This is a genomic window from Streptomyces sp. NPDC079167 (assembly GCF_040686735.1).
Classification (GTDB): Bacteria; Actinomycetota; Actinomycetes; order Streptomycetales; family Streptomycetaceae; genus Streptomyces.
In genome coordinates, this window is sequence record NZ_JBFBLO010000002.1 from 1 (window position 1) to 230,003 (window position 230,003).

187 protein-coding genes, 1 tRNA gene and 4 pseudogenes (1 of these 192 running past the window's edge) are annotated in these 230,003 nt (G+C 71.3%); 74 read left to right on the forward strand and 118 right to left on the reverse strand.

Translation table 11 applies throughout. The features are described 5' to 3' along the window. Window positions 1–326 precede the first annotated feature (326 nt). The 8 genes from xylB to AB0P41_RS04305 all read left to right on the forward strand — a co-directional run bounded on the left by xylB (window position 327) and on the right by AB0P41_RS04305 (window position 10,590). On the forward strand, window positions 327–1,808 hold the full coding sequence (gene xylB / locus AB0P41_RS04270; RefSeq protein ID WP_356713153.1) for a xylulokinase: 1,482 nt from the start codon (window positions 327–329) through the stop codon (window positions 1,806–1,808). Window positions 1,809–1,879: 71 nt separating this feature from the next. After that, complete coding sequence (locus AB0P41_RS04275; RefSeq protein ID WP_356713155.1) at window positions 1,880–3,160, forward strand: VWA domain-containing protein; 1,281 nt, start codon at window positions 1,880–1,882, stop codon at window positions 3,158–3,160. After that, window positions 3,160–3,984, forward strand: coding sequence for a hypothetical protein (locus AB0P41_RS04280; protein ID WP_365929974.1), 825 nt, complete (start codon window positions 3,160–3,162; stop codon window positions 3,982–3,984). The genes AB0P41_RS04275 and AB0P41_RS04280 overlap by 1 nt, the downstream gene beginning before the upstream one ends. A 193-nt stretch (window positions 3,985–4,177) precedes the next feature. Then, window positions 4,178–5,545 (forward strand): cytochrome P450, encoded by a 1,368-nt coding sequence (locus tag AB0P41_RS04285; RefSeq protein WP_356713159.1) that lies wholly within the window; start codon window positions 4,178–4,180, stop codon window positions 5,543–5,545. Window positions 5,546–5,644: 99 nt separating this feature from the next. Next, window positions 5,645–7,534, forward strand: coding sequence for an ABC transporter ATP-binding protein (locus AB0P41_RS04290; protein WP_356713161.1), 1,890 nt, complete (start codon window positions 5,645–5,647; stop codon window positions 7,532–7,534). 98 nt (window positions 7,535–7,632) lie between these two features. Continuing rightward, entirely contained in the window at window positions 7,633–8,100 is a 468-nt protein-coding gene (locus tag AB0P41_RS04295; protein WP_356713163.1) for a DUF4334 domain-containing protein, read from the forward strand. 41 nt (window positions 8,101–8,141) lie between these two features. After that, a complete protein-coding gene (locus AB0P41_RS04300) occupies window positions 8,142–9,236 on the forward strand; it encodes a zinc-binding dehydrogenase (RefSeq protein WP_365929978.1) in 1,095 nt (364 codons plus the stop codon). 157 nt (window positions 9,237–9,393) lie between these two features. Then, window positions 9,394–10,590: a low temperature requirement protein A gene (locus AB0P41_RS04305; protein ID WP_365929979.1), complete on the forward strand. Its 1,197-nt coding sequence runs from the start codon at window positions 9,394–9,396 to the stop codon at window positions 10,588–10,590. A 124-nt stretch (window positions 10,591–10,714) separates the two neighbouring features. Here the strand turns inward: AB0P41_RS04305 and AB0P41_RS04310 are convergent, their stop codons facing one another. The 10 genes from AB0P41_RS04310 to AB0P41_RS04355 form a co-directional block, all read right to left on the reverse strand. After that, window positions 10,715–11,698 (reverse strand): ABC transporter substrate-binding protein, encoded by a 984-nt coding sequence (locus tag AB0P41_RS04310; RefSeq protein WP_365929981.1) that lies wholly within the window; start codon window positions 11,696–11,698, stop codon window positions 10,715–10,717. A gap of 1 nt (window position 11,699) precedes the next feature. Further along, the gene (locus AB0P41_RS04315) at window positions 11,700–13,682 is read right to left on the reverse strand and encodes an ABC transporter permease subunit (RefSeq protein ID WP_365929983.1); all 1,983 of its coding nucleotides are present in this window, start codon (window positions 13,680–13,682) and stop codon (window positions 11,700–11,702) included. Further along, entirely contained in the window at window positions 13,682–14,734 is a 1,053-nt protein-coding gene (locus AB0P41_RS04320; RefSeq protein ID WP_356713179.1) for a glycine betaine/L-proline ABC transporter ATP-binding protein, read from the reverse strand. The genes AB0P41_RS04315 and AB0P41_RS04320 overlap by 1 nt, the downstream gene beginning before the upstream one ends. Beyond that, window positions 14,731–16,302 carry a GMC oxidoreductase gene (locus AB0P41_RS04325; RefSeq protein WP_356713181.1) on the reverse strand — a complete coding sequence of 524 codons (1,572 nt, stop codon included), beginning with the start codon at window positions 16,300–16,302 and terminating at the stop codon, window positions 14,731–14,733. Before AB0P41_RS04325 ends, AB0P41_RS04320 begins: the two co-directional genes overlap by 4 nt. Before the next feature lie 74 nt (window positions 16,303–16,376). Next, window positions 16,377–17,906: an aldehyde dehydrogenase family protein gene (locus AB0P41_RS04330; protein ID WP_365929985.1), complete on the reverse strand. Its 1,530-nt coding sequence runs from the start codon at window positions 17,904–17,906 to the stop codon at window positions 16,377–16,379. A gap of 316 nt (window positions 17,907–18,222) precedes the next feature. After that, complete coding sequence (locus tag AB0P41_RS04335) at window positions 18,223–19,065, reverse strand: amino acid ABC transporter ATP-binding protein (RefSeq protein ID WP_356713185.1); 843 nt, start codon at window positions 19,063–19,065, stop codon at window positions 18,223–18,225. Between the two features lie 5 nt (window positions 19,066–19,070). Beyond that, on the reverse strand, window positions 19,071–19,856 hold the full coding sequence (locus AB0P41_RS04340; protein WP_356713187.1) for an amino acid ABC transporter permease: 786 nt from the start codon (window positions 19,854–19,856) through the stop codon (window positions 19,071–19,073). Window positions 19,857–19,870: 14 nt separating this feature from the next. Beyond that, window positions 19,871–20,671 (reverse strand): ABC transporter substrate-binding protein, encoded by an 801-nt coding sequence (locus AB0P41_RS04345; protein WP_356713189.1) that lies wholly within the window; start codon window positions 20,669–20,671, stop codon window positions 19,871–19,873. 180 nt (window positions 20,672–20,851) lie between these two features. Beyond that, entirely contained in the window at window positions 20,852–23,119 is a 2,268-nt protein-coding gene (gene yicI / locus AB0P41_RS04350; protein ID WP_365929987.1) for an alpha-xylosidase, read from the reverse strand. Then, window positions 23,116–26,076: a glycoside hydrolase family 3 C-terminal domain-containing protein gene (locus AB0P41_RS04355; protein ID WP_365929989.1), complete on the reverse strand. Its 2,961-nt coding sequence runs from the start codon at window positions 26,074–26,076 to the stop codon at window positions 23,116–23,118. The genes yicI and AB0P41_RS04355 overlap by 4 nt, the downstream gene beginning before the upstream one ends. 412 nt (window positions 26,077–26,488) lie before the next feature. Between AB0P41_RS04355 and AB0P41_RS04360 the strand changes: the two genes are divergently transcribed. The 7 genes from AB0P41_RS04360 to AB0P41_RS04390 are packed head-to-tail and all read left to right on the forward strand — an operon-like array spanning window position 26,489 to window position 37,372. Then, window positions 26,489–28,162 (forward strand): extracellular solute-binding protein, encoded by a 1,674-nt coding sequence (locus AB0P41_RS04360; RefSeq protein ID WP_356713195.1) that lies wholly within the window; start codon window positions 26,489–26,491, stop codon window positions 28,160–28,162. A gap of 1 nt (window position 28,163) precedes the next feature. Continuing rightward, window positions 28,164–29,180 carry an ABC transporter permease subunit gene (locus tag AB0P41_RS04365; RefSeq protein ID WP_356713197.1) on the forward strand — a complete coding sequence of 339 codons (1,017 nt, stop codon included), beginning with the start codon at window positions 28,164–28,166 and terminating at the stop codon, window positions 29,178–29,180. A 5-nt stretch (window positions 29,181–29,185) separates the two neighbouring features. Then, window positions 29,186–30,121: a carbohydrate ABC transporter permease gene (locus AB0P41_RS04370; RefSeq protein ID WP_356713498.1), complete on the forward strand. Its 936-nt coding sequence runs from the start codon at window positions 29,186–29,188 to the stop codon at window positions 30,119–30,121. A 53-nt stretch (window positions 30,122–30,174) separates the two neighbouring features. Then, window positions 30,175–32,412, forward strand: coding sequence for a 1,4-beta-glucanase (locus AB0P41_RS04375; protein ID WP_365929991.1), 2,238 nt, complete (start codon window positions 30,175–30,177; stop codon window positions 32,410–32,412). 27 nt (window positions 32,413–32,439) lie between these two features. Further along, window positions 32,440–34,416 carry a beta-galactosidase gene (locus AB0P41_RS04380; RefSeq protein ID WP_365929993.1) on the forward strand — a complete coding sequence of 659 codons (1,977 nt, stop codon included), beginning with the start codon at window positions 32,440–32,442 and terminating at the stop codon, window positions 34,414–34,416. Next, window positions 34,413–36,632 (forward strand): glycoside hydrolase N-terminal domain-containing protein, encoded by a 2,220-nt coding sequence (locus AB0P41_RS04385; RefSeq protein ID WP_365929995.1) that lies wholly within the window; start codon window positions 34,413–34,415, stop codon window positions 36,630–36,632. The genes AB0P41_RS04380 and AB0P41_RS04385 overlap by 4 nt, the downstream gene beginning before the upstream one ends. Before the next feature lie 35 nt (window positions 36,633–36,667). Then, window positions 36,668–37,372 (forward strand): hypothetical protein, encoded by a 705-nt coding sequence (locus AB0P41_RS04390; protein ID WP_356713205.1) that lies wholly within the window; start codon window positions 36,668–36,670, stop codon window positions 37,370–37,372. A gap of 51 nt (window positions 37,373–37,423) precedes the next feature. On the opposite strand, the gene AB0P41_RS04395 is transcribed toward AB0P41_RS04390, so the two are convergent. Continuing rightward, a complete protein-coding gene (locus AB0P41_RS04395) occupies window positions 37,424–38,629 on the reverse strand; it encodes an erythromycin esterase family protein (RefSeq protein WP_365929997.1) in 1,206 nt (401 codons plus the stop codon). 58 nt (window positions 38,630–38,687) lie between these two features. Here AB0P41_RS04395 and AB0P41_RS04400 point away from each other — a divergent pair, with 58 nt between their 5' ends. Next, window positions 38,688–39,419 (forward strand): TioE family transcriptional regulator, encoded by a 732-nt coding sequence (locus AB0P41_RS04400; RefSeq protein ID WP_356713209.1) that lies wholly within the window; start codon window positions 38,688–38,690, stop codon window positions 39,417–39,419. Window positions 39,420–39,447: 28 nt separating this feature from the next. On the opposite strand, the gene AB0P41_RS04405 is transcribed toward AB0P41_RS04400, so the two are convergent. The 11 genes and pseudogenes from AB0P41_RS04405 to AB0P41_RS04455 form a co-directional block, all read right to left on the reverse strand. After that, the gene (locus tag AB0P41_RS04405; RefSeq protein WP_365929999.1) at window positions 39,448–41,202 is read right to left on the reverse strand and encodes an HEXXH motif domain-containing protein; all 1,755 of its coding nucleotides are present in this window, start codon (window positions 41,200–41,202) and stop codon (window positions 39,448–39,450) included. A 66-nt stretch (window positions 41,203–41,268) separates the two neighbouring features. Continuing rightward, window positions 41,269–41,457, reverse strand: a complete 189-nt coding sequence (locus tag AB0P41_RS04410) for an aldo/keto reductase (protein ID WP_356713213.1) — start codon at window positions 41,455–41,457, stop codon at window positions 41,269–41,271. Window positions 41,458–41,558: 101 nt separating this feature from the next. Beyond that, a complete protein-coding gene (locus AB0P41_RS04415; RefSeq protein ID WP_365930001.1) occupies window positions 41,559–42,644 on the reverse strand; it encodes a caspase family protein in 1,086 nt (361 codons plus the stop codon). Further along, complete coding sequence (locus AB0P41_RS04420; RefSeq protein ID WP_365930003.1) at window positions 42,641–43,807, reverse strand: hypothetical protein; 1,167 nt, start codon at window positions 43,805–43,807, stop codon at window positions 42,641–42,643. Before AB0P41_RS04420 ends, AB0P41_RS04415 begins: the two co-directional genes overlap by 4 nt. Before the next feature lie 91 nt (window positions 43,808–43,898). Then, the gene (fxsT, locus tag AB0P41_RS04425) at window positions 43,899–48,227 is read right to left on the reverse strand and encodes an FxSxx-COOH system tetratricopeptide repeat protein (RefSeq protein ID WP_365930005.1); all 4,329 of its coding nucleotides are present in this window, start codon (window positions 48,225–48,227) and stop codon (window positions 43,899–43,901) included. Next, on the reverse strand, window positions 48,227–49,279 hold the full coding sequence (locus AB0P41_RS04430; protein WP_365930007.1) for an AAA family ATPase: 1,053 nt from the start codon (window positions 49,277–49,279) through the stop codon (window positions 48,227–48,229). Before AB0P41_RS04430 ends, fxsT begins: the two co-directional genes overlap by 1 nt. Continuing rightward, window positions 49,276–50,754: a hypothetical protein gene (locus AB0P41_RS04435; protein WP_365930009.1), complete on the reverse strand. Its 1,479-nt coding sequence runs from the start codon at window positions 50,752–50,754 to the stop codon at window positions 49,276–49,278. The genes AB0P41_RS04430 and AB0P41_RS04435 overlap by 4 nt, the downstream gene beginning before the upstream one ends. Before the next feature lie 194 nt (window positions 50,755–50,948). Then, window positions 50,949–51,956, reverse strand: a complete 1,008-nt coding sequence (locus AB0P41_RS04440; protein WP_365930011.1) for a LacI family DNA-binding transcriptional regulator — start codon at window positions 51,954–51,956, stop codon at window positions 50,949–50,951. A 291-nt stretch (window positions 51,957–52,247) separates the two neighbouring features. After that, window positions 52,248–53,219 carry an arabinan endo-1,5-alpha-L-arabinosidase gene (locus tag AB0P41_RS04445; RefSeq protein ID WP_365930013.1) on the reverse strand — a complete coding sequence of 324 codons (972 nt, stop codon included), beginning with the start codon at window positions 53,217–53,219 and terminating at the stop codon, window positions 52,248–52,250. A 209-nt stretch (window positions 53,220–53,428) separates the two neighbouring features. Continuing rightward, on the reverse strand, window positions 53,429–54,616 hold the full coding sequence (locus AB0P41_RS04450; RefSeq protein WP_365930725.1) for a cytochrome P450: 1,188 nt from the start codon (window positions 54,614–54,616) through the stop codon (window positions 53,429–53,431). Between the two features lie 32 nt (window positions 54,617–54,648). Continuing rightward, window positions 54,649–54,794 (reverse strand): annotated as a pseudogene (locus AB0P41_RS04455) (cytochrome P450); the annotation flags it as partial. 110 nt (window positions 54,795–54,904) lie between these two features. Here AB0P41_RS04455 and AB0P41_RS04460 point away from each other — a divergent pair. Further along, window positions 54,905–55,390: a hypothetical protein gene (locus AB0P41_RS04460; protein ID WP_356713229.1), complete on the forward strand. Its 486-nt coding sequence runs from the start codon at window positions 54,905–54,907 to the stop codon at window positions 55,388–55,390. A 130-nt stretch (window positions 55,391–55,520) separates the two neighbouring features. On the opposite strand, the gene AB0P41_RS04465 is transcribed toward AB0P41_RS04460, so the two are convergent. After that, window positions 55,521–56,150, reverse strand: coding sequence for a proteophosphoglycan 5 (locus tag AB0P41_RS04465; RefSeq protein WP_356713231.1), 630 nt, complete (start codon window positions 56,148–56,150; stop codon window positions 55,521–55,523). Window positions 56,151–56,310: 160 nt separating this feature from the next. On the opposite strand from AB0P41_RS04465, the gene AB0P41_RS04470 reads away from it, so the two are divergent. Next, window positions 56,311–57,216, forward strand: a complete 906-nt coding sequence (locus tag AB0P41_RS04470) for a hypothetical protein (protein WP_365930015.1) — start codon at window positions 56,311–56,313, stop codon at window positions 57,214–57,216. Window positions 57,217–57,290: 74 nt separating this feature from the next. Here AB0P41_RS04470 and AB0P41_RS04475 read toward each other — a convergent pair whose 3' ends face one another. Continuing rightward, on the reverse strand, window positions 57,291–59,321 hold the full coding sequence (locus AB0P41_RS04475; protein ID WP_365930017.1) for an FG-GAP-like repeat-containing protein: 2,031 nt from the start codon (window positions 59,319–59,321) through the stop codon (window positions 57,291–57,293). A gap of 228 nt (window positions 59,322–59,549) precedes the next feature. After that, window positions 59,550–60,461 (reverse strand): alpha/beta hydrolase, encoded by a 912-nt coding sequence (locus AB0P41_RS04480; protein WP_365930019.1) that lies wholly within the window; start codon window positions 60,459–60,461, stop codon window positions 59,550–59,552. Window positions 60,462–60,544: 83 nt separating this feature from the next. Between AB0P41_RS04480 and AB0P41_RS04485 the strand changes: the two genes are divergently transcribed. The 5 genes from AB0P41_RS04485 to AB0P41_RS04505 all read left to right on the forward strand — a co-directional run bounded on the left by AB0P41_RS04485 (window position 60,545) and on the right by AB0P41_RS04505 (window position 63,940). After that, window positions 60,545–61,075, forward strand: coding sequence for a CGNR zinc finger domain-containing protein (locus AB0P41_RS04485; RefSeq protein ID WP_365930021.1), 531 nt, complete (start codon window positions 60,545–60,547; stop codon window positions 61,073–61,075). Window positions 61,076–61,166: 91 nt separating this feature from the next. Then, window positions 61,167–62,096, forward strand: coding sequence for an alpha/beta hydrolase (locus AB0P41_RS04490; protein WP_365930023.1), 930 nt, complete (start codon window positions 61,167–61,169; stop codon window positions 62,094–62,096). A 110-nt stretch (window positions 62,097–62,206) separates the two neighbouring features. After that, window positions 62,207–62,947: a class I SAM-dependent methyltransferase gene (locus AB0P41_RS04495; protein ID WP_356713243.1), complete on the forward strand. Its 741-nt coding sequence runs from the start codon at window positions 62,207–62,209 to the stop codon at window positions 62,945–62,947. 116 nt (window positions 62,948–63,063) lie between these two features. Further along, window positions 63,064–63,444 carry an FKBP-type peptidyl-prolyl cis-trans isomerase gene (locus AB0P41_RS04500; RefSeq protein WP_356713245.1) on the forward strand — a complete coding sequence of 127 codons (381 nt, stop codon included), beginning with the start codon at window positions 63,064–63,066 and terminating at the stop codon, window positions 63,442–63,444. A gap of 136 nt (window positions 63,445–63,580) precedes the next feature. Beyond that, window positions 63,581–63,940 (forward strand): AraC family transcriptional regulator, encoded by a 360-nt coding sequence (locus AB0P41_RS04505; protein WP_356713502.1) that lies wholly within the window; start codon window positions 63,581–63,583, stop codon window positions 63,938–63,940. Between the two features lie 88 nt (window positions 63,941–64,028). Here the strand turns inward: AB0P41_RS04505 and AB0P41_RS04510 are convergent, their stop codons facing one another. After that, window positions 64,029–64,439: a VOC family protein gene (locus tag AB0P41_RS04510; RefSeq protein ID WP_356713247.1), complete on the reverse strand. Its 411-nt coding sequence runs from the start codon at window positions 64,437–64,439 to the stop codon at window positions 64,029–64,031. A 146-nt stretch (window positions 64,440–64,585) separates the two neighbouring features. Between AB0P41_RS04510 and AB0P41_RS04515 the strand changes: the two genes are divergently transcribed. Both AB0P41_RS04515 and AB0P41_RS04520 read left to right on the forward strand, forming a co-directional pair. Continuing rightward, the gene (locus AB0P41_RS04515) at window positions 64,586–65,845 is read left to right on the forward strand and encodes a GAF domain-containing protein (protein ID WP_365930026.1); all 1,260 of its coding nucleotides are present in this window, start codon (window positions 64,586–64,588) and stop codon (window positions 65,843–65,845) included. 114 nt (window positions 65,846–65,959) lie between these two features. Beyond that, on the forward strand, window positions 65,960–67,483 hold the full coding sequence (locus tag AB0P41_RS04520) for an aldehyde dehydrogenase family protein (protein ID WP_365930028.1): 1,524 nt from the start codon (window positions 65,960–65,962) through the stop codon (window positions 67,481–67,483). 176 nt (window positions 67,484–67,659) lie between these two features. On the opposite strand, the gene AB0P41_RS04525 is transcribed toward AB0P41_RS04520, so the two are convergent. The 8 genes from AB0P41_RS04525 to AB0P41_RS04560 all read right to left on the reverse strand — a co-directional run bounded on the left by AB0P41_RS04525 (window position 67,660) and on the right by AB0P41_RS04560 (window position 75,189). Further along, window positions 67,660–68,565: an urease accessory protein UreD gene (locus AB0P41_RS04525; RefSeq protein WP_365930030.1), complete on the reverse strand. Its 906-nt coding sequence runs from the start codon at window positions 68,563–68,565 to the stop codon at window positions 67,660–67,662. Next, complete coding sequence (ureG, locus tag AB0P41_RS04530) at window positions 68,562–69,257, reverse strand: urease accessory protein UreG (protein ID WP_365930032.1); 696 nt, start codon at window positions 69,255–69,257, stop codon at window positions 68,562–68,564. Before ureG ends, AB0P41_RS04525 begins: the two co-directional genes overlap by 4 nt. 26 nt (window positions 69,258–69,283) lie before the next feature. After that, a complete protein-coding gene (locus AB0P41_RS04535; protein ID WP_356713257.1) occupies window positions 69,284–69,958 on the reverse strand; it encodes an urease accessory UreF family protein in 675 nt (224 codons plus the stop codon). Between the two features lie 98 nt (window positions 69,959–70,056). Continuing rightward, window positions 70,057–72,009: an urease subunit alpha gene (ureC, locus tag AB0P41_RS04540; RefSeq protein WP_356713504.1), complete on the reverse strand. Its 1,953-nt coding sequence runs from the start codon at window positions 72,007–72,009 to the stop codon at window positions 70,057–70,059. A 74-nt stretch (window positions 72,010–72,083) separates the two neighbouring features. Then, window positions 72,084–72,830, reverse strand: a complete 747-nt coding sequence (gene ureA / locus AB0P41_RS04545; protein ID WP_356713259.1) for an urease subunit gamma — start codon at window positions 72,828–72,830, stop codon at window positions 72,084–72,086. A 546-nt stretch (window positions 72,831–73,376) separates the two neighbouring features. Then, window positions 73,377–73,892, reverse strand: coding sequence for a DinB family protein (locus tag AB0P41_RS04550; protein ID WP_356713261.1), 516 nt, complete (start codon window positions 73,890–73,892; stop codon window positions 73,377–73,379). A gap of 243 nt (window positions 73,893–74,135) precedes the next feature. Beyond that, entirely contained in the window at window positions 74,136–74,354 is a 219-nt protein-coding gene (locus AB0P41_RS04555) for a hypothetical protein (RefSeq protein WP_365930727.1), read from the reverse strand. 256 nt (window positions 74,355–74,610) lie between these two features. Further along, window positions 74,611–75,189, reverse strand: a complete 579-nt coding sequence (locus AB0P41_RS04560; protein WP_365930035.1) for a TetR/AcrR family transcriptional regulator — start codon at window positions 75,187–75,189, stop codon at window positions 74,611–74,613. Between the two features lie 91 nt (window positions 75,190–75,280). On the opposite strand from AB0P41_RS04560, the gene AB0P41_RS04565 reads away from it, so the two are divergent. Beyond that, window positions 75,281–75,727 (forward strand): DUF1772 domain-containing protein, encoded by a 447-nt coding sequence (locus AB0P41_RS04565; RefSeq protein ID WP_356713265.1) that lies wholly within the window; start codon window positions 75,281–75,283, stop codon window positions 75,725–75,727. Here AB0P41_RS04565 and AB0P41_RS04570 read toward each other — a convergent pair. From AB0P41_RS04570 to AB0P41_RS04590, 5 genes are read right to left on the reverse strand one after another with little or no spacing between them, the layout of a single operon-like run. Then, entirely contained in the window at window positions 75,720–77,555 is a 1,836-nt protein-coding gene (locus AB0P41_RS04570; protein ID WP_365930037.1) for a hypothetical protein, read from the reverse strand. The genes AB0P41_RS04565 and AB0P41_RS04570 overlap by 8 nt on opposite strands. Continuing rightward, the gene (locus AB0P41_RS04575; RefSeq protein ID WP_365930039.1) at window positions 77,552–81,421 is read right to left on the reverse strand and encodes a DUF5682 family protein; all 3,870 of its coding nucleotides are present in this window, start codon (window positions 81,419–81,421) and stop codon (window positions 77,552–77,554) included. Before AB0P41_RS04575 ends, AB0P41_RS04570 begins: the two co-directional genes overlap by 4 nt. A gap of 3 nt (window positions 81,422–81,424) precedes the next feature. Beyond that, on the reverse strand, window positions 81,425–82,645 hold the full coding sequence (locus tag AB0P41_RS04580) for an AAA family ATPase (protein ID WP_365930042.1): 1,221 nt from the start codon (window positions 82,643–82,645) through the stop codon (window positions 81,425–81,427). After that, entirely contained in the window at window positions 82,642–87,807 is a 5,166-nt protein-coding gene (locus tag AB0P41_RS04585) for a hypothetical protein (protein ID WP_365930044.1), read from the reverse strand. The genes AB0P41_RS04580 and AB0P41_RS04585 overlap by 4 nt, the downstream gene beginning before the upstream one ends. Beyond that, window positions 87,804–88,664, reverse strand: a complete 861-nt coding sequence (locus tag AB0P41_RS04590) for a DUF4132 domain-containing protein (protein WP_365930046.1) — start codon at window positions 88,662–88,664, stop codon at window positions 87,804–87,806. Before AB0P41_RS04590 ends, AB0P41_RS04585 begins: the two co-directional genes overlap by 4 nt. A gap of 244 nt (window positions 88,665–88,908) precedes the next feature. Between AB0P41_RS04590 and AB0P41_RS04595 the strand changes: the two genes are divergently transcribed. Then, window positions 88,909–90,129: a metallophosphoesterase gene (locus AB0P41_RS04595; RefSeq protein ID WP_365930048.1), complete on the forward strand. Its 1,221-nt coding sequence runs from the start codon at window positions 88,909–88,911 to the stop codon at window positions 90,127–90,129. Window positions 90,130–90,160: 31 nt separating this feature from the next. Here the strand turns inward: AB0P41_RS04595 and AB0P41_RS04600 are convergent, their stop codons facing one another. The 10 genes from AB0P41_RS04600 to AB0P41_RS04645 form a co-directional block, all read right to left on the reverse strand. Continuing rightward, entirely contained in the window at window positions 90,161–91,045 is an 885-nt protein-coding gene (locus tag AB0P41_RS04600) for an alpha/beta hydrolase fold domain-containing protein (protein ID WP_365930049.1), read from the reverse strand. 122 nt (window positions 91,046–91,167) lie between these two features. Continuing rightward, complete coding sequence (locus AB0P41_RS04605; protein WP_365930052.1) at window positions 91,168–91,788, reverse strand: bifunctional 4-hydroxy-2-oxoglutarate aldolase/2-dehydro-3-deoxy-phosphogluconate aldolase; 621 nt, start codon at window positions 91,786–91,788, stop codon at window positions 91,168–91,170. An 11-nt stretch (window positions 91,789–91,799) separates the two neighbouring features. Continuing rightward, entirely contained in the window at window positions 91,800–92,147 is a 348-nt protein-coding gene (locus AB0P41_RS04610; RefSeq protein ID WP_356713283.1) for an HPr family phosphocarrier protein, read from the reverse strand. Further along, on the reverse strand, window positions 92,144–93,244 hold the full coding sequence (locus AB0P41_RS04615; RefSeq protein ID WP_365930054.1) for a DgaE family pyridoxal phosphate-dependent ammonia lyase: 1,101 nt from the start codon (window positions 93,242–93,244) through the stop codon (window positions 92,144–92,146). The genes AB0P41_RS04610 and AB0P41_RS04615 overlap by 4 nt, the downstream gene beginning before the upstream one ends. A 100-nt stretch (window positions 93,245–93,344) precedes the next feature. Further along, window positions 93,345–94,058, reverse strand: coding sequence for a DUF4310 family protein (locus AB0P41_RS04620; RefSeq protein WP_356713287.1), 714 nt, complete (start codon window positions 94,056–94,058; stop codon window positions 93,345–93,347). 12 nt (window positions 94,059–94,070) lie between these two features. Continuing rightward, window positions 94,071–94,859 (reverse strand): DUF4311 domain-containing protein, encoded by a 789-nt coding sequence (locus tag AB0P41_RS04625; RefSeq protein WP_356713289.1) that lies wholly within the window; start codon window positions 94,857–94,859, stop codon window positions 94,071–94,073. Window positions 94,860–94,996: 137 nt separating this feature from the next. Further along, entirely contained in the window at window positions 94,997–95,332 is a 336-nt protein-coding gene (locus AB0P41_RS04630) for a DUF4312 family protein (protein ID WP_365930057.1), read from the reverse strand. Further along, window positions 95,332–95,712 carry an SFCGS family glycine-rich protein gene (locus tag AB0P41_RS04635; RefSeq protein ID WP_356713293.1) on the reverse strand — a complete coding sequence of 127 codons (381 nt, stop codon included), beginning with the start codon at window positions 95,710–95,712 and terminating at the stop codon, window positions 95,332–95,334. The genes AB0P41_RS04630 and AB0P41_RS04635 overlap by 1 nt, the downstream gene beginning before the upstream one ends. A gap of 48 nt (window positions 95,713–95,760) precedes the next feature. Further along, a complete protein-coding gene (locus AB0P41_RS04640; RefSeq protein WP_356713295.1) occupies window positions 95,761–96,171 on the reverse strand; it encodes a hypothetical protein in 411 nt (136 codons plus the stop codon). Continuing rightward, a complete protein-coding gene (locus tag AB0P41_RS04645) occupies window positions 96,168–97,355 on the reverse strand; it encodes an amidohydrolase/deacetylase family metallohydrolase (protein ID WP_365930060.1) in 1,188 nt (395 codons plus the stop codon). The genes AB0P41_RS04640 and AB0P41_RS04645 overlap by 4 nt, the downstream gene beginning before the upstream one ends. 133 nt (window positions 97,356–97,488) lie before the next feature. On the opposite strand from AB0P41_RS04645, the gene AB0P41_RS04650 reads away from it, so the two are divergent. Continuing rightward, window positions 97,489–98,268 carry an IclR family transcriptional regulator gene (locus AB0P41_RS04650; protein ID WP_365930063.1) on the forward strand — a complete coding sequence of 260 codons (780 nt, stop codon included), beginning with the start codon at window positions 97,489–97,491 and terminating at the stop codon, window positions 98,266–98,268. Between the two features lie 53 nt (window positions 98,269–98,321). Here AB0P41_RS04650 and AB0P41_RS04655 read toward each other — a convergent pair whose 3' ends face one another. After that, the gene (locus AB0P41_RS04655; protein ID WP_365930065.1) at window positions 98,322–100,073 is read right to left on the reverse strand and encodes a hypothetical protein; all 1,752 of its coding nucleotides are present in this window, start codon (window positions 100,071–100,073) and stop codon (window positions 98,322–98,324) included. Window positions 100,074–100,324: 251 nt separating this feature from the next. On the opposite strand from AB0P41_RS04655, the gene AB0P41_RS04660 reads away from it, so the two are divergent. After that, window positions 100,325–100,981 carry a YceI family protein gene (locus AB0P41_RS04660; protein WP_356713303.1) on the forward strand — a complete coding sequence of 219 codons (657 nt, stop codon included), beginning with the start codon at window positions 100,325–100,327 and terminating at the stop codon, window positions 100,979–100,981. Here the strand turns inward: AB0P41_RS04660 and AB0P41_RS04665 are convergent. Beyond that, window positions 100,885–101,331, reverse strand: a pseudogene (locus tag AB0P41_RS04665) (helix-turn-helix domain-containing protein); the annotation flags it as partial. The gene AB0P41_RS04660 and the pseudogene AB0P41_RS04665 overlap by 97 nt on opposite strands. A 2-nt stretch (window positions 101,332–101,333) precedes the next feature. Between AB0P41_RS04665 and AB0P41_RS04670 the strand changes: the two are divergent. The 6 genes and pseudogenes from AB0P41_RS04670 to AB0P41_RS04695 form a co-directional block, all read left to right on the forward strand. Next, window positions 101,334–101,716 (forward strand): annotated as a pseudogene (locus AB0P41_RS04670) (TetR/AcrR family transcriptional regulator); the annotation flags it as partial. An 81-nt stretch (window positions 101,717–101,797) separates the two neighbouring features. Next, complete coding sequence (locus AB0P41_RS04675; RefSeq protein ID WP_365930729.1) at window positions 101,798–102,607, forward strand: SAM-dependent methyltransferase; 810 nt, start codon at window positions 101,798–101,800, stop codon at window positions 102,605–102,607. A gap of 210 nt (window positions 102,608–102,817) precedes the next feature. After that, window positions 102,818–103,618, forward strand: a complete 801-nt coding sequence (locus AB0P41_RS04680) for an SAM-dependent methyltransferase (protein WP_365930067.1) — start codon at window positions 102,818–102,820, stop codon at window positions 103,616–103,618. A gap of 173 nt (window positions 103,619–103,791) precedes the next feature. Next, the gene (locus tag AB0P41_RS04685) at window positions 103,792–106,053 is read left to right on the forward strand and encodes a protein kinase (protein WP_365930069.1); all 2,262 of its coding nucleotides are present in this window, start codon (window positions 103,792–103,794) and stop codon (window positions 106,051–106,053) included. Window positions 106,054–106,055: 2 nt separating this feature from the next. Next, window positions 106,056–108,392 (forward strand): PQQ-binding-like beta-propeller repeat protein, encoded by a 2,337-nt coding sequence (locus AB0P41_RS04690; RefSeq protein ID WP_365930071.1) that lies wholly within the window; start codon window positions 106,056–106,058, stop codon window positions 108,390–108,392. A 200-nt stretch (window positions 108,393–108,592) separates the two neighbouring features. Next, a complete protein-coding gene (locus tag AB0P41_RS04695) occupies window positions 108,593–109,069 on the forward strand; it encodes a hemerythrin domain-containing protein (protein WP_365930073.1) in 477 nt (158 codons plus the stop codon). 49 nt (window positions 109,070–109,118) lie between these two features. On the opposite strand, the gene AB0P41_RS04700 is transcribed toward AB0P41_RS04695, so the two are convergent. Continuing rightward, entirely contained in the window at window positions 109,119–110,639 is a 1,521-nt protein-coding gene (locus tag AB0P41_RS04700) for a hypothetical protein (RefSeq protein ID WP_365930075.1), read from the reverse strand. Between the two features lie 254 nt (window positions 110,640–110,893). On the opposite strand from AB0P41_RS04700, the gene AB0P41_RS04705 reads away from it, so the two are divergent. Next, window positions 110,894–111,373, forward strand: coding sequence for a GtrA family protein (locus AB0P41_RS04705; protein WP_356713315.1), 480 nt, complete (start codon window positions 110,894–110,896; stop codon window positions 111,371–111,373). 22 nt (window positions 111,374–111,395) lie between these two features. Here the strand turns inward: AB0P41_RS04705 and AB0P41_RS04710 are convergent, their stop codons facing one another. Beyond that, complete coding sequence (locus AB0P41_RS04710) at window positions 111,396–111,908, reverse strand: DUF1772 domain-containing protein (RefSeq protein WP_365930077.1); 513 nt, start codon at window positions 111,906–111,908, stop codon at window positions 111,396–111,398. A gap of 252 nt (window positions 111,909–112,160) precedes the next feature. On the opposite strand from AB0P41_RS04710, the gene AB0P41_RS04715 reads away from it, so the two are divergent. The 5 genes and pseudogenes from AB0P41_RS04715 (at window position 112,161) to AB0P41_RS04735 (ending at window position 115,172) form a co-directional block, all read left to right on the forward strand. Further along, window positions 112,161–113,039: a septum formation family protein gene (locus AB0P41_RS04715; protein WP_365930079.1), complete on the forward strand. Its 879-nt coding sequence runs from the start codon at window positions 112,161–112,163 to the stop codon at window positions 113,037–113,039. Between the two features lie 104 nt (window positions 113,040–113,143). Next, window positions 113,144–113,275, forward strand: a complete 132-nt coding sequence (locus AB0P41_RS04720) for a hypothetical protein (protein ID WP_356713321.1) — start codon at window positions 113,144–113,146, stop codon at window positions 113,273–113,275. Next, entirely contained in the window at window positions 113,272–114,072 is an 801-nt protein-coding gene (locus AB0P41_RS04725; protein WP_365930081.1) for an N-formylglutamate amidohydrolase, read from the forward strand. The genes AB0P41_RS04720 and AB0P41_RS04725 overlap by 4 nt, the downstream gene beginning before the upstream one ends. Window positions 114,073–114,208: 136 nt before the next feature. Further along, a pseudogene (locus tag AB0P41_RS04730) lies at window positions 114,209–114,753 on the forward strand (aldo/keto reductase); the annotation flags it as partial. Between the two features lie 125 nt (window positions 114,754–114,878). After that, window positions 114,879–115,172: an aldo/keto reductase gene (locus tag AB0P41_RS04735; protein ID WP_356713510.1), complete on the forward strand. Its 294-nt coding sequence runs from the start codon at window positions 114,879–114,881 to the stop codon at window positions 115,170–115,172. Here the strand turns inward: AB0P41_RS04735 and rbsD are convergent. The 7 genes from rbsD to AB0P41_RS04770 all read right to left on the reverse strand — a co-directional run bounded on the left by rbsD (window position 115,087) and on the right by AB0P41_RS04770 (window position 121,690). Beyond that, window positions 115,087–115,476, reverse strand: a complete 390-nt coding sequence (gene rbsD, locus AB0P41_RS04740; protein ID WP_365930083.1) for a D-ribose pyranase — start codon at window positions 115,474–115,476, stop codon at window positions 115,087–115,089. The genes AB0P41_RS04735 and rbsD overlap by 86 nt on opposite strands. Further along, complete coding sequence (locus tag AB0P41_RS04745; RefSeq protein ID WP_365930084.1) at window positions 115,473–116,420, reverse strand: ribokinase; 948 nt, start codon at window positions 116,418–116,420, stop codon at window positions 115,473–115,475. Before AB0P41_RS04745 ends, rbsD begins: the two co-directional genes overlap by 4 nt. A 20-nt stretch (window positions 116,421–116,440) precedes the next feature. Next, window positions 116,441–118,402: a substrate-binding domain-containing protein gene (locus AB0P41_RS04750; protein ID WP_365930086.1), complete on the reverse strand. Its 1,962-nt coding sequence runs from the start codon at window positions 118,400–118,402 to the stop codon at window positions 116,441–116,443. After that, on the reverse strand, window positions 118,392–119,939 hold the full coding sequence (locus AB0P41_RS04755; protein WP_365930088.1) for a sugar ABC transporter ATP-binding protein: 1,548 nt from the start codon (window positions 119,937–119,939) through the stop codon (window positions 118,392–118,394). The genes AB0P41_RS04750 and AB0P41_RS04755 overlap by 11 nt, the downstream gene beginning before the upstream one ends. Beyond that, entirely contained in the window at window positions 119,936–120,952 is a 1,017-nt protein-coding gene (locus tag AB0P41_RS04760) for a LacI family DNA-binding transcriptional regulator (RefSeq protein WP_356713333.1), read from the reverse strand. Before AB0P41_RS04760 ends, AB0P41_RS04755 begins: the two co-directional genes overlap by 4 nt. 207 nt (window positions 120,953–121,159) lie before the next feature. After that, a complete protein-coding gene (locus tag AB0P41_RS04765; RefSeq protein WP_365930731.1) occupies window positions 121,160–121,507 on the reverse strand; it encodes an SDR family oxidoreductase in 348 nt (115 codons plus the stop codon). 95 nt (window positions 121,508–121,602) lie between these two features. Further along, window positions 121,603–121,690, reverse strand: a tRNA-Leu gene (locus AB0P41_RS04770). Window positions 121,691–121,879: 189 nt separating this feature from the next. On the opposite strand from AB0P41_RS04770, the gene AB0P41_RS04775 reads away from it, so the two are divergent. After that, window positions 121,880–123,253 carry a DUF2254 domain-containing protein gene (locus tag AB0P41_RS04775; RefSeq protein WP_365930090.1) on the forward strand — a complete coding sequence of 458 codons (1,374 nt, stop codon included), beginning with the start codon at window positions 121,880–121,882 and terminating at the stop codon, window positions 123,251–123,253. A gap of 40 nt (window positions 123,254–123,293) precedes the next feature. Here the strand turns inward: AB0P41_RS04775 and AB0P41_RS04780 are convergent, their stop codons facing one another. From AB0P41_RS04780 to sucC, 4 genes are all read right to left on the reverse strand, one after another. After that, complete coding sequence (locus tag AB0P41_RS04780; RefSeq protein ID WP_124275765.1) at window positions 123,294–123,671, reverse strand: SH3 domain-containing protein; 378 nt, start codon at window positions 123,669–123,671, stop codon at window positions 123,294–123,296. Window positions 123,672–123,804: 133 nt separating this feature from the next. After that, window positions 123,805–125,379, reverse strand: coding sequence for an aldehyde dehydrogenase family protein (locus AB0P41_RS04785; protein WP_365930092.1), 1,575 nt, complete (start codon window positions 125,377–125,379; stop codon window positions 123,805–123,807). A gap of 548 nt (window positions 125,380–125,927) precedes the next feature. Next, on the reverse strand, window positions 125,928–126,809 hold the full coding sequence (sucD, locus tag AB0P41_RS04790; protein WP_356713339.1) for a succinate--CoA ligase subunit alpha: 882 nt from the start codon (window positions 126,807–126,809) through the stop codon (window positions 125,928–125,930). A gap of 2 nt (window positions 126,810–126,811) precedes the next feature. Then, window positions 126,812–127,948: an ADP-forming succinate--CoA ligase subunit beta gene (gene sucC, locus AB0P41_RS04795; RefSeq protein WP_365930093.1), complete on the reverse strand. Its 1,137-nt coding sequence runs from the start codon at window positions 127,946–127,948 to the stop codon at window positions 126,812–126,814. A 166-nt stretch (window positions 127,949–128,114) separates the two neighbouring features. Here sucC and AB0P41_RS04800 point away from each other — a divergent pair, with 166 nt between their 5' ends. The 4 genes from AB0P41_RS04800 (at window position 128,115) to AB0P41_RS04815 (ending at window position 134,736) form a co-directional block, all read left to right on the forward strand. Beyond that, on the forward strand, window positions 128,115–129,806 hold the full coding sequence (locus tag AB0P41_RS04800; RefSeq protein ID WP_356713343.1) for a thiamine pyrophosphate-binding protein: 1,692 nt from the start codon (window positions 128,115–128,117) through the stop codon (window positions 129,804–129,806). Window positions 129,807–129,822: 16 nt separating this feature from the next. Then, window positions 129,823–131,061, forward strand: a complete 1,239-nt coding sequence (frc, locus tag AB0P41_RS04805; protein WP_356713345.1) for a formyl-CoA transferase — start codon at window positions 129,823–129,825, stop codon at window positions 131,059–131,061. A 2-nt stretch (window positions 131,062–131,063) separates the two neighbouring features. Next, window positions 131,064–133,220: an acetate--CoA ligase family protein gene (locus AB0P41_RS04810; protein WP_365930095.1), complete on the forward strand. Its 2,157-nt coding sequence runs from the start codon at window positions 131,064–131,066 to the stop codon at window positions 133,218–133,220. 124 nt (window positions 133,221–133,344) lie between these two features. After that, complete coding sequence (locus AB0P41_RS04815) at window positions 133,345–134,736, forward strand: OFA family MFS transporter (RefSeq protein ID WP_356713349.1); 1,392 nt, start codon at window positions 133,345–133,347, stop codon at window positions 134,734–134,736. Window positions 134,737–134,809: 73 nt separating this feature from the next. Here AB0P41_RS04815 and AB0P41_RS04820 read toward each other — a convergent pair whose 3' ends face one another. From AB0P41_RS04820 to AB0P41_RS04900, 17 genes are all read right to left on the reverse strand, one after another. After that, the gene (locus AB0P41_RS04820) at window positions 134,810–135,868 is read right to left on the reverse strand and encodes a sugar phosphate isomerase/epimerase (protein ID WP_365930097.1); all 1,059 of its coding nucleotides are present in this window, start codon (window positions 135,866–135,868) and stop codon (window positions 134,810–134,812) included. Window positions 135,869–135,909: 41 nt separating this feature from the next. Continuing rightward, window positions 135,910–137,307 carry a nucleotide pyrophosphatase/phosphodiesterase family protein gene (locus AB0P41_RS04825; protein WP_365930099.1) on the reverse strand — a complete coding sequence of 466 codons (1,398 nt, stop codon included), beginning with the start codon at window positions 137,305–137,307 and terminating at the stop codon, window positions 135,910–135,912. Next, window positions 137,304–138,479, reverse strand: a complete 1,176-nt coding sequence (eboE, locus tag AB0P41_RS04830) for a metabolite traffic protein EboE (protein ID WP_356713355.1) — start codon at window positions 138,477–138,479, stop codon at window positions 137,304–137,306. The genes AB0P41_RS04825 and eboE overlap by 4 nt, the downstream gene beginning before the upstream one ends. A 3-nt stretch (window positions 138,480–138,482) precedes the next feature. Continuing rightward, complete coding sequence (locus AB0P41_RS04835) at window positions 138,483–139,331, reverse strand: TatD family hydrolase (RefSeq protein WP_365930102.1); 849 nt, start codon at window positions 139,329–139,331, stop codon at window positions 138,483–138,485. Further along, window positions 139,328–139,966 carry an EboA domain-containing protein gene (locus AB0P41_RS04840; RefSeq protein WP_356713359.1) on the reverse strand — a complete coding sequence of 213 codons (639 nt, stop codon included), beginning with the start codon at window positions 139,964–139,966 and terminating at the stop codon, window positions 139,328–139,330. Before AB0P41_RS04840 ends, AB0P41_RS04835 begins: the two co-directional genes overlap by 4 nt. Continuing rightward, entirely contained in the window at window positions 139,960–140,823 is an 864-nt protein-coding gene (locus AB0P41_RS04845) for a sugar phosphate isomerase/epimerase family protein (RefSeq protein ID WP_356713361.1), read from the reverse strand. Before AB0P41_RS04845 ends, AB0P41_RS04840 begins: the two co-directional genes overlap by 7 nt. Next, window positions 140,820–141,902, reverse strand: coding sequence for an SCO3242 family prenyltransferase (locus AB0P41_RS04850; RefSeq protein WP_365930104.1), 1,083 nt, complete (start codon window positions 141,900–141,902; stop codon window positions 140,820–140,822). Before AB0P41_RS04850 ends, AB0P41_RS04845 begins: the two co-directional genes overlap by 4 nt. After that, window positions 141,899–143,017 (reverse strand): inositol-3-phosphate synthase, encoded by a 1,119-nt coding sequence (locus AB0P41_RS04855; RefSeq protein WP_365930106.1) that lies wholly within the window; start codon window positions 143,015–143,017, stop codon window positions 141,899–141,901. Before AB0P41_RS04855 ends, AB0P41_RS04850 begins: the two co-directional genes overlap by 4 nt. Window positions 143,018–143,111: 94 nt before the next feature. Beyond that, window positions 143,112–146,819 (reverse strand): ThuA domain-containing protein, encoded by a 3,708-nt coding sequence (locus tag AB0P41_RS04860; protein ID WP_365930108.1) that lies wholly within the window; start codon window positions 146,817–146,819, stop codon window positions 143,112–143,114. 331 nt (window positions 146,820–147,150) lie between these two features. Next, window positions 147,151–148,155, reverse strand: coding sequence for a sugar phosphate isomerase/epimerase family protein (locus AB0P41_RS04865; protein ID WP_365930110.1), 1,005 nt, complete (start codon window positions 148,153–148,155; stop codon window positions 147,151–147,153). Window positions 148,156–148,169: 14 nt separating this feature from the next. Further along, on the reverse strand, window positions 148,170–149,390 hold the full coding sequence (locus tag AB0P41_RS04870) for a Gfo/Idh/MocA family oxidoreductase (protein ID WP_356713370.1): 1,221 nt from the start codon (window positions 149,388–149,390) through the stop codon (window positions 148,170–148,172). A gap of 47 nt (window positions 149,391–149,437) precedes the next feature. After that, a complete protein-coding gene (locus AB0P41_RS04875; RefSeq protein ID WP_356713372.1) occupies window positions 149,438–150,475 on the reverse strand; it encodes a substrate-binding domain-containing protein in 1,038 nt (345 codons plus the stop codon). 80 nt (window positions 150,476–150,555) lie between these two features. Further along, window positions 150,556–151,608, reverse strand: coding sequence for an ABC transporter permease (locus AB0P41_RS04880; protein WP_356713374.1), 1,053 nt, complete (start codon window positions 151,606–151,608; stop codon window positions 150,556–150,558). Continuing rightward, window positions 151,605–153,128, reverse strand: coding sequence for a sugar ABC transporter ATP-binding protein (locus AB0P41_RS04885; protein ID WP_356713376.1), 1,524 nt, complete (start codon window positions 153,126–153,128; stop codon window positions 151,605–151,607). Before AB0P41_RS04885 ends, AB0P41_RS04880 begins: the two co-directional genes overlap by 4 nt. Before the next feature lie 226 nt (window positions 153,129–153,354). Further along, window positions 153,355–154,536, reverse strand: coding sequence for an ROK family transcriptional regulator (locus tag AB0P41_RS04890; RefSeq protein WP_356713378.1), 1,182 nt, complete (start codon window positions 154,534–154,536; stop codon window positions 153,355–153,357). A gap of 223 nt (window positions 154,537–154,759) precedes the next feature. Next, window positions 154,760–155,437: a GntR family transcriptional regulator gene (locus tag AB0P41_RS04895; protein ID WP_356713380.1), complete on the reverse strand. Its 678-nt coding sequence runs from the start codon at window positions 155,435–155,437 to the stop codon at window positions 154,760–154,762. A gap of 75 nt (window positions 155,438–155,512) precedes the next feature. Then, entirely contained in the window at window positions 155,513–156,463 is a 951-nt protein-coding gene (locus AB0P41_RS04900) for a beta-ketoacyl-ACP synthase III (protein WP_356713382.1), read from the reverse strand. Window positions 156,464–156,688: 225 nt separating this feature from the next. Between AB0P41_RS04900 and AB0P41_RS04905 the strand changes: the two genes are divergently transcribed. From AB0P41_RS04905 to fdhD, 5 genes are read left to right on the forward strand one after another with little or no spacing between them, the layout of a single operon-like run. Further along, window positions 156,689–157,732, forward strand: coding sequence for a 2-dehydropantoate 2-reductase (locus tag AB0P41_RS04905; protein ID WP_356713514.1), 1,044 nt, complete (start codon window positions 156,689–156,691; stop codon window positions 157,730–157,732). After that, window positions 157,729–159,684: a molybdopterin-dependent oxidoreductase gene (locus tag AB0P41_RS04910; protein WP_356713384.1), complete on the forward strand. Its 1,956-nt coding sequence runs from the start codon at window positions 157,729–157,731 to the stop codon at window positions 159,682–159,684. The genes AB0P41_RS04905 and AB0P41_RS04910 overlap by 4 nt, the downstream gene beginning before the upstream one ends. Beyond that, complete coding sequence (locus AB0P41_RS04915; RefSeq protein ID WP_356713386.1) at window positions 159,675–161,567, forward strand: NAD(P)H-dependent oxidoreductase subunit E; 1,893 nt, start codon at window positions 159,675–159,677, stop codon at window positions 161,565–161,567. The genes AB0P41_RS04910 and AB0P41_RS04915 overlap by 10 nt, the downstream gene beginning before the upstream one ends. Then, a complete protein-coding gene (locus AB0P41_RS04920) occupies window positions 161,564–162,424 on the forward strand; it encodes a 2Fe-2S iron-sulfur cluster-binding protein (RefSeq protein ID WP_365930114.1) in 861 nt (286 codons plus the stop codon). Before AB0P41_RS04915 ends, AB0P41_RS04920 begins: the two co-directional genes overlap by 4 nt. A 5-nt stretch (window positions 162,425–162,429) precedes the next feature. Beyond that, a complete protein-coding gene (gene fdhD, locus AB0P41_RS04925; RefSeq protein ID WP_365930116.1) occupies window positions 162,430–163,278 on the forward strand; it encodes a formate dehydrogenase accessory sulfurtransferase FdhD in 849 nt (282 codons plus the stop codon). Window positions 163,279–163,356: 78 nt separating this feature from the next. On the opposite strand, the gene AB0P41_RS04930 is transcribed toward fdhD, so the two are convergent. From AB0P41_RS04930 to AB0P41_RS04940, 3 genes are read right to left on the reverse strand one after another with little or no spacing between them, the layout of a single operon-like run. Continuing rightward, window positions 163,357–163,836 carry an NUDIX hydrolase gene (locus AB0P41_RS04930; RefSeq protein WP_365930118.1) on the reverse strand — a complete coding sequence of 160 codons (480 nt, stop codon included), beginning with the start codon at window positions 163,834–163,836 and terminating at the stop codon, window positions 163,357–163,359. Window positions 163,837–163,864: 28 nt separating this feature from the next. Beyond that, entirely contained in the window at window positions 163,865–164,074 is a 210-nt protein-coding gene (locus tag AB0P41_RS04935) for a DUF397 domain-containing protein (protein WP_365930120.1), read from the reverse strand. Beyond that, a complete protein-coding gene (locus AB0P41_RS04940; RefSeq protein ID WP_365930733.1) occupies window positions 164,056–164,898 on the reverse strand; it encodes a helix-turn-helix transcriptional regulator in 843 nt (280 codons plus the stop codon). The genes AB0P41_RS04935 and AB0P41_RS04940 overlap by 19 nt, the downstream gene beginning before the upstream one ends. Window positions 164,899–165,072: 174 nt before the next feature. On the opposite strand from AB0P41_RS04940, the gene AB0P41_RS04945 reads away from it, so the two are divergent. Both AB0P41_RS04945 and AB0P41_RS04950 read left to right on the forward strand, forming a co-directional pair. Continuing rightward, a complete protein-coding gene (locus AB0P41_RS04945; RefSeq protein WP_365930121.1) occupies window positions 165,073–165,342 on the forward strand; it encodes a hypothetical protein in 270 nt (89 codons plus the stop codon). Beyond that, a complete protein-coding gene (locus AB0P41_RS04950; protein ID WP_365930123.1) occupies window positions 165,332–165,613 on the forward strand; it encodes a hypothetical protein in 282 nt (93 codons plus the stop codon). Before AB0P41_RS04945 ends, AB0P41_RS04950 begins: the two co-directional genes overlap by 11 nt. A 336-nt stretch (window positions 165,614–165,949) precedes the next feature. Here the strand turns inward: AB0P41_RS04950 and AB0P41_RS04955 are convergent, their stop codons facing one another. Continuing rightward, window positions 165,950–166,753, reverse strand: coding sequence for a hypothetical protein (locus tag AB0P41_RS04955; RefSeq protein ID WP_365930125.1), 804 nt, complete (start codon window positions 166,751–166,753; stop codon window positions 165,950–165,952). A gap of 161 nt (window positions 166,754–166,914) precedes the next feature. Here AB0P41_RS04955 and AB0P41_RS04960 point away from each other — a divergent pair, with 161 nt between their 5' ends. From AB0P41_RS04960 to AB0P41_RS04975, 4 genes are all read left to right on the forward strand, one after another. Then, entirely contained in the window at window positions 166,915–167,754 is an 840-nt protein-coding gene (locus AB0P41_RS04960; protein ID WP_365930127.1) for a helix-turn-helix transcriptional regulator, read from the forward strand. A gap of 75 nt (window positions 167,755–167,829) precedes the next feature. Then, window positions 167,830–168,582, forward strand: a complete 753-nt coding sequence (locus AB0P41_RS04965) for an SDR family NAD(P)-dependent oxidoreductase (RefSeq protein ID WP_365930129.1) — start codon at window positions 167,830–167,832, stop codon at window positions 168,580–168,582. Window positions 168,583–168,744: 162 nt separating this feature from the next. Continuing rightward, a complete protein-coding gene (locus AB0P41_RS04970) occupies window positions 168,745–169,467 on the forward strand; it encodes an aldo/keto reductase (RefSeq protein ID WP_365930735.1) in 723 nt (240 codons plus the stop codon). Window positions 169,468–169,567: 100 nt separating this feature from the next. After that, on the forward strand, window positions 169,568–169,933 hold the full coding sequence (locus AB0P41_RS04975) for a hypothetical protein (protein ID WP_365930130.1): 366 nt from the start codon (window positions 169,568–169,570) through the stop codon (window positions 169,931–169,933). Between the two features lie 31 nt (window positions 169,934–169,964). On the opposite strand, the gene AB0P41_RS04980 is transcribed toward AB0P41_RS04975, so the two are convergent. Further along, entirely contained in the window at window positions 169,965–170,999 is a 1,035-nt protein-coding gene (locus AB0P41_RS04980; protein WP_356713408.1) for a bile acid:sodium symporter family protein, read from the reverse strand. Window positions 171,000–171,114: 115 nt separating this feature from the next. On the opposite strand from AB0P41_RS04980, the gene AB0P41_RS04985 reads away from it, so the two are divergent. The 4 genes from AB0P41_RS04985 to AB0P41_RS05000 all read left to right on the forward strand — a co-directional run bounded on the left by AB0P41_RS04985 (window position 171,115) and on the right by AB0P41_RS05000 (window position 175,496). Beyond that, on the forward strand, window positions 171,115–172,008 hold the full coding sequence (locus AB0P41_RS04985; protein ID WP_356713410.1) for a LysR substrate-binding domain-containing protein: 894 nt from the start codon (window positions 171,115–171,117) through the stop codon (window positions 172,006–172,008). A gap of 228 nt (window positions 172,009–172,236) precedes the next feature. Beyond that, entirely contained in the window at window positions 172,237–174,036 is a 1,800-nt protein-coding gene (locus tag AB0P41_RS04990; protein ID WP_356713412.1) for a long-chain fatty acid--CoA ligase, read from the forward strand. Between the two features lie 136 nt (window positions 174,037–174,172). After that, complete coding sequence (locus tag AB0P41_RS04995; RefSeq protein WP_356713414.1) at window positions 174,173–175,009, forward strand: aldo/keto reductase; 837 nt, start codon at window positions 174,173–174,175, stop codon at window positions 175,007–175,009. A 127-nt stretch (window positions 175,010–175,136) separates the two neighbouring features. Beyond that, on the forward strand, window positions 175,137–175,496 hold the full coding sequence (locus tag AB0P41_RS05000; RefSeq protein WP_365930133.1) for a DUF6204 family protein: 360 nt from the start codon (window positions 175,137–175,139) through the stop codon (window positions 175,494–175,496). 60 nt (window positions 175,497–175,556) lie between these two features. Here the strand turns inward: AB0P41_RS05000 and AB0P41_RS05005 are convergent, their stop codons facing one another. The 6 genes from AB0P41_RS05005 to AB0P41_RS05030 are packed head-to-tail and all read right to left on the reverse strand — an operon-like array spanning window position 175,557 to window position 185,191. Continuing rightward, window positions 175,557–178,586 carry a glycoside hydrolase family 38 C-terminal domain-containing protein gene (locus AB0P41_RS05005; protein ID WP_365930135.1) on the reverse strand — a complete coding sequence of 1,010 codons (3,030 nt, stop codon included), beginning with the start codon at window positions 178,584–178,586 and terminating at the stop codon, window positions 175,557–175,559. A 41-nt stretch (window positions 178,587–178,627) separates the two neighbouring features. After that, a complete protein-coding gene (locus AB0P41_RS05010; RefSeq protein ID WP_365930137.1) occupies window positions 178,628–180,691 on the reverse strand; it encodes an endo-beta-N-acetylglucosaminidase in 2,064 nt (687 codons plus the stop codon). A gap of 59 nt (window positions 180,692–180,750) precedes the next feature. After that, window positions 180,751–182,004 carry a glycosyl hydrolase gene (locus AB0P41_RS05015; RefSeq protein ID WP_365930139.1) on the reverse strand — a complete coding sequence of 418 codons (1,254 nt, stop codon included), beginning with the start codon at window positions 182,002–182,004 and terminating at the stop codon, window positions 180,751–180,753. 44 nt (window positions 182,005–182,048) lie between these two features. After that, window positions 182,049–182,909 carry a carbohydrate ABC transporter permease gene (locus tag AB0P41_RS05020; RefSeq protein WP_356713424.1) on the reverse strand — a complete coding sequence of 287 codons (861 nt, stop codon included), beginning with the start codon at window positions 182,907–182,909 and terminating at the stop codon, window positions 182,049–182,051. Beyond that, a complete protein-coding gene (locus AB0P41_RS05025) occupies window positions 182,906–183,898 on the reverse strand; it encodes a sugar ABC transporter permease (protein WP_365930141.1) in 993 nt (330 codons plus the stop codon). The genes AB0P41_RS05020 and AB0P41_RS05025 overlap by 4 nt, the downstream gene beginning before the upstream one ends. Window positions 183,899–183,904: 6 nt before the next feature. After that, window positions 183,905–185,191, reverse strand: coding sequence for a sugar ABC transporter substrate-binding protein (locus tag AB0P41_RS05030; protein ID WP_365930143.1), 1,287 nt, complete (start codon window positions 185,189–185,191; stop codon window positions 183,905–183,907). 407 nt (window positions 185,192–185,598) lie between these two features. On the opposite strand from AB0P41_RS05030, the gene AB0P41_RS05035 reads away from it, so the two are divergent. Further along, window positions 185,599–186,648, forward strand: coding sequence for a LacI family DNA-binding transcriptional regulator (locus AB0P41_RS05035; protein ID WP_356713430.1), 1,050 nt, complete (start codon window positions 185,599–185,601; stop codon window positions 186,646–186,648). Between the two features lie 90 nt (window positions 186,649–186,738). Here AB0P41_RS05035 and AB0P41_RS05040 read toward each other — a convergent pair whose 3' ends face one another. Beyond that, window positions 186,739–187,482: a class I SAM-dependent methyltransferase gene (locus AB0P41_RS05040; protein WP_365930145.1), complete on the reverse strand. Its 744-nt coding sequence runs from the start codon at window positions 187,480–187,482 to the stop codon at window positions 186,739–186,741. Between the two features lie 118 nt (window positions 187,483–187,600). Here AB0P41_RS05040 and AB0P41_RS05045 point away from each other — a divergent pair, with 118 nt between their 5' ends. Continuing rightward, the gene (locus AB0P41_RS05045) at window positions 187,601–188,563 is read left to right on the forward strand and encodes a LysR family transcriptional regulator (protein ID WP_356713434.1); all 963 of its coding nucleotides are present in this window, start codon (window positions 187,601–187,603) and stop codon (window positions 188,561–188,563) included. 10 nt (window positions 188,564–188,573) lie between these two features. Here AB0P41_RS05045 and AB0P41_RS05050 read toward each other — a convergent pair whose 3' ends face one another. The 5 genes from AB0P41_RS05050 to secD form a co-directional block, all read right to left on the reverse strand. Next, the gene (locus AB0P41_RS05050) at window positions 188,574–188,879 is read right to left on the reverse strand and encodes a 4a-hydroxytetrahydrobiopterin dehydratase (protein ID WP_365930147.1); all 306 of its coding nucleotides are present in this window, start codon (window positions 188,877–188,879) and stop codon (window positions 188,574–188,576) included. Window positions 188,880–189,003: 124 nt separating this feature from the next. Further along, the gene (locus AB0P41_RS05055) at window positions 189,004–189,747 is read right to left on the reverse strand and encodes a YoaK family protein (protein ID WP_365930149.1); all 744 of its coding nucleotides are present in this window, start codon (window positions 189,745–189,747) and stop codon (window positions 189,004–189,006) included. A gap of 164 nt (window positions 189,748–189,911) precedes the next feature. After that, a complete protein-coding gene (locus AB0P41_RS05060) occupies window positions 189,912–190,949 on the reverse strand; it encodes a hypothetical protein (protein ID WP_365930151.1) in 1,038 nt (345 codons plus the stop codon). Window positions 190,950–191,023: 74 nt separating this feature from the next. Continuing rightward, the gene (locus AB0P41_RS05065; RefSeq protein ID WP_365930153.1) at window positions 191,024–191,467 is read right to left on the reverse strand and encodes a hypothetical protein; all 444 of its coding nucleotides are present in this window, start codon (window positions 191,465–191,467) and stop codon (window positions 191,024–191,026) included. A 528-nt stretch (window positions 191,468–191,995) separates the two neighbouring features. Continuing rightward, entirely contained in the window at window positions 191,996–194,314 is a 2,319-nt protein-coding gene (gene secD, locus AB0P41_RS05070; protein ID WP_365930155.1) for a protein translocase subunit SecD, read from the reverse strand. Between the two features lie 264 nt (window positions 194,315–194,578). Between secD and AB0P41_RS05075 the strand changes: the two genes are divergently transcribed. Further along, a complete protein-coding gene (locus tag AB0P41_RS05075) occupies window positions 194,579–195,007 on the forward strand; it encodes a hypothetical protein (protein WP_356713446.1) in 429 nt (142 codons plus the stop codon). Window positions 195,008–195,060: 53 nt separating this feature from the next. On the opposite strand, the gene AB0P41_RS05080 is transcribed toward AB0P41_RS05075, so the two are convergent. After that, a complete protein-coding gene (locus AB0P41_RS05080; RefSeq protein WP_365930158.1) occupies window positions 195,061–195,909 on the reverse strand; it encodes a rod shape-determining protein in 849 nt (282 codons plus the stop codon). A gap of 148 nt (window positions 195,910–196,057) precedes the next feature. Then, window positions 196,058–198,172 carry an NAD-dependent DNA ligase LigA gene (gene ligA, locus AB0P41_RS05085; protein WP_365930160.1) on the reverse strand — a complete coding sequence of 705 codons (2,115 nt, stop codon included), beginning with the start codon at window positions 198,170–198,172 and terminating at the stop codon, window positions 196,058–196,060. A gap of 198 nt (window positions 198,173–198,370) precedes the next feature. Here ligA and AB0P41_RS05090 point away from each other — a divergent pair, with 198 nt between their 5' ends. Further along, a complete protein-coding gene (locus tag AB0P41_RS05090; RefSeq protein ID WP_365930163.1) occupies window positions 198,371–199,426 on the forward strand; it encodes a LacI family DNA-binding transcriptional regulator in 1,056 nt (351 codons plus the stop codon). A 13-nt stretch (window positions 199,427–199,439) separates the two neighbouring features. Here AB0P41_RS05090 and AB0P41_RS05095 read toward each other — a convergent pair whose 3' ends face one another. Then, a complete protein-coding gene (locus tag AB0P41_RS05095) occupies window positions 199,440–201,761 on the reverse strand; it encodes a phage holin family protein (RefSeq protein WP_365930165.1) in 2,322 nt (773 codons plus the stop codon). Window positions 201,762–202,048: 287 nt separating this feature from the next. Between AB0P41_RS05095 and AB0P41_RS05100 the strand changes: the two genes are divergently transcribed. Both AB0P41_RS05100 and AB0P41_RS05105 read left to right on the forward strand, forming a co-directional pair. After that, window positions 202,049–202,825, forward strand: a complete 777-nt coding sequence (locus tag AB0P41_RS05100) for an MBL fold metallo-hydrolase (protein WP_356713456.1) — start codon at window positions 202,049–202,051, stop codon at window positions 202,823–202,825. Then, window positions 202,822–203,442, forward strand: coding sequence for a VTT domain-containing protein (locus AB0P41_RS05105; RefSeq protein WP_356713458.1), 621 nt, complete (start codon window positions 202,822–202,824; stop codon window positions 203,440–203,442). The genes AB0P41_RS05100 and AB0P41_RS05105 overlap by 4 nt, the downstream gene beginning before the upstream one ends. Window positions 203,443–203,470: 28 nt before the next feature. Here AB0P41_RS05105 and AB0P41_RS05110 read toward each other — a convergent pair whose 3' ends face one another. The 4 genes from AB0P41_RS05110 to AB0P41_RS05125 form a co-directional block, all read right to left on the reverse strand. Next, complete coding sequence (locus AB0P41_RS05110; RefSeq protein WP_356713460.1) at window positions 203,471–204,493, reverse strand: MBL fold metallo-hydrolase; 1,023 nt, start codon at window positions 204,491–204,493, stop codon at window positions 203,471–203,473. Window positions 204,494–204,506: 13 nt separating this feature from the next. Continuing rightward, complete coding sequence (locus AB0P41_RS05115) at window positions 204,507–205,745, reverse strand: aminotransferase class I/II-fold pyridoxal phosphate-dependent enzyme (RefSeq protein WP_365930168.1); 1,239 nt, start codon at window positions 205,743–205,745, stop codon at window positions 204,507–204,509. A gap of 118 nt (window positions 205,746–205,863) precedes the next feature. After that, window positions 205,864–206,712: an SMP-30/gluconolactonase/LRE family protein gene (locus AB0P41_RS05120; RefSeq protein ID WP_356713464.1), complete on the reverse strand. Its 849-nt coding sequence runs from the start codon at window positions 206,710–206,712 to the stop codon at window positions 205,864–205,866. After that, entirely contained in the window at window positions 206,709–207,482 is a 774-nt protein-coding gene (locus tag AB0P41_RS05125) for an IclR family transcriptional regulator (RefSeq protein WP_356713466.1), read from the reverse strand. The genes AB0P41_RS05120 and AB0P41_RS05125 overlap by 4 nt, the downstream gene beginning before the upstream one ends. 214 nt (window positions 207,483–207,696) lie before the next feature. On the opposite strand from AB0P41_RS05125, the gene AB0P41_RS05130 reads away from it, so the two are divergent. From AB0P41_RS05130 to AB0P41_RS05140, 3 genes are all read left to right on the forward strand, one after another. Continuing rightward, window positions 207,697–209,193, forward strand: coding sequence for a phosphatase PAP2 family protein (locus tag AB0P41_RS05130; RefSeq protein ID WP_356713468.1), 1,497 nt, complete (start codon window positions 207,697–207,699; stop codon window positions 209,191–209,193). 111 nt (window positions 209,194–209,304) lie between these two features. Then, window positions 209,305–210,114: a methyltransferase domain-containing protein gene (locus AB0P41_RS05135; protein ID WP_365930171.1), complete on the forward strand. Its 810-nt coding sequence runs from the start codon at window positions 209,305–209,307 to the stop codon at window positions 210,112–210,114. Between the two features lie 60 nt (window positions 210,115–210,174). After that, complete coding sequence (locus AB0P41_RS05140; RefSeq protein WP_356713472.1) at window positions 210,175–210,528, forward strand: VOC family protein; 354 nt, start codon at window positions 210,175–210,177, stop codon at window positions 210,526–210,528. 5 nt (window positions 210,529–210,533) lie between these two features. Here AB0P41_RS05140 and AB0P41_RS05145 read toward each other — a convergent pair whose 3' ends face one another. From AB0P41_RS05145 to AB0P41_RS05160, 4 genes are read right to left on the reverse strand one after another with little or no spacing between them, the layout of a single operon-like run. Then, window positions 210,534–211,439 carry an arginase family protein gene (locus AB0P41_RS05145; RefSeq protein WP_356713474.1) on the reverse strand — a complete coding sequence of 302 codons (906 nt, stop codon included), beginning with the start codon at window positions 211,437–211,439 and terminating at the stop codon, window positions 210,534–210,536. A 55-nt stretch (window positions 211,440–211,494) separates the two neighbouring features. Further along, window positions 211,495–212,190, reverse strand: coding sequence for a UdgX family uracil-DNA binding protein (locus tag AB0P41_RS05150; protein ID WP_365930173.1), 696 nt, complete (start codon window positions 212,188–212,190; stop codon window positions 211,495–211,497). After that, complete coding sequence (locus AB0P41_RS05155; protein ID WP_356713478.1) at window positions 212,187–213,227, reverse strand: NAD-dependent epimerase/dehydratase family protein; 1,041 nt, start codon at window positions 213,225–213,227, stop codon at window positions 212,187–212,189. Before AB0P41_RS05155 ends, AB0P41_RS05150 begins: the two co-directional genes overlap by 4 nt. A 28-nt stretch (window positions 213,228–213,255) precedes the next feature. After that, window positions 213,256–214,440, reverse strand: a complete 1,185-nt coding sequence (locus AB0P41_RS05160; RefSeq protein ID WP_365930176.1) for an alcohol dehydrogenase catalytic domain-containing protein — start codon at window positions 214,438–214,440, stop codon at window positions 213,256–213,258. 279 nt (window positions 214,441–214,719) lie between these two features. On the opposite strand from AB0P41_RS05160, the gene AB0P41_RS05165 reads away from it, so the two are divergent. After that, window positions 214,720–215,175 (forward strand): SRPBCC family protein, encoded by a 456-nt coding sequence (locus AB0P41_RS05165; protein WP_356713482.1) that lies wholly within the window; start codon window positions 214,720–214,722, stop codon window positions 215,173–215,175. Window positions 215,176–215,224: 49 nt separating this feature from the next. Here the strand turns inward: AB0P41_RS05165 and AB0P41_RS05170 are convergent, their stop codons facing one another. From AB0P41_RS05170 to AB0P41_RS05205, 8 genes are all read right to left on the reverse strand, one after another. Further along, complete coding sequence (locus tag AB0P41_RS05170; RefSeq protein ID WP_365930178.1) at window positions 215,225–216,328, reverse strand: glutamate--cysteine ligase; 1,104 nt, start codon at window positions 216,326–216,328, stop codon at window positions 215,225–215,227. A 133-nt stretch (window positions 216,329–216,461) separates the two neighbouring features. After that, entirely contained in the window at window positions 216,462–216,695 is a 234-nt protein-coding gene (locus tag AB0P41_RS05175) for a DUF1049 domain-containing protein (protein WP_365930180.1), read from the reverse strand. Between the two features lie 111 nt (window positions 216,696–216,806). Next, a complete protein-coding gene (locus AB0P41_RS05180; protein ID WP_365930182.1) occupies window positions 216,807–218,600 on the reverse strand; it encodes a CocE/NonD family hydrolase in 1,794 nt (597 codons plus the stop codon). Between the two features lie 169 nt (window positions 218,601–218,769). Further along, on the reverse strand, window positions 218,770–219,714 hold the full coding sequence (locus AB0P41_RS05185; RefSeq protein ID WP_365930184.1) for an LD-carboxypeptidase: 945 nt from the start codon (window positions 219,712–219,714) through the stop codon (window positions 218,770–218,772). Then, on the reverse strand, window positions 219,711–221,711 hold the full coding sequence (locus AB0P41_RS05190; RefSeq protein WP_365930186.1) for a prolyl oligopeptidase family serine peptidase: 2,001 nt from the start codon (window positions 221,709–221,711) through the stop codon (window positions 219,711–219,713). Before AB0P41_RS05190 ends, AB0P41_RS05185 begins: the two co-directional genes overlap by 4 nt. Before the next feature lie 38 nt (window positions 221,712–221,749). Beyond that, window positions 221,750–223,093, reverse strand: coding sequence for a M20/M25/M40 family metallo-hydrolase (locus tag AB0P41_RS05195; RefSeq protein ID WP_365930188.1), 1,344 nt, complete (start codon window positions 223,091–223,093; stop codon window positions 221,750–221,752). Beyond that, on the reverse strand, window positions 223,086–223,919 hold the full coding sequence (locus tag AB0P41_RS05200; RefSeq protein ID WP_365930190.1) for a M55 family metallopeptidase: 834 nt from the start codon (window positions 223,917–223,919) through the stop codon (window positions 223,086–223,088). The genes AB0P41_RS05195 and AB0P41_RS05200 overlap by 8 nt, the downstream gene beginning before the upstream one ends. Window positions 223,920–224,357: 438 nt before the next feature. Then, on the reverse strand, window positions 224,358–225,359 hold the full coding sequence (locus AB0P41_RS05205; protein ID WP_356716493.1) for an aldo/keto reductase: 1,002 nt from the start codon (window positions 225,357–225,359) through the stop codon (window positions 224,358–224,360). Window positions 225,360–225,482: 123 nt separating this feature from the next. Here AB0P41_RS05205 and AB0P41_RS05210 point away from each other — a divergent pair, with 123 nt between their 5' ends. After that, window positions 225,483–226,376, forward strand: coding sequence for a LysR family transcriptional regulator (locus AB0P41_RS05210; protein WP_365930192.1), 894 nt, complete (start codon window positions 225,483–225,485; stop codon window positions 226,374–226,376). Between the two features lie 17 nt (window positions 226,377–226,393). Here AB0P41_RS05210 and AB0P41_RS05215 read toward each other — a convergent pair whose 3' ends face one another. After that, a complete protein-coding gene (locus AB0P41_RS05215; protein ID WP_365930194.1) occupies window positions 226,394–227,398 on the reverse strand; it encodes a hydrolase in 1,005 nt (334 codons plus the stop codon). Window positions 227,399–227,690: 292 nt separating this feature from the next. Between AB0P41_RS05215 and AB0P41_RS05220 the strand changes: the two genes are divergently transcribed. Together AB0P41_RS05220 and AB0P41_RS05225 are read left to right on the forward strand one after the other, a co-directional pair. Next, window positions 227,691–228,146, forward strand: a complete 456-nt coding sequence (locus AB0P41_RS05220; RefSeq protein ID WP_365930196.1) for a hypothetical protein — start codon at window positions 227,691–227,693, stop codon at window positions 228,144–228,146. After that, window positions 228,146–230,003 carry the 5' portion of a bifunctional polysaccharide deacetylase/glycosyltransferase family 2 protein gene (locus AB0P41_RS05225; RefSeq protein ID WP_365930198.1) on the forward strand. 368 nt of this gene lie beyond the right edge of the window, so 1,858 of the gene's 2,226 nt are visible here — the first part of the coding sequence; it begins with the start codon at window positions 228,146–228,148; its stop codon lies beyond the right edge, outside the window. Before AB0P41_RS05220 ends, AB0P41_RS05225 begins: the two co-directional genes overlap by 1 nt.

The window sequence follows — 230,003 nt, forward strand, 5'->3', positions numbered from 1 at the left end:
GCGGGACGCGTCGCGTCACCGAACGGGTCGTTGCCACGCCAGCCCACGGTCCAGAGACCGAAGGTGAACCTGTCCGCGGGAGTGGGGGTGAAGCGATCCGTCATGGTGTGTCCGCCTTCGCCTGCCTGGGGTCCGGAGCCCGTCGCCAGGACCCCGAGCCTATTTGTTCACTGACATGATTAATTATGCACACGGCACCGGGTGGACGTAACCCCCCGGAGGGCGAAACGGGGGCCGCCCCTGTTCCGGACGCCGCCGATCACGTAATTTGTTTGTCGCACTCCCAAAACCCGCACTGCCGGAAACCGCACGAGAAGAGGTAGCCCATGCCGCCGCGTACCGTCGTCATCGGCGTGGACAGCTCCACCCAGTCCACGAAGGCCGCAGTCACGGACACCGGGACCGGTGAGCTGCTGGCCGTCGGCCGCGCCCCGCACGTCGTCTCCGGTGAGGGCGGGGCACGCGAGACCGACCCCGAGGTCTGGTGGCGGGCGCTGTGCGACGCCGTGGCGGCCGGGCTCAAGGAGTCCGGTCTCTCCTCGTCCAGCGTCGTCGGTATCGCCGTCGCGGGTCAGCAGCACGGGCTCGTGGCGCTCGACCGGACCGGCCGCCCGCTGCGCCCCGCGCTCCTGTGGAACGACACGCGCTCCGCGCCCCAGGCCGCCGCGCTCGTCGCCGAGCTGGGCGGCCCCGAGGCATGGACCGCGCGCACGGGCACGGTACCCGTCGCCTCCATGACCGCGACGAAGTGGCGGTGGCTGCGGGAGAACGAGCCGGCGAACGCCGACGCGACGGCCTCCGTGCGGCTGCCCCACGACTTCCTCACGGAGCGGCTCGCGGGCGTCGCCGCGACGGACCCGGGCGACGCGTCGGGCACCTGCTGGTACTCCACCGCAACGGGCGCCTACGACCCGGAGCTGCTGGACCGGCTCGGTCTGGACCTCTCCATGCTGCCCGAGGTCGCGGCGACGGGCGGCACCCGGATCGGCTCCCTCACCGAGTCCGCGGCGGAGGCGCTCGGCCTGCCGGCCGGGATCGCCGTGGCGGCCGGCACCGGCGACAACATGAGCGCCGCGGTGGGTCTCGGCCTGGGCGGGGCGGGGCTGCTGGACCACCCCGTCCTGAGCCTCGGCACCTCCGGCACGGTCTTCGCCGCCTCCCGGACCCGCCCGGCGTCCACGGCCCTCTCCGGCTTCGCCGCCGCCGACGGTACGTACCTCCCGCTGGCCTGCACGCTCAACTGCACCCTGGCCGTCGACAAGGTGGCCTCCCTGCTGGGGCTGCACCGCGACGACGCGACGCCCGGCGGCGAGGCCGTCCTCCTCCCGTACCTCGACGGGGAACGCACCCCTGACCTGCCCACCTCCTCCGGGCTCCTCACCGGGCTCCGGCACGACACCACACCGCAGCAGCTGCTGGGCGCGGCGTACGAGGGCGCGGCCTTCACCGTCCTGCGGGCGCTCGACGAGCTCCTGCTGGCCTGCGGCCTCGACCCGGCCGACCCCGAGGTCGCGAGCCGGCCACTGCGGCTGATCGGCGGCGGCGCCCAGGGCCGCACATGGGTGGAGACCGTACGCCGGCTCTCCGGCCGGCCCCTGATCGTGCCGGGCAGCGGCGAACTGGTCGCGCTGGGTGCGGCCGCCCTGGCCGCCTCCGCGGCGGGCGGCGGCGACCCCGTCGCCGTCGCGACGCGCTGGAACGCCGCGTCGGACGATGCCGAACTCCCGCCGCTGGAACGGGACACCGCGACCTGGGAGCGCGTCGGTTCGGTGCTGGACAGGGCTGCGGAGCCCCTGCTCCGCGGATGAGGCAGGGGCCCGAAATCGCGTCCGGCGCACGCGTTTTGGGGATGACCGTGGATCTTCAATAGGATCCGGCGATGATCATAAGAAAACGGCTGACGGCCGGGGTGTGCGTCCTGCTCGCCACCCTGGCCGCCGGGCTCGGCACCGCCCTTCCGGCCGCCGCAGACGAACCCCCCACCGCACCATCACCCAAGGTCGAACTGGTCCTTGACGTCAGCGGCTCCATGCGCACCCGCGACATCGACGGCGAGTCCCGTATATCCGCCGCCAAGCAGGCGTTCAACGACGTCCTGGACGCGGTGCCCGAGGAGGTGGAGCTCGGCATCCGTACGCTCGGCGCCGACTACCCGGGCGACGACCGGAAGGTCGGCTGCAAGGACACCAAGCAGCTCTACCCCGTCGGTCCGCTCGACCGTACCGAGGCCAAGACCGCGGTGGCCACTCTGGCGCCGACCGGCTGGACCCCGATCGGTCCCGCCCTGCTCGGCGCCGCCGACGACCTCGAGGGCGGCGACGCCACCCGGCGGATCGTCCTGATCACCGACGGCGAGGACACCTGCGGCCCGCTCGACCCGTGCGAGGTCGCGCGCGACATCGCCGCCCGGGGGATCCACCTGGTCATCGACACGCTGGGCCTGGTGCCGAACGCCAAGATCCGCCAGCAGCTGACCTGCATCGCCGAGGCCACCGGCGGTACCTACACGGCGGTCCAGCACACCGATGAACTCTCCGGCCGCGTCAAGCAGTTGGTGGACCGCGCCGCGGAGCCCGTCATCACCCCCGTGGCGACCGAGGGTGCGGGCAGCTGCTCCGCGGCCCCGGAGCTGAAGGCCGGGCTCTACACCGACCGCCAGGAGATCGGCAAGCACCGCTGGTACCGGGTGGACGTCCTGCCCGGACAGGAGTTGCGCGCCTCGGTGAGCGTGGCGGCGGACCGCGCCGTCAACGACGACTACGGGATCCTGCTCCGCGCGGTGACCGCCCACGGACGTGAGATCGTCCGGGGCTCGGAGTCCGGCACGGGACGTACGGACGCCGTCTCCACCGGGCTGCGCTACCCGAAGCCCGAACCGGACGACGCGGACGACGCGGATCTGAAGCCCGCCGCCGAGACCGTCTGTCTCCAGCTCAGCAACTCCTTCTCGGCACCCCCGTCCGTGAAGACCACTCCCGGCATGCCCGTCGAGCTCACCATCGACGTCGTGGACGCTCCCGACGACGCCTCCGACGTCGCCGCCTTCGGCCTGGGCCGTGGCTGGTGGCTGCTGGGCGTCATGGTGCTGACCGGACTGATCGCGGGTCTGCTGTTCGGCTGGATCTCGCGCTGGCGCGTCGCCGTATGGAGGACCAACTGATGCGTACCACCCGCAGAACCACCTTCGGACGCGCGTGCGCGGCCGCGCTCCTGGCCGCCTCCACCCTGCTCACCTCGGCGGGCGCCGCCGTCGCCGACGACCCGTCCGCGAGCGCGAGCCCCGCGGAGGACGGGACGGCGGGACCGACCGAGGCCGGCACCACCTTCCGCACCGCCACGGCGATGCGCCAGGAGCAGACGGCCACCGCCGACGCGTCCACGGGTGACTACCTCTACTGGTCGTTCCCGGCGGACTCCGGCCAACGCCCCACCGTCCGCGCCAAGGTGAGCCTTCCGGAGAGCGCCACCCGGCACGGCGCGTCGACCTGGCAGGTCGACGTCTACGACGGGCTGCGCCGCCGGCAGGCCTGCGTGTACGGCCACCAGACCAGGAAGGCCGCACCGGACGCGGGCACCGTCGAGCTGTCCTGTGTGCTGCGTACGGTCCGCGCCTGGTCCGAGCCGTGGGCGTCCGACCCGCTGCCCGGCACCTACTACGTGCGCCTGACGGTGGTCGGCCTGGCCGAGGAGGACCTCGGTCTGCCGGTCCACGTCGAGACCGAGGTCACCTCCGACAGCCAGGGCGGCGCCCACGACGTGGGCGGCTCCCTCGCCGAACCCCTGGTGCCGGGCGTCTCCGTCGCGTCCGCGCAGGGCGGCGTGCCGGCCGCGGGCGAGCCGGAGGACGGCTGGTCCTCCGGGTGGTGGACCGACCGCTGGCTGTGGACCGTCGGCGGTAGCGTGCTCGCGGCGCTGGCCGCGGTGTTCGGCTACGGCCTCACCCGCGGCGGCGGGCGTCCTTCGCGGGTCCCGCCGGGGGTCTGATCGCGCGGCGCCGGATCCGGGGGCCGCACCCGAAGGCCGCCGGCGAGGGCCGCATCCGAGGGCCGCAGGCTTCACCGCCTGCGGCCCTCGGGCATGTCGGGATCCGGCACACGGATCCCGCTCGAACCCATGGCCGACTGCCGTTAGGCTCTGCAACTCACGTACTCCGCACGGCAGATGACGGGAGTTCCCCATGTCCACGGAAACCGGTGCGGCCCTCGACGCCCAGCCGCGCGGCCACCGGATCGTCCAGGGGCCGAGGGGCCTCCCTCTGCTGGGGAACCTGCCGCAGTTCGGCAAGGACCCCCTGGCCTTCTTCGAGCGGCTGCGCGGGTACGGGGACATGGTCCGCTGGCGCTTCGGCCGCAACGACTGCGTCTTCGTCGCCGACCCCGAGTGTGTCGGGGAACTGCTCACCGAGACGGAACGCACCTTCGACCAGCCGCTGCTGGGCATCGCCTTCCGTACGGTCATGGGCAACGGCGTCGTCGTCGCGCGCGGCAGCGACTGGCGGCGCAAGCGGTCGCTGGTCCAGCCCTCGGTGCGGCCCAAGCAGGTGAAGTCGTACGCCTCCACGATGGCGGCGTGCGCGGTGGAGCTGGCCGACACCTGGTCGGACGGTGAGCGGGTCGACATCAAGCGGGAGATGGCGGCGCTGACGCAGAAGATCGCCGTCCGCACCATCTTCGGCGTGGACACTCCGGCCGACGCGGAGTCGATGGGCCGCGCGATGGACATCGCCCAGCAGGAGATCGGCAAGGAGTTCAGCGGCCTCGGCGCCGTCCTGCCCGACTGGGTGCCCACACCCGGGCGGGCCAGGATCAGGAAGGCCGCGGCGGTGATCGACGCCGAGGTGGGCCGCGTGGTGGCCCGGCATCGCGACGGGGACGGGGAACGCCCCGACCTGCTGAGCCGGCTGCTGACCGCGGTGGACGAGACCGGGGCGCACCTCTCCGACCAGGAGATCCGCGACGAGACCGTCACGCTGTACATCGGCGGTCACGAGACGACCAGTTCCACGCTGGTGTGGGCCTGGTACCTCCTCTCCCGCACTCCGCACGCCCTGGCGGCGCTCACCGAGGAGCTGGACCGGGTCCTCGGCGGCCGGGAGCCGGGGATCGACGACTACGCCCGGCTGCCGTACGCCCAGGCGGTGGTGAAGGAGACCCTCCGGCTGTATCCCACGATCTGGCTGGTCACCGGGATCGCCAAGGAGGGAGCCCGGATCGGCGGCGTACCGATGCCGGAGGGGACGCGGGTGTGGAGCAGCCAGTGGGCCACGCACCGGGACGGACGGTGGTTCCCGGAGCCCGAGGCGTTCCGCCCTGAGCGCTGGGACCCGGAGGCCGGGGACGAGATCCCGGAGTACGCCTGGTTCCCGTTCGGCGGCGGGCCCCGGGTGTGCCTCGGTACGCGTTTCGCGATGGTGGAGTCGGTGCTGATCCTCGCCGTCCTGGCGCGCCGGTTCCGGCTGGAGGTGGACCCGGGCCCCGTCGCTCCCGTACCGACGCTGACCCTGCAGCCCGACCGGGAGGTCATGGCGACCGTACGGGCGCGCTGAACGCGCCGACGGGTGAAGCCGGCCGGGAACACTTGACCTCACGTTTACTTGAGGTCCTAGCGTGCCACGCATACCGACCGACCTTCCCGGAGGCACCGCATGGACATGGAAGTCACCGCGTGGCATTCACTGCACAGCACCGTGAACGCGCAGCAGGACCGCAGACCCTTCTCCAGGGCCACGCTGCGCCGCATCGGAAGCTTCGCCCGGCCGCACCGGGACAGGATTCTCCGCTTCCTGCTCCTCAGCGTGGTCACCGCTCTGCTGGCGGTGGCGACACCGGTGCTCGCCGGACGGGTCGTCGACGCGATCGTGCGGGGCGAGGACGGCGGCACGGTCACCCGGCTCGCCCTGCTGATCGCCCTGATCGCCGTCGCGGAGGCGGGGCTCGGGCTTCTCACCCGGTGGCTCTCGGCCACCCTCGGTGAGGGGCTGATCCTCGATCTGCGTACCGCCGTCTTCGACCACGTGCAGCGCATGCCCGTCGCCTTCTTCACCCGCACCAGGACCGGTGCGCTGGTCAGCCGGCTCAACAACGACGTGATCGGCGCCCAGCGGGCGTTCAGCAACACGCTCTCCGGCGTCGTCTCCAATCTCGTCACCCTGCTGCTGACCCTGGCCGTGATGCTCACGATCTCCTGGCAGATCACCCTGCTCGCCCTGGTGCTGCTGCCGGTGTTCGTCGTCCCCGCCCGCCGGATGGGCTCCCGCATGGCCGGTCTCCAGCGGGAGGCCGCCGGCCACAACGCCACCATGGGCACCCAGATGACCGAGCGCTTCTCGGCGCCGGGCGCGACGCTCATCAAGCTCTTCGGACGGCCTGCCGACGAGTCCGCCGAATTCGCCGCCCGCGCCGGCCGGGTGCGTGACATCGGCATCCGTACGGCGATGCTTCAGTCCACCTTCATCACGGCGCTCACCCTGGTCTCGGCGCTGGCCCTCGCGCTGGTCTACGGGCTCGGCGGCCACTACGCGCTGCGCGGCAGCCTGGAGCCCGGGGCGATCGTCGCGCTGGCCCTGCTCCTCACCCGGCTCTACGCACCGCTCACGGCACTGGCAGGGGCCCGTGTCGAGGTGATGAGCGCCCTCGTCAGCTTCGAGCGGGTCTTCGAGATCCTCGACCTGAAGCCGTTGATCACCGAGAAGCCCGATGCCCGCCGGGTGCCGGAAGGGCCGGTCTCCGTGGAGTTCGACGGGGTCTCCTTCGGCTACCCCACCGCCGACAAGGTCTCCCTCGCCTCTCTCGAAGAGGTCGCCACGCTGGACTCCGGCGGCGGCACACAGGTGCTGCACGACGTCTCCTTCACGGCCGGGCCGGGCCGGATGGTCGCACTCGTGGGCTCCTCCGGCGCCGGGAAGTCGACGATCGCGCAGCTCCTCCCCCGGCTGTACGACACCGACGCGGGCGCCGTGCGGCTGAACGGGGTGGACGTACGCGATCTGACGGCCGACTCGATCCGGGAGACGCTCGGCATGGTCACCCAGGACGGGCACCTCTTCCACGAGTCGGTGCGCGCCAATCTGCTGCTCGCCCGGCCGGAGGCCACCGAGGAGGAGATCTGGGACGCTCTACGGCGCTCCCGCCTGGACGGCCTGGTGGCGTCGCTGCCCGAGGGGCTGGACACCGTCGTCGGCGAGCGTGGCTACCGTCTCTCCGGCGGCGAACGTCAGCGGCTCACCATCGCCCGGCTGCTGCTGGCCCGTCAGCGGGTGGTGATCCTCGACGAGGCGACCGCCCACCTGGACTCCACCTCGGAGGCGGCCGTCCAGGAGGCACTGGCCGAGGCCCTGGAAGGCCGTACGGCCGTGGTCATCGCGCACCGGCTGTCGACGGTGCGTGCGGCGGACCTGATCCTGGTCGTCGAGGAAGGCCGGGTCGTCGAACGCGGCACGCACGAGGAGCTGCTGGCCGCCGGAGGGCGGTACGAGGAACTGCACCGCACGCAGTTCGAACGGCCGGGGGACGCGAAGGCCCAGGCGCTGCACTGACCGGCGGGCGGCACGACCGCCCCGCCCGCTCCCTGGCCCTCCACGCAACAGTGATACATACTACGGATGCTTGTTTCACACCGATGTGGAGGGAAGCCATGGAGATCGACGAGGCACGGACCCTGTTCGCCGCCCTGCGCGCCAAGGACTCCGCCGTCCCGGCCGACGAACTCGACGCCGTCTGGGCGGTGTTGCCGACCGTCCGGGTGGAGGAGATCCTCGGCGAGTGGCGGGGTGGCGAGTTCGAGACCGGACATCCGCTCAACGGGATGCTGCAGAAGGCCGGCTGGTACGGCAAGACGTTCCTCTCGGCCGGCGACGCGAAGCCGCTCATGATGCGGGGGAAGGACGGCGGGCTCTACAGCGACACCGAACTCGGCAAGGGAGAGGCGAGCCTGTGGATGGTCGAGTTCCGGGGCGAGTCGACGGCCACCATGGTCTACGACGGCCAGCCGGTGTTCGACCACTTCAAGGCGGTCGACGACCGCACCCTGATGGGGATCATGAACCGCAAGGGCGTCGGCCCGGACGGCCCCTTCTACTACTTCTACCTCGACCGCGTCTGAGCGGGGGCGAGGTGTCCGGCCGACGGAGACGGAGCTGATGCGTGAGAGCCGCAGTGGTGGACGCGCTGGGCGGTGGATTCGCCCTCCAGGACATCGACATCGCCGAGCCCACGGGCCGCGAGGTGCTGGTGGAGGTGAGGGCGTCCGGTCTCTGCCACACCGACCTCACCGTCGCCACCCACGCCTTCGGTGACTTCCCCCCGCCCGTCGTCCTGGGACACGAGATCGCCGGTGTCGTCGTCGCCGTGGGCCCGGACTCCCGGACGTTCGCGGCCGGGGACCACGTCGTGGGCTGCCTCGTCCAGTGGTGCGGCCACTGCCCGGCGTGCCTCGGCGGCCGGACCTACCGGTGCGGCGATCCCGGGGCGACGCTGCGCGATCCCCTGCGTGAGGGTCCACGGCTCAGCCGCGCCGGCCGGCCCCTCACCCAGGGGATGGGGCTGGGCGGCTTCGCGGAGCGGGCACTGGTCCACGAGAACCAGCTGACCGCCGTACCGCGCAGGCTGCCCTTCGCCCAGGCGGCTCTCCTGGGGTGCGGGGTGCTGACCGGCGCGGGGTCCGTCCTCAACGGGGCGCGCGTCGCGGCGGGCGAGACCGTCGCGGTGATCGGCGCCGGGGGCGTGGGGCTCAACGCGGTGGGCGCGGCGCGGATCGCCGGGGCTTCCCGCATCGTCGCGGTCGACGTCCGGGGCGGCACACTACGGCGTGCGCTCGCCTTCGGCGCCACGGACGTGGTCAACTCAGCCACCACGGACGCCGTCACGGCCGTCCGCGAGCTGACCGGCGGGGGCGTGCAGCACGCCTTCGACGTCGTCGGGGTGGCTGCGACGACGGATCAGGCGCTGCGCATGACGGCCCTCGGGGGCTCCGTGTACGTCGTGGGCCTGGCCGGAAGCGGAGGAGACCTCAAGCTGTCGCTGCCCCGGCTGCTGCTGCAGCAGAAAGGGATCCAGGGGTTGATCATGGGATCCGCGAACCCTCGGCGTGACATCCCCCGTTACGCGGACCTGTATCTGCGGGGACTCATGAACCTCGACGACCTCGTCTCCCGGGAGATCGCCCTGGACGAGATCGACGCCGGATACGCGGCCCTCCAGGACCCTGACGTGGCACGGGTCGTCATCACATCCCTCTAGAGAGCGCTCGCACGGTCGGTGCCGGGGGGGACCGCCGGGGGCGGCCTGTCCGCGTTGCGTGTTCCAGCGGACGGCTCGTAACGTGACCGGTGACCGCGGAGCCGATCATTCCGGCCGCGGCCGGCACATCCCCTCCCACCGCTGAAACCGGGTACGCATGAGTCAGTCACACTCCCCCTTCGGCGCATGGATCCGGCCGATGACCGCCCGTCACACCGGCGAGGAGCACCGCTCGGCGACGATGCTCGAGCTGTTCTTCGACCTGTGTTTCGTCGCCGCGGTCGCCCAGGCGGCGGTCGCCTTCGAGCACGAACTCGCCGAGGGCCACGTCGGGCACGGGATCCTCGGCTACGCCATGGTGTTCTTCGCGATCTGGTGGGCCTGGATGAACTTCACCTGGTTCGCCTCCGCGTACGACACCGACGACGTCCCGTACCGGTTGCTGACGCTGGTGCAGATCGCTGGTGCGCTCGTCCTGGCCGCTGGTGCGGCCGAGGCCCTCCAGCACGAGGACTTCACCGTCATCACCTGGGGCTACGTGATCATGCGGCTGGCCATGGTCACCCAATGGCTGCGCGCCGCCCGCGCCGATCGCGAACGGAGGCGCTCCTGCCTGCGTTACGCGGTCGGCATCCTGATCGTGCAGGTCGGCTGGGTCGCCCGCCTGGCGCTGCCGGAGGACTGGGGCCTGCCGACGTTCGCCGTCCTGGTCCTGGCCGAGATCGCCGTCCCCGTGTGGGCCGAGAACGCGGCCATGACCACCTGGCACCCGCACCACATCGCCGAACGCTACGGCCTGTTCACCCTCATCGTGCTCGGCGAGACCATCACCGCGGCGACCGCGGCCGTCCGCACCGCTCTCGACGAAGAGGCCGCGCTCGGCGACATCGCGACCCTGGTCGTCGGCGGCGTACTGACCGTGTTCGCCCTGTGGTGGCTCTACTTCTCGCAGAACGCCCCGCAACGGCTCACCGGCCTCAAGGCGGCGCTCCTGTGGGGCTACGGCCACTACCTCGTCTTCGCCTCGGCTGCCGCGGTCGGCGCCGGGCTCGCCGTCAACGTCGCCCACGCCACCGGTCACGGCCACCTCTCCGACCGCGCCGCCGCAGCCACCTTCACCGTCCCCGTGGCCGTCTTCGTGACCCTGGTGTGGCTGCTGCACCACCGCACGGCGGAGCTCCGCAGCCGTAACGACCTCATCCACCCGGTGGCCGTCCTCGCCGTACTGGCCATGACGTTCACCCCGCTCCCGGTGCTCGCCACCGGCCTCCTGGCCGCCGCGCTGGTCACCGCGACGCTGGTGGTGGCGGCGCGTGCGCGCGGCGGGGACGGTCTCCCGAGCGAGGGATCCTAGGGAGAACACGGCCCGCACGCGGGCAGGGGCGTCGGCCACGTGGCTGGCGGGCCCCCGATGCCACGCCAGCCGCCGCGGCAGGTGCCGCGGCGGCTGACAGGGGCCGAAGGTGTCCCGGCTCAGATCACTCGTCCAGCCACTTCTTCCAGGTGGCCGGGTGCTTCTCGATCCAGTGGGCGGCCGCCTCGTCGGGTGACAGGCGTTCGGAGGCGATCATCTCGGAGACCTCGTTCTGGTCCTTCTCCGACCACGTGAACTTCTTCAGGAAGGCGGCGGCCTCCCCGCCGCGCTTCGAGAAGTCCGCGTTGAGGTACTTCTGGAGCGGTGTCGTCGGGTAGGCGCAGTCGATGTCCGCGGGGTCCTTGGCCGCGCAGGCGTCGGAGTACTCCGGGAGCTTCACCTCGACCATCGGTACCTCGTTGAACAGCCACTGCGGCTGGTACCAGTAGCTGAGGAAGGGCTTCTTCTCCTTGGCGAACTGCTGCATCTGCGTGATCTGCGCGGCCTCGGAACCGGCGAAGACGACCTTGTAGTCCAGGCCGAGGTTCTTCACCAGCGCCTTGTCGTTGGTGACGTAGGACGGTGAACCGTCCATCAGCTGGCCCTTGTCGCCGCTCTCCGCGGTGCGCAGCTCGTCGGCGTACTTGTCGAGGTTCTTCCAGTCCGTGACGTCAGGGTGCTCGTCCGCCCAGTACTTGGGGACGTACCAGCCGATGTGGCCCGTGACTCCGAGGTCGCCCCCGGAGACGATGGTCTTCTTGTCCTTGACGTACAGCTGCTCCTGCTCGGGGTGGCCCCAGTCCTCCAGGATGGCGTCCACCCGGCCCTGGCTGAGGGCGTCCCAGGCAGGGACCTCGTCGGTCTGTACGAGGTCGACGCGGTAGCCGAGCTCGTCCTCCAGGATCTTCTGCGCGACGGCGACGTTGGCCTGTGCGCCGACCCAGGACTGGACGGAGAGAGTCACGGTCTTGATGTCGGCGGGGGCCGCGAACGGTGAGGCCTGCTTGGTCATGTCGGCCGCTCCGCAGCCGGTGACGGCCAGCAGCGCGCCGGCGGAGGCGACGATCGCGGAGGTGCGGAGGCGTGCGTGGGTTCGGGTGTGAGCCATCTCAGCTCTCCTTCCGCTGGCGGCGGGCGGTGGGCTGGGTGACACGGTCCAGCATCAGCCCCAGGCAGACGATGGCGGCGCCGGCGACGAGGCCGGTGGCCAGGTCGCCCTGGGCGAGGCCGAACACGACCTCGTAGCCGAGCGCGCCGGAGCCGACGAGACCGCCGATGATGACGACCGCGAGGACCAGGACGACGCCCTGGTTGACGGCCAGCAGCAGCGCGGGCCTGGCCAACGGGATCTGGACCTGGCGCAGTTGCTGTCCGCTGGTGGCGCCGAGCGAGCGGGCGCACTCCATCGCGGCGGGGTCGACGCCCCGCAGTCCCTGGGTGGTGATGCGGACGACGGCGGGGAGCGCGTAGACGACGGCCGCCGCGGCGGCGGGGGCGCGGCCCACGCCGAAGAGGGCGACGACCGGGATGAGGTAGACGAACTGCGGCATCGTCTGGAAGACGTCCAGGACGGGCCGCAGCAGCCGTTCGAGGCGCCGGCTGCGCGCGGCGCCTACGGCGATGCCGAAGCCCAGGACCAGGGTGACGGCGACGGCGGCGATGACCTGGCTGAGGGTGTCCATCGACAGGTCCCACACGCCGAGGACCCCGATGGCGGCCATGGCCAGCACGGCGGTGAGCGCGGTCCGCCAGGTTCCGATGGTCCAGGCGAGGGCGGCGACGATCAGCAGCACGCCCCACCAGGGCAGGCCCTGCAGTCCGCTGCGGAGCGGGTTGAGTACCCAGTTGGTGAAGTGCGCGGCCCAGTCGGCGGTTCCGCCGATGACGGGGATGCCGGTGTAGAGGTGGTCGACCATCCAGTCCTTGGCCGTGTTGACCGGTTCCGCGATGGCGACGACGCCGCCCTCGGGCCAGATGCGGCCACCGGTGAAGCGGCCCACGACGGTTACGGCGGCGGCAACAAGGGCGGCGAGCCCCCAGCCGCGTACCCCGCGCAGCGCCTGGGGTCCGGTGGGTTCCGTACCGATCTTCCGGCCGGCCGCCTCGGTCGTACGGTCCAGCACGACGGCCAGCAGCACGATGGGGATGCCCGCGGCGAGCGCGGCCCCGACGTCGACGGAGGAGAGCGCCTGGTAGACGCGGTCGCCGAGACCGCCGGCGCCGATCACGGAAGCGATGACGGCCATGGACAGCGCCATCATGATGGTCTGGTTGAGGCCGAGGAGCAGTTCCTTGCGGGCCAGCGGCAGGCGTGCGCTGAGCAGGCGCTGCCTGCCGGTCGCGCCGAGCGAGGCGACGGCCTCCATGACGCCCGCGTCGGCGCCGCGCAGTCCGAGTGCGGTGAGCCGGGCCATCGGCGGAGCCGCGTAGACGACGGTCGCGAGGACCGCGCCGGGCACGCCGATGCCGAAGACCAGCACGACGGGCAGCAGATAGGCGAATGCGGGCAGTACCTGCATGGTGTCCAGGACGGGCCGCAGGACACGGAACGTACGGTCCGAGAGGCCGGCGGCGAGTCCCAGGAGGAGCCCCAGCACCACGGAGGTGAGGACCGCGACGGCCATCAGGGCGAGGGTCTGCATGGTCGGCACCCACATGCCGAGCAGCCCGCAGACGAGGAAGGAGACTCCGGCGGTCAGCGCGAGGCGCCATCCCGCCGTACGCCAGGCGACCAGCGTGGCGACGGCGGTGACGCCGGCCCAGCCGACGGCGAGCAGTGCCAGGTAGACCCCGCGCACCGACAGGACGACGGCGTTGCTGATGTGGCCGAAGAAGTAGAGGAACAGCGGGTGGCTGTCGCGGTTGCCGATGATCCAGTCGTTGACCTCACCGAGCGGTCCGCTCAGGTCGACGGTCAGGGCGCCGGGCCAGAGTCCGCCGCCCCACCGGGCGTGGGCGAAGGGTACGGCGACGGCGGCGATCACCAGCAGCAGGAGGACCTTGCCGAGGGCGGGCCGGGCGCGCAGGGCGGCGAGCGGGCCGCTCCCCGGGGGTCCGGACGCGGTACGGGTGGTGGCTTGGGCGGTGGCCATCAGACAGCCACCTCGCGGCGCTCCGAACCCGCGACCACGTCGAGCAGGCACGCGTGGTCGACGACACCGAGGAGCCTGCCGCCCTCCATGACGCGGGCGACGGGGTCGCCGGAGCGGGCGACGGCCTCGATGGCTTCGGAGACGGTGGCGCCCGGCCGGACGGCGGGACCGGTGCCGCCCTCGCCCTGGGTCGGCGGACGCATGGCGGTGGTGACGGTGAGGACCTGTTCGCGCGGGACGTCCCGGACGAATTCGCGTACGTAGTCGTCGGCGGGCGAGCCGACGATCTCCTCGGGGGTGCCGAGCTGGACGATGCCGCCGTCACGCATCAGCGCGATGCGGGTACCCAGGCGGAGCGCCTCGCTGAGGTCGTGCGTGATGAAGACCATCGTGCGGCCCTCCTCGCGGTGCAACCGGACGACCTCGTCCTGCATCTCGCGCCGGATCAGCGGGTCGAGCGCGCTGAACGGTTCGTCGAAGAGGAGGACGGACGGGTCGACGGCGAGCGCGCGGGCGAGGCCGACGCGCTGCTGCTGACCGCCGGAGAGCTGGGCGGGGCGGCGCTCCTCGAGGCCCGCGAGGCCGACCTTCTCGACCAGTTCGGCGGCCTTGGCCCGGCGTTCGGCCTTGCCGAGGCCCTGGATCTCCAGCCCGTAGGCGACGTTGTCGAGGACGGTGCGGTGCGGCAGCAGACCGAAGTGCTGGAAGACCATCGCGGCGCGGTGGCGGCGTAGTTCGCGCAGCCGGGTGGTGTCCATCGCCAGCACGTCCTCGCCGTCGATGGCGAGGGAACCGCTGGTGGGCTCGATGAGCCTGGTCAGACAGCGTACGAGGGTGGACTTGCCGGAGCCCGACAGGCCCATGACCACGAAGACCTCCCCCTTCTGGACGTCGAAGGAGACGTCGCGCACGGCGGCGGTGCAGCCGGTGCGCTCGCGCAGTTCGGCGGGGGGCAGTGCGGCGTACTCGCTGCCGGGGATGCGGTCCGCCTTGGGTCCGAAGACCTTCCAGAGGTCCTTGACGCTGAACACAGGGGTACTGGCTTCGGTCATCGGACATCGCCTCCGGTGGTCGGGGTCGCTCGGATCAGCTCGGCGCACTTCTCGCCCACCATCAGCACGCCGATCATGGGGTTCACCGCGGGCATGGTGGGGAAGACGGACGCGTCGGCGATCCGGATGCCCTCCAGACCCTGGATCCGCAGCTGGGGGTCGACGACGGCCGCCGGGTCGCCCTCGGCCCCGATCCGGCAGGTGCCGGCCGGGTGGTAGACGGTGTGCGCGACCTTGCGGGCGTACTCGCTGATGTCCTCGTCGGACGTGACCTCGGGACCCGGGCACACCTCACGCTTGAGCCAGTGGGCCAGCGGTTCGGTCTTCGCTATCTCGCGGGCGAGCTTGATGCCGTCGACCAGGGTACGGCCGTCGTAGTCGTCCTCATCGGTGAAGTAGCGGAAGTCCAGGGCCGGTTTGACCTCGGGGTCGGCGCTGGTGAGGTAGAGGCGGCCGCGGCTGCGCGGCTTGGGGATGTTCGGGGTCATCGACACACCGTGCTCGGGCTTCTCGTAGCCGAGGCGCTCCGGATTGTCGGTGAAGGGGATCTGGTAGAAGTGGAACATCAGGTCGGGGCCCCGGGATCCGGGGTCTCGCCGCACGAACAGGCCCGCGTCGGAGTCCATCGCGGAGTTCTCCGGGATCGGCCCGTCGGTCTCCCAGACGATGACCGACTCGGGGTGGTCGAGCAGGTTCTCGCCGACTGCCGGTGCGTCGTGGAGGACGGGGATGCCGAGCGCGGTGAGGTCCTTCGCCGGGCCGATCCCGGAGTGCATCAGCAGCCGGGGCGTGTCCACCGCGCCCGCGCAGACGATGACTTCACGGGCGGCGCGCAGCAGCTTCTCCTCGCCGTCCTCGGTGCGTACGTGCACCCCGGTGGCCCGGTTGCCGTCGAACTCCAGGCGGTACGCCCATGTCTCCAGCAGGATCGAGAGGTTGGGGCGGTCACCGGCCTCGATGTGCGGGTGGAGGTAGGCGACGGACGCGGAGGAGCGCTTGTTGTTCTCCGGGTGGTAGGCCAGGTCGAAGAAGCCGGCGCCCTCGTGGAAGGGCTTCTTGTTGAAGCTGTCCACGCGCGGGACACCGGCCGCCGCCTGGGCGGCGTCGACGAAGTCGCGGGCGATGGCGTTCCGGTCCTTCTCGTCGACGGGCACGATGTTGTTGCGCAGCCGGGCGAAGTAGGGGTCCATCGCGGCGGCGTCCCAGCCGTCGGCACCGGCCTCGGCCCATTCGTCCCAGTCTCCGGGCAGCGGCTTGAAGCTGATCAGCGTGTTGTGCGAGGAGCAGCCGCCGAGGACGCGGGCGCGGCTGTGCCGGATGTGGGAGTTGCCGCGGGGCTGTTCGGTGGTGGGGTAGTCGTAGTCCAGGTCGCCGCCGAGGAGGCCGAGCCAGCGGCGGAGGGTGAGGACGTCATCGCGGTCGATGTCGGTGGGGCCGCCCTCGATGACGGTGACGGTGACGTCGGGGTCCTCGGTGAGGCGGGAGGCTATGACCGAGCCGGCGGTGCCGCCTCCGACGATCACGTAGTCGACAGGTTCGGGGCGTGCGGTGCTGGGGGACGGGGGCATCGGTTGCTCCTTCTGCAAGGTGCTGGCGTGTGTGTGGTGCTGCGAACAGCGGGGCGGGGAGGGAGACGGCCTGGTCAGCCGGCGAACCAGCGCTGCGGACGCGGGTTGAGGTTCTGGTAGATGTGCTTGGACTCGCGGTACTCGGCGAGGCCGGTCGGTCCGAGTTCCCGGCCCGTGCCGGACTTGCCGAAGCCGCCCCACTCGGCCTGCGGGAGGTAGGGGTGGTAGTCGTTGATCCAGACGGTGCCGTGGCGCAGCCGGCCGGCTACGCGCCGGGCGCGGCCCGCGTCGGTGGTCCACACGGCGCCCGCGAGGCCGTAGTCCGTGTCGTTGGCCAGAGTGACGGCCTCTTCCTCGGTACGGAAGGTCTCGACGGTGAGGATCGGGCCGAAGGTCTCCTCGCGGACCACCTTCATCTCGCGGTGGCAGCCGTCCAGGACGGTCGGCCGGTAGAAGTAGCCGCTCGCGGGCCGGATGTCGGAGGGCTCGGGGCGCGCTCCGCCGGAGCGGACGACCGCGCCCTCCTCGCGGGCGGACGCCACGTACGCCTCGACCTTGGCGAGTTGCTGCGCGGAGACCAGCGGGCCGCACTCGACGCCGTCGACGGTGCCCCGGCCGAGCCGGATGGCGTCGGCGCGGCGGGCGAGTTCGGTGACGAAGCGGTCGCGGACGGACTCCTCGATGATGAGACGGGCTCCGGCGGAGCAGACCTGGCCGCTGTGGAAGAACGCGGCGTTGAGCGCCTGGTCGACGGTGGTGTCGAAGCCCTCGTCGGTGGCGCAGGCGTCGGCGAAGACGACGTTGGGGTTCTTGCCGCCGAGCTCCAGGGCCACCTTCTTGACCGTGGGAGCGGCGGCCTGGGCGACCTTCGTGCCGCTGGCGAGCCCACCGGTGAAGGAGACCAGATCGACGTCCGGGTGTTCGGAGAGCCGGGCGCCGACGGGGTCGCCCGCGCCGGTGACGAGGTTGGCGGCGCCGGCGGGCAGTCCGGCCTCGGCGAGCAGCCGGATCAGGTGGACGGTGGAGAGCGGGGTGACCTCGCTGGGCTTGAGCACGAAGGTGTTGCCGGCGGCGAGGGCCGGGGCGATCTTCCAGCTGGCCTGGAGCAGCGGGTAGTTCCACGGTGCGATCAGGGCGCAGACGCCGACCGGCTCGTGTACGACGACGCTGTGGACGTCGGGGTCGCCGGCGTCGACGACCCGGCCGCCGCTCTCGTTCATGACGAGGTCGGCGAAGTAGCGGAAGGCGTTGGTGACGTCGTCGACGTCGACGCGGCCCTCCTCCAGGGTCTTGCCGGTGTCGCGGCTCTCGGTGATCGCGATCTCCTCGCGGTCCCGTTGGAGGAGCCCGGCGACCCGGCGCAGCAGTTCGGCGCGCTCGGCGACGGGCCGGTGGGGCCAGGGGCCGTCGTCGAAGGCGCGACGGGCGGCGGCCACGGCGGCGTCGGTGTCCTGGGTGCCGGCCTCGGAGACGAGAGCCAGGACGGTGGCGTCCGCGGGGTCGAGGATCTCGCGCGTCGCGCCGGATCCGGCGGCCCGCCAGGTGCCGTCGATGTGGAGGGTCTCCAGGGCGGCCGTGGGGTCCGTCGAGGTGGGAGCCGACATGTAGCGATCTGCCTTCCGTGCCTGATTGCTCCGCACCGGTCCGGCCGAGCACTTGTGCGCCGGTGGACCGGGGGTGCGGCACCAGCAGCCTGGGACCCTCCCCGGTCCGGCGAGATGTATGCCGAGATATTCACTCTGAGTGACGCGACTCACGTACGGCGTCCGCCGGCCACTGACTCAGCCGGAGACGGAGGGCGACCGCCCGGGACGGTCACTCCCCGAAGGGCCGCCCCGAAGGTTGCACGTTGTGCACGTCGACACACGTACTGCGATCGTTACCGGCCCTGGTGGGCGGCGTCGGTCGCTTCACGGCCGGCTACACCGGGTCCGACCGCTCCCCCGCCCCGTCGGCGGCCCCGGCCGCCTCCGGCAGGTCCGCGGTGACCGGGGTCAGCAGGCGCGCGAGGAAGGACCGGGTGCGGGCATGACCGGGCGCGCCGATCACCCGCTCCGGGGTCCCCTCCTCCACGATGACCCCGCCGTCCATGAAGACGACGCGGTCCGCGACCTCCTTGGCGAAACTCATCTCATGGGTGACGACGAGCATCGTCATCCCCTCGTCGGCAAGGGAGCGCATGACGGCCAGGACGTCCCCCACCAGCTCCGGGTCGAGAGCGGAGGTGGGCTCGTCGAAGAGCATCAGTTCCGGATCCATGGCCAGAGCCCGTGCGATGGCCACCCGCTGCTGCTGACCGCCGGACAACTGCGCCGGATAGGCGGATTCCTTGTCGGTCAGGCCCACCCGGGCCAGCCGTTCGCGAGCGATCCTCGCCGCCTCCGCCTTGTCGCGCCCGAGTACCCGCCGCTGGGGAAGCGTCAGGTTCTCCAACGCCGTGAGGTGCGGGAACAGGTTGAACGACTGGAAGACCATGCCGATCCGCCGGCGCACCTTGTCGATGTCCACATCCGGGTCGGTGACTTCCGCGCCGGCCACCGTGACCGTCCCCGACGTGGGCTCCTCCAGCAGGTTCACGCACCGCAGCAGCGTGGACTTGCCCGAACCGGACGGGCCGATGACACACACCACCTCCCCCCGGGCGACCGAGAAGTCGATGCCCGCGAGCACTTCCAGCGTGCCGAACGACTTGCGCAGGCCCCGCACGTCGATCGCCGGCCCGCTCACCGCTGCCGCGCCGTCTGCCGCCGTATCCGCCTTCACCGCGGTCACCTCGCCTTCGCCGTACGCGCTTCGAGCCGCCGGACCAGGTGGCCGAGCGGCAGAGTGATGATCAGATAGCACAGGCCGGCGATGAGGATCGGTGTCAGGCTGCGATTCTGGTTCAGGGCGTCCCGGCCGAACTTGGCCAGTTCGTACTGGGAGAGCGACAGGCCCAGCAAGTACACCAGGGACGAGTCCTTCGTCAGCAGGATCAGTTCGTTGGTGAGCGGCGGCAGGACGATGCGCAGGGCCTGCGGGATGATGATGGACACCATGGCCCGGCTCTGCGACATTCCCAGCGAACGCGCCGCCTCCATCTGCCCCTTGGGGACCGCCTGGATTCCCGCCCGTATCGTCTCCGCCATGTAGGCCGCGCCGACCAGGCCGAGCGCCAGCATGACGGTCACATACTGGTTGAGCGCCACCTGGAAGGCCAGTGGTACGCCGAATCCCAGGGCGATGAAGACCAGCAGTGCGGGAACTCCGCGGAAGAACTCGATGTACGCGATGGCCAGCCAGCGGTACGGCGGGACGCGCGACAGCCTCATCAGGGCGAGCAGAAGCCCCGCGGCCAGCCCGAAACCGAAGCCGAGCAGGGTGTAGACCACGGTGTTGAGCAGGGCGGTGGTGATGATGTCGGGGAACTGCGCCTTGGCGACATCGACGTCGAAGAACGCCCGTCGGATCTCACCCCAGTCGGCGGCCAGGGCGACGACGAGCAGCACGGCGGCGAGGACGGCGTACTGAGCACCCCGGACGGTGCGGGTGCGCTGCCTGCGGGACATGGGCATCGGTAGCGGTTTCCTCACTTCTTGGGGGCGGCGGGGAACCACTTCTTGTAGATCCGGTCGTAGCTGCCGTCGGATCTGGCGCCGGCGATCACCGCGTCGATCTCCTCACGCAGGGCGTCGTTCCCGGTGCGCACCCCGATGCCGTACTCCTCCCCCGTGTCGAACTCGGCGGTGACCTGGGTGTCCGGGTTCTTCCGCACGTATTCGAAGAGCACGCCGTTGTCGTTCACCGCCGCATCGACCTGTCCGGTCTTCACGGCCGTGAGCAGCAGGGCCAGGTCCTCGAACTGCACGGTCGTCACGCCCTGGGCGTTCTTCTGCGCGTACGTCTCTCCCGTGGTGCCCTGCTGGACGCCGAGCTTCTTCCCCTTGAGGCTTGCCAGCGAGGTGAAGGAGGAGCCCTTCTTGGCGATCAGGGCCTGGGTGGCGTCGAAGTAGCCGACGGAGAAGTCCAGGTTCTTCGCGCGCACCGGGGTGATCGTCATGCCGGCCGCGGCCAGATCGCACTTGCGGGCGTTGAGGTCCTCGCCGCTCTGGATGCCTTCGAAGGGCGTGTCCACGATCTCCTGGGTGACCTCGAGCTTCTTGGCCACCAGATCCACGAGGTCCACGTCGAAGCCGACGACGGCGTCGCCCTTGCGGATCTGGAAGGGTTCGTACGGCAGGTGTGTGCAGGTGGTGAGCTTCCCGGACTGCACCAGTTCCACTTCCGTTCCGCCGGACGCGGAGGGCTTGGTGCTGGTGCAGCCCGTGAGCACGGCGACTGCGGTGAGGGTGGCGGTGGCTACAACAGGCAGTGCGGAGCGAGCGGACACGACGTCTCCAGAGTTCGGCCGGTCAACGACCCCACTTCGTCAGTGAGTTGCATTGATCTTGCCATCGGACGGGCCGGATTTCGCCTGTTGGGCTCGGGTTTCCGTTACCTGACGGCGCTGCGGAGGCCCGGCGCGTCCGCGCCGGGCCTCCGGTGGCACTGCCTCGCCGCGCTCGGGAGATCAGGCGACGGAGACTGCCCCCGTCCCCACCTCCGTCGCCCCGGACTCCTCGATGACCACGCGGTACGGGCGCTCCGTTCCCTCCGCCGTGACCCGCGCACCGGTACCGTCCCGTACGACCCGGAACGACGCCGCCGTGGCGCCGGACAGGTCCGGCACGGTGACCGTGCTCTCGCCGGTCCCCGAGCCGAAGACCCGCAGGGTCAGGTCTTCGAGCCAGTCCCCGTCCGGGCGCTGGTCGTCGGCGCCCCACGGAAGCACGGCGCCGTCCCTGACCAGCAGGGGCAGGCTGTCGAAGCCGTGCGTCTCGTACCGCCAGCCGGGGCCGGTCACCCGCTCACCGGTGAGAAGGGAGGTCCAGGTGCCCTCGGGAACGTAGTACTCGACCTCACCGTCCTCCGTGAAGACCGGGGCGACCAGCAGGTCCGGGCCGAGCATGTACTGCCGGTCCAGGGTGCGGGACGCGGGGTCGCCGGGGAACTCCGCCAGCATCGGCCGCATCATCGGGACACCCGTACGGTGGGCCTCCGCGGCCACTCCGTAGAGGTAGGGCATGAGCCGGTGCTTGAGCAGGGTGAACCTCCGTGTCACGTCGACGGCTTCCTCGCCGAACGCCCACGGCACCCGGTAGGAGACATTGCCGTGGAGCCGGCTGTGCGAGGAGAGCAGGCCGAAGGCGAGCCAGCGCTTGAAGACCGCCGGGTCGGGGGTGCCCTCGAAGCCGCCGATGTCGTGGCTCCAGAAACCGAAGCCGGACAGCGACAGGGAGAGACCGCCTCGCAGGGACTCCGCCATCGCCGTGAACGAGGCGAAGCAGTCGCCGCCCCAGTGCACCGGGAACTGCTGCCCGCCCGCCGTCGCCGACCGGGCGAAGAGCACCGCCTCCCCCGCGCCGCGCTCCTTCTCCAGGAGTTCGAACACGGTGCGGTTGTAGATCTGCGCGTAGTAGTTGTGCATGCGCTCCGGGTCGGAGCCGTCGTGCCAGACGACGTCCGTGGGGATGCGCTCGCCGAAGTCGGTCTTGAAGCAGTCGACGCCCTGGTCGAGCAGCAGACGCAGTTTGTCGTTGTACCAGGCGCGGGCGGCCGGGTTGGTGAAGTCGACCAGTGCCATGCCCGGCTGCCACAGGTCCCACTGCCAGATGTCGCCGTTGGCCCGCCGCACCAGGTAGCCGTGTTCGGCACCCTCCGCGAACAGGGTGGACTTCTGGGCGATGTAGGGGTTGATCCACATGCTGATGCGCAGTCCGCGCTCCTTGAGGCGGGCCAGCATCCCCTCAGGGTCGGGGAAGACCTCCGGGTCCCAGAGGAAGTCCGACCACTGGTACTCGCGCATCCAGAAGCAGTCGAAGTGGAAGACGCTCAGCGGGATACCGCGCTCGGCCATGCCGTCGACGAAGGAGGTGACGGTCTCCTCGTCGTAGGACGTGCAGAAGGACGTGGTCAGCCAGAGGCCGAACGACCACGCCGGTGGCAGCGCGGGCCTGCCGGTCAGGGCCGTGTAGCGGGACAGGACGTCCTTCGGGGTCGGGCCGGCGACGACGTAGTACTCCAGCGACTGGTCCTCGACGCTGAACTGCACCTGCCCGACGGACTCCGAGCCGATCTCGAAGGAGACCTTTCCGGGGTGGTTGACGAAGACGCCGTAGCCACGGGAGGAGAGGTAGAACGGGATGTTCTTGTAGGCGAGTTCACTGCTGGTGCCGCCGTCAGCCTGCCAGATGTCGATGGTCTGGCCGTTCTTGACGTACGGGGTGAAGCGTTCGCCGAGTCCGTAGACGTTCTCGCCGACCTCCAGGGCGAGTTGGGCGATCATGTGGTGGACGCCGTCGGGGGTGGTCGCGAAGGCGGTTCCCTTGGGGTCCACTCCCGTGAGGCGCCGCCCGTCACCGTCGAGGAAGGTGATCCCCCAGGGCCCGTCACCGTCCATGCGCAACGTCAGCGGCCCGCTGGTGAGTTCGGTGACCGCGCCGTCCCGGTGCGTGCGGGCCCCGGGTGCCGTGGTGTCGTCCGTCAGGAGAGCGAAGTCCGGTCCACGCCGGGCCTTGCCGGCGTGATGGGTGGCGCGTACGCCGATGACACCCTCGGCCGGGGAGAAGCATTCGACGGTGATCAGCGGAGTGTTGAGCGTGTCTCCGCGTGCGGCGACACGCTTGACCGCGGCGTACGCGGTGAACCGGTCGGTGTCGACCCGCAGATCACGGATCTCGGTGGCGTACGAGGCACGGACGCCCTCGCGCATCAGCCAGAAGCCGTCGGTGAACCTCATGCGGTCTCCTCGGCGTGGATGACGTCGATGCGGGCGAGACGTACGGGCCCCGAGAGGTCGATGCACAGCTCGGGCACCACCCCGCGAGGGGCTGCGTCGACCTCGACGGCCCGGTACTCGTACGGGCCACCGGTATCGGGGAACTGGATCGCCAGGCCGAGTCCGCCACCGCTCACGTCGACGCGCCCCTCTCCCGCGACCACGAAGGTCAGCCCGGTCACGCCCTCACCGAAATCGCACTCCCGGTAGACGAGCCGCCCCGCCTCGGTGGCGGAGGCGGGCGCTACGGCGTCGCCTTCCGTCTTCGCACGGTCGACGATCTCCGTGCCCCGCTGCCAGTCGTAGTCGGCGGCCTCCAGACCGTGGGCCGCCACCGGGCGCGGGCCCTGCTCTTCGCCGTCGACGGCCACCGTGGCGGTGAGCCGGATGTCGGCGCTCGACGCGGCCGCGAGGATCTCGTACGCGCCGGGCTCGACGGTCCACCGGCCGTGCGCCACGCTCCAGTGGCCCAGCTCCTCCGTGGCAAGGTCGAATTCGAGCTCCACCGCGGCGCCGGGCGCGAGGTGCACCCGTCGGTGGGCGGCCAGCTTCAGCCGCGGCAGGTCCGAGGGCACGGACCGGGCGGGCAGCAGGCGTCCGAGGCGCCTGCCCCCGGCCGTGACCGGCTCCTCGGGCCGGTCCGGCTGCACGGGCACGGCCTCGCGCACATAGACCTGGGCCACCTCGTCTGCCGCGCGTTCACCGTCGTTGGTGACGGTCAGCGACACCCGCAGGCGCTCACCGTCGACCTCCGCCCGGAGCGCGGAGTAGGTGAAGCCGGCGTAGCCGAGGCCGTGTCCGAAGGGGTAGAGCGGGGTGCCGTCGAAGTAGAGGTACGTCTGCCGGGAGCCGATGATGTCGTAGTCGAACAGTCCGGGCAGGTCGTCGTCGCTCGCGTACCAGGTCTGCGGGAGCCGTCCTGCCGGGGACACGTCGCCGGCGAGGACGCGGGCGAGGGCCGTGCCCGCGGCCTGGCCGCCGTGCGCCGTCCAGAGCAGGGCCGGCGGGGCGTCCGCCGCGTCGCCGACCGCGTACGGGTAGGCGGAGGTCAGCACGAGGACCGTACGCGGGTTGGCGGCGTGCGCGGCACGCCACAGCCGGTCCTGCTGGGCGGGCAGGGCGAGCGTCGTGCGGTCCTCGGTCTCGCGGCCGTTGATGTGGGGGTCGTTGCCCGCGACGACGATGACGGTGTCGGCCGCCGCGGCGGCCCGGGCCACGGCGTCGGCGCCGTGCTCGACGGTCTCCCGCTCGAAGACCGTGGCGGCGTCGCGGGAGATCTTCTCGCCGGACTCGGCAACCTTCGCTCCGCCGGCGGCGACTGACACGTACCCACCGGTCCCGATGTGCAGAAGGCGGTATCCGCCGTCGTGCCCCTCCACCGCTTCCAGGCGGAACGTCTCCTGGACGACCCAGCCACCCGGCTCGTCCGCGGACGCCCTGACGTATCCGTCGTCGGCGACGGAGAGGTACAGCCCTTCGTCGGTGCGCAGGGTGAGTACGCCGTCGCCCCAGTCGACGAGCGCCAGGTCGGTCGCCTCCTCGCCGCAGGTCAGCGGGGGCAGGTCGGTGCGTCCGGCGAGGAGGGCCGGGTCGAGGGCGCCTTCAGCGCCCCGCACTTCTCCTTCCGCGGTACCTTCGGCCGCGGGCACCTGGAGCCAGCCCTCGGAGCACTTCAGCCTGATCCGGTCCACGCCCTCGGCGAAGATGACGTTCTCGGCGCCGTACCGCTCGCGGATCCCGTCGAGCGGCGTCGAGCGGTGCAGGAGCGTGCCGCTGTACCAGTCGAGCTTGCAGGCGTCCGCGAGCAGCCCGACCACCGCGACGGTCCGGCCCTGCTTCGGCTCCAGGGGCAGCAGGCCGTCGTTCTCGAGCAGGACGACGGCCTGTTCCGCGGCTTCCAGGGCGAGCGCCCGGTGCTCCTCGGTGTCCAGGGCGTCCACCTTCGCGTACGGATCGAGCTGCGGGTCGAACTCGCCGAGCGCGAAGCGCATGCTGAGCAGCCGGCGGACCGCCGTGTCGATGTCGCTCTCGTCGATGAGGCCCTTGGCGAGCGCGTCGCGGATGCGGCCGGTCATGACGGTGGAGTCCGTGCCGTGGTCGGTGAAGCTGTCGACGCCCGCCTTCAGGGAGGCCGCGGTGGCCTCCTCATGGGTGTCGAAGTAGTGCTCGGAGTCGACCAGGTTGGAGGGCGCGCCCGCGTCCGAGCAGACGACGAGCGGCTGCTCGGTCCAGCGCCGCAGGTGCTGACCGAGGAGCGGCGAGACGTGGTTGGGGCGGCCGTTGACGAGGTTGTAGGCCGGCATGACCCCGGCCACCGCCCCGGCGCGTACGGCGTCGCGGAAGGCGCGCAGGTCGTACTCGTGCAGGACGCGGGGGCGGACCGAGGAGGAGGCCGTGTCGCGGTCGGTCTCGTTGTTGTGCGCGAGCCAGTGCTTGAGCACGGGGGCGGTGCGCCAGTAGTGGGGGTCGTCCCCGCGCAGCCCCCGGGTGTAGGCGACGGCGATGGCGGAGGTCAGCGCCGGGTCCTCGGAGTACCCCTCCTCGCCTCGGCCCCACAGCGGGTGGCGCAGCAGATTCACCGTCGGCGCCCAGACGTTGAGCCCGACGCGGTCGTCATGGGCGCGCTTGGTACGCACCTCGTCGCCGACGGCCTCGCCGATCCGGCGGACCAGGTCGTCGTTCCAGGTGGCGCCGAGACCGACGGCCTGCGGGAAGACGGTGGCGGGCCCCATCCAGGCGACCCCGTGCAGGGCCTCCTGCCCGGTACGGAACGGGCCGAGGCCCAGCCGCTCCACCGCGGGGGCGAACTGGTGCAGCATCGCGATCCGCTCGTCGAGCGTGAGCCGTCCGAGCAGATCCTCGGTGCGCCGGGAGAAGGACAGCTGCGGGTCGCGGAAGGGAAACGGATGGTCCGTCACGTGCGGGTCCCCTTGGAGAGGTGGGAGGTTTTCGGTCTCTGCCGGCGCCGAATGGTCCTTCGACGCGAGGAGAGGATCTTTCGAAGCGCTTCGATGCTCTGCGGCCGACCCCGCAGGTGTCAAGGGTGCTACGGCATCGAAGAGTCCTTCCGGGCACACCGGCTCCGCCCCGCGCCGGGAAACGGTTCGGAAACACGTCGGAGGAATATCGAAACGAACTCTTGTGCGGCCGGAACCCTTCACTTAATCTCGCTGCAACATCGAAGCGCTTCGACGAGGCAGTCCGTTGACCGCTTCAGCTCAGCCGGTGCAGTGCCACCGGCTCGGCCGGTAACGCCCCCTACCTCAGACACAGGGCCGAGCGGCAATCGCCGCCGCGGGCCGTCCTGTTGCACCACGAAGGGTTGACCCCATGACGCCGAACTCCCCCTCCGCTCCCAGCCGGAGACGATTCCTCGCCTCCTCCGTGGTTGTCGCGGCAGCCGTGGGCGGCGGGATGCCGCTCCTCGCCGCCTGCGGCGGCGGTTCCGGCGGTTCGAAGAACGAGGGCACGACCACGGGCAAGAAGCTGAAGGACCTGCTTCCCGCCTATGTGCCGTCGAAGGCGGTCACCCCGGACATCCCCAGCAAGAACGGCTCCGCGGTCGGATTCACCACCGCCCTCCCGGCCGACCAGCTGGCGGTGTCGGTGCCGAAGAAGCTCGGCAAGGGCAGCGAGCTCACGATCATGGCACCGCTGTGGGGCACCTCGCCGGGTGAGGGCAACCCGTACTGGACGGCCATGGACGAGGCCGTCGGCGTCAAGGTCAAGTGGCAGAACCAGGACGGCAACGTCTACGGGCAGAAGCTCGGCGCCGTGCTCGCCTCCAGCAGCATCCCCGACGCCGTCGTCGTCCCGGGCTGGGAGCTGGGCGGCAAGATACCGAGCGCCATCGCCAACAAGTTCGCCGACCTCGGCCCGTACCTCTCGGGTGACAAGGTCAAGGCCTACCCGAACCTCGCCGCCATCCCCACCGGCGCCTGGCAGCGCGGGGTCTTCGCCGAGAAGCTCCGCGGCCTGCCCATGCCGGCCGAGGCGACCCCGAACATCACCCCCTTCTACCGCGCGGACATCTTCGAGGAGAAGGGGTACGAGGTCCCCACCACCACGCAGGAGTTCTACGACCTCTGCAAGGAGATCAACGCCCCGAAGAGCAAGGTGTGGGCGTGCAGTGACATGACGTGGTCGGCGTTCGTCTTCTTCGGGGTGCTGCCGGAGAAGCCGTACTACTGGAAGCTCGTCGACGGCAAGCTGGTCAACCGCTACGAGACCGACGAGTACCTCGAGGCGCTGGAGTGGTCGCGCTCGCTGTACTCGGCGGGCTTCGTGCACCCCGACGCCAAGGCCGAGACGGGGGACATGCGTACGACCTTCTCGTCGGGCAACGCCCTCATGTACAACGCGGACATCTCCGACTGGTACGCCGCCACCGCGATCCAGCGGCTGGACAAGCCGGACTTCCGCATGGGGGCGATGGACTTCTTCGCCCATGACGGCGGCGACCCGGTCATCTACGAGGCCTCGCCCTCCAACATCTGGTGCTTCGTCAACAAGGACGCGGACAAGAAGACGATCGAGGACATCCTCGCCCTCGCCAACTTCACCTCCGCTCCGTACGGCACCAAGGAGCAGCGCCTGAAGGCGTACGGCCTGGAGGGCACCCACCACACCCTCAAGGACGGCGTCCTCACCAAGACGGAGAAGGGCAACAACCAGGTCTTCGCCACCTACGAGTACGTCGCCACCTCGGCCCCGTTCCGGGCCTACCCCGACCACCCCGACGTGGTGAAGGGCGTCATCGAGTGGCAGCAGCGTCAGGGCGCGCACCTGAGGAAGCCGCTCTTCCACGGCATGCAGATCCAGGAGCCGACCCGCTACACCGAGCTCAACGCCCAGTTCGAGGACGTCGAGAAGGACATCGTGCGCGGCCGCAAGAAGGTCAGCGACATGCAGCAGCAGGTCTCGGACTGGAAGTCCAAGGGCGGCGACAAGCTTCGCGACTGGTACAAGAAGCTGCTCGACGAGACCGGCGAGTCGGCTTCCTGACATGTCACTGAGCACAGAGGACCGGCGCGCGCAGGAGTCACGGACGCCGCCGGTCAAGACACGGGCGGCCGCCGACGGGCCCGTCGCCACGAAGGTGCCCCTGCGGCACCGGCTGCGCAGGGACCGCACCCTGCTGCTGATGACCCTGCCGGCGATGCTGCTGCTGGCGGTCTTCGCGTACGTCCCGCTCGCGGGCAACGTCGTCGCCTTCCAGGACTACGACCCGTACGTCGCGGACAACGCGTTCCAGGCGATCGCGCAGAGCCCCTGGGTCGGGTTCGAGTGGTTCCAGCAGATGGTGAACGACCGGCTGTTCTGGTCGGCGCTACGTAATACGCTGGCGATCTTCCTCCTGCAGCTGACCCTGTTCTTCCCGGTGCCGATCCTGCTCGCGCTGTTCATCAACAGTTTCGTGCGGCCCCGGGTCCGGGCGGTGGCCCAGGCCATCCTCTATCTGCCGCACTTCTTCTCCTGGGTCCTGGTCGTGACCGTGTTCCAGCAGATGTTCGGCGGGGCCGGGCTCATCGCGCAGACGCTGCGGGAGAACGGTCACGAGGGCTTCGACCTGATGACCGACCCCGGTCTGTTCAAGTTCCTGATCACCTTCGAGATGATCTGGAAGGACGCCGGCTGGGGTGTCATCGTCTTCCTCGCCGCCCTGGCGGCGGTCAGCCCCGACCTCTACGAGGCGAGCGCCATGGACGGCGCGAACCGCTGGCGCCGGATGTGGCACATCACCCTGCCCGCCCTGCGCCCCGTCGTGGCCCTGCTGCTGGTGCTCCAGGTCGGCAACGCGCTGACCGTCGGCTTCGAGCAGATCCTGCTCCAGCGCACGGCGGTCGGACCGGGCGCCTCGGAGGTGCTCGACACCTACGTCTGGAACGTCGGTATCACCAACGGCGGGTTCAGCTACGCGGCGGCCGTCGGGATCGTCAAGGGAATCTTCGGTCTGCTGCTGGTCCTCGGGGCCAACAAGGTCGCCCATCTCATGGGTGAGCAGGGGGTGTACAAGAAGTGAGCAGCCTGCTCTCCGGACTGACCGGCTTGGCCGGGGTGAAGCCGGGAACCCGCGGCCGTCTGCGTCCCGCCTGGGAGGAGGAGCCGTCGAGGACGGGTCTCGCCTCCAAGGGCGTGGTCCTGGTCCTGATCTGTCTGGCGGTCCTCTTCCCCCTCTGGGTCGTGGTCGTCACCAGTCTGTCCTCGGTGAGGACCATCACCGAGGCCGGCGGTCTCGTGGTGATCCCGCGCGGCATCACCTTCGTCGCCTATCAGGAGCTCCTCGGCGGCGGACAGGTCACCCGGGCCACCGTGATCAGTATCTGTGTGACCCTGGTCGGGACGCTCTTCAGCATGGCCGTGTCCATCATGTGCGCCTACGGCCTCTCGCGTACCGGGTCCGTGCTGCACCGGCCGCTGCTAGTGTTCATGCTCGCCACGATGTTCTTCGGCGCGGGTCTCATCCCCACCTACCTGGTGGTCCAGGGGCTCGGTCTCACCGACTCCTATCTGGCGCTGATCCTGCCGAGCGCGCTGAACGTCTTCAACATCCTGGTGCTGCGCGCCTTCTTCATGAGTACGGCCCAGGAGCTCATCGAGAGCGCCCGGATCGACGGGGCCGGTGACTTCCGCATCCTGTGGCAGATCGTGATGCCGCTCTCCCGCGCGGTCATCGCCGTGATCACGCTGTTCTACGCGGTCGGCTACTGGAGCGCCTGGTTCAACGCCTCCATCTACATCAGCGACCCGCAGATGATGCCGCTGCAGAACGTGATGAACCAGCTGGTCCTCAAGCAGGAGCGCCCCACCGGCCTCGCGCAGGTCATCAACACCGGCCATCTGTCACCGCTCGCCATCCAGATGGCGGTCATGGTGCTGGCGCTGATCCCGGTCGCGTTCCTGTCGCCGTTCGTCCAGAAGCACTTCAAGGAAGGCATGCTCACCGGCGCCGTCAAGGGCTGAGCTCCGTCCCGTACCGCATCCACCCGTCACTCCCCCACCGGAGGGTCCTCGTCATGCGCGCTTCGTCCGTCCCGCAGCCAGAGTCCGCACCACACCCCCGGCGCCGTACCGTCCTGGCCGGTGCGGCGGTGGCCGCGGCGGCGGCGTCCGTGCTGCCTTCGGCGGGGACGGCCGCAGCCGCCCGGCGGCCCGCGAGGACGCAGCCGCACCGCTGGCGCGGCGCGGCGATCGGCGGGACGGGCTTCGTGACGGGCGTCCTGTTCCACCCGGCCGTACGCGGTCTCGCCTACGCCCGCACCGACATCGGTGGGGCCTACCGCTGGGACGGCCGTAAGTCCCGGTGGACGGCGCTCACCGACCACATCGGCTGGGACGACTGGAACCTGATGGGCGTCGAGGCGATGGCCGTCGACCCGGCACACCCCGACCGGCTGTACCTGGCCCTCGGGACGTACACCCAGGCGTACGCCTCCCCGGGTGCGGTGCTCAGGTCCGACGACCGGGGCGCGACCTGGTCGCGTACGGATCTCACCGTGCGGCTGGGGGCCAACGAGGACGGCCGAGGCTGCGGCGAGCGGCTCCTCGTCGACCCTCGCGACAGCGGAACCCTCTGGCTCGGCACGCGCCACGACGGGCTGCTGCGCTCCACGGACCGGGGCGCCACGTGGGCCGCCGACGCCTCCTTCCCCGCCGCCCCGTCGGCCGGCGGCCAGGGCGTCACCCTGCTGGTGGCGGCCGGCCGGACCGTGTACGCGGGCTGGGGCGACGGCGGCAGCGCGCTCTACCGGAGAGAGGGCTCCGGTGGCTGGGAGCCCGTCCCCGGACAGCCGTCCGGCGGCGCGTCGACGAAGGTGCCGGTCCGCGCGGCGTACGACACGGGAACCCGTGCCCTGTACGTGAGCTACGCGGACGGGCCCGGCCCGAACAACCAGGCCGACGGGTCGGTGCACCGCCTCGACACGGTGACGGGGACCTGGACCGAGGTCACCCCGGTGGCCCCGGGCGCCGGCGACGCGTTCGGGTACGGCGGAGTGGCCGTGGACGCGGCCCGCCCGGGCACGGTCGTGGTCTCCACGAACAACCGCTGGGGCCCGGTGGACACCCTGTTCCGTTCCACGGACGGCGGGGCGAGCTGGACCTCGCTCAAGGACACGGCGGTGCTGGACGTCTCCGAGACGCCGTATCTGAAGTGGGGCGGGGAGCCCAAGTTCGGCTGGTGGATCCAGGCCGTGGCCGTCGACCCGTACGACTCGCGGCACATCGTGTACGGCACCGGGGCCACGATCTACGGCACACGCGACCTGGTGCACTGGGCTCCCGAGATCCGCGGACTGGAGGAGGCGTCGGTACGCCAGCTCGTCGCGCCGCCCTCGGGTGCCCGGCTGCTGAGCGGCCTGGGTGACATCGGGGTCATGTACCACGACTCCCTGACGGCCTCCCCGTCACGCGGCATGGCGTCGAACCCCGTGTTCGGCACGGCGACCGGGCTCGCCCTGGCCACCCTGAAGCCGTCGTACGTCGTGCGGACGGGGTGGCCCTCGGGGTCGGACTCGGCCGGTGCGTACTCGCAGGACGGCGGGGCGAGCTGGCAGCCGTTCGCCTCCCAGCCTGCGATCGCCCCTTCGGCCCCCGGCCCGGTGGCGGTCTCCGCCGACGGGGCGACGCTGCTGTGGTCGTTCGTCCACTGGGACGGCACGAAGTACGCCGCGCACCGCTCCACGGACGGCGGCGCGACCTGGGCCGAGGTGACCACGTTCCCCAAGGGCGGCGCCCCGGTCGCCGACCCGCTCGACCCGGCGCGTTTCTACGTCTACGACACGGACACGGGCACCGTCTTCCTGTCGAACGACAAGGGCGCGACCTTCACCGAGGGCGCGACGGGCCTTCCTTCGGGTGATGTGCAGTTCCGCATCGCGGCGGCACCGGGGCGCTCCGGTGACCTGTGGCTGTCCGCCAAGGAGAGCGGGCTGCTGCGCTCCACGGACGGCGGCCGCACGTTCGCCGCGGTGGCGGGCTGCCAGGCCTCGTACGCCCTCGGATTCGGGAAGGCCGCCCCGAGGAAGGGGCGCGCCGGCTATCCGGCGGTCTTCCAGACGGGGCGGGTCTCCGCGACGTACGACGGCGTGGCGGTGCTGCGCTCGGACGACGCGGGCGCGACCTGGGTCCGCATCAACGACGACGACCACCGCTGGGGGTGGACCGGTGAGGTCATCACCGGCGACCCCCGTGTCCACGGCCGTGTCTATCTGGGCACCAACGGCCGCGGCATCCAGTACGCAGACCCCCGGTAAAGACCCCAGTAGAGGAACGAGACGTCCATGCCGTCCCTGCACGACGCCACCCGTGGCCGCGTCCTCTTCGGAGGCGACTACAACCCCGAGCAGTGGCCCGAGGAGGTGTGGGCCGACGACGTACGGCTGATGAGGGAGGCCGGGGTCAACTCGGTCACCGTCGGGGTCTTCTCCTGGGCGATGATCGAACCACGCCCCGGGGCACGCGAGTTCGGCTGGCTCGACCGGCTGCTCGACCTGCTGCACACCCATGGCATCGGCGTCGTGCTGGCCACCCCCACGTCCTCGCCGCCGCCGTGGATGGGAGCGCTCCACCCCGAGACACTGCCGCGCACCGAAGACGGCGTGGTCGTCAACTACGGTTCCCGGCAGCACTTCTGTCCGAGCTCGCCGGTGTACCGGAGATATGCCGCCGCCCTCACCGAGGACCTCGCGGCACGGTACGCCGACCATCCGGCGCTCACCGTCTGGCACATCAACAACGAGTACTGCACGCACTGCTGGTGCGACGGGACCGCCGCGCACTTCCGGCGCTGGCTGACCGCCCGGTACACGACCCTGGAGGCGCTCGACGAGGCCTGGGGCACGGCGTTCTGGAGTCAGCGTTACGGCTCCTGGGACGAGATCCTGCCGCCGCGCCGGGCGCAGTACATGCGCAACCCCGCGCAGGAGCTGGACTTCAAGCGGTTCACCTCCGACGCCCTGATGGAGTGCTACACCGCCGAGCGGGACATCGTCGCCCGGCACACCCCGCACATCCCGGTGACGACCAACTTCATGCCGCTGTGGTCCGGCCAGGACGCCTGGGCCTGGGCGGAGCAGGAGGACATCGTCTCCGTCGACGTCTACCCGGATCCGACGGACCCGCGGGGCGGACAGTACAACGCGATGCTCGCCGACATGACCCGTTCACAGGCCCGCGGGCCGTGGATGGTGATGGAGCAGTCGGCCGGACCGGTCAACTGGCGTCCCGTCAACCATCCGAAGCCCGCCGGCCTCAACCGGCTCTGGTCGATGCAGTCGGTGGCCAGGGGCGCGGACGCCCTCTGCTACTTCCAGTGGCGGCAGTCCCGGCAGGGCGCCGAGAAGTTCCACTCCGGGATGCTGAGCCATGCCGGTGAGCACGGCCGCACCTTCCGGGAGGTCAAGCGCGTCGGAGCCGAACTCGCCCTGATCGGCGCAGAGGTGAGCGGCACCGACGTCCCCGCCGAGGTCGCCGTGCTGCACGACTGGGACGCCTGGTGGTCCAGCACCCAGGAAGGGCGGCCGTCCTCCCTCGTCTCGTACACGGAGCTGGTCCAGGCGTGGCACCGGGGCCTGTGGGACGGCGGGATCAGCACGGAGTTCGCCCGGCCCGACGCCGACCTGAGCGCGTACCGCCTGGTGCTCGTCCCGCAGCTCCAGCTCCTGTCCGACGCGGCGACGGACAACCTCGTCGCCTATGTGCGGGGCGGCGGCACCCTGGTGTGCGGGTTCTTCACCGGCGTCGCGGACGTCGACGACCGGATCCGGCCGGGCGGCATGGACAGCAGGCTGCGTGAGCTGTTCGGCATCCGTACGGTGCACGAGTGGTGGCCCCTGGACGAGGGCGCGACGGTGGAGTGCGAGGGCTTCCGGGGCACCCTGTGGTCGGAGGAGCTGGAACCCGACGGCAGCGCCGAGACGGTGTCCGCGTACCGCGGCGGTGAGCTGGACGGGCTTCCGTCCGTGCTCCGCAAGGGCACCGCGTGGTACGTCTCCACGCTGCCCGAGCCGGAGGCGCTGCGCGGACTGCTCGGCCGGGCAGCGGCCGAGGCCGGCGTGCGTCCCGTACTGGAGGGACTCCCGGCCGGTGTCGAGGCGGTGCGCCGCGGCAAGCTGCTCTTCCTCCTGAACCACGGCCGCACCCCGGCCGGGGTGGGCCTGCCGGGCCTCCACGTCGATCTGCTCACGGGGGCCGAGTCCGACGGCGTCGTCGAGCTTGAGCGCTACGGCGTGGCGGTGCTCAGAGACGCGTCCGCATGATCGACGGTACGTGGGAGCCCCGGCCCGCCGCCCGCTGGGAGGACGCGTTCCTCAGCGGCAACGGCCGTCACGGTGCGATGGTGTACGGCGATCCCGCGGACGACCGGGTGATCGTGAACCACCACAGCCTCGTGCGGCCCAACGGCAGCGAGGACCTGCGGCCGCCGGAGCTCGCGGACGGGCTCGGCCGCCTCCAGGACGCACTGCTGACCGGGGACACGACTGCGGCCGAGGACTTCGGCGCGGGCCGCCCGCTGGTGTGGGTGCAGCCCTTCCACCCGGCGTTCCGCTCGCGTGTGCGGCGGACCCGGGGGCTGCACGAGGCGGTCGCCGGATACAGGCGTGAGGTCGACTTCACGACGGGTGAGGTGACCGCGTCCTACGAGGCATGGCGCAGCAGCGTGTTCGTGTCACGGGCCGACGACGTGATCGTGCAGCACGTCACCGACCTCGGACTGACGGCCGACCTCGTCCTGGACCACTCGCTGCCGGGCGCCCCGGCGCATCTGGCGGTCGGCCGCTCCACCGTGCTGACTCCCGGGGGCGCGCGCCTGGCCCTGCGGGTGGGCTATCCGGGCAGCGACCTCGGGTACACGGGCGTCACGGTGGCGCGTGTGGACGGCGGACGGGTGTCGGTGGCCGGCGAGGGGATCCGTATCGAGGGGGCGCAGAGCCTGACCCTGACGACCCGGGTCGTCAGGGGGCCCGGCCTTCCGGACCTCGGGGAGCTGTGGGCCGCGCTGCCCGGCGAGGACTACGCCACGCTCCTGGACCGCCACCGGCCGCTGCACCGGACCGCGTACGGCAGGGCCGCCCTCGTGCTGCGGGACGCGGCGCCGGAGCGGGGGCTGTCCGGCAGCGAGCTGCTGCGTGCCCCGAAGTCCCCGGCGCTGCTGGAACGGCTCTTCGCGGCGGGCCGCTACCACCTCCTCTCCTCCTCAGGGGTGCTGCCGCCCCGGCTGACGGGTCTGTGGACCGGCGACTGGGACACCGCCTGGTCCGGAGCCTTCACCACGAACGCCAATCTCAATTTGCAGATCGCCTCCGCGGCGGCAGCCGCCCTCCCGGAGGTCACCGAGGCCCACGCCGCCCTCATTTACGGGCAGTTGGCGGACTGGCGGGACAACGCCCGGGCGCTCTTCGGTGCCCGGGGCATCGTCGCGCCGTCCCACACGGACGGGGCTTCGGGTCACACCAGGCACTTCCAGCGCGCCTATCCGCTGCATCTGTGGACGGCCGGTGCGGACTGGCTGCTGCAGCCGCTGCTGGAGCACGCCGAGGTGACGACGGGCGCCCCGGACGCCGCGCTGACCGGTGCTCTCGTCGAAGTGGCGCAGTTCTACGAGGACTTCCTCAGCCGGGAGGACCCGGACGGGAACGTGGCCGTCGTGCCCTCGTACTCCCCGGAGAACCGGCCGGCCAACGCGAGCTGGGGCACGGTCAACGCCACCATGGACATCGCGGCCGCCCGACACGCCCTGACGACGGCCGCCGAGCACGCCCCCGGTCATCCGTCGGCCGGACTCTGGCGCTCGCTCGCGGCGAGGCTCCCGGCGTACCTGGTGAACGAGGACGGGGCGCTCGCGGAGTGGGCGTGGCCGGGTCTGCGCGAGACGTACGACCACCGCCACCTGAGTCACCTGTACCCGGTGTGGCCGCTGGACGCGATCAACCCGTACGACACCCCGGGGCCGGCCGCTGCCGCACACCGCGCGCTGGAGCTGCGCGGTTCGGAGAACGACTCCGCCCACGGCCATCTGCACCACGCGTTGATCGCCGCCCGGCTGCGGGACCCGTCCCGGGTCTCGGCGGCCCTGGACGCGGTGCTGGGCGGCGACTTCTTCCACGACTCGCTGATGAGCGCGCACTACCCGTCCCGGAACGTCTACAACGCGGACGCGGCCCATACCCTGCCCGCCGCCGTGATCGAGTCGCTCGTCCAGTCGGCGCCCGGCCGCCTGGTGCTGCTGCCGGCCCTCCCGGCGGCGTACCCGGCCGGTGAACTCCGGGGCATGCGCACACGGTTCGGCGCGCGTCTGGACCTGCGGTGGTCGGAGCACGGCGCGACCGTCCGGCTGTGTCCCACCCGCGACGCCCGGGTCGATCTGCGTACGGGCGACGGGTTCGCCCTCACCGAGACCTCCGCCGGGAACTCCCGGGCTCCGCTGGAGCTGACGGCCGGCGTGGACCACGTCCTCACCCTGGGGGCGCGGTAGCAGTCCTCCATCCCCACATGGAAGGAACAAACCCCATGACACGATCCACCCTGACCAGGAGGCTCCTGGCGCCGACGGCGGCCGTGGCCGCGCTGATCGGCTTCGCGGCGGCACCGGCGCACGCCGCGATCTGGACCTCGTCGGAGCAGTGGGGCAACTACACCACGTCCGACGACTACATCCTCTACAACAACATCTGGGGTTCCGGTGCGGGCACCCAGACCATCTGGGCCAACTCGTCGAGCAACTGGGGCGTGACGGCGGACCACCCGGACACCGGTGGCATCAAGTCGTACCCGAACGCCAAGAAGATCGTGAACAAGCCCATCACGTCGCTGTCGTCGCTGGCCAGCGACTACAACGTGACCGTCCCGTCGTCCGGGGCGTACAACACCTCGTACGACATCTGGGACACCGACTACGACTACGAGGTCATGCTCTGGGTGAACCAGACCGGTGCCGTCGGCCCGCTCGGCACCTCCCAGGGGACCGTCACGCTCGGCGGCCACAGCTGGGCCGTGTACAAGGGCGACAACGGCGCCAACGAGGTCTTCTCGTTCCTCCGGACCTCCGACTCGTCCGCGGGCACCGTGGACATCCTGCCCATCCTGAAGTGGATCAAGGACAAGGGCTGGTGGGGCGACGAGACCATCGGTGACGTCCAGTTCGGTTACGAGATCACGTCGTCGTCCGGCGGTCTGGACTTCGTGACCAACGAGTTCGACGTCTCGTCGGGCTGATCGGGCCGGGACGGGCCGGGGGACGCCCCCGGCCCGTCTCCCGGGCCGTTGTCACCGGCTCCGGGGGACGTCCTTGACGAACACGAGGCCGTCGCCTGCCGCGAGGTGGGCCGGGTCGAGCGGGGCATACCCGAACCAGGGGGATTCGCGGCGCGCCGGCGGAGTGCCGCCGAGGGCGGTGGCCAGCCGCGAGGGTGCGACGAGGCAGCGGTCCTCGGGGAGCCCGTACAGAATCCCTTCGGCGGTGTCCGGGGGCGGGGTGCCCACTCCCTGGTGCCGGATCGTGCCGAGCGCCGTGGCCACGAAGGCGTACTCCTCGCCGAGCCGGGCGCTCACCAGCGCGCCGGCGCTCCACCACTCGACGGGCCCCTGCCACATCCGCATCGAGCTCTTCTCCCGCTGGAGATGGGAGTTGTGGGCGTGGACGAACGCCGGTCCGCGCGCGGCGACGGCGAGGAGGTTGTCGGCCATCATCCGGTCCCGCAGCGCGCACAGCCGGGTCATGCGGGCCGGTGAGGTGTCGGCCGTCCAGCGGTGGTAGCGCAGCAGGCCGGTGGCGGTCCGGCCGTAGAGGCGCGCCCGGTCCAGGTCGTCGCGCGGGGTCGCCGTGACCAGGTGTGGCGTCTGGGTGTCGAGCAGTGCCACCAGGTCGTCGGCGAGCAGTCGCAGCCGGCCGGCGTCGGCCGACCGCCCCACGGAACGTGCCGGGTCCGTCATCGCGGCAGGATCGGTCCAGCGGTCGTCGGCCCCGAGCAGACGGTCGAGCGACTCCACGGTGCACGGGAGCAGTTCCGGGTCCACGTGGTCCGTGAGGTAGCCGTGGAGCGCGGTGAGGGCCTGGCGTGGGCTCGCGGCGGCGGTGATCTCCAGCGGGCCGTCGAACCCTGCGAAGCGGAGCTGCTCGGAAGCGGGCCGGCCGTCGTTGTGGGCGCGCATCCAGCGCACCAGCTCGCGGTTGGAGGCGGAGGTGCCCCAGCCGTGGCTGATCCCGCGCTCCACGACGTCGTCGAGCGTGCCCGTTCCCGAGGTGACGTAGTCGTCGACGAGCAGACCCGCCATGCAGTCGCTCTCGATCGCGATCGTCCGGTAGCCCTCCTGCTCGACGAGCTGCCGGAAGAGCTCGTTGCGGAGGTCGAGCAGGGCCTCCTCGCCGTGGGTGGGCTCGCCGAGGGCGAGGAGGCGGGGCCGGGCGGGGAGCAGCCTCATCACGGCTGCGGCGTCGACGGCATGAACGGTGTCCTTGATGTCAGTGTCCATGCCTTAAACGGTATCTTTGAACCTTCGGTTGAGACTTTGCCGCGCTATCGTCGGCGTCATGGGTCATAACCTTCAAACCGGTGTGCGGCTCAGGCCGGTCGATCTCGCACGGGGGCACGGGCTGTCGACGCAGGCGGTGAGGAACTACGAGGAGGCCGGCATCCTTCCGGCAGCCGACCGCACACCTCACGGCTACCGCACCTACACGCCGCTGCACGCGGGGGCGCTGCGCGCGTTCCTCGCACTGGTTCCGGCCCACGGTCACCGCACGGCGACGTCGGTCATGCGTGCCGTGAACGAGGGCGCGGCCGAGGAGGCGTTCCGCCTCATCGACGAGAGCCACGCCCAGCTCCTCGACGACCGGCGGACGCTCCAGGCCGTGGAGAGTGCCCTCCGTGACCTGGAGCCCGTCGCCGGGGCCGGTCCGGCCGCGGTGTCCGGGGCCGCCGGGACGTTCATCGGTCCGCTGGCGGGGAAGCTCGGCATCCGGCCCGCGACGCTCCGCAAGTGGGAGAGCGCCGGGCTGGTGCACCCGCGCCGCGACCCGCGGACCGGGTACCGCGTGTACGACGAGGCCGCAGTGCGGGACGCCGGAATGACCCACCAGCTCAGGCGCGGCGGCTACCTGCTGGAGCAGATCGCCCCGCTGATCGCCCAGGTGCGGGCAGCGGGAGGCCCGGAGCCGCTGGAGGCCGCGCTGCGCGACTGGCACGGGCGGCTGTCCGCCCGGGGGCGGGCGATGCTGACGGGGGCGGCGGAGCTGGACGCCTACCTCCGCGAACGCGGATGAGACGGGGCGCGCGTCTCCGCACCCGGCGTCAGTGCACGTCGGGGCCGCCTGCCAGCCAGCGGGCGGTCCGTGTCCAGTCGTCGGGCGGTGTCCCCTCCACAAGGGCCGCGAACCGCTCGGGACGGGCCAGCAGCCGGCGGTCGTGCGGGCGCAGCGCCGTGTGCGCCAGCAGCCAGCCGGACAGCGCGTGCGGATCGAGCGGGCCGGGCCCGCGCAGTTGCGCGGTGTACGCCGCGCGGGCCGCTTCCGGGTCTCCCGCGACGAGCAGTTCGTCGGCCGACGGTGAGGGGCCGGCCTCGAACTCCCGTAGCCGGTACAGGCGTGCGCGGCCGTCCTGCCAGTGGCCACGGCCCGGATCCGTCGCGACCAGCACCTGACCACCGGGCGCGGGGGCAGCGCCCGATCGCCGCGCCTTGAGGAGTGTCCCCCGGTCGTCCTCACCGCAGCGCAGATTGCGCAGCCGCCACTCCACCCGGTGGCTGACAGCGGAGGCCCGCGCCCTGGCCACGGTCGCGGGATCCAGGGGTTCCCTCAACCAGCCGTCGACGGTCTCGGACAGCCGGGTGACGAGCCGCCTGCCCGGTCCGGTGAGCCGGGCCTGTGTCGCCAGGGTGCGCAGGACCATACGGGTCTGGAGCCGGCGCATGGCGAAGAGGTACGGCGCCCGCCCGTCCGGGTCCGCCCCGGTGTCCCCGATCCGCTCCCGCCAGAATCCGGTGACGCCGACGAAGGCGTACGCACCGTGGAGGAGACCGGGCAGATGGCGGGGATCGGCGCGCCAGGGCGCGTAGTGCCGCTCGGCCCGGTCGTCGTCGAGGAGCGGGAACAGGTGGAGCAGGGCGCCCAGTTTGCTGTGCTGGAATTCGTGGACGAGGGTTTCCGCGAGGGCGAGACCGTCCGGCGGCCGGGCGATCACCATCGAGGCGAAGGCGTCACCCGTGGAGGCGCTGAGCCCCTCGGCCGGAATGGGGAGATCCGCGTCGCCGTCCTCGGCGTGCCAGGGCACGATGCGGCTGATCTCCTCGGGCCGCAGCCCGCCCGCGCCCACCGTTCCGCCCCGGCCCAGTATGGCGACGGCGTCGGCGAACAGCTTCTGCCAGCAACGGAGTTCGTCGGGCCCGAGCCGGCCGGGGGCTATCGGCTCGTCCAGGTCGCGGTAGGGGTCGAGGTCGTCGAGCTGGACGGTGCGCGTCCCCGGGCCGGTCTCCAGCCGGTGCACGGGAAGCCAGTGCGGTGATTCCCGCTCCGTGAGCGGGCGTACGACGATGTCCGGCCCGTGACCGGTCCGCACGGTGAGGGTCCCTCCGGAGACCGTGACTCCCACCGGGTGGTAGTCGCCCCCGTCCGTGCCGGGCAGCCGGACCATTCCCAGCGCGGGCAGTCCCAGGGTTCCGCCCCGCGCGGGCAGGAGCAGCTCGGCGTCGGTGCCGGCGTGGACGGCCGCAGCCGCGGCCACCGCGGCGATCTGCCCGGCGTCGGCCCACAGGGGCGGCCCGGACGCCGTGCCGTGCAGCCGGCGGAGCGTGTGGGCGAGCCAGCTGCCGACCTGGGGGGTCAGCAGGAGCGTCTCGACCGGCTCGGGGGCACGGTCCGCGGCGGCCTCCAGCGTGGGCCAGACCGTCCGTGCGTCGAGCGGACCGAGAATGCGGGGGTCCGCGTCGAAGAGGTCGAAGAGCTCACGCAGGAGCAGGAGACGGCGCGTACGCTCGCCCCGGACCAGGAACGCGACGGCCTCGGGCGAGCCGCCGCCCGCGGCGATCTCGTCGAACAGCGGTCCTGGCATGCGGATCGGGGCGTACACATCGCTCCCTGTCGTGGACGGTTTCATCGCGGTGGCCCGTGGGGCCTTCTACTCGGCCCGGCCGGGCTCACCGTTTCCCATCGCGTTGGTGCGCGCGCGCCGGATCTCGGCGAGCAGCCGTGCCGCCCCGCTCGGGGCGGGCAGACGCCTCAGGTCGGCGACGCCTACGGAGGTCAGGTCCATCAGGTCGGACTCGATGTGATCGGGTGTGTCTTCGGCGGGCACCGGCTGGTACAAGGCGCGCTCCCCCTTCGCGAGCGGTGGCACAGGATGCCACCGTTTACTCCATCATGACGAATGGGACCCCTTCCCGAAACCCGTGTGATCACGCCAGCGGATCACATTCCTGGCCCGGACTCCGCCATGAAGTCCTGCACCGAAGCCTTGAGTTCGGCGGACCGGCCGGCGTCGTCGTCGAGCAGTCTCACCGCGTCGTACAGCTCGTACAGGCCGTCCTTGCGCTTTCTGAGGGTGCGTACGATGCCGATCACGTCCGTGCGCGGCACCAGGTGCCTGGGCATGCGGGCGACGGCGGCTGCGGGCAGTTCGTTGACCAGGGTCTGCCGCTCGTCACGGTCGCTCATCAGCGGATACGCCATCAGCGCCTCGATGAGCCTGCCCAGCGGCGTCATCCCGGGAGGTGGCGGGTCCGACTGCTCGATGTGCGCGTGCCCTGGTCTCTCCAGCCGGAAGTCGACGGTCTGCCGGGCGTTGCCGGCTGCCTGGAGAGCGTCCATCCGTGCCTTCACGGCCTCGAAGAGGGACTGGGGGTCCGGCACCGGCTCGTCGGGAAGAGCGCTCAGAACGATGTCCGAGAACACGCCGAGCCGGCGGTCCGGATCGTTGGCCGCCCGCTGCCCACGGCCTGCGGCGAACATCAGGATCTGCTCGTGCGCGGCGACCCGCCCTCCGGCCGGCAGGCGCTCCGTGGGCGGAGGCTGCGGGAAGCGGTGCAGCTCGTCGAAGGTGCGGCACGCGTCGACCATCCACATCTGCACGCCCAGACCGGGGGTCACGTCGCTTCTGAGCCGGGCGAGTGCCGACTCGACATGGATGTTGCGCCGGTCACCCAGGGTCGCGTCGGCGGTGTAGAGCCGGGTGTTGTCGTCCGTGTCCAGCACTCCGTGGCCACCCCACCACACCCACAGCGCTTCGTCCCCGCGGTCCGGGAGGTCGGTGATGAAGGCGCGTCTCAGCGACTCGTGGTCGGCCGGGCGGAACGGGACCTCGGGCACGCTGCCCGGCAGCGGTGCGAGATGGAGCTGCACATGGCTGTCGCGTACTCCGCGCGCCAGCAGCCAGTCGCGGAAGCGGAGGGCGTCCCGGGCAGGGCCCGGCAGGTCCCAGGCGGGCCCGGCGGCGTACTTCTCGATGCCGACGACGAGGGCGAACACGCGGTCCGCCGGGATGGGGCGGCGGGTCATGACAACCGCTCCCCGATCGCTCCGTAGACGGCGGGATCGGTCCAGTAGGCGCTGTGCGCCACGGGGAAGGGCTGCCGGCTGTCGGTGGCGACGTCCTGGGCCCGGCCGGGGAAGAGCGGTTCGGCGGCGTACCCGAGAAGGTCGCGGCGGTCGTAGATGTTCAGCCACGGCGGAACGTGGCCGGGCAGCGGATCCGGGTGGGCGAGCATGGGCAGTGCGCCCGTCTCGTACAGGAAGGAGCCCTGCGAGCCGACGGTTATCAGGAGTTCGACGCCGGGCAGCGGGCCGGATATGAGCGTGTCGAGCGAGATGATGCCGCCGAGGCTGTGCCCGAGCAGGACGACAGGCGGCTCCAGCGTGCCGACGAGGTCCCGCAGCCCCTGGCGCATGTCCTCACCCCTGGCGAGGTATCTGAGGATGTCCCCGGCGGCCGGGTGCGCGGCGTCCGTGAGCGCGCGGCGGCGCCGCACGGCGTAGCGGGAGCCGAGGCGTACGAGGGGCCTTCCCGCCATCCGGAGCAGGGGGCCTCGGCCGGTGCCTGCCGGTGCGGCACCCAGGCGTTCCGCCAGGGCGGCGACGGCCGCGTCCCTGCCGTCGCCTCCGGTCTGGACGGGGCTGTCCGCCGCGATCTCCGCACCGACGACTGTGGCGGTCAGGGCCCTGGCCAGCACCGATGCCAGGGTTTCCGGATCCAGCGCTTCGGCGGCGGGGCCGAGAAGGGGACTGCGCGCGAGCTCGGCCGCCGCCTCCCGAAGCCAGGGTGCGAGTGCTTCCGCTCCGGGTTCGCCCCGGGCCGCGATGTCCAGGAGGAGTGCCCTCGGGCGTTCGTCCGGGAAGGCGGCTCCGGGCGGCGTCGGGCGTCCGGACCCCGCGGCGGCCGCCGCCGCCAGCTCGGCCGTCGGATCGTCGTACAGCCGGGCCCACTCCTCCACGTCGTCGCGCCCGTCGGGGCCCGAGGTGCTCCTGCCCGTTCCCGCGCCCGGTGCGGCCGGAATGCTGGCACCGTCCGCGGCAAGCTCGGCCCCGTACGGCCCGCCCCAGTCGTACGCGATGAGGCGTGCGCCCGGAGCCGTCGCGGCCAGCCCTGAGGTGATCTTCGCGACCAGCCCGCCCAGGTGCGGTTCGCGCACACCTGTGCCGTGAGTGAAGACCACCGTGGTCATGTGCCCGTCCCCCGTCGCCTCTTCGATGCGGCCCCGTCCGCCGCCACGCGGCGGCGGACGGGGCCGACGGTCCAGCCGGCCTTAGCCGGCGTCACATCGGCAGCGGCGTGAGGTCGCATTCGATGCGCTGGTGGAGCCTGGCCGCGGTGTGCCAGGGGTGGTTCGCCCCGAGCAGTCGCGAAAGGCCCTGTACGGCAACGCCGTTGAGCCGGTCGGCCTCCGCCGACTCACCGAGTCCGCGCCGGTCGAGCGCGAGATTGGCCGTGCAGGCGAGTGTCAGCGGGTGCTCGGCCCCGGCGGTGTCGGTGAGCTTGGGGAGCAGGTCCGAGTCGACGGTCATGGCCTGCGCGAAGTCCAGCCGCGCGTAGTGGTCGTTGGCCCGGCACATTCCCGCGGTCAGCGTACCGACGTGCTTCGCCCCGAGTGCGTTCTCCAGGTTCTCGAGCGCCTCGGTGTCCAGCCGCTCCGCCCGGTCCGTGTCGCCCTGGGCCCGTAGTGTCGCCGCGAGATTCACCTTGGCGAACTGGGTGAAGGGGTGGTGGTCGCCGAGCACCTTGCGGTAGGCGGCGAGCGTCTGCTCCCCTAGCTCCCGGGAGCCTCCGAGGTCACCGTTGAGCCGGCGCTCCACCATGGCGTGGTTCGCCGCGCAGAGCGCATCGGTGTTGTTCAGCCCGTAACGGCTGGTGAAACGCTCGAGGGTCTGCTCGGCGAGAGCGGACGCACCCTCGACCACACCCGCCCTGCGCCGGCACACCGCGAGATTCAGCGCCGCGCGAATGGTCGCCGCGTTCGTCTCACCGAAGTGGGCGACGTAGGGCAGGTAGTTGGACTCCTGGAGTGCACGGGCGCCCAGGTAGTCACCCGCCTCACGCAGGTCGATGGCCAGCCCGTTCAACGTGTTGAGGGTGAGCCCGTTCACCGGCCCGTACAGCAGTTCCCTCTGGCGTGCGGTCTCCTCGTCGATCTCCCGCGCGAGGGCGAAGTTGCCGTTCAGCCGCAGCGTCACGCCGTAGTCGTGTGCGGCGCTCAGCGTCGTGGGGTCCTCGGGCCCGAAGAGGTCGCTCGCCCGGGTGAACGCCTCCTCGGCCAGTTCACGCGCCTGGCCGAACTCGCCCCGGTGCCGCAGTGCCCCCGCCATCTGCCACATCGAGTCGACGAGTTCCTCGTCCGGGATGTCCGCGCCCCGGGAGATCGCCAGCGCGCGCTCGTTGTGCACGACGCCCTCCGCGGGGCGCCCGAGCAGCCGCAGGTAGAAGCCGAGGAGCTTGGTGATCCTGATGACGTGCAGGTCCTCGTCACCTGACTGGTCACGCCATGCGGCCCACGCCAGCCGGGCCTGGGCCGCGCCCGATTCGTGCGCGCCCCAGTAGTAGAGGAAGAAGACGATGTCGTAGACGAGGTCGCGGACCCACCCGTCGGAGCTCTCCACCGCCCCGGAAGCGATCACATGCGGGAGGATGGCCTGGTAGGCGGGCCACTGGTCCGGCGACGCGGGTGCGCCCGGCTTGGCCGTCGTGAGCAGCAGATGGGCCGCCCGCGTCATCCTGGCCCGCTCCTCGGGGTCCATCCTGGCCACGATCACGTTCTGCATGAGCCGGTGCATCTGCAGGGTGGCGGTCTTGTGATCGAGCCTCACCAGCGACAGCTTGCTGAGGTCCCGGGTGGCACGCGCGAGGAGCAGCGGGTCGCGCAGGACCGGATCGAGCTCGGGCGTGACCTCGATGTTGCGGCCACCCCTGAAGAGGTTGAGCGGGATGGGTTCCGGCGCCATGCAGGCGCAGATCTCCAGGAGTTGGCGTGCGGCCGGGTTGTCCTGCGAGAGGCGCCCGAGGGAGATGTCCCAGACCGCCGCGACCGGCAGCGGGTAGTCGGGGGACGGGGCGAGCTCGAGGATCTCGGGCCGGCGTTCATCGAGCAGGGTGAGGTATTCGTTCACCGGCATCCCCGTGGCGGCGTGCCATGCACCCGCCTGCTCGACGGCGAGGGGCAGGTCGCCCAGTGCGGCGGCGAGCCGGTCCGCGTCGCCGGAGGCGAGGCCACGGGCCCGGCGCTGCAGGAGTGCGATGCTCTCCTCCCGGTCGAAGACATCGACGCTCAGGGGGGTGGCGACCCGTTCCCACTCACGGTTGCGGGAGGTGACGATGATCTTCCCGGGCCCGCCGTTGGGGAAGTAGGAGCGCACCGCCTCGATGTCCTCGGCGTTGTCGAAGACCAGCAGCCAGTTGTCGAACGGCTTGCCCGTCCGGAGTGCCTCACGCACGGCGGGCACCGCGGCGTTGGCCTGCGGTCCCACCTCCAGGCCCAGGCTGCGGGCCAGGTCGGCGAGAGCACCCAGGATCAGGTTCTCCTGCTCCGCGGGAATCCACCAGATGACATTGAACTCGCCGCTGTGGCGGTACACGTACTCGACGGCGATCTGCGACTTCCCGACGCCGCCCATGCCGTGCAGTGCGTGCGGGAGGACGGCCGCGGTCTCGTCCTCCCGCAACTGCTGTTCCACCGCCGCCAGAAGACTTTCCCGCCCGGTGAAGTTCGGGTTCTTCGGTGGCACGTTGCCCATGATCTTCGGCTGGCCGGTGCGGACGAACCGCAGCTCGGATGCGGGGGCAGGCGTGCGCTCGTCGACCCGATCCTGCTCGGTGTCTACGGGTGGTGTCGTCGGCGACACAGATCCTCCTGGTGGAACCGTCGGAAGCGACGGGGAAGCGGGGCCGTTCTCATTCACATCAGATGCCTCTTTATCATCAATTGTCGACCCTGCCGTGACGGCCACACCGTCCTGCAGCACGTCGTTGAGCCGCGCCACCCTCCGCCGGTACGGCATCCCTCCCAGAGCCCGGAGTACGGCCAGCTCGATGCGCAGCCACGCCGGTCCGCCCGCGCCGTCCGGAAGTGCCGCCTGTGCCGGGTCACGCAGTGCGGCGCGCAGCCGGATGCCCTGCGCCCGGCTGGCCCGCGCCTCGGCCAGCAGGCCCACGGCACGGGCGAGTTGGGTGCGGTTGCCGGTGGCCAGCAGGGCCTCGCGAATGCCGTCGGCGAAGTCGGGCCCGTCCTCGCCGTCCCGCTCCCAGTCGATGAGGCCACCCATCATCACCTCGGCCAGGTGCTCGGGGCGGGACGCGGGAAAGGCGCGGGCACGCAGCTCCTCGATCACGTCGAAACGCAAGGGGGCCACGGCCAGCAGGACCGCGAGATGGCGTGCGAGGGGGCTGGCGAGGGAGAAGAACCTGCGCACGGCGTCCGCCGCCGCGCGGGGCCCGTCGATCCTGGAGGCCCGCAGACCCGGAGCGGACACCCCCTTGGCCATCGCCCCGGCCAGGATCACGGGCAGCGTCCGCCGCACGCCGCGTTCGCCGGTGACGAGATCGGCCCAGGCACGGAACGAGCCGGGGCGCAGGCTGAGCACCGGTACGGCCACGGAACCGTCACCCGTATCGGGCAGTACGTGTGCGTGCTCGGGTACTCCGTGCGGTGGGTGGCAGATGAAGTGGCGGTTGAGCGCCCCGAACCCCGCGGCGTCCAGCCGTGCCCGGAACGGGTAGACGGAGGAGCGGTGGCGCAGGTACTGCGGCAGCAGGTGGACGAGCGCCGTCGGCCCGGCCGCGGAGAGCCGCCCCAGCAGCTCGTCGGCGCCGCTCCCGGCCCATCCCGGCGCCAGTCCGTCGGTCACGACGAGGAACAGCCGTGTCCCCCTGCCGTCCAGGAGTTCGGCGGGGTCGGCCCGCCGGTTGCCGGGCCAGCGCAGCTCGGGCGGGGCGGCATCGGGCAGCGAGACGTCGACCGTACGGACGTCCCGGAAGGCACCGCTGCGCACCGCCTCGTCGGCGAGCTGCCGTACGTCGCTGTCCCAGACGGGCATCGTGGGAGCCCTGTCCACGAGCAGCATCAGGTCGAAGGCGCGTTCCTGGACCGGATCGAGGTAGGGGATCCACAGTCCGTCGATCACACCGTTCTCGGCGGTGCGGGCCTCGTCGAGCCTGCTTTCGTGGCGTGACGGCACACGTCGGCCCAGGCCGCGCAGGGCCTTGGCCAAGGGCAGCGGCAGAACGCGCCTCGCGGGACGTGCCGGGTCGGGCAGGGCGGTGTCGGGCCGGCCATGCCGCACGGGGAGAGCGTCGAGCAGTTCCACGTCCTGGAGATCGGCGTCCAGGTGGCTCGCGGCGGGCACCGTGTCCTGTGCGCCGTCCTCGAACGCGGGAGCCTCGGCTTCGGGAAGTGCGTCCTCCGTGCGGTCGGGCAAGGGCGCGTCCGCCCGCCCGCTCCCCTCCTCCGCTCCGCGGCCCGCCCGGTGCCAGGCCGCTGCGAGCCAGACGGCGTCGGCGAGGTCCTGCCAGCTCGCCTCGCCGTCGGTTTCGCGAAGGCCGCCGCTGCTCGTGGCGGGTGACGCGTCCGGGGCGCGTTCCCGTGGCGAGCCGTTCATCAGCGACCCTTCGAGAGGTCGCGGAGAAGCATCTCGATGAGCTTACGCCCGTCGCCGTCGTCCCGGAATCCGTGGGCCGTGGTGAGTTGGACGGCGTTCAGCAGCTGATCGACGGACTGGGTGCCTCCGCCTTCCACCCGCCTGACGAAGTCGTCCACCAGGCCCTCGATGCCTTCCGGGCTCCGGCCCAGGTGACTGACGACGATGGACACCAGGTGTTCGCGGCTGGGCGGGCGCATCTCCAGCGGCAGGCACCGGCGTCGGAAGGCTGCGGGGAACTCGCGTTCGCCGTTGCTCGTGATCACGACGACGGGGAACTCCGCGCACTCGACCCGGCCCGCTTCGACGACGGCCCTGCACTGGGGATCGTCCGTGAAGACGGACACCTCGGCCATACCTGCCCGTACGAGTTCCGGAATCTCGTAACTGCCGTTCTCCAGAACGTGGAGCAGGTCGTTGGGCAGGTCGATGTCGCTCTTGTCCAACTCGTCGACGAGCAGCACCCTGGGGCGACCGTAGGCGAGCAGAGCCGTGCCCAGCGGGCCGAGGGTCACGAAGTCCCCGAGGTCGGGTGCGCCGCCCGTGCCGCTCTCCGCCTCCGGGGTGGACCCGGCACGCCACGCGGCGATGGCCTGGGCGCGCCCGATGGCGTCGTACTCGTACAGCCCGCCGCGCAGGGTGGTGCGGCTGACGATGCTCCACGGCAGCACTCTGCCCAGGCCCATCTCCTGTGCGATCAGATACGCCAGGGTGGACTTGCCGACCCCGGGCGGTCCGGTGATCAGCAGGGGGCGGCGCAGCAGGAGGGCGGCGTTGACCGCGTTGATCTCCTCCTCGCGTAACTGCGGGCCTTCCTGCACGGTGCCGAGCCGGCGCAGCGCGGACTGAGCGTCGTCGGGTGGGTCCTGCTGCAGCGGGCTCCCGGCGAACACCCGCCAGGGCGGGGGCTGCGGGAGCTGGGGCGGGTCGCCTGCCGGAGGCTGCCCCGTTGCGTGGAACACCCTCCAGGAGGGTGGCGTGACGGACTGCGCTGCCGAGACCTGCTCGGTCATGCTGTCAACTCCTCGCAGTCGACCAGGCGGTACGGGTCGTCCCAGAAGAACGCCATGTACTTACCCACGGAAAGGCTGTCACGCCCCAAGTCCTCAGCCTCCTGGCGGATCTGACTTACTTTCGACGGTAATTGCGCCGGCGGGTGAGCGAGCAGAAGGGTCAGCACCTGGCCGGACAGATCCGGGCTGTCCGGCCGACGGTCCCAGGCCGCCAGGCCGATCCCCTGTTCGATGGCGATGCTGAGCGCGTCCACACCGTGGCCGGGCAGAGCGGGAACATCGAGTATGACCGCGGTCAGACTCGGGTCCTTCACAAGTCTGGCATGCCAGCGTTCCAGTCGGTCGTCCTGTTGCCCGTGCCATCGATGGGCCTCCGCCACGCCGGCCTTCTTCAGCTGCGTCCACCGGGCCCGCCACCGGCCGTGCTCCCGCGTGTCGCGGGCCCTCATGCGCTCAAGGCTCCGCAGGTGCACATGGTAGTGAAGGCCGATCGGTGCCGCGACACGGGATCTCGTACCCAGTCGGATGCCTGCCATGTCGTGATTCAGGAATTCGAGAGGGAGGACGAACTCGATCTGCACGGGAGGATCACCTTCGCCCTCCGAGGCATCCGCCCAGCGTGACGCCCCCTGGGTGACCGCCCGTTCGACCGCACCGGCCAGCGCTTCGAGGTTCGTGCGCTCGATGTCTCCCGCCACGGGCTCCCAGTAGCCGGGCGCGGCGTTGACCCAATGACGTACGTAGACATCAGCCGAACTGTCGTCGGCCGGCTCCACCATCACGACGAGACAACGTGCGACATACGGGTCGGCCGGCGGCCGGGCCGCGATCGCGCGCCTCCGCTCCTCGAGCGCCCGCACGACGTCCGGTCCGGCTTCCCGGGCCCACGCGTCCGACCAGCCCCTGAGCTCCTCGCACAGCACCGACTGAGCCAGGGACGCGGTGGCCTCGACGAGCACCAGCGCCGGGGGCAGACCGTCGACCTGCGTGTTCACCGTGCACAGGTGGTCGAAGAGCTCGACAGGCGTCCGGCCGTACGGTACGTCAGCCCCGAGCTCGTGGTGCAGAATCGTGTGCAGCCGGGCCTCGTCGACGCGCCACACCTCTCCGAGCAGCTGGTGGGCCTCCCGCACCACGCCGGGGGTGAAGTCGCCCTCGTCCGGCTCGGCCGCATCGACGATCCGCGTCAGCTCGACCAGACTCTCGGGGCCACCGAGAGCGCGCACGGCGGACTTCAACGCTTCGAGGCCCTTTTCGAGCGGCAGCACGACCCGGAGGAAGGACAGCATGTCGGCCCGCGGGTTCTGGCGTCGGTAGACGATCTCCGCGGCGACCTGATCCGCGACGAAGCCGATGAACTGGCCGCACTGGTCGCGGTCGGTCACGAAGTCCTGATCGCACAGGAAGTCGACCAGTGCGACGATGAGCTGCGCCCTGGCGTCGCCCGGCTCGTCCGCTCCGGACAGCCCGTTCACCACCACCGACCACCCCCGTCGAGCCGGTAACACCTTCATGCCGGATCGCGAAGTTATCACGTGGGATCTTCAGCAACCAGCGGCACTTCAAGCCCTGTTGACCACCTGTGACACACGTCTGCGGAACCGCGACGAACCACTGCGGGATAGGTGACGGACACACCACCCGGACGGGTGAGAACGGGGGCGCGCAGTCACACCGGCGCGGGTCCCGAGCTCGCACGCTCCGTCAGAACCGGCTCCAGCAACTCCACTTCGTCCGTACCCCGGCCCGCGAGCTTCGCAACCACCTGTTCCACCGCCCGGCGTCCCATCTCCTGCGCCGGGATGGCCACGGACGTGAGCCGCACCGACGCCTGCGTGGCGACCTGTTCCGGGCAGATCGCCACGACGGACACGTCCTCCGGCACGGCCCGCCCCTGCTGCTGGAGCAGGTTGAGCAGCGGTTCGACGGCGGCCTCGTTCTGGACGATGAAACCGGTCGTCCCCGGCCGCTCGTCGAAGATCCGGCCCAGGGTGCCGGCCATCGCGGCGTAACCGCCCTCGCAGGGGCGGTGCAGGATCCGCATCCCGGTCGCCTGTGCCTTGGCCCGTATGCCGTCCACGGTCCGTTCGGCGAAACCGGTGTGCCGCTCGTAGACGGCGGCCGCTTCGCCGATCACGGCCACCTCTCGATGCCCGAGGCCGGCGAGGTGGTCCACGCAGAGCGCCCCGGTGGCCTCGAAGTCGAGATCCACACAGGTCAGCCCGGAGGTGTCCGCGGGCAGGCCGATGAGGACGGCGGTCCGGCCCGAGTCACGGAGCAGCGGCAGCCGTTCGTCGTGCAGTTCGACGTCCATCAGGATCATCGCGTCGGCCAGCGAACTGCCCGCGATCCGCCGGACGGCCGCCGGCCCCTCCTCCCCGGTGAGCAGGAGGACGTCGTAACCGTGCGTACGGGCGCTGGTGGCGACAGCGATGGCGATCTCCATCATCACCGGCACGTACATGTCCGTACGCAGGGGCACCATCAGGGCGACGATGTTGGACCTGCTGCTGGCGAGGGCGCGCGCACCCGCGTTGGGGTGGTACCCCAGCTGCTGGATACTCTGTTCCACCCGTTCCCGGGTGGAGGCCGAGATCGACCGCTTGCCGCTGAGGACATAGCTCACCGTGCTCGCGGAGACTCCGGCGTGCTGGGCGACCTCGGCAAGCGTGACCATTTCGGCTTCTCCCCTACAGATGGCGACCGGAGGGGAGAGCGGGTGAAGCGCTTCGACAGCGCCGTGCTGTGCTCCCCTTCGCACTCCGACATGCACAGACACCGTGGAGCCTAGACTCGCTCACAGGGACTGTCCAGAGTAGGAGTCGAAGCGCTTCGACCGTGGTGGGCAACGGTTCCCCGCCACCCACCGTGGCTCAGTACGCCGAGGGTGTCCAGCCCGCCGGCCATGCGGTCTCCTGCCCTGCGGCCCGGGAGTGGGCGAGCGCCGGCAGGAGGGCGCTCAGCGGGGTCAGTAGGCGACGGGCCATCCGCTGCTCCAGTTCAGAAGGTTGACGCCGAGCTTCGGGGTGCCGTTGTCCTGGCCGTCGTAGTAGTGGTAGACGAGCAGGTCGCCGTCGGAGTCCGCCATGATCGACTGACCGCCGGGGCCGATGTAGCGCCCGTGCGACTCCATGACGGGCGTGCCGCCGTTGCTGAGCATGCTGACGCCGTTCCTGTCCTTGTAGGGGCCGGTGACGCCGGTGGCCCGGCCCACCTTGATCTTGTACGTGGAGCTGGTGCCCGCGCAGCAGGTGTCGTACGAGGCGAAGAGGTAGTAGTAGCCGTTGCGCTTGACGATGGAGGGCGCCTCGACGGCCTTCGTCCCGGTGGGCCGGGAGGCGAGCGACCGGCGGGCGGTGTCCCCGGCGTACTGCTTGCCCGTCGACGGGTCGATCCGGATCATCTTGATGCCGGTCCACCAGGAGCCGAAGGACAGCCACCACTTGCCGTCGTCGTCGACGAACAGATTGGGGTCGATGGCGTTGTAGTCACTCGACGAGTTCGAGGTGTAGACGATCCCGTAGTCGCTCCAGCTGCCGGCCTGTCCGGTGGTGGAGGCCGCCAGGCCGATGGCTGAGGTGTTGGAGCCGAAGGACGAGACGGCGTAGTACATCAGGTACTTGCCACCCCGGTACGAGATGTCCGGGGCCCAGGGGTCGGACGCCGAGGAGTAGTTCTTCCACCAGGCCGGCTTGGTGGTGAAGGCGTTCCCGGAGCGGCCGAAGGCGGTTCGGTCGGTGGAGGTGCGGAGCTGGAGGCCCTCACCGGTCGAGTAGAGCAGGTACTGGCCGGACGAGCCGCGGATCATGCTGGGGTCGTGGACGACGATGTCACCGTTGACGATACCGGGGTTGGGGTAGGCGGAAGCGCTGCCTGGCACGAGGGCGAGCAGGAGCGCGGCGGGGAGCACGGCGAGGCTTCTCGTCAGAGTGCGGCTCATGAGGAGACTCCTTCGGGTCGGGGACGGGGTGCACCTCGCAGTCGCCGCCCGCACCGCTCGGGTTGCCGCGCGTCACTCACTTTCTCCGGAGAACCGGACACCGTCCGGCATTCCGAACGACCGCATGGTCCAGCCGGGTCGCACGGCCGGACACACGCCGGACGGGCCCGTGGCCGGCCTGGGGGCCCTCCCCCGCCGGCCGTCAGCCGTCAGCCGTGCAGCAGGACGGGAAAGGCCTCCATGTCGTTCTGCGTCATGACGGGCAGCTTGCGGATCTCGTCGTCGGCGATCGCGAGCTTCAGCTCCGGGAACCGCCCGAACAGCGCGGGCAGCGCGATGCCGGCCTCGACCCGGGACAGCGCGGCACCGGGGCAGATATGGGGCCCGTGGCCGAAGGTCATGTGCCGGATCGGCGTCGGCCGGGTGACGTCGAAGGCGTCGGCGTCGGCGCCGTGGTGGGTGATGTCCCGGCCGATGGCCCGGTAGGAGACCACCACGCCCTCTCCCTCGGCTATCACCTGGTCGCCGACCCGGATGTCCTCGGTGGCGAACCGCATCAGCAGGTGGGTGGTGGGCGTGTCCCAGCGCAGGGTCTCCTCGATGACCGTGTCCCACGGGATATCCCCGTCCAGCACCTTGCGGAGCTGGTCGGGGTGGGCGAGCAGCGCGCGTACGGCGTTGAGGATGAGCCCGATCGTGGTCTCGTGCCCGGCGGCCACCATCGCCTTGAGGTTGCCGACGACCTCCTCCTCGGTGAGCGGCTCCCCGCCCTCGTCGGCGAGGATCAGCGCGCTCGTGAGGTCGTCCGTGGGGCGGGCGGTCTTCTGCCGCACCAGTTCGGCGTAGAAGACATCGAGTTCGGCGATCAGCGCCAGTCGGTCCTCCTGCGGGGTGAGCATGGAGAAGAAGGCCTTGTACTGCCGGGTCAGCATGGGGTGCAGCGTCTCGTCCACCCCCATCAGCAGGCCGACGACCTTCATCGGGAGCGGCTGGGCGTACGCGGCCTTGAGGTCGACGACCCCGTACTCTCCCTGCGCGGCGAGCGCGTCCAGCAGCTCCTCGGTGAACCTCTCGATGGCGGGGCGGATCGCCTCCAGCCGGCGCGGCGTGAGGGCCTGGGAGGTCTTCGTCCGCAGCCGGCGGTGCTCCGCACCGTCCACGGTGAACATGGAACGTCCGGCGTCGATCATGCCGATCAGCGGCCAGGCATGGGTGACCTCCCCGCTCCGCCAGAGCCCCCAGGCGTCCAGATCCTTCACCAGGCGGGTGTCGACGAGGAGTTGGCGCGCTTCGGCGTGCCGGGTCACGGTCCACGCGGGGACGCCGAGGAGCTCGATGCGCGCGAGCGGGGCGGAAGCCCGCAGCGTCTCCGTCTCACCGTCGAGGTCCTGGACCATGGGGTCGATCACCACGGTCGCGTGCGGGCAGTTCACAGCGGGTCTCCTGTCGTGTGTACGGGAGCGAACCGGACGGCAGCGCGTTCATGCCCCGCAGGAAGGCGGACGGCCGCCTGACGAGCTCCCCGGCGGGTACGGCGAGTCCGAGGTCGGGCAGCCGGTCGAGGAGGACCTCGATCAACGCGGCACCACTATAAGGAGGTTGGGTGAAGCTTTGCGGAGCCTTCCGGGGGCCGGCGGACCGGCGTCCGGCCGGGGGGCCGCTCCATGCACGAATAGGCTCGCTCCGTGAGCAGGGACAGCGATGACGAGCCCGCCCTCATCCGATCGGAGTGGGGGACGTCCCGGTACGTCTACAACCCGGCCGATCCGGTCGGTCTCGCCCTCATCATCGGCTCGCTGCTGTTCGCCGGCGGGATGGCGTACACCCTTCACGACAGCGGTACATGGAGCGAGGGCGAGCTCCGGGAGGCCGTGCACTCCGCCGTCCGGACCCTGGAGGGCAGTGAGCAGACGGTCGGTTCCTGGAGTGGCGGCTACGACGGGCTGATCCGGGACGCGATCCGGGAGAGCGGCGAGGGCCCCTCCTACGGAGGGGTGAGCGTCTCGCCACCGTACGACAGGGACGCGCCCGGCGCGGTCGACCGGTTCGAGGTCACGGTAGAGGATGTCGACACGGTCTACTGCCTGAGCGTGTCGCCCCACGAGCCGGAGTCCGTCCTGGCGAGCGTCGAGGTGGCTCTCCGTATCAGCGTCGACGAGGACCGCTGCTGACCACCGCTGCCGGGCGGCCGGCGGAGCGTCGTGCGCCCTCCCGCAGGAGTCCGCAGCGGGCCGCAGCGGGCCGGCCGTGGCAGCACGCCGTACGCCGGCATGCGAGGGCGCGCCCGGCCGGGCATGCCGGTCAGAACGCGAGGAACGCCCGCGCCGCCGCCGCCCCGGCCTCGGCGTCCCGGTCCGTGGAGGGGACGACAGCGGCCACCAGGCCGGCGTCGACCTCCCCGTCGGCGGCGATCAGCGCGTCGATCGCCTCGTAGGGCGGCCGGCCCCCCTCGGAGTCAGGCATGCGCCGGGCGGTGGCGACGATTTTCCCCCGGGTCAGGGCTGCGGCCAGCACGGGCAGCCCCACGCTCCTGAACCCGTCGTCGAGTTCGTACGCGGCGCGGTACCAGGCGCTGCCGTCGAAGCCGTACACGAAGCCGAGGAAGAGCTCCGCGTCGCGGACCCGGCGGACAGGCGGCTCCCACCACTCGGGCGCACCGGCCAGCAGATCGGTCTCCTTCTCCTCGAAGAAGTCGGACGCCTCGGCGTAGAAGGTCTCGGAGTCGTTCCGGTCCTGTCCGAGCAGCACCGCACGGCCCTCGTCGAGGTGGTGCAGGTCGGCCCAGCTGCCGTGCCCGTCGTCGTAGTGCCACAGCGGCCAGAGCGCCCGGCACCGCTCGCCGTGCCCCGAGGCGGCCTGCACGGCGGCGAGAGCAGCCCAGCGCCCTCGCAACGCCATCGGGTCGGGAAGGTCGAGCTGCACCAGGGCCATGATCGGACTCCTTCGCGCGTGGTCGCGGCACGGTCGGTCCCCGTGCCTCTGCGGGATTCCGCACCCGCGGGGACGGGCTCCCGGCCCGCCGGACCACGGGCCGCAGGCCCATTTCGTCGCACGTGTACCCTCGCCGGGCATCGGTATACGCTGCCTGATCATGCGTATACCAGCACGCGGGCCGGCCGCCGGCGCCACCGCTCTCGTCACTGTCCTTCTCGCAGCGATCACTGGTTGCTCCTCCTCCGGTCCCTCCGACGACGACGGCTCCCAGCTGCTCACAGCACTCGGAAGCCTCGCCGACGACAGCGGCACGAAGGAGGTGACCTTCCTCGACGCCTCCCGCGTACGGGAGTTGAGCAAGGACGACGAGAAGCGGTTCACCCACGTCTCGCAGCCGGCCAGTCCCCTGCTCGATCCGTACGAGCCCGGTCTTCTGGGGCAGCGGTTCGAGGTCACCGGGATCGACACCGCGATCGACACCAGCGAGGCCGGGCACTGGTCGGGGTCGTTCGACGCGTCGGCGATCACCGAGTCACTGAAGTCCGAGGGCTATACGCAGAGCGAGAAGGACGGCCGGGAGGTCTGGGCGCACCCCGGCGGCACGGGAGCGGCACTCGAGGTCTCGGAGGACGAGATCTCCTACTCCACCCGGGACTCCGACCCCATGGCCGCGGTCGACCCCGAGGAGGGATCCTCCCTGGCGGACAACAAGGACTTCCGCCGGGCTGCCGAGTGCCTGGGTGATGTCTACCGCGCGGACTTCAACCCGCTCAGCTCCTCCAACCCGGTGCCCCTGGCGGCTCTGGGCCAGCAGGCGGAGTCCGCGGCCGAGAACACCGAGGTCCTCTGCTTCGTCGTGAAGGACGACGCGGCGGCCGACAGGCTGGAGTCCGAGCTGCGGACGGTGATCAGCGCCGAGTCGCCGAAGTTCGACGGCACGAAGGTGACCGTGGAGAAGGGCGACCGGCCGTTGGTACGAGCCGTCGTCCCCGACAGCGCCACCCAGCGGCCGGGGCGTCTGATCGTCTCCGACGTCGAACTGTGGATGACCGCCGCGCAGTAGGGGCGGGCACGCGCCGGTCCACCGAAGGTGTGGGGTTGGGCGGCGCTGCCCACCCCACACCGGCGGAGTGTGCGTCAGACGCACTTTCCGTTCAGCCAGGACGTGAATTCCTTCGTCCATGTGGTGGCCATCGGCACCGAGGTGACCGGAGAGCCGTACCGGGCCAACTTGTCCTGCCACGAGGCGTAGTTGCCGGAGGCGCTCGGAGCGGGTTCCTCCCAGTCGACCGTGTCGACCCAGGCGGGGTGACCCTTGAGCGTGGCACCGAGCCCTGCCGCCTCGATGCGCCGCTCGAGCTCGGGTCGCAGCGCGGTGTCATGCGTGTAGATCATGATCTTCTGGGCGGAGGCACGCTCCGAGATCGGCGCGACGACTTCGTTCCACGCGGTCTCGCGTATGGACGCGTCGCTGCTGAGCAAGGACTGCCTGGTCTCGCCCTTCAGTTCGACGAGGACTGCCATCTGCTGGGACCTGGCACTGTCGAGCCATTCCCGGAAGGTGTACACGGTCTCGCCGGCGTACGGGCCGCGGGTGATCGTGCGGCCCTTGAGCTGGTCGGCACCCGTGGCCCACCAGAGGTCCGTGATGGCGGCGCCGGTCCCGCTCAGCCCTCTGGTCGTGGTGTTGTGCCACATCACGCCCTTGGTGCCGTCCCTGGTCAGCTGGAGATCGGCCTCCACACCGCCCGCTCCCCAGCTCTTCTGCTGCGCGAGTCCCTTCGGGTGGTTCGGCGCCCGCACCTGGTCCCGCTCCCAGGCGTTCGCCCCGGTGGGGTAGCCGCCGTGACCGTAGACCGTCGGGCAGACGGGCAGGGCCCGGGGGCTGTTGTAGCCCTCGATCATGCGGACCCTGCCGAAGGTCCAGTTGCCGGCGGCTGACTCCCAGCTGTGCAGGGAGCCGTTGAGACTGCCGTCGGCTTTGGCGGTGAAGGTGATGGTCTTCACCCGGCCGTCGCTGTATCCGTAGAGGGTGGCGAGGTCGTCGCGGCCGTCACCGTTGTAGTCACCGGTGACGATCTTCATGCTGGACCGGCTGTACGAGCCAGCCGCGATGTTCAGGATCTCGCGCCGGTTGCCGAACCTGCCATCGGCGTCGAGCTCGAAGCTGATCAGGGCATCGTGCCCGTCGCTGTAGTCGTACCAGGCGGCCAGGTCGTCACGGCCGTCGCCGTCGAAGTCACCTGAGTGCAGGCTCGTGCGGCCGAACGTCCAGCCGGTCGACTCCCATCCGCGCACCGGCTCGTTGAAGCCACCGCCCGGCTTGGCGGTGAAGACCATCGTCGTCACGGTGCCCGAGGCGTACCCGTACAGGACGCCGAGATCGTCACGGCCGTCACCGTTGTAGTCGCCGGTGGCGAACTTCATGCGCTCGACGTGCCATCCGTCGGCATCGGTGCGCTCGAAGGACGAGAAGTGGGCGCCGAAGCCGCCGTCGGCGCCGGCCAGGAGTGTGAAGAGCTTGTCGTCGCCGTTGCCGTAGTCGTACCAGACGGCGATGTCGTCGCGGCCGTCACCGTCGAGGTCACCGGCCTGGGCGGTCATGGCTCCGAGGGTCCAGTTGCCGGGAGCGGCGGTCCAGGAGGAGAAGGGAGCGGCGAAGGTGCCGCTCCCCGTGCCGAGCCAGGTGAAGAGAGTGACCCGTCCGTCGTCGTACCCGTTGAACGCGGCGACGTCTCCGATGCCGTCGCCGTTGAAGTCACCGGTGACGTGCTTCATGCGGTCGGCCGAGAAGGTGCCTGCGCCCGTCTCCCAGCCCACCCCCGGCGCGGCGAAGCCTCCGTCCGCGCCGGCGAGGAAGGTGCGCAGCGCGTCGTGGCCGTCGCCGTAGTCGTACCAGGCGGCCATGTCACTGCGGCCGTCACCGTTGTAGTCGTGGCGGGCGCTCCCGCCGCCGGCTTGTGCGCTGACCGCGCGTGTTCCGCCGTCCGGCCGGGCCGCGACGGAACTGACGGCCGGAAGCCCGGTCCGGCCACGGGCGTCGGCAGTGGACGCGACGGGTGCCGGCCCTTCCTCGCCCACCACGGCGCTCGCGCTGCCGGTGCCCGCCTGCAGACCGAGCAGGGCACACACGACAGCGGCGCTTATTATCCCGACGGGTCTCTTCATCCGGCTGTTCCTCCCCCTTGTCACTGTCACTGTCACTGGCGCTGCCGCTGGCGCTGTCACTGGCGCTGTCACTGGACGAGAACAGCACCCGCGTCCACCGTCCACGGGTGCACCTCACATCCTTCCGCCCCTCGCCCCGGCGAAGCCGCGGACGATTAGATCACCGGCACCCGCTCCTGGACAGCCCCTGCCGGGCGCGCAGTCGTCGTTGTGAGCTGACGGACAGGATCAGGCCGCTTCGGCGCCCTCCACCTGCCGCCTACTTCCTGGTACTGGCTGATGTGCCGTCAGGAAGCCGCGGATGTAGGCGGACACCGTGTCCAGGTGGCTTTCGAGGAGGAAGTGTCCGCCTCCGGGAATCAGGTGGATCTCCGCGTCCGGCAGGTCCCTGGTGAAGGCGCGCGCTCCGGCCGGGCCGAAGATCTCGTCGCCCGCGCCCCAGACCGCGAGCAGAGGAACCTGGTGTTCCCGGAAGTAGGCGTGCACCCGAGGGTAGAGGAGCCGGTTGCCGGCGTAGTCGCGGAACAGGGCGAGCTGTACCAGGTCGTTGCCCGGCCGGCTGACCTCGCGGTGGTCGGCGGCCCAGGTGTCGGGGTCGACCGACTCGGGCCGTTCGACTCCGTGGAGGTACTGCCGACGGATGGCTTCGAGTGAGAGGGCGGATCGGGCGGCGGGTTCGGTGAGTGGGCCCGGGTTCTCGCCGTACGCCCACACGGGCTTCCAGAAGTCCGGTACGAACCCGTCCTCGTAGGCGTTGCCGTTCTGTGTGATCACCGCGGTGATCGCGCCCGGGGAGCGCAGGGCCAGGCGCCAGCCGATGGGCGCCCCGTAGTCCTGGACGTACATGGCGTAGCGGGTGACGCCGAGTTGGTTCAGCAGGGCTTCGGTGATGTCGGTCAGGGAGTCGAAGGTGTACGTGAACGCGTCCACCGGTGGGGCATCGGAGTTGCCGAAGCCGATGTGGTCCGGAGCGATGACGTGGAAGCGGTCGGCCAGCGCCGGGATGAGGTGACGGAACATGCGTGAGCTGGTGGGGAACCCGTGCAGGAGCAGGAGCGTGGGCGCTTCACGGGGCCCTGCCTCGCGGTAGAAGACACGGTGCCCCCGCACCGTCGCGTACCGGTGGAGAATCTCGACCACAGCGCTAACCCCTTCACACCCTCATGGCAGTTATCTCTCGGCAAGCAGTAGACCGCCCTTCGGGTAACCTGTCAAATGGCTTGATGGAGTTAGTCGAGAAGGCGGGGCCCATGGTGGACGACGAGGCACTGATGCAGGCCCTCAACAGCACTCCCGTCGCGGACGGCCGCCGTCAGGACCTCTGGCGCGATGACCAGGAGATGGAACGATGGGCACGGGAACACGGAGGGCTCGGCGACGAGGAGGAGCGCCGGTGGCTGCGCGCCGCCCGGGACGCACTTCAGGAAGCGACGTCGGGCGCACCGGCGGAATCCCGCCTGCAGCAGATCCTGACGGGCGTTCGTAAGATCCCGCAGATCGGCACGGCAGGCATCGAGTGGCACGTGGAGGTGCCGCCGCAGCGCCGACTGGCGGTGGAGCTCGTGCTCACGTGGGCGGATGTCGCGGAGCGCATGCCCGGCCGCCTGCGGCCGTGCGAGAACCCGGAGTGCCACCTGTTCCTCCTGGACCGGAGTCGCGCCAACTCGGCCCGGTGGTGCTCGATGAAAACCTGCGGGAACCGGCTCAAAGCCCGTCGGCACCAGGCCCGGACGCGGGAGAACCCGCGCCCCTGACAGCCCCCGGTGAGGCGGCGACTGCGCTACGGTGTACCAACGAGACGATACGTATCGCCTTATTGACGCCGCCCATGACAGGAGGAGCACCATGTCCCAGCACCGCTTCATCGACGCGGCCCCCGGCGTGCGCCTGTGGGCCGAGGAGCGAGGCTCCGCCGACACCCCTCCGCTCCTGCTGATCATGGGTGCCCAGACATCCGGCCTCGGCTGGCCGGAGGACCTGGTGGAGGCACTCGCCGCGCACCATCGGGTGATCCGCTACGACCACCGGGACACCGGCCGGTCCACCTGGGCCTTCGACCGGCAGCCGTACGCCGTCACCGACCTCGCCGAAGACGCGATCACAGTGCTGGACGGCCTGGGCGCCGACCGGGCCCACGTCGTGGGCATGTCCCTCGGCGGGATGCTCACGCAGCTGCTCATCGCCGACCACCCGGACCGCCTGCTGAGCGCGACCCTGATCGGGACGTCCGCGCTCAGCACCAGCCCGTACGTGCGGCCGGACGGAACGCACGTCCCGCCCGAGGAACTCCCCGGCATCGCACCCCACGTGCTGGAGATCTGGTCCCGCCCGGCCGAGGAGCGCGGCCCGGAGGGCGAGCTCGACGCCCGCGTCGCACACTGGCGGGCCCTGGCGGGCGACCAGCTCCCGTTCGACGCGGAAAACGCCCGCGAGCTGGAGCGGAGGATCATCGAGCACACCGGCCACCACGCCGCCGGCACCGCGCACGGCCGCGCGGACACCTCAGGCATGCTGCGCACCGGGGAGCTGGCGAAGACCGACGTGCCCACGCTCGTGATCTCGGCCCCGGCGGAACCGGTCTTCCCTCCCCCGCACCCGCAGCATCTCGCCCAGGTGATCCGCGGGGCGCGCACGGTCGAGATCCCGGGCATGGGCCACGCCCTCCCCCCGCAGGTCCTCACCCCGCTCGCCGCCGCAATCCTGGAGCACGCCGGGGCATCGGCGGACCAGCGCAGGGTCGTTGCGAAGCTGCGGACGAATGCGCGCCCGAAATGAGCGTAATGCCTGTCCCTTACCTCCCAACGACCGGGCCAGACGGCCGCGGGTGCGCGCTGCGGCTTTAATGCGTCGACAGCGCCTCTCCTTGAGCGGCAGAGTGGGCGTCCGTGACGAGCAGTGAGCTGTGGACCCGTGCGACCGCCGACCGCTACGACGCCGAGGAGACCGAGAGGTCCTCGGCCGCCTTTCTCGGACCCGCTCTCGACTTCCTCGCCGACCTCGCCGGAGACGGACGGGCGCTGGAGTTCGCCATCGGGACCGGCCGAGTGGGCGTCCCGCTCCGAGAGCGCGGCGTGCCGGTGGTGGGCATCGAACTGTCCGAGCACATGGCAGCGGTGTTGCGACGCAAAGCCGACGAGGACACGCTCCCGGTGGTCATCGGGGACATGGCCACCACCGTCGTTCCCGGCGGGTTCACCCTGGTCTATCTCGTCTACAACACCATCACGAACCTGCTCACGCAGGACGAGCAGGTCGAGTGCTTCCGTAACGCCGCACGTCATCTGGAGCCCGGCGGCCGATTCGTCATCGAGCTGACCGTGCCCCCGCTGCGGTTCCTGCCGCCCGGCCAGGTCGCGGTGCCGTTCGACGTCTCCGAGCGGCATCTCGGCTTCGACACCTTCGACCTCGTCGAGCAGATTCTCGTGTCCCACCACTTCACCCGTGACGGCGACGACGGCCGCTACCGCCGCGGCGCCTCCCGCCAGCGCTACACCTGGCCGTCGGAGCTCGACCTGATGGCAAGGATCGCTGGACTCGAGAGGGAACGTCGCGTCGCGGACTGGGACGGGGCGCCGTTCACCGAGGACTCCGCGAAGCACATCTCCGTGTGGCGCAAGCCGGCCTGAGGCCGGCCACCGTGGCTCCGAAGCACTCACTCCGGCAAGATGATCTACTGCACGGAGTGACCGTGCGCCTGGCTGGTCCGTCCGAGGACCCCCGGCGTCGAGCGAGTGAGGCCGCGATGAGCGAACCGACGAAGCCCGAGATCGACCTTCCGGAGGGTGACGCTCCCACCGAGCTGACCATCCGCGACCTCGTCGTCGGGGACGGGCCCGAGGCGAAGCCGGGCAGGGTCGTCCAGGTTCATTACGTCGGGGTCACCTTCGCGTCCGGAAGGGAGTTCGACGCCTCCTGGGACCGGGGCCGGACGTTCAAGTTCGCCGTGGGCGGCGGCAAGGTCATCAAGGGCTGGGACCGCGGAGTCAGGGGGATGAAGGTCGGCGGCCGGCGGGAGATCATCGTTCCCCCGCGCCTCGGCTACGGCAACCAGTCGCCCACGCCGTTGATCCCGGCGGGCTCGACACTCGTGTTCGTGGTGGACCTGCTCTCCGTCGCGGTCTGAGGCCCCGCTCCGGCGAACCACCGCATCAGCCTCGATGGCCGTCAGGCTCGGCCGCGAGGTCGGAGCCGCCCGGCAGCGGACCGCCCTGTGGTGGGATGGTGCCGTGAGCCGCACCGTGGAAGAGACCAACCGCCGCATGCTCCGGGCGCGGGACGCGATGGACCGTGCGTACGCGCAGCCGCTGGACGTGCCGGCCCTGGCCCGGATCGCCCACGTCTCCCCGGCCCACTTCGCCCGTACGTTCCGCGCCACCTTCGGTGAGACGCCGCACCGCTATCTGCAGCGGCGCCGGGTCGAACGGGCGATGTTCCTGCTGCGGGAGACTGACCGCAGTGTCACCGACATCTGTTACGAGGTCGGCTTCGGCAGCACCGGTACGTTCAGCCGCACGTTCCGCGACATCGTCGGCCGGTCGCCCAGGACGTACCGCAAGGAGGCGGCGGCCGTGGACGTGCCGACGTGCTTCACGAAGGCGTGGACAAGACCGAGCGCCTGAACCGCCTCCGCGGCCCGGCCTGTACGCAGGAGGAGCAGGGCGGCGGCGACCCGTCCGGGTGCCCCGCCCCTGGGCCCTGTTCTGTTTCTCAGCCCTTCGGCTGGGTGAAGCGGAGGTGGTTGCCGAAGGGATCGCGCAGGCCGCAGTCGATGCCGTACGGGCGCTCCGTCGGCTCGTCGGTGAACTCCACGCCCTGGGCCAGCAGCGTCTCGTACGTCTTGCGGCAGTCGTCCGTGGTGAGGATGAGCGCACTGCCCAGCGCGCCCTTCGTCAGCAGGTCGCGGATCTGTTCGGCCGTCTCCTCGGACATCGCCGGAGGGCCCGGCTTCTCCAGCAGGACCTGGCGGTCGGGATGGCCGGGGACGCTGATGGTCAGCCAGCGCATGAAGCCCATGTCGACGTCGGCGTTGACCTCCATGCCGAGCTTGCCGACGTAGAAGTCGAGGGCCTCGTCCTGGTCGAGGACGTAGATCTGTGAGTGTGTGATCGCGTTGAACATGTGCATCACGCTAGCCGGGGGGACCGGCGAAAACTTATCCAAAGCTGCTCAACTGCGGGAGGGTGGCCGCTCATCCCAGCGGGTTGTCGCGGGCGCCCGTTGCCCCGACGATGGGGAGGTACGGCGCCACGGACGGGAGGGGCGAGTTGACGGATCCCTGGGTGGCTCCGGCCGCCGACGCGAACGCGCGCCCCGGCGTCCGGCTCGGTGAACTGCGGCGGGCGCACGAGGCGTTCACCTCCGAGGGGCGGCTGGAGACGCCGGTGCGCTCCGTGGTGGGCCAGTCGTGGCGTCGCTCCGCCCGGGCGCGGGTCAGCCCTGACGGCGCAGCGCTGGTCGAGCTCCGCGCGGACGAACTCGGACCGTACCGGGACGCACATCGCCTGGCTCACGTCATGCCCGTGATCCGTGAACTCATGGGCGCCTACGCCATGGACGGCGAACATCTGCTGGCGGTCTGCGACGCCCACGGCAGGCTCCTCTGGGTCGAGGGGCATGCGCGGGCTCGTCGGCGCGCGGAGCGGATGAACTTCGTGGAAGGCGCCCGCTGGGCCGAGTCGGAGGCCGGGACGAACGCACCCGGCACGGCTCTCGCGATCGACCGTCCCGTCCAGGTGTTCGCCGCCGAGCACTTTCTCCGGCCGGTCCAGCAGTGGACGTGCGCGGCCGCCCCGCTGCACGACCCGCACACGGGCCGGGTGCTCGGTGCCGTCGACATCACCGGCGGGGACGGGCTCGCGCATCCGCACAGCCTGGCGTTCGTACAGGCTGTGGCGCGTGCCGCCGAGTCCCAGCTCGCCCTTGTCGCCCCACGGTCCGCCGACGGATCGGCGCGGCTCTCCGCGCTCGGTTGCGACGAGGCGCTCCTGGTGCTGGGCGGGCGGAGGATCCGGCTGAGCAGGCGGCACAGCGAGATCCTGGTGACGCTGGCCCTCCATCCGGAGGGCCTCGGCGGTGACGCCCTGCTGATCGAGCTGTACGAGGACGAGTCCGTCCCCCCGGTGACCCTGCGGGCCGAACTCGCGCGGCTGCGGCGGCTTCTGGGGCCGGAGCTGCTGCGCTCGCGTCCGTACCGGCTGGGCGCGCCGGTGGACAGCGACTTCGACACCGTCACGCGCAGGCTGGAGTCCGGCGCGGTGGCGGCAGCCCTCGGCGCGTACGCGGGTCCGCTGCTGCCGCGCTCGCAGGCACCGGCGGTCGGCCGCCTCCGACGCCGGATCGCCGGTCAGCTGCGGGCCGCGCTGATCGCGCGGGCCGATCCGGGGCTCCTCGCCGACTGGGCGTACAGCCCGTGGGGCGCGCAGGACCTCCCGGTCTGGCGGGCCCTCGCCGCGGCGGCGCCCCCGGAGCGGCGGGCGGCACTACTGGCGAGGGCTCAGGCACTCGACGCGGAGCAGCGCTCATAGGGCCGTTCACCGGGGCGGGCAGGCCGTGCAACGGGGTTGCAACGTCGCGCTGCCTAGCCTCACGACCGAGGGCCGTCCAACGGCGGGCGGCACCGGATCCGGGAGGCCACAGAGATGACCCGTTACGCTGCGCCGGGCACCGAGGGCGCGATCGTCTCGTACGAGTCCCGTTACGACCACTGGATCGGCGGCGCCTATGTCCCGCCGGCCCGTGGTCAGTACTTCGAGAACCCGAGCCCCGTCAACGGCCGCCCCTTCACGGAGATCGCCCGCGGCACCGAGGACGACGTGGAGCGCGCCCTCGACGCGGCCCACGCGGCGGCCCCCGCCTGGGGCGCCACGTCCGCGGGTGACCGTGCGGTCGTACTGAACCGGATCGCCGACCGCATGGAAGAGCATCTGGAGGAGCTGGCGGTCGCCGAGAGCTGGGAGAACGGCAAGCCGGTGCGCGAGACGCTGGCCGCGGACATTCCGCTGGCCATCGACCACTTCCGGTACTTCGCGGGTGCGCTGCGCGCGCAGGAGGGCTCGCTCAGCGAGATCGACGACGACACGGTCGCGTACCACTTCCACGAGCCGCTGGGTGTGGTGGCTCAGATCATTCCGTGGAACTTCCCCGTCCTGATGGCCGTCTGGAAACTCGCCCCGGCGCTGGCAGCCGGGAACGCGGTGGTCCTCAAGCCGGCGGAGCAGACGCCCGCGTCGATCCATGTGTGGATGAGCCTGGTCGCGGATCTGCTTCCCCCCGGCGTCGTCAACATCCTCAACGGCTTCGGAGCGGAGGCGGGGAAGCCGCTCGCCTCCAGCCCTCGGGTCGCGAAGATCGCGTTCACCGGCGAGACGACGACGGGGCGCCTGATCATGCAGTACGCCTCGGAGAACCTCAAGCCGGTCACGCTGGAGCTGGGCGGCAAGTCGCCCAACCTGTTCTTCGACGACGTGTGGGCACTGGACGACGACTTCCGCGACAAGGCCCTCGAGGGCTTCACCATGTTCGCCCTCAACCAGGGTGAGGTGTGCACCTGCCCGTCACGGGCGCTGATCCAGCGCGGCCACTACGGCGAGTTCCTCGAGGCGGGCATCGCCCGTACCGAGAAGATCGTGCCCGGGCACCCGTTGGACACCGACACGATGATCGGCGCGCAGGCCTCCACCGAGCAGCTGAAGAAGATCCTCTCGTACATCGAGATCGGACAGCAGGAGGGCGCGAAAGTCCTGACCGGTGGTCAGCTCGTCGAGCACGGGGGTGAGCTGGAGGGCGGCTACTACGTCCAGCCGACCATCTTCGAGGGTGACAACCGTATGCGGGTCTTCCAGGAGGAGATCTTCGGCCCGGTGGTCGCCGTGACGTCGTTCTCGGACTTCGACGAGGGCATCAGGACGGCGAACGACACGCTGTACGGGCTCGGCGCGGGCGTGTGGACCCGCGACATGAACACCGCCTACCGGGCGGGCCGGGCGATCAAGGCAGGCAGGGTCTGGACGAACTGCTACCACGCCTACCCGGCGCACGCCGCCTTCGGCGGATACAAGCAGTCGGGCATCGGCCGGGAGAACCACAAGATGATGCTGGAGCACTACCAGCAGACGAAGAACCTCCTGGTCTCGTACTCGCCGAAGAAGCTCGGCTTCTTCTAGTCGCGAAAAGAGGGCGCCTGACCAGGTGTTTCACCTGTCAGGCGCCCTCCCTGCAACGCTTCAGCCGGGTTCTGGGTGATCCCTTGCACGGAGCCGCCGAGTGGGAAGAACTGCTCGTGGGCCCCTCGCACGCTCCGTCGGACGTCCACCAGGACCCGCGCCTCGGGCGGTCCCGGCTACATGTTCCGGATGTGTTCGAGTGCGGTGTCGAGGAGCTCGCTCACCTGGTGGAGGGTGGTGGCGGTGGCGGTGGCCAGGTAGGCGGGGTGCTGGGCGAGCGGGGTGAGAACGGCGTGGCCCTTCTCGGGGTCGTCGCCGATGAGGAGCGTCGGGTGGTCGGTGGGGAGGTGGGGGTCCACGACGAGGAGCTGGCCGGCGGCGCGGTGCCGGCCCAGCACGGCGGGGCCGTCCCAGGCCGGTGCCGTCCCACCGTAGGCGGTGTGCTGGTCGAGGGCGGGGCGGCCGCCGCGGTACACGGTGAGGCGGGTCGTGAGGTGCCCTGGGGGTTCGGCGGTACGGCCCAGGAGTTGCTCCTCGCGCAGCAGGACGGCGGCGGTGGGTGCGAGGTCGACCGTGCAGGTCTGGTGAAGGGTGCTGTTCGAGGCACTGATCAGGGGTTGGGGCAGCCACGACAGCATGGCGTGGTCGGCGACGGTGAGTCGGACGTCGTAGGTGGCGGGACCGGCTGTGGCGCCGGGCAGCGCGATGGTGGCGGTCGGCGTGGTCACCTCGAGCCTGGCGTGCTCCTCGGCGGTGATGTCGAGGGCGAGCCGATCTCCGCCGAGGGGTGCGCACATGGAACTGATCACGCTGACCCTGGCCCACCCGTTGTGGGGTTGCGTCTGGTGCAGGTGGAAGGGGCCGCTGTTGCGCATGAGCGGCACGATCGTGGTGGAGCCTTCACGGGCGGCCCTGATGACGGCGGTGGCCCGGACCCCGGAATGTGCGGGGTCCGTCAGGTGCACTCGTCCGGCCACGTACTTCTCGTCTGTCCGACCGCTGTCCACCTCGCTTGCCGCAGCGGTCGGCGCGGGGGGCGGCAGGGTGGGCGTGGGGCCGGGGTGCGGTGCAGTGGCTGTCATACGGCGGCCTCGGTGCGCCATGCGGACAGGCAGCCGCTGACCCAGTCGGCGACGGGCTGGACGCCGTCGTCCGATGCGAGGCTGGTGAAGACCACGGGGAGGCTGCCGCGCTGCCGGTCGGCGTCGGCGGCCATGGTGTCCAGGTCGGCGCCGACATAGGGGGCGAGGTCGGTCTTGTTGATGACGAGGAGGTCGGCGGTGGTGATGCCGGGGCCGCCCTTGCGGGGGATGTCGTCACCGCTGGAGACGTCGATGACGAACACCTGGTGGTCGACGAGGCCCTTGGAGAAGGTGGCGGTGAGGTTGTCGCCGCCCGACTCGATGAGGATCAGATCCAGTGGGAGCAGTGTCTCCTCCAGCTGTTCGACGGCTTCCAGGTTGGCGGAGATGTCATCGCGGATCGCGGTGTGCGGGCAGGCGCCGGTCTCGACGGCGGTGATGCGCTCCGGCGGCAGCACGGCTTCGCGGAGCAGGAATTCGGCGTCCTCGCGGGTGTAGATGTCGTTGGTGACGACCGCGATGGACAGCCTGTCGCGCAGGGCGCGGCACAGGGCGGCGACGGTGGCGGTCTTGCCGGATCCGACGGGCCCGCCGAGGCCGATGCGCAGGGCGCGGCGGCTGCCGTCGGGGCGCAGTGCGTCGGCGCTGGGGGTGTGGTGGTGCGGCAGGGTCGTGTCGTGGTCGAGGTGCATGGCGTACTCCGAACGGTATGGGGGTGTCAGGACGCGAAGAGCCGCATGGACCAGGCGGCGTGCTGTTCGCCGGTGATGTCAAGGAGCGGCGACGAGGCGGCGGGCAGGGCTCCGACACCGTCGGTGGCGAGCTGCGCCGCCGCTTCGGCGGCAGTGGCGGCGACGTCGTCGAGTTCGCCGGCGAGCCGGGCAAGGAGGGCGGTCGCATCGAACGGGTCGAGGCTCAGCAGCCGCACCGCCGCCGTCGCGGGGCCGCCGATGCTCTCGTACGCGGCGCACCGGGCGGCGTCCAACGGTGTCAGGCCGGCCGCGCGGGCGGCGACGCCGAGCACCACGGGCTGGTGTGCGCCCTTCGGGAACGAGTGGGCGATCCGGTCGAGCTCGGGGCAGGGCCAGGCGGCGCGGGCCGCACGCAGCATCTGCCGGCCGAGCTTGCGGGCGACCTGCCGCAGTGCTGGTACGGGGGTCCGGGCGTCGGCGGCCTCGTCAAGGGCCATCGGGTCGTAGCCGGTGGCGGCTGCGGCGGCCAGGCCGGCCGCGGTCAGCCCGGCGGTGTGCAGGCGGCCCCGGCAGAACGCCTCCAGGCTTGAGGCGTCATGGACACCGTGGGAGGCGACGGCGGCCTCTACACCGCCGGAGTGGGCATGCCCACCGGCGGGGAAACGGCCGTCGGCCAGGACGAGCAGGGCGGCATGGCTCATGGGAACGGTGGCCCGCCTTTCGCAGGTACGGAGTTCAGGAGGAGGGACTTCCCGAGCAGGTGGCCCGGCGGCGGGATGCCGCCGGGCCGGTGTCGCGCTCAGAAGAGGAAGTACCGCTGTGCCAGAGGCAGTTCGGTCTCGTAGAGCTCCGGATTCGGCGGCTGGTTCTTTTCGAACATCAGCCCGTCATTCGGGGCGCCCTCCACCTTCGTGCGGCTGTCCATGGTCGTGCCCCGCTCGTGTCCCGGAGGATTCGCGGCTGTGCCCGCACCGGAGCCCGTGCCCGTAGCCGTGCCCTTGGCCTGACTCCTGCTCTCGCCGATGGTGACGCTGAAAGTCTCGGGACCGATCTCGATCTCCGGCGACTCACCGTTGAGCTCCATACTCTGCTTGGTCACGTCACGGGTGGATCTGGTCTCCTTCACCCCCTTGGTCAGGTTGTACGTCGTCTTGATGCCGACCGCCTCGGGCACCACGAAGTTGAAGGAGTTACCTCCCGGGGCCCGGCCGCATGCCCCCCACACGGGGCGGGGCAGGTACGGCTGCGGTGTCGGGATCGACGCGTTGGCGTCGCCGACCTGCGCGTAGGCGATCTGTCCGCCCTTGATGATCACGTGCGGCTTGACGCCGAAGAACTTCGGCTCCCACAGCACCAGATCCGCGACCTTGGACGTGCCACCGGGCCCGGTCGGCTCGACGGAGCCGACATGCTCGTCGATGCCATGGGCGATGGCCGGGTTGACCGTGTACTTGGCGACATAGCGCCTGACGCGATAGTTGTCGTGCCTGTCGGTGTCCTCCGGCAGGTGGCCGCGACGCTTCTTCATGACGTGCGCGGTCTGCCAGGTCCGCATGATCATCTCGCCGATACGCCCCATGGCCTGCGAGTCGGAGGACATCATCGAGATGGCGCCGGTGTCGTGCAGCCAGTCCTCGGCGGCCATGGTGGAGGGCCGGATACGCGAGTCGGCGTACGACTTGTCCGCGGGAACGTCGAGGTTCAGGTGATGGCAGATGACCATCATGTACATGTGCTCGGCGACCGTGTTGACCGTCAACGGGCGGGTCGGGTTGGTCGACGCGGGCAGCACATTCTCGTAGCCCTTGCCCACCATCTTCATGATGTCCGGTGCGTGGCCGCCGCCGGCGCCTTCGACGTGGAAGACGTGAATGCCCCGGGGCTTGCCGGTCTTGGGATCCTTGGTGGCGTCGAAGGTGTCCTCGACGAACCCGGACTCGTTCATCGAGTCGGCGTGCAGGGCGACTTGGGCGTGGTAGGTGTCACAGATCTCCAGCGCCTTGTCGATGGCCGCAGGGGTGGCTCCCCAGTCCTCGTGGACCTTGAGGCCGATGGCACCGGCCTTGATCTGGGCCTCCAGCGCCTCGTAGGAGACCGTGCCGCCCTTGCCGAACAAGCCGATGTTGACCGGGTAGGCGTCCAGAGCCTCGAACGTCCGCCGGAGGTGCCATTCGCCGGGCGTCACGGTGGTGGCCCGGCTGCCTTCCGCGGGGCCGGTGCCGCCGCCGATGAGCGTGGTCACTCCCGACGCGAGTGCCTCGTGGATCTGCCCGGGGCCGATGAAGTGCACATGGGTGTCGATGCCGCCCGCGGTCAGGATCCGCCCGTTGCCGGAGATCACCTCGGTCTCCGGCCCCACCACGAAGTGCGAGGCACGCTCACCCCGGTTCTCCTCGGCCGTGTAGGGCTTCGGTGTCATCGTTTCCGGGTTGTAAGCCTGCCCGATCGCCGCGATCTCGCCGTTGCGCAGGCCGACGTCGGCCTTCACCACACCCCAGTAATCAATGATCAGCGCACCGGTGATCACTGTGTCCACCGGATTGTGCGTGGTGTCGCTCCTGGGGAAATGCGACTGCCCCATCGACTCCCGGATGACCTTGCCGCCGCCGAAGAGCATCTCGTCGCCGCTACGGCCCGGTCCCCCGCACCAGTCCTCCTCGATCTCGACGACGAGATTCGTATCGGCGAGCCTGACCCGGTCGCCCTTCGTCGGGCCGTACAGCGTGGCGTAATCCTGCCGCCACAGCGGCACCGGAGGGCGCGCGGTGAAGCTGAGCTGGCGCGGCGTCGACTGCGCGACACCACCTGCCTGACTGGAGCTACCACTCATGGGGCCACCGTCCAATCACTCGGGTCCTTGACCCGCAGGCCCTTGACCAACTGGGCTCCCTTGATGGGCACCACCCACACCCTGCATACGTGTTCGGGCTCGATCCGCTCCGACGTACCGGCCGCGATGTGCAGCCGCTTCCCCTTCACGTCGTCGTCGGCCGGGTCGGTGCACTCCTCGTCCTTGAAGAACTTGAGGCACGCGTTGACGTCGCCCAGGTGGAAGTGGGAGCCGACCTGGACAGGCCGCTTCGCCGTGTTCTTCGCCCACAGCGGCCCCTCCCTCAGGGAGTCGTCGTGGTCGTCCGCGTTGAACGTCACCGCGTGCCGGCCGTCGTCCGCGAGGAGTTCGTACTTGCCCGGGTAGACCTTCGCATCAGGGCACGCCTTGCCGAGCGGGTCGGGGATGGTCACCAGCTTCGTGCCGTCCTTGAACGTCGCTTCGACCTGCACGTCGCGGATCATCTCCCGCACGCCGTCCATGACCTCGAAGTCCGTCAAGTTGCCGCTTGCGGATTTGTCGGGGATCTTGAGCGACTTCGCCACATCGCTCAGCTTGGTGTCCATGAGCTCGGCGACCGTCTTCGTGTCGTGGCGGGCCTCCTCCAGCACATAGGCCGCCAACAGCGCCATGACCTCCGGGTAGTTCAGTGCGAGATCAGGCTGGCGCCTGAGTCGTCGTTCGGCCAGGTCTGCCGCGGCACGGATCATGAGCCGCTCCTGCTCATGGGGCGTCAGATGCATGCGGGTTCTCCTTCCTGTGGTTCGGCGCGGCGAATCGCCCGAGGAGAACCCGGTGCGGACGCCACTCATGTGCTCAACGACCCAGCCAGGAATAGAAGCGGAAGTAGTGCGTCCATTCATACCTTCGGATATAGCTTGATCAGTGAGCCTCCGGCGTCACCCCGCATCGAGTAGTGCGGGCAGGAATGCCCGCCGCGCCGCAGGACAAGGGCCTGGACCGGAAACGCTGGCTCCGGTGCCACAGGCGCGCGACTCCGGCAAGGCTGCTGCGACGGCCTGTGGAGGCCGCAGGGCGCTCAGGGGCCGCGACACCGCTCACGGCGCCGACATCGCCCTGCTGGACACGGTCGCACGCGACGCGCTTTCCCCGGAGGAGGGAGAGTTACTGAGGTCTGATGCGTGATGTCACTGGATCGAAGTCTTGAACTGCGAAGACGGGGGTTCGTCACGCGGCCGCGCGAAGACCACCAGTGACGGCTCCCCCGCATCGGCCGTGACGCGTGTCGGCCTGTCTCCTGAGGGAGGGGCCCGCTTCGCGGAGCTGTGCTAGTAGTAGCCCTTCGTGCCGTCGAGTAGCTCCCGGACGATGTCCGCGTGCCCTGCGTGTCGCCCCGTCTCCTCCACGAGGTGGATCAGCATCCAGCGGAGGTTGGCGCTGCCGTCACGGAAGTCGGGGTGACGGCCGGTGTCGTCCAGGTCGGCCGCGGCAACGATCTCGTTGCTGCGGGCGCACTGGGTCTCGTACTCCTCGAGGAGCTCTGCGAGGGGGCGGCCGTCGGTGTGCCAGTCGGCGTTCTTGTTTGACTCGTCGAATGCGGGGTTCTGCTTCTTGTCGCCGCCCAGGAACACCACTTCCAGCCATATGTGCTCGGTCCAGCGCATGTGGGAGATGAGACCGGCCATCGTCATGTCCGGTGAGGTCGGGATGACCGGGCGGCGCGCGTCCTCGTCGCTCAGCCCTTCGCATTTCCAGCGCAGGATCTGCCTCTGCAGGTCCAGCCAGCCGATGAGCGCGGTGCGTTCGTCCGCTTGGCGCGGGGGACGTTCCAGTTCCGGTGACATGCCGGCGCACGCTACCAGGGTGGTCGGGAGGGACACCTGCATGACGGGCTCTTCCGCGATTTCGCAGTTCAAGGCGTCGCCCCGGCGACATCACCCATCAAACCTCAGTAGCGGTGTTGGTTCAGGGCTCGGGTGAGGTCCCGGCCGCGGCGCGTGCGGCGTCGAGTTCGCCCCGCAGTCCCTCGGCCGTGTTCTCGAACTCGGTGTGCGCTGCCCAAGTCGTGTGATCGTGCGATGAACTTGTCAGTCGGTGAGTGCCAGCCTGATACCGAAGACGCCGATGACGGTGCCGGTGATCCGGTCGAACAGACGGCGAGCGTGCGGCTTGCGGAGCCATCCCTGCAGGACGCGAGCGAAGCCGATGAGGACGGCGGGCCAGGGCAGACCGATCAGGAAGTGCACCGTGGTGAGTAGGAGTCCCATGGTGAAGTGGCTGGTGCCTGAGGGGATGAACTGAGGCAGGACGGCGACGTATCAACCAGATGACCACGTACAAGCTGTCCTGACGTCACCGCGGCTCGGCCGGACCGAGCCGCAGAAGAGACCCCCGGCCCCTGGCCCGGGGGGTCTGCGCCGCGTCCACGGGTACGGGCCCGGGCGAGGACCTTCACCTTCGCCCTCTCGTACTCCTCCGGGTCCGGGTCGCCGTTGCTTCAATTCGGCGAGCTCGGCCGGCTCCTCCACGTGCTCGCTGCCGCGTGGCCGCCGGGGCGGTACGTCAGAGCACGGCGAGCCGGTCCACCAGCAGCTCCATCCTCCGGTCGGTGTCCTCCGGAGGCAGTCGTCCCGCCCGCGCCAGGGTGGCGAGGCCGTGCAGGGCCGCCCAGAACACCTCGGTGAACAGCGCCGGGTGGATGTCTTCCCCGGCGACCTCGCCGAGGCTCTCCAGCAGTGCGGCGAAGGCGTCCTTCAGGGGTTCGGGGGTGTCATCCTGCGCGAAGGCCAGGCCGCCGTCGAGCTGGAACATCGCGTCGTAGACCGCCGGATTGTGCTCGGCGAAGTCGAGGTAGGCGCGGGCGAGGGCGGTGACCCGGGCGCGTGGGCCGTCCGCGGCACGCGCCGCCGTTCGCAGGGCCGCAGCCATCTCGGCGGCGCCTTCGAGGGCGACGGCGCCGATGATCTCCCGCTTGCCGCGGAAGTGGCTGTAGAGAACGGGCTGGCTGTACTCGATGCGCTCGGCGAGCCGGCGGGTGGTGACCGCGTCCCAGCCCTGCTGCTCGGCCAGTTCGCGGGCCGTCGCCAAGATGAGGCGTTCGCGGGCCGCCCGTTCGCGCTCCTTGCGTTCCTGTACCGACATGCTCCGATTCTAGCAGCGCTAGACAACAGAGCAGCAGCAGGTCTAGCGTTGCGACATCGGCTGTCAACGCTAGCTTCCGGAGGGGGCACCCATGCTCAACGCACTTGAGGTCTTCACCACCGTGGTCGTCGGCGTGATGGTGGGAGTGGAGTTCTCCGTCGCCTTCGTCATGAACCGGATCTTCGACGCACTCCCCGAGGACAGCGGCCAGCTCGGCCGCGCCCACGGGGGCCGGATGCTCGGCGCCGTGATGCCGGTCTGGTACATCACCTCGCTCGTCCTCGTCGCGATATGGGCCGTCGCCGGACGGCAGCACGACGGCGCCGGCCTCGTCGTGACCGCCGGCGCGCTGCTGCTCCTCAGCGTGATCATGTCGGTCCTGCTGCTCGTCCCGATCAACAACCAGGGCAAGACGTGGACCCCTGAGAACCGCCCCGCGGACTGGAAGCAGCAGATGAACCGCTGGGACCGGTTCCACTACGTCCGCGTCGCCGTCATCATCGCGGCCTTCGCCCTGCTGGTCGCCGGCCTCAGCTGAACCCGGGGACCGAGGCCGTGCCCTGCGCCGGCTCCCAGGCCGCCGCACACAGGGACTCGGCCACGGCAGCCGTGTACCGGGCGGCGGCGAGCCAGTGGGTGGCGAAGCCGTCGGTGTCGGCAGGGAGGAGGCGGCCGAAGAGGTCGCGCTCCCGTCGGCCCGCCGAGGCACACAGGGCGATGAGGAGGCCGGCGGCCGTGGGGAGGCCCGCGCGGCGGATCCGGCGGGCCTCGGCTGTGACGTCGCCCAGCAGTCCGAGGGCGGCGCGGCCCGCCGGGACCGTCTGCTCGACCCGGCGCTCCAGGAGGTACAGGGGCGAGTGCCCCGCCGTCCCTCCGGCCGGCGGCGGGGCGGGGTGCACGGGGGCAGCCGGGTCCGGGAGGTCGGCTCGGCGCAGGCGGTCGAGGCCGAGGTCGACCGTGCCCTCCCCAGTGGGATGCGAGCAGGCGAGGAGGGCGAGCCGGGGGTGAAGGGCGGGCACCAGACGGCCGATGATCCTCAGCCGTGTCCCCGGCGCGGTGGCCAGCAGCATCAGGTTGTCGCGGTGGGCGAGCGCGGGGTCGTCGTCGGCGACGGTGAGCCGGACGTGGATGCCTCCCTCGCCCAGCGCGAGCAGGCAGGTGCCGCCCGACTCCCTCACCGCGCCGAGGAGTTCCACATCCAGGAAGAGCAGGTCGCTGCCGCCGCCGTCCGGGTCCGCGTAGCGGGAGGTGGACCGCAGGGCGCGGGCGGCCTGTTCGGACACCGGTGTCTCCCACAGAGCGGCGAGCGGCGGCTCCGTCCACGCCGCGCCCCTGGCGGTGACGGCCTTGACCCCCTTCCCGGCGCCCAGCCTGCCGTCCGGCGAGACCGTCGCCCCCGAGACCGCCAGGCCGGCCCGGCCCAGCTCCCGGTGGGTGAGCGCGCTGTCCCCCAGGCGCACGGCCCGGTCGGCCACGCCCAGGGCACGCCCGGCACCCCCCGGTGCCACGTCACCGACCGTGAAGAGACGGCCGCCGGCCCCGGCGACCCAGGTCCGGACGCCGCCGTGCCCCGAGCCGGTGACCACGGGTTCGGTGAACAGGCCGTACAGGCGCAGCGAGCCGTCCGGGCTGTACGGGCGGCGCACGCGTCCTCTGACGGAGGCCAGCTCCGCCCCGGACGCCGACCTCAGCCGGTGTGCGGTGCCCAGGAGTTCGGCCAGGGCCGTGACGAGGGCGGCGGTGCGGTAGGACGGGTCTCCGGCGCGGGCCGCGCGCAGCAGAGTGACGACGGACAGTGCTGCGCCCGCGGCGCGCGGCAGGTGCTGGAGGCGGGCGGTGTGCGCGGCACGGAGGAGGGCCGACTGGGTCACGGCGCCGGCCCCGTCGACGCCGGCCTCCAGTACGGCGGCGGCCGCCGACCACAGGGCGCCGGCCGCTCCACGCTGCGCCGGGCTCGCCACCTCGGGCGAGGAGGCGGAGTCAGGGGTGGGGGCGTCCGGGGTGGGCGTGGGGTCCGTCGGGGAGGCCGGTCCGCGCGCCGCCCGGGTGGGTTCGTCGGCGGGCTCCGGCGCCAGGTCCGCCGTGGGGGCGGCGCAGGCGGCGGCCGCGCGGTGGACACATGCCGGGGCGAGGAGACAGCCGCAGGTGATGGCGTCCGCCGTCGCCACCACGCCGCCCGGGGCATGCAGGCGCAACTCGGTGTCGTCGTCGACCGCGATCGTCACCGTGTCCCCGTCGCGGTACGCCGGGCGGGCTCCGAGCTTGGTGACCGCCCCGTCCAGCCGCTTGCGGAGCCGGGGTGAGAGGTCCTCCACGAGCGTGGCCGTGACCTCCGGTGCGACGGGTGGCAGCCGGTCGGCGTTCATGCGGTCCTCTCCCCTATCCAGCGGGCCAGTTCGAGTGGGCTGAGGGCGGCCACGGGCATGCCGGCGGCCACGAGCTGACCGGCCACGCCCGTCGAGTAGCGGGGCCGGCCGGCGTCGTCGAGGCTCGCGCACCCCAGGACGTGGCAGCCGGTGTTCACCAGGGCCCGCACCTCGGTCAGCAGTCCGCCGAGCGGCGCGCCCTCCTCGAAGTCGCTGATGACGACGACGAGGGTGCGGGTGGGCACCTCGATCAGGCTGCGGGCGTGCCTCAGCCCGGCGGCGATGTGCGTGCCGCCGCCCACGCTCACCTCCAGCAGGAGGGAGAGGGGGTCGTGCACATGGCCGGTGAGATCGACGACCTCCGTCGAGAACGCCAGGAAATGGGTGCTCAGGGTGGGCACCCCGGCGAGCACGGAGGCGGTCAGGGCGGACCAGATCGTGGACGCCTCCATGGATCCGGAGACGTCGGTGACCAGGATCAGGCGCCAGTCGGCCGACCGGCGGGCGCGACTGCGGAACACCGGCTTCTCGGGTATCACCTGGACCGTTCCGTCGGCTGTCCGGCGTGCGGTGGCGAGGTTGGCGCGCAGCGTGCGCGGCAGGTCCAGGCGGCCCCCGGGGCGGCGGGTGGGCCGGGCGGTCATCGTTCCGGTGAGGGCGGGTCGCAGCCGGGTGGCGAGCTGCCGGGTCAGTTCGTCGACCAGGCGGCGGACCAGGGGCCGGAGCGTCGCGAGGCGGGCTTCGGGGAGGCCGCCGGCGTACCGCAGGATCGTCCGGAGGAGTTCCACGGAGGGGGTGGCGGCCGCCGGGTCGAGTTCGGTGAGGACGTCCTGCCGCCCTGTCATGGCTGCGGCGGCGAGGACCTCCTCCCGGACGCCGGGGCCGAACAGCGCGGCAAGTTCCTCGGACCACTCGCGGACGCCGGGGAACGACGGTTCCCGGCCGCCGCCACCGTGACCGGGACCAGGCAGCCCGCTGCGGGATCCCTCGCCGTGTCCCGCGCCGTAGAGCTCGTCCAGAGCCGTCGCCAGGCGGGCGGCGCCGGACGGCAGTTGGTCGGGGCGTCGGCCGAGCACGAGCCGCCATCGGTCGGCGGGCGCGACGGTCCGCGCGGGGGCGGCCACGGGGATGGCGGGGGTGGAGGGTGCGGTGGTGGGCGCGACGGTCGGGAGCGTCGGGGCGGGGTGGCCGGACGGCGGCGGGAACCGGTCGTCGTGTGCGGGTGGCGGAACGGGCAGACCGAGGCCGGCCAGGAGTTCGCGGGCGGCGAGGTCGGCGGCCGTCCGGCGGGCCTGCTCGGCCGGGTCGTCGGCGTCGAGGGTGTCCACCCGTTCACCCAGCCGCTCCTCGACGGTGTCCAGCAGCCGGTCCCGGGCTGCCGGGCTCAGGGTGTCGAAGCCACCGCGCAGGGCCGGCAGCCGGGCCAGGAACGCGGCGTCGTCCAACTCGGCGATCCGGTGCAGCAACGGGTCGAGGGCTTCGGCGCCGACGGTCAGGAGCGGGCCCGCCACCGTCAGGACGCCGGTGAGGCGGGCGGTGAGCGCGCTCCGGGAGGTGCTGTCCACGGCGCCGTCCACCCAGGAGGCGACACGCTTCCCGAAGGTCTCGGCCTCTTCGTGGCCCGTGAGCACCCTGACTCCTCCGGCGGCTGCGGCGATCATCGGGGTGCCGTCGGCGGCCAGCCGGGCAAGGGCGTCGGTGAGCCGGATGCCGCCCACCCGGTCGGCCCGCTGGGCCAGTTCGAGCAACGCGCGGGCGTCCTCGGGCTCCTCGGAGCCGGTCAGGCCGTGGACCTGGCGGACCGCGGCCGAGGTCAGGAGTTCGGCCGCCCGCGCGGTGCTGGAGGCACGGGCGGTGGTGGTCCCCGACGGGGCCGAGGGGTCGTCAGGCACGGCCAGGCCCGGCAGGTGGCCGGCATCGATGCGATCCAGCAGGTCGAGCCCGGCGAGGAGTTCGGGAAGGGTGCCGCTCGCGGGGAGTACGGCCGCCACTTCCGTCAGCCGTTCGTCGGCCAGGGCGAAGAGCCCGCACCCGGCCGCATCCGTGAGGCCCCGGACGACCTGGGCGGCCGTCGGGCCGCCTTCCGCGCGCTCGGCCGCGTGCCGCTGCCGCAGCACACCCTCGGCCGCCTGGGCCGGGGTGACGCCGCGGACCCCGGCCGCGGTGAGCATCGCGGCTGTCGCCGGAGTCCACCGCACCTGCCAGCGCGTCGTGAGCCCTTCCGCACCCGCCGCGCCGGTCACCCCCTGCTCCTGTGCGTAGGGGATGCCGCACACCGTAAGCCTGCGCAGCAGCAGTTCGCGGCGCAGGTCCAGGGTGGAGCGGGCCGGGTCGAGCCGGAGGTCGCGCGGTGCCCCCCTGTGCTCGTCCTCCGGGCCGGGGAGGGAGAGCGCCGCGGTCTCGGCCTCGACGGCGGGGCCCAGTCCGCTGCGTGGAGCGGCGGGTGCGGGCCGTCCGGTACGGGCTCCGACGAGTACGCGTTCGAGTGCCTGGGCGACGGCGCGGCCCGTACCGTAGGTCTCGCCGCGCCCCAGCACCGTCTGCACGGCTTCCAGGAGTTCACCGCGGCCGGGGGCGGGCAGGCCGCGCAGACGGGCCAGGTCTCCGGCTACCCGCACGACCTCCCGTCCGTCCGCCGGGCCGTAGGGGTGGCCCTGTTCGCGCAGGGCGGCGCAGACGCGGACCGCGGTGCGGATCAGCGCCTCGTGCAGCGCGGCCGGGTCCCCGGCGGCGTCCAGTACGGTGTGCTGCCACTCCGGGTCCCGGATACCCGCCGGGTAGCCGGACCGTGAGTCGAGCAGCGGGTACGTGTACGGGACCAGGGAGACCGTGCACGCGGCCGGCCCGGCAGCGCCGTTCAGGTGGCCGTCCGCGGCCGGCTCGGACGCGGCACCGGGCACGCCCGGCACGTCCGGTGCGAGGCCCGCCGCGGCGGTCGGCAGCAGCGCAGGGGCGTGGAAGGATCCCACCACCACGGCGGGCCGCCGACCGCTCGCCAGGGCCTCGGCGACATGCCCGCGCATACAGGCCTCGCGCGCCAGGTCCGTGCCGTGCACCCCGCCTCCCGCCTCGGCCTCCTGCCGCAACGCCCAGCCGGTGAGCAGCGCGGCACGGCGGAGCGCCTCCGGTGTCGAACCGGGCGCGAGGGCCTCCACCAGCCGGTCCCACAGGTCGTCGCCGTCCCGGCCGGTGAGCCGGGACCGGAGCGCGGCGGACAGCCCGTGCCCCTCCCCCGGCACGGGTGCGGAGCCGGAGCCCGGGACCGGGGCCTGGATGTCCGGACCGGCCCCCGCCCATGCCCGGTCGGCCAGCGGCAGATCGCAGGCCACAGCCGGGACCCCGTTTCTTGCCGCCCAGCGCAGAGCGACCAGTTCGGGCGAGAAGTCCGCGAACGGGTAGAAGGCCGGACCCCGTTCGCCCGCCGGGGCGTGCCCCGGTCCGTCGGCGGGCACGGCGGCCAGCGCCACCGGGGCCTCGGTCTCCTCGTGGGCGAGCCAGCCCAGCCACGGCTGGAACTCGGCGGGCAGCTCGACGAGGAGGACGTCGGGGGCCGCCGCGTCCAGCAGTGGAGGGAGGGCGGCCGCCAGAGAGGGGGCGTGGTGCCGCACCCCGATCAGGAACGGTAGCCCGGGTCCGGTCGCCGCGAGGGCCGCCGCCGCGGCCTCCGGGGTGACCGGTCCGCCCGCGCGGGTGACCGGCCCGGTCGCCGGGCCCCGCGCCGGGGAAGCGGCCGGCGCGCCGGCGGGCGGTGACACCTCTGCGGTGGACCGCGTCCCGGTGGGCAGCACCTCCGCGGCGGTCCGCGTCCCGGCAGTGGGTGACATCTCTGCGGCGGCCCGCGCCCCGGGGATGGTCGGCTCGCTCATCCGTCAGTTCTCCAGCACCGTGCGCAGGTCCCACAGGGCACGCCAGGTGGCCGACCCCTGCTCCGCGCGCCTGCGCACCGGCCCGTCCCAGTAGCCCAGGAGCCGCGCCGCGTCGGCGGGGTCGTCCTTCCGTACGACGCCCAGCAGATGGCCGGGCACGAGCGAGAGCACGTCCCGGTCGCCGGGGAAGTACGCGGCGGCCAGGCCCAGGGAGCCCGCGACGGAGACCGCCTCCGCCGTGCTCATGACCGTGGAGGGGCGCTCGACCTCCCAGCCCTCCGCGGAGCGGCCCTCGCGCAGGTCCCGGAAGGCGGTGACAAGGGCTTCGAGGACCGCGTCGTCCACCTGGTAGGAGGCGCCCACGCGTTCGACGGCTGCCCGCGACTGACGCCGGACGAGCGCGGTCTCGGCGTCCACGTCCCCGATGGGGCCCACGGTCTCGAAGTTGAAGCGCCGCTTCAGTGCCGCGGACATCTCGGAGACGCCCTTGTCCCGCAGGTTGGCGGTGGCGATGAGCGTGAACCCTGGGGCCGCATGCACCTGGGCCCCCTTCCCACCCGCGAGTTCGGGGACGGCGATCCGCCGCTCGGAGAGCAGGGACACGAGTGCGTCCTGGACCTCCGGCAGGCAACGGGTGACCTCCTCGACGCGGGCGACGGCTCCCCGGGTCATGGCGGCGAGCACCGGGGAGGGCACGAGGGCCTGCTGGGTGGGGCCTTGGGCGAGCAGGAGCGCGTAGTTCCAGCCGTACTTGAGCTGGTCCTCGGTGGTGCCGGCGGTGCCCTGCACGGTCAGTGCGCTGGTCCCGCAGACGGCCGCCGACAGCAGCTCGGAGAGCATGGACTTGGCGGTGCCCGGCTCGCCCACGAGGAGGAGCCCGCGCTCTCCGGCCAGGGTGACCACGCACCGTTCGACCAGGGCGCGCTCGCCGACGAACTTCTGCTCGATCACCAGGCGGCGCGGCACCCCGGCTCCGGGCCGGGCGTCCTTCGGCATGCTCAGTGCCTCGCCCGCGCTGCCCATCACGAAGGTGACGACGGCGCGCGGGGTGAGCAGCCAGCCGGGCGGGCGGGGACCGGTGTCGTGGGCGGCGAGGAAGGCCAGCTCGGTGGCGTACCGGTCCTCGGGTGGCGTGACCTGGCGGTGCTCCCGGGCGGGCGCCGTCGCCTGGCCGGGGACGCCGCCCGTGGTGCTGTCCTCGGTGGTCGTGGTGTCGTTCGTCATCGGCGGCGGCCCTTCCGGGTTGCGCGGGTGTCCAGTTCTTCGAAGGCCGGGGCGTCGCCGCCGCGGACCCGAGCCCAGGCTGCTGCGAACAGCGCGGGCACGGGGAGGCCGGGCAGGGTCCGGGCGGACCCTCCCACGGGGTACAGGCGTTCCTTCCAGGTTTCCAGCGGCAGCCCGGGGGCGCCGCGTTCGATCCAGCCGCAGGGGAGGAACAGGGTGCGGCCGGCACGGGAGCGCTTCGCCTCCACCACGAGGCCGGTGGCGGCGAGCTCCGCCCTGGCCTTCTTGACCCGTGCCGGCTTCCACCCGGTCCAGCGGACGCAGTTGCGGTCCGTCGGGTCGGGCAGGGCCAGCAGCATCAGGTAGAGGGCGGCGGTGTCCGCGCTCAGGCTCAGGGCGGCGGCGGCCTCGGCCACCAGGTCGGGCACCGCCCGCGTCGGGTCCTGGGCCGGGTGGTGCGGGGAGCCGTCGGGGGCACCCCCCGAGACCAACGCGTCGGTCTCCTCTCCCAGCAGTGCGCGCAGGGCGAGCAGGTCGTGGGTGCTGTGGACGCCGACGATGCCCTCGACGAGGCCGAACGCCGGGTCGTCGGGCCCTGCCAGCCCGGCCGGGCGAATGAGCAGCTTCTCGTTGCTGCTGTGGCCGGGCGCGAGGAGCAGCGCCGCGCCGGCGCGGACCAGACCGTCGGCGCCGGCGCCACCGGACTCGGGGAGTCCGTGGGCGGCGCGGACGGCGCGGCCGGTAGGGCCCCCCGACTCGGCCCAGTCCAGGCCGAGGTCCAGCACGAGGCCCGGATCGGCGAGGCGCCCGCGCAGGACCGCCAGCCCGATGGGCAGGTGCGCCCGCAGGGGGTGCCCGTACGGCAGCGTGTAGGCGAGGGTGCGCAGGGCGGTCAGGGCCGCGTGGACCGCACCATGTGCGCCCACCCGGCGCAGGCCGGGGCGGCCGGTGCCGTCCTGGATGTCGGTGCCGTGGGAGAGCCAGTTCCGGTGGCCGGCGTTGAGGATCAGGTCGACGGCGCCAGGGGTCGTACCCGACAGGTCGAGGTCCAGTTCCTCGGGGACACGGACGAGGGAGCTCAGGCGCTTCTGCCAGACCTCGGCGGCGGTTCGGACATCGGGACCCGTGGACCACAGTTCGGCCGGGTCTGCGGGCAGCAGCGCCTTCAGCAGGGCATGCCGGTCGTCACGGGGCAGGGCGGCCAGCCTGGCCTGGGTCGCCTCGAAGGCACGTGTCTTCGTCCCGAGCAGCGCGAGTGCTTCGGGGCCGGGCTCCTCGACGGCTGCCGACAACAGGGCGGCGGACTGGAGTGGGCCGATCCCGGTGGCCGTGTGGAAGGCCTCGGCGGCCTCCGGACGCCAGGGCGCCGGGCCCTGTTCCCGTACCAGTGCGGTGAGCCGGGCGAGCCGGTCCCGGGCGATGCCCTGCCGGTGAATGTGCTCGCGGTCGAGGGTGAAGCCGGCGACAGGGCCGAAGGCGCCGGTCGGGTCGTGGTCGAGGGCAAGCCAGCGTGCCGCGTCGTTCCGGGAGTTCCGGCCGCGGTTGGCGATGACCACGACGGTGCGGGCGCCCTTGCGCAGCACCTGGCCGAGGCGGTGAACGGCCTCGGGGCGTCCCGACCCGGGTGCCCCTTCGACGAACGGCTCGACGAGCTCCACCTGCCGGACCGTGCCGGCCGGGTCCGCCAGCGGACCTGCGGCGAGGGTTTCCAGCAGCACGAGGAGACCGGTGCGATGCTCGGGGGAGGTGGTCGCCGAGGCTGCCCGGTAGGCCAGTTCGGGCAGTTTGTCGAGGAGCGAGGTCCAGGTCGAGGCGTCGCCGGGCACGGTGTGCTCCTCCCGCTGCCAACCGTCCACGGGGGTGAACGCAACCTTGGACGGCGTGGGCGGGCCGAACGCGGGCTCGCCGCCGAGGACATGGTTGACGGCGAGGATCTGCCGGATCACGGTCCACCGGAGACCGCTTCCCCACCAGCCGCCGTGCATCCGCTCGGAACCCCAGGCAGTGGCGTTCCGCAGGGTCATGTCGTCGGCGTGCTCCGGCTCACGTTCGAAGAACATGCCCTGGGTGCGGGCCATGTTCCGGGGGGTGGCCGGCTGCGCGGGCTCGGGCGGTTCCAGGTACCGGGCGGCGGCGTCGGCCCGGTCCACGGCGTTCCGGACGATCGCGGTGACGCCCGCGAGGAGCCGTGGGTCGGACACCTCGGGCAGCACCCGGGCGACGGCCTCCTGGCTCAGTTCCCGCGACGAGGGCCCGGTGTACTCCTCGACGGCCCGGAACGCCTCCAGGTGCCGGGCGACCGCGGCGGCGACCTCCTTGAACAGTTCCTTGGCGCGGGAGTCAGTCAGGTCGCGCAGGGCGGCGGAGCCCCGCTCGTCCCGCGGGCGCAGGGCGTGCCAGTAGGCGACGGGAGGCAGGTAGGGGGTGCCCGCGGCGTTGTTCCCGCCGGCGGAGCCGGGGGTGACGGACCAGAGGCTGCCTCCGATGCCGTCCGTGTCCTGCGGGTGTGCCTCGACGGAGCGGTGACGCAGGGCCATGACCGGCCGTGACCCGCCGGGCAGGGTGAGGGCGCCGAGCGGCACCGGGGAGCCGCCGTCGGGCAGCGGGTGCGGCAGGGTCACCGTGTGGCCGTCGGGGGTGCCGGCGACGATGCGGTGCCCGTCGGCGGGGGCGGCCGTGCCGGGCTCGGTCACGGTGCGGCGGACCCAACGGCCGAGGACCGTGCCGTCCGTGCCGAACGGGGTGCTCTCCAGACCGGGCTGGACGGGCAGCACCTGGCAGTGCTCGGCGAGCAGCCGGCTGCCGTCCCGCGCCCCGGAACGGAGGAACGCGGGGAGGGACGCCCGGCCGTGCGTGCCGCCCGCCGGGTCGTACTCCAGCCACACCCGCTGCGTGCCCTGGTGGCCTTCCCGCCAGTGGCCGGTGCCGTCGGAGATGACGGCGCGCTGAGGCGGCAGCGAGGTGTCGCCCGCGTGCAGGGCCTTGCCTCCGGTGGCGCGGCCGCCGTGGGGCAGCGGCAGGCAGACCTGGTCCGACGGGCCGGAGCCGCCCCAGCGGGGGATCTGCTCGCCACCGACGCCGAACACCTCGGCGGGGCGGTGCGACCAGTAGCCGCGCTGTTTGCCGTCCTCCCACCAGATGACCAGCAACTCGCCGTCGACGTACCGGAAGGCGAGTGTCCGCCAGTGGTCGACGGTGGCGGGCACCCGCAGGGTGTGCCGCAGCAGAACGCCGTCCGGGCCGATGACGACGGCCCGTTCGAGCGTGTTGAGGATCAGCGCGGGCCAGGCACCGGTGACGCCGACGCCCTCCGAGCGCCGGTGCCGCGGGCCCGCGGCGGCGGCCTCGGCTGCCTCGGCGGCCAGTTCCGCGTAGACCTCGTCCAGTGCGGACCAGCCGAGTTCGTCGAGAACGCCGGTACGCAGGGTGGAAGCGAGCAGGGGCACCACGTCGTGGCCCTTGAGGAGTCGCACGGCCTCCGGAGCGACGTCCGCGACCACGGCGCGGAACGCCGAGAGCCTGTTGAGAGCGGTGTGCAGCCCGGGGAGTCCTCGCGCGGTCGTGTACTCCTCGGCGCGGGCGGTCATCCACTCCCGCAGGATCTCGGAGAGCACCGGGTGCGCGGCCAGCTTCGCCATGCCCGCGTCGTCCAGCTGCCGGCCGTGCCGGTCGCCCAGGCCACCGACGTCCCGGCTCAGCAGGGCGCGGAACACCGGCCGTTCGGCGACGGCGGTGAGATCCCGCGCGCCGGGCGTGGTGTCGGTGAGCCAGGGGCCGCAGGAGACGCCGAGCGACCGTGTGCCCGCGTCCTGCTCGGCCGGCTCGGCGACAGGCACGCCGGAGGCCAGGCAGAGATCGAGGAGGTCCAGATCGGCGGTGCGCTGCCAGCGGCCCTGGAACAGCTCGACGGGGCGCCCGTCGGTGCGCAGCCGGTCCGCCATCCGGGCGACGAGGTCGAGGGTCTGCGGGCTGCGGCCCGAAGTGGCCCGGTTGCGCCGGCGGTGGGCCTCCCAGCGGGCGAGCCAGTCCGCCGGGGAGACGGAGGCGTCGATGGGGGCGGCGGAGGCATCCGGGAGGGTTGTCAGCAGGTCCTCGGCGCCGGAGTCGGCCAGCAGGACGAGCCAGTCGGATTCGCCGTCCGTGTCCCGGCCGCTCTCCGTGAAGGTCTCCGGGAACAGGCCGAGGAGCCGGGCCCGCACGTCACCGTCCCGTCGGGCGAGGGAGACGAGCGCGGACCGGTAGGCCGTCCAGAACGAGGCGGGAGCGCGGACGACTCCGGGGGAGCCGATCAGATCGGCCACCAGCTCGCGTTCGGCGGTCTCGCGGTCCAGCCCGGCGGCTTTGACCAGCGTGCGCACGTCCTGCGGCAGCGCCGCGTAGGGCGGCATGCCGGCCGCGCAGCGCTCGACCAGCAGGCGACGGAACTGCGCCCAGGCATCCGCCGGTGCGAGCCGGGCGACCAGATCGCGCACGTACTGTCGCAGTGCCTTGACCGTCAGCGCGCCGGCGAGGGCGAACTCGAGGAAGACGGCCCGCTGCCGGTCCTCGTCCACGACCAGCCCGTGCACCCGCTCGGCCTCGCGGGCCTTGCCGAAGAAGGACGCGGCGTAGGTGGTGTTCTCGGCCTGGAGGAAGAGGCGCGCCACCTGCTCGTAGTAGGTGGGGAGGAAGTGGGGCACGGCCCGGCCGAGCCGGGTGCCGAGCGCGTCGAAGCCCTCCTTGGCCGCCCCCGCGCGGGTCTTGGCCTGCCGGCCCAGCCGCTCGATGTCCTTGACCAGGGCCAGGGCGTGATGGCCGTTGGCCGGGTCGTTGACCAGGGCCCAGGCCGGGAAGCCCAGCGTCTCGCGGCGCACCTGGCCCACGACGGGGGCCTCGGCGGCCCGGGCCAGCCCGAGGAACTCCAGGGCCAGGTCCTCGGCTTCGCCGAGTGTGCCGGGCACGAGCCGGACCACGGAGCGGTCGCCGAGGGCGGTGTGCGTGTACGTGCGGGCGGTCAGCGCGTCGGCGTCGTCCCCGTCGGTGGTGCCGGCCGGAAGGATCGCACCCGCGTCCAGCAGGGCCGCCGCGCCGGCGGCGTGGGTGCTCCCGCCCCGGGCCTGGGCGGGGAGGGGCGCCGTGCCCGCCGCCCTGTTCGTGCCGGTGTTCGTCGTCGTGATGCTCATGCCGCCCGCTCCTCGTCCTCCACGTCGCGGCCGGCGTAGAGCGTCGCCGCCATGCGCATGCCCTCGGACCATGCGACGGGGCCGACCTCTGCCGCCGTCAGCGCGCGCCCCGCAGGGTCGGTCCAGCCCAGGGGGCCCGTCTCGGTGTCGTACTCGTCGTATCCGTCGTGCTCGCCGATCCAGATACGCGCCTCGACGGTGGCGCCGTCCTCGACGACCGGGCAGACCGCGTATCCACCGCGCGACCGGTACCCGAGCTGGGTGACACGGCCGTGCAGGAAGCGCAGTTCCTTGAACACACCGCCGGCGTAGGTGTCCATGGAGACGGTCTCCGGGGCGAGGCCCGGCGGGCGGCGCCACACCTCGCGGAACAGTTGCTCCACGTTCTGGCTGACCCCCAGTTCGACCGCGAACTCCCGCAGGTCGTCGAGGTCGTCGAGGAGGACGGGGTGGGGCACGCTGACGACGTCCGGGGTGATGCGGACCGTGTCGCCGTCCAGGTCGACGAGACCCAGACCGCGGTCGGGATCGACGTCGCGCAGGAACCCGGCCACCCCGCCGTCCGCGCCGGTGACCACCGCGTCCCGCAGGGCCGCCTGCCACGCCGGGTCGGGCCAGACCCGGGCCAGCACGGCCGTGGGGACGGGCAACGAACGCACCATCCACTGCTCGACGTCGGTCAGGCACCGGCGTTCGTGCCGCTCGAGCCACTCGGTCAACTGCCGGAGTCCGACGACCGCCGGGTCCTCCTTCAACTTGGCCGGGACGGACTTCAGCCGTCGGCCCTTTCCGTTGCGGCAGACCACCTTGCCCGCCTCCAGGGCGACTTCGTAGTCGCCCGCCGGAACCCACCCCATGCGCTGTTCTCCCCGTTTTCCCGGACGGCCGCCGGACCGGCGGCACGCTGATGAAACCCGCCGACGGCAACGCACCGTGACGAGTGGAAGAAACTCTAGGCGCCACCAGTGACAATCAGTTCGGGCGCCTCCGCCCGTCGTGCGGGCCCGCGTTCCGGAGAGCCCACCCGGATCTCCGGCTCGCGTCGCCCGGACGACCCGGTACAGTGCGCGCCGGCAACCTGGTTCCTTGAGGAGGGAAAGCGTGACGGACACCGACGAAGCCCGGTCCGCGGACGGGACGGCGCGTGCGCCCCGACGGAGCGGGCTGAACCGCCTGATGCGCTACGTCCCTCTGATCGCCCCGATCCTGCTGTGGGCTGTGCCCTGCTGGGTGCTTCTGCACACCGGCCAGCACTGGCCGCTCCCGGTGGCGCCGGTCGGCACCGCTCTGTTCGTCCTGGGTCTGGTCGCCATGCCGCTGACGATGGCGCGCGGCCACGGCCGGCGGCAGCAGGACCGGGCGGCGATCGTCGGGGACACCCTCCTCGGCGTCGCCTGGGTCTTGTTCACCTGGTCCGTCCTGCTGGGCGTCCTGCTGCGCCTCGCCCTCACCGCGACCGGCGTGGGCGACGGGCAGCACCGGGCCCGGATCGTCACCTGGGCGGTCCTCGGCGTAGCCGCCGTGCTGCTCACCTGGGGGTACGCCGAGGCCCGCCGGGTTCCCCGGGTGCGGCGGCTCGACGTACGACTCCCCCGCCTGGGAGCCGGCTTGGACGGTACCCGCGTCGTCCTGATCACCGACACCCATTACGGTCCGCTCGACCGCGCCCGCTGGTCGGCGCGGGTCTGCGCGAAGGTCAACTCGCTGGGGGCCGACCTGGTCTGCCACACCGGCGACATCGCGGACGGCACGGCACGACGCCGCCGCGCCCAGGCCGCCCCGCTCGGCACCGTGCAGGCCACTCGGGCCCGGGTCTACGTGACCGGGAACCACGAGTACTACAGCGAGGCCCAGGGCTGGGTCGACCTGATGGACGAACTGGGCTGGGAGCCGCTGCGCAACCGTCACCTGCTGCTCGAACGCGGCGGTGACACCCTTGTGGTCGCCGGCGTCGATGACGTCACCGCCGAGTCCTCCGGCCTGGCCGGACACCGCGCCCACCTCGCCGGAGCCCTGGACGGCGCCGATCCGGACCTGCCCGTCCTGCTCCTGGCCCACCAGCCCAAGTTCGTCGGCCGGGCCGCAGCCGAGGGCGTCGACCTCCAGCTCTCCGGCCACACCCACGGCGGCCAGATCTGGCCCTTCCACCACCTGGTCCGCATCGACCAGCCCGCTCTCGCCGGCCTCAGCCGTCACGGCACCCGCACTCTGCTCTACACCAGCCGCGGCACCGGATTCTGGGGCCCGCCGTTCCGGGTCTTCGCCCCCAGCGAGATCACCCTGCTCGTGCTCCGCTCCCCGCTCCCGCCCACCTCGCCGTAAGCACCGGGCCGGGCCCGGCCTGCAGGCACCTTCACCGCCCGGCGTCGGCGGCCCACTCCGAGAAGCGCTCCAGCAGGCGGTCGCCCGTCGGGTGCCGCTCGGACAGGATCGTGACCTGGAAGACGTGCGGCATCGCCTCGTACACCTCGACGGACACCCGGGTTCCGGCGTCGGACGCCGCCTGCGCGAAGCGCAGGGTGTCGTCCAGGAGCGCCTCCGCGGCCCCGACCGTGAACAGCAGCGGCGGAAGGCCGTCCAGGGCGCCGTGGATGGGTGACTGCGGGGCCTGGTCCGGCCGGGCGCCGCCCAGGTACTGGCCGACGAGCCGCGTGAGAAGAGCGCGGTCGACCCCTGAGTCGTGAGGGGCGTTGGCGTCGATGGACGGGCTGGACAGGGTGAGGTCGGTGATCGCGGAGTTGGCGATGACGGCTGCCGGGAGGGCGGTACCGGACTCCTTGAGGGCGAGCAGGGCGGACAACGCCAGCGTGGCACCGGAGGACTCCGAGAAGACGACGATCTTCGCAGCTGGCACCCCCTGTTCGAGCAGGCTCCGGTAGACGGCGACGACGTCGTCCAGCGGAGCCGGGTAGGGGTGGGCCGGGGCCAGGCGGTAGTGCACGACGAGCACCGGGCGGGCGGTCGCCCGGGAGATCCGGTGGGCCGTCAGGTTCATCAGCTCCGGCATGCGGTGCTCGAACCCGCCCCCATGGACGTAGAGCACCACGCCCTCCTCGACGGACGCCCCGCCCGCCCTCACCCAGACCGCGGGCACGCCTCCGCTCCGAGGCAGCACCGGGTCCAGTTCGGCGTCGGCCGGGAGCGTGAGGGACCGGCTCCCGAGGCCGGTCAGCTCTGCCATGACCGCGGCGGCGGCTGCGGTGGGGTCGGGCTCGGCGGGGATGTGTGTGATGTCCATGATCAGAGAGCTATCAACCCGGCATGGGGCACGGCAACGCGATTTCGTCGCGGTGAGCCGACGCGGAGTCCGCAGCGCCTTCAGGGCGCCCGCAGCGCTTGCGGAGCGCCCGGCCGCTGATCCTACGTACCGAGTGACGCGCGCAGCCGGGCGACATTGGCCTGAACGTCCCCGCCCCGGTAGAGATCGCTGCCGACACTGGCGGTGAAGGCGCCCGCTGCCAGCCAGTCGGCTGCGGTGTCCACCGTCACCCCGCCGGTGGCCATGATGCGGGCGCCCGGGAGCACGGCCAGCAGCGACTTGAGGTAGGTGAGTCCGCCGACGTGCGCGGGGAAGAGCTTGGCCACACCGCGGTCCGCAGCCGTACGCAGCTCGGTGGGGGTGAGGCCGCCCTCCACGAACAGCCGGTCCGCCGCGTCGGCGACGGGCCGCACCTCGGGCACCTGGAAGGGGCTGACGAGGAAGTGGGCTCCGGCTGTCAGCGCCTGTTCGGCGATCCGCGTCGAAGTGACGGTGCCGAGGCCGACCATGGCCTCGGGATGGTCGGCGGTCCATCCGGCCACCAGTGTCTCCCAGCCCGGTGTGGTGGCGGTGAACTCGAAGGTGGTGATCCCGGCGGCCAGCAGTTCACGGGCGACCGCGTCGGCCGCGTCGGCGTCGGCGGCTCGGACGGTCGGCACGACGCGTGCCTTGCGCAGATGCTCGATGACGTCGTGCACGGCGGGGGTCGGTTGCGTGGACACAGATGTCCCTTTCAGGCGGGGGGCGGCGCGGCGATGGCCGCGAGGGCGTCGACGACCTCGTTGCCGCCCGCACCGCGGGCCCGGATCACGATCTCGTCGCCGCAGCGGACGTTGAGCGTCATCAGCGAGAGGACGCTTCGGGCGGAGACCTCGCGGCCCGCACCGGGGCGGTCGGCGGGTCCGGGTGACCGTGCGACGGTCACCTCGCCCTCGTAACGTGCCGCGGTCTGCGCGAAGAGCGCTGCGGGGCGGGCGTGGAGGCCGGCTTTCTCGGTCACGACGAGTCGGCGTTCTACGGTAGGGATGTCCTGCTCCTCGGGTCGTACGTGTTCAGGGGCGAGCGCGGGGACGTCGGTCATCCGGCGCCGAGTATCGAGGCGAAGCGGTGCACCAGTTGTTCCTCCTCTTCGGCGGTGACGGGACGAGGGTCGACCGACAGGCGCCCGGTGGCCGCCTGGTGGTCACGCAGGTAGACCGGCGGGGCTCCTGCGGCCAGTTCCCCGGCCAGCGTGTGCGCGTCCCGCCCGGCTTCGGCGGCGTCGACCGTCAGCACGGCCCGGTGGATGTTGCGTCCGGCTTCGTCCTGCTCCACCGATCCGGTGATGCCGGGCAGAGTGCCGAGCTTCTCGGCGAGCCGGGCCATCCGTGCCCGGCCCCCGTCACCCGCGCGGTCGACGCCGTACTGCCGCAGGGCCTGCAGCAGCCCGACCACCGTCTCCTTGCCGACCTTCATCGGCCGTGCGATGCCGCTGTACTGGGCACGGCACGCCTCGATCAGCGGGGCCGTGCCGCAGACGAACCCGGAGGCCGGTCCGCCGACCGCCTTGCCTCCGCTGAACACCACCAGGTCCGCCCCGGTGGCCGGCCAGCGCCGCAGGTCGTCCTCGGCCGCCGCGTCGACGATGACCGGGATGCCGTGCCGCTTCCCGATCGTGATCATCTCCGCGAGGGAGATCTGGCCCTTGTGCACCGTGTGGTGCGACTGGATGAACAGCAGGGCCGCGGTGCGCTCGCTGATCGCGCCCTCAAGATGCGCGGGGCTCACCTTGTTCACCGATCCGGCCTCGGTGGCGCGACCACCGCCGAGGGCGATCATCTGCCGAACCGGGGCACCGAAGTTGACGGAGTGCCCCTTCATCAGGATCACTTCGTCCGGCCGTCCGCCGGCGTCCGGCAGCGATTCGATACGCGCGGGATCCGTGCCCGCTATCACCGCGGCGACGGCTATGGCGACGCCGGAGGCGGCTCCCGTCGTGGGACAGCCGTCCTCCGCGCCGGTGGCCGTGGCGATCACCTGTCCGGCCGCCCGCAGCAGGTCGTCCATCACCACATGACTGCGGGCGGCTTCACCCATGGCGGCCACGACGGTGTCGTCCAGCACACTGCCACCCAGGGCGGTCATCTTTCCGCTGGCGTTGATCGCGGGCTGCAGCCCGAGTTCTTCGTACACACCCATGGCGGGCGGCTCCTCGAGTTCGGTCGTACGGGATGTCGTTCACGGCTGTGCTGCGCCTCGGGTGGGCGTCAGGGGTCCGGGAAGGCCGGCAGGCGGCCGGTCACTTGCCGGTGAGGGGGAAGAACAGCCCGGCCGCCATCGCACCGAGGATGGCGCCGCCGGTCAGCGGCTTCTTCCACCAGTAGAAGAGGATGGCTCCGAGGGTCGATCCGAGGCCGACGGGGATCGAGGCGGTCGCGGCGGCGAGGATCACGAGGGGTCCCAGATAGCGCCCGGCCGAGTTTCCGGCGCCCATCATCACGTCGGCGCCGAAGGTCGAGCCGGCGTTCGCCGAGTTGACGGTGACCCGGCGGATCACCAGGACCAGCCAGCCGATGGCCAGGCCGATGACCGCTCCGGTCGGCAGGGCCACCCAGAAGTGTTCGAGCGGGGCGGTTATCCCGCCCGCCAGCAGCATGGCGGGAATGCCGATGCCGACGCCCGTCTGGAGCGAACCGCCGATGTCGAGGATGCCGACCATCGGGGCCTCGATGATCCTGGCGAACAGGAAGCCCGCTCCGAAGGCCGCGGCGGCGCCGTAACTGCCGTTCTCCATGCCGGCCTTGAGGAGCGCCACCACCGCCACTTCGTTGAACACACCTGTCTGGTACGTGTAGTAGAGGTGGGTCCCGGCGAAGATGCCCGAAGCGAGAGCGGCGACGAAGAAGGGGAAGGCGTATTCGGAGAGCCAGAAGCCGCCCTCCCACGGTTTGGGGTGCCGGCCGGCCTTGCCGCTGCGAGAGTCGTCACTGATTCCGATGTCCGTGGTGCTCACGTCACTTCTCTTTCACTGTCCGGTGGTGCCGGTCGTCTCGTGCAACTGGTTCAGCCAGCCAGGAACGGCGATCTTCATTTCCTGGAGCAGTTGCATGTCGACGCCGCGGAGGAAGGCGCTGACCAGGAAGAGCGCGATGACCGCTGTGGTCAGGCTCTTGGTGACGCGGTTCCAGCCCATGTCGTCGAGGCCCTTGCCGACGACGATGCCGAGCACGATGCCGGGGACCGCGTTGCCCATGACGATGTGGGCCAGTCCGCCGAGGACCGTGCCCCAGGCCCCGGTCCGCCGGCCGGCGTCGATGGCGGCCATCCAGAAGATGATCGGCATGACGGGGTTGAGCAGCCACTCGGAGGCGGGCCCGAGCACTTGGGCGGCCACGCTCTGCAGTGAGTGCGGGATGGCCGCGGCCGTGGTGTTGAGGACGGAGATCAGGACGATGCCGACGCCCATGCCGGTGAAGGCCATCCGCCGTGGGTTGTGCAGGGTCTCGGCGAGGTTCCGGTTCTTGATCATGGAGACGGACGCCGCCCAGTGCGGCAGGATCCGGTGGTCGACGTCACCGGAGAGCGCGCCTGCGCCGACGGTGCTGGCCCAGGCGTTGAAGAAGAAGCCGAATCCGAAGGAGAAGTGCGCGATCGGGTCGTTCTCGCAGGCGTTGAGCTCACCGAGCGTACGGAAGGCGCCCATTCCCTGGGCCTTGGGCGCATGGAACATACGGGCGACACCGGCGCCGGCGCCGAAGCCGACGAGCGCCCCGATGACGATCGACTCGAGCAGGATGGTGAGTGTTTCGTTCATGGATGGGTCCACTTCGATGGGACATCAGGGCCCTCGAATGAGGGTTTTGAGGCATGGCGGTACCCACGTCCGGCGGTTGCGCCGTGGAGCGGAACCGGGTCCGCCGGGCCGGTGACCGCCAGGGGCGGCGGAGCCTCCTACCTCATCTGCAGCAGGTGCTGCGTCGTGCTCAGCTTTTCCTCCCGTACGGCGAAGTCCACGCTGTCGAGGTCGAGCGAGGTGACGCGCACCCGTACGCGCACGGTGATCTCGAAGTGGATGCGCTTTCTGGCGAAGAGCAAACCGAGGAAACGTTCCGTCCTGTGGTGTTCGGCGGCCGAGAGCACTTCCAGCGCCACGGGCTCGACCCGGAACGCGATGCCGTCGCCCTTGCCGGTCGCAGCGGACTGCACCTGGCGCATGGCTGCTCCGAAGGCCCGCTCCTTCGTCGGTCCGGAGCCGGTCAGCCGAAGCGTGTGCTCCGTGGTGTCCATCAGACGCCTCCCGCCCCGCGGTCCAGCTCGGCCTGCAGCGCCTGGGCGATCTTGAAGCCGAGCTCCTCCGTGTCGAGGAACCCGAAACCGAGGACCCGCTTGCCCTGCTGGATGGCCGTGACCCCCGCTTCGGCGGTGCGCATGCCGAACTCGATGCTGTGTCCGTACTTCGCCTTGGCCGTCACCGCACCGGCCCCGCCGCTGCCGCAGAAGCTGAGGCCGAGGACGGCGCCCTCCGCCGCCATCACGTCACCGACCTTCATGTCGGCACCCGGGCCCGCTATCAGAACCGGTTCGAGTCCGGCCTTACGGACGCCCTCGGCGACCGCCTGCCCCTTGCCGAGCCGGTTGCCGATGACGATCTTCACAGTGTCTGACATGGTCTTCTTTCCTGTCGGGTTGACGGTTTGTCACGGAGAAGCGCACGCTCATACGCGGTGGCCCGGAGGCGAGGCGTCCTCCTGGAGGGCCGCCTCGAAGTGCAGGGTGAGAAGCAGCACCTCCGGATCGGTGACGGTATGCCCCCGCGCGGTGCAGAAGGTGGTGAGCAGGGACCGGACTCCTGCGAACTGCTCATCGCCCACCTCGTCGTACAGGCTCCGGTCGAGCACCGGCGGATATTCGTGTGCGTGTACCCGCCGTACGAAGGCGAGGCCGTGCGCGGCCAGAGCCAGCCGGCGGACGTCGTTCATCGCGATGCCCCGGTCACGGGCGTACCGGTCGGCGGAGGTGAGCAGTTCCTCTACGTCAGCGGCTTCCGCTTCCTTGATGTCCGTGTCCTCGGACAACAGGGCGAGCACCCGGTGCGCAGAGGTGGAACTGTGGGGGGTGCCGGTCATTCGGTGGCCTTTCGGATGTCGTGTAGGACGCCGGCCCGCACTGTGGCCACCGGCGTGAGCAGCGCCTGAGCCGTACGTGTCCGGCCTTCGGCGTCGACGAGGCGGGTGGCGCCTTCGGCCAGGTCGAGGACGGTGAGATCGGCGACCGAGCCGACCGCCAGCGTCCCCAGCTCACCGGCGAGGCCGATGGTCTCCGCCGCGGCCGAAGTGGTGGCCCGTACGGTCTCGTTGAGGGTGAGGCCGACGGCGAGCATCTTGGTCATGGTGGTGGTGAGGCTGTGTACCGGGCCCGCGACGTTCTCCTGGTGGATGTCGGTGCTTATGGTGTGCGGTCCGATACCCGCCTCCAGTGCTCGCTCCATGGTGTCGAAGGCGAAGCTGGCACTACCGTGTCCGATGTCCAGGCGGACTCCGCGCCGCACAGCGGCGAGCGCCTGGGGGATCGGGCCCGGCCCGGCGGCCGGGAACAGTCCGCCACGCTTTCCGTGGAAGGCGTGGGTGACGACGTCACCGGCCTCCAGGAGGTCGAGCACGTCGCCGAGTGCGGGAGGAGCGTTGCCGACGTGGACCATCACGGGAAAGGGCCGGCCGGTTGCGGCCGCGACCTCGGCGGCGACGCGTTTGGCCGCGCGCAGTGGTTCGAGGCCGTTCTCGCCGACGACCGATCGGCTCATCCTTATCTTGACGCCGCGGATGGTCGCCGGGTTCTCGAGAATGGTGCGCACGGTCTCGGCGTGCCGGACGCTGTCGTGTCCGGCGAGCTCCCGGGTGCCTCGGGTGAGTCCGTGGCGGGAGATGTTCAGCCAGCTCAGGATGCGGGTGCTGCCGGTGGCGACGACGGTTGCCTCGAAGTCGGCGAAGGAGTCGCAGCCCACGCTGCCCGCGTCGACGAGGGTGGTGACGCCTGCTTCGACGCCGACCGCGTCGGCCGGCGTGCCCAGACCGGTCCGGCCGTCGTAGACGTGTGTGTGGAGGTCGATGAGCCCCGGAGTGACCAGCAGGCCACGGGCGTCGAGAAATTTCTGGCACCGGGCGTCGGCGCTGCCGGGGGTGACGACGGCCTCGACACGTCCGTCCCGGACGGCCACATCGCCGGTCGCGGGTGAGGACCGGCGCGGGTCGACCAGGAGACCGCCACCGATGACCAGGTCGTACGGGGGTGACTCGTGGGAGCACGCGGACATGAACACCGCCTTGCGCTGGGGATGCGGACCCCCGGCCGAGTGGCCGGGGACCCTCACCCGCGTTCCGTAGGATAGATTGCCGTTCCGGAGAGCGGACTCGCATGACGTTAGCGGAGAGGTAACCGGAGAGACAATGGATGGCGACAAGGCAGTTTCCGAGTCACCTGGCCCGGGGGGAGCCGTCGGCAACTCCGTGGCGAAGACGCTGCGCGTGCTGGACGCGCTGGCGCAGCCGGAGGCGCCGCACCGGCTCGGAGAGATCGCCGAGCGCTCGGGGGTGCCCAAGGCGAGCGCCCACCGCATCCTCGGCACTCTGATCTCCGAGGGTTACGCGATTCCGGACGGCGAGGGGCGCTACGACATCGGTGTCCGGCTCCAGGCGATGGCCGCGCGGGTGCTGTCGGAGGACACCGTGGGCATCGGCGCCGTGCTGCGAACACTGCAGCAACGCCTGGGCCAGACGGTCCATCTGGCGGTCCTGAACGGTGACCATGCGACGTACACCCACAAGGTCGATCCGGGCCGGGCATACCGCATCGCGACCGAGGTCGGGATGCGACTGCCCCTGCACGCGACCGCGGCCGGCCTGGCGCTGCTCTCCTGCCTGCCGGAACAGGAGGCCGCAGCTCTCATGGACGGCATGGCGCTGACGGCCCTCACCGCGAGGACGGTCACGAGCAGGCGGGCACTCGAGAAGAAGCTGGTGACGGCACGCGCAGACGGTTACGCGACCGACTACGAGGAGCACGAGCAGGCGATCTGCTCGCTGGCCGTACCGGTGCTCGACAGCGAGGGATACCCGGTGGGCGCCGTCTCGGTCTCCGCGCTCACGTTCCTCGTCTCGCCCGAGGAGTTGCGGGCCTTCGCGGACGACGTACGGGTGGCCGCGACCGATGTGGCCAGACGACTGTGACCGGGGCGGCGGGGCCCCTCGCGTCCGGGCATCAGCTCACGCGGGGGCAGCCCTCAGAGTGTGAGACGGTCGGCGATGGGCTGCGCGTAGAGGATGCGGGCCCTCAGGGCCTTCGTCCGCCCGAACTGCTCGGCCAGATCGCGGAAGTGTGACACCTGTCCGTCGATCCTCTCCTGCAGTTCCTTCTCCTTCTCCTGTGCCAGTTGCTCCCTCTTCTTGAGGGCGTCCTTCGCCTGCTGACTCCGGTTCGAGTTGTCCTCGATGTTTTTCCCTAGCTTCTTGATTTCCTTCTTGACCTTGGACAGGCCGTCCTCGGCTTCGGTGATCGCCCCTACGATCCCCTTCACACCATCGACCAGTTCGGTCTCCAGCCCTTCCGCCACGTTCCCCGAGTGCAGATAGGCATCGATGTTCCCCAGGTCCTCCGGCTCGAAGCCCTTGGGCAGCGATTGCCTTTCCGGGTCACGGCCTTCCCTCTTGAAGTGGTCGTAGCCCTCTTCACCGTTCCGCCACTCGGCATGCTTGTTGTCCCGTTTCTCCCTTCCCGCGAGGGACTTCTGGAATTTGCCCGAGCGGGTCGGCGGCGCCTTGACCAGGAGGCGTTCGTACCCCGGCGCGTCGCCACCGGATGCCGTCCTGCCGTCCCCCTCACCGTTGTCGTGCCACTTCGCCATGCGGTTCCCGCCGTCACTGCCGGGCTCCTCCATGTACATGACGTTGAAGCCCAGCAGGGCCATGGCTTCGAGGTTTCCGCTGCGGAACCCCAGGTGACGGACTGTCGCGTGCCGGTGCAGGTAGTCGAAGACGAGGAACTGACCGGTGCGGGTGTCGCCACCCCACGACTGGACGTCCGATCCCTTCCAGAACTCGGTGAGGTCGACCGTCTTGAAATCGAAACCCGTGCGGTATTTCGGCTCGCCAGGCCTTTCCTCGTCGACCTCGGGACCGAAGGTCTTTGCCATGGTGGCGTACTTGCCGTTCGCCTTGCCCTGCTTCTTCTGCTTCGGCTTGGCATCGCCCACGATCATCGCCGTGTCGATTCCGTTGAGGCCGGCCAGAATCTGACCGATCCCGAAGTAGCTCGAATCATGTTCGATGTGGACTTCGTTGTTCTTTCCACTAAACCTCGACCAGAGGATCGCGATCTTCTGTCCTTCGGGACGCACACCCTTCGCGTTCAGCCATTCCGCCACGGCTGCGTCCTTGTCGCGCTTCACATCCTGCTTCTCCTCGAGACCCCAGCCCTGCCGGATGTTCCCACGCATCGTGTCACCGAAATTCGCGGCCACATAGTCGGTTGCGTTGGTGGGGAATTCGAAGTCACTGTCCAGGGGCTGTCGTCCGAACTGTTCTCTGTACAGCGTCTCCTTGTCGCTGTGCTTGACCAGATGGATGCGCCGGGGGTCGATCCTGGACTCCTGGTAGAAGGCATGGAGACCGGCCGCCTTCTTCTTGTCCTCCTCCGAGACGTAGCTGATGTAGACGTGCCTGGTCGTGTCATGCATCAGCGTCGCCGCGATCGCGAACTGGTCCCCCGAGGCATAGTGAGGCTGGACAAGGACCTTGGGGCCGGCTTCCGCCGCGTCCCCGGTCTTCTGCGTGCCGGACGGCCCCGTACCGGTTCCGGTCGCTGTCCTCTGGACCGACGGGCGCCCGCCCTGATGGAGCATCTTCGTGACGGCGGTGTTCCCCGCCGCCTGCTGGAGGCCCAGGATCCCCGGGAGCGGTGCCGCGCTCCCGGCCGGTCTCCGCACAGGCACCCGGTGGCTCGTGGCCTCGGTCCGACGGTCTTCATGCGCGTGCACCGAAGCTCCCCACCCAAGAAAGGAATTCAATCCTCCTGCATACGCCACGGCAGTACGCCCGGGCCAGGCACTCACGGGCAGAGTGGACCGGTCGAAGGGGCAATGAGTGATCGTACGCAGTCGCGGGGGAGCTGCGCTCCGTGGCGAACCGCGCGACCACGGCGTCACCCTGTGAAGGTCTGACCATGAATGTTCGGGTTCCTTGATCAGCTCTTGCGGGTGCCGCTTACCTCGGAGTAACTAACTGGTTCATGAACCTCTTCAGCCGCAGCTCCCTGCTCCGCCGCCCGGAGCCCCGCACGGAGGAGCCCGTCTCCGCCCCGGCGGCCGTGGGTACTTCGGTTCAGCCCGATCGCCGTCTGGCGGCTCTCTCCGGAGAGTGGATGATCGACCCCGCACACAGCAGGATCGGATTTTCCGTACGCCACGCCATGGTGACCACGGTGCGCGGCGCGTTCCTGGAGTACGAGAGCCGCCTCTACTTCGACGGACGCGACCCGGCGCGTTCCCGCGCCGAGATCGCACTGGCCACCGCGAGTGTCGACACCGGTGTCGAGCAGCGCGACGCGCACCTCGTCGGCCGCGACTTCCTGAACGCGGCGAAGTACCCGCGCATCAGCTTCGTGAGCACCGCCGTGCAGCTCATCGGCAAGGACGTCTACCGCATGACCGGCGACCTCACCATCCGTGGCATCACCAACCCCGTGGTCCTGGACCTCACGTACATCGGTTACGTCACCGACCCGTTCGGTTACGAGCGCGTCGGGTTCGACGGAACCACCACCATCAACCGTTCCGACTGGGGCCTCACCTACAACGCCCGCCTGGCGGAGGGCGGTGCCATGGTCAGCGAGAGGCTCCGCCTGCAGTTCGACATCGCCGCCATCCGCACTCCTTCGGCCGGCTGACCCTCTTCAGGCGGCCGGGCCGCCGGCCTCCCCCCTGAACGTGCGGCGGTAGGCGCGGTGCCGGTCCCGAAGCCGGCGTCGGCGGCGATCCGGTCCACCGCCAGGTCAGTCCGCTCCAGCAAGCGCCGTGCCCTGTCGACGCGTTGCTGGGTGAGCCACTGCATGGGCGTGAGGCCCGCCTCCTGCCGGAAGCGCCGGTTGAACGTACACACGCTCATGGAGACCTGGCCGGCCAACTCACCGAGCTTCAGGGGGCGTCCCAGGTTGCGCAGCGCGTACTCCCGGGCCGGGCCCGTCGAGCACTGCTCGGGCGGTGTGACCGGGCGGTCGATGTACTGGGCCTGACCGCCCTGAGATCGCGGCAGCCGCCGGAGTGGGCAAAGGCACCCTCTTCCGCCGCTTCGGCGACCGGACCCGCCTGATCCAGGCGTTGTACGAGGCCCGCATCGAGCCGGTGGCCGAGGCAGTGAGGTCGGGCCCGGCCCCTCTCGGCCCCTCGACGCCGCCCCGCGAACGCGTCCCGGCCCTGCTGGACGCGGTGCTCCGCTTCAAACCGGACAACCGCCACCTGGCCCTGGCCATGGAGAACGCGGGCAGTGGCAGCCCTTACGGAGCGGAGCACTACGCGTGGTGGCACCGCACACGCAAGGAGGCGCTGGAACAGATCGGGCCCGCCCCCGCTGCCGGCTTCACCGCGCACGTCGTCCTGGCCGCGACGCGTCCGACCTGATCGAACTCGCCTGCTGTCCGCGATCCTTGGGGCGTAAGTTGTGCGATGAACGGTTCACACCCCGGTTGAAAGACGGAACAGCACTCATGACCGACCACGCGACAGTGCCCGGCTCCGAGCAGGAGATCGATACCTCGGTGCCGCACTCGGCCCGGATCTGGAACTACTGGCTGGGCGGGAAGGACAACTACCCCGTCGACGAGCAGGCCGGTGACGCGTACAGCGCCGTCTTCCCCGGCATCGTCACCGTGGCCCGCAGCAGCCGCGCGTTCCTGGGCCGCAACATCGCCCACCTGGTCACCGAGGCCGGCATCCGTCAGTTCCTGGACATCGGGACGGGGTTGCCGACCGAGGAGAACACCCATGAGGTCGCTCAGCGCCTCGCCCCGGAAGCGAAGATCGTCTACGTCGACCACGATCCCCTGGTCCTCGCGCACGCCCGCGCCCTGCTCACATCGACCCCCGAGGGCGCGACCGCCTACATCGACGCCGACCTGACCGACCCCGACCGCATCCTGTCGGCCGCCGCCGGGACGCTGGACCTGAGCCGTCCCACCGCCCTGATCCTCAGCAACATCCTGGGCCACATCGCCGACTACGAACAGGCGCGCTCGATCGTCTCCCGCCTGATGGACGGTCTGCCTTCCGGCAGTTACCTCTCCATCAACGACGGTTCCCGGGGTGTCGACGCCGATTACGAGCAGGCACAGGACGCCTACAACGACACCGGGGCCATCCCGTACTTCCTTCGCCCCGTCGACCGGATCACGGCGTTCTTCGACGGCCTCGAGCTCCTGGACCCGGGAGTCGTATCGGTGCCCTTCTGGCGCCCGGACCCTTCCGCGCCCACACCCCGGCCGATCGGTGAGCACGGAGGTCTGGCCCGCAAGCCGTGACGCAGGCGTAGTGCATCCCGTAAGTCACGCCTGGAAGTGCGTCCGGACGTCGCACCCGCGCCGCGCTGACGGCCGGCCGACATGCCTCTGCGCACCGGACCCGGCCGTGCGGTCACGGTGGTCCTCGGTCTCCGTCGGACGGCGGGCCAAGGGGTACCGTGATCGCACCCGAGTCCGAACTGGCCGTCCGGCCGCACGAGGTGACGCACGATGAACGAGTACCCGCTGCCCACGCCCCACCCCACGGACGCGCATCCCGCCCGCGTCTACAACGCCTGGCTGGGCGGCAAGGACCACTACCCGGTGGACCAGGAAGCGGCCGAACTCGCCGCGGCGGCGAACCCGGCCATCGTGCCGTCGGTCCGGGCCAACCGGGCCTTCCTCGGCCGCGCCGTGCGGCACCTGTCCGCGGCCGGGGTCCGCCAGTTCCTCGACATCGGCACGGGCATTCCCGCCGCGGCGAACACGCACGAGGTGGCCCAGCAGGCGGCTCCGGAAGCGCGTGTCGTGTACGTCGACAACGACCCGATCGTCCTCACCCACGCCCGGGCGCTGCTGGTCAGCGGCGCCGAGGGGCAGACCGACTACGTGCAGGCCGACGCACGGGACGTGGACACGATTCTCGACGCGGCCTCCCGCACCCTGGATCTGGACCGGCCGGTCGGCCTGATGCTCGTGGCGATCCTGCAGTACATCAAGGACGCGGAGGACCCGTGGGACATCACCCACAGGCTGCTGGACCGCCTCGCTCCGGGCAGCCACCTCGTCCTGTCGCACCCGGCAGCGGACGTCACCGCCCCCGAGGTCGCCGAGTCCATGCGGATCTACAACGAGCGTGCCGCCGTCCACGCCTCCGCGACTCCCCGCACACGGAAGGAAGTGGAGCGCTTCTTCGACGGCCTGGAGACCATGGAACCTGGCGTGGTCACTCTGACCCGCTGGCGTCCCGGGCCGTCCGACGCTCCGGACGACACCCTGCCCATGTGGTGCGGGGTCGCCCGCAAGGCCTAACCCCGGTTACCCGGCCCCGGTCCCCCCGTTCGCGCACATTTCCGGGTGCGGGACCGGCCATCCCCTGTGGCGCGGCGGAATTCGTGCGCTGTTCCGGGCGGAAGGGGCAAAGATCGGGGCCGCCCCGTGGTCGCACCACTAATCTGTGGGGCCACGGGGGAGGTGACCGTCTCATGAAGCCACTTGGTGCTGCCGATCCGGTACGGATCGGACCGTACGCGCTGGCCGGCAAGCTCGGCGCGGGCGGGATGGGTGAGGTGTATCTGGGGCGGTCGGCCGGTGGCCGGACCGTGGCGGTGAAGGTGGTACGCGCGGATCTGGCGCACGACCCCGCTTTCCGGGTCAGGTTCCAGCGGGAGGTCTCGGCGGCACGGCGGGTGTCGGGAGCATTCACGGCTCCCGTGGTGGACGCCGACACGGAGGCCGAGATCCCCTGGATGGCCACGTCGTTCGTCGTGGGCCTCTCGCTGCACTCCGCGGTGGCCGAGCACGGACCGCTGCCCGAGGACGCGCTCCGGATGCTGACGGCCGGACTCGCGGAGGCGCTGCTCTCCGTGCACGGAGCCGGTGTGATCCACCGGGACCTGAAGCCGGCGAACGTCCTGCTGGCCCTCGACGGCCCGCACGTCATCGACTTCGGCATCGCGCGGGCGACCGACGGGACGGTCCTCACCTCGACCGGATCGGTCATCGGGTCGGCGCCGTACATGTCACCCGAGCAGGCGGTCGGACAGCAGCTCACCCCGGCGAGCGATGTGTTCTCCCTCGCCTCGACGGTCGCCTTCGCAGCGGGGGGCGCCAGCCCCTTCGGGGACGGTGCGGGGGCAGCAGTCCTCTTCCGGGTCGTCCACACCGAGCCCGACCTGTCCTTCGTCCCGGACAGTCTGCGTCCGCTGATCCGGCGCTGCCTCTCCAAGGACCCCCGTGAGCGGCCGGGCCCGCGCGAGGTGATCACGTACGCCGAACTGGCCGAGCGCGCCCGACCGTCGGAGGGCTGGGCGGGCTGGCTCCCCGAACCGGTGGCGGCGGACGTCCTCGCGGTACGGGCGGTCCTCACCGCGCTTCCCACCCCGGCCCCCACGGTGCCGTTGACCGGCCCGACCGCGGCCGTCCCCGGCGGGCCCGGCTCCCCCGGCGGCCCCGGCCGGCCTCCGAGCAGGCGCACGCTGCTGCTCGGGCTGGCCGGCGGCACGGTCGCCGCCGCCGGAGGCGGAACGGCATGGGCGCTCCTCCGGGACAAGGAGACCGCCGGGGAGGGCAAGGGCGGCACGTCCGGGAAGGGGACGGGGGCGGGCACGTCCTCACGCCCGGCGGCGGACGACGTCATGGACGCGAAGCTGGCCTGGCAGGTACGCCGGACCACGGCCGCCACGCAGGTGCTCTCCGCGACCGGTGTCGTCGCCTGCGTGTCCCTGAGCCAGGTCACGGGGATCGACGGGAACGGCAGCACGAAGTGGACGGTGAAGGCGCAGGACCACGGGCTCGCCTTCTCCGCGGCCGGCACCACGCCCAGGCCGGTCGCGGGAGTGCACGACGGCCGGCTCTACGTGGGTCTGAGCGTGATGCCCGATGCCACACTGTCCGACCCGCAGGCCACCACCCGGACGGCGCTGCTGGGCTTCCGTACGAGCGACGGCAAGGACGCCCGCACGACCACGCTGACGGAGACGGGCGGCGTGGGGCTGTCCGCCTTCTGCGGGGTGCGCGACGGCCGCGCGCACACCGTCGTCATGGGGGGCTCGGAGGCGGGAGACTTCGGCCTGTGGGCGGTCGATCTCGGCTCGCGTCGGACCGCCTGGTACGAGGACGCACAGGTGACGCCCATCTCCTGGGCCCTGCCCTCCACCGGAGGCGGGCTGGTGTACGCGGGTGTGGACCGCGTGGTCGCGCTCGACGGGAAGGGCTCGGTGGCGTGGTCGAAGAAGACACAGCCCAGCGGTGTGGCCGCCGCCGCTCCCTACGTCATGGTCATCGGCACCACAGGAATGCTGTACGCGCTGGAGCCCGGCACCGGGCGGGAGGCGTGGAAGGCCAAGGGCGTTGTCGGAGCCTCCGGCCGGGGCGACGGCATCGCCACCGACCCGACGGGCGCCGTCCTCTACACGTTGTGGAACGACAAGGGCGGCGGCTTCTCGCTCGCCGCGCTGGAGACCGCGACCGGCGAGGTCAGGTGGAAGGTTCCTGTGCCTGCCGACGCCAAGGGCTCCACCTATCTGGGCGCCCGGCTGTTGTACGCGGACGGAAACGTCTACCGGATGGGGGCGGACGGGGTGGTGTGGGCCTTCAACGCGTCGAACGGCAAGCCCCGTTGGAAGTACTCGGGCTGGAAGGGAACCAATCCCCTGGATCTCGCGTGGAGTGCCGGTGACGGCCGCCTCGGCCTGTCGAACCCCAACACCACCACGGTCGCCGCACTGAATGCGAACGGAGCCTGAGAATGGCCACGTTGGAGCCGTTGAGTTCGTCCGACGAACACCGGATCGGCCCTTACACACTGCTCGGCAGACTGGGCTCCGGCGGCATGGGCACCGTCTATCTCGGGCGCTCCGCCGGGGGCCGGACCGTCGCCGTGAAGACCGTACGGCCGGAGCTGGCCGCCGATGCGGGTTTCCGGGCACGCTTCGGCGCCGAGGTGACGGCGGCCCGCAGGGTGTCCGGTGCCTTCACCGCTCCGGTGGTCGACGCGGATCCCGACGCCCCGGTGCCGTGGCTGGCGACGGCCTTCGTACCGGGCATCTCCCTGGGCGCCGCGGTGACGTCCACGGGTCCGCTGCCGGCGCGCGCGCTGGGAGCACTGGCGGCAGGCATCGCCGAAGCCCTGACGTCGGTCCACGCGGCCGGACTGACCCACCGCGACCTCAAGCCGGGCAATGTGCTGCTGGCCCTCGACGGCCCGCACGTCATCGACTTCGGCATCGCGCGCGCCGCCGACGGTACGGCGCTGACAGCCACGGGCACCATCCTCGGGACTCCGGCGTACATGTCGCCCGAGCAGGCCACGGACGGCGAGGTGGGCCCCCCGAGCGACGTGTTCTCCCTCGGTGCGACGCTCGCGTTCGCCGCCCTCGGCAGAGGTCTGTTCGACGGCGGGCAGCCCGTGGAGGTGCTCAAGCGGGTGGTGCGGGAGGAACCGGATCTGACGGGCGTGCCGGACAGCCTGCGGCTCCTTGTTGCCGCGTGCCTGGCGAAGGCCCCGGCGGACCGTCCCGCCCCGCGTCAGATCGTCGAGTACGTGGAGCGGAGCGCGGCCCCGCGCACGGAGGGGCCGTGGCTGCCGCCCGCGGTGATGCGGGCGATCGAGGAGGCGACATCGGTGATGGCGCCGACCGTGACCCCTCCCCCGCAGGACGCCCCCGCGCCGTTCGTCCTCGCCCCGCCGCCGGGCCCGCCCGGCTACCCGCCGCCGCCCTTCCCGCCCGCATCCACCGCCCGCCCCAGCCGTCGCGGGCTGATCGTGGGGCTCGCGGCCGGAGCGGTGGCCCTGGCGGGGGGCGGCACGGGTCTGGGGCTGTGGCTGGGAGGCGACGACTCCCCCGGGACTCCGGCCGACGCGAAACCGGATGCTCCCGGGCTCACCGACGACAAGCGCTCCCTCGACACCGATACCTCCGCGACCCCGCTGTGGACGGCCGCGGTGTCCGAACCTCTGCTGCAGATCTCCGGTGAGGACGGGACCGTTGTCGGCTTCAGCGCCAAGCGGGCATGGGCGTTCGACAAGGCGGGCAAGAAACTGTGGGGTCCGCTGGCCAACGTCCCCGACCAGGTACGCGCCGGTCTGCCCGGTCTGGTGGCCGCCGTGGACGGCGACTTCGCCTACAGCGTCGTCGTGGACGGGAGCCGCGTCGAGAAGCGGATCCTTCGGGCCATCCGTCTCGACACGGGAGCCGTCGCGTGGACACTGCCGCTGTCGCTGGAGAACGCGACGGAGGTGACGGTGCCCGGCATGCTCGGCGGGCAGGTGTACGTCGTCGGTGACTATGTGTCCATCGACTTCGACCGCGGCACCGAACCGGCCGTCTCGTACAAGAAGGGCACGTTCGTCTGTTCCGTCGACCCGGCAGAACGGAAGGTCGGCTGGCAGATGGTGCTCCACAGCACGGAGACGAAACTCAACAAGGGCTACCTGTTCGTCCCGTCCTCCGGTGAGCGCCTCATGTGGGCGAGCCGCAACACCGACGGGAGCGCCCCCACCGTCGCGGGCCTCGACGCGAGCGCCAAGGGCAAGGTGGTCTGGGAACAGCCCTCTCCGGGCAGCGCGACGAGCGCCACGGACGTACTGATGCAGGGAACGTACGGCGCCTGGCGGGACGGGCCGCACTCCTCCGCCGGCGGCTTCTTCCTTCATGTGACCGACCGCCTCTACGCCATCGACCCGGCCAACGGACAGGTGGCCTGGGAGTCCCCCAAGGTCTCGTTCAAAGCCGTGGTCGCGAGTCCGGACGGAAGGACGGTCTACGCCGCCGCCAACACCGGCATCGCGATGACCGTCTACGCGATGAACGCCCGCACCGGTGACGTGCGTTGGGCAGGCTCCCTCTCCAACGAGACTTTCGGCCTCCCGTACATGCAGAGCGCGGAGGACACGGTGTACCTGAGCACCGGCGACTGGCTGTGGGCGCTCGACGCCGCTGACGGCAGGGCCCGCTGGCAGGCGGAGCTGGGTGCCGCCGTGAAGTACGGCCAGGTTCCCCTCTTCGCCGCCGACGGCTTGGTGTACGCCTCGGGCCCGAAGGGGCTCACGGCCTTCACGTCCACGGGTAAGGCGGCATCCTGAGCTGCCGGCGTGGCAGCGAATCGTCACCGAGGGCAAGCGCATGTCCGACGAAGGAGTCGCACACATGTGCCCGAACAGTTGGCGTCCGTCCCGCAGAAGCCGGCGTAGGACTCCGGCTACAGCCTCACAGGGGACAAGGGGCGATAGGGTGCGTGTCCCCCTTGCCGCCCATGAGCCGTTTGCCCGGTTACGGTGGCCGCATGTGCCATTACTGCGGCTGCCGTGACATTCCGCTGATCAAGGAGTTCATCGCGGAGCACGAGTCCGTCACCGACACCGCGGGGGACGCCGTGCGCGCCCTCGACCAGGGCGATCCGGCACTCGCCGGGGAGCTGGTAGCCCGGATGGGGCGGGAGCTCCTCGCCCACTGGCGGGGTGAGGAGGACGGGCTCTTCGCGGTGATGGGCGGCGACCCGGAGTACGCCGGATACATCGACGCCCTGGTGCGGGAGCACCGCGAGCTCGCCGCCTTACTCGACCGGGTCGATCTGGGCCGCGCCGAGGACGTCGTACAGCTGCGGGAGGCCGTCGACGAGCTGCACCGCCACATCACCAAGGAGGAGGACGGCCTCTTTCCGGCCTCCCTCACCGCGCTCTCGGGTGACGAGTGGGACCGTTCGATGGCTGCGTGGCGCGCGGCGCATCCCGACGCGCCCGGAGACCTGGGCCGCGCGTGACCGGGACCGGCCGGCCTGCCGCAGAGGCGGCGCGGCCCGGTCGGCCGGGTCACCGGGTTGCCGCCGTCCGGCCCGTGGCGGGGCCCGGCAGCAGATAGGTCCGGTGGGGGCCGGGGCCACGGCCGGCCGGCAGGGAGAACACCCGGGTGCCGCCGACTCCCGGGGGCGGTGCGCCGCCTTCGGGCACCAGGACGGCCGTGGGTACGCGCCGCGCGAGGTCCCTGAGGGTTGCGGGGGTGATGCTCGCGTCGTGCCCGTCGGTCTGGCGCGAGGCGCAGCCGGCGTAGTAGGCGACCGGCACGGCGTGGTCCCCGCTGACCACGCACGGCGGTCGCACGCCCAGCTGGTTCAGCGCCCCGGCGACGGCGGCGAATTCGGTGGTCGTGGCGTGGCTGGTGCGGACGACATGGCTGAGCACGGAGAGCTGGACGGTGAGATGAGCGGCCAGGGCCAGCGTCAGCACGGCGGCTCCCGCGGGGTGGCGTGAGCGCCGTGCCCGGGCATGGAGGCGCGTCACGCTCTCCGCCACGGGCACGGCCAGCAACGCGTAGGCAGGGAGCAGGAATCGGGGCGCGGCGTACTCGACCAGGAACAGATACGGAACGGCCAGGGAGACGCCCGTCGCCGTCGCGAGCAGTGCCGTCGCGCCGCGGCCCGCACGCCGGGCCGCCACGATTCCGCCGGTCGCGAGGAGCGGCAGCGCCACCCACCACACGGCCGTGGCCGGGTTCTCCCAGCCGATGTCGCAGGGGCGGCACAGGGTCCGGCCGGCGAGCGATCGCAGATGGTCGTCGACCGCGAAGTTCCATCCGAGTCCGCCCTGGATCTCGCCGGCCCGGTGCAGCCGGGAGCGAAGGCCGCCGTAGTGGGCGTACGCCTCGGCGGCCCAGGGCGCGCAGCCGGCCACGAGTCCGCCGACGAGCGCGGCGCACAGGCGCGGCAGGCGTCGGCCGCGTACCACGGAGACGGCGAGGGCCAGCGGCAGCGCGAGCCAGAAGCCGTCGGCCGGCCGCATCAGCGCGACCAGCGCCACGGCCGCCCCGGCGCCTGCCGTCTCCGCCGGTCCCGCTGCACCGCGCAGGGCTCTCACGACCCAGCCGGTCGCGGCCAGCGCGCCCAGGGCGCACCACAGGTTGGGCATGGCCGCGGGACCGTAGAACAGGGTCGGCCAGAGGCCTGCGAACAGAGCGCCCGCGCCTACGAGCACGCGCGTGGGCAGGACCTTCCGCCAGATCCACAGGGCGAGGAGCAGGGCGCCGGCGGACAACAGGGCGAGGTAGATCCGGAGGGCGGTGGTGGATGAGGTCAGCGCGGCGGCGGGCGCGACCAGGTAGGAGATTCCCCGGGCGCGGGGGGCGCTGAAGAAGGCGGGAGGGGCGTTGCCGCCGACCTGGCTGACATAGACCGTCTCGTCCCATGCCAGCCCTGAACCCGGCACGACGAAGGCGAGTTGCACCGCGGCGAAGACCGACACGACCGCTGTCAGCCACGGCAGCGGGCCGGACGGCCGCAGGCTCGGCCGGGCGGCCGGCGTCCTCTGCGACGGGCTCAGCGGCGGACAATCGTGCATGACCCGCTCCTCTCCTCACCGGGGCCGCAGGACGGAGGTGCGCGGCCTTGGTCAACGAGAGAGGTACGCGGGGAGTCACGCGGGGCGGCGCGCCCCGACCGGGCGGCACGGGGTGTCCCCCGGTCCCCTTAGTCCCCCTGGGGGATGCCCCCCATATAAATCGGGGCCCGGCTGCGTCGCTGGGGGGACGTGCCGGCCCTCGGCCGTGGGGTGGAATCGGAGGACCGTCCCCGCATCCCTCCTGGAGGAACCCCGTGACCGCCCGAGCGCACCTGCCGACGAAGCGCACCGCCCATCCGCTGGTCGCGGCGTTCGTGCGCTTCGTCGTCTGCGGGGGCGGAGTCGGACTGGCCGCCAGTGGTGCGCTGGTGCTGCTGGGCGAGCGGATACCTCTGGCCCTCGCCAACGCCGTGATCACCGTCGTCTCCACCGTGATCGCGACGGAGTTGCACAGCCGGATCTCCTTCCGGAGCGATCGCAGGGGGTGGCGGGTCCATTTGCAGTCCGGGCTGACGGTGGTGGTGAGTTACGCGTTCACCACCGGCGCGCTGCTCGTGCTGCACGCCGTGCAGTCCGCTCCCTCCGTGCTCGTCGAGCAGACCGTCTATCTGTCCGCGTCCGCAGCGGCCGGTGTCGGGCGGTTCGCGCTGCTGCGGGTGGTCGTCTTCGCCCCGTCCCGCGTACCGTCGGACGCTCCAGCCCTGACCAGGCCGGCGGTCGTGATCGCGGCCTGATCCCCGGGTTCACGAGGGTGCCCTACGTGCCCAACTCCCTTACGGCCGTGCCGTGGAGGTAGAGCGCCCACAGCAGGGCACCGAGGGACGCGGTGTGGAGAACGGCGCGGACGGTGTTCCATGTGACCCAGCGGCCCTCGAACGCGGCGCGGGCTTCCCTGAGCCGGTCGGGCGCCGAGTCGAGCGGCACCTTGTCCAGTGTGTCGTTGAGCGGGACGTTCTGCGTGCCGGTGACGAGGAACGCGGCCCCGTAGAGCACCAGGGCGGCGACGATCCACGGCAGTGCTCCGCCACTGTGCCCCTTCGCGGCGAGGACCGTCGCCAGCACCAGCAGCGGCAGTGGCAGCAGGAAGGGGGTGAGGAACCAGCCGTTGAGGATCGCCCGGTTGATGTGCTGCATGCTCCGGACGAACGCCTGGTCGTCGCCACGGGACAGGCCCGGCATGACGGCGTAGGAGAAGGCGCAGAACAGTCCGGCCATCAGGGCCGCTCCCCCGGCCGAGACGAGAAGTGCCACGGTCTGCAGTGTTCTCATGCGTGCTCCGAATCCGGCGCTGCGGCCCACTCGACGAAACGGGCGGGACCTCGATGCCGCGGCGCAGGAGAACGATATCGACCGCGGCGTCCCCACGGGCGGAGAAGCGAAGCCCGATGACCGGACGTCAGCTACGGGGCCGACAAGAACGTCGCCACGAGGACGCATGGCACCCGTACACAGGGACGTCACATATATGCCATACGATGCGCACACCTGTTCACAGCTCTTCCGCTTGAGGATCCTCACGTCATGTTTTCCGGTGTCACGTCCCGTTCAGCGCGCGGCATATCCGCCGCCGTCGCCCTTCTCGCGATCGGCGCGGTGGGCTGCGGTGATGCCATAGACAGCGCCAAGGCCGGGGCCAAGAAGGCGATGCGCCAGCGGTCGGTCTTCTCCCTCACTCCGGGCGACTGCTACAACCCCAACAGCGGGGCGACCGCGAGCGAGGAGTTCAGTGTCGAGATCGTCCCGTGCGGGGAAGCGCACAAGGGTCAGGTCGTCGGCGAGTTCGCCATCCGGGGAGAGTCGGCATACCCCGGTGACGACGGGGTGACGGAGATCGCCGACAAGCGGTGCCCGGTGGAGTCGCAGAAGTTCATCTCCGACACCTGGGCGGTCCCGGCGGGCGTCGGCCTCTTCTACTACCTCCCCACCGGCGAGACCTGGAAGACCGGTGACCGGGCGGTGAGCTGCACGTACGCCAAGGAGTCGGGCACGTTCTCCGGATCCCTCGAGAGCAAGTCCCTGAACGCCGGCCAGTCTGCGTACCTGAAGGGCTCCAACGCCGTCTACGAGGCGTTCTGGAACAACCAGCCCGAGGCGGATCAGATCGAGGACGACCTTGCCGGTTACAAGAAGCAGGCCGAGGCCGTTTCCGCGGCGCTGAACTCCCACGTGGCCGGCCTGAAGAGCATCGAGCAGCCGGAGACCACCAAGCTGCGCACGCGGCTGGAGGAGACCGCGGACGCGTGGGAGGAGGCGGCCTCGGCCGAGAACATCGACGACTTCTACATCGCCTTCGATCTCGCCTTCACCGGCATCGACCCGAACGAGACGATCGCCGCCCGCAAGGAGTTGAAGCTCGCCACCACCGTCCCGGCCGACGACGCCGAGGTCTGGGCGAACTGACTCCTCCGCCCGTACGCCCGCCTCTCCGGCCGCTGCCGGCGGGGCGGCAGCGGCCGGCACTCGCACCGGTCCGCGAGAAGATACGACGAGCATAAACTTCACCCATGAGCATCCAGGCGAGCATCGGGACCGCCGGACTCCGCGAGTCGAAGAAGCGCGAGACGCGGCAGTTGATCGCCGAGGGCTACGCGACCGCCCCTCACCCCGGGGCCGCACGTACGAGGACCGGCTCTTGAGCCACGAGCCGTCCCCCTTCCAGCTCCTGCCCGGCGCCGGCGGGTCTCCGGTACTGCTGCATGTCCCGCACTCCTCCCGGATCGTCCCGGAGGGCGTGCGCGACGGCATCGTGCTCGACGACGTGGCCCTCGACGCCGAACTCGACCACATCACCGACTCCCATACGGCCGACCTGGCCGCCAGGGCCTCCGCAGGCTGCGCGGTGACCCCCTGGCGCTTCGTCAACGGCCTGTCGCGGCTGGTCGTCGACCCGGAGCGGTTTCCCGACGACCGGGAGGAGATGCTGGCCGCCGGCATGGGCGCGGTCTACACCCGCACCACGCACCGGGAACGGCTCCGCCCGCCCGGCGCGGATCCGGAGCCACTGCTCGACCGCTACTTCCACCCGTACGCCCGGGCGATGACCGCCGCCGTCGACGAACGGCTGGCCGCCACGGGGCGTGCCGTCGTCATCGACGTGCACTCCTACCCGGCCACCGCGCTCCCTTACGAACTGCGCGGCGCCGGCCCGCGGCCCCCGGTCTGTCTGGGGACCGACGGCTTCCACACTCCGCCCGGGCTCCTGGCCCGGGCCGAGGCGGCGTTCGCGGGATTCGGCGGCACCGGGCTGAACAGCCCCTTCCCCGGTACGTATGTGCCGCTGAAGCACTACGGGACGGACCGGCGGGTCGGCGCGCTGATGATCGAGATCCGGCGCGACCTGTACATGACCGAGCCGGGCGGTCCGGCCGGCCCGGGGCTCGACGCGCTCGCCACCGCGCTGGCCACGCTGGTCGACGGGCTCATGGACGTGTGACGGCGGCGGCTGCCCGGGCCGGGTGCAGGGGCGCGACGGGCCTGGGCGCGTACGGCAAGCGCGTTCGCCGCACCAGCCGTTGCGGTCAACGTCGCTGCTGACGTGTCCCGTTGACTCGAAGGGAGTCAGGCGATCCATGACAGCCACAGCCTTCCGAATCAGTGGTGGTCCGGAGGTGCAGCGGCTCGGATTCGGAGCCGTGCACTTGCCGACCGAACCGGGGACCGCCCGCGAGACCGGTCTCTCGGTCGCCCGCCGCGCGGTCGAGTTGGGCAGCCCACTGATCGACACCGCGCACATGTACGGCGGCGGGGCCAACGAGGAACTCCTCGCCGAAGCGCTCCGCCCCAACCCCGAGAGCCTCCTGATCACCACGAAGGCCGGCATCACCCGGCCGGACCCCTCGGCCGACCGGAAGCTCGACGGCCGGCCTCCCTGCGCGAGCAGTTGGAGCAGGGACTGCGCCGCCTGCGCGTCGAGCGGATCGAGCTCCTCCAGCTGCACCGCATCGATCCGGAGACGCCTCTCGCCGACCAGCTCGGCACGCTCCGGGATCTCCGGGATCTCCGGGATCTCCGGGACGAGGGCAAGATCGGCCGGATCGGTCTGTCCGAGGTCACCGCCGACGAACTCGCCCACGCCCAGGCGCGGGAGACCGTCGAGATCGCGAGTGTCCAGAACCGCTACGACCTGCTCGACCGGGAGCACGAGCCCGTCCTCACCGCCTGCGAGGCGGCGGGTTCGCGTTCCTGCCGTGGCGCCCGGTGGTCTGGGGCGACTCCGGGCAGAACGCCGAGATCCTCGCCGTGGCGGCCGAGCTGGAGGCCACCCCCACGCAGGTCGCGCCGGCCTGGCTGCTCGCCCGCTCGCCGGTCGTCCTCCCGATTCCGGGCACGGCCCGGATCGATCACCTGGAGGAGAACGCCGCGGCGGGGCACGTCCGGCCGACGCCTGCGCACCTCGACGTCCTCGACCGGTTGGCCGCGCCGGAGCAGGGGCCCGCCGGGGCCGGTGTCAGAAGAAGACGCCGCACCTCAGCAGCACGTTGGCGTACGGCCGGGCCTCCCCTGTCCGCACCACCAGACGGGCGGACGCGGTGAGCGCCTTCAGCTGTTCGTGGGACACGTGGGTGAGGTCCGGGAGGCGGGCGGCCAGCAGGCGGGCGGCTTCAGGATTCGCCTCCCGTACCTCTTCGGCCGCCGTCGCGCCCTCCACGGCCAGCTCGTCCAGCAGACCGTCCAGGACCTCGGCGAAGGACGGGACGCCCGCGCGGAAGGCGAGGTCGACCACGCGGGGCCCCGGCGGGATCGGCATGCCCACGTCGCAGACCAACACGCCGTCACCGTGGCCGAGTCCGGCCAGCGCTCCCGCCAGGTGGCGGTTCAGAATGCCTGACTTCTTCACAGCGCGGCGACCTCTTCCGCGGTCGGGAAGGACGCCTGCGCGCCCTCCTTGGTGACGGCAGCCGCGCCGACCCGCACGGCGAACGCGGCGGCCTCGGTGAGGTCCTCGCCCAGCCCGAGCCGCCAGGCCAGGGCCGCGGTGAACGCGTCGCCCGCGCCCGTCGTGTCCACGGCGTCGACCCGGGGGCTCGGCACGCGTACGGGTTCGCCCCCACGCGTGTCGGAGACCAGCGCGCCTTCGGCGCCCAGGGTGATCACCACCGATCGCGGGCCGAGGGCGGTCAGCCCGCGCGCCCAGGACTCCGGGGTGCTGCCCGCGCCCTCCCCCAGGATGGAGCGCGCCTCGTGCTCGTTGACCACCAGCGGGTCGCAGGCGGCCAGCACCTCGTCGGGGAGCGGCGCGGGCGGGGACGGGTTGAGGACCAGCCGCGCCCCCGGACCGAGGACCCGGGCCGTCTCCGCGACGGTGTCCAGCGGGATCTCCAGCTGTACGGAGACCACGCGGGCCGACGCGAAGAGCGGGCCCGCGGCCCTGATGTCCCCGGGTGTCAGCCGGGCGTTGGCGCCCGGGGAGACGACGATGCTGTTGTCGCCCGAGGGGTCGACGGTGATGAGGGCCACGCCGGTGGGCGCCTTTCCGACGAGGACTCCGCCGGTGTCGACACCCGCCTCCTGCTGCGAGGCGCGCAGCAGCCGCCCGTGGGCGTCGTCGCCGACCCGGGCCAGGAGCGCCGTACGGGCACCGAGCCGGGCGGCGGCGACCGCCTGGTTGGCACCCTTGCCGCCGGGGTGGACGACGAGGTCGGAGCCCAGCACCGTCTCCCCCGGCCCGGGTCGGCGGTCGACGCCGACGACCAGGTCGGCGTTGGCGGACCCGACGACCAGGAGGTCGTACCCGGAGTGCCCGGAGGGTGAGGAGGCTGCGGAGGCGTCGGTCGCGTGCATCAGGGCAGTGCCTTTCGTGATCAGGAGAAGTCGGCGACGTTCTGCCGTGTGACGACCTTGACCGGCACCTTCACCATGCCGGCGATCTTCTCGCCGTCGGCCGCCTTGATCGCGTTCTGTACGGCGATCTTCCCCAGTTCGCCGGGCTGCTGGGCGACGGAGGCGTACAGTGTGCCCGCCTCGACCGCCTTCAGGCTGTCGGGGGTTCCGTCGAAGCCGACGACCGGGACGGACTTCCCGGCCTTGCTGCCCAGTGCCTTGACCGCGCCGAGGGCCATCTCGTCGTTCTCGGCGAAGACGCCGTTGACGCCCGGGTGCGACTGGAGCAGGTTGGTCATGACGTCCAGGCCCTTGGTGCGGTCGAAGTCGGCGGGCTGGGTCGCCACGACCTTGATGTCCGGGTACGCCTTCAGGCCCGCGGCGAAGCCCGCGCCGCGCTCACGGCTGGCGGATGTGCCCGCGGTGCCCTGGAGGACGATGATGCTGCCCTTGCCGCCGAGCCGGTCGGCGAGTGTCTTCGCGGCGAGCTTGCCGCCCGCGACGTTGTCGGAGGCGACGAGTGTCGCCGTCTTCGCCTTGTTGACTCCCCGGTCCGCCGCGACGACCGGGATGTCCGCCTCGTTGGCGTTGCGGACACCGGGGCCGACCGCGTCGGAGTCCACCGGGTTGACGATGACGGAGTCCACTCCGGAGCTGGTGAAGTTTTCCAGCTGGTTGGCCTGCTGCGAGGCGTCGTTCTGGGCGTCGGTGACGGTGAGGTCGATGCCCGCCTTCTCGGCCTCCTGCTGCGCGCCTTCCTTCATCTGGACGAAGAAAGGGTTGTTCAGGGTGGAGAGTGACATGCCCACCTTGGTGGTGGTGCCCGAGGAACCGGACTTGAAGAAGGTCACGGCGGCGATGACGGCAGCCAGGACGACCACCGCGACGCCCAGCCGCATCGCGCTCCTGCGGCCCTTTCCGGGTGATCCGGGCGCGGCGGACGCGCCACCTGCGGACGCGCCGGACCCCGCCTTGCGGCGCAGCGTGTCCAGCAGCACCGCGAGGGCGATGACGACGCCGATGACGACCTGCTGCCAGAAGGCGGAGACGGACAGGAGGTTGAGGCCGTTGCGCAGCACGGCGAGGATCAGTGCGCCGATCAGGGTGCCGGACGCCTTGCCGACGCCACCCGCGAGGCTGGCGCCGCCGATGACGACCGCGGCGATCGCGTCGAGTTCGTACCCCTGGGCCGCCTGCGGCTGTGCGGAGACCAGACGGGAGGCGAGGACGATGCCCGCCACGGCGGCGAAGAGGCCGGAGAGGGCGTAGATGGCCAGCTTCTGCTTCTTGACGCGCAGTCCGGACAGCCGGGCCGCTTCCTCGTTGCCGCCGATGGCGTACATGGAACGGCCGATGTAGGTGCGGGCCAGGATGAGGGCCGCTATCAGGCCCATCGCGATCATCACGAGGACGGGGACGGGCAGCCAGCCACCGAGCGTGTCACCGAGCACGGAGACCGAGTCGGGGAAGGGGATCGGCCGGCCCTGGGAGATCACCAGGGAGAGTCCGCGGGCCACCGACAGCATGGCCAGCGTCGCGATGAACGACGGCAGCTTGCCGTAGGCGACGAGGGCGCCGCTGACGAAGCCGCAGGCGATGCCGGTGGCCACGGCGATGATGACCGCCAGCCAGACGGGAACACCCGCGGACGTCGCCGACCAGGCGAGGACGGTCGCGGAGAGCGCGGCGACCGAGCCGACGGAGAGGTCGATGCCCGCCGAGACGATGACGAAGGTGACACCGAACGCGAGGATCGCGGTCACCGCGGCCTGGACACCGACGTTCAGCAGGTTCTGGGTGGTGAGGAAGTCGCCGGAGAGCAGCGACATCGCCACCAGGAGGACGACCAGCGCGCTCAGCGCGCCGTTGTCGAGCAGGAGGCGGCGGAGGGTGTGCCCGGCGCCGCCCGCGCCCGTCTTGCTCGGATGCGTGTCAGTGGCCACGGGGGCTCTCCTCTGCGTTCTCTGCGTGCTTGTCGGGGTCGGTCACAGGCGCGGCACTGACGGCGAGGGCCATCACAGCGTCCTGGGTGGCTTCATGGGCGGGGAGTTCTCCGGCGATGCGGCCCTGGGCCATGACCAGGACTCGGTCGCTCATGCCGAGGACCTCGGGCAGATCGCTGGAGATCATCAGGACGGCGTGGCCGGAGGCCGTCAGCTCGTTGATGAGCTGATAGATCTCGACCTTCGCACCGACGTCGATGCCACGGGTCGGCTCGTCGAGGATCAGCACCCGGGTGTCGGCCAGGAGCCACTTCCCGATGACGACCTTCTGCTGGTTGCCGCCGGAGAGGGTACGGACGTGCTGGCCGAGGCCGGCCATGCGTACGCCGAGCTGCTCGGCGATGCGGGCGGCGGCGGTGCGCTGTCCCTTGACGTCGACGATGCCGGAGCGGGTCGCCGAGCGGAGGGTGACCAGGCCGAGGTTCTCCTGGACGGAGGCGTCGAGCACGAGGCCCTGGCCCTTGCGGTCCTCGGGGACGAGGCCGATCCCGGCGCCCATGGCGGCGGTCACGTCGTGCTTGGCGAGCCGCTCGCCGCGTACGTCGACGGTGCCGGCGTCGTAGGGGTCGGCGCCGAAGACGGCGCGCGCGACCTCGGTGCGGCCCGCTCCGACGAGCCCGGCGAGGCCGACGACCTCACCGGCCTTCACGTCGAAACTGATGTCGTGGAACACCCCGTCCCGGGTGAGCCCGCGTACGGAGAGCAACGACGGCCCCGTTTCCGGGCGTTCGCGCGGGTACTGCTGGTCGATGCTGCGCCCCACCATGAGCTGGACGAGCTCCGCCTCCGGTGTCGATGCGGGCACCTGGTCGATGCTGCGGCCGTCGCGCAGGACGGTGACGCGGTCGCCGAGTGCGGCGATCTCGTCGAGGTGGTGGGTGATGAAGACGACGCCGACGCCGTCCGCACGCAGCTGCCGCACGATCACGAAGAGCTTGTCGACCTCCTCGGAGGTGAGGACCGCGGTCGGCTCGTCCATGATCAGGACCCGCGCGTCCAGGCTGAGCGCCTTCGCGATCTCGACCATCTGCAGCCGGGCGATGCCCAGTTCGCGGACCCTGGCCCTGGGCGAGACGTGCAGGCCGACGCGGCGCAGAAGCACTTCGGCGTCGGCCTCCATGCGCCCGCGGTCGATCATTCCGAAGCGGCGCGGCTGGCGGCCCAGGAAGATGTTCTCGGCGACGGTGAGATCGGGGACCAGGTTGAACTCCTGGTAGATCGTGGCGATCCCGAGCTTCTCGGCGTCCTGCGCTCCGTGGATGCGCACCTCCTGGCCGCCGGCGAAGATCCGGCCGCGGTCCGGGCGGTAGGCGCCGGAGAGCATCTTGATGAGAGTGCTCTTGCCCGCGCCGTTCTCACCGAGGAGGACGTGCACTTCGCCGCTGCGCAGGTCGAAGTCGACGCTGTCCAGGGCGACGACACCGGGGAAGGTCTTGCGTACGCCTTCGATGCGCAGCAACTCGACTGATTCGCTCACTCGTTGCTCCCGGGGGTGGAGGGGCGCTCGCCGCAGGAGCTGCGTACGACGAGGCGGGCGGGCAGGGTCACGGACTGCGGGGGGCGGCCCTCGACGATGTCGATCAGCGCGCGCACGGCGGCCCGGCCGAGGTCGCCGGTCGGCTGGGCGATGGCGGTGATCGGCGGGGCGGTGTGGAGGAACCACGGGATGTCGTCGAAGGCCGCGATCCCGATGTCCTCGGGGACGCGCAGGCCGCGTGCGCGGATCGCGTCCAGGGCGCCGAGCGCCATGAGGTTGTCGGCGGCGAACACGATCTCGGGGGGCTCGGGCAGCGACAGGAAGCTCTCGGTGGCGCGCCGGCCGCTCTCGGCCTGGAAGTCGCCCTGCCCGATGTAGGCGTCGGGCAGGGCGAGCCCGTGGGCCCGCATCGCTTCCCGGAAGGCCTCGACGCGTTCGTCGCCGGTGGTGGTGGCGGCCGGGCCCGCGATGATGGCGAGCCTGCGGTGGCCGAGGGCGTACAGGTGGGCGACCAGGTCCTGGATGGCCCGGTGCCCGTCCGCGCGCACGACCGGGATGTCCACCCCGGGGATCCAGCGGTCGACGAAGACCATCGGGGTGCCGGTGCGCGCCACGTCCAGCAGCAGGGGGGACTCGCCGTCGGCGGGTGAGACCAGGAGCCCGTCGATCCTGCGGTCCAGGAGCGTACGGACGTGGTGGTCCTGCTGTTCGAGCCGCTCGTCGGCGTTGCCGATGATCACGCTGTAGCCGAGTCCGCGCGCCTCCTCCTCGACGGAGCGGGCCAGCGCGGTGAAGTACGGATTGAGTACGTCGCTGATGACGAGGCCGAGCGTGCGGGTCTGGTCGGTGCGCAGCGAGCGGGCCACGGCGTTGGGCCGGTAGCCGAGGGCGTCGACGGCGGCGAGGACGCGTCTGCGTGCGTCCGGGCTGACGGAGGGATGGCTGTTCAGGACGCGGGAGACCGTGGCGACAGAGACTCCTGCCTGGGCCGCGACATCCTTGATGCTCGCCATTTCCGGACCACCTCCTTGTGGTTTCCGTAAGCCTCGAAACCAGCGGAACCAGCCGTGGAATCGATTACACGGATGATTGGAATCGATTACATGGCGGAAAACAACCCCGCGACCGGTGGACGTGACCGGATCGTGATGCGCGGCCCCGCGCAGCGGGTACGGACGGGGGCTCCGGACCGGAGGTCGACCGGAGCCCCGGTCCTCAGGTCACCGGCGCATGGCGGTGGGCTGGGCGTCGGTGCGCATCGCGGCATCGGTGCCGCCGTCGACGTAGAGGATCGAGCCGGTGGTGAAGCGGGCCTCGGGGCGCAGGAACTGTTCGACCCAGAACGCGATGTCGTCGGCCTGGCCGAAGATCCCCAGGGGCATCGGCGTCGGGAAGGAGTCCGGGTCCGGGGTGGCCGTCACATCCGTGGAACCGGTCATCAGCGGGGTGATCACCGCGCCGGGCGCGATCGCGTTGAGGAGGACACCACGGCGGCCCCACTCCGGCGTCACCGCGGTGCGCCGGACCCAGCGGGCGAGGGCCAGCTTCGATGTCGCGTAGGCCGAGATGCTGGGGGGACGTCACTGCCGCGGCGGACAGGCGGCCCGCTGTCGGGGCGAATCCGCGGCATGCAAAAAGACCCCAGATGAACTGGGGTCTTCGCTGGTGTCCGAGGGGGGACTTGAACCCCCACGCCCGATAAAGGGCACTAGCACCTCAAGCTAGCGCGTCTGCCATTCCGCCACCCGGACAAGGTGTCTGTCGTTTCGGGGTGTTCCCCGTGGCGACAAAGAAAACAATACCAGGGGTTCGGGGTGCCTCTCACCTGCGTTTCAGGTGGTCAGTGCGGTGCGTGCCCGCCCGAGCGCCCCTGCCGTCACGTTGCGCACACTCCGTGGCGCACCGTGTGCGCGGCGTGCTGCCGGGCTACCTTCGCGGGCATGAGTGGCAAGAGCGGCCTGAGTGGGACGAGTGGCGCTAGTGGGACGAGCGGCCCGAGTGACACGAGTGCATCCGTCCCGCGGACACCCCGCGCCCTGGCCTCGCTGCGGGAGCGGCTGCGGGACGCCTTCTGGTGCGCGCCGACGGCGGGGCTCGTGGGCGCCTTCGCTCTGTGGCTGGCCCTCTCCGAGCTGGACACCTGGATTGTCGCGTATCTCCAGAAGGAGGGAGCCTACGAGGAGCTCGGGGACCTTCTCACGTTCGCCGGGGACGCCCGGACGATCGTCACCACGGTCAGCTCCGCGATGATGACGTTCATCGGTGTCGTGTTCAGCATCTCGCTGGTGGCGGTGCAGATGGCGAGCGGGCAGCTCACCCCGCGCGTCGTCCGGATCTTCGTACGGAGCAGGATCAACAAGCTCACGCTGACGGTGTTCCTCGCGACCTTCGCGTTCTCGCTCCTGGCGCTGACCTCGTACGAGGGCGGGCCGGAACCCGATCCCCGCCGGGTGACGTCGGCACCCCTGTTCCAGAGCCTGGTGACGCTCGGGCTGGTCGGACTGAGTCTGCTGCTGTTCGTCGCCTACGTCTCCTCCGCCCTGCGGCTGATGCAGGTCGGGCCGGTCCTGGACCACATCGCCCGTGAATCGCTCCGTGCGCTCGGCCGGCAGCCGGAAGGAGTGGTGGACGAGCCGTCCCTGGGACCCGTCACCGCCCAGGTGGCGCACCTGGAGCGCGCGGGGGTGCTGCGGAGTGTGGCGGTGGCACGGCTGGTGAGGGCCGCGCGTCGGCACGGGGTCGTGCTGCGGCTGGTCCCCCGGACCGGCGACTTCCTGGTGCCGGGCACACCGGTGCTGGCCGTGCACGGCGGGACGGCTCCGCCCCGGCACGCCTTGCGCCGCACGGTCTCGGTCGGGGTCGAACGCGCCCTGTTCCAGGACCCCGCGTTCGGTCTGCGGCAACTGTCCGACATCGCGCTGCGTGCCCTGTCGTCCTCGGTGAACGACCCGACCACGGCCGTGCAGTGTCTGGACCGGATCGTGGAGTACCTGGCCGTCGCTGTGCGTCTGCCGCTCGCCCCGCTGCACCACCGGGACCGGCGGGGGCACGTACGGCTCGTCCAGCATGTGCCGGGGTGGACGGACCTCGTGGACCTCGCCTTCGAGGAGATCCGGTGGTGCGCCGCCGCGAGCCCTCAGGTCACGCGGCGGATGCTGGCCGGACTCGACGACCTGCTGCTGCTCGCCCCCGAGGAGCGGAGACGACCGCTGCTCAGGCACCGTGCGCTCCTGGTCGAAGCGGTGGAGCGCACGGTGCCCGAGGGGGCCGGGCGGGCGTTCGCGCTGCGCCCGGACCGTCAGGGGATCGGCTGACCCCCTCGGCGTGCCCGCGCCCGCGCCGGTCGGCGCAGGGCTACTTGATGTATCCGCCGTAGATGAACCTGGCCCTGCTCGGGGTGCCGGGCGCATCGGTGTCGAGGTACCCGGTGATCTCGTACCAGACGTTCCCCGCGGAGTTGATGCACTCGTAGTACAGGTGGACCGTCCGTCCGGCAGCGATGTGGCTCGTGACCGAAGCGCTCGCGGAGGCGCCCGTGTGGACGGGGGTGCGGGCATTCGTCACCCCGCCCCTCCCGTATCCCTTGCAGGTGAGCGCGGCCTGCGTGCTCACCCCGCCGGACTCGGCCAGGGTGCCGGCGGAAGCAGCACCGGCCGACGGGGCGGCGGTGAGCACGGCCGAGGCGACCAGGACAGGCAGGGCGAGCGCCGTCCACGTCTTGGTTTTCTTCACGAAGGGTTCCTAACGGTGTGCGAGTTCGTCTTTCCTCTGACACGGCGCTGGTAGCAACCAGCACCGTGACTCGAAGATCGTATGGGTGTGCAGTGACGAACTGACGGGGCATCATGGGTCCTTCAACTTCCCATCACATTGGGGGCATGAGGTGGTAGTCCGGGAAATTGCCCGGCAGCCGCTCCCCCGCCGGGCCCTCGGTCACGGCCCGTACGAGTAGTTCGCCGCCCACGAAGGCGCCCCGCCAGGACCCTCCGAAGCCACCGAAGAGCTCCTCGCGGTCGCCGCGGGAACGAGGCTTGCCGTGACCGGTCTTGAAGGCGCGGATCTGCGGGGCCAGTCGCTCGTACGTCGCCGGGTCGTCGGTGGACAGGGTGGCGACCAGAGCGCCGTTGGACGCGTTCATGGCCGCGAGGAGCTCGGCCTCGGTGTCGACCAGGACGATCGTGTCGACCGGGCCGAAGGGTTCCGCGTGGTGCAGCGGGGAGGACGGGGGCGGGTTGAGGAGCGTGACCGGGTGGAGGTACGCGCTGGTGTCCTGGCCGGGAAGGAAACGGGCGTCCGCCACGGATCCCTGGTGGAGGGGGACGGCCCCGCGGTCGATGGCCTCGGTGACCTGGTCGTGCAGTTCCTTGGCCTTGGTGGCGTTGATCAGTGGGCCGAAGTCCAGTACCGGAAGGGGGTCGGAGGGGTGCTCCACGGCGAGGGGGTGCCCGGTGCGCAGAGACCGTACGGCGGGGAGGTAGGCCGCCAGGAAGTCCGCGAAGCGCGTGCGCTGGACGACGAAGCGGGGGTAGGCCGTGCAGCGCTGCTTGCCGTAGTCGAAGAGCTTCGGGACGACCGCGGTGAGGGACGGCCAGTCCGTGTGGTTCCAGATGCCCCAGGTGTTGAGTCCTTCCTGTTCGAGGATGTGCCGCTTGCCGAGGTCGGCGACGGCGGTAGCGATCCGGGCGCCGGTGTCCCGGCCGCCCACGAAGGAGACACAGCCGATCTCGGCCGACCGGACGAGCGGTTCCGACAGTTCGCTTCCGCTGCCGCTCAGGAGGGTGAGCGGGACGCCTTCGCGGGCGGCGAGTGCGCACGCCAGGGTGAGGCAGGAGACGCCGCCGTCGGTGGGGGTCTTGGCGATCACGGCGTTGCCGGCCAGCGCCTGTACGAGCATGGCGTGGACCAGGACGGACATGGGGTAGTTCCAGCTGGCGATGTTGGAGACCGGGCCCCCGAGCGGGGCGCGGCCGGCCAGGAGGCGGTCGCTGTGGTCGACGTACCACCGGACGCCGTCGATGGCGCGGTCCACGTCGGCCTGGGCGAGGCGCCAGGGCTTGCCGATCTCCCAGACCAGGAGGAGCGCGAGGAGCTCGCGGTGCTCGGTGAGGGCGTCGAGGGTTGCGGAGACGCGGGCGCGGCGTTCGGGGAGCGGGATGTGGCGCCAGGCGCGGTGGGCGTCGAGAGACGCTCGTACGGCGTGGCGGGCGGTGTCCGCGTCCAGACGGGGCGGGCCGGTGATGGGCGTGCCGTCGATGGGGCTGGCGGCGGGGAGGGTACGGCCGTCCCGGTGCCAGTTGGCGGCCCAGAGGTTGCGGGCCCTGTCCTCCTCGAAGGCCTCGGGGGCGGTGGTGAGGCAGCGGTTCCAGGCGTCCTGCCAGGCGGTTCCTGGTTTGAGGTTGAGGGGGGTGGGGGTGGGCTTCTGTGCGGGTGTCTGTGGCATGGGTCTCCGCTCTGGGTGCGGTTTGGGGTGCGGGTCTGGGGTGCGGGGTGCGGGGTGCGGTGGTGGCGGGGTGGGCGGGGCGCCTGCGGCGGGCCTGTTCCCCTGCCCGCCCCTTCCCGTAACCGGGGCTCCGCCCCGGGCCCCGGTCCTCAATCGCCGGACGGGCTGCATCGGTACGGCACTGCTCCGAACACAGTCCCGCACCGCCGGACCGGCCTGCATCGGTACGGCACTGCTCCGAACACAGTCCCGCACCGCCGGACCGGCCTGCATCGGTACGGCTCTGCTCCCAACGCAGTCCCGCACCGCCGGACCGGCCTGCATCGGTACGGCACTGCTCCTGACGCAGTCCCGCACCGTGGACGGGCTGCATCGGTACGGCTCTGCTCCGAGCGCAGTCCCGCACCGCCAGACCGGCCTGCATCGGTACGGCTCTGCTCCTGACGCAGTCCCGCACCGCCGGACCGGCCGAATCCCTACGGCTGGGGGGTCTGCGCTGTGTCGGCGCGGCATCTGCGAACCCGGGGCCATGGGTCCGGACTCGGCTGTCAGCCGCGCAGCCTGGCCCCCGCCAGGCGGGCCGTTTCCGTCGGGGTGGCGCCCACCGCGACTCCTGCCGCCTCCAGCGCCTCCTTCTTCGCCGCAGCTGTGCCGCTCGATCCCGAGACGATCGCTCCGGCGTGGCCCATCGTCTTGCCCTCGGGGGCCGTGAAGCCGGCGATGTAGCCGACCACGGGCTTGGTGACGTGCTGGGCGATGTGGGCCGCCGCGCGCTCCTCCGCGTCGCCGCCGATCTCCCCGATCAGCACGATCAGTTCGGTGTCCGGATCGTTCTCGAAGGCGGTCAGGCAGTCGATGTGCGTCGTCCCGATCACCGGGTCGCCGCCGATGCCCACCGCCGTCGAGAAGCCCGTCTCGCGCAGCTCGTGCATCAGCTGGTAGGTGAGCGTGCCCGACTTGGAGACCAGGCCGATGCGGCCGGGCTTCGTCACGATGTCGGCGGGGATGATGCCCGCGTTGGACTGCCCCGGGCTGATCAGCCCTGGGCAGTTGGGTCCGAGGACGCGTGTGCCGCGGGCCTTCGCGTGGGCGTGGAAGGACACGGCGTCGTGGACCGGGATGCCCTCGGTGATGACCACGGCCAGGCCGATGCCCGCGTCCGCCGCCTCGACGACGGCCGCCCTGGCGAACGGTGGCGGGACGAAGACGACGGTGACGTCGGCGCCGGTGGCGTCCATGCCGTCGCGTACGGAGCCGAAGACCGGGACCGTGCGGTCGTCGAGGTCCACGGTGCGGCCGGCCTTGCGCGGATTGACGCCGCCGACGATCTGGGTGCCCGCGGCAAGCATCCTCCTGGTGTGCTTCATGCCCTCGGCGCCGGTCATGCCCTGGACGAGGACCTTGCTCTCCTTGCTGAGGAAGATGGCCATGATCAGTGCCCTCCCAGGGCGAGTCGGGCTGCTCGGTCGGCCGCGCCGTCCATCGTGGTGACCTGCTGGACCATCGGGTGCGCACGGTCGTCGAGGATCGCCCTGCCGCGTGCCGCGCTGTTGCCGTCGAGGCGGACGACCAGTGGTTTCGTCAGGTGGACCGAGTCGAGGGCCTGGACGATCCCGTCGGCGACCGCGTCGCAGGCGGTGATACCGCCGAACACGTTCACGAAGACGGATTTCACGGACGGGTCGGAGAGGATGACCGTCAGCCCGTCGGCCATGACCCGGGCCGAGGCCCCTCCCCCGATGTCGAGGAAGTTGGCCGGGCGTGCGCCGCAGCCGGCGACCACGTCAAGGGTGGACATGACGAGTCCGGCGCCGTTGCCGATGATGCCGACCTCACCGTCGAGCTTGACGTAGTTCAGCCCCTTGGCGTTGGCCGCCGTCTCCAGCGGGTCCCCGTGGGGGTCGGCGGTGTCCGCCCCCCACCGGCTCTGCCGGAAGGCGGCGTTGTCGTCCAGGGTGACCTTGCCGTCCAGGGCGAGGATCCGGCCGTCCGTGGTGCGGACCAGCGGATTGACCTCGACGAGCAGCGCGTCCTCCTGGGTCAGCACCTGCCACAGCGCCTGGAGCGCGGATGCGGTCTCCGGCGGGAGCGAGGCGGCCTCCGCGATCTGCGCCGCCTTGCCCGCCGTGACCCCCTCGGCCGGGTCCACGGGGATCCGGGCCACGGCCTCCGGACGGGTGGCGGCGACCTCCTCGATGTCCATGCCGCCTTCCGCCGAGGCGATGGCGAGGAAGGTGCCGGCGGCCCGGTCCAGGACGTAGCTGACGTAGAACTCCGCCTCGATGTCCACGGGCTGAGCGAGCATCACGGTCCGCACGAGGTGGCCCTTGATGTCCATGCCGAGGATCCCGCGGGCGGTGACGACGGCCGCCGCGGGGTCCGCGGCGGCCTTCACCCCGCCGGCCTTTCCCCGGCCCCCCACTTTGACCTGCGCTTTGACGACGACACGGCCGCCGAGCCGTTCGGCCGCGGCGTGCGCCGCGGACGGGTGGTCCACGACCTCGGCGTCCGGTACGGCGATGCCGTGGTCCGCGAAGAGTTGCCTTGCCTGGTGCTCGTACAGATCCATAGCCACTCCCGATCGTGCCGATTGTGAAAGTGCCGCACGCCCCCTGGACACCACCCACCGGATGCGGGATAACAAGCTTCATACAGTATTCGTCGACTGTATGCAATGTACCGCGAGAGCGGCGGAACGGCTCCCGCACTCCCCTACGAAGGGACAGGACATCGCCATGCCCGAGGACAGCCAGGACAGCCAGAACCTCATCTCCGGTGGGCACTTGGTCGCCAAGGCACTCAAGGCGGAGGGGGTGGAACGCATCTACACCCTCTGTGGCGGCCACATCATCGACATCTACGACGGCTGCGTCGACGAGGGCATCGAGGTCGTCGACGTACGGCACGAGCAGGTGGCCGCCCACGCGGCCGACGGCTACGCCCGTATCACCGGGAAGCCGGGGTGCGCCGTCGTCACCGCGGGCCCCGGGACGACCGACGCCGTCACGGGGGTCGCAAACGCCTTCCGCGCCGAGTCACCGATGCTCCTGATCGGAGGTCAGGGGGCTCACACCCAGCACAAGATGGGCTCGCTCCAGGACCTGCCGCACGTCGACATGATGACGCCGATCACCAAGTTCGCGGCCACCGTGCCGGACACCGCGCGGGCGGCGGACATGGTGTCGATGGCGTTCCGGGAGTGCTACCACGGGGCGCCCGGCCCGTCGTTCCTGGAGATTCCGCGCGACGTCCTGGACGCGAAGGTCCCGGCGGACCGGGCGCGGGTCCCCGAGGCGGGGCGTTACCGTGCGTCCACCCGCGGGGCGGGTGACCCGGCCGACATCGAGAAGCTCGCCGATCTGCTCGTCCACGCCGAGAAACCCGCCATCCTGCTGGGCAGTCAGGTCTGGACGACCCGCGCGACGGACTCCGCCACCGAACTCGTCCGGACCCTCAACATCCCGGCGTACATGAACGGCGCGGGCCGCGGCACCCTCCCGCCCGGCGATCCGCACCACTTCCAGCTCTCGCGGCGTTACGCATTCTCCAACGCCGACCTGATCGTGATCGTGGGTACCCCGTTCGACTTCCGGATGGGCTACGGCAAGCGGCTCTCCCCGGCCGCCACCGTCGTCCAGATCGACCTGGACTACCGCACGGTGGGCAAGAACCGCGATGTCGACCTCGGGATCGTCGGTGACGCGTCACTCGTTCTGAAGGCGGTCACGGAGGCCGCGAGCGGCCGGATCAACGGCGGTTCCGCTCTGCGCAAGGCGTGGCTGGACGAGCTGCGGGCCGCCGAACAGGTGTCGATCGAGAAGCGGCTCCCCCAGCTGAAGTCGGACGCCTCGCCCATCCACCCCTACCGGCTGGTGAGCGAGATCAACGACTTCCTGACCGAGGACTCCATCTACATAGGGGACGGCGGCGACATCGTCACCTTCTCCGGGCAGGTCGTCCAGCCCCGCACCCCGGGCCACTGGATGGACCCGGGCCCGCTCGGCACACTCGGGGTCGGGGTGCCCTTCGTGCTGGCCGCCAAGCAGGCCAGGCCCGACAAGGAGGTCGTGGCGCTGTTCGGCGACGGCGCGTTCTCCCTCACCGGGTGGGACTTCGAGACGCTGGTCCGCTACAACCTGCCCTTCGTCGGCATCGTCGGCAACAACTCCTCGATGAACCAGATCCGTTACGGCCAGAAGGCCAAGTACGGCGACGAACGCGAGCGGGTCGGCAACACCCTCGGCGACGTCCACTACGACAAGTTCGCCCAGATGCTGGGCGGTTACGGCGAAGAGGTGCGCGACCCCGCCGACATCGCACCCGCGCTGCGCAGGGCCCGCGAGTCGGGTCTGCCCTCGCTCATCAACGTCTGGGTCGACCCGGACGCGTACGCCCCCGGAACGATGAACCAGACCATGTACAAGTGACAGAGGAGCGGTTGGCATGACCAAGGCTCTTGAGGGCGTGCGCGTCCTCGACATGACGCACGTACAGTCCGGTCCCTCCGCCACCCAGCTGCTCGGCTGGCTCGGGGCGGACGTGGTCAAGCTGGAGGCGCCGGGCGGCGACATCACCCGCAAGCAGTTGCGCGATCTGCCCGACGTCGACTCCCTCTACTTCACGATGCTCAACTGCAACAAGCGGAGCATCACCCTCAACACCAAGAGCGAGCGCGGCAAGGAGATCCTCACCGAGCTCATCCGCCGCAGCGACGTGATGGTGGAGAACTTCGGCCCGGGCGCCGTGGACCGGATGGGGTTCACCTGGGAGCGGATCCAGGAGATCAACCCCCGGATCGTGTACGCCTCCATCAAGGGCTTCGGCGAGGGCCCGTACACCAACTTCAAGGCGTACGAGGTCGTCGCGCAGGCCATGGGCGGCTCGATGTCCACCACCGGATTCGCGGACGGCCCGCCGCTCGCCACGGGCGCTCAGATCGGCGACTCGGGCACGGGGATCCACGCGGTCGCCGGCATCCTCGCCGCCCTCTACCAGCGCGAGAACACCGGGCGCGGCCAGCGGGTGAACGTGGCGATGCAGCACGCGGTGCTCAACCTGTGCCGGGTCAAGCTCCGCGACCAGCAGCGGCTGGAGCACGGGCCGCTCGCCGAGTACCCGAACGCCCAGGACACCGCCGGCGCCGACGAGGTGCCGCGCAGCGGCAACGCCAGCGGCGGCGGCCAGCCGGGCTGGGCGGTGAAGTGCGCACCGGGCGGACCCAACGACTACGTGTACGTCATCGTGCAGCCGGTCGGCTGGAAGCCCCTGTCCGCGCTGATCGGGCGGCCGGAGCTGGCGGACGACCCCGAGTGGGCGACGCCGGAGTCCCGGCTGCCGAAGCTCGGCAAGATGTTCCAGCTGATCGAGGAGTGGTCGGCGACGCTCCCCAAGTGGGACGTCCTGGAGCAGCTCAACGCTCACAACATCCCCTGCGGCCCGATCCTCTCCACCAAGGAGATCGTCGAGGACGAGTCCCTCGCCGCGAACGAGATGGTGGTCCGCGTCGAGCACCCGGAGCGGGGAACCTTCACCACGGTCGGCAGCCCGTTGAAGCTGTCCGACTCCCCCGTCGACATCGTCACCTCCCCGCTGCTCGGTGAACACAACGCGGAGGTATACGTCGGTGAACTGGGCCTGGGTGACGAGGAACTGCGGCTCCTCAAGACGAACGGAGTCATCTGAGCATGACCGGAACAGTCGAGAACCAGGAACATGAGCGCGTCAGGGCACTGCTCGACCGCGTCCGGGGCGAGGGGCGCAGCGCGCTCACCGCGCCGGAGGGAAAGGTCGTCGCCGACGCGTACGGGATCACGGTGCCGGGCGAGGGCCTGGCCCGGGACGTGGACGAGGCGGTGGCGCTGGCCGACCGGCTCGGCGGGCAGGTCGTCCTCAAGATCGTCTCGCCCGACATCCTGCACAAGACGGACGCGGGCGGCGTCGTGGTCGGTGTGTCGGGCGCCAAGGAGGTCCGCGCGGCGTTCTGCAGCATCGTGAAGAACGCGAAGGCCTACGCGGCCGGCGCGCGGATCGAGGGCGTGCAGGTGCAGCAGCTCGTGCCGCCCGGCCAGGAGGTCATCGTCGGGGCGGTCACCGATCCGACGTTCGGGAAGGTGGTGGCGTTCGGTCTGGGCGGTGTCCTGGTCGAGGTGCTCAAGGACATCACCTTCCGGCTGGCGCCGGTGACGGCGGACGAGGCGCGGTCGATGCTCGACTCGATCGGCGCCGCGGAGATCCTCAAGGGGGTGCGCGGAGCGCCGGCCGTGGACCGGTGGGCGCTGGCGGAGCAGATCCGGCGGGTCTCCCAACTGGTCACCGACTTCCCGGAGATCGCGGAGGTCGACCTCAACCCCGTCATCGCGTCTCCGGACGGTGCTGTCGCCGCCGACATCCGGATCCTGCTGACGACCGAGGAGGTGAAGGCGCGGCGGCGCTACAGCCGGGAGGAGATCCTCGTGTCGATGCGCCGCCTGATGGAGCCGCGTTCGGTCGCGGTCATCGGCGCGTCCAACGAGCAGGGGAAGATCGGCAATTCGGTGATGCGCAACCTCATCGACGGTGGTTTCGCGGGCGAGATCCATCCGGTGAACCCCAAGGCCGATGACATTCTCGGCCGCAAGGCGTACAAGAGTGTCACCGACGTTCCCGGTGAGGTGGATGTGGCGGTCTTCGCGATACCCGCCAAGTTCGTCGCGTCGGCGCTCCGGGAGGTGGGCCGCAAGGGGATCCCCAACGCCGTGCTGATCCCGTCCGGCTTCGCCGAGACGGGTGAACAGGACCTCCAGGACGAGATCGTGGCGATCGGCGAGGAACACGGTGTGCGGCTCCTCGGGCCGAACATCTACGGCTACTACTCGACGTGGCAGGATCTCTGCGCCACGTTCTGCACCCCGTACGACGTCAAGGGCCCGGTCGCCCTGACCTCGCAGTCGGGGGGCATCGGCATGGCGATCCTGGGCTTCGCACGGTCGACGAAGACGGGTGTGTCGGCGATCGTCGGGCTCGGCAACAAGTCGGACATCGACGAGGACGACCTGCTGACCTGGTTCGGCGAGGACCCGAACACCCGGTGCATCGCGATGCATCTGGAGGACCTCAAGGACGGGCGGGCGTTCGTGGAGGCGGCGCGGGCGACCGTACCGAAGAAGCCGGTCGTGGTCCTCAAGGCGGGCCGTACGAGTGCGGGCGCCAGAGCGGCGGGTTCCCACACGGGCGCGCTGGCCGGGGACGACGCCGTGTACGACGACATCCTGCGGCAGGCGGGGGTGATCCGGGCCCCGGGGCTGCACGACATGCTCGAGTACGCGCGGGCGCTGCCCGTGCTGCCGGCCCCCAAGGGCGACAACGTCGTGATCATCACGGGGGCGGGCGGTTCGGGGGTGCTCCTGTCGGACGCGATCGTCGACAACGGGCTCTCGCTGATGGAGATCCCGCCGGACCTGGACACGGCGTTCAAGGCGTTCATCCCGCCGTTCGGAGCGGCCGGGAACCCGATCGACATCACGGGCGGTGAGCCGCCGTCGACGTACGAGGCGACGATCCGGCTGGGGATGGAGGATCCGCGGATCCACGCGCTGGTGCTGGGCTACTGGCACACAATCGTGACGCCGCCCATGGTCTTCGCGGAGCTGACGGCCCGGGTGGTGGAGGAGTTCCGGGCGCGCGGGATCGAGAAGCCCGTGGTGGCGTCGCTGGCGGGTGACACGGAGGTCGAGGAGGCGTGCGCCTACCTGTTCGAGAGGGGCGTCGTGGCCTATCCGTACACCACGGAGCGGCCGGTGGCCGTGCTCGGCGCGAAGTACAGGTGGGCCAGGGCCGCCGGGCTGTTGGGCGGTGACCGATGACCTGAGGACGACGGCTCGAACCACGGGGTCTGCGGCGGACCGCTCGGCGGCAGACCCCGGTGCGAAGTGAGAACGGGCAGGGGGCGCCGGCCAGACTTCTTCCACGCAAGGGGTTCGATCGACAATGACGACAACTGACATCTCCACATCCGTCCCCTTCAGGGAGGTGACGGACGCCAACGGGCGCATGTACCGCATCGGCGAGACCGATGTCGACATCATGGGCCGCAAGCGCAAGTGGATGGTCATCCTGCCGTGGGTGGGCATGATGGGCATCAGCTCCGCCGAGTACGCCTTCGCGTCGGCGGAGGACACGCTGCACCTCGCGCACAACTGGGACAGCGGTCACATCTACTGGATGATGACCGTCTGGGTGTTCTTCCAGGCCGCGGTCGCGATGCCCGCGGGCAGGCTGCGGGAGACCGGCAGGCTGCCGGCCCGCTGGGCGATGATGCTCGGCGCGACGGGCACCCTCCTCGGCTACCTGTCACTGGCGTACGCGCCGCATGTGATCGTCGCGTACATCGGCTTCAGTGTGTTCTCCGGCATGGGCGCGGGCATGGTGTACGCCACCTGCGTCAACATGGTCGGCAAGTGGTACCCGGAGCGCAGAGGCGGCAAGACGGGCTTCGTCAACGGCGGTTTCGCCTACGGTTCGGTGCCGTTCGTCTTCCTCTTCACCGGGTTCATGGACATCACCAACTTCAGGTGGGTCCTGGTCTCGGTGGGCGTCTTCCTCGCGGCGCTCGTGGCCTGCGCCGGTTTCTTCTTCCGGGACCCGCCGAAGAACTGGTGGCCCGCCGAGGTCGACCCGCTCAACCCGCCCGAGGACCCACGGGCCCGCCGTGCGCTGGAGAAGAACCCTCCGGCCGTCAAGCAGTACTCCCCCGGCGAGGCGTGGAGGACCGGCCGCGTGGCGCTGATGTGGTGCTGCCTCGCCTGTACCTCCGGCGTGAACATCTTCGGGATCGCCTTCCAGGTCGACATCGGCCAGGACGCCGGCTTCGCCGCCGGGATCGTGGCCACCGCCATGTCGCTCAAGGCGATCGTCAACGGCACCGGGCGTGGCGTCATCGGCTGGCTCTCCGACCTCTACGGCCGGAAGAAGTGCCTGCTCTGGGTCTGCGTCATCCTGGGGCTCGCGCAGTTCGGCATCATCTGGGCGGCCGACCTGAAGAACCTGCCCCTGTTCCTGCTCTTCTCCGCGATCTCCGGCTTCGGTGGCGGCGCCATCTTCCCGATGTTCGCCGCGATGACCGCGGACTACTTCGGTGAGAACAACAACGCCACCAACTACGGCATGGTCTACAGCTCCAAGCTCGTCTCCGGACTCGGAGCGGGGATGGGCTTCATGGTCGTCGACGCCTGGGGGCTCAACGGCGCCTTCATCCTGGCGGGCAGCATCTCGTTCTTCGCGGGTTTCCTGGCCCTCTTCCTCGCGGCACCCGGCCGCGACCGGAAGGGCAACCCACTCGTGAAGACCGCCCCCGCCCCGATCATCCGCGAGACCGACTGATCGCACACCCGCAGCACACGCGTGGGGCCCGGTTCCTGGAACCGGGCCCCACGCGTGTGTGTGCCGTCAGGCGTCAGTCCCCGCAGCGGCTCTCGCGGAGCGAGTGCAGGTGCTCGCTGGACTTGCGGGCGAAGGCGAGGGAGTCGACCGGGTTGTCGTGCTCGGTCTGCCAGTGGTGGTAGGTACGGCCACGGTGCGTGCGGGCGGTGACCCGGCTCAGGAAGTTCTTGTAGTCGATGTCACCGTCGCCGACGTCCGTCATGTCGTAGCCGTCGCGGGCGGCGTCGTTGCGGGTGCCGTCCTTGACGTGGAAGAGGGGGTAGCGGTCGGGCTGCTTGAGTACGTAGTCGATGGGGTTGAAGGGGGCCGGTGTGCCGTCCACGCGCTTGCCGAAGCGGAACTGGGCGCAGAACGCCCAGTAGATGTCCATCTCCAGGTAGACCAGGTCGGGGTCGGTCTCGGCGAGCAGGACGTCGTAGAGACGCACCTTCGGCTTGTCGGTGGCGAAGGAGAACTCCTCCGCGTGGTTGTGCTGGTAGAACTTCATGCCGCGCTTGCGGGCGGCGGCGCCGTAGGTGTTGAAGTCCTCGGCTGCCCGCTTCCATCCGTCGACCGTGTCGCCGTAGCGGAACGGCCCGGAGGCGGTGCCTATGTGCTTGAGGCCGAGGGCCTCCGCCTCGTCGAGGACCTTGGTGAGGTTCTGCGCGAAGGAGTAGGCGTCGGGGTTGTTGTCGTCGTAGTAGTTGACGTGGCTGCCGATGGGGTTGAGCCCGTGGTCCTTGGCCAGCCTCTTGAGCTGGGCGAGGGTGATGGCTCCGGCGGAGCCCTGGGTGTATCCGGCGAACTCGATCTCGTCGTAGCCGTACTTCTCGAGTTCGGCGAAGACGGGGGCGAAGCCGAGGGTGGAGACCTTGTCGCGGAGGCTGTAGAGCTGGATGCCGAGACGGCCCGGAGGCAGGACGGCGCGGCCCTTGCCGTGCCCGTGGCCGTGTCCGTGGCCGCCGTGCGGGCCGGCGGCCTGGGCTGCGGCGCCGCTGAGGAGGGTGGCGGCGGTGGCTCCGGCGGCGACGCCCAGGACGTTGCGGCGGCTGAGTCTGCGCGCGAGCTCGGGGTCCTTCGGGGTGCGGCTCATGATCACGAATCTCCCTGTGAACGTGCGGGCGGGGCGGATTGTCAGTGCAGTCCGGCAAGCTGGAGGAGCAAGGACTTCACTTCGGTGGCCTGGACTCGGCCGTCGAACGCATGGGGGGTGGAGCAGAGGATGAGCGGACCTTCGTCGTCGCTCGTGGGCAGGCGGCCGTGGCTGCCGCGAATAGGCGAGGGATCCAGGGGGACGACCGCCATGCGGTAGCGCATCCCGAGCTTCTTGCGGGCGACCGCCGAGGCGGCCCTGACCCGGACATAGGGGTCCTGGGGGTCCATGAAGAGCTCCACAGGGTCGTATCCCGGTTTGCGGTGGATCTCGACGAGCTGCGCGAAGTCGGGCGCGCGGTCGTCGTCGAGCCAGTAGTAGTACGTGAACCAGGCGTCCTTCTCCGCCACGGCGACGAGCTCGCCGGAGCGGGGGTGGTCCAGGTGGTGGGCCTTCTTGCCCTCGTCATCGAGGAGTTCGGCGATGCCGGGGAGGTTCGCGAGGACTTGCCGGGTCGCGTCGAGGTCCTCGGGCCGGCGTACGTAGACGTGGGCGAGCTGGTGGTCGGCGACCGCGAAGGCGCGGGAGGCCATCGGGTCGAGGTACTCCATGCCGTCCTGGGTGTGCACCTCAAGGAGTCCGGCGCGGCGCAGGGCCCGGTTGATGTCGACGGGCCGGTCGACGCGGGTGATGCCGTACTCGGAGAGGGCGACGACGGTGCGGCCCTCGGCCCTGGCGTCGTCGAGGAGGGGTGCCATGGCGCGGTCGAGGTCGGCCGCGGCCCGGTGCGAGCGCGGGTCGTCGGGGCCGTAGCGCTGGAGGTCGTAGTCGAGGTGCGGGAGGTAGCACAGGGCCAGGTCGGGGGTGCGGGTGGTGAGGAGGTGCCGGGTGGCGTCGATGATCCACTGGGAGGAGACGAGGTCGGCGCCGGGGCCCCAGAAGTGGAAGAGGGGGAAGGTGCCCAGTTTCTCGGTCAGTTCGTCGTGGAGCGCCGGGGGCCGGGTGTAGCAGTCGGGCTCCTTGCGGCCGTCGGCGTAGTAGACGGGGCGGGGAGTGACGGTCCAGTCGGTGTCGGCGCCCATCGCGTACCACCAGCAGATGTTGGCGACGGTGTAGCCGGGGTGGGCGCGCCGGGCGGCGTCCCAGAGCTTGTCGCCTTCGACGAGCCCGTTGTGCTGGCGCCACAGGAGGACGTCACCGAGCTCGCGGAAGTACCAGCCGTTGGCGACGATGCCGTGTTCGGAGGGGGTGGTGCCGGTGAGGAAGGTGGACTGGGCGGCGCAGGTGACGGCGGGCAGGACGGTGGAGAGGGGCGCCTGCGCGCCGGCGCCGGCCATGGCCTGGAGGTTCGGCATGTGCTGGAGCAGTTGGGGGGTGAGGCCGACGACGTCGAGGACGAGGAGCGGGGTGGGGCGCGTTCCGGCGCCGGGCGCGGTCATGGGAGCTCCTTGAGTCCGAGGTCGACGAGGAGGTCGCGGGCGAGGGTGAGCTCGGCGGCGATGCCGTCGGCGAGCTGTGTGCGGGTGCGCGGCCGCAGCTCGGCCGGGAGCGCCTGCCAGGTGTACGTCTCGACCTCCAGGTGCCGGGTGAGGGGCACGGGGCCGCCGACGAGCCGGTTCAGCACGGACTGGAGCACGGGGAGTGTGGAGGTGAGCGGAGGTGCGGGAGGCGCGTGCAGGGGGACGTGGAAGTGGGAGCGCCAGGGGGTGCTGTCGGGGAGGGCGCCGCCGGAGACCGCCTCGTCGAGGTCGTCGGTCCCGCGGAGGCCCGCACCGCTGAGGGTGCGGGTCTGGTGCAGGAAGCGGGGCTCCGCGAAGGCTCCCAGGGCGGCGCGCACCTCGGGCAGATGGGGGTGTTCGGCGTGCAGTGCCGCGGAGAGCTGGGCCTTGACGACGGTGATCCCGGCCGCGCTCAGGGCGTCGAGAGCGGTGTCCGGGTCCTCGAAGGAGGTGGCTAGGTGGCAGGTGTCCACGCAGATGCCGATGCGTTCGTGGCCCACCGCGGTGAGGGGGCCGATGGCATCGGCGGTGGTCTCCACGGTGCAGCCGGGCTCGGGTTCGAGGCCGATCCTGATGGCCTTGCCGGTCAGCTCGTCGAGGGCGTCGAGCCGCTGTGCGAGCGTGGTGAACGCCTTCCGCGCGGTGACCGCCGCCGTGGGGTCGTCGGCGAACGGGGTGCGCCAGGCGATCGGCAGGGTGGAGATGGTGCCGTCGGTGACGTCGTCGGGGAGCAGCGCGGCGAGCAGCCGGGCCAGGTCGGTGGTGTGGGAGAGCCGTTCGGGATCGGTCCAGTCCGGTGTATAGACGCGGTACTTGACCTCCTGGGCCCCGAAGCCCTCGTAGGGGAAGCCGTTGAGGGTGACCACTTCGAGGCCGCGGTGTTCGAGTTCGCCGCGCAGGGAGCGCAGGGCGGCGGGGTCGTTGATCAGGGCACGGGCGGCGTCCTTGGCGAGCCAGAGTCCGATGCCGAGCCGGTCCCGGCCGAGCCGTTTGCGTACGGGCTCGCAGTGGTCGCGCAGCTGGGCGCGGACCCCTTCGAGGGTCTCGGCGGGGTGCACGTTGGTGCAGTAGGCGAGGTGCACGGTCGAGCCGTCGGGGTGGCGGAAGCGCATCGTTCACTCCCCGCCGCGGAGGATGGAGTTGCCCTCGTGGAGCGGGCCCGGTGCGTCGAGGTCGAGCTGGAGCCGGCCGCTCTGCCCGTAGAAGGCCACGGGGTTGCGCCAGAGGACCTTGTCGACGTCGTCCTCGTCGAAGCCGGCCTTCAGCATGGTGTCGGCGACCTTGCGGGTCTTCAGCGGGTCGCTCCTCCCCCAGTCGGCGGCGGAGTTGACGAGGACCCTGTCGGTGCCGTGGTTACGCAGGACCGTGACCATGCGGTCCTCGTCCATCTTGGTGTCCGGGTAGATGGAGAACCCGGCCCAGCAGCCGCTGTCGAGCGCGTCCTTCACGGTCGTCTCGTTGAGGTGGTCGAGCAGGACCAGCTCGGGGGCGAGGGCCGACTCACGGATGACGTCGATGGTGCGGTGCAGGCCGGCGAGCTTGTCGCGGTGCGGGGTGTGCACGAGCGCGGGAAGACCGTGGTCGGCGGCGAGCTGCAGCTGGGTGGCGAGTGCCTTGTCCTCGGCGGGGGTCATCGAGTCGTAGCCGATTTCGCCGACGGCGACGACGGAGTCCTTGACGAGGTAGCGGGGCAGAGCGTCCAGGACGGGGGTGCAGCGGGGGTCGTTCGCCTCCTTGGGGTTGAGGGCGAGGGTGCAGTGGTGGGCGATGCCGTACTGGGAGGCGCGGAAGGGCTCCCAGCCCAGGAGGGCGTCGAAGTAGTCGTAGAAGCTGGCGGGCGAGGTGCGGGGCTGGCCGAGCCAGAAGGAGGGTTCGACGAGGGCGCGGACGCCGGCGTCGTACATCGCCTGGTAGTCGTCCGTGGTGCGGGAGGTCATGTGGATGTGGGGGTCGAAGATCCTCATCGGGTTTCCTCCGTGGACGTGGGGGCGGTGGCGGGAGCCGGGGCCGTGAGGCCGAGAACGGTCCGCAGACCGGCGGGGACGGTGCGCCCCGCGGCAGTGCGCTCGGCCGCGAAGTCACTTAGCATGCGGGCGAGTTCGGCGTCTCCGCGGGCACGTTCGGCGAGTCGGTCGAGGGCTTCGACGGGGACCTCGGTGAAGAGGCACTTGAGGACGGCGTGCCGCCAGCCGTGCGCGTCGAGGTGGGCCGCGCCGTACGGGCCGACGGCCGCGGCGACCAGCCGGGTGTCGTTGGTGCGCAGGGCGTCCTCGACGAGCGGGAGGGCGGTGGCGCCGAGGTCGAGGCGGTGCAGGGTGAGGAGGACGGCGCGGCGTTCGGCGGCGGTGCCCTGCTCGTAGAGCCTGGTCACGGCGGGCAGCCCCGCGCGGGCTTCGAGGAGCAGCAGTGCGCGCACGGAATCGGCGTGATCGAGGCCGCAGTGTCTTCCCGCCGAAGCGAAGCGCAGCTCCCAGGGCGGGTTGCCGCTGTCGGCGCCGGGGTGTGCGGCGGCGTGCGCGGCCTCGGCGAGCGCTTCGTCGAGCCAGGCCCTGGCCGCTCCCGGCAGTCGGTCGTCGAGTTCCTTGCGGCTGATCAGCATGGTACGGCTCCGTTCGTGGCCGGGGCGGCCCGGCGCAGGAAGTCGATGGAGCTGTGGGCGAGTTCGGGTCCCGCGTGGGAGTGCCGGGGCAGTTCGACGACGGTGAGGCCGGTGTATCCGGTGGAGGCGAGCGCTTCGAGCACCGGCGGGAAGTCGATCTCGCCTTCGCCGAACGGCAGGTGTTCGTGGACGCCGCGTCGCATGTCCTCGATCTGGACGTGGCGCAGCCAGGGCGCGGCTTCCTTCACGCAGTCCACGGGCGAGGCGGGCTCAAGGCACTGGCAGTGGCCGATGTCGAGGGTGAGTCCGAGCGGGCCGGGGTCGCCGAGGAGGGCGCGGAGGTGGTGGAAGCCGGCGAGCGTGGCGAGGAGGTGGCCGGGTTCGGGTTCGACGGCGAGGGGGATGCCCGCACGGTCGGAGGCTTCCAGTACGGGGGCGAGGGCCTGGGTCAGCCGCTGCCACGCGGTGTCCGTGGAGGTGTCGGGCGGGGTGATGCCGCTGAAGCAGTGCACGGCGTGCGCGCCGAGGTCCGTGGCGACCTCGACGGCGCGGACGAGCAGGGCGGTGCGTGCCGCGCGTGCGTCCGGGTCGGGGTCCAGGAGCGACGGCCCGTGTTTGCGCCGGGGGTCCAGGACGTAACGCGCCCCGGTCTCGACGGTGACGCCCAGTCCGAGTCCGGCGAGCCTGCGGGCCACCTGGCGGGTGCGGGCGGCGAGGTCCGGCGCGAGCGGGTCGAGGTGCATGTGGTCGAGGGTCAGACCGACCCCGTCGTAGCCCAGGTCGGCGAGGAGGCCGAGGGCGTCGTCGAGCCGGAGGTCGGTGAGCCCGTTGGTGCCGTAGCCGAGGCGGAGGGTCATGTCGGGCTCACTTTCCGGGCGAGCGCGCGGGCGAGGGGGACGAGTCCCATGACCGCGAGCCCGTCGAAAGGCGCCCCGGCCCTGGCCGCGAGCGCCGCCTGCAGCGGGATCATCGCCCGGATCCCGCCGCCGACGGCGCGCTGGGTGAGGGGTGGGGAGGGGTTGAGCGCGGCGTGGAGGAGGGGGACCGCGGAGGTACGGAGATAGGCGCCGGCGAAGGCCGGGAGCAGGAGCCGTACGGCGTCGGCGGGAGGGCCTGGTGGCTCCCCCGGGGCCGTCCGGCCGCGAAGGACGGCGGCCCCGAGGCCTGCGACACCGGCCAGCGCCGCAAGCGGTGCGACGGTGGATCCGCCCTGCGCCTCGTGGCGGGAGACGGCGGTCACGGCGTAGGTGTGCGCGCCGAGCAGGAGGGCGGCGGGGAGCGCCGCAGCGGGGGTGCCGACGGGCGCGGGCCGGGTGGCCGGGGCCGTCCCTCCCCCGGCGGTGACCTTCGACATCGTTGCCACCGTCGCCGTCGCGCCGAGCAGCAGGTCCAGGGTGCGGGCGGAGGCCATCGCGGCCGGCCCGAGCTTCGTGTGCTTGAGACGCAGGTCGTAGGCCCAGACGGTCGCCGCCAGGCCGGATGCCACCACCAGCGCGGGGCGGCCCGCCCGTGCGGCCAGGGCCAGGCCGGCCGCTGTGAGGGCGCCCGCGGCGGCCAGGGCGGCCCCCGGGGTGACACGGCCGGAGGGGATCGGCCGGTGCGGGCGGTCGACGGCGTCCTCCTCGCGGTCGGCCCAGTCGTTGAGCGCCATGCCCGCCTCGTAGAGGCACAGCGAGGCGCCGACCGCGAGTGCCGTGCCCCGGCCGGGGCGCCGGCCCGCGGCAGCGGCCCCGGCGAGCGCGTCCCCGGGCACGGTGAACAGCGCCGACACCCGGAGCAGCTCCGCCCAGGCCCGCAGGCGTGCGCGGGCGGGGGGCCTGTCCGGTGCGGGCGCAGTCCCGCTCGCACCGGACAGGCTGTCCGGGGGCGCCGCCGGCCGGGCGCCGAGCAGCCGCGGGGCGCCGGCCACCGCCGCGAGCAGCCGCAGCGCCTTCACCGGGCGGCCCGCAGGCGTTCGGCGAAGGCCAGCAGCTCGGCGTACTGCTCGGGCAGTGCGGCCGGGCCGCCGTCCGGGTCCTTGAAGTAGAAGCCCAGTTCGGGGCGTGGCCCGGTCAGGCCCGCCTCGTGGGAGCGTGCCAGCAGCCGGGCGAGGTCCAGGACCAGCGGTGCGGCGAGGGCGGAGTCGCAGCCCTGCCAGATCGTCTGCAGGATCATCCGCGAGCCGAGGAAGCCGTCGAAGGCGATGTGGTCCCACGCCGTCTTCCAGTCGCCCATCGCCGGTACGTCGTCGATGTGGACCTCGCCCTCGGGTGCGGATCCGAGCGTGTCGGCGAGTACGCGCTCCTTGCCTGCGTTCTTGGCGGCTGCCGCGGCCGGGTCGGCCAGCGCCGCCCCGTCCCCGCCGCCCAGCAGGTTCGTGCCCGACCACGCCCGCACCGGCAGTGCGCGCTGGACGAACATCGGTGCGAGCACGGAGCGGAGCAGCGTCTGGCCTGTCTTGCCGTCGCGTCCGGCGTGGGGAAGTCCGCAGGAGTCGACGGCGTCCTGGAGGTGTGGGCTGCGCAGCCCGGTGGAGGGGGTGAAGTTGGCGTACGGGCAGCCGGCGCGGAGCGCGGCCGCCGCGTAGAGGGAGCTGGCGGGCAGACGGGAGTCGTCCTCGCCGGGGGCGGGTTCGGTCGAGGCGACGTTGATGACGACGGTGCGGGCCAGTTCGTGGCGGCGCGCGAAGTCCTCGATGTCGGCGGCGAACGCGGCGATGAGCTCCTCGTCGGTGCGGGTGTCACCCGGGAGCGGTCCGCCGGGGCGTATCTCCGTGTCGACGGCGGTGAGTTCGGCCTCGACGGCGGAGGGGAGGCCGTGCGGGAGCACTCCCCCGGCCGCGAGGGCCTCGGCCCGCTTGGGCAGGGGACAGTCGAGGGTGTCGTGGCCGCCGAAGACGAGGGTGGTCAGCGGTGGCAGCCCGCTGTCGGTGAAGGGTGGTGTCTCGGTGACCATGCCGGTCGGCGGGTGGAGCCCTGCCGCGACGGCCGCGCACCCGGCGGTGGCGGTGGTGGCGACGGAGCCGCGTGCTCCGATGAACCAGACTCCGGTACGAACGGCACGTGCGGTCACGGGCTGCCTCCCTGGGGGCTGAAGAGGGATGGTGGACGGTGGGCGGGGAAGAGGAACGCTTCCCCGCCCACCACCGGCGCAGGAGGTCGCCGCCCTACGTGGAGGGCAGCTCCTTCAGCTGGATGTCACGGAAGGACACCTGGTCGTCGGCTCCGTGGTTCTGGAGGCCGATGTAGCCGTTCTTGAGGCTGCGGGCCGGGTCGGTGTTGGTGAAGTCGTTGATCTTCACCCCGTTGAGGAAGACCTGGAGCCGCTCGCCCCGGACCTTGATCTCATAGCTGTTCCACTGGCCGGGGGGCCGCAGAACCTGGTCGCGGGCCTTGATGTTGGCGGATTTGAAGGTGTACACGGCGCCGGTCGTGCGGTCCGCCGCGTCGGTGGCGTCGATCTGGACCTCGTAGCCGTTGTTGACCGCGGACCAGGGGTCGTCCGACTCGGGGAAGCCGACGAAGACTCCGGAGTTGTCGTCGCCCGACATCTTCCAGTCGAGCTTCAGCGAGTAGGACTCCAGCTCCTTGGCCTGGTAGGTCAGCAGGCCCATGCCGCCCTCGGAGCGCAGCTCACCGTCGGCCACGGTGAACTTGCCGGGGCCGGCCTGCTTCCACCCTTCGAGCGTCTTCCCGTTGAAGATCGACCTGTAGCCGGTGTCCGGCTTGCAGTTGGCCTTCACCTGCCCGGCCGCGTAGCGCAGACCGCCCAGCAGGTGCTGCCGGAGGGCGGGTTCGGCGTAGGACTCCTTGGTGTGGCCGAGACCGGTGTAGAAGGAGCGGCCGCCCTGGTACGCCTGGCACCAGGCGATCGGGTGGTCGCCCTTCATGTTGCCGCCGGTGTAGGTCGTCTCGTCCAGGGTGGCGAGGACCTGGGCCTTGTCCCGCGGGTTGGTGCGGTAGTTGTACCACTCGTCGGTACGGTCCCAGGCTTCGTCCAGGTGCGCGGTCGCCGGGTGGTCGTGGTTCTCCACACGGACGGTCGCGGGCTGGATCTGCGGGTGCGAGTCGAAGTACGCCCCGACGAGGCCCCCGTAGAACTCCCAGTCGTACTCCGTGTCGGCCGCGGCGTGGACGCCCATGTAACCGCCGCCGGTGGAGACGAAGTTCTCGAACGCCTTCTTCTGGTCGGCGTTCAGGACGTCACCGGTGGTCGACAGGAAGACGACCGCGTCGTAGCGCGCCAGGTTGCTGGTGGTGAACTGTCCGGACTCCTCCGTGGAGTCGACCGTGATGTTGGTGTCCTGGCCCAGTTCCTTCAGCGCGGCGATGCCCTCGGGGATCGAGTCGTGCCGGAAGCCGCCCGTCTTGGAGAAGACGAGGACGCGCTTCGCGGTCCGGTCGACCGGGCTGTTCGAGAGTTCGAAGTCGTCCACGTCGTACAGGGCTCCGGCCCCGCCCTTGAAGACCAGGAAGAGCTGGGTGGCCTTCTTGGGCGCGCCGCGCAGCGGTACGTCGATGTCCTGGAACGTGTCCCAGCTGCCGGTCACCGGGACGGGCGCGGAGCCGAGGATCTTGCCGGTGGGCGATCCGGCCCGCACCTCGAGGAAGCCACCCGCGCCGGCCGAGGACGTACGGGCGGTGAGCTTGGTCGAGCCGTCGAGGATGTACGGGGTGAAGGAGATCCAGTCGTCGTTGTGGATGTCACCGACGGTCCTGCCGCCGTGGGCGCTGGTCTTGCTCGGCGTGGTGACACCGGAGGAGTTGTCGAAGTGCTCGGCCTGGCGGTGGCGCGGCTGGAGCTTCGCCCCGTCACGGCTGGTCAGCGCGGCCTGGCCGCCGCCCCCGCCGTCGGTGTAGGACGCCGAGATCCCGCCGTAGATGTTGGCGTTCGGGTCGTGGCCGCCTTCCATGGCGGTCTTGATGGTGCCTTCGCAGCCGTGCTCGGTGGTGATGTCGTGGCCGTGGCTGTCATGGCCCAGGGTGAACTTGACCTCGACCTTGGAGCAGTCGATGGTGCCGTCCTCCGGGTCGGTGACGGTCACCTTGAAGGGCACTTCGTCGCCGAATTCGAACAGCTGCCCGTCGGCCGGCGCCTGCAGCACGACGGTGGGCGCGGTGTTGCCGACGGTGACGTGCACGCTCGCCGAACCGGTGCGGCCCGTCGGGTCCTTGGCCGTCACGGTGGCGGTGTAGGTGCCGTTCTTCTTGTACGTGTAGGTGGGGTTGGCGGCCGTCGACTTCCCGCCGTCGCCGAAGTCCCAGGCGTAGGTCAGGGCATCGCCGTCCCCGTCGGCCGTGCCCTCGGAGGAGAACTTCACCCTGAGGGGCGCGGTGCCCGAGGTCTTGTTCGAGGATGCCTCCGCGATGGGCGAGCGGCCGCCGGTGGCGTTCTCGATGCGGTACAGCGCCGAGTGCTCGTCGCCGCCGAACCAGGAGAGGCCGTAGTCCAGGACGTAGAGCGCGCCGTCGGGGCCGAAGGCCATGTCCATGATCTGGGTGCCGGTCCACGGGATGTCGTTGATGGACTGGACCGCACCGTCGGCGTCCTGCTCGATGCGCTTGATCCACTGCCGGCCGAACTCGCCGGCGAAGAAGTCACCGTCGTACTCCTCGGGGAACTTCACCGGTGAGTCGAGGTCCGCGTCGTAGCGGTAGACGGGCCCGCCCATCGGGGACTCGGAGCCGGTGCCGAACTCGGGCACGGACGCGCCGTCGTACGGGATCCAGGCCGCCTGCGCGGGCGGCAGGTCGACCAGACCCGTGTTGTACCGCGACTCGTTCTTCGGGGCGGCGCAGTCGAAGGCCGGTCCGGAGGTCTGCGTCGCGAAGTCGTAGTCGCGGTAGGGCTGGTTGTCACCGGTGCAGTAGGGCCAGCCGAAGTTGCCGGGCTTCGTCACCCGGGCGAACTCGACCTGCCCGGCCGGTCCGCGGTTCGGGTCCGCCGCGCCGGCGTCGGGGCCGTAGTCACCGACGTACAGGATGCCGGTGGCCTGGTCCACGCTGAAGCGGAAGGGGTTGCGGAAGCCCATCGCGTAGATCTCGGGGCGCGTCTTGTCCGTGCCCGCGGCGAAGAGGTTGCCCTCGGGGACCGTGTACGAGCCGTCGTCCGCGACCTTGATGCGGAGGATCTTGCCGCGGAGGTCGTTGGTGTTGCCGGACGTGCGGCGCGCGTCGAAGGCGGGGTTGCGGTCGGCCCGGTCGTCCAGCGGGGAGAAGCCGTCGGAGGCGAAGGGGTTGGAGTCGTCGCCCGTCGAGAGGTAGAGGTTGCCCTGCGCGTCGAAGTCGATGTCGCCGCCCACGTGGCAGCACATGCCGCGCGTGGTCGGGATGTCGAGGACCTTCTTCTCGCTGGCGTTGTCGAGGGTGCCGTCCTCGTTGAGGACGAAGCGGGAGAGCCGGTTCACGCCGTCGTACTTGGCGAAGTCCGCGGCGGTGCCGTTCTCCGGGGCGTCGCCGGCGGGGGTGTCCAGCGGGGGCGCGTAGTAGAGGTAGATCGCGCGGTTCTCCGCGAAGTCCGGGTCGATCCCGACGCCCTGGAGGCCTTCCTCGTCGTGCGAGTAGACGGGGATGGTGCCGGAGATCCGGGTGTTGCCGGCGCTGTCCGTGATCCGGAGTTCGCCGCCGCGCGAGGTGTGCAGCACGCTACGGTCGGGGAGCACCGCGAGCGAGATGGGTTCACCGGTCTCGGCCGCACCCTTGGCGAGGGTGACCTGCTGGAAGTCCTCCGCGGCCGCCTGCGCGGCCGGGGCCTTGGGGACGTCGGCGGTGGCGGCGGGCGAGGAGCCCAGGGTGAGGGTGGCGGCGGCGAGCAGTCCGCCGGTGAAGAGGGCGAGTGTTTTTCGGGCGCGGAGCCGTCTGTTGCTTCTGTGCACGTGCGTCCTCCGGAGTGTGCCGGGTGTACGGGCGGGTGCGTTCTGCCGATCCGCGCGGGGACTGCCGCGCTCGCCTCCGGGGCTCCGTACGGGGCCCCGGTGACGCGAGTCATGTCGTGTACACGTAGGGGACGGTAGCTGTGTTCGTCCCGTACGGAAAGCCCTTGCGCAGGAGGTCGGTTCAGCTTTTACCTGCGGCAGGACAAAGGAGTGTCCGGGCATGCGAGATTGCCCCGGGGCGGTGCCCCGCAATCAAGCCGCGCCGGCGTTTGAGGCGCGGGGGCCCGGGGGCGGAGCCCCCGGAAAAGGGCCCCGCCCTGCCCTGCCCGACCTACTCGCCCCCGCCGAACGCCGCGTCGAACGACGCGCTCGGCGGGTCGAAGTCGAACCGCTTCAGCGACGCCAGCGCCTCGGGCGCCCCCGTCAGCCGGTCCATGCCGGCGTCCTCCCACTCCACCGAGACCGGCCCCTCGTAGCCGATGGACCGCAGCATCCGGAAGACGTCCTCCCAGGGCACGTCCCCGTGACCCGCCGAGACGAAGTCCCAGCCGCGCCGCGGATCGCCCCAGGGCAGGTGGGAGCCGAGGCGCCCGTTGCGGCCGTCGAGGCGCTTGCGGGCCTCCTTGCAGTCCACGTGGTAGATCCGGTCGCGGAAGTCGTACAGGAAGCCGACCGGGTCCAGGTCCTGCCACACGAAGTGGCTCGGGTCGAAGTTCAGCCCGAACGCGGGCCGGTGGCCCACGGCCTCCAGGGCGCGGTGCGTGGTCCAGTAGTCGTACGCGATCTCGCTCGGGTGCACCTCGTGGGCGAAGCGCACCCCCTCGGCGTCGAAGACGTCCAGGATCGGGTTCCACCGTTCCGCGAAGTCCTCGTAGCCGCGTTCGATCATGTGCGGCGGGACCGGCGGGAACATGGCCACCAGGTGCCAGATCGAGGACCCGGTGAAGCCGATGACGGTGTCGACGCCGAAGGCGGCCGCCGCACGGGCGGTGTTCTTGATCTCCTCGGCGGCCCGCTGCCGGACGCCTTCGGGCTCCCCGTCCCCCCAGATACGGGCGGGCAGGATCCCCTGGTGGCGTTCGTCGATCGGGTTGTCGCAGACCGCCTGGCCCACCAAGTGGTTCGAGATCGCCCAGCACTTGAGGCCGTACTTGTCGAGGAGCTGTCGCCGGCCGTCGAGGTAACCGGGGTCCGAAAGCGCCTTCTCCACCTCGAAGTGATCGCCCCAGCAGGCGAGTTCGAGCCCGTCGTAACCGAAGTCCCGGGCGTGCCGGCAGACCTCCTCCAGCGGCAGGTCGGCCCACTGGCCGGTGAAGAGAGTGAAGGGACGGGGCATGCGCACAACCTCTCCTAGAAGGGGACCGGGGTGTAGACGGAGTTCTTCGCGGCGCTCTCCTCGACGGCGGCGAGCACCCGTTGCACCTGGAGCCCGTCGGCGAACGACGGCACGGGGGCGCGGCCCTCGGTGATGGTGCGCACCACGTCATGGGCCTGGTGGACGAAGGTGTGCTCGTAGCCCAGACCGTGGCCCGGCGGCCACCACGCCTCCAGGTAGGGATGCTGGGGTTCGGTGACGAGGATCCGGCGGAAGCCGGCGCTGGTGGCGGGCTCGGTCTGGTCGTGGAAGGAGAGCTCGTTGAGCCGTTCGAGGTCGAAGGCGATCGACCCGAGCTCTCCGTTGATCTCCAGACGCAGGGCGTTCTTGCGCCCGGCGGCCATCCTGGTGGCCTCGAAGGAGGCCAGGGCCCCCGAAGCCAGCCGCCCCGTGAAGAGGGTCGCGTCGTCGACGGTGACCGCCCCCCGCGCGGTGATGTCACCGACCCCGGAGAGCCCGGCGGCGGCCCCGGCGAGCACGGGCCTCTCGCGTACGAAGGTCTCGCTCATCGCCGACACCCCGACCAGCGTCTCCCCGGCCAGGTACTGGGCGAGGTCGACGATGTGCGCCCCGAGGTCGCCCAGTGCGCCGGATCCGGCGCGCTCGCGGTCCAGCCGCCAGGTGAGCGGTGACTCCGGGTCGACGAGCCAGTCCTGGAGGTAGGTGGCCCGTACGTGCCGCAGGGCGCCCAGCCTGCCCTCCTCGATCATCCGGCGGGCGTAGGTGAGGGCCGGCACCTTGCGGTAGTTGAAGCCCACGATCGCCACCTGGCCGCGGGCCGCCGCGCGTTCGGCGGCCTGCGCCATGGCTTCCGCCTCGGCGACCGTGTTGGCGAGCGGCTTCTCGCAGAGGACGTGCTTGCCGGCCTCCAGGGCGGCGATGGCGATCTCGGCGTGGCTGTCGCCGGGCGTGCAGATGTCGACCAGCTGCACGTCGTCCCGGGCGATCAGGGCGCGCCAGTCGGTCTCCGCCGCAGCCCACCCGTGCCGGGCGGCGGCGGCCTCGACCGCCGTCCGGTCGCGCCCGCAGATCGCGGCGAGAGCGGGTCTCACCGGCAGGTCGAATACATGTCCCGCGGTGCGCCAACCCTGGGAGTGGGCGGCGCCCATGAACGCGTATCCGACCATGCCGACACCGAGCGTCGCCGTCGGCGGCGGTCCCTCGGTCTCCTGCTCCGTTTCTTCCCTGCGGGCCATGCGGGCTTCCTCCTCGTCGGTGGTTCGGTGGCTGCGGCGGTGCGGGATCAGCTGAAGCCCGTCGGCAGGTACTGGTCGACGTTGTCCTTCGTGACCACGGCCGAGTACAGGGTCAGCGAGGTCGGGATCTCCATCTCGGAGAGGCCGGCGATGCCCTTGTTCTGGCCGAGTGCGCGCGCCAGGTCGATCGCGGAGGCCGCCATCGTGGGCGGGTAGAGCACGGTGGCCTTCAGTACGCCGTCGTCGGCCTTGATGGCGTCCATCGCGGACTTGGCGCCCGCGCCGCCGACCATGATGAACTCGTCACGTCCGGCCTGCTGGATGGCCCGCAGTGCGCCCACGCCCTGGTCGTCGTCGTGGTTCCACAGCGCGTCGAACTGCTTCTGCGCCTGGAGGAGCTGTGCCATCTTGGCCTGGCCCGACTCCACGGTGAAGTCGGCGGCCTGACGGGCCACCAGCTCGATGTTGGAGTAGTTCTTCAGCGCGTCGGCGAAGCCCTGGCTCCGCTGCTTGGTGAGTTCCAGGTTGTCGACACCGGCGAGCTCGACGACCTTGGCGTTCGCCTTGTCCTTGAGCTGTTCGCCGATGTAGTGCCCGGCGTTGAGGCCCATGCCGTAGTTGTCGCCGCCGACCCAGCAGCGGTAGGCCTGCGGCGAGGCGAAGATGCGGTCCAGGTTGACGACCGGGATGCCGGCCTTCATCGCTTCAAGGCCGACCTGGGTGAGTGCCTTGCCGTCGGCGGGGAGGACGACGAGGACGTCAACCTTCTTGTTGATGAGGGTCTTGACCTGCCCGATCTGGGCGGCGGTGTCGTTGGAGCCCTCGGTGATCTCCAGGGTCACCTCGGAGTACTTCTCCGCCCGCCCCTTGGCCTGGACGTTGATGGCGTTGAGCCATCCGTGGTCGGCCTGGGGTCCGGCGAATCCGATGGTGACGGGCTTGCCGGGCTTGTCGTCGGCTGCGGGCTGGTCGCTCTGCGCGGCCGCCGCCTCCTTGGGCTCGTTGCTGGTGCAGGCGGTGAGGAAGGCTCCCGCGGAGACGGCCGCGGTGCCGAAGAGCAGTCCTCTGCGGCTGGTTTCTGGCATGGCTGTCGAACCCTTCATCCGGTGCGATACGTACGGAACTGCGGGTGGGTGCTCTCGGTGCTCGGCCGGACCGGCGAGGATCAGGTCTCGCCGCCGCGCAGTGTGCGGTGCTGGACGAGGACGGCGGCGACGATGATGGCGCCCTTGGCGATCTGCTGGACGTCGCTCTGCAGGTTGTTCAGAGCGAAGATGTTGGTGATCGTGGTGAAGACGAGGACCCCGAGCACGGAGCCGACGATGGTGCCCCGGCCACCGCTCAGCAGGGTGCCCCCGATGATCGCGGCTGCGATGGCGTCGAGCTCGTACAGGTTGCCGTTGGTGTTCTGTCCCGAGCCGGACAGGATGATCAGCATGAAGGCTGCGATCCCGCAGCACACGCCGGAGAGCAGATAGAGGTAGAGCCGCTGGCGGCGTACGTCGATGCCGGCGAGCCTGGCCGCCTCCGCGTTGCCTCCGATGGCGACCGTACGGCGTCCGAACGTGGTGCGGTTCAGGATGAGCCAGCCGATGACGGTGACCGCGGCGAAGACGAGGACCAGCGGCGGGATGCCCAGGACGTAGGAATCGGGCAGGCCCAGGTCGAGGACGGACTGGACGGTGACGATCTGTGTCTTGCCGTCGGTGATCAGCAGGGCGAGGCCACGGGCCGACGCGAGCATGGCGAGCGTCGCGATGAAGGGGACCATGCGCCCGTAGGCGATGAGGACCCCGTTGACGAGCCCGGCGGCGAGACCGACGACCACGGCGGTGAAGAGGATCCCGGCGAAGCCGAAGTCCTGGGTGGCGAGCGTCGTCGCCCAGACGGAGGCGAGGGCCACCATCGCCCCGACCGAGAGGTCGATGCCGCCGCCGATGATGACGAGGGTCACCCCGACCGTGACGACCCCGATGACGGAGGCCTGCGTCAGGATCAGCTGGAGGTTCCCGGTGTCCAGGAACGCGTCGGGTTCGGTGAGACCGCCGACGAGTGCCAGGACGGCGAGTACGCCGAGCAGCGACAGGTTACGGACATCGGCTCGCAGGCCGAGTGCGCGCAGGCCACCGCCCTGCTTCGAGGGCGGCGCGGTCACGGGGCCGGTCGCGGCCCCCTTCTCGGGCCCTTGGTGCTGCGCCGACGGTGCGGGCTGAGTCATGACGTCGGGCTCCCTTCCATGACGAGGTCGAGGACACGGTGCTCGTCGAGCTCCCTGGCATCGGCCGTGTGCACGACACGGCCCTCCCGGAGCACCAGCACCCGGTCGGCGAGGCCCAGCACTTCGGGCACTTCGCTGGAGACGAGCAGTACGGCGAGGCCTTCGTCGGCCAGCCGGCGGATCACGGCGTAGAGCTCGGCGCGGGCGCCGACGTCGACGCCGCGGGTCGGTTCGTCGAGCAGCAGGACCCGGCAGCCGCGCAGCAGCCAGCGGGCCAGGACCGCCTTCTGCTGGTTGCCGCCGGAGAGCGTGCGGACGGCGGCGTCCGGGTTGTCGGGCCGCAGGGAGAGTTCCCGGGTCGCGGTCCTGGCGGCGGTGCGCTCGGCGCCCCGGTCGAGCCAGCCTCCGCGGGCGAAGCGGGAGAGGGAGGAGACCGAGACGTTGCGGGTGACCGATTCCGTCAACAGCAGTGCCTGGGCCTTGCGTTCCTCGGGGGCCAGGCCGATTCCGGCGGCCACGGCGGCCCGGACGCTGCCGGCGCGCAGCGGTGTTCCGTCGACGAGCACACGGCCGGCGGTCGGTTTACGGGCGCCGTAGACGGTCTCCAGGATCTCGGAGCGCCCGGAGCCGACGAGGCCGGCCAGGCCGACGATCTCGCCGGGCCTGAGCTCCAGGTCGACGGGCTCGAACTCCCCCTTGCGGCTGAGCCCTTCGACCCGCAGTACGGGTTCGGCCGTGGCCCGGGCGCCGGCGGCGGGCCGCTCGGGGAAGACGTATTCGACGTTGCGGCCGGTCATCATGGCAACGATGTCGTTCGTGGGGGTGGAGTGGGCGGGCAGCCCGACGGCCACGGCTCTGCCGTCCTTGAGCACCGTCACCCGGTCGCCGATGCGGCGGATCTCCTCCAGCCGGTGCGAGATGTAGACGACGGCGACCCCGTCGGCGGTGAGGCCGTCGACGATGCGGAAGAGGTTGTCGACCTCGTCGGGGTCCAGCGCCGCGGAGGGCTCGTCCATCACGATGAGCCGTACGTCGTGGGAGAGCGCCCGCGCCATGGAGACGATCTGCTGGTGGGCCGCGGAGAGGTCGCCGACCAGGCGTGCCGGGTCGATCTCCGGGTGCCCGAGGCGCTTCAGGAGTGCGGCGGCCGTGGTGCGGGCCTCCCGGGTCCGGACGACGAAGCCCGCGCTGGTCGGTTCATGGCCGAGGAAGACGTTCTCCGCGACCGACAGGCCCTCCACCAGGTCGAGTTCCTGGTAGATGGTGGCGATTCCCAGTCGCATGGCGGTGATCGGCGAGGACAGCTGGACGGGTTCGCCGCGCCAGGTGATCGCGCCGCCGTCGGGCTGGTGCGCCCCGGCCAGCACCTTGATGAGGGTGGACTTTCCTGCGCCGTTCTGGCCGAGGAGGCAGTGGACTTCACCGGCCAGCACCTCCAGGTCCACGCCGTCGAGGGCGCGCACACCGGGGAACGACTTGGTGATGCCGGACATCGTGAGCAGAGGTGGTTCTGGTGCCATGACGAATCCCCTCGGCGGGTGGGTTCTCCCCTGCTCGGACGCGTCCGAGATTCCGGGGAAGGCCGGTGAGCGGGCAGGGGGCAGTGCCGGCGGTGCCGTACTGCTGACGGAACTGCTGGGTGGTACTGCTGTGCGCGTGCTGTGCGGTCCTGCGGGCGGAGCTCGGAACAGGCTGCTTACGGAGGTGACCCTGGAACGTGTGCCGTACGGCGCACCGGCCCGGACATCAGGCCGGCGAGAACAGGTGGTCGCTGATGAGCCTGGCCGCGCCGGTCACTCCGGCGACGGGCCCCAGCTCACCGAGGACGATGGGGAGGTTGCCCGTGGCCAGCGGCAGGGACTGCCGGTAGACCTGGGTGCGGACACTGGCCAGCAGGTTGTGGCCGAGCCCGGTCACCCCGCCGCCGATCACGACGAGGCCCGGGTTGAAGAAGCTGACGAGTCCGGCGATGACCTGACCGACCCGGTTTCCGCCCTCGCGGATCAGGTCGAGCGCAGTGGGGTCGCCGGCCGCGGCGGCGGCGGCCACGTCGACGGCCGAGAGCTTTCCGGCCGCTTCCAGCCGGGCCGCCAGCTCCGGCGACCGGCCGGCGCGGGCCGCGTCCTCGGCGTCGCGGGCGAGTGCCGCGCCGCTGAAGTGGGCTTCCAGGCAGCCCTTGTTGCCGCAGGCGCAGGCGCGGCCGTCCGGTTCCACCTGGATGTGGCCGATGTCGCCGGCGCTGCCCGTTGTGCCACGGTAGACGTCTCCGCCCACCACGATGCCGCAGCCGATGCCCGTACCGATCTTGACGCAGAGGAAGTCGCCCACGGAACGGGCGACGCCCGCGTGCTGCTCCCCCAGCGCCATCAGGTTCACGTCGTTGTCCACCATGACGGGGCAGCCCAGTTCCTGGCTGAGCGCCTCGCGGACCGGGAAGCCGTCCCAGCCCGGCATGATCGGCGGAGCGACCGGTACGCCTTCGGGGAAGCGGACGGGGCCCGGTACTCCGATGCCGGCGCCGTCGAAGCCTTCGGCGAGCCCGGAGGCCCGGAGCTTCGCCGCCATCGTCAGCACCTGGTCGAAGATCGCGACGGGTCCTTCGCGTACGTCCATCGGATGGTTGAGGTGCCCGAGGACCTCCAGCTCGGCGTTGGTGACGGCCACATCGATGGACGTGGCCCCGATGTCGACGCCGAGGAAGCGCAGTCCCGGTGCGAGCCGGATGTTGTGGGAGCGGCGCCCACCGCGTGACGCGGCGAGCCCGTCGGCCACGACGAGTCCGGTCTCCAGGAGACGGTCCACCTCGACGGCGAGCTTGGAGCGTGAGAGATCGACCTGATCGCCCAGCTGTGCACGGGAGTTGGGCCCTCCGTCGCGCAACAGCCGGAGCAGTCGCGCCTGGTGCGTGTTCGCGGGTCGTGCCGTCATACGTCTCACGCGTCCCTCCCCGCCACATCGGCCAGTCCGTCGGGCTTTCGAGGGGAACGTAGCAGCGGTTTACCGGAGTGGGAAGAAGTTGCGCGTGAATCCGCTCCAACTTTCTCCACACTCAGGACAAAGGTGCGGCCACACGGACGCCGGAACACGAAGAAGGCCGGGGCGTTCTGCCCCGGCCTCCGGTCAGGCGACCGTACACGCGTACAGCGGACGATCAGCCCTGTTCGCGCCGGTGGTAGGTCTGACGCGTGTGCTCGGTGTGCGCCCGCATGATCTCGGTCGCCCGCTGCTCGTCCCTGGAGGCGATCGCCGCGATCAGCTCCCGGTGCTCGATCCAGGACTGGGTGCCGCGCTGTCGGGCCACCGGCGTGTAGTACCAGCGGACCCTGCGGTCCACCTGGGCGGCGAGCTCGGAGAGGACGACATTGCCCGCCAGCTCCATCACCTTGGCGTGGAACGCGGCGTTCGTGGCGACGGCGAGGTCCACGTCGTCGGCGGCGACGGCCCGCTCCCCCTGGGAGCACAGCTCCTCCAGGGCCTCGATCCCCGGCCGCCCCGAGTGGGCCGCGGCCAGCCGGGCGGCCTCCGCCTCCAGAAGGGTACGGACCGAGAGCAGCTGATCCGCCTCCTCCTCCGTGGGTTCGTGCACGAACGCGCCCTGAGCGGGGCGCAGATCGACCCAGCCTTCGGTGTTCAGCCGCTGGAGCGCCTCGCGCACAGGCTGGCGCGACACCCCGAGATGGCCCGCGAGTTCACTCTCGACCAGGTGCTGGCCGGGGCTGAGGGCGCGCGTGGTGATCAGCTCGAGGAGCGCCTCGTAGACGCGCTCGCGCAACGGTCCCGGCCGCTCCAACTTCGGCACCGTTCCTTGCGGCAGTCCTGCGGACAACATCGCGGTCCCCCTCCGGGCGCCCGGGCCATTGCTTATCGTCTACAGTCTACCGAGCACAATGCCACGCCGGGGGCCTCAGGGGCAGCGGATCACCTGACCCGCGTACGAAAGATTCCCGCCGAAGCCGAAGAGCAGGGCCGGCGCACCGCTCTCGACCTCGCCCCTTTCGACCAGTTTGGACAGCGCCATCGGGATCGACGCGGCCGAAGTGTTGCCGGAATCCACCACGTCCCGGGCGATGACGGCGTTGACCGCCCCGATCTTCCGGGCGACGGGTTCGATGATCCTCAGGTTCGCCTGGTGCAGCACCACCGCGGCGAGGTCCTCGGGCGTGACACCGGCCCGCTCGCAGACCTTGCGGGCGATCGGCGGCAGCTGCGTGGTGGCCCAGCGGTAGACGGACTGCCCCTCCTGCGCGAACCGCGGGGGCGTGCCCTCGATCCGTACGGCGTTGCCCATCTCCGGCACGGAACCCCACAGGACGGGGCCGATCCCAGGCCTGTCGCCCCCGTCGGGATCGGCGGTGACGACGGCCGCGCCCGCGCCGTCACCCATCAGCACGCAGGTGGAACGGTCCGTCCAGTCGACGATGTCACCCATCTTGTCGGCGCCGATGACGAGAGCGCGGGTGGCGGCTCCGGCCCGGATGGCGTGGTCGGCCGTGGCGAGCGCGTGGGTGAACCCGGAGCAGACCACGTTGATGTCCATCACGGCGGGCGAGCTCATGCCCAGGCGGGCGGCCACCCGGGCAGACATGCTCGGCGACCGGTCGATGGCCGTGGAGGTGGCGACCAGGACCATGTCGATGTCCGCCGGCAGGAGTCCGGCCGACGCGAGGGCCTTGGCGGCGGCGTGGGCGGCGAGTTCGTCCACGGGTTCGTCGGGCCCGCCCACGTGCCGGGTCCTGATGCCCACCCGACTGGTGATCCACTCGTCGCTCGTGTCGACCATGGCCGCCAGATCGTCGTTGGTGAGGACCTTGGCAGGCTGGTAGTGGCCGAGCGCCACGACACGTGAGCCGGTCATGTACGGGTTCCCCTCGCTACGTTTGGCAGGAACTATCCAGTCTTGGTTGCTACCGACCGGTACGAGGGCACCTAACCCCACAGGATTACAGGCCTGAGGTTGGAGCGTCTCGAACAGCTCCCCGGGAACTCTGGCGGACACTCCGGAGTACCTGCCGGAATCGCGTGCGGGCCATGCCACCCGCTGTCACGAGTATTGACCCTCCCCGAAGGCATACTGTAGACAATATTCTGTCGACTTGACACCCTCGCTCGGTCCTCTCACCGAACGGAGAGCCCCGTGAAAGTCGCAGTTGTCGGCGCCGGAGCAATCGGCGCCTATGTCGGGGCCGCGCTCCACCGCGCGGGCGCCGACGTCCATCTCATCGCCCGGGGCCCGCATCTGGCGGCCATGCGCCGCGACGGAGTGCGCGTGCTCAGCCCGCGCGGAGACTTCACCGCACGGCCCGCCGCCACCGACGACCCCTCGGAGGTCGGGCCCGTCGACTATGTGTTCCTCGGCCTCAAGGCCCACTCGTACGCGGTGTCGGGACCGCTGGTCCACCCGCTGATGCACCGGGACACCGCGGTGATAGCCGCCCAGAACGGCATCCCCTGGTGGTACTTCCACGGCCTCGCGGGCCCGTACACCGGCCGCCGGCTCCACAGCGTCGACCCGGCGGGCTCGGTGAGCGCCACGCTGCCGCCCGAACGCGCCATCGGCTGCGTGGTCTACGCCGCCACCGAGATCGAGGCGCCGGGCGTCGTACGCCACCTCGAAGGCACCCGGTTCTCCATCGGGGAGCCGGACCGGACGGTGTCCAGACGCTGCCTGGACTTCAGCGAGGCCATGGTGGCGGGCGGACTCAAGTGCCCCGTGGAGTCCGACCTGCGCAACGACATCTGGATCAAACTGCTCGGCAACATCTCCTTCAACCCGATCAGCGCGCTGGCCCGCGCCACCATGGGCCAGATCTGCCGCCATCCGGACACCCGCGCACTCGTGGTGTCGATGATGCGCGAAACCCTCGACGTGGCGGCGGCCGTCGGCTGCCGCCCCGAGATCTCCGTGGAGCGGCGCATCGCGGGCGCCGAGCGCGTCGGCGATCACAAGACATCCACCCTCCAGGACCTGGAGAAGGGCAGACCCCTCGAACTCGACGTGCTGCTCGCGGCCGTCGTCGAGCTGGCCGAGCTGGCCGGAACGCCCGTACCGACGCTGCGCGCCGTGCACGCGCTCGCGGATCTCCTCGCCACCACGTCCTCGGCACCGGCAGGGAGCGCACCATGAAGAGCGAACGCACAGGCGGCCGGAGCCGGAAGGGCCGGCAGCCCAAGACGTACGAACGCCTCACCCACCCTCTCGTCCGCGGCGATGACGGTGTGCTGCGGCGGGCGAGCTGGGACGAGGCACTGGCCCGCGCGGCTGCCGGATTCCGGCAGACCCGCGAGGCACACGGCCCCGACGCCTTCGCGATGCTGTCCTGCGCGAGGGCCACCAACGAGATGAACTACGTGGCCCAGAAGTTCACCCGCGTCGTGATCGGCACCAACAACGTCGACTCCTGCAACCGCACCTGCCACGCACCGAGCGTCGCGGGCCTTTCGGCCGCCTTCGGGTCCGGCGGCGGCACGTCCTCGTACGAGGAGGTGGAGCACACCGACCTGATCGTGATGTGGGGCTCCAACGCCCGTTTCGCGCACCCGATCTTCTTCCACCACGTGCTCAAGGGCATCCGTAACGGCGCCCGGATGCACGCCGTCGACCCGCGCCGCACCTCGACCGCCGAATGGGCCGAGAGCTGGCTCGGTCTCAACGTCGGCACGGACATCCCGCTCGCCCACGCCATCGGCCGCGAGATCATCCACGCGGGCCTGGTGAACCGGGCCTTCGTCGACCGCGCGACCAGCGGGTACGAGGAGTACGCCGCACTCGTCGAGCCCTGGACCCTGACCGCCGCCGAGAAGGTGACCGGGGTCCCGGCCGAGGCGATCCGGGACCTCGCCCACGCCTACGCCACCGCCGAACGGGCCCAGCTCTGCTGGACGCTGGGCATCACCGAACACCACAACGGCACCGACAACGTCCGCGCGCTGATCAACCTCTCCCTGCTCACCGGCCACGTCGGGCGGTACGGCTCCGGGGTCCAGCCCCTGCGCGGCCAGAACAACGTGCAGGGCGGCGGCGACATGGGCGCCATCCCCAACAAACTCCCCGGCTTCCAGGACATCCTGGACCCGCCCGTCCGGCAGAAGTTCGAGCGCTCCTGGGACACCGTGATCCAGCCGCGGTACGGCAAGACCCTCACCCAGATGTTCGAGGCCATGGAGACCGGTGAGCTGCGCGCGGTGTACTGCATCGGGGAGAACCCCGCGCAGTCGGAGGCCGACAGCGACCAGGCGGTGCGCCGGCTGGAGGCCCTCGACCATCTGGTGGTGCAGGACATCTTCCTGACCAGGACCGCCCAACTGGCCGATGTCGTCCTGCCCGCCACCGCCTCCTGGGCGGAGACCGACGGCACCACGACGAACAGCGAACGGCGTGTGCAGCGGGTCAGGGCCGCGCTGGTGCCGCCGGGCGAGGCCCGCGAGGACATCGACATCATCTGCGCCATGGCCGGACAGCTCGGCCATGACTGGAAGTTCGAGGATGCCGAGGCCGTCTGGGACGAGCTGCGCTCCCTCTCCCCCGACCACTTCGGGATGACGTACGAGCGGCTGGCCGAGCACCAGGGGCTTCAGTGGCCCTGCCCCGACACGGAGAAACTGCCGTCGAGCTTCCTGCACGCCCGGCTCTGGGAGACCGACCCGGAGCGGCGCGGCCCCGCAGCCCCCTTCGGGCTGGTGCAGCACGACCCGCCGGTCGACCTCACCGACGAGTCCTACCCGCTGCGGCTGACGACCGGACGGCGCTTGGACTCGTACAACACGGGGGTGCAGAGCGGGAGTTACGCGTCGCCCTTGCGCCGGGGCGAGTACATCGAGCTGTGCCCCGAGGACGCCGAGTCGTACGGCGTCTCCGTGGGCGAGGAGGTAAGGGTCTCGTCCCGGCGGGGCAGCGTCACCGCACCCGTCTGGATCGACCCCGGACTCCGGCCCGGGCTGGCCTTCATGACGATGCACTTCCCCGACGAGGTCGACACCAACCAGCTGACCATCGAGGCGAACTGCCCGATCGCCGGCACCGCCGAATTCAAGGCCTCCGCCGTACGGATAGAGAAGCTGGTGCCCGCATGGACCTGAGGTACACCGACGCGGCCCCGTCCGACGCCGAACGGGAAGCGGTGGACGCCCTGTTGGGCCCGCCGCCGTCCGGCTGGGAGGGTGCCGCCGAGCGCACGGACGAGGACCTCCGGTGGGCGAGGGGCGGCGCGGCGGCGGCCAAGGACCGCCGCGACCAGCTGCTGCCCGCACTGCACGCCGTGAACGACCGGGTGGGCTGGATCAGCGAGGGCGCGCTGGACTACATCTGCCGGCGGCTCACCGTCGCCCCGGCCGAGGCCTACGGCGTCGCGACCTTCTACGCCATGTTCTCGGTGCGGCCCCGCCCGGCGAAGGTGCTCCACGTCTGCACGGACCTGGCCTGCGCGGCCCGCGGCTCGGCGGCCGTCCGCGCGGACCTCACCGAGCGCCTCGGTGCCCCGGGCACACCGACGGAGGGCGCGGTCTGGCAGGAGAGCCCCTGCCTGGGCCTGTGCGAACGCGCCCCGGCGGCGCTGCTGCTCCAGGCGGGGACGGATCCGGACCGGCCCGGGGGCGGAGCCCCCGAAGAGCCCGCCGCAGGCGCCCCCCGCTGCTCCGCCGTGGTCGCCCCCGCCACCGCACCCGCGCTGGTCGCCGCCATCCGCGCACCCCTGGACGCCCCGGAAGAGCCCTCGGCGGGCGCGGCCGTCCCCCAGGCCGGCGACCCCGCCCTCGTGCTCCTCAAGCGGATCGGCACAGTGGACCCCGCCTCGCTCGACGACTACCGCTCCACCGGGGGCTACACCGCACTGCGCCGCGCGTTCGCGCTCGGCCCGGCGGGGGTGGTCCGCGAGGTGCTGGACGCCGGACTCGTCGGCCGGGGCGGCGCCGCCTTCCCCACCGGACGCAAGTGGCAGGCCACCGCCCAGCAGGCCGACGGCCCGCACTACCTGGTGTGCAACGCGGACGAGAGCGAGCCCGGCACCTTCAAGGACCGGGTGCTCATGGAGGGCGATCCGTACGCCCTGGTCGAGGCGATGACCATCGCCGGTTACGCCATCGGGGCCCACCAGGGCTACATCTACCTGCGCGGCGAGTACCCCCGCGCGTACGAACGGCTCGGCCACGCCCTGACGAGCGCCCGCACCCGCGGGCTGCTCGGCCCCGACGTCCTCGGGCAGGGGTACGCGTTCGACATCGAGATCCGGCGCGGCGCGGGTGCGTACATCTGCGGCGAGGAGACCGCGATCTTCAACTCGATCGAGGGACAGCGGGGCGAGCCGCGCTCCAAACCGCCGTTCCCGGTGGAGAAGGGCCTCTTCGGCAAGCCGACGGCGGTCAACAACGTCGAGACGCTCGTCAACGTGCTGCCGATCCTGGAGCACGGCGCCGCCGCGTACGCCGCGACCGGCACGGAGACGTCCACCGGGACGAAGCTGTTCTGCGTCTCCGGTCAGGTGGCCCGCCCCGGCATCTACGAGCTCCCCTTCGGCGCCGGCCTCCGGGAGCTGCTCGACCTCGCGGGCCCGCCCGAGCGGCTGCGGGCCGTGCTCCTCGGCGGAGCCGCCGGTGGCTTCGTACGCCCCGACGAGCTGGACGTCCCGCTGACCTTCGAGGGCACCCGCGCGGCGGGGACGACGCTCGGCTCCGGAGTGGTCCTGGTCCTGGACGACTCGGTGGAGCTTCCCCGGGTGCTGCTGCGCATCGCGGAGTTCTTCCGCGACGAGTCGTGCGGCCAGTGCGTGCCCTGCCGGGTGGGCACGGTCCGCCAGGAGGAGGCACTGCACCGGATCGCGGACCGTACGGGTGCCGAGGCCGCCGAGGACATCGCGCTCATGAGAGAGGTGGGGCAGGCCATGCGGGACGCCTCGATCTGCGGTCTCGGCCAGACCGCGTGGAACGCCGTGGAGTCCGCCATCGACCGTCTGGGGGTCTACAAGTGACCACTGTGCCGCTTCAGCCGCCGCGCCGTCTCGTCTCCTTCACGCTGGACGGCGAGGAGAGCCGCGTCCCGGAGGGGTCCACGATCCTGGACGCCTGCCGGACCGCCGGCAAGGACGTCCCGACCCTGTGCCAGGGCGACACGCTCACCCCGAAGAACGCCTGCCGGGTGTGCGTGGTCGAGGTGGAGGGCTCCCGCACGCTCGCCCCGGCCTGCTCCCGGCGCGCCGAGCCGGGCATGACGGTCCGCACGGACACGGAGCGGGCCAGGCACAGCCGCAAGGTGGTCCTGGAGCTGCTGGCGTCGTCGACCGATCTGTCCACGACGCCACGCGCCGCGGAGTGGATCAAGGAGTACGAGGCGAAGCCCGAGCGCTTCGGCGCGGACGCCGCCCGGATGAACGAACAGCCGAAGATCGACAACGAGCTGTACGTCCGCGACTACGACAAATGCATCCTCTGCTACAAGTGCGTCGACGCCTGCGGGGAGCAGTGGCAGAACACGTTCGCCATCGCCGTGGCGGGGCGCGGTTTCGACGCCCGTATCTCCACCGAGCACGATGCCGCGCTTCCCGACTCGGCCTGTGTCTTCTGCGGGAACTGCATCGAGGTGTGCCCGACCGGCGCACTCTCGTTCAGCACGGAGTTCGGCATGCGGGCGGCGGGGACGTGGGACGAGGAGGCGCAGACGCAGACCACGACGGTCTGCGCCTACTGCGGTGTGGGGTGCAACGTGACCCTTCACGTGCAGGAGAACGAGATCGTCAAGGTCACCTCGCCGCACGACAACCCGGTGACCCATGGCAACCTCTGTATCAAGGGCCGTTTCGGCTACCAACACGTACAGAATCGGGTTTAACGGCTATGGGACGGGTCACCGAGCGTCGCCGCACCATCCGCATCCGGGACGGGGCGGTCACGACCCGTCCCGACACCCTCGTCGCGGAGGAGCCCCTGGAGATCCGGCTGAACGGCAAGCCGCTCGCCATCACGATGCGGACGCCGGGCGACGACTTCGCGCTCGCGGCGGGCTTCCTGGTGAGCGAGGGCGTGATCGGTGAGGGCTCCGAGGTGCAGTCGATCGTGTACTGCGCGGGGGCGACGGCCGACGGGGTGAACACGTACAACGTGGTTGACGTGAAGCTCGCGCCCGGCGTCGTGGTGCCCGACATCACGCTGGAGCGGAACGTCTACACGACCTCGTCCTGCGGGCTCTGCGGCAAAGCGAGCCTGGACGCCGTCCGCACCACGACCCGCCATCCCGTCTCAGACACTCCCCCGGTCCGGGTGACGCCCGCGCTGCTCTCGGCCCTCCCCGACCGGCTGCGCGAGGCACAGCGGGTGTTCGACCGGACCGGGGGCCTGCACGCCGCGGCGCTGTTCTCCCCGGAGGGCGAGCTGCTCGACATCCGGGAGGACGTGGGCCGCCACAACGCGGTCGACAAGCTCGTGGGCCGCGCCCTCACCGACGACCGCCTGCCGCTCTCGCAGGCGATTCTGCTGGTCTCGGGGCGGGCGTCCTTCGAACTGGCGCAGAAGGCGGTGATGGCGGGGATCCCGATGCTGGCGGCGGTCTCGGCGCCGTCGTCGCTGGCTGTGGACCTCGCGGCCGAGAGCGGACTGACCCTCGTCGGCTTCCTGCGGGGGCAGTCCATGAACGTGTACGCGGGTGACCACCGCATCGCCCTGGAGGCGACGGTGGGCCAGGGCTGAGCCGGCCCTGCCCGCTGCACGGGGCAGGGGTCCGGCCGACGGGGAGCGCCCCCTGCGCCGGCCGGGCCCTCTCGTGCGTCACCAGCGTGCGACGAGCGCCTCGTCTCCGCCTCGGTTGCGGTACAGCCAGGTGGTCCCGGGCGCGACCTCCCCGCTCAGGTAGCCGACGATGGGCTCCCGCTGCGTTGCACTGTCCAGCTCACCGATCAGCTTCAGGGCGTCGGGCAGGGGGAAGAAGGCGGCCTGCTCGATGTCGTCGTCCTGCGGCGCGATGTCCCCCGACCACTCGCCGATCTCGAAGGCGGCGGCCAGCGCCGACGGATAACGCTCCGAGTCGATGTGCATGAGGAACGCGGTCCGCACCGGATCGCCCACGAGCAGCCCGGTCTCCTCCCGCAGCTCGCGCCGGAGGGCCTCGTGCATGAGCTCACCGTCCTCGACGCCGCCACCGGGCAGCGACCAGAGGACCTCACCGGCGGCACCGAGACTCTCCCGCACGAGCAGGATCTCGTCGCCTCGGCGGACGATGCCGATGACCAACTGCACCCGGGGTTTCAAGGCCTTGAATCCTGTGCCGGTGGGCGGTTCAGGCGTCCACTCCTCCGTCCTTCACAGCCGACACGAACGACGACCAGCCGTCCGTCGTGAATGTAAGCACCGGGCCGAGCGGGTTCTTGCTGTCGCGCACCGGGACAACATCAGTGAAGGCGTCGGAGACCTCTACGCACGCGCCACCGTCCTGGTTACTGTGGCTGCTCTTGCGCCAGGTCGCGGCGCTCAGGTCGATGGATCGCACGGCAGTTCCTCCAACATGCGCAAGACGAATTTTTGCGACTCGGCGGGGGAAAGCGCCAGGTCACGCGTTGCATCGTACGCACGTTGCATGCGCTCCACCACGACGCTTTCCTCGTGGAGTTCCCCTCCGTATCCGTGCTCCGTGTATGCCACAGTACGGCTGTCCGGTAGTCGCAGGAACCAGACGTCGGTACTCGACAACCCATGCAACCCCGCGCTCTGAGGCAGCACTTGAAGCGTCAGGTTCGGCCGCTCCGTCATCTCGGACAGATACTCGAGCTGGTTCCGCCACTCGTTCGCACTCCGCAATGCCGTCCGGAGAGCCGCCTCCGACAGGATCGTCCGGAACGGAGGCGCCTCTTCGCCCTCCAGCAGGCTCCGCCGTCCCATCCGCGCCTCCACCTGCTGCGTCAACCGTTCCCCGCTGAAACCGCCGGACGCCAACAACTCCCGCGCGTACCCCGGTGTCTGCAGGAGCCCCGGCAGCACGCTCACAGCGAAGTGCCACAGGCTCGTCGCCTCCGCCTCCAGGGCCATGTACCGCCGGTACCGCTCCTTGAACTGCGTCTGGTCGCTGATCGCCAGCTCCCACATGGCCAGCAGCAGCCCTGGCGTGCCGTAGTACTGGTCGAGCGCCTCCACGACCTCGGGGCCGCCGACCGTCTCGCCCTTCTCCATCTTCCCGAACAACGACCAGTCCCAGCCCAGCCGTTCGCCGAGCTGCCGCAGGCTGTCGCCGCGCTCGGTACGCAGACGCCGTAGCTCTTCCGCGAACCGTGCGCGTGGTTCCCTGCTGCGGCCCGTGACCGCCCGCCTCGTCGGTATCTCGCCCTCCGTGGAACGTGTGGAACGTGACTCACCGCCGGGGAAGCACGCCCCGCCCTCGGTGTGTCACGCCCCCGACCAGGTCATTCTCGTAACGATCCCCTCACGCACCGTAGTACCGGGTGTGAGGGCAGGCAGAGGATTCCGCGAAGGAACAACCGAAGGAAGCCACTCATGACTCCGCCGCCGCCGAAGCCGCCCCTCCCCCGCAGGACGGCCAAGATCCAGGAGGCCGTCGATGCGCGCGACTCCCTCGCCGCCGCGCTGAGCAGCGCCGGCATCCAACTGCCCGCGATGGATGTGCGTACTCCATGGCCGGACACGGAGGGCAACGGCAACGCACGGCCGGCCCGTTACGCCCTCGTCCACCTCGGCGTCTGCTCCGCCCCCGTGGCACATGCTCTCGCTGCGGTGATCAGGAGCGGAGCGGCAAGTGACCGATGACGGTGCCCTCGGCGTCGGGGCGGTCGTGCACGACAACGACAGCGGCCGGGTGGGCCTGGTGACGGGCCACGAAGGCCCCTGCCTCCAGCTACGCCCGCTCGGCGGTGGCCGCGAGTGGGACGCGGACCCGGCCCGCCTGCGGCCACTCGCCCCCGCCGAGCTGCTGAGCGCCCGCGTCGCCGATGCCAACGCCCGCAGCCGCACCGGCCTCGGACTCGCCGGCATACGGGGCTCCCCACACACCGGCCCGGCCGAGGACGGCGCAGGATGACGGCACAGCGCCCATCCGGGGAACACCTCCGCCAGCGCAGGGCCGCTTGCGTCGGGCGCGCGTACCGGACTGGCCATGCAGCTGACTGCGCCCGGCAGTAGAGGCTCGAATCCGCTCCGTTGGAACGCACGGACGCGGCTTCCGGACGGCCATCAACCGCCCAAAACCCATCGTGTCGCCGCGATCGCGCTGAGAATCAGCGGCGGCGCCAGCCACCAGGGGCCCATGGCCCGCCGCACGGTGGGAGGGGCGATGGTGACGAGCAGCCCGAGCACGCTGCCTGCGATGGCGAGAAAGCACATCAATGCATGGGTGTGGTTTCGAGCTGGTCGGACATCAGCGAAGTGCTTCCCTGGCGTTCTTGAGGTCGTTGTTGCATCCCCGGCCGTACGCCTGGGCCTGGTCCCCTTCCCAGTACGGACCGCCGTTGTACCGCGCGGCAAGTTCTTGGTACTGGGCGGATGTCATGTTCGCCGCTGGAACATTGGCGAACTCACTCTCCGCCTTGAGTTGCGCCAGGTATTCGGACGCGATGAAAATATTCTGTCCCGGGTCCTGTAGGGACTCTTCCACGACGGCGCGCTGGTGTTCGGTCAGGTTGTCCCGGTCATAGCCGAGCACCTCAGCACCACGTCGGACCTGGATCGCGATGGGACCGAAGGAAGTCTCATCGGGGCTGCCCCCGAGACGGTCCGGCAAATTCTCCGGCGAGATGGGGCTCAGCCCCCAGGGTGCGTCGGCCTGCTCACGGATCGTGTCGACCACGTCGTCCGCGTACCCCGGCTGGCCTGCGACCTCCTGCCACGCGATGCCCGCGCCCATGTCCGGAGGCAGTCCGGAGTTCCTCGCCGCAGCCTGAATGATCTCCTTGTTCGCCGCGATCCACTCCTTCTTCTCCTGGTCCGAGGATGGAGGAAGTCGGTAACCGTCCTGTGCCTGAGGCAGGTTGGCGACCTGCGTCCTGATGTCACGAAGCGTCGGCGAGATCGGAGCGCTGCCGACCTCTGCTGCGTAGCCCTGTTTCGGTCCACTGCCGGGCAGATGGGTCAGAGGGTTGCTGCGGGCCTCGTGGGCCTCGCGCTGCATCTCCAGCCGGACGCCCGGACCACCTGCCTCGTCCAGGCTGTCCTCACCTTGCATCCGGCCAGCTCAGACCGATGATGGAAAAGCTTCACTGCGTTAATTCCTATGGCACGGATCGGGCAGTAGCCAGGGTGTGGGACACCTAGGGTAAACATGGCCTTCCTACCCCGGTTTCTTCCGGCGATGCTGGATGCACGCCAGAAAGAAGGGAGGTCGGCATGGATGACAAAGGGCTCGGGGAGTTCCTCCGGAACCGGCGGGAACGGTTGCGGCCCGAGGATGTGGGTCTTGCCGGTGGTGGCCGGCGCCGCACTCCCGGGCTGCGCCGGGAGGAAGTCGCGAGCCTGGCGGCTCTGTCGCCGGATTACTACGGCCGGCTGGAGCAGGGAAGGGTACGCTCCCCGTCCGCGGCGGCGCTGGCCAGCCTGGCCCGCGCGATCCGGCTCACCGGCGACGAACGGGACTACCTGTTTCGCCTCGCCGGGCAGCAGCCGCCGGAGCCGCGCTCACCACTGGCCCACGTCGACCCGGCGATGCTCTACCTGTTGGATGCGCTCGAGCACACGCCGGCCCAGGTGGCCGACGACCTCCTCACGGTTGTCGCGCAGAATCGCGCCGCGGAGAGCCTGCTGGGGGTCTGGACCGGGTTGCCCGGTTACGAGTCCAACGTCACGTGGCGTTGGTTCGCCGACCCGGCCTCGCGGGACAGCAATGATCCGGCCGAGCACGAGCGCATCGGCCGGGCCTACGCGGCTGACCTGCGCGCCGGTGTCGCCCAGCGCTCGATGGGCGATCGGTTCGCTCAAGGGCTGGTGGCCGACCTGCTCCAGCGCAGCACCGAATTCGGTGACCTGTGGGCGCAGCAACAGGTGGGGGTGCTGACGTCGGCGCCCAAACTCATCCGGCACCCGCTGGTCGGCGAACTCGATCTGCAATGTGACGTCGTGCTGAGCCCGGCGACCGGTCACCGCCTCATTATCTTCCGGCCGCGCCCTGGATCGAACGCTCACGAGCAGGTGGCACTCCTGGGCGTACTCGGGAATCAGAAGTTCGCCTGAATCTCACTGCCTTTCACCCATCACTACGAAAAAAGCGGGCACTTCCGTGTGCCCGGAATTAACAGAAAGATTTTCGTGAACATCACTGGTAACACCATCTTCATCCCCGGCGCGACCTCCGGCATCGGTCTCGGCCTGGCTCTGCGCCTGCGGGACAAGGGCAACACCGTGATCGTCGGCGGCCGGCGCACCGAACTGCTGCAGCGACTCGCCGCCGAGCACCCCGGTCTCGGCACGATAACCATCGACACCACCGACCCGGCATCGATCACCGCCGCCCGCGACGAGCTCACCACCCGCTACCCGGCCCTGGACACCCTCATCACCATGGCCGGCATCATGGAGCCCGAGGACCTTCGCGACCCCGCGTCGCTGGACGTCGCCGAGCGCACCGTCGAGGTCAACCTGCTCGGCCCGATCCGGCTGATCAACGCGTTCCTGCCCGGCCTGCTCGCCCGGCCCGCCGCAACCGTCATGACGGTCAGCTCCGGCCTGGCGTACGTGCCGCTGCCGGCCACGCCGACCTACAACGCCACGAAGGCCGCGATCCACTCCTTCACCGAAAGCCTGCGCGTGCAGCTGTTCAAGAGCAACGTCCAGGTGATCGAGCTGGTCCCGCCGGCCACCCGGACCACGCTGATGAACCAGCAGAACTCCGACGTGGCCATGCCCCTCGAGGACTTCCTCGACGAGGTGATGAGCCTGCTGGAAGCCGACCCCGAGGCCGAGCAGATCCTGGTCGAGCGCGTCAAGTGGCAGCGCAACGCCGAGGCCGAAGGCCGCTACGCCGACGTCCTGAACGTGCTCAGCGGCCGTTACCGCTCCTGACCTCCTGGCGGCGGCCGGGGTCATGCCCGGCCGCCGCCCCTTCCGGCGAACAGACCCCATGGAACCCACCCTCACGGTGCCCAGCGGGCACCACATCCCCCGGCTCGGATTCGGCACCTACCGGATCCCGCCCCGTGACACCGAGCAGGTCGTCACGAGGCGCTGCGAGCGGGCTACCGGCACATCGACACCGCGAGCTACTACCGCAACGAAGCAGGCGTCGGCGCCGCCGTTCGGAGCTGCGGCCTGGCCCGCAACGACATCTGGATCACCAGCAAGCTCCCCCTCGGCGCGGACGACGCCGACGACGTCCGCAGGGCCATCGACGCGACCGTCGACGCGCTCGGCACCCATGTCGATCTCTACCTGATCCACTGGCCGATGCCGCGGCGTGGACGCTATCCGCGAACGTGGCAGGCCCTGCAAGCCGCCCAGGCCGACGGCCGACTGGCCGAGATAGGCGTGTCCAATTTCCACCGGGCCCAGCTCGATCGCATCCTCGCCGACGGCAGCCCGCCACCGACGGTGAACCAGATCGAGGCACACCCACACTTCGCCGACAACACCCTGCGGCACTACTGCGCCGAGCGGACCATCGCTGTCGCGGCCTGGTCACCACTCGGCGCCGGCTCCGTGTTGCACGACCCGGCGATCCAGGCGATGGCCCGGGAGCTGGACCGCACCCGGGCGCAGATCGTCCTGCGCTGGCACCCGCAACGCGGCGACATCGTCCTGCCCAAAGCCAGTTCCCCGCACCGCATCCACCAGAACGCCGCGATGTTCGACTTCACGCTCGACCCCCGCCAGGTCGCCCGGATCGACCACCTCGACCGGGGCGAGGCGGCCAGGCCCTCTCGTAGGTGTCTGACGTCCGGTGGTCAGTGATCGCTGCGGCGGTCGGCAGCCCCGCCGGTATCCTCCTGCGAGGAGTCGCGGGTGACAGCGCCGTGCGGCGAAGTCGACAGCCGGGGGCAGCACGGTGCGCATGTGGAAGACGGCACTCCCGGTCCTCGCTCTGGTGGCGGCGGCAGCGGGATGTTCCTCGTCCGACGATGTGGACGAGCAGCGGCTGACCGAGAAGCGGGAGACCTACTGCACGCAGCTGGGGATGTGGCAGAAGGCCCGGAACGCGGCGGATCCGGACACGCCGGACCCATCCGGCTACGACGAGGTCGGGGCCCTGGCTCAGGACGCCTTTCTCGCGATGCGACCGCTGAAGGATGAGGGCGTCGACGGGGGCCGCACCTTGGGGGAGGCGACGGTGGCGGCGATGACCAAGGGTGACTCCGAGGCGGAAGGCCGTGTCGTGAAGTACTGCGACGATGCCGGCTTCGAGACGCTGACCCGCTGAGGCCGTCGGGTGACCGCGCCTCACCGCTACGTCAGTTCAGCGCCTCGGCCGGAGCAGGCCTGATCGGGGCATCGTCCGGCAGCGGGTCGCGGGAGCGGCGCTTGGCGATCACCGCGCAGACCATCAGCTGCATCTGGTGGAAGAGCATCAGCGGCAGCACCGCGAGACTGGCGTGCGCACCGAACAGGACGCTGGCCATCGGCAGGCCGGCCGCCAGGCTCTTCTTCGACCCGGCGAACTGGATGGCGATCCGGTCCTCCCGCCCGAAGCCCAGCCGCTTCGCCCCGTACCAGCTCACCGTGAGCATGAGGGCCAGCAGCACGGCCTCGGCGCCGAGCAGGGCGCCGAGCCGGAGCGGGGTGACCTGGTGCCAGATGCCGGCGACCATGCCCTCGCTGAAGGCCGTGTAGACGACGAGCAGGATCGAGCCCCGGTCGACGTACCCCAGCACCTTGCGGTGGCGGCTGATGAATCCGCCGACCCAGCGGCGCAGCAGCTGCCCGGCGAGGAAGGGCACCAGCAACTGTAGGACGATCTTCACCAGCGAGTCCGTGGAGAATCCGCCTCCGGCCCCGCCGAGCAGCGCGGCAGCCAGGAGCGGCGTGAGCACGATCCCGGCGATGCTGGAGAAGGAGCCGGCGCAGATGGCGGCCGGCACGTTGCCGCGGGCGATCGAGGTGAAGGCGATCGACGACTGGATGGTCGAGGGCACCAGGCACAGGAAGAGGAAGCCGTCCTGGAGCTGTGGGGTCAGGACGTACGGCACCAGGCCGTGGCTGGCCAGGCCGAGGAGCGGGAACAGGAGGAAGGTGCAGGCCAGGACGGTGAGGTGGAGTCGCCAGTGCTTCAGGCCGTCGAGCGCCTCGGCGGTCGAGAGACGCGCTCCGTAGAGGAAGAAGAGGAGGGCCACCGCTCCGGTCGACGCGCCGCCCGCCACGTCCGCGCCGGTCCCCGAGACGGGCAGCAGCGCCGCGAGTACCACCGTGCCGATCAGCGCCAGGATGTACGGGTCGACCGGAAGCCAGGACGGCGGCGCGGGGATTCGGCGGCTGGTGCGGCGGCTCATGTGCTCCGTGCTCTCTCGGTGGAATCGTGCCCTCCCCATCGTGCTCCTGTCCTCCGCGATCGGGAATCCCGTACACCGAACTGACTGTCATCATGATTCGCGATAGCCTCACTCCATGTACGACCCCGTCCAGCTCCGCACCTTCCTGGCCGTCGCCCAGACCCTGAGCTTCACCCAGGCGGCACGCCGGCTCGGTGTCCGGCAGTCCACGGTCAGCCAGCACGTGCGCCGGCTGGAGTCCGAGGCCGGCCGCCAGCTGTTCGACCGGGACACGCACCGGGTCGACCTCACCGAGGACGGCGAGGCCATGCTGGGCTTCGCGCGGACGATCCTGCAGGCCAACGAGCGTGCGGCGGCCTTCTTCACCGGCACGAGGCTGCGCGGACGGCTGCGCTTCGGGGCCTCCGAGGACTTCGTACTGACCCGCCTCCCGGAGATCCTGGAGTCCTTCCGGCGGGAGCACCCCGAGGTCGAGCTGGAGCTCACCGTGGAGCTGTCCGGCGCGCTGCACCGGCAGCTCGCGGCCGGCCGGCTCGACCTGGTGCTGGCCAAGCGCCGCATCGGGGACACCCACGGGGAGCTGGTCTGGCAGGACAGCCTGGCCTGGATCGGCGCCCCGCAGTTGCGGATCGATCCCGAGCGCCCTCTCCCGCTGATCGCCTTCCCGCCTCCCGGCATCACCAGGGCACGCGCCCTGGAGGTGCTGGAGGAGCACGGCAGGTCCTGGCGCTTCGCGTGTACGAGTGCGAGCCTGAGCGCGCTCGTGGCGGCGGCCCGTGCCGGTCTGGGGGTGATGGCGCACACCCGGGGGCTCATCCCGCCGGGGCTCGTGCCCGTCCCGGCCCGGGCGGGTCTGCCGGAGCTCGGGGACGTGGACTTCGTGCTGCTGCACGGGCGCCGCAGGGACACCGCCCAGGAGGCGGCTGACGCCCTCGCGGCGGCGATCCTGGCGGGTGGCGACCGTCTCCACCGCGGTCCGGTCATGCCTTCGCACCCGGAGTCTGCGTAAGCGCGGCGTACAGATTCGGTGGAGATTCCCGCCCGAGCTACTTACCCCACGGTCAGAACTCCGCCCGAGCCTTGCCCATCTGGCCCGATTTCTACGGTCGGCATGGCCAGATGCCACGTTTTCCGGAGACTTCGGACCCTCCCGCGGCCCCGTGCGGTGAGGTAGCGTCGCGGCGCCGTGCGGAGCGCCACAAGGAGCAGGTCATTGCGCGAGTTCACTGTCCCACCCATGGCCGCTGCCCCTCAAGTCGGCGGTCTTGCCGATACCGTCTTCGACTACGCGGAGGAGAACCCCCACCGGACGGCCCTCGGCCGCAAGGACGCCCAGGGCCGATGGCACGACGTGTCGGCGGCCACCTTCCGCGACGAGGTGCTCGCTCTCGCCAAGGGGCTGATCGCGCACGGCGTCCGGTTCGGCGACAGGGTCGCCCTGATGTCGCGCACGCGCTACGAGTGGACCCTCTTCGACTTCGCCCTGTGGACGGTGGGTGCCCAGTCGGTGCCGGTCTACCCGACGTCGTCGGCCGAGCAGGTCCTGTGGATGCTGCACGACGCCGAGGTCGCGGCCGTGATGGTCGAGCACGAGGACCACGCGATGACGATCGGCTCGGTGATAGACCGGCTGCCGAACCTGCGCAGACTCTGGCAGCTGGACGCCGATGTGGTGACCGAGCTCAACGAGGCCGGTGCGCTGATCGACGACGAGGTCGTCCACCGGCACCGCCGCGCGGTGACCCCCGACTCCGTGGCGACCGTGATCTACACCTCCGGCACGACGGGGCGTCCCAAAGGCTGTGTGATCACGCACTCCCACTTCATGTTCGAGGCCGACACCATGGTCGGCCGCTGGCATCCGGTGTTCCTCTCCAAGCCCGGCGAGGAGGCGGCGACGCTGCTCTTCCTGCCGCTCGCCCATGTCTTCGGCCGCATGGTGGAGATAGCGGCGCTGCGCGGCCGGGTGAAGCTGGCGCACCAGCCCGAGCTGTCCGCGAAGGCGCTGATGCCGGACCTGGTGGCCTTCCGGCCCACGTTCATCCTGGCGGTGCCGTACATCTTCGAGAAGGTCTTCAACGGCGCACGGCGCAAGGCGGAGGCGGAGGGCCGTGCGGGGGCGTTCGACAAGGCCGTGGACATCGCGGTGAAGTACGCCGAGGCGATGGAGGAGCGGGCCTTCGGCACCGGCCCCGGACCGTCCGCCGGGCTGCGGATGCAGCACCAGTTCTTCGACAAGGTGGTCTACCGCAAGGTCCGTGACGCGATGGGCGGCCGGGTGCGGCACGCCATGTCGGGCGGCTCCGGGATGGACCGGCAGCTCGGGCTGTTCTTCGCGGGCGCGGGCGTCACCGTCTACGAGGGTTACGGGCTGACGGAGACGACGGCCGCGGCCACGGCCAACCCGCCCGAGCGCACCCGCTACGGCACCGTCGGCCAGCCGATCCCCGGTTCCTCGGTGCACATCGCGAGGGACGGGGAGGTGTGGGTGCACGGGGCCAACGTCTTCTCCGGATACCTGGGCGACCCCAAGGCCACGGATGCCGTCCTGCACGACGGGTGGCTGGCCACCGGCGACCTGGGCGCGCTCGACGAGGACGGTTATCTGACCATCACCGGGCGCAAGAAGGAGATCCTGGTGACCTCCGGGGGCAAGAGCGTGGCCCCGAGCGGCCTGGAGGAGCGGGTGCGCGCGCATCCGCTGGTGGCGCAGTGCATCGTCGTCGGCAACGACAGGCCCTACATCGCGGCCCTGGTCACCGTGGACCACGAGTCGGTGGAGCACTGGCTCGCGATGCAGGGCCGTACGCCGATGCGCCCCGCCGATCTGGTGCGCGACCCCGACCTGGAAATGGAGGTGCGCAGGGCCGTGGTGGCGGCGAACACGGCGGTGTCCCAGGCCGAGTCCATCCGCACCTTCCGCATACTGGCGCACCAGTTCACCGAGGAACACGGCCTGCTGACCCCCTCGCTCAAGCTGAAGCGCAAGGCGATCGAGACGGCGTACGCGGCCGAGGTCGACGCGCTCTACCGATGAGCCGGGGCTTCTCCTGACGTGCCGTCAGTGGCGCACTGCTTCTCCCGTTCACCGGATCGGGGCAGGTGGGAATGGTTAGGCTTTTCCGATCGTTCCCCCTGGGAGTACCCACCCACAACGTAAGGATCGACTGCTCGTGAGCCAGGTCCCCACCATCACGCTCAACAACGGCCTCGAGATGCCGCAGCTCGGCTTCGGTGTCTGGCAGGTGCCTGACGACGAGGCCACGACGGCCGTGGCCACGGCCCTGGAGGCCGGGTACCGGAGCATCGACACCGCCGCGGTCTACGGGAACGAGGCGGGCACCGGCAAGGGTCTCGCCGCCTCGGGTGTCGCCCGCGAGGAGCTGTTCGTCACGACCAAGCTGTGGAACAGCGAGCAGGGCTACGACTCGACGCTGCGCGCGTTCGACGTGTCGCTGGACAAGCTGGGTCTGGAGTACGTCGACCTCTACCTCATCCACTGGCCGACGCCGGCCAAGGACGCGTACGTCGACACGTACAAGGCCTTCGAGCGGATCCTCGCCGACGGCCGCGCGAAGGCCATCGGCGTGTCGAACTTCCTGCCGGAGCACCTGGAGCGCCTGATGGGCGAGACCTCCGTCGTCCCCGCGGTCAACCAGATCGAGCTGCACCCGCAGCTCCAGCAGGCCGAGTCGCGCGCCGTCCACGCCGAGCACGGCATCGTCACCGAGGCCTGGTCGCCGCTGGGCTCGGGCAAGGGCCTCCTGGAGGTCCCGACGGTGGTCGCCGTCGCGCACAAGCACGGCCGGAGCCCCGCGCAGGCGGTGCTCCGCTGGCACCTGCAGACCGGCCATGTGGTGATCCCCAAGTCCGTGACGCCGTCGCGGATCGCGGAGAACATCGACGTCTTCGACTTCGAGCTGGACGCCGACGACCTCGCCGCGTTCGCCGCGCTCGACGAGGGCAAGCGCACCGGATCCCACCCGGCCGAGATGAACGTCGGCGCCTGAGCCCCGCTTCTCCCCCGCGCCCCCACCGCTGCACGTCCGGTGGGGGCGCCGGTGTCTCCGCGGCCAGGAGTGCGGTGCGCGGGAAACACGGTGGAACCGCTCCGGCCACGCTGGTTAAGGTCGCCGGATGAGTAATCGAACCTTCCGCATCACGGTCCGCGGTGTCTTCGACGGGCTCAGCCCGGCCCAGCGGGCCGAGCTCCTGTCCCGTGCCGCGGAGCATGACGTCATGCGCGCGGCCTTCACTCCGGAGGGACACCTGAGCTACGACCTGGCCGCACGCTCGGCCTTCACCTTCCGCTTCCAGGACTCGGGCGATGAGGAAGAGGAGATCCTGGAAGCGACCGAACGCGCCGAGCACGCGGCGCGGGCGTGGCTGGAAGAACGCGGCTACGGCTACAAGAACCTCAGGAGCAGCGCCGAGGACCTCTCCCAGGCACCCCTGGGTAAACGGCAGCGCCGCGCCGCGGCCGGGAAGGACGCCTGAGCCTCCCGCCTCGGGCTCCGGAGCGGCGTGGGGGCCGGGCGCCGGCCCCCACGCTCCGGTTCAGCGGCGGGCCAGCCTCAGCGTGACCAGCTCGAACGGGCGCAGTGACAGGCTCACGCCCTCCTCGGTGAGTACGGGCGCCTGCACGTCGTCCAGCGGTCGCTCCAGCAGGTCGGTGACCGCGACGCCTGCCGCGTCGAACCCGGTGGCGAGACGGACCCGGGCCCGGCCGCCGGTGGACTCGTAGAGGCGGACGACGAGGTCGCCGCTCGCGTCGTCGGCCAGCTTGACCGCGCTGACGACGACGGCGTCGTTGTCGACGGTCACCAGCGGTGCGACCTCGCGCTCTCCGGTGACGCGGCGCTCGGGCAGGTTGATGCGGAAGCCTTCACGCACCGCGTCGCCGATCGCCGCGCCCGGTGCGAGGGCGTGCCGGAAGCGGTGCACTCCCTGGTCGGTCTCCGGGTCGGGGAACCGGGGGGCGCGCAGCAGCGAGACGCGCACCGTGGTGGTGGTGCCCGCGTCGGACTCGCGCACCGTGCGGGTCACATCGTGCCCGTACGTCGAGTCGTTGACGAGTGCCACCCCCCAGCCGGGCTCCTCCACGTGGACGAACCGGTGGTTGCACGCCTCGAACTTGGCCGCCTCCCAGCTGGTGTTGGTGTGGGTGGCCCGGTAGAAGTGTCCGAACTGGGTCTCGGAGGCGTAGCGCTCGGCGTGCACGTCCAGCGGGAAAGCGGCCTTGAGGAACTTCTCCGTCTCGTGCCAGTCGACCTCGGTGTCGATGTCGAGGCGCTTGGCGCCGGAGGTGAGGGTCAGCAGCTGGGTGACCTTCGAGGTGCCGAAGCTCCGTACGACCCGGACACCGACCGTGCCTCCGCCCTCGACCGGGGTGAGCTCGTCGAGGTCGGTGAGGTCGGTGACGGTGTTCCGGTAGAACGCGTCGACGTCCCAGGCGTCCCACATGTTCGGGAAGTCGGGGTGGATCTGGAGGAGGTTCGCCGCCTGCCCGGGGGCGACGGTCTCGCGCTCGGCACCGATGTCGTACGCGGAGACGACCAGGCCCCGCGCGTCGATCTCCACCTGGAGGAGTCCGTTGTCCAGCACGAAGCCGCCGCCCTCACGCGGGGCCAGCTGTCCGTCGCTGCCGGGGTGTGCGGCAGCGGCCGCGCCCGCCCCCACCCCTGCACGGGTGTGCGGGGCGGAGTTGAAGACGAGCTCGCGCCCCGCGGAGGGGTCGCCCGCCAGTGCGCGCTGGGCGGCGTCCACGATGCCGTTCAGCTCACCGGCGACGGCCGCATAGGTCTTCTCGGCCTCGCGGTGCACCCAGGCGATCGACGACCCCGGCAGGATGTCGTGGAACTGGTGGAGCAGCACCGTCTTCCAGATCCGGTCCAACTGCTCGTACGGGTAGGCGGATCCGGTCCGTACGGCGGCGGTCGCGGCCCACAGCTCGGCCTCCCGCAGCAGGTGTTCGCTCCGGCGGTTGCCCTGCTTGGTCCTGGCCTGGCTGGTGAGTGTGGCGCGGTGGAGCTCCAGGTACAGCTCGCCGACCCACACCGGCGCGTCCGGGTATTCGGCCTCGGCCTTGGCGAAGAAGTCGGCGGGCTTCTCCCACTCGACGGTGGCCGAGCCCTCCAGGCTCCGCATCCGGCCGGCCTTGGCGATCATCTCGCGGGTCGTACCGCCGCCGCCGTCGCCCCAGCCGGTGGGCGCGAGCGAGTGGCGGGCGACCCCCTTGTCCTTGAAGTTGTCGGCCGCGTGGGCGATCTCGCTGCCCTTCATGGAGCAGTTGTACGTGTCGACGGGCGGGAAGTGGGTGAAGATGCGCGTGCCGTCGATGCCTTCCCAACGGAAGGTGTGGTGGGGGAACTTGTTGGTCTGGCTCCACGAGATCTTCTGGGTGAGCAGCCATTTGGAGCCTGCCGCCTTGATGATCTGCGGCAGTCCGGCGGCGAAGCCGAAGGTGTCGGGGAGCCATGCCTCGCCGTTCTCGATGCCGAACTCGTCGAGGAAGAAGCGCTTGCCGTGCACGAACTGACGGGCCATCGCCTCGGAGCCGGGCATGTTGGTGTCGGACTCGACCCACATGCCGCCTGAGGGCACGAACCTGCCCTCCGCGACGGCCTTCTTGACCTTGGCGTAGACCTCGGGGCGGTGTTCCTTGATCCAGGCGAACTGCTGTGCCTGGGACATCGCGAAGACGAAGTCGGGCTCGTCCTCCAGCAGGGCCGTCATGTTGGACGTCGTCCGCGCCACCTTGCGGACGGTCTCGCGCAGCGGCCACAGCCAGGCGGAGTCGATGTGGGCGTGCCCCACCGCGCTGATGCGGTGGGCGGACGCCTGCGCGGGGGTGGCGAGCACCTCGGTCAGCTCGGCCCGGGCTGCCGCCGCGGTTCCGTTGACGTCCTGGAGGTCGACCGCGTCGAGTGCCCGGCCGACGGCGCGCAGGATGTCCCAGCGGCGGGCTCCCTCGACGGGCAGCTCCGCCATCAGCTCCCCGAGCACCTCCAGGTCCTGTACGAGGTTCCACACGTGCTCGTCGAAGACGGCGAGGTCCATCCGGGCGAGGGTGTACTGGAGCTCGCTGCCGGCGGTCTCCTTGTCACCCAGCTGTGTGGGCAGGAAGGGGTGGTAGTCCAGGATGACGGGGTTGGACGCGGCCTCCACGTGCAGCAGGACCTCTTCGCCGCCCTCGACGGGAGCCCCCACGCGCACCCACTGGTTACGGGGGTTGAGGCCCTTCACCGGGGTGCCGTCGGGCCGGTAGACCAGGCCCTCGCACTGGAAGCCCGGCATGTTCTCGTCGAATCCCAGGTCGAGGAGCGCCTCGACGGTGCGGCCCGCCCAGTGCGCGGGGACCGTACCCGAGACGCGGAACCAGCAGGTGCTCCACGGGGCGCCCCACCGGTCGCCGACCGCGATGGGCTCCACGGGGCCGGCCAGGCCCTCGGCGACGGGGACGGGCTCGCCCGGGGCGTTCCAGACGGCGACGTCCAGCGGTACGGACTCCGGGTACACGGCGGGGCGGATGCGTTCGTCCAGGACACGCTTCAGACGGGCTTCCACCAGGCTGCGGTCGTCGTGCATGAGGGTGACTCCGTTGTGATGTGGGTGCGGGTGGGGGCGGATTACCAGCGGTGTGCGGTGACTGCGGCGCCGGACACGCCGTAGAGCTCGTCGACGGCACGCACCTGGAAGCGGGCGGACCTCTCGCCCGCCTCCCTGCGGACGCCGGACAGGAAGAAGGCGGTCTGGCAGGTGCCTCCGAGGAAGCGCGGGGTGCCGTCGGGGAGGATCCGGTGTACTTCGTAGTGGCGCACCGGGCCCGGTGCGGGGTGCCAGCGCAGGCGAAGCTCCGAGCCGTCGGCGGCGGCGTCGGTGATGCGCAGGGCGGTCGGCGCGTGCGGCTTCCTGACGGTATCGCGTACGGCCAGTGCGCCGAGCCTCCACCGCACCGCCCCCGTGCCCGTGCCCGTGAGCCGGATGCCCAGCGCGTGGGCGGTGCCGCCCAGGGAGCCCAGCCGCAGCGTCGCGGTGGTCCAGCCGGCCGCGCCGGGCCTCAGCTCTCCTGCCGGCACGCAGGTGTAGGCGAGCGGGTCGCCCGGCCGGTCCGGCTGGTGCGGGGCGACGGCCAGTTCGACGGTGACCGGGCCGGAATCCGGATCGATGCGGTGGGTGAGTTCGACGACCGTACGCCGGGAGAGCGGCAGCCGGGTCGCGAACAGTTCGACGGTGGCCGGGGCCTTCAGGTCGCCGTCGACCAGGAGACTGCTTCCACCACGCCAGGCGTCGGCGAAGTCGAAGGTGACGGAGGGCGTGCTTCCCTCGGTGCGGACGACCCAGCGGCGTCCGGGGAGCCGGTCCTGGAGCCCCAGGTGGTTCCACGGGGTGTCGGAGACCGGCCGCCCGTTCTGGTACCACCGCAGGCCGTGCCCGGTGTTGAAGGTGGTGGCGAACGGAAGCCGGCCGACCGTCGAGCGGTCGGCGAGCACCGCCGCCGGGGCCCGCCATTCCTCCTTGGGGGCCGGCCTGGCGGGGTCGAGCGAGCTGCCGGTCCAGAACCGTTGGTCGGCCGCGTGGAACTGGCCGGGCGTCCGGTCCTCGGGCAGGTGGTTCAGCGTCCATTCGGGGCGGTAGAAGCCGTACGACACGGTGTGCGGGCGGTCGGTGGGGACGATAGCGTCCCAGTCGACCGCCTTGTCCCACCCGGTGGACTCGACGTCCACCCCTGCCCACAGGTCGTAACGGCTGCGCCCGATGGCGTCCGCCCGCTCACCGGAGGCGGCCAGGGTGTCCGGGGTCCAGCGGAAGTCGACGAACATCGAGTCCGCCTGCTGGAACAGCGCGGTGTTCTCCTCGTTGAGGGCGCCCTGCCAGCCGACCTGGCCGCGCACCGTCATGGCGTCGTACCAGGTGGTGCGGAGCCCGGCGGCCTCCCCGCGTTCCCGCAGGTCGGTGACGAACGCCAGCATGTCGGCGCCGAGTGCGGCGTCCCCGCCCTCGGTCTCCGCGTTGAGGAACCAGCCGTCGAAGCCGTACACGGTGGCGACCTCGACCAGCTTGGCGGCCAGGGGGAAGCGTCCCGCGGCGTCGCGCTGCACGAGGTCGCGGGTCCAGCGGAGGTCACCGCCGTGGTGGACCGGGGGGAGGAAGACGGTGCCGAGTACGGGCACGCCGTTGCGGTGGGCGGCGTCCACGACCGGCGCGTTGGGCGCGAGGATCAGTCCCTCGCCGGCCGAACCGCCCCAGAAGACGAGTTCGTCCAGGTAGGCCCACTGGCTCAGTGCGTAGTGGTCGGCGGTGGCGGAGCCCTGGGAGGGATTGCCCGCGGTGTGCCCGAAGGCGACCAGGGAGGTGTTCCGCGCCTGCCCGGTCCGGGCGGTCGTGTTGACCGGGACGGGCGTGAAGCGGTCGGCGAGCGGGACGGTCGCGGTGTTGAACGCCAGGTCCCGGTCGTCCTCGGCACGCCAGCTCTTCAGACTGCGCCAGGTGACACCGTCCCCGGGGGTTCCGGTGGGCAGCGAGTCGGGGAACCAGTACGAGGCGTAGGGCTGGAGCGTGTCCGGGTCGGCGGTGGCGGCCGCGGCCCGTCCGGGGAACGCGGGGGTGAGAAGAGCGGCCGCGGTCCCGGCGCCGGCGAGGACGACGGTGCGCCGGGTGGGAGCGGCGGCGCGTGGGTGGGGCTGGGTCATGGTCTGCTCCGTATCGTGCGAGGTGCGATTCCGGTGCTGGGCGGGGGTACGTCAGCGGTTCACAGGACCTGGCCGGGCGTGACGACCTCGGTGATACCGCGGCCGGCCAGGTGGTGCCGGTCCTCGGCCCTGCTCGCGAGGACCGTGGTGGGGCGGGCGCCGTCCGCGGTGAGCCGGGCGAACGCCTCGAAGACGGCGCCGCCGGGGGCGCACACCGACCGGCGGGGCGCCGTGCCGTCGTCCCCGGTGTCGACGACGAGCGCGGTGGTACGGGGCGCCGGGCGGTGGGCCGCCGCACGCTGCTCCTGGACCGTCCTGGCGATGGCCCGCCCGGCGGGTTTGACCTGCCGGTCGTTGGTCAGCAGTCCGAGGCCGTATTCCAGTTCGGGGAAGTCGGCCAGGGAGCGTGAGACGTCGTGGGAGCACCACCAGGTGACGCCCCAGACGTCCTCGCAGTCCAGGGCGTTGGCGACGGTCGCCTCCGTGAACGAGGCCGCGTGGCCGGCGGGGATCAGGGGCGCCGGAGCGCCCACCTCCTGGAGCCACACCGGCCGGTGCGGGTCGTGCGCCCATGCCTTGGAGAGTTCGATCAGATAGGCGGCGTGGTGCTCGGTCGCCGTGCCGTCACGTCCGTGGCGCTGGGCGGTGCCGTTGAAGACCCAGGAGTGGACGGCGGTGACCGCGCCGATCCGGGCCGCGTGCGCGGGGGTGAAGGCGTGGTCGTCCTGGTACCAGGAGGCGTCGTACTCCGCGTGCAGATGGAGCTTCCCCGGGGCGCCCTCCTCGCACGCGTCGAGCAGGGTCCGCAGCCAGTCGGCCGCCTGGCCCGGTGTGATGGGGTCGGGATCGGGGTGCGGGCTTCCGGAGAACTGGTTGATCTCGTTGCCCAGGGTCATGCCGATGAAGTTGGGCCGGTCGGCGAGGGCTGCGGCCAGTGTCCGAAGGTATGCGGCCTGGGCGGCCACGACGTCCGGGTCGGTGAACAGGTTGCGGCGGTGCCAGGTCTGCGTCCAGGCGGGCAGGAAGTCGAAGCTCGACAGGTGTCCCTGCAGCCCGTCCACATTGACGTCGAGGCCGCGTTCGGCCGCCGCGTCGGCCAGCTGGACGAGCTGTTCGACGGCGCGCGGGCGGATCAGCGTGCGGTTGGGCTGGAAGAGCGGCCAGAGGGGGAAGACGCGGATGTGGTCGAGGCCGAGACCGGCGATCGAGTCCAGGTCGGCGCGCACGGCGTCGAGGTCGAAGTCCAGCCAGTGGTGGAACCAGCCCTGACTGGGCGTGTAGTTGGCGCCGAAACGCGGCACGGTGGAGCTCATGGGAAGGGGGGATCCTGGTTCTTTGGTGGGGCGGCGGTGGACGGTCAGCCCTTGACGGCGCCTTCGCCGACTCCCCTGAAGAAGAAGCGCTGCAGACAGGCGAAGAGCGCGATGAGCGGGGCCACGGCGATGATCGTGCCCGCCGCGACGAGCCGTTCGTCGTTGGCGAAGGTGCCGTGCAGGTAGTTCAGCCCGATGGTCAGGGTGAAGTTCTCCGGGTCGCTGAGCACGATCAGCGGCCACAGGAAGTCGTCCCAGGCGCCCATGAAGGCGAAGATCGCGACGACGGCGAGGGTGCCCTTGACCGAGGGCAGGGCGATCCGCAGGAAGCGCTGCCAGACGTTGGCCCCGTCGACGTACGCGGCCTCCTCCACCTCCTGCGGGAGGTTCAGGAAGGCGTTGCGCATCAACAGGACGTTCATCGCTCCGATGGAGCCCGGCAGGAGGACCCCGAGCAGGGTGTTGTTGAGGCCGAGATCACGCATGGTGGTGAACTGGGCGATGATGATGCCCTCCACGGGGACCAGCATCGCGAGGATGAACGCCAGCGTCGCCGCCCGGCGCCCCCGGTAGCGCAGCCTGGCCAGCGCGTAACCGGCCAGCGCGGCGCCGACGCAGTTGGTCACCACGTTGGCGGCGGCGACCTTCAGGGAGTTCAGCGCGTACTCCCAGACGGGGATGGTGTCGGCGACCCGGGCGTAGTTGTCCAGGGTCGGGTCGCTGGGGAAGAACTTCGGCGGCGAGCTGAAGATGTCCTCGCCAGGGCCCTTGAGCGAGGTCGAGAGCTGCCACAGGAACGGCCCGACGGTCAGGGCCAGCACGAGGAGCAGCAGGACGTAGCGCAGGACGAGCTGCCGGACCGGGATGCGGCGGCCCTCGGCGTCGGTGGTTCTCAGGATGCTCACGCGTCCTCCTTGCGGTCGGCGCGGAGCACCAGCAGCATCAGCCCGACGGTGACGACGAAGATGACGACCGAGATCGCGGAGGCGTAGCCGACGCGCCCGGTCAGACCGGTGCCCACCCGCTGGACCAGCATCACCAGCGTGGTGTCCTCACCGGCCGGGCCGCCGGAGGGGCCGGCCATCAGGTAGACCTCGGAGAAGACCTTGAAGGCCGAGACCGAGGCGAGCGCCGCGACCAGCACCATGGTCGAGCGGACGGCGGGGACGGTGACGGTGAAGAAGCGGCGCACGGCTCCGGCGCCGTCCACGGACGCGGCCTCGTGCAGCTCCCGTGGCACGTTCGCCAGGGCCGCCAGATAGATGATCATGTAGTAGCCGAGGCCCTTCCAGACCGTGACCGTCATCGCGCTCAGCAGCAGCAGCCACTGGTCGCTGAGGAAGCCGACCTTGCCGATGCCGACCGCCTCCAGCAGGGAGTTGATCAGCCCGCGGTCGTCGAGCATCCACACCCAGATCAGGCCGACGACCACGATGGAGGCCACGACGGGGGTGTAGAAGGCGGAGCGGAAGAAGGTGATGCCGGGGATGTGCCGTTGGACGAGCATCGCGAGCAGCAGCGGGAGGATCACGAGCGCGGGTACGACGCCGAGGACGTAGAGCGTGCTGTTGCGGAGCCCGATCCAGAACATCTCGTCGTGCAGCAGTTCCTGGAAGTTGTCCAGGCCGACGAACGTGCCGGGCACCAGCGTCCGGCGGTCGGTGAAGGCGTTGACCAGGGTGCTGAAGAAGGGGTACAGGCTGAAGGCGCCGACGACCAGCAGGCCGGGTGCCGCGAACAGCCAGGGGCTCAGGGGGAGGTGGCGGCTGATCCGGCGGGCCGGCCGCCCACCGTCGGGGGCCGTGGCCCCGCTCGCCTTCGGGGCGGTGCGGGGGCCGGGGACTCCGTCGGGCGTCGCGCGCGTGGCGGCGGAGGGGGTGGCAGGGGTCTTCATCGGGTCTCAGCTCTGCTGCAGAAGCCGGTCACAGGCCTTGACAGCGTTGTCAAGGGCTTCCTCGGGGCTCTGCTTGCCCTGGAGCGCCTTGGCGATCTGGTTGCGGAGCTCGGTCTTCATCTGTTCGCTGAACAGCACCGGCGTGTAGTTGACGGCGGTCTTCAGGGACTTGGCGGCGGCTATGCGGACGCGGGTCTCGTCCGTGCCGTCCTCCTCGGTGAAGTAGGGGTCGTCGAGGGATCTCGCGGTGCTCGGGAAGATGGCGACCTTCTTCGCGAACTGCATCTGCCGGGTCGCGTCGGTGACGTAGTGGGCGAAGGCCACGGAGGCGGGCTTCCGCTCGCTCTGCGCGTTCACCATGAGCCCCATGACGTACATGTTGGCCTTGCCGGTGTTGCTGACCTGGTCGGTGATGCCGATGTTTTCGTAGAGGCCCGGGGCCTGCTTCTTGAAGTTGGCCAGGTCCAGGGCGCTGCCGGGGTTCATCGCCACGGACTCGGTGAGGAACTTGTGCCCCGAGGACTCGGGGGTCGCGGTCAGCGCCTGCGGGTCGAGGGCCTTCGCGTCGTACAACTGCTTGTACTTCGTGAGGAGTTCGACTCCCTTGGCGTCGTTGAACGTGAAGCCGGTGCCTTCGTCGTTCATCAGCCCGCCGCCGTAGCGGCCGAAGTCCTCGATGGTGGGCACGTTCGCGAGGGCCGCGACCTTCCCGTCGCTGGCCTCGGCCAGCTTCAGCCCGGCGGAGAAGACCTCGTCGTAGGTGGACGGCGGCTTCGCCGCGTCGAGCCCGGCCTTCTGGAGCAGTCGCTTGTTGTAGAACATCGGCCCGGTGTTGAGGTACCAGGGGAAGGCGAACGTGCCTTCCGCCCCCGGGACCTGATGGCTCGCCCACGCCTCCGGCAGGTACTCCTCGCGGTACTTCGGTGCGGCCTTGTCGAGGTCCAGGGCGATTCCCGCCTCGGCCAGCGGCGCCACCAGGTCGGGCGAGACGTTCACGACGTCCGGCAGGGTGCCACCGGCCGCGTCGGCGCTGATCTTGTCCGCGTATCCCTCGCCCGGCCGGTCGACCCACTTGACCTCGGTGCCGGGGTACTTCTTCTCGAAGTCGGCGATCACCCCGTTGAAGTAGTCCTTGAAGTTCGCCTGCAGGTTCCAGGTCTGGAAGGTGATCTTCCCTTCGACCTTGCCCGACGCGTCGGTGGAGTCCGCTCCGGAGCCGCCCCCGCAGGCGCTCAACGGCAGGACTGTGGCGAGTACGACGGCAGCGGCGGCTGCTCTGCGGGAGATGCGCACGGTGAACGGCTCCTTTGCTCGGACCAGGCACGCGAAGGAAGGCCGAGTGGTGAACCCGTCGGCCGCCTCGCTCGGCTGAGACTGCAAGGCGCCTGAGGGAAAGTCAATACATTCATCGAAAATTGAACGAACAGTTCGGGAAACATGCAGGTCAGGCGAGTATGCAGCCCTGGTCTCCGTGAGGAACTAAAGCGCATTAGACTGCTGCAACTCAAGCGCATTAGTTGCCCGTTGGCTTCTCTCGACCCGGCCATCGGCAGGGCTTACACTGCCCCGGGGCCGGGCGAAGACGCCGACCTCACTTGGGGACCACGGGGAACGCGGGAAAGAGGCACCGGGTGATACCGAAGGGGCCGTCGGCCGAGAACATCTCACCGGCCAGACGCACACCGGCACGCCGGCCGACCATGAAGGACATCGCGCAGCGCGCCGGTGTCTCGGAGAGCGCCGTCTCGTTCGCGCTCAACGGCCGTCCGGGCGTCTCGGAGATCACCCGCGACCGGATCCGGCGCGTCGCCGAACAGCTGGGCTGGCGGCCGAGTACGGCCGCGCGGGCACTGTCCGGGGAGGGGTCGGCCACCGTCGGGCTGGTCGTGGCACGTCCTGCGGCCAATCTGGGCGTGGACTCGTTCTTCCTGCAGCTGATCTCCGGAATCCAGGAGGTGCTCGCCGAGCGCCAACTCGGCCTGCTCTTCCAGGTGGTGGAGGACGTGGCGGCCGAGTGCGCGGTCTACAGACGCTGGTGGGCCGAGCACCGGGTCGACGGTGTGCTGATGGTCGACCCGCGTACGGACGATCCGCGTGCGGACCTGCTGGACGAACTGGGCCTGCGGGCCGTCGTCATCGGCACGCTGCCGGGCGGTGACACGGGCCCGCATCCGGGGCTCTCACAGATCCGCGCGGACGACGCGGGCGCCATGGCGGCGGTCGTCGGCCGTCTGCACGAGCTGGGGCACCGCCGCATCGTGCACATCGCGGGTCTGTCCGCCCTGGCCCACACCGACCGGCGCATCGAGTCCCTCCGGGCCGAGGCCGACCGCCGCGGCCTGGCCGACGCGCACTCGGTGACGACGGACTACTCCGACAGCGAGGGCGCGGCGGTCACCAGGAAGGTGCTGGAGCGGCCGATGCCGCCGACGGCCCTGATCTACGACAACGATGTGATGGCGGCGGCCGGGTCCGCCGTCGCCACCGGCCTCGGACTCACGGTCCCCGACGACGTGTCGGTCGTGTCGTGGGAGGACTCGGCACTCTGCCGGCTCACCGCACCGTGGCTGACGGCGCTCTCCCGGGACCCGGTCGCGTTCGGCCGGCTCGCGGCGCGGGAGTTGACCGTACTGCTCGACGGAGGCCCGGCCCGCACCGTGCAGGTCCCGCTCCCCCGGCTGATCGAGCGGGGCAGCACGGCGGCGGCGCGGGACGGCGGGGACGGGGCGGGGTCAGTGCCGGCAGGATGACGGGCAGCTTCTGCTTCCGCGGCGGGCCGGCAGCCCGTGGGGGCGAGTGGCCGGAGCCTGGTTCCGGCAACGGTGCCGGGAGCCGGGCGCTCAGCCGCGCGCCCGGAACGCCAGCAGCCGGTAGGACGGATCGGTCCGTGCGCGGTCCGGGTCCGGCAGTGCGGTGAGTTCGGCCGCGAGCCGGGTGGGCGCCGTTCCGGGCAGGGCCAGTCGCGAGGCGTAGTCGCCCCGCAGCACACCCCGTGCGGTGCGCAGGGGCGAGCGGCCCTGCCCGTGCCCCGTGAAGCCCGCCTCGCCCGCGGGCTCCAGGCCGCAGGCGCGCGCGTAGCCCGTGACCAGGTCCGCCGCGTCGGCCGCCTTCGCGCTGAGGTAGGGGGCGAGCACCGCGTCGATGTCGCTGCCCACGTCGTGCCCGGCGTCCTTGTCGACCGTGGCGACGAACACCCCGCCGGGCCGCAGCACCCGAGCCGCCTCGGCCACCACCTCCCGGACGAGGCCGTCTCCGCGCAGCAGATGCAGCAGCCAGACGGCGCTGACCGCGTCCACCGCGGCGGCGCGCAGCGGCAGTTTCCGTACGTCGGCGAGTACGACCGCCCCGATCCGCTGCCGGGCCAGCCGCGCCATGCCGTACGCGGCATCCGCACCGAACACCCGGAGCTCCGGGCGGTGGTGGGCGATCTGCCGGGTGACCAGCCCCGTCCCGCAGCCGATGTCCAGCAGCGTACGGGCGGACGGTGACAGCAGTCCGAGGACGGCACCGGCGGCGGCCTCGGCCCGGGGCTCCCCACCGCGGGTCCTGTCGTAACGGGCGGCTTCCGTGTCGTAATCCAGCACGACGCCACCCTATGGGGGTCTCCGTATGCCCCCTCCGGGCCTCTCCCAGTCGAGCGTGATGTCCCCCGGGCACGCTCCACGTATTGCCGGTGGGTGCCCGCGGCCATAACGTGCGCGCATGGAGCTGGAGTTACGTCATCTGCGCACCGTACGGGCGATAGCCGACACCGGTAGCCTCACCAAGGCCGCGGCGGCTCTCGGGCTCGCGCAGCCCGCGCTCAGCGCTCAGTTGCGGCGGATCGAGAAGGCGCTCGGCGGACCGCTCTTCGACCGGGACCACACGGGCGCCCGGCCCACGATGCTCGGCGAACTGGTTCTGGAGCGGGCCCGGGTGGTGCTGCCCGCGGTGAGCGGGCTCCAGGAGGAGGCAGTGCGTTTCGCCAACGCGTCGGCCGCCGTGGAGCGCTTCCGGCTCGGCGGCACGCACGGCCCGCTGCTCGGCGGCCTGGTCGACCGGCTCGCCGCCGCGCACCCGGCGGCGCCCGTGTCCACGTACACCTCGTGGTCGGTGGCGGAGATCGCCTCGCTGCTGATCGACGGCAGGCTGGACTTCGCCCTGATCGGCGCCTGCGGGGAGAGCCCTCCGCCGATGGCGGACCGGCTGGTCTGGCAGGTCATCGGCGTCGACCCGGTGTTCGTCATGCTCCCGGAGAGCCATCCCCTGGCGGACCGGCAGGAGCTCGAACTCTCGGCGCTGGCGGACGAGTGCTGGGCCGACGTACCCGGCGACGGGTGCTTCGCCGACTGCTTCACCGCCGCGTGCGCGCGGGCCGGCTTCACCCCGGCGTCGGTGTACGAGACGGACACCGCGTCCGTGGTGCATCTGGTTCAGGTCGGCCGGGCGATCGGGCTGTGCCGTGCCACGTTCCCGCCCACCACGGGTCTGGTGACCCGGCCCCTCGTGGGTTCGCCGCTGAGCTGGCGTCATCTGCTGGGCCGGCATCCGCGGTCCCCCGCCGCCAGCGCCGCGGCCGCCGCGGTGGGCGGGCACACGCGTGCGGCGTACGCGGAGGCCGCGCGGCGCAGCGACAGTTACGCGAACTGGCTGGCCGCACACCCCCGTTTCGGTCCCGCGCCGTGAGGAGGCCCGCCTACGCCGCGCCGTGCCCGGCGGCGACCGCCTCCACCCGGGCCGCCAGCGCGAGGTCCTTGCGTGTGACAGCACCACCCGCGTCGTGGGTGTGCACGGCGAGCGCCACCGTGTTGTAACCGAGCGTCAGGTCCGAGTGGTGGTCGAGCTCGTCCTGGATCTGGGCGACGTGGACGGTCAGTCCGGCGGCGGCGAAGTGGGAGGGCAGCTGGTAGGTACGGGTGATCCGGTCCCCCTCCAGCTGCCAGCCGGGCAACTCACGCAGACCGGCCTCGATGTCGTCCGGGGACAGCGGTTCAGCGGGCATTCGGCGGCTCCTTGGCGTACGGGGTGCGGAGTGCGGTCGACTGTTCCTGTGACGTTACCGGTCCGGGTACGCCGGCTGTCGCGCCTGACACGGGCCGGGGCCCCACCACCGGCCGGGGCCTGCCTCATCCCCCGTCGCGCGGCCGCGACCAGGGCGCGTCGGTCCGGGCCAGCAGGGTCGCCACCGTGCTCAGGACGGCCAGGAGGAGCACGGCGAGGACCAGCGGCAGCGTCGGGTACCCGTTCAGCAGGAGCAGAGCACCGAGGAAGGCACCGGCCAGCAGGGCGGCGGCGGAGAGGAGCCGGCGCCCCGCCCGGCTGCCGGGCCCCTCGGCGAACCGGCTGTCGGCCACCGCGCCGGTGAGGGTGCGGGTCAGCACGGTGGTGGTGAGGTCGGGTACGGCGAGCGCCCGCACTGCGGCGTTCTGCACACCGAGGCCGAGGGCGAGCAGCGCGATGAGGGCGAAACGGACTCCCCCGGTGTACGGCCGGCCCGAGATCAGCGTGACGGTCAGCGCGGCGGCGACGAAGACGGTCTCGATGACGAGCGCGTGCTGCAGCTGTCGGCCCCGGTGCGCCCTCGCCCGGTGGACGGTGATGCCGCCGGCCAGCGCCCCGGCCCCGAACGACACGAGAGCCACGATCGAGGCGAGCGTCGAGAAGCCCGCCGCGCCCGCGAGGGCGAAGCCCATGAAGACGACGTTGCCCGTCATGTTGGCGACGAAGACGTGCCCGAGGAGCAGATAACTGAACGCGTCGACCAGCCCGGTGAGCACGGTCAGGACGAGCATCACCGGCGGCAATGGCCCCTGCGGGCCGCCCATGTCGGGTACGAGCGTGTCCCGGGCCTCACGCAGCACGATGGGCATGAGGGGCACGCTCCGATCACTCGACGTGGTCAGGATTGTGCCCCAGCCCGGCGCTCGCCCCCTCCGTACGCGCCGGGCGGGACGGCGTACGCCCCACACCGGCCCCATTCAGGGCTTCATGACTGTGCGCCGGCTCCCCGCGTCCGGAGCGGGCGCAGGCGCGGTCAGGGGCAGACCTTGCCGGCGTCGTACTCGCTGCACTCGTAGTCCTCCGCGTTCCAGTAGAACGTGACCCGGTTGAAGTCGTGCATCGAGCCTGCCGTCCCCTCCTTCACCTTGATGGACAGTGAGTACGCGGCCTCACGCGAGCCGCCGTCGGTCAACAGACCCTGGTCCATGGTCATGTGGTAGCTGCCGGGCTTGTCGACGTTCCTCCACACCGTGTAGTCGTCGCAGTCGATGAACGAGTAGCCGGCGTTGGCGAGCGGAGCCTGGACCCCCACCGACATCGCGTTGGTGTCGCAGTTGCCCTGGATGTCACTCGCGGGAGCCAGATCCACCCAGTCCTCCAGCCCGCTCTCGATCTCGTCGTACGGGTACGACTGGATGCGGAGGATCTGCACGGTGGGGTCGGGAAGGAAATCGATGGGCTGCGGATCGGCCGAGGCCTTGCGTGAGTACTGGTAATAGTCGGAGGTCGCACTGCCGTCCTCGAGAAGGCGCTCACGCTTCCAGAGGAACAGGGCGTCACCGACGCCGGTCACGTTGATGACATAGTCCCCCGAGCCGTTCAACGTCCAGGCGGACGGGTCCGCTTGCAGCGAGGGACTTCCCTGGTCCGTTTCGCTTGTACTGGAAGACTTCGCGGTCACGTCGAACGTGCCGTCATCAAGAGTCAGGTTGATCTCGTCAAGAGTCGTCCCACGGGGAACAGCCACATGAACCTTTCCGCCCATGAGCGGGACGGAGTCCACCTGGTCGGCCGCATAGGTGGTGCCATTCTCTGCGGCCTTCTTCAGAAATGTCTTACGCACCTTGTCGGCCTTGCCGGCCTCGTCGCCGAAGGATCTCGCCGATCTGGCGGACTTCCGCGCGGCCTCGAATTCGCTCTTGGATATCTTCCAGGTCTTCTTCTCCGGCGTCGAGGCATCCAGACGCTGGAAGGGAAGCGGGGTCGCGGGCGCCTCTTCAGCGGTTGCGGAGGAGAGAGGTGTTATCGCCAGTACGACCCCGGCCGCCAGGAGTGCGGTCATCTTGCGCATGCGTTCTTACTCCTCATCGTTTTCGCCACGTCGTACGCGGCGAAGGGTCAGCTCGTTGTGCACCGGATCTGCAATCACTGGAGCCACGCGGCGTCGGCGAGGTCGCTCGTGAGCGGGACGTCCTGCCAGAAGGCCGTCACGTCGGCCGACGCCGCCGAGGAAGTACCGAAAACAACCGTCACCCGTATGTTTTCCAGCTCTCGGGTGACCGCCGCACCGTCCGCGACCAACGAAGCGCATTCCGACGCCCGCCGGCGCCACTCGATGCATACGGTCTGAACCGGATGATCCGAATACGGCTTGCCTGCGAATTGTGCGGACCTCATAACCGCCCTGCCGCTCTCCAGGCGCGTCGTGTCGTACCCCAGGAAGCGAATATCCTCCGGCAATGCAACAGGCATGACCGGAGGAATCCCTGGGTTCTCGCGCAGGTAGAGATCCACGTAACTCTCGCCGTACACAGCCGGATCGTCATCGGATTGGGCTCGGATGATGACGGCCACCAACAGGGCGGCCACGACGGCGAGAGCGGTAGCGACGGAAACCCTTGCACGCAGGCTTGCGTCGTTCCAGATTCGAGGCACGAGAGGGCTCAGGTTCCTTTCACCACAGATTGCTCGATCCCCCGGGCAGGGCACTTCCAGTGAAATGCGAACTCCGAGGCGAAGATCAACTTACCGTGAAGAAGAGGTAATTCCGTCGCCTCCACATCTCCTCCACAACCCCTTGCGGGGGAAGGCAAGGAAGGACGTTCCTTTTGGGCCGGCTTGTCAGGTGATCTCGCCGCACTTGTCCATTGTGGTTCTCCCGATCCAGCCAATGTTCGGCGCGATCCGTACCGGTGAATCTCTCCTCCCACATAGGCGGATATTCCATATGTGGCTACGGTTCCGCCGGGGCGACAGCCGTGACGCACGAGGCTCCCGCACCCGTGGGCGAGGCGGTCGATGCCTCGGCCCACCGGCACAGGAGCCTCGGTGGCGCCAAGTCCGTCCGGGTCCTGGCGGGTTACCGCTGCATGGGCTCGGTGAGCCGAGCAGAACCGTCTACACGCGTGCCCCGTTGTCTGCGGGGTCACGGCGCGGCTTGCCGACCGTCTTCCCGCGCCGCGGTGTCCGTTTGCGGGCGGGCGGCGGGGCCATGCTGCTCCGCTCCAGGAGAAGCGCTCCCGGTACGGCGGTCATCACCGAGGAGTACGTCCCCACGCAGACGCCGATGAGAAGGGCGAGCGCGAAGTCCGCCAGCGAGTCGCCGCCCAGCACCGCGAGGGCGACCAGGATGAACAGGGCGCCCATCCCCGTGTTGACGGTGCGTGGGACGGTCTGCAGGACGGCGCGGTTGGCCACGTCGGCGACCGGGGTGCGCCGGTTCCTGGCCCAGAGCTCCCGTACCCGGTCGAACACCACCACGGAGTCGTTGACGGAGTAACCGATGACGGTGAGCAGTGCGGCCAGGAAGATGCCGTCGACGGGGCGTCCGAGCCAGGCGAAGGCGCCGACCAGGATGACGACGTCGTGGACCAGGGCCCCGACCGACGCCACGGCGAACGTCCAGCGGAAGCGGGCCGCGAGGTAGGCGAGTTGCACGAGCACGGCCACGCCCAGGGCGATCAGGGCGTTACGCCGCAGTTCGTCCCCGAGGCTGGGGCCGATCAGCTCGTCGCGCACCTTCGTGGCCCCGCCGCCCTCCTCGGCGAGCGCGGTCCGCAGGGCGTGTTCCCCGTCGTTGTCCAGTTTCCCGGTGCGTACGGAGAGGTCGTGCTCGCCCGCGGTGGTGACCTCGGCGTCGGTGAATCCCGCGGCGGCGATCGTGTCCCGGGCGGTCTCGACGTCGACGGGACGGCTGGTGGAGTACTCCACGAGCCGCCCGCCGGTGAATTCGACCCCCAGGTCCACTCCGCGCACGAGGATGCCGGTCACGGCGACGAGGACGAGCGCGGCGGACATCATCAGCCAGCGGCGCGGTGCCCGGAACAGGTGGGGGTCGCGGGCGTTCAGCCAGGTGCGTACGCGGCCGGGCCGTGCGAGGCCGTTGACGCCCGCGTAGTCACCGACGAACCGGGATCCCGCGGCGGTCTCGGTGAGCGCCCGGGCGATGACGAGCGCCGAGAACATGGAGACCAGGACACCGATGGCGAGGGTGACTCCGAAGCCCTTGACCGGCCCCGAGCCGAGGAGGAAGAGGAGGCCGGCGGCGATCAGTGTGGTGACGTTGGAATCGGCGACGGCGCTCCAGGCGTTGCGGAATCCGGCGCTCAGCGCGGAGCGCAGTGAACCGTTCCGCCGCTCCGCGTACTCCTCCCGGGCCCGTTCGAAGACAAGGACATTGGCATCGACCGCCATCCCGATGGCGAGGACGAAGCCGGCGAGTCCCGGCAGGGTCAGGGTGACGCCGAGGACGACGAGCACCGCGTAGGAGACCACTCCGTAAGCGGCGAGGGCGAGTGCGGCGAGCGCGCCGAACAGCCGGTACATGAAGGTGATGAAGAGCGCCGTGGCTGCGGCGCCGATGAGGGCCGCCTGGGCGCTGGCCTCGATGGCGGCGGCCCCGAGGGTCGGGCCGACGGTCCGCTGCTCGACGATCTCCACGGGGACCGGGAGTGCGCCGCCCTTGATGAGCAGGGCGAGGTCGCGTGCCTCATCGGCGCTGAACGAGCCGGTGATCTGGGTGGATCCGGAGGGCAGGCCCGTCTTGCAGCCGACCGACGGATCGACCTGCGGCGAGGAGATGACCTTCCCGTCGAGGACGATCGCGACGCGGCGCCGTTCGTCCTGGGCCGGGTTGCACGCGGCTTCCCCGGTGAGATCGGTCCACTTCCTGCCCGCGTCCTTGTGGAAGTCGAGCGAAACGCTCCAGCCGGTGCCCTGCTGGGCGTCGAAGTCCGCGGTGGCGTCCTTCACCCCGGCTCCGGAGAGCTGGGCGGGTCCGAGATCGAGGAGTCCGCCCTGCTCGTCGGGGAGCGTCGGCCCGTCCCCCGCCGTGCCGGCCTTCGCGTCCTTCTGCTCCTGGGTTCCGGGACCCTGGACGGCGTGGAAACTGAGCTGTGCGGTTCGGCCCAGGACCTCGGAGGCCTGGCGCGGGTCCTGGACGTCGGGCAGTTCGACGATGATCCGGTCCTCACCCGAGCGGGTCAGGACGGGTTCGGCGACGCCGAGTGAGTCGATGCGCTGCCGCAGAACCTCCAGGGTGCGGTCCGTGCTCTCCCGGTCCGCCTTCGCGGTGCCGGAGTCCTTGGCCTGCAGCACCATGCGGGTGCCGCCCTGGAGGTCGAGGCCGAGTCTGGGTGACATGGTCAGCGTGATGAACACGGAGACGAGCAGAACGGCGGCAGCCAGAACCGCTCGCACCGTGGTGGCGCGAGTCATGGGAGTCCCCTTGGGTGGGCGTCGTCCGCCCAGGCCTCAGAGGGAAGGGCGGGGCGACGGGTCTGTGGAACAGGACCGGCGAAGGGCCGGCTGACCGGCCGTCACCCCTGGAGGGCCCCGCACCCCGGGAAGCGCCGCCCCTGCCCTTACGACGACGAAGGGGCCCGCGCCCGCTGCTCCCGGCGCGATGCCCCGCGGCAGGGGGAGGCCCTGCGGGCGCGGTGTCAGGGCGCCGTGGCCGGGCGGGGGAACGTGGTGCGGAGCATGGGGGCGGTCGGCGCCCGCACGCGGCACCAGGCCGACGGCGGGATCGACGATGTCCTCGGCGGCGGCCTGCGCGGCGGGGACGGCAACGTGAACAGCGCCGGTCACGGCGTTCGCGGCGCCGGGGCCGGGCGCGGGGAGTGTGGTTCCGGCGGTGGCCGGCGCGCCACCGAGAAGAGTCAGGACGGTGAGGAGCAGCGCGGCAAGAAGGTGCCGCACCTCGTGGCGCGCCGCGTCATGCGGTCGCGCTTTCTGTCCTCCCGGGGGGTGCGGCCGTGGGCCCGGTGTCCGCCTGGTCTGCGGCATCGGGCCGAGAACCAGCGTGTGGTGCGGCCCTGGGCCGAGGGCCTGCGTGGCGTGCGGCCCTGGGCCGAGCGTCCCCGTGGCGTGCGGCGTCGGGCCGAGCGTCCGCGTGTCGTGCGGTCGTGAGCCGTGCGGCGCCCTCGGGGGCGCGTTCCCCCGGGGTGCCCCCGGGAGGGGGCTCACCTCAGCCGGACCGGGCGGAGGGACACGGCACCGGAACCGGCGGCGTAGGCCGGCACGGAGCCCAGGATCAGTGCGGCGCCCCGTACGACAGCGGTCGAAGGGTCGGGGGCGATGCGCACCGGCACACCGAGGCGGCCGGCGATCAGGTCGGTGACGTCGCGGCGGAGCGCGCCGCCACCGGTGAGCACGGGCCCACGGCGCAACGCTCCGCGCACCGCTCCGTACTGGTCCTCACGCCACATGGACGTGATCATATCGAGGACGCTACGGACGAGTTCCGCCGGCAGCGTCCGCGGTGCGAGATCGCTGAGTCCCGCGTCGGCCTGGCGGGCGTCGACGACCCTTCCGTCCACGAGCACGGCGACTTCGGTCAGTTCGGCACCCATGTCGACGACCAGCACGGGACCGCTGCCCAACAGCCCGACGGACGCCGCCACGGCACTGGCGCTGTTCACCACCACCGCCCCAAAGGCTCCCAGAGCGGCGAGGAGCTCCCCCGCCAGCGCGCGGTGTTCCCGGCCGGCCAGGACCGGGTGGCTCAGCACGATCACGCTGTCCTGCCGGTGGTCGCCCAGCGCGGTGTCGGCGAGGCGTCCCAGCAGTCCGGCGCAGGACGCCGCGTCGACGATGCGCCCACGCCGGACCGGCCGGCCGGCGTGGTCCTGCCACCCGGCAGGCCCGTCGGCGACGAGGCCCCGCCCCGGGACCCAGGCGCGGGCCCCGGAGCTGCCCAGGTCGATGGCCAGTCCTCTGACGGGAGCGGGACGGGGCGCGGCTCCCGCGTGTGCGACCCGCTGCCGGAGGACCGGCAGGCCACGCCGTCGTCCGTCACGCGAAGTACGCATCGGGCCCTCACCCTCAGGTCTGCCGCCCCCAGCCGCCCGGACTTATCGACCGCTGATAGCGAGGCATGATCGAGCCCTCACTATGCAATACATGGCACGGAAAGGCCACTCCCTTGACGATTCCAAGGCTTGCCCCCGTGTGTACCTTTCACACCCCCGCAGTGAGGTAGCTCTCGACCAGCGCGGCGAACTCCTCGGGCGCGGCTATCCGGACCCCCAGTTCCTCGGCCTTGGTCCGCTTGGACCCCGCCTTCTCGCCGGCGACCAGCAGGCTCGTGCGCTTGGAGACGCTGGAGGAGGACTTCCCGCCGGCCCGCTCGATCAGCTCGTTCATCTGGTTGCGCGAGAGCTTCTCCAGAGACCCGGTCATGGCTCCGGTGACCACGACCGTCATCCCGGCGAGCGGCAGTCCGGCCGCCGTCCGGTCCTCCGCTCCGCGCTCCGGCTCCGCCCCGCTCTCCGGCTCGGCCCCCGGCTCCGGCGGAGGAGTCGCACCGGGCTCCGTCATGTTGACCTCCGCGGCCACCAGCTTGCCGATCAGCGGCGCCAGCTCCGCGAGCTCGGTGACGACCGCCGCCGCCTTCTCCTTGCCGATTCCGTCGACCTGCTGCAACGCCTCCGCGTCCGCCGCGACGATCCGGTCCATCGAGGCGAAGTAGCGGGCGATCCGGCGGGACATGGAGCGGCCCGTGCCCCGCACGCCGAGGGCGCAGAAGACGCGGGAGAGCGGACGGGTCCTCGCCGCCTCGACGGCCGCCAGCAGATTGTCGGTTGAGGTCTCCCCCATCCGCTCCAGCGAGAGCAGCTGCTCCCGCTCCAGCATGAAGAGATCGGCGAAGTCCCGGACGAGTCCGGCGTCGACGAGCTGGACGACCCTGGTCGCGCCGAGCCCCTCGATGTCGAGCTGGTCACGGCCGGCCGCGTAGGAGATGGAGGCGACCACGCGGCAGTCGCGGCCCCGGACGCAGCGCCAGCGCTGCTCGCTCATGTCGATCTCCGAGCCGCACTGGGGGCAGACCTCGGGGAACTCGACCGGCTTCTCCTCACCCGTCCGCAGATGCGCGACCGGCGCTTCGATACGCGGGATGATGTCGCCCGCCTTGTAGACCATCACCTGGTCCCCCAGCCGCAGATCGCGGCGCGTGATGTCGGCCGGGTTGTGCAGGGTGGCGTAGCTGACGGTGGATCCGTCGATCTCCACGGGCTCCAGCACGGCGCGGGGGGCGATGATGCCGGTCCTGCCGACGTTCCATTCGACATCCAGCAGCCGGGTGACCTTCTCCACCGCCGGGAGCTTGTAGGCGATGGCCCAGCGCGGCGCCCGCGTACCCGATCCCGCGTCGCGCTGGTCGGCCGCCAGGTCCGCCTTGATCACGATGCCGTCGATCCCGAACGGCAGGGACGCGCGCAGGGAGGCGATGTCCTCGACCCCGGCCTGCACCTCGTCGACCGTGGTGACGGTGCGCGGGGCGACGGCGGTGTCCGCGGCCGTGTGCACGCCCAGCCCCGCGACGTACTCCAGGACCTCGCTGTGCGGGAGTTGGGCCAGGGTGGCGGTCAGCTCGCCGGATCCGGGCAGCGCGAGCGCGCCGTACGCGAAGAAGGTCATCTCCACCCGGTACGGACGGTCCTTGGCCCGCAGGGTGCCCGCCGCCCCGTTGCGCGGATTGGCGAAGGGAGCGGCTCCGTGCTCCGTCCGCACGGTGTTGGCCTGCTCGAACTGCTCGTTGGTCATGAGGATCTCGCCGCGCACCTCCAGGGTGACGGGAGCGCCGAGCCGCTCGGGCAGACCGAGCACCGTACCGATCGCGTGCGAGACGTCCTCCCCGGCCGTCCCGTCACCCCGGGTGATCAGCCGGTCGAGGCGGCCCTGCCGGTAGCGTGCGGCGACGGCGAGACCGTCGAGCTTCGGCTCCACGCTCCACGCGGCGACACACCTGCCTATACGCCGCTCCACGGAGGCGGTCCAGGTGACGAACTGCTCGGCGGAGAAGACGTTGTCCAGCGAGAGCATCGGCACGGTGTGCGGCACGTCCCCCGAAGCCGCCCCGCCCGCGACCTTCCCGGTCGGCGAGGCGTCCAGCACCTCCTGCGGGTGCTCCTCCTCGTAGGCCGCGATCCCCCGCACCAGGCGGTCGTACGCATCGTCGTCGAGCGTGCTCTCACCTGTGGCGTAATACGCGGCGGCGGCACGCGCGGCCTCTTCCACAGCGGCCGCGTAGGCGGCGGTGTCGGCGAGCACACCGACTGAGTTCGTCGTCATGACCACCATCCTGCCGCCCCCCACTGACAACGCCCTCCGGCCAGGTGCCGGCGGGCACCCGGGCGGAGGCCAGGGCGCTCGTCACCGCGCGGGTGACGCGAGTGTCCGCCCTGGCCGCCCCGCACGCGGGCACGCACATCCGCTGACGTGCCGGAGAACCCTTCGCATGCCTGTCCGACCACCTTGTATAAAGACTGCATGACTGCCGACGTATCGCCGCCCGTACGCCCCGCCACCTTGGAGGACGTGGCCGCGGTGGCGGGCGTCTCCCGGGCGACCGTGTCCCGCGTGATCAACGGCGCGACCACGGTGGACCCGGCGTTGCGGCGGGTGGTGGAGGAAGCGGTGGCCGCCACCGGCTACGTCCCCAACCGTGCTGCGCGTTCGCTGGTGACGCGGCGCACCGATTCGATCGCCCTGGTGGTGTCCGAGCGTGAACGGCGCCCGGTCTCCGAGCCGTTCATCGGCCGGATGTTCTCCGACCCACACTTCGGACGCGTGGTCGGCGGGCTGATGGACGTGCTGCGTCCCGCCGGGATCCAGATGGTGCTGATGCTCTCCGACGACGAGAGCTCCCGCAATCAACTCCTGTCATACCTCCGCCAGGGGCACGTCGACGGGGTCGTGCTGATCTCCTCGCACGCCGACGACCCGCTGCCCGGCCTGCTCCACGACACCCGGCTGCCCGCCGTGCTGGCCGGGCGGCCCCGGCGGCCCTCGCCGCTCACCTACGTCGAGGCGGACCAGCGGGCGGGTGCCCGGATGGCGGCCGACCATCTGGCGGCCCTGGGCCGTCGGCGTGTCGGAACGGTGGCGGGTCCGCAGGACATGCCCGCGGGCCAGGTCCGTCTGACCGGCTTCCTGGACGCGCTGGAGCAGCACGGTATCGGGGACGTGGTGACCGCCGAGGGGGACTTCACCCAGTCGGGCGGGGCTTCGGCGATGCGCCGGCTGCTGGGTGAACGGCCGGATCTGGACGCGGTGTTCATCGCCTCGGACCTGATGGCGCTGGGCGCCCTGCCCGTGCTGCTCCGCGCGGGCAAGGACGTGCCGGGGGATGTGGCGGTGGTGGGTTTCGACGACAGCAACGCGGCGGTGGCGTGCGATCCGCCGCTGACGACCGTGCGTCAGCCGGTGGAGGAGATGGCCTCCGAGATGGCCCGGCTCCTCCTGAAGCAGATCGGCGCACCGGGCACCGGTCCCGCACCTTCGGTGGTCTTCCACCCGACGCTCGTGCGGCGCGAGTCCGCCTGACGCCCAGGGCCTCTCAGCCGCGTGGGCCCGGAACAGCATCGCCTGGATCCGGGACGGCGTCGCCGGAATCCGGGCCATCGGCGGGGACAGGAACATGCGCGTCGGCCGGTCCGTCCGAGACCGGTCCGTCCGAGACCGGTCCGTCCGAGAGCGGCCTTCCGGTCGGCAGCGGTCGACCGGCCGGGAAGGGTTCGTCCACCCGCACCGCCCCGGTGAAACCCTCCTGCCGCAGCGGCACCTGGGGCCCGGACAGCTCCCTCAGCCAGCGTGCCAGCACCCGGTGCACCGCCTCCGCCCCCACCGGGCCGGCCGGAGGTACGCCCCCAGGACCGGCCGGAGACGCCCCCCGAGGAGCGTCGGCCGCCACCGCGTCGAGGGGGTCCGTCAGTGTCCGCGGCCACAGCAGGAACGGCCGGGACTGTGCACCGCCCAGTCCGCCGTGCGATCCGATCTGCTCCTCGAAGGCGTGCACGCGGCCGGTCTCCGGGTCGTACATCGAGTTGACCATGACGTCCGCGACGTGCGGGAAGCCGTCGGTCCGCCGCACCGCATCCGCCGCACCGGCCCCGAAGACGGCCAGCGGCCCCTCCCCGTCCGCGAGCTCCGCCACCGGGACCTCCGCCCCGCCCGGTCCGAGCACCACCGACCCGTGCCTCTGGCTCCCCACGAGCAGGAAGCCGATGCCCGGGTGGGCGGCGAGCGTGCCGAGCAGTGCGGGGTAGCGCCGGTCGAGCTGCTCACGCGTGGCCCGCCCCTCGATGTCCGGGAACGACAGCAGCCCGAGATTGCCGGAGGCGAGCACCACCGGATCCGAGGACTTGGCCGGGTGTTCGGCCTCCTGCTCCCCGGCGACCGGCCTGTGGAGTGCGATGCGTACGGCGTCGCGCGCCTCGGACGCGCTGCGGGTGCGCTGGGCCCTGCGGGGTACGGGCAGCCCGCAGCCGGCCCGTACGAGATCCTTGAGCGTGAGGCCGTACCGCCCCGCGAACGTCTCCCCCGGGCTCTGGCCGTGGTCGGACAGCAGCACGATCCGGTAGTCGCGCGGGGTGTGGTCCGCGATCTTGAGGATGAGGCCCAGCGACCGGTCGAGCCGTGTCAGGACCTTCTCCGCGTCCCTGCTGAACGGGCCGGAGTGGTGGGCCACCTCGTCGTAGGCGACCAGGTCGGCGTAGACCGCGGTGCGGCCCGCGAACATGTCGCCGATCACCGCGGCGACGACCACGTCGCGTTCGACGACGGTCGCGAACGCCCTGATGAAGGGGTACAGCCCGCCGCGCTTGACCCGGGGGACCTCCTTCCGCACCCGTGCCCGGACGGACTGGCCGATCTCACGCCCCACCTCGGCGACGAAGGACAGGGCTGTACGGACGGCGTTGGCCGGGTCGGAGAAGTAGGCGAAGTAGCCGGCGCGCGAGCGGCGCCCCTTGCCGAGTCTGGCGGCCATCGACAGGACCAGGGCGAGCTGGTCCGCGCCGCCGCTGAAGAGGTTGCCGCGGCTGGCGCCGTCTACGGTCAGCAGGCCGCCGTCATGGGTGCGGGCGATGGCCCTGCGCTGCAGTTCGAGGGCGCTCGCCGGTCTGCTGGAGACCATGACGGTGCCGGTCTCCTTCTCGAACCAGCGGAAGGCCGGCACGTCGAAGTTGCTGCCGTGCAGGATGCCGAGCTGGCTGGCGCCGGTCTGGCTGGACCAGTCCGTGGTCCACGGGGTGAGCCGGTGGCCCGCCTCGTCGGAGAGCAGACCGGCCACGGTCGGCATGAGTCCGTCGGCCGCGGCCTGTTCCAGTACGTCGTGGCCCACGCCGTCGAGCTGGACGAACACGATCCCGGGCGGGCCGCCACGGCCGCCGTCGGCGGTCTGCGGCGTGCCGCTGCGTCTGCGGCGCCGGTCCGCGAGGCGGGAGAGCCTGCGCCGGTAGGCGTCGTCGTCACGGACCGCGAGGGCCGTGGAGGTGGCGGAGGCGACGGCCGACATGACGGCGGCCACCACGACGGCGGTCTCCGGGTTCGCGTCCCCGCGCCCGTCCGGGATGAGCCGCAGGGCGATCAGCAGCAGCGAGCCGTTGAGGAAGAAGACCAGGGCGCCCAGCACCAGGGCGGGCACGATGAGCAGCGCTCTGACGAGCACCGGCCACACCAGCGCGGACAGCAGACCGAAGGCACCCGCGCCCCAGGCCGCGGTGAAGGCGGTCCTGGTGACGGTGTCACCGTCGTCGGCCTGGAGCTGGAAGTCGGGCAGTATCCCCGCCAGCGCCAGCATGGTGAGCGTGGAGACGGCCCATACCGAGATCACGCGTATGAGGGTTCCCCCCGCCCTGCGCCATCGCCCGTCGCTCACGTCGTTCCACCTCACGTCCGGGCCCCGTTTCCGTCATGGGCCCGCATCAAGCCTGTCATAGCCGTTTCGGGATCTTCCCAGGCCCCGGGCCCTTTCCGGGGCTCGGACGCCGGCCACGACCCTACCCCTGAGGTAGCCCTCCGTAATCGCCCGCAGGCGTGCCGGGCCGGGCGCGAAGGAGCACTCCGGCGTGGGAGGAGCGCCGAGCGCCTACTCTCGTACGAGCACGAACACGAGTACACACACGAGTACGCGGCCGGCGCGGGCGGGAACGAGGAGGCAGGGCGGTGGAGGTCACCTGGTGGGGTCATGCCACCTGCACGATCGAGGACACCGGAGTCCGGGTGCTGACCGACCCGCTGTTCGCGCGGCGCTTCGCGCATCTGCGCCGGCGCCGGGGCGAGGTACCGCCGCCGGAGGCCGCGGTCGCCGACGCCGTCCTGATCTCCCACCTGCACTCCGACCATCTGCATCTTCCCTCCCTGGCCCGTCTCGCCCCCGGCAGCCTGCTGATCGTGCCCCGCGGCGCCGTAGGGGCCGTCCCGGGCCTCCGGCTGCTGCGCCGGGCGCGCGGGCTGCGGATCTCCGAGGTCGCGCCGGGCGACGAGGTGCGGGTCGGCGAGGTCCTGGTCCGGGCGGTTCCGGCTCTGCACGACGGGCGCCGGCTGCCGGTCGGCCCGCGCCGGGTGCCCGCTCTCGGCTATGTCGTCGAGGGCGAGGCCCGCACCTACTTCGCGGGGGACACCGGGCTCTTCGAAGGCATGGCCGACGCCGTGGGGCCGGTGGACGTGGCGCTGCTGCCGGTGGGCGGCTGGGGGCCCAATCTGGGTCACCACCATCTGGACGCGACCCGCGCCGCGCAGGTGCTGACCCTGCTGGAGCCGCGGTCCGCGGTGCCGGTGCACTACGGCACGTACTGGCCGATCGGGATGGACGGGGTCAAGCCGCACGAGTTCCATGCGCCGGGCGACGAGTTCGTGCGGCAGGCGGCGCGGGTGGCACCGGAAGTGGCGGTGCACCGGCTGGGGCACGGCGAGCATGTGAGGCCGGAGGCCCGTAGGTGATAGAGGAAGTGCTGGGGCAGCTGCCGACGGAGTCGACGCAGCAGGCCGTCGGCTATCCGTCGCTGTTCCTGCTCGTGGCGCTGGGGTCGCTGGTGCCGGTGGTGCCCACGGGAGCACTGGTGAGTACGGCGGCCGTGGTGACGCTCCACCAGACCTCACCGTTCGCGCTGCTCGTGGTGTTCGCCGTGGCGTCGGGCGCCGCGTTCCTCGGGGACATCTGCCTGTACTGGCTGGGGCAGCGTGGGGTCCGGTCCAGCCACGGGTCGAAGTGGCTGGAGGCGATCACCAGCAGGGCCGCTCCGGAACGGCTCGCCCAGGCACAGCGGAAGCTGGACGAGCACGACACGATGGTGCTGGTCCTGTCCCGGCTGGTGCCCGCCGGGCGCATACCGGTGATGCTGGCCTGCCTGCTCGGCGAGATGCCGCTGAAGCAGTTCGCCCGGGGCGACATACCCGCGTGTCTGGCCTGGGCGGCGACGTACCAGCTGATCGGGATCTTGGGGGGTTCGCTGTTCGCCGAGCCCTGGGAGGGCGTGCTCGCGGCGGTCGTGCTGACGCTGTTGATCAGCGGGACGCCGGCGCTCTGGAGGCGGCTGCGGGCGCGTACGGCCGACTGAGTGTCCGGTGTGCCGACGGGGCACGGCGTCAGTACTCGAAAACACGTGAGGCGCCGACCGGCAGGTCCCAGAGGTCGGCGCGCGGATGCCCGGCCCGCTGCCAGGCGGTACGGAGCCGGGTCAGCGGTTCGAGGACCGGTTCGGCGGAGAGCAGGAACGTCGCCCAGTGCATGGGGGCCATCGCGCGGGCCCCGAGGTCCTCGTACGCCTGCACGGCCTCCTCGGGGTCGGTGTGGACGTCCGAGAGCCACCAGCGCGGCTCGTACGCCCCGATCGGCAGCATCGCGAGATCCAGGCCGGGATAGCGGAGGCCGATCTCCTTGAACCAGTGGCCGTAGCCTGTGTCCCCCGCGAAGTAGAGCCGCCGCCCCTGCCCGTCGCCGAGCACCCAGCCTCCCCACAGGGACCGGCAGGTGTCCAGGAGGGTGCGCTTGGACCAGTGGTGGGAGGGCACGAAGTCGAACCGGACTCCGCCCAGTTCCACCGACTCCCACCAGTCGAGCTCGGTGACGCAGGTGAAGCGGCGGCGCCGGCACCAGCGGCCCAGACCCGCGGGGACGAGGAGCGGGGTGTCCCTCGGGAGTCTGCGGAGCGTGGGGGCGTCGAGGTGGTCGTAGTGGTTGTGGCTGATGAGGACCGCGTCGACGTGCGGCAGTGCGTCCCAGGGGACGCCGACGGGGGTGATCCTGGCGGGGGTGCCCAGGATGCGCCGTGACCAGACGGGGTCGGTGAGGACGGTGAGTCCCCCGATGCGGATGATCCAGCTGGCATGTCCGGCCCAGGTAACGGCCGTCGTGCCGGCGTCCGTGGCCGGGAGTGGCTGGGGGGCGTACGGCAGCCGGTGAACGCCTCGGAGCCCCTCCGCGTTGGGCCGCAGGGCACGCTCCCTGGCCAGACGGGTCATGCCCCTGACACCCGGGAGGGGCGCGGTGAGGCGGTCGGCGAAGCTGCGGGGCCAGGTCCGCGGCTCACCGAGGGGGCGTGGAGCGTCGAGGGGACGGCTGGGCGCGCGGCCGGCTCCGGCGAACGGACGCTCGGTCTGTTCCGTCATCGAGAGGCTCCTGTCATCGGAGTTCATCGAGGGCTGCTGCGAAAATGCTCAGTGCTCGGGCGACATGGGGCAATTCCAAGGGCTCCACCGCAGTGAGGGACTCCGTCTGCTGCTCCGGGGTTGAGCCGAGGAGCGGCCCGGTGCTCAGCCGCACCCGCAGCGCCACCGGTTCGTCCCCGAACCGGTGCCCGCCGGGAGCCGGTGCGCCGAGCCGTTCCGTCAGGTATTCCTCCAGCTCCATGGAGTCCGTGACGCCCCGGTCGGCCAGCCGCGTGCGCAGCGGTCCCAGATCGGCGTAGAGGTGGCGGCCGGCCTGCGGCGGCCTGGCGAGCGCGCCCACGGTGAGCACCGCGCGGTGGGCGGCTGAGGCGACGTGGGACTGGAGGTGCGCCGCCTGCCGGATCCTTGCCCTGACGGCCTCGGGTTCGCCCAGCGCGTGGGCGGCGGCCCGGGCGACCGGCTCCGCGACGAGGGCGCCGAGCGCGGTGAGGATGTCGAGGACCCGGGCGCGGCGCGCGGCGGCGCGCGCGGTGGACGGGAAGCGTGCGACGGCCACCGGCCAGGCGGAGGGGGTGAGCGCTCCGGCCAGGTCGGAGAGGACGGTGACGTCGTCCGGGCACATCTCGGCGGGGCTGAGGAGGACGGTGTCGTGGGGCCGGTGCAGGGTGTCGCGCCAGGTCTCGTCGCTGACGATGTGCAGCCCTTCGGAGACGGCGGCCTCGCACGCCTCGCGGACCAGTTCCGGCGGGGCGAGGGTCGCGGTCGGGTCGTCGGCCACGGAGATCAGGAGCAGCCGGGGCCTGCCGCCCTCGGCGCGCACCCTGCGGACGGTCTCCAGCAGGGCGTACGGGTCGGGGATGCCGCCGCACTCGGCGGGCGTCGGCACGTGGTAGGCGGGCCTGCCCAGCAGCCGCGCCTGGGGCATCCAGGTGGCCGGGCAGGGCCGGGGCATGAGCACGTCGCCGCCGTGCGCGGCGATCAGCGCGAGGAGGAGCGGCTGGGCGCCCGGGGCCGCCGCGATGCCCTCGGGGCCGCCGTGGAGGCCCCGGCGCTCCCAGTAGGCGCGGGCCGCCTCGCGCAGAATCGTTCCGCCACCGGGCGGTTCGGGGCGGGTCCGCGCAGCCGACGCGGCCAGTACGCCGGCGAGCTCGGGCAGCACGGGGAGGCCGGGGTCGGGGGCGGGCGGCCCGTACCGGACCGGGCCGTGGTCCTCGCCGGGCGGGCGGGGCCGCCGCCGCTCGCTCCAGTGCATCCCGGGGCCTCCCTCCGCCTGCGTCCCTCTGGCCCCCTTTATACGGAGGTTCCCCGGGGTCCGCCCGCGCACCGGTCCCGGAGGCGGCAGAAATACGCACGCCGTCCACCCGCCCCGCTCATCCGGCGAACGGCGCCCCCGGCAGCCCCTGCCCCGCGTCCGGCAGCACGAGCAGGGAGCCCGAGAGCGGGTGCGGGGAGTCCAGGCCCGTCCGGGCGGTGGACACGTACAGGTCGCGGAGGCCGGGCCCGCCGAACGCGCACGCCGTGGGCCGGCGGACCGGGAGGTCCACGACACGGTCGACCCGGCCGTCAGGGGTGTGGCGCCGTATCGCCGCACCGTCCCAGAAGGCGGTCCACACGCAGCCGTCGGCGTCCACCGTCAGCCCGTCGGGCCATCCGGCGCCCTGCTCGGTCTCCGCGAAGGGCCGCCGGTTCAGGACACGCTCCCCGTCCACGTCGAAGACGTCGATACGCCGTGTGGTGGTGTCGATGTAGTACATGAGCCGGCCGTCGGGGCTCCATCCCGTGCCGTTGCTGACGGTCACCGAGTCCAGGACCCGGCTCACCGTGCCGTCCGGGGCGATACGGGACAGGGTGCCGCCCCCCTCCGCCTCGTCGTAGCGCATGGTGCCCGCCCAGAGCGCGCCGTCCGGTGCCACGGCCGCGTCGTTGCCCCGCCGCCCGGGGAGGGGGTCGTGCACCAGCCAGGAGAAGGCACCCGCCGCGTCGTACAGTCCGACCCCGTCCCGCAGGACGACCGCGAGGCCGCCGCCCGCCCGGGGTTTCGCCGCCCCGACGTGCTGGCCGGTGGCCATGACCGTACGGCGGCCGGTCGACGGGTCGTAGGTGTGGACGCGGGCCGAGAGGATGTCGACCCAGATCAGCCGCCCGGTGGCCGGGTCCCAGGTGGGGCCTTCGCCCAGCTCGGCCTGCTCACGCACGGCCACCTCCAGAGCCGGCCTCATGTCTGCGGCCGGTGGTGTCCGAGCCGGCCGGACAGCGCGTCGGCGCCGCCCGCCGCGAGCTGCGCGAGTTCCGCCTCGCGCTCCTCGCTCCAGCGGATCATCGGGACCGAGATGGAGAGCGCGGCGACGACACGTCCGGAGCGGTCCCTGACGGGCGCGGCCACACAGCTCACATCCGGGTTCGACTCCCGGTGCTCCACCGCTATGCCCCGCTTGCGGACGACGGCGAGTGCCTCCCGCAGCTCCGTGGCGTCGGTGAGGCTGTTGTCGGTCATGGCCATGAGCTCGCGTCCGTCGAGGCGGGCGTCGAGCTCCGCCTCCGGGAGCGCCGCGAGCAGCAGCTTGCCGACGGAGGTGCAGTGCGCGGGCAGCTTCCGGCCCGCGGCCGAGACCATACGGACGGCGTGGGTGGAGTCCACCTTGGCGATGTAGATGACCTCGGTGTCCTCCAGGATCGCCACGTGTACCGTCTCGCCGCAGGTCTCTGCGACCTCACGGGCCACCTGTTGTCCCTCGGCCGCCAGGTCGAGCTGTTCGGCGTAACGGCTGCCCAGCTGGTAGGTGCGCACGCCCAGCCGGTAGCGGCCAGGCTGCTCCGGGACCGTGACCAGGTAGGACCGCGCGGCGAGCGTGGTGAGCAGTTCGTGCACGGTGGTCCGCGGCAGTTGGAGCTTGCGTGTGACCTCGGGAGCCGAGAGGGTCCCCTCGCTCTGGAGGAAGAGCTCGAGAACATCCAGCGCCCTGGTCACCGCAGGGACGAGTCGCCCCATGATCGCCCGCCAATCTCGTTCGACACTCCGGTCAGTGACCGGAATCACGAACGCAGGCTAGCGGCAGGAAACTTGTCCGGGCAACGCCCTCGGTGCGACGGAGCAGGCGGGACGGGGCAATTCGGCGCTTCCCATCTGATTCCGCCGAGATCCGACGGGGCTCGCTGTGCGCGCCTCCTGGTTCACCGCCCGGTCGCAGGGTATTCGCTGACCCATGTCGACAACGAGCAGCCTCCCCTCCCCCGGCCGCTGGCGGGCCTGGTTCCACCAACGGGACCTCGCCGCGTTCCAGCGCGTGGCCGAAAGACACTGGCCCGGCGCCGAGCCGGTCCTGCCACGGCTGAGCCGCAGCGCCAACCACGGCCTGCTGTGGTTCGGGGCCGCCGCGGGCATGGCGGCGCTGGGCTCCAGCGCGCGGTCCCGCAGGGCGGCGCTGCGCGGCGTCGCCTCCCTGGCCGTGGCCTCGGCCGCCATCAACACCGTGGGCAAGGGAGCGGTGCGCAGGGAACGCCCGATAGTGGATCTGGTTCCGGTCATGAGGCAGCTGAAGCGGCAGCCGTTCACCACGTCCTTCCCGTCGGGGCACGCCGCGTCCGCGGCGGCGTTCGCGACCGGCGTCGCCCTGGAGTCGAAGGGCTGGGGCGCGGTCGTCGCCCCGGTGGCGGCGGCGGTCGCCGCCTCCCGCGTCTACACCGGGGTCCACTATCCGAGCGATGTGCTGGCCGGTGCGGCGCTCGGCATAGGAGCCGCGTTCGCACTGCGGGGCGTCGTACCGACCCGTGGACAGCTCCCGGCCCCGGGCCGCCCGCCCGCCGAGGCCCCCGCGCTGGCGGCGGGCCAGGGCCTCGTGGTGGTCGTCAACCGGGAGTCCGGCTCCGCGACCGCGGCGGCGACGACGATCCGCGACGCGCTGCCGCTCGCGGAGACGATCGAGTGCGCGCCCGCCGACCTGTCGGGATGCCTGGAGAAGGCGGCACGGGAGGGCAGGGCCCTGGGTGTCTGCGGAGGCGACGGCACGGTCAACATGGCGGCGGCCGTCGCGGCGACCCACAGCCTGCCGCTCGCCGTGTTCCCCGGCGGGACCCTCAACCACTTCGCGTACGACCTCGGCATCGAGACCGTGCAGGACACGGTGACGGCGCTCACCACGGGCGACGCGGTCCGGGTCGACCTGGGCCGTTTCAGGCCCGGGCCGAGGGGGCCGGGCGAGGCGGACGGCTACTTCCTCAACGCCTTCAGCCTGGGCGTGTATCCGGAGCTCGTGCGGACCCGGGAGCACTGGGCCCCCCGGATCGGCGGCTGGCCCGCCGGGGTGCTCGCGGCCTTCGAGGCGCTGCGCGGATCACGCCCGCTGACGGCGGAACTCCAGGGGAGGCGGCGGCCGTTGTGGCTGCTCTTCGTGGGCAACGGGCTGTTCCAGCGGGTGGGCCCGGCCCCGGGCCGCCGCCACAATCTGGCGGACGGTCTGCTGGACGTGCGTGTGGTGCACGGCGGCCGCACCCCCGGACTCCGGCTGCTCGCCGCGGCGATCGCGGGACCGCTCAGCCGGTCACCCGTCCACGCCGCGGTACGGCGCCGCAGGGTGCGGCTCGCCGGCCTCGCGCCGGGGACTCCCTACGCGTACGACGGTGAAGTGGCCCACTCCGGGACGGAGTTGCTGATCGACAAGCTGCCCGAGGCCTTGACGGTGTACTGCCCGATGCCGGTGTAGCGGGAGACCACACGAGGACCACATCATGAGACGCGTATCTCAGAATGCGACATCGCGGCGTACTGTCGTCCCCATCGCCCGCGACTGAGGTCCGAGAGAGGACGTACGGCCATGCCCAAGGAACCAGCGGTCTACACACACGGCCACCACGAGTCGGTGCTGCGCTCCCACCAGTGGCGCACCGCCGCCAACTCGGCGGCCTACCTGATCGGCGAACTCCGTCCGGGCCAGGCGGTTCTGGACGTGGGCTGCGGGCCGGGCACCATCACCGCGGACATCGCGTCCCTGGTGGCGCCCGGCCGGGTGACAGCGGTCGACACCAGCAGCGACGTGCTGGAGCGCGCGGCGCTGAACGCCGCCGAACGTGGCGTGGACAACGTGGACTTCACGACGGCGGACGTCCACGCCCTGGACTTCCCCGACGACTCCTTCGACGTGGTCCACGCCCATCAGGTGCTCCAGCACGTCAGTGATCCGGTGCGGGCGCTGAGCGAGATGCGGCGGGTCTGCCGGCCGGGCGGCATCGTCGCGGCCCGTGACAGCGACTACGCGGCCATGACCTGGTTTCCGGAGGTGCCCGGGATGCAGGAGTGGCTGGAGCTGTACGGCCGGGTGGCCCGCGCGAACGGCGGCGAGCCGGACGCCGGACGCCGGCTGCTGTCCTGGGCGCGGCAGGCGGGCTTCACCGACATCACCCCGACGGCGGCGGCCTGGTGCTTCGCCACCCCGGAGAACCGCGCGTGGTGGAGCGGCCTGTGGGCTGACCGCACGACCGCGTCGGTGTACGCGAAGCTGGCGGTGGACGGCGGGCACGCGAGCGCCGGACAGCTGACGGCGATCGCGGATGCCTGGCGTGCGTGGGGCGAGGAGCCCGACGCGTGGTTCATGGTGCCCCACGGCGAGCTGCTCTGCCGCGTGTGATCCGGTGACGGGCCCAGGAATCGATCACATCCGGCCGGGTCGCCAACTACCCTCGTAGGCATGGAGATCCTGGGAACCACGCTGCGTATCTGCGTCGACGACCTGGAGGCCTCGGTGGCCTTCTACGAGGGCCTGACCAGCACCCCGGCACAGCGCTTCGAGCGCGGCGGGGTCTCGGTGGCCGCGATCGGCTGCTTCCTGCTGATGAGCGGCCCCGAGTCGCAGTTGGAGGTGTTGCGCAAGGTGTCGGCGACCATCGCGGTCAAGGACGTCGACGAGGCACACGCGGCACTCACGCGGGTGGGCGCGAAGGTCATCGCGGGCCCCGTGCCCACCCCCGCGGGCCGCAATCTGATCGCCCTGCACCCGGACGGCTCGGTCTTCGAGTACGTCGACCGGAACGTACTCGCCTGACGTGCTCAGCCGGCGGGCTCCTCGGCGAAGGCGCCGACGACCAGGTCGGCGAGCAGCGCGCCGGCTGTGCCGTCCGGGTCCAGATCGGGGTCGTAGATCGTGACGTTGAGTCCCGCGCAGCGCGGTGACCGGACCAGGGTCCGCAGCAGTGTGGCGAGTTCGTCGGGGAACAGGCCGCCGTCGTCCGGGCTGTCGACGGCGGGCATGACGCCCGGGTCGAGCACATCGGCGTCGAGGTGCACCCAGAAGCCGTCGAGGACGGGGATCTCAAGGGTCTGCACCACGGCTCGGGCGATGTCGGCGGGTCCCCATTCCCTGATCTCCCCCACCGTGGCGTTGGAGATCTTCAGCGCGGCCATCTCGGCGCGGTCCTCGTCGTGGTCGCGCATGCCGAAGAGCCGGATGTCCTCGTCCTTGAGATAGGGCCCCAGCCCCTCCAGATCGGTGAGGTCGGCCTGCCCGCGTCCGGTGGACAGGGCCAGTTCCTCGCCGCCCGCCGCGCCGACGTGGTCGCTGTTGCCCAGGTGCCGGAAGTCCGCCGACCCGTCGATCGCGGCGAGCCCGTACCGTCCGATGCGACGCAGGGCCAGGGCGGCGCCGAGCTGGATGGAACAGTCGCCGCCGAGGACGACCGGGAACTCACCGGCCCTGACGTGCCCCTCGATCCGGTCGGCGAGCGTGCGGGTGTAGCGGGCGATGGCGGCGGCGTTGAAGACGCCGTCCCCCTCCTGCCAGTCGCCGCGGTCGTAACGGGGCGGTACGACGACACCGCCCTCCGATGCTCCGAGCCGCTGCACGATCCGCTGCTCGCGGAGCGCGCCGGCCAGTTTGTAGCAGCCGGGCACGGTGCCGGGTGCGGGGGGCCGCAGCCCGAGGTTCGAGGGCGCGTCGAGGACTACGAGTGTGCGCATGCGGCCCATCCTCGCCGCTCCGCCGCCCGCGTGTCCCGCCGATATCCGGACCGGATCAGCCGAGGAACCTTGCGGCCACCCCGAGGTCGGACACCAGCCCCTGGTAGGCCTCGGCCCGGTCCTTCGATCTGAGGACCGCCGAGGGGTGGACGGTGGCGACGAGCCGCCGGGCCTCCCCGTCGTCGTCCGGCTTCTCACCGGCGGTGGCGGGCAGTTCGGCTCCCGGCAGGTACAGCAGGGCGCCCCGGCTCTCCGCCACCTTGAAGGAGTTGCCCAGCAGTGACTTGCCGGCCGTCGCACCGAGCGCCACCACCAGTTCCGGGTCGACGCGCCGCAGTTCCGCGGTGAGCCAGGGGCGGCAGGCGGCCAGCTCCCTCAGGCCGGGCGCCTTGTGGATGCGGCGCTTACGCGCTTCTCCGACGGGCGCGAACTTGAAGTGCTTCACCGCGTTGGTGAAGTACACCTGGTCCTCGTCGATGGCCGCGTCCGCCGGCGCCTTCCGCAGGAGGCGGCCGGCGGGCCCGACGTACGGCTCGCCCTCCCGGTCCTCCTGGTCACCCGGCTGCTCCCCGACGACGACCGTACGGGCGTGGGCCGGGCCCGCGCCGAAGACCGTCTGCGTCGCGTTCTCGTGGAGCGGGCACCCCCGGCAGTCCGCCGCGGCCCTGCGCAGCGCGGCCACCCCGCCGCGGGCGGGAACGTACGGGAGCGCTCCGTCCTGCCGGTCGTCCGGGCTCGTCGGTGCGCTCATCCCAGCCGCCTGCCGGCCAGCGGCGCGGTGTCCTCCCCCTCGCCGCGGGAGACGCCGTGCAGGAAGGCGGTCAGCGCGTCGGTGGCCGAGTACGCGGGCCGCCAGCCCAGTTCTTCCCGGGCGCGGGCGCTGTTCATGACCGGGAGACGCAGCACGGCGTCGAACAGGTGCGGGGAGGCCGGCACGGCGTGTGCCCGCCAGGCGGCGGCCAGGGCGCTCCGCACCAGGGCCACCGGGGCGCGCACGACACGGGCGTCGAGCAGCTCGCCGAGCTGCCGGGCGTCGGTCACGGAGTCCGCGGCGAGATTGAAGGCGCCGCGCACATCGTTCGTGACGGCGAGCCGGTATGCCTCGGCCGCGTCGTCCGTGTGCAGCACCTGGAAGCGCAGACCCTTGAGATCGGGGACGAAGGGCAGCAGGTCGGGACGGAGCAGGCCGCCCGGCAGGTAGCGGCCCGCGAAGATCCGGCGCTGCTCGCTCGCCGCGGTCCTCTTGAACAGGAACCCCGGGCGCATCCGCACCACCCTGATTCCCGGGTTCCGCAGCTCGTAGGTGTCCAGTACGCGTTCCAGGTAGGCCTTCTCCCGGCAGTAGGCCGCGTCGGGCCACCCGTGGGTGGGCCACTGCTCGTCCACCCCCGGCTCCCGCTTCGGCCCCGGCGAGTAGGCGCCCACCGACGAGGCGTGGACCAGCACCGGCACGCCCGCGTCCCGGACCGCGCCGAAGACCCGCAGTGAGCCCTCGACATTGCTCCGCCAGGTGACGACGGGGTCATGGGTGGGCTGGAACCGCCAGGCCAGGTGGATGACGGCGTCGGCCCCTGCCAGGTGTTCCGCCAGTCTGCGGGGGCTGTCGGCGTGTTCGAGATCCACCGTGCCCCACTCCACGCCGGGCACGGTGAGCTCCGGGCGGCGTCGCGCCAGGCCGAGGACCGAGGCCACGGAGGGGTCCCCGGCCAGGGACCGGACGACGCTGGTCCCCACGTTTCCGGTGGCGCCGGTGACCACGACGCGGCGGCCCCGGGGTGCGTTCGTCATCGTTCCTCCTGCCGCGATCCGGCGGCGGTCACGGCGTGAGCAGGGTCTTCACCATGCCGTCCGCCTTCTGCTGGAAAGTCTCGTACGCCTTCGGCCCGTCGGCCAGCGGCAGGTGGTGAGTGGCGAAGCCGTCCACCCCGAGCGGATCGTCGTCGACGAGCAGCGGCAGGATGTGGGGCACCCAGTTCCAGACGTTGGCCTGCCCCATCCGCAGCTGGATCTGCTTGTCGAACATCTTGAGCAGAGGCAGCGGGTCGACGGCGCCCCCGTAGACACCGGAGATGGAGACGGTGCCGCCCCGGCGCACCAGGTCGATCGCGGTGAGCAGGGCGCTGAGGCGGTCGATGCCCGCGCGCTCCATGAGCGGGCGCGCCGCCTTGTCGGGCAGCATGCCCACGGCCCACTGCCCGGCCTTGGCCACGGGGGCTCCGTGCGCTTCCATGCCGACCGCGTCGATGACGGCGTCGGTGCCGCGCCCGTCGGTGAGATCGCGCACGACGTCCGTGAGGTTCTTGCCGTGCTCCCGCAGGTCCAGGGTCCGGACGCCCCGCGCGGAGCTCCGTTGCAGGCGGTCGGAGACCAGGTCCACGCCGATGACCAGCCCTGCGCCGCGGTGCAGCGCGATGCGGGCCGCCATGTCGCCGATCGGCCCGAGCCCCAGGACCGTCACGCTGCCGCCGGGCGGCACGGCCGCGTACTCCACGGCCTGCCAGGCGGTCGGAAGGACGTCCGACAGAAAGACGAACCTGTCGTCGGGCGGGCCGTCGGGGACCTTGACCGGCAGGGTGTTGCCGAAGGGCACACGGAGCAGCTCGGCCTGCCCGCCCGGCACCTGCCCGTAGAGCTTGGTGTATCCGAAGAGGGCGGCTCCGCTCCCGTACTCGCGGACCTGGGTGGTCTCGCACTGGGACTGGAGTCCCTGGTCGCACATGAAGCAGTCGCCGCAGGAGACGTTGAACGGGATCACGACCCGGTCCCCGCGCTTGACGGCGGTGACCTCGGGGCCCGTCTCCTCCACGACGCCCATCGATTCGTGACCGAGGATGTCGCCGGGTGTGAGATACGGGCCGAGCACCTCGTACAGATGAAGGTCCGATCCGCAGATACCGGTCGAGGTGACGCGGACGATGATGTCCGTCGGATCCTGGATCACGGGGTCGGGGACCGTCTCCACACGGACGTCCCGCCGTCCTTGCCAGGTGAGTGCGCGCATGCGCCCTCCTCAGTTCTTCGGGTGGGTTTCGCCGGCATGATGCATATCCGTTCTACTGCCCGCTCGCCCGTACGGTGAACAGGACTTCGGGCGGATCACCGGTGACCTGGGCCGCACGGGCGCGGCGGCCCACCGATGGGACACCCGGGGCCTCGTTAGGCCGTCCGGGTGACGGTCGGGACGAGCCGGCTCCGACGGGTGGGCTCCGGGCGGGTCACGTAGCATTTCTGGTGACTTCGCCACCGTGCCCACCGTCCCGATGTCCGTGTGGAGGCGTTCATGGCCATTCGCCATCAGCTGATTCACCAGCCGCCGTCGGCCCTGTGGGCGGTTCTGGAGCAACCGGACCAGTACGCGAGATGGGTGGTGGGGACGCACGACTCCCGCCTCCTCGAAGGCCGCTGGCCGGAGGTCGGCTCCTCCATCGAGTACACCCTGCGGCTCGGTCCGAAGGAGCTCCGGGGCCGTACCACCGTGCGCCGCCTCGACCGGCCGGGTGCCCTCGAACTGGAGGTGTACAGCGGGCCCCTGGGCACGGCGCGCATCGCGTTCGACATCCGCACCTGGGGTGACAAGACCCTGGTGCTGCTCGACGAGCACCCACTGCAGGGTCTCGGCGGCATCCTGCACAACGTCGCCCTCGACGCCGTCCTCCAGATCAGGCACCGGACCATGCTCAAGCGGCTGGGCGAGGTGGTCGACGCGGAGGCGGAGGGCGGGCAGCCCCCCGGGTGACCCCTGCGGTCGCCCCCGGCTCCCGTGCCCGCCCGGACGGCCGCGTCAGTCAGCCACGGGTCCTCGCCGCGCACTCGGTCACGACGGCCCGAAGGCTGTCCGAGCCCGCCAGCAGGTCCCGCTGGGCCCGGGCCCCGGTCCCCCGTGCCAGCAGGGTCCGCAGCGCCTTGTCCGCCGCCGCGAGGTCGCCGCTGTCCTCCAGCGCGTCACGCACATGGGTGAGCAGGGCGCCCGCGACGCCGGCGGCCGGTTCGGGGCGCATGGTGAGGGGATGGAGCAGCCGTCCCTCCATGCCCGAGTGGGCGGCCTGCCAGGCGGCCAGGCGCAGTGCGCTCACCGCCGCCGGGTCCGGCGGGTCACCGGCCCGCCAGGCGCGCGCCGCGGTCTCGACCAGGCCGCGGGCGAGGGTGGCGAGCAGCACGGTGTCCGCCGGGTCGAGGCACACGTCCGCGACCCGGATCTCCACCGTGGGATAGCGGTGCGAGAGCCGCGCGTCGAAGTAGATCATCCCCTCGTCGCGCAGGACGCCGGTGCCGACCAGCTGCCGGACCTGCTCGTGGTAGCGGTCCGCGGAGCCGAACACCTCCACCGGGCCCGCCGACGGCCAGCGGCCCCAGACCCTGCTCCGGTAGCTCTCGTACGAAGTGTCCTGAGCCTGCCAGAAGGGGGAGTTCGCGCTCAGGGCCAGCAGGACCGGAAGCCATGGCCGTATCCGGTCCAGTACGGCGACGCCCTCCTCGTCCGACTCCACCGACACGTGCACATGGCACCCGCAGGTCAGCTGCTCCTGCGCGGTCAGACCGAAGTGTTCCGCCAGCCACCGGTACCTCTCGCCCTCCCCGATGGAGGGGCTGACCGGCAGCGGTGAGGTCGCCAGGGCCGCCACGGCGGCGCCCGCCTCGGCCGCGCGGTCGGCTGCCTCCGCCCGCCAGCGGAGGATCTCCTCCGCGAGGTCGCTCATCCCACTGCGCGGCTCGGTGGCGAACTCCAGCTGCTGGTCGTGCAGTTCGGACTCGAAGACGGATTCACCGTCGGCGCGGCGTTCCGCCAGGGCCAGCACCGCCGTCGACAGGGCGCGGGCGTCACCACTTTCCGAGTCGACGAGCAGCAGTTCTTCCTCGACACCGACAGTCCGCACGTTCGCATCCTCCATCTGCTGCCCGCCCTGTCCGGTACGCCCGTGGCGGTGATGGGACGCGTACCCCCGGCGGCACCTTTCAGGCTGCCCCACGCCGGCGGAAGGCCGGGGAGGGCGGGTGGCCGCGAGCGGTCCGGACCGCCGGGCCCTACCGGGCGGCGCGCCTGCGGAACAGGTAGGCCCCGCAGAGCCCGCCCGCGAGGAAGACGCCGAGCAGCGCCGCCCAGAGCGGCATGGTGACCTTGGGGATGATGACGCGGATGGTGACCTCGGCGGTGTTCACACAGATGAAGACGACCGCCAGGATGGCGAGCACGATGACGGCGATCCGGGCCGGCGCGAAGGCGTTCGTGGTGCCGCTCGATACGTCCTTGGGGCTCATGCGCTGCCCTTTCGCTCGTCCAGGTGCCGGTCCGGGAACGGCGGTCCCCGGACCCAGGATGGCGCCGCCCCGGGTCCGGGGAGCTGTGGAGCGGGGCCGTACGGGTGATTGTCAGCCGATGACGGGCAGCTCCAGCACGCCGGTGTCCTGCGGAGCGCTGACCACGGTGACCGGCTTGATGCCCCGGTTGCCGAAGTACGCCGTGTCGCTCGCGGCGATCACGAACCGCAGCCGGTGCCCGGTCTCGTACCGGTGCACGATGCCGGGCAGCTCGACAGTGAAGGCGCGGGTGACGTCGGGGACGCGGACGGGGGCGACCAGACGGTTCACCAGCTTCTGGGTCCCGTCGGGTGCCACGTCGTACACCTTCGCGAACAGGGTCAGTCTGTCCGCGGCGTCGCCGCTGTTCTGGACCCGTTCCGCCTTCGGGGAGACGACCTTCAGGGTGGCCCTCGGCGCGCCGACGACGTCCACCGGCGTGGTCAGCGGCGCACTGGTCCAGCCGAGGTAGGTGCCCTTTGTGTCGTACGGGGCAGGGTCGGACAGCCCGACGAGTCCGGCGAGGGAGCTCTCGGAGTGGCTGGTCGGCAGGAGCCAGTTGGTGTACTGACGGCTGCCGCGTGTGACCTTCGAGCGGCTGTCCACCAGGGCGCCGTCACCGGAGAGGTACATGGTCCGGGACAGGGCGGGCACGGCGGCCGCGGTGCCGTAGCCGCTCTCCCAGTCGCGGTAGTAGGCGAACTCGGGTCCGGTGGCGGTGGACTCGTCGTGGTGGAGGTAGCGGTCGAACCAGGCGAGGATGCGCTGTCCGACGTAGCTGGTCTCCAGATTGCCCGTGGAGAGGTCGAGTTCGCCCGGCACCTGGCCGCCGCTGTGACCCCAGGCCTGCCAGATCATCTTCGTCGTGGTGCCCTGCGCCTCGAGCGTCCGGTAGGTGGCCGTCGCCTCGTTGAGGTTGAACAGGCTGTCGGCCTGCCCCTGGACGAGCAGCGTGGGCGCGGTGACACCGGACAGGTAGGAGGCCGGCGAGACGCTTCGCGCGTACGTCAGCATTTCCTCGGTCGCGTCGGCCGGATAGCGGCCGGAGTTCAGGAGGCGGATTATGTCGCACGCCTGCGCGGCGAAGTGCAGACAGCCGAGGCTGCCGAAGCGCGACGGATCGAGGCTCGGGACGAGCAGCGGCTGGCCCTCGCCCATCAGGTAGAAGCCGTTGGTCCACTGCCACTTGAAGACACCGGGCGTGTCGGAGGAGACTCCCCGGGACGCTCCGGCGGCGTTCGGCGCGAGCGAGTAGGCCAGGTCGTTCCAGGTGATCAACGGGACGAGCGCGTCCACGCGGTGGTCGGCGGATGCGGTCGCCATCTGGATGGCTCCGCCGTACGAGCCGCCGATCATGCCGACGACCGGGTCGCCCGGTCCGTCCGTGGTGACGTAGTCGGCCTTGGTGCCGTCGTCGGCGGCGCGGGTGCCGGCGAGGAAGTCCACGAGTCCCGAGGCGGCCTTGCCGTCGATCGCGGGGTCGTCGAGTGTGATGAGACAGCCGGACTTGCCGAAGCCCAGACCCGAGTAGACGAGTCCGACGTAGCCGCGTTCGGCGAAGGCCTTGCCGATGACGTCGGTGGAGCCGTCGGACTTGCTGCCGCCGAAGCCGTTGGTGGCGAGGACCGCCGGCGCCGGGTGCCGCGCGTCGACCCCCGCCGGCCGGTAGAGGTCGGCGTCGACCGTGCACGACCGGCCGCCGGCCCGCACGGTGAACTCCAGCGGGGTGACGGTGTACTGGCCGGCCGCGGACGCGGGCGGGGCGCCGGTCAGGGCGAGCGGGGCGAGGAGCGCCGCCCCGGCGAGCAGGGCGAGTGGACGTGGACGGCGGAATCTGGGCACAGCACGCGACACATGGACCTCCACACCGAGGACACATTACCGACCGGTAAGTACCGGGCCAGGCCCATGGTGTGACACACCTCATACCGCTGTCAACGCACGTGGGCGGAGTTTCCCGGGGCATCCCCTTCAGCCTCGCCCGCCCTGACGGGCCGTCAACCGGGGCTCGGGCCCAACCCGCTCCGGCGGCCCGTCAGAGCAGCGCCGGGACCTGGCAGGTCAGCGTGCAACGGCCTCCGTCGGCCGATGCCTCCAGCACCGCCGGCACCCCGAGGGGGACGGTCAGCGCGGTGGGGCCGTGACCGAAGCCCAGCTCCTCGACCACCGGCACCCCGAGTCCGCCGAGCCGGTCGGCGAGCACGGCCCGCACCCCTTCGTAGGGGCCGCACCCCTCCCAGGAGCCGCACACCACACCGGATATCCCGGCCAGGGCTCCGATGCGCAGCAGCCGGGTGAGGACACCGTCCAGCCGGTACGGCTCCTCCCCGGTGTCCTCGATCACCAGCAGCCCGCCCTGGACCGAGGTCCGGGCGCGCGGGGTGCCCGCGTCGGCGGCGAGCAGCGTGGCGCAGCCGCCGTAGGTGACTCCCCGGGCGGTGCCGGGCACCAGCGCCACCGCCGCGTCCAGCCCCAGGGTCTGCACCGACTCTGGCTCGAACAGCGTGGACCGCAGAGCCTGTCGGGTGTCCGCGTCCTCGAGGAACACCTCGGTGGCGACCATCGGGCCGTGCAGGGTCGAGAAGCCGGCCCGCAGGGCGAAGGCCTCGTGCAGCACGGTGATGTCGCTGTAGCCGACGAACACCTTGGGCCCGGCCGCCCGCATCGCCGGCCAGTCCAGGAGATCGACCATGCGGTGGGCGCCGTAGCCTCCCCTGGCACACAGCACGGCGTCCACGGAGGGGTCGCACCAGGCTTCCTCGAGGTCCCGGGCGCGGTCCTCGTCCGTGCCGGCGAGGTGGTCCAGCTCCGGATGCGTGTCGAGCACATGGGGCGCCACGACGGGGTCGAGGTCCCAGCCGCGCAGCAGGTCGAGGCCGCGCTCCAGCCGTTCGGGCGGCACGGGACCACTGGGGGCGACGACCGCGACCCTGGCGCCGGGCCGCAGCCGGGCCGGGCGGGCGAGGGGCTCCAGGGTCACCCCTTCAGCTCCAGCCGTGGCACGTCGGGCCGGTCAATGCCGAACGTCTGGGCGTATAGGGAGAGTTCGGCCTCCAGCGCGCGCCTCACGGTGTCGGCCCGGCGGAAGCCATGGCCCTCCCCCTCGAAGGTGAGGTAGGCGTGCGGGATCCCGCGTCCCTCGGTCGCGGCGAGGAAGCGCTCGCACTGGACGGGTGGGCAGATCGGGTCGTCGAGCCCCTGGAGCAGCAGGAACGGGGTGGTGATCCCGTCCGTGTGGTTGACGGGTGAGCGCTCCCGGTAGCGCTCGGGCACCTCGGCGTAGGGGCCCACGAGCGACTCCAGGTACTGCGACTCGAAGTCGTGCGTCTCACCGGTCGCCCAGCCCTCCAGGTCGAGGATCGGATAGCTGATCGCTCCGCAGGCGTAGACGTCGGTCCCTGCGAGGGAGGCGGCGGTGGTCCAGCCCCCGGCGCTTCCGCCCCGGATCGCCAGCCGGTCGCGGTCCGCCGAGCCCTCCTCGGCCAGCCCCAGGGCGACGGCGGCGCAGTCCTCCACGTCCACGACGCCCCACTGTCCGCGGAGCCGTTCGCGGTAGGCACGGCCGTAGCCGGTCGAGCCGCCGTAGTTCACCTCCGCGACGCCGATGCCCCGGGAGGTGAAGTAGGCGATCTCCAGGTCGAGTACGAGCGGGGCGCGGCCGGTGGGGCCGCCGTGCGCCCAGATGACGTAGGGCGGGAGTTCGCCGTCGGGTCCGGTGCGGTCGGGGTGGCGGGGCGGGTACACATGGGCGTGGATCTCGCGGCCCGCCGGTCCGGTGAAGGTACGGATCTGCGGTTCGGGGTGGTAGGCGGGGTCGACCGCGTCCTGGTGGGGGGCACCGATGGCCCGGGTGTGGCCCGTGGCCGTGTCCAGCTCCACCACCTCGTACGAACTGTGAGGGCTCGCGGCGATGCCGATGACCCTGGTGTCCTGCACGGCGAGGGTCTCCGCCCAGGCCGTCCAGGGGCCCACGGCGTCGACGAGGTCACCGGTCTCCGGGTCGAGCACACCGAGCGCGGTGGTGCCCCGGCCGTGGATGACGGCGATCAGGCCGTTGTCCAGGAGCTGGAACCAGCGCAGTCCGATCTTCCACAGCGGCCCGCCGAACTCCTCGCTCCGGCCGCCGCAGAGGCGGCTGGTGGGCACGACCGCGCCGGCGACGGCGTCGGGCCGCAGGCGCTGGAGTTCCCACCAGCCTCCGACGTCCGAGACGAAGAGCAGCGATCCGTCGCGGTCCCACTCCACCTGGACGACCGATTCGTCGATGTCGCCGACCAGGGGCCGGACACCGGTGAAGTCGCCGTCGGCCGTGACGTCGGCCATCTTCACGACGGTGCCGTCCCACGGCATCCGCGGATGGTCCCAGGTGATCCAGGCGACCCGGCGGCCGTCGTGCGACAGCCTGGGCCCGGTGACGAACCGGTTCCGGTCGTCCGTGAGCTCGCGTACGGCGCCGCGGTCCCCCGCGGCCGAACCGTCCAGCGGCACGGCGGCGATCACGCGCCGCACGTCGGTGGGCGAGGGGCCGGTGGACTCCTCCAGCACGCACCACACCTCACCGCGTCCGAGGTGCACCTGCGGGTCGACCCAGCGCAGTCCGCCTCCGAGGTCCGAGACGGGGGTGAGCGGCCACGGCTCACCGGGCCCGTCCGGCTCGTAGGCGTACAGCCGCTGGTCGGGGAAGTGGACGAAGACGACCAGGGGACCGCCCTCCTCGCGCGGCGCACCGGCCCACGGCACTCCGCCGTACTCGATGACGCGGCTGCGGGGATTCCACGGTTCGGGGAGCACGGACCGGGTGCTGCCGTCGGCCATCCGGCGTACGAGGGCACGGCGGCCGCCCTCGGCCGGGCGCGGCTCCGTCCACCAGACCTCGTCGCCGACGGTGCCGGCGAACTCCGGCCTGCCGTCGTGCGACGCGGTCAGTGCCGCGTCGATCGGTGACGGCCATGTGCCGTACGCCGCTGTGGACGTCATGGTCGGTTTCCCCCTCTTCGGTCGGGCGGTGCGGTTCGTCAGGCGCTGCGCAGGAAGTGGTCCAGGACCCGGACGCCGAAGTGCAGGGCGTCGACGGGGACCCGCTCGTCGACGCCGTGGAACAGCGCCTGGTAGTCGAAGCCGACGGGCAGCTTCAGCGGGGAGTAGCCGTAGCCGGTGATGCCGAGCCGCGAGAACTGCTTGGCGTCCGTGCCGCCCGACATGCAGTACGGCACGACGTGGGCGTCCGGGTCGAACAGCTCGATGGCCGCGCGCATCTTCGCGTACGTCGGCGAGTCGACCGGGGCTTCGAGCGCGACCTCGCGGTGCTGGAACTCCCAGTCGACGCCCGGGCCGGTCAGCCGGTCCAGGGTCTCGCGGAACTCGTCCTCGCCGCCGGGGACCATGCGTCCGTCGATCTGGGCGGTGGCGTGGCCGGGGATCACGTTGACCTTGTAACCGGCGTCCAGCATCGTCGGGTTGGTGCTGTTGCGCACGGTCGGCTCGATCAGCGCGGCGGCCGGGCCGAGCTTGCCGAGCAGTTCGTCCACGTCGAACCCGGGGGCGTCGGGGTCGACCGGGATGTGGTGGAGCGCGGCGATCTCGGTGAGCGCGGCCCGGACGGTCGGGGTCAGCCGTACCGGCCACTCGTGCGCGCCGATCCGGGCGACGGCTGCGGCGAGCCTGCTGACGGCGTTGGCCCGGTTGACCTTGGAGCCGTGGCCGGCCTTGCCCTCGGCGGTCAGCTTCAGCCAGCCCGTGCCGCGTTCGCCCGCCGCGACGGGGTAGAGCGACATGCCGGGTCCCGCGTGGAAGGTGAAGGCCCCCGACTCGCTGATGCCCTCCGTGCAGCCTTCGAAGAGCCCGGGGTGGCGGTCGGCGAGGAAGCCGGCGCCGTCGTCCGCGCTGGCCTCCTCGTCGGCCGTGTAGGCGATGACGATGTCGCGGCGCGGGCGTACGCCCGCGCGTGCCCAGGCACGGACGACGGAGAGGACCATCGCGTCCATGTTCTTCATGTCGATGGCGCCGCGCCCCCACACGACGCCGTCGCGCACCTCCCCGGAGAAGGGGTGCACGGTCCAGTCCTCCGCCACCGCGGGCACCACGTCGAGATGACCGTGGACGAGGAGCGCGTCGGCGGACCGGTCCGTGCCCTCGATCCGGGCGACGACGTTGGTCCGTCCCGGCGTGCGCTCCAGGAGGGCCGGTTCCAGTCCGGCGTCCGCGAGCCGCTCGGCGACGTACTCGGCGGCCGGCCGTTCCCGGCAGGTGCCGTCGCCGCGGTTGGTGGTGTCGATCCGGATCAGCTCGGAGGTGAACGTCACCGCTTCTTCGAGCGCCCGCTCGTCGACCGGTCCGGTGGGGTTGTCCGCCTCAGCCATACTGCTCCTCCACGGCGGCCGACACGATCGTCGTCACCGCCTTGAATGTGCGAATACCTTCGTACATCGTCCCGCTGGTATAGACGACGCGCCGCTCGCCGCTCGGCGCCACGCCGGGCACCACGGTCGCCGCAGCCCCCAGATGCTCGGCGTCGAATTCCAGCTCCACCGTGTACGAGCCGCTCGTCACGGGTGTGCGGCGACCGGCGAGCGCCGTCGCCGCGGCGGCGGCCGCCCTGATGTCGGCGGCGGTACGGGCCGGGGTGCGGCAGACGGCGGCGTACCGCGAGACGTGGTCCTTGACCGCGACGGTGCGCGCCCCGGGAGCGTAGCCCTGGGCGTCCTGGCAGGTCAGGTCGTCGCCGGTGACCAGGATGACGGGGACGCCGTACTCCGCCGCGACATGCGCGTTGAGCAGGCCCTCACTGGCGCGGACCCCGTTGAGCCAGACCCCGGTGATGGAGTTGGCGAGGTAGGTGTGGGCGAGTACGCCCTCCGTGCCGGCGCCCGTGTGGTAGCCGACGAACGCGACGGCGTCGACGTCGCCGTGCTGGATGCCCTCGACCATGGAGAGGGCCTTGTGTTTGCCGGTGAGCATCTGAACGCGGTCGTCGAGCCGCTCCAGGAGCAGGTTGCGCATGGACCAGTGGGCCTCGTTGACGAGGACCTCGTCGGCGCCCCCGTCGAAGAAGCCGAGCGCGGCGGCGTTCACGTCGGAGGTGAAGAGCGAACGGCACCGCTCCCACTGCGGGGTGCCGGGCAGGACATCGGCCGGCCAGGTCACTCCGGTGGCGCCCTCCATGTCGGCGCTGACGAGGATCTTCACGTGCGCGGTCCTGTCGCTGGTCGGTCACTCCCCCGCCCGTTCCCGGGAGAAGGATCTTCGTGCCGCATCACGGTACGCGCCGGGACGGCACCGGACCAGGGCGTCGGTGATCTGCCACTGGTCCAGTCCGGTGAAGCCGTCCGCCGCACGGGCGGCGGACGGCTCCGGGTCCTTTCGTTCGGATCAGGCTGGATCAGGGAGCGAGGTCTGGTGGTGGGGGCACCTCCCACGCCGTTCAGGCTGTGGGGGAGCATCGCAAGGCGGAGGATTGAGGCAACGCGGAGCGGTTGGGGTCTCCCCTGCTCATGGGGGTCCCCCCGCTCGAGCGAAGCCGAGAGTGGGGGAGAAGCCGGGAGCTTGGGGAAGATTGACGACAACGCCGCGAGGTGCGGTGCCAGGGCACGCGAGCCCAGCATGATCCAAACGAGAGGCCCCAGGTCAGGCGCGGGTGGCGCCCTTGACGAGCTCCTCGATCCGGGCGAGCTCCTCCTCGGCGAACTCCAGGTTGCCGACCGTCGCCACGCTGTTCTCCAGCTGGGCGACGCTGCTCGCACCGACGACTGCGGAGGTGACCCGGCCGCCGCGCAGCACCCAGGCGAGCGCCATCTGGGCGAGGGACTGTCCGCGCTCACGGGCCAGTTCGTTCAGCGCGCCCAGCCGCTCCACCAGGTCCGGGGTGACGGCCTCGGCCGACAGGAAGGGGCTGCTGCCCGCCGCGCGCGATCCCTCCGGGATGCCGTTGAGATAGCGGTCGGAGAGGATGCCCTGCTCCAGCGGGGAGTACGCGATGGAGCCGGTGCCGAGCTCGTCCAGGGCGTCCAGCAGCCCGTCCTCGACCCAGCGGTCGAGCATGGAGTAGCGCGGCTGGTGGATGAGGAGGGGCGTGCCCAGCTCGTTCAGGATGCGGGCGGCCTCGCGGGTCTGCTCGGCGGAGTAGTTGGAGACGCCGGCGTAGAGCGCCTTGCCCTGGCGCACCGCCGTGTCGAGCGCGCCCATCGTCTCCTCGAGCGGGGTGTCGGGGTCGAAGCGGTGCGAGTAGAAGATGTCGACGTAGTCGAGGCCGAGCCGGGTCAGGCTCTGGTCCAGCGAGGAACGCAGGCTCTTGCGGGAGCCCCACTCCCCGTACGGCCCCTCCCACATGTGGTAGCCCGCCTTGGTGGAGATGACGATCTCGTCCCGGAGCCCGGCGAAGTCCGTCCGCAGGGCGCGGCCCATGGCGGTCTCGGCGGAGCCGGGCGGCGGGCCGTAGTTGTTGGCGAGGTCGAAGTGGGTGATACCGAGGTCGAAGGCCCTGCGCAGGATCTCGGCCTGGCTCTCGGGGGTACGGTCGCCCCCGAAGTTGTGCCAGAGCCCGAGCGAGAGCGCGGGGAGCAGCAGGCCGCTGCGTCCGGTGCGCCGGTAGGGCATGGCGGCGTAGCGGTCGGCGGACGGTACGTACATGTGAGCACTCCACGGGGCGCGGTCTGGCGCCCCGGAACCGGTGCGCGTACCAAGACTGGCGGAGAACGATCCAGCGGTCCAACAGGAGATTCCGTTGGGATTCATCGGTTAGATTGCTCAATCATGGAACTGCGTCAGCTGGAGCACTTCGTCGCCGTCGCCGAGGAGCGGCACTTCACCCGGGCGGCCGAGCGTCTGGCCGTGTCCCAGTCGGGGCTGTCGGCGTCCGTCCGCGCGCTGGAGCACGAGCTGAGGACACCGCTGTTCAGCCGGACGACACGCACGGTCCGGCTCACCGAGGCGGGTGCGGCCCTGCTGGTGGAGGCGGAGCGCACGCTGGCGGGGGCCAGGGCGGCGCGGGACGCCGTCGACGCCGTACGGGGGCTGCTGCGCGGCACGCTGACGCTGGGGGTGGAGCAGTGCGTGGCCGGGGTCAGCACGGCGCGGCTGCTGGCGGCCTTCCACCGGGAGCATCCGCACATGGAGATCAGGCTCCGGCAGGAGGGCACGTCCAGTCTGCTGGAGGGGGTGGCCGGCGGGCGGCTGGACCTGGCGTTCGCCGCGACCGTGAGCCCGCCGGAGTGGCGGGGCGCACTCGTGCCGCTGGCCCGGGAGCCCATGGTCGTCCTGTGCGCCCCTGGTCACCGGCTCGCCGAGGAGGACGTACGGGTGGCGTGGGGCGAGCTGCGCGGCGAGTCGTTCATCGACTTCCACCCGGACTGGGGACCCAGGCGCGCGGCGGACGAGGCGTTCGCGGCGGCGGGGGTCCGCCGCACGGTGGCGCTGGAGGTCAACGACGTGCACAGCCTGCTGGAGCTGGTGCACGAGGGCCTCGGGGTCGCTGTCGTGCCGCACCACTTCTCCCGTAAGCCGGAGGCCCGGGGGCTGGTCGTGGTGGAGCTCGACGGAGCGCACCGGCCGGTCTACGAGAGTGTCGTGGTGCTTCCGCCGGCCCAGGCCATGAGTCCGGGGGCGAAGGCGCTGATGGCGCTGGTCCGGGAGGCGCCGCTGCGCTGAGCCCGGCCCGCCGCCTCTCAGCCGCTCAGCGCTTCGGCGAACGCTCCCGCTTCCTGGACGACTCCGCTGCAGGTGTCCGAGGCGGTCCCGGTCTCCTCGTCCGAGGCACACTCCTGGTCGCGGAAGGCCGCCCAGAGGGAGAGCGCGCCGACCCCTCGGCGGGTGGCGAAGGAACGCAGGGACGCCGCGTCGGCCAGGGTGAACGTCTCCCCCTCGACGTCGTTGACCCCGATCATCACGGTGATGTGCAGCGCCTTCCACGCCGCGTCCTGCGACAGTCCGAGGACGTCCACGAGCTGGGCCTGCGCCGCGACGGCCGCCTGCTCGGCGTAGTCGCCCATGTCCCCGCTGTGCGAGGTGCTGTAGTTCATCGCCATGATGTTGACCGCCGAGAGGTCGACCCCCTGGTCCACCGCGTCCTCCAGGACCGCGAGCCCGGTGTCCTCAAGCCCGTCGGGCATGACGGGCAGTGTGTAGGTGACGTCGAGGTCGCGCTGCTCCTGGAGCAGCGCGAGTGCCTCGTTGCGCCGGGTGACGGAAGCGGTGTCGGTGAGGGCGTCGCCCTCGATGTCGAAGTCGGCCTTCGTGGCGCCGACCGCGTCGAGCACCTCGGCGTAGACGTCGGCCAGCGCCTCCGCGCTGTCACAGGCGAGGGCCGCCTCGGTGCCCGCGGCGCCCCCGAAGGAGACCCGGAGGTCAGCGCCGGTGCCGGTGAGCGCCTCGGCGCGTGCCGCGACCGCGTCGCTGCCGGCCGCCGTGGTGCCGCCCCAGAGCGGGGTGCAGCCCGATGTGGCGGAGGTGACGAAGGCCAGGTTGTACGTGTCGGGTGACCCCGCACCGTCGGTGTCGGCGGCCGTCGTGGCGCTCACGTACGGGGTGTAGGCGGTCCGCGCGGCCGCCGGCGGGGGCTGCGCGGAGCCGTTGGACTGGTCGGCGACGCCGCCCGGCGAGCAGGCCGAAGACGCGAGGCCGAGCGCGATCAGCCCGGCGACGGCCGAGGAAACCCGTGTGCGCCTTCGCATGACGGTTGCACCTGCTTTCGGGATGTCGTCCCGGAACGGCAGCCGGTGCTGCCGGGACGCCTTGAACCTCTCACACCCGGGGCCGCCGCGAAGACACAGGAAACTCATGGAAAGGGCCCGGCAGGGGCCGCCTGGAACGCCCAATTCCCCTGCTGGGTGCGGTGCGAGCGGCGCGGAGCCGGTGGGCGGCCGCCGGCACACTCTCAGCGGTCCGACAGGTTCGGGCGCTCTTCACAGCGAGCGGCCAGGAAAGCTCCAGACTTCGCACATCAAGCTTCGCCACCATGCGCACATGCAATCCGACCCCGTCATCGAGAAAGACCCGGCGCCGCGCGGCCGACGCCGGGCACACGCCGGCCCGGCCCGTTCGGCCGAGCGCCGTCGCAAGGCCGGGCAGCCGCAGGAGGGACCCGTCTTCGTGGACGGATCCGGGCGCCGGGCCAGGCTGCTGCGCCGCGCCGGCATGCTCCTGGGCGCCGTCTGCGTCGGTTACGCCGCCGTGCTGGGGCTCGCCTTCATGGGCGGGATCTCCATGACCCCTGCGCAACTGCTCCCCTTCGACGGCGGCCCGGCCGCCGAAGCCGGCCCGGGAGGCGGGACGCGGCCCGGCTACGGCGTGCCACCGGGCGGGTCCGCGCCCCCGAGCGGCGCGCCGACGCCGCCTTCCGGTGGAGCGACGCCGTCCGGCCAGGCCTCGGCCTCGGCATCGGCATCGGCATCGGCATCGGCATCGGGCGGGGCGAACTGATGGCCGCTTCCCGGCGTCGGCACGCGACGCCCGGCAAGATCAGCCGCGTGGGGCGCCAGGCCGTCCCCCGGCCCCGCGTGATCATGGCCCTGCTGCTCCTGCTGGGGCTCGTCTGCATGATGCTGCTCGACGGCTATCTGCGCGCCGAGATCGGCGACGACCAGCGGATCAGGACCGGCGCGTCCGCGGACTCGGTGCCCAGCGACGTGCTGGAGGGCGGGCCGATCCTGAGCTTCCCCGGCGGCACCGCCCGTACGCAGTCCGTGCCGGACAAGACCATCGTGCTGACCTTCGACGACGGCCCCGATCCCGAGTGGAGCGGGAAGGTCATGGACATCCTGGACGAGAACGACGTGCCGGGCACCTTCTTCCTCGTCGGCTCGATGGTCGCGCGCTATCCGGACGTCGTCCGCAGGATGGTCGACGAGGGCAACGAGGTGGGGGTCCACACCTTCACCCATGTCGATCTCTCCTACCAGAGCGAGGCCCGCGTCAAGCGGGAGATCGCCCAGACGCAGCTCGCCCTGGCGGGCGCCGCAGGCATCACGACGACCCTGTTCCGTGCCCCGTACTCCTCGAAGACCGACGCGATCGACGACTACAGCTGGCCCGTCTACGAGCGCCTCGGCGCGATGGGCTACACCAGTGTGTTCATCGACACCGACAGCGAGGACTGGCAGCAGCCCGGCGTCTCCAAGATCATCAAGTGGGCGACGCCGGAGGACGGCGAGGGTGCCTCGGTGCTCTTCCACGACGCGGGCGGCGACCGCTCCGAGACACTGGCCGCGCTGCCGAAGTACATCGAGAAGATGAAGGCGAAGGGCTACACCTTCACCACCGTCAGCGGAGCTCAGCAACAGGCCGGCACCGACGGCGGCACCGCTTCCCCAGGCCCCGGTCAGGACGGCGGTTCCCAGGCAGACTCCGCACAGGCCGCCCACCGTGAGGCGGACACCGCGAGTCTCTGGGAGGGCCGCGCCCTGCTCGCCGCGGTCGGCGTCGCCGAGTGGACGGTGCCGGGGCTGGCCACGATGCTGGGGGTCGTCGGGGTGGCGGTCCTGGGCCGCTTCGGCCTGATGCTCCTGCTCGCCAGGCGCCATCACCGGCAGCGCAACAGACGCCGGTTCACCTGGGGACCCGAGGTGACCGGGCCGGTGAGTGTGATCGTTCCGGCCTACAACGAGAAGGAGTGCATCGCCGCCACGCTCAACTCCCTCGCCGCCAGCACCCATCCGATCGAGATCCTGGTCGTCGACGACGGCTCGACGGACGGCACGGCGGAGATAGCCGAATCGCTCGGCCTCCCCAACGTCCGGGTGATCCGGCAGGAGAACGCGGGCAAGCCGGCGGCGCTCAACAACGGTGTGCGGCAGGCACGTCACGACATCGTCGTGATGATGGACGGGGACACCGTCTTCGAACCGGACGCGGTGCACCAGCTCGTCCAGCCGTTCGCCGACCCCGGCATCGGCGCCGTCGCCGGCAACGCGAAGGTCGGCAACCGGTCCACGATGATCGGTGCCTGGCAGCACATCGAGTACGTGATGGGCTTCAACCTGGACCGCAGGATGTACGACCTGCTGCGCTGCATGCCGACCATCCCCGGTGCCATCGGTGCCTTCCGCCGCCAGGCGGTGCTGGAGGCCGGCGGGATGAGCGAGGACACCCTGGCCGAGGACACCGACATCACCATCGCGCTCCACCGCGCGGGCTGGCGCGTCGTCTACGCCGAGCACGCCCGGGCGTGGACCGAAGCACCGGCCTCCCTGGGGCAGTTGTGGCGCCAGCGGTACCGCTGGAGCTACGGCACCATGCAGGCCCTGTGGAAGCACCGCGGGTCCGTCACCGACCGGGGCC

What these genes read in the sequence shown, in the direction of transcription:
- xylB (WP_356713153.1), top strand. Translation starts at nt 327, where the DNA reads ATGCCGCCGCGTACCGTCGTCATCGGCGTGGACAGCTCCACCCAGTCC.
- AB0P41_RS04275 (WP_356713155.1), top strand. Translation starts at nt 1,880, where the DNA reads ATGATCATAAGAAAACGGCTGACGGCCGGGGTGTGCGTCCTGCTCGCC.
- AB0P41_RS04280 (WP_365929974.1), top strand. Translation starts at nt 3,160, where the DNA reads ATGCGTACCACCCGCAGAACCACCTTCGGACGCGCGTGCGCGGCCGCG.
- AB0P41_RS04285 (WP_356713159.1), top strand. Translation starts at nt 4,178, where the DNA reads ATGTCCACGGAAACCGGTGCGGCCCTCGACGCCCAGCCGCGCGGCCAC.
- AB0P41_RS04290 (WP_356713161.1), top strand. Translation starts at nt 5,645, where the DNA reads ATGGACATGGAAGTCACCGCGTGGCATTCACTGCACAGCACCGTGAAC.
- AB0P41_RS04295 (WP_356713163.1), top strand. Translation starts at nt 7,633, where the DNA reads ATGGAGATCGACGAGGCACGGACCCTGTTCGCCGCCCTGCGCGCCAAG.
- AB0P41_RS04305 (WP_365929979.1), top strand. Translation starts at nt 9,394, where the DNA reads ATGAGTCAGTCACACTCCCCCTTCGGCGCATGGATCCGGCCGATGACC.
- AB0P41_RS04310 (WP_365929981.1), bottom strand. Translation starts at nt 11,698, where the DNA reads ATGGCTCACACCCGAACCCACGCACGCCTCCGCACCTCCGCGATCGTC.
- AB0P41_RS04315 (WP_365929983.1), bottom strand. Translation starts at nt 13,682, where the DNA reads ATGGCCACCGCCCAAGCCACCACCCGTACCGCGTCCGGACCCCCGGGG.
- AB0P41_RS04320 (WP_356713179.1), bottom strand. Translation starts at nt 14,734, where the DNA reads ATGACCGAAGCCAGTACCCCTGTGTTCAGCGTCAAGGACCTCTGGAAG.
- AB0P41_RS04325 (WP_356713181.1), bottom strand. Translation starts at nt 16,302, where the DNA reads ATGCCCCCGTCCCCCAGCACCGCACGCCCCGAACCTGTCGACTACGTG.
- AB0P41_RS04330 (WP_365929985.1), bottom strand. Translation starts at nt 17,906, where the DNA reads ATGTCGGCTCCCACCTCGACGGACCCCACGGCCGCCCTGGAGACCCTC.
- AB0P41_RS04340 (WP_356713187.1), bottom strand. Translation starts at nt 19,856, where the DNA reads ATGCCCATGTCCCGCAGGCAGCGCACCCGCACCGTCCGGGGTGCTCAG.
- yicI (WP_365929987.1), bottom strand. Translation starts at nt 23,119, where the DNA reads ATGAGGTTCACCGACGGCTTCTGGCTGATGCGCGAGGGCGTCCGTGCC.
- AB0P41_RS04360 (WP_356713195.1), top strand. Translation starts at nt 26,489, where the DNA reads ATGACGCCGAACTCCCCCTCCGCTCCCAGCCGGAGACGATTCCTCGCC.
- AB0P41_RS04365 (WP_356713197.1), top strand. Translation starts at nt 28,164, where the DNA reads ATGTCACTGAGCACAGAGGACCGGCGCGCGCAGGAGTCACGGACGCCG.
- AB0P41_RS04375 (WP_365929991.1), top strand. Translation starts at nt 30,175, where the DNA reads ATGCGCGCTTCGTCCGTCCCGCAGCCAGAGTCCGCACCACACCCCCGG.
- AB0P41_RS04380 (WP_365929993.1), top strand. Translation starts at nt 32,440, where the DNA reads ATGCCGTCCCTGCACGACGCCACCCGTGGCCGCGTCCTCTTCGGAGGC.
- AB0P41_RS04385 (WP_365929995.1), top strand. Translation starts at nt 34,413, where the DNA reads ATGATCGACGGTACGTGGGAGCCCCGGCCCGCCGCCCGCTGGGAGGAC.
- AB0P41_RS04390 (WP_356713205.1), top strand. Translation starts at nt 36,668, where the DNA reads ATGACACGATCCACCCTGACCAGGAGGCTCCTGGCGCCGACGGCGGCC.
- AB0P41_RS04395 (WP_365929997.1), bottom strand. Translation starts at nt 38,629, where the DNA reads ATGGACACTGACATCAAGGACACCGTTCATGCCGTCGACGCCGCAGCC.
- AB0P41_RS04400 (WP_356713209.1), top strand. Translation starts at nt 38,688, where the DNA reads ATGGGTCATAACCTTCAAACCGGTGTGCGGCTCAGGCCGGTCGATCTC.
- AB0P41_RS04405 (WP_365929999.1), bottom strand. Translation starts at nt 41,202, where the DNA reads ATGCCAGGACCGCTGTTCGACGAGATCGCCGCGGGCGGCGGCTCGCCC.
- AB0P41_RS04415 (WP_365930001.1), bottom strand. Translation starts at nt 42,644, where the DNA reads ATGACCCGCCGCCCCATCCCGGCGGACCGCGTGTTCGCCCTCGTCGTC.
- AB0P41_RS04420 (WP_365930003.1), bottom strand. Translation starts at nt 43,807, where the DNA reads ATGACCACGGTGGTCTTCACTCACGGCACAGGTGTGCGCGAACCGCAC.
- fxsT (WP_365930005.1), bottom strand. Translation starts at nt 48,227, where the DNA reads ATGAACGGCTCGCCACGGGAACGCGCCCCGGACGCGTCACCCGCCACG.
- AB0P41_RS04430 (WP_365930007.1), bottom strand. Translation starts at nt 49,279, where the DNA reads ATGACCGAGCAGGTCTCGGCAGCGCAGTCCGTCACGCCACCCTCCTGG.
- AB0P41_RS04440 (WP_365930011.1), bottom strand. Translation starts at nt 51,956, where the DNA reads ATGGTCACGCTTGCCGAGGTCGCCCAGCACGCCGGAGTCTCCGCGAGC.
- AB0P41_RS04445 (WP_365930013.1), bottom strand. Translation starts at nt 53,219, where the DNA reads ATGAGCCGCACTCTGACGAGAAGCCTCGCCGTGCTCCCCGCCGCGCTC.
- AB0P41_RS04450 (WP_365930725.1), bottom strand. Translation starts at nt 54,616, where the DNA reads ATGGTCCAGGACCTCGACGGTGAGACGGAGACGCTGCGGGCTTCCGCC.
- AB0P41_RS04465 (WP_356713231.1), bottom strand. Translation starts at nt 56,150, where the DNA reads ATGGCCCTGGTGCAGCTCGACCTTCCCGACCCGATGGCGTTGCGAGGG.
- AB0P41_RS04470 (WP_365930015.1), top strand. Translation starts at nt 56,311, where the DNA reads ATGCGTATACCAGCACGCGGGCCGGCCGCCGGCGCCACCGCTCTCGTC.
- AB0P41_RS04475 (WP_365930017.1), bottom strand. Translation starts at nt 59,321, where the DNA reads ATGAAGAGACCCGTCGGGATAATAAGCGCCGCTGTCGTGTGTGCCCTG.
- AB0P41_RS04485 (WP_365930021.1), top strand. Translation starts at nt 60,545, where the DNA reads ATGGAGTTAGTCGAGAAGGCGGGGCCCATGGTGGACGACGAGGCACTG.
- AB0P41_RS04490 (WP_365930023.1), top strand. Translation starts at nt 61,167, where the DNA reads ATGTCCCAGCACCGCTTCATCGACGCGGCCCCCGGCGTGCGCCTGTGG.
- AB0P41_RS04500 (WP_356713245.1), top strand. Translation starts at nt 63,064, where the DNA reads ATGAGCGAACCGACGAAGCCCGAGATCGACCTTCCGGAGGGTGACGCT.
- AB0P41_RS04505 (WP_356713502.1), top strand. Translation starts at nt 63,581, where the DNA reads ATGCTCCGGGCGCGGGACGCGATGGACCGTGCGTACGCGCAGCCGCTG.
- AB0P41_RS04510 (WP_356713247.1), bottom strand. Translation starts at nt 64,439, where the DNA reads ATGTTCAACGCGATCACACACTCACAGATCTACGTCCTCGACCAGGAC.
- AB0P41_RS04520 (WP_365930028.1), top strand. Translation starts at nt 65,960, where the DNA reads ATGACCCGTTACGCTGCGCCGGGCACCGAGGGCGCGATCGTCTCGTAC.
- AB0P41_RS04525 (WP_365930030.1), bottom strand. Translation starts at nt 68,565, where the DNA reads ATGACAGCCACTGCACCGCACCCCGGCCCCACGCCCACCCTGCCGCCC.
- ureG (WP_365930032.1), bottom strand. Translation starts at nt 69,257, where the DNA reads ATGCACCTCGACCACGACACGACCCTGCCGCACCACCACACCCCCAGC.
- AB0P41_RS04535 (WP_356713257.1), bottom strand. Translation starts at nt 69,958, where the DNA reads ATGAGCCATGCCGCCCTGCTCGTCCTGGCCGACGGCCGTTTCCCCGCC.
- ureA (WP_356713259.1), bottom strand. Translation starts at nt 72,830, where the DNA reads ATGCATCTGACGCCCCATGAGCAGGAGCGGCTCATGATCCGTGCCGCG.
- AB0P41_RS04550 (WP_356713261.1), bottom strand. Translation starts at nt 73,892, where the DNA reads ATGTCACCGGAACTGGAACGTCCCCCGCGCCAAGCGGACGAACGCACC.
- AB0P41_RS04560 (WP_365930035.1), bottom strand. Translation starts at nt 75,189, where the DNA reads ATGTCGGTACAGGAACGCAAGGAGCGCGAACGGGCGGCCCGCGAACGC.
- AB0P41_RS04565 (WP_356713265.1), top strand. Translation starts at nt 75,281, where the DNA reads ATGCTCAACGCACTTGAGGTCTTCACCACCGTGGTCGTCGGCGTGATG.
- AB0P41_RS04570 (WP_365930037.1), bottom strand. Translation starts at nt 77,555, where the DNA reads ATGAACGCCGACCGGCTGCCACCCGTCGCACCGGAGGTCACGGCCACG.
- AB0P41_RS04575 (WP_365930039.1), bottom strand. Translation starts at nt 81,421, where the DNA reads ATGAGCGAGCCGACCATCCCCGGGGCGCGGGCCGCCGCAGAGATGTCA.
- AB0P41_RS04580 (WP_365930042.1), bottom strand. Translation starts at nt 82,645, where the DNA reads ATGACGAACGACACCACGACCACCGAGGACAGCACCACGGGCGGCGTC.
- AB0P41_RS04585 (WP_365930044.1), bottom strand. Translation starts at nt 87,807, where the DNA reads ATGAGCATCACGACGACGAACACCGGCACGAACAGGGCGGCGGGCACG.
- AB0P41_RS04590 (WP_365930046.1), bottom strand. Translation starts at nt 88,664, where the DNA reads ATGGGGTGGGTTCCGGCGGGCGACTACGAAGTCGCCCTGGAGGCGGGC.
- AB0P41_RS04600 (WP_365930049.1), bottom strand. Translation starts at nt 91,045, where the DNA reads ATGGACATCACACACATCCCCGCCGAGCCCGACCCCACCGCAGCCGCC.
- AB0P41_RS04610 (WP_356713283.1), bottom strand. Translation starts at nt 92,147, where the DNA reads ATGACCGACGTCCCCGCGCTCGCCCCTGAACACGTACGACCCGAGGAG.
- AB0P41_RS04615 (WP_365930054.1), bottom strand. Translation starts at nt 93,244, where the DNA reads ATGGGTGTGTACGAAGAACTCGGGCTGCAGCCCGCGATCAACGCCAGC.
- AB0P41_RS04625 (WP_356713289.1), bottom strand. Translation starts at nt 94,859, where the DNA reads ATGAACGAAACACTCACCATCCTGCTCGAGTCGATCGTCATCGGGGCG.
- AB0P41_RS04630 (WP_365930057.1), bottom strand. Translation starts at nt 95,332, where the DNA reads ATGGACACCACGGAGCACACGCTTCGGCTGACCGGCTCCGGACCGACG.
- AB0P41_RS04635 (WP_356713293.1), bottom strand. Translation starts at nt 95,712, where the DNA reads ATGTCAGACACTGTGAAGATCGTCATCGGCAACCGGCTCGGCAAGGGG.
- AB0P41_RS04640 (WP_356713295.1), bottom strand. Translation starts at nt 96,171, where the DNA reads ATGACCGGCACCCCCCACAGTTCCACCTCTGCGCACCGGGTGCTCGCC.
- AB0P41_RS04645 (WP_365930060.1), bottom strand. Translation starts at nt 97,355, where the DNA reads ATGTCCGCGTGCTCCCACGAGTCACCCCCGTACGACCTGGTCATCGGT.
- AB0P41_RS04650 (WP_365930063.1), top strand. Translation starts at nt 97,489, where the DNA reads ATGGATGGCGACAAGGCAGTTTCCGAGTCACCTGGCCCGGGGGGAGCC.
- AB0P41_RS04660 (WP_356713303.1), top strand. Translation starts at nt 100,325, where the DNA reads ATGAACCTCTTCAGCCGCAGCTCCCTGCTCCGCCGCCCGGAGCCCCGC.
- AB0P41_RS04675 (WP_365930729.1), top strand. Translation starts at nt 101,798, where the DNA reads ATGACCGACCACGCGACAGTGCCCGGCTCCGAGCAGGAGATCGATACC.
- AB0P41_RS04680 (WP_365930067.1), top strand. Translation starts at nt 102,818, where the DNA reads ATGAACGAGTACCCGCTGCCCACGCCCCACCCCACGGACGCGCATCCC.
- AB0P41_RS04685 (WP_365930069.1), top strand. Translation starts at nt 103,792, where the DNA reads ATGAAGCCACTTGGTGCTGCCGATCCGGTACGGATCGGACCGTACGCG.
- AB0P41_RS04690 (WP_365930071.1), top strand. Translation starts at nt 106,056, where the DNA reads ATGGCCACGTTGGAGCCGTTGAGTTCGTCCGACGAACACCGGATCGGC.
- AB0P41_RS04695 (WP_365930073.1), top strand. Translation starts at nt 108,593, where the DNA reads ATGTGCCATTACTGCGGCTGCCGTGACATTCCGCTGATCAAGGAGTTC.
- AB0P41_RS04700 (WP_365930075.1), bottom strand. Translation starts at nt 110,639, where the DNA reads ATGCACGATTGTCCGCCGCTGAGCCCGTCGCAGAGGACGCCGGCCGCC.
- AB0P41_RS04710 (WP_365930077.1), bottom strand. Translation starts at nt 111,908, where the DNA reads ATGAGAACACTGCAGACCGTGGCACTTCTCGTCTCGGCCGGGGGAGCG.
- AB0P41_RS04715 (WP_365930079.1), top strand. Translation starts at nt 112,161, where the DNA reads ATGTTTTCCGGTGTCACGTCCCGTTCAGCGCGCGGCATATCCGCCGCC.
- AB0P41_RS04720 (WP_356713321.1), top strand. Translation starts at nt 113,144, where the DNA reads ATGAGCATCCAGGCGAGCATCGGGACCGCCGGACTCCGCGAGTCGAAG.
- AB0P41_RS04745 (WP_365930084.1), bottom strand. Translation starts at nt 116,420, where the DNA reads ATGCACGCGACCGACGCCTCCGCAGCCTCCTCACCCTCCGGGCACTCC.
- AB0P41_RS04760 (WP_356713333.1), bottom strand. Translation starts at nt 120,952, where the DNA reads ATGGCGAGCATCAAGGATGTCGCGGCCCAGGCAGGAGTCTCTGTCGCC.
- AB0P41_RS04775 (WP_365930090.1), top strand. Translation starts at nt 121,880, where the DNA reads ATGAGTGGCAAGAGCGGCCTGAGTGGGACGAGTGGCGCTAGTGGGACG.
- AB0P41_RS04785 (WP_365930092.1), bottom strand. Translation starts at nt 125,379, where the DNA reads ATGCCACAGACACCCGCACAGAAGCCCACCCCCACCCCCCTCAACCTC.
- sucD (WP_356713339.1), bottom strand. Translation starts at nt 126,809, where the DNA reads ATGGCCATCTTCCTCAGCAAGGAGAGCAAGGTCCTCGTCCAGGGCATG.
- sucC (WP_365930093.1), bottom strand. Translation starts at nt 127,948, where the DNA reads ATGGATCTGTACGAGCACCAGGCAAGGCAACTCTTCGCGGACCACGGC.
- AB0P41_RS04800 (WP_356713343.1), top strand. Translation starts at nt 128,115, where the DNA reads ATGCCCGAGGACAGCCAGGACAGCCAGAACCTCATCTCCGGTGGGCAC.
- frc (WP_356713345.1), top strand. Translation starts at nt 129,823, where the DNA reads ATGACCAAGGCTCTTGAGGGCGTGCGCGTCCTCGACATGACGCACGTA.
- AB0P41_RS04810 (WP_365930095.1), top strand. Translation starts at nt 131,064, where the DNA reads ATGACCGGAACAGTCGAGAACCAGGAACATGAGCGCGTCAGGGCACTG.
- AB0P41_RS04815 (WP_356713349.1), top strand. Translation starts at nt 133,345, where the DNA reads ATGACGACAACTGACATCTCCACATCCGTCCCCTTCAGGGAGGTGACG.
- AB0P41_RS04820 (WP_365930097.1), bottom strand. Translation starts at nt 135,868, where the DNA reads ATGAGCCGCACCCCGAAGGACCCCGAGCTCGCGCGCAGACTCAGCCGC.
- AB0P41_RS04825 (WP_365930099.1), bottom strand. Translation starts at nt 137,307, where the DNA reads ATGACCGCGCCCGGCGCCGGAACGCGCCCCACCCCGCTCCTCGTCCTC.
- eboE (WP_356713355.1), bottom strand. Translation starts at nt 138,479, where the DNA reads ATGCGCTTCCGCCACCCCGACGGCTCGACCGTGCACCTCGCCTACTGC.
- AB0P41_RS04835 (WP_365930102.1), bottom strand. Translation starts at nt 139,331, where the DNA reads ATGAGGATCTTCGACCCCCACATCCACATGACCTCCCGCACCACGGAC.
- AB0P41_RS04840 (WP_356713359.1), bottom strand. Translation starts at nt 139,966, where the DNA reads ATGCTGATCAGCCGCAAGGAACTCGACGACCGACTGCCGGGAGCGGCC.
- AB0P41_RS04845 (WP_356713361.1), bottom strand. Translation starts at nt 140,823, where the DNA reads ATGACCCTCCGCCTCGGCTACGGCACCAACGGGCTCACCGACCTCCGG.
- AB0P41_RS04865 (WP_365930110.1), bottom strand. Translation starts at nt 148,155, where the DNA reads ATGCCCCGTCCCTTCACTCTCTTCACCGGCCAGTGGGCCGACCTGCCG.
- AB0P41_RS04870 (WP_356713370.1), bottom strand. Translation starts at nt 149,390, where the DNA reads ATGGCCCGCAGGGAAGAAACGGAGCAGGAGACCGAGGGACCGCCGCCG.
- AB0P41_RS04875 (WP_356713372.1), bottom strand. Translation starts at nt 150,475, where the DNA reads ATGCCAGAAACCAGCCGCAGAGGACTGCTCTTCGGCACCGCGGCCGTC.
- AB0P41_RS04880 (WP_356713374.1), bottom strand. Translation starts at nt 151,608, where the DNA reads ATGACTCAGCCCGCACCGTCGGCGCAGCACCAAGGGCCCGAGAAGGGG.
- AB0P41_RS04885 (WP_356713376.1), bottom strand. Translation starts at nt 153,128, where the DNA reads ATGGCACCAGAACCACCTCTGCTCACGATGTCCGGCATCACCAAGTCG.
- AB0P41_RS04890 (WP_356713378.1), bottom strand. Translation starts at nt 154,536, where the DNA reads ATGACGGCACGACCCGCGAACACGCACCAGGCGCGACTGCTCCGGCTG.
- AB0P41_RS04895 (WP_356713380.1), bottom strand. Translation starts at nt 155,437, where the DNA reads ATGTTGTCCGCAGGACTGCCGCAAGGAACGGTGCCGAAGTTGGAGCGG.
- AB0P41_RS04900 (WP_356713382.1), bottom strand. Translation starts at nt 156,463, where the DNA reads ATGACCGGCTCACGTGTCGTGGCGCTCGGCCACTACCAGCCTGCCAAG.
- AB0P41_RS04910 (WP_356713384.1), top strand. Translation starts at nt 157,729, where the DNA reads ATGAAGAGCGAACGCACAGGCGGCCGGAGCCGGAAGGGCCGGCAGCCC.
- AB0P41_RS04915 (WP_356713386.1), top strand. Translation starts at nt 159,675, where the DNA reads ATGGACCTGAGGTACACCGACGCGGCCCCGTCCGACGCCGAACGGGAA.
- fdhD (WP_365930116.1), top strand. Translation starts at nt 162,430, where the DNA reads ATGGGACGGGTCACCGAGCGTCGCCGCACCATCCGCATCCGGGACGGG.
- AB0P41_RS04945 (WP_365930121.1), top strand. Translation starts at nt 165,073, where the DNA reads ATGACTCCGCCGCCGCCGAAGCCGCCCCTCCCCCGCAGGACGGCCAAG.
- AB0P41_RS04955 (WP_365930125.1), bottom strand. Translation starts at nt 166,753, where the DNA reads ATGCAAGGTGAGGACAGCCTGGACGAGGCAGGTGGTCCGGGCGTCCGG.
- AB0P41_RS04960 (WP_365930127.1), top strand. Translation starts at nt 166,915, where the DNA reads ATGGATGACAAAGGGCTCGGGGAGTTCCTCCGGAACCGGCGGGAACGG.
- AB0P41_RS04975 (WP_365930130.1), top strand. Translation starts at nt 169,568, where the DNA reads ATGTGGAAGACGGCACTCCCGGTCCTCGCTCTGGTGGCGGCGGCAGCG.
- AB0P41_RS04980 (WP_356713408.1), bottom strand. Translation starts at nt 170,999, where the DNA reads ATGAGCCGCCGCACCAGCCGCCGAATCCCCGCGCCGCCGTCCTGGCTT.
- AB0P41_RS04985 (WP_356713410.1), top strand. Translation starts at nt 171,115, where the DNA reads ATGTACGACCCCGTCCAGCTCCGCACCTTCCTGGCCGTCGCCCAGACC.
- AB0P41_RS04990 (WP_356713412.1), top strand. Translation starts at nt 172,237, where the DNA reads ATGGCCGCTGCCCCTCAAGTCGGCGGTCTTGCCGATACCGTCTTCGAC.
- AB0P41_RS05000 (WP_365930133.1), top strand. Translation starts at nt 175,137, where the DNA reads ATGAGTAATCGAACCTTCCGCATCACGGTCCGCGGTGTCTTCGACGGG.
- AB0P41_RS05005 (WP_365930135.1), bottom strand. Translation starts at nt 178,586, where the DNA reads ATGCACGACGACCGCAGCCTGGTGGAAGCCCGTCTGAAGCGTGTCCTG.
- AB0P41_RS05010 (WP_365930137.1), bottom strand. Translation starts at nt 180,691, where the DNA reads ATGACCCAGCCCCACCCACGCGCCGCCGCTCCCACCCGGCGCACCGTC.
- AB0P41_RS05015 (WP_365930139.1), bottom strand. Translation starts at nt 182,004, where the DNA reads ATGAGCTCCACCGTGCCGCGTTTCGGCGCCAACTACACGCCCAGTCAG.
- AB0P41_RS05025 (WP_365930141.1), bottom strand. Translation starts at nt 183,898, where the DNA reads ATGAAGACCCCTGCCACCCCCTCCGCCGCCACGCGCGCGACGCCCGAC.
- AB0P41_RS05035 (WP_356713430.1), top strand. Translation starts at nt 185,599, where the DNA reads ATGAAGGACATCGCGCAGCGCGCCGGTGTCTCGGAGAGCGCCGTCTCG.
- AB0P41_RS05045 (WP_356713434.1), top strand. Translation starts at nt 187,601, where the DNA reads ATGGAGCTGGAGTTACGTCATCTGCGCACCGTACGGGCGATAGCCGAC.
- AB0P41_RS05050 (WP_365930147.1), bottom strand. Translation starts at nt 188,879, where the DNA reads ATGCCCGCTGAACCGCTGTCCCCGGACGACATCGAGGCCGGTCTGCGT.
- AB0P41_RS05055 (WP_365930149.1), bottom strand. Translation starts at nt 189,747, where the DNA reads ATGCCCATCGTGCTGCGTGAGGCCCGGGACACGCTCGTACCCGACATG.
- AB0P41_RS05060 (WP_365930151.1), bottom strand. Translation starts at nt 190,949, where the DNA reads ATGCGCAAGATGACCGCACTCCTGGCGGCCGGGGTCGTACTGGCGATA.
- secD (WP_365930155.1), bottom strand. Translation starts at nt 194,314, where the DNA reads ATGACTCGCGCCACCACGGTGCGAGCGGTTCTGGCTGCCGCCGTTCTG.
- AB0P41_RS05075 (WP_356713446.1), top strand. Translation starts at nt 194,579, where the DNA reads ATGGGGGCGGTCGGCGCCCGCACGCGGCACCAGGCCGACGGCGGGATC.
- AB0P41_RS05080 (WP_365930158.1), bottom strand. Translation starts at nt 195,909, where the DNA reads ATGCGTACTTCGCGTGACGGACGACGGCGTGGCCTGCCGGTCCTCCGG.
- ligA (WP_365930160.1), bottom strand. Translation starts at nt 198,172, where the DNA reads ATGACGACGAACTCAGTCGGTGTGCTCGCCGACACCGCCGCCTACGCG.
- AB0P41_RS05090 (WP_365930163.1), top strand. Translation starts at nt 198,371, where the DNA reads ATGACTGCCGACGTATCGCCGCCCGTACGCCCCGCCACCTTGGAGGAC.
- AB0P41_RS05110 (WP_356713460.1), bottom strand. Translation starts at nt 204,493, where the DNA reads ATGACGGAACAGACCGAGCGTCCGTTCGCCGGAGCCGGCCGCGCGCCC.
- AB0P41_RS05115 (WP_365930168.1), bottom strand. Translation starts at nt 205,745, where the DNA reads ATGCACTGGAGCGAGCGGCGGCGGCCCCGCCCGCCCGGCGAGGACCAC.
- AB0P41_RS05120 (WP_356713464.1), bottom strand. Translation starts at nt 206,712, where the DNA reads ATGAGGCCGGCTCTGGAGGTGGCCGTGCGTGAGCAGGCCGAGCTGGGC.
- AB0P41_RS05125 (WP_356713466.1), bottom strand. Translation starts at nt 207,482, where the DNA reads ATGGGGCGACTCGTCCCTGCGGTGACCAGGGCGCTGGATGTTCTCGAG.
- AB0P41_RS05130 (WP_356713468.1), top strand. Translation starts at nt 207,697, where the DNA reads ATGTCGACAACGAGCAGCCTCCCCTCCCCCGGCCGCTGGCGGGCCTGG.
- AB0P41_RS05135 (WP_365930171.1), top strand. Translation starts at nt 209,305, where the DNA reads ATGCCCAAGGAACCAGCGGTCTACACACACGGCCACCACGAGTCGGTG.
- AB0P41_RS05140 (WP_356713472.1), top strand. Translation starts at nt 210,175, where the DNA reads ATGGAGATCCTGGGAACCACGCTGCGTATCTGCGTCGACGACCTGGAG.
- AB0P41_RS05145 (WP_356713474.1), bottom strand. Translation starts at nt 211,439, where the DNA reads ATGCGCACACTCGTAGTCCTCGACGCGCCCTCGAACCTCGGGCTGCGG.
- AB0P41_RS05150 (WP_365930173.1), bottom strand. Translation starts at nt 212,190, where the DNA reads ATGAGCGCACCGACGAGCCCGGACGACCGGCAGGACGGAGCGCTCCCG.
- AB0P41_RS05155 (WP_356713478.1), bottom strand. Translation starts at nt 213,227, where the DNA reads ATGACGAACGCACCCCGGGGCCGCCGCGTCGTGGTCACCGGCGCCACC.
- AB0P41_RS05160 (WP_365930176.1), bottom strand. Translation starts at nt 214,440, where the DNA reads ATGCGCGCACTCACCTGGCAAGGACGGCGGGACGTCCGTGTGGAGACG.
- AB0P41_RS05165 (WP_356713482.1), top strand. Translation starts at nt 214,720, where the DNA reads ATGGCCATTCGCCATCAGCTGATTCACCAGCCGCCGTCGGCCCTGTGG.
- AB0P41_RS05170 (WP_365930178.1), bottom strand. Translation starts at nt 216,328, where the DNA reads ATGGAGGATGCGAACGTGCGGACTGTCGGTGTCGAGGAAGAACTGCTG.
- AB0P41_RS05175 (WP_365930180.1), bottom strand. Translation starts at nt 216,695, where the DNA reads ATGAGCCCCAAGGACGTATCGAGCGGCACCACGAACGCCTTCGCGCCG.
- AB0P41_RS05190 (WP_365930186.1), bottom strand. Translation starts at nt 221,711, where the DNA reads ATGACGTCCACAGCGGCGTACGGCACATGGCCGTCACCGATCGACGCG.
- AB0P41_RS05195 (WP_365930188.1), bottom strand. Translation starts at nt 223,093, where the DNA reads ATGGCTGAGGCGGACAACCCCACCGGACCGGTCGACGAGCGGGCGCTC.
- AB0P41_RS05205 (WP_356716493.1), bottom strand. Translation starts at nt 225,359, where the DNA reads ATGTACGTACCGTCCGCCGACCGCTACGCCGCCATGCCCTACCGGCGC.
- AB0P41_RS05210 (WP_365930192.1), top strand. Translation starts at nt 225,483, where the DNA reads ATGGAACTGCGTCAGCTGGAGCACTTCGTCGCCGTCGCCGAGGAGCGG.
- AB0P41_RS05215 (WP_365930194.1), bottom strand. Translation starts at nt 227,398, where the DNA reads ATGCGAAGGCGCACACGGGTTTCCTCGGCCGTCGCCGGGCTGATCGCG.
- AB0P41_RS05220 (WP_365930196.1), top strand. Translation starts at nt 227,691, where the DNA reads ATGCAATCCGACCCCGTCATCGAGAAAGACCCGGCGCCGCGCGGCCGA.